Here is a 207,070-nt window from a genome sequence, read left to right as displayed (position 1 = left end):
GCAGGCACTTTACAGTGCCTGCTTTGTTTTGCGCTATCAAGTCTATCCAGTGGAGCAAAGGTACCTTAGGTGTCGGCTTGCTCTTCGCCTGGCAACACGATATTGACCGCATGCAGTCCTTTTGGACCTTCTGCCAGATCAAACTGAACGTCTTGTCCAGCTTTCAAAGTACGGTAGCCATCCATTGTAATGGTGGAATAGTGTGCGAAAATGTCTTCGTCTCTGCCGTCTTCCCGGATAAATCCAAACCCTTTGGCATTATTGAACCATTTTACTTTACCGGTAGCCATACTACTTACATCCTTCTTTAAGTGAGCTAAATTCTGAGTGCAGGTATAATAATTTAAGGGTAAATGCGTTACCCTAGTACTTAATGTAGATAATTTGCTCAGACAGTCAAGTTTTTTGCAATTAAATCTCCGATTTTTTACTAATAATTAATGAGAACTCCTTTGAAGGATGACTGAGGCATAGCTATAGTTTATGAGTTGGTTTAAAGAACTAGGTATAGAGCACGAGGGGCTCGAGGAATTAACCCGGCAAAAGGTAGAACCACCAGCCATGTATCGGGTGATCCTGCACAACGATGATTACACGCCAATGGATTTTGTTATTGATGTGCTGATCCGTTTTTTTAATATGCAGTATGAACAAGCAAGTGAAATCATGTTGCAAGTTCACCATAAGGGGAGTGCAACTTGTGGTGTTTTTACCGCCGAAATTGCCGAGACCAAGGTGTTGCAGGTAACAGAATATGCAAAATCACACGAACATCCATTGCTTTGTACGATGGAACGAGCTTAACTTAATGATAAGCAGCCGATGAACATAACTCAGATGCAGTCAGGAGTACATTTATGTTGAACAAAGATCTTGAGTTAACGCTTAACCTGGCATTTCGCTTTGCCAGAGAGCGTCGTCATGAGTACATGACGGTCGAGCATTTATTGCTGGCCCTGTTGGATAACCCTGCTGCTGGTGATGCACTTAAATCATGTGGCGCTAACATTGAGAAGCTTCGTCTTGAACTAGCTACTTTTATTGATTCTACTACGCCTTTGTTACCCGAAGATGAAGCTGAACGTGATACTCAGCCAACATTAGGCTTTCAGCGCGTGTTGCAACGTGCTGTGTTTCATGTGCAATCATCCGGCAAAACCGAAGTTACCGGTGCGAACGTGTTGGTGGCTATTTTCAGTGAGCAAGAATCGCAAGCAGTGTACTTGCTGAAAAAAGTGGATATCAGTCGGTTAGATGTGGTGAATTTTATTTCACATGGAGTTATCAAAACGGAGAAACTGGAACAGCATGATGATGCGATTCAGGATGACTTGTCAGAAGCTCCAGCCGAGGAAACTCGTTCGCTGGATAGCTTTACCGCCAATTTAAATACTTTAGCAAAACAAGGACAGATTGACCCTTTAATTGGTCGCGATGCAGAGTTGGAGCGCGCCATTCAGGTGCTGTGCCGCCGTAAGAAAAACAATCCCTTGCTGGTGGGTGAGGCTGGGGTAGGTAAAACCGCCATTGCTGAGGGTCTGGCATTTCGTATCGTTAACAAGCAAGTACCGGCAGTGATTGAAGATGCCACTATTTACTCTTTGGATATGGGGGCCTTACTGGCTGGTACCAAATACCGTGGTGACTTCGAAAAGCGGCTGAAATCACTGCTGAAAGAGTTGGAAAAAGAGGAAAACGGTATTCTGTTTATTGATGAGATCCATACCGTTATTGGTGCTGGTGCGGCATCTGGTGGTGTGATGGATGCCTCTAATTTAATTAAGCCGCTGCTGTCCAGTGGTCGGTTGCGCTGTATTGGTTCGACGACTTATCAAGAGTTTAGGAATATCTTTGAAAAAGATACTGCCCTGGTACGTCGTTTCCAGAAAATCGATGTCGTTGAGCCCAGCGTTGAGGATACTACCCGTATACTGCAAGGCTTAAAAGAGCGCTACGAGCAACATCACAGTGTTCGTTACACTCAAAAAGCACTACGTGCTGCAGCTGAGTTATCGGCAAAATACATTAATGAACGGCATTTGCCGGATAAAGCGATCGATGTGATTGATGAAGCGGGTGCTAGTCAGCGCTTGTTGCCAGTGTCACGACGCAAGAAAGTGATTAATGTGCCGGATATTGAGCATGTGATTGCGAAGATGGCGCGGATCCCGGAAAAGTCGGTATCGGCTTCTGATCGTGATGTGCTGAGCAATCTGGATCGCAATTTAAAACTGGTTGTGTTTGGCCAAAATGCGGCTATCGATGCATTAACCGCTGCTATCCGTTTATCACGCTCAGGTTTAGCCAACGAAGAAAAGCCTATTGGTAGTTTCTTATTTGCTGGGCCGACAGGGGTGGGTAAAACGGAAGTGACCAAACAATTGGCTACTGTGATGGGGGTTGAGCTACTACGATTTGATATGTCGGAGTATGTTGAGCGCCATGCGATTAGTCGTTTGATCGGTGCACCACCAGGCTATGTTGGTTTTGAACAGGGCGGTTTACTGACCGATGCGGTGTCAAAAAACCCGTATGCAGTAGTGCTGCTGGATGAAATCGAAAAGGCGCATAGTGATATTTACAACATCTTGTTGCAAGTGATGGATCACGGCACCTTGACCGACAACAACGGCCGTAAAATTGATTTCCGTAATATTGTACTGGTGATGACCACCAATGCAGGGGTGCAGGAAACGATCCGTAAATCGATTGGCTTTAAGCAGCAAGATCATAGCCATGATGCCATGAGTGAAATTAATCGTACCTTTAGCCCTGAGTTTAGAAACCGTTTGGATAGCATAATCTGGTTCGAGCACCTAACCAGTGAGATCATCGTGCAAGTGGTGGATAAATTTATCTGTGATTTACAGGTGCAACTGGATAAGAAGCAGGTCTCAATGGAGCTTAGCCGTGAGGCTCGGGCCTGGTTGGCTGAAAAAGGCTATGATCAAGCTATGGGCGCCCGGCCCATGGCCCGGTTGATCCAAGAGCATCTTAAAAAACCATTAGCTAACGAAATTTTGTTTGGTCGGTTATTGCAAGGTGGAGATGTCAGAGTGGAGCTGGTTGATGATAAATTGAGCTTCGTCTTTCAGGAAGAGCCAGAGCCAGCCTAAACATCGCTGAAATGAAATCTAGCAAAAAACCCGCACTCGCGGGTTTTTTATGGTCGTGTGTTTTGGCTGGTTTTTTTCAGCTAACCAGCGTCCCAGCGTCAGGCTTATCGCTGACGGAAAACGATACGGCCTTTGCTTAAATCGTAAGGGGTTAGCTCAACCGTGACTTTGTCACCAGTTAAGATCCGAATGTAATGCTTACGCATTTTGCCGGAGATATGAGCAATGACAACGTGGCCATTTTCCAGCTCAACTTTAAACATTGTGTTTGGCAAGGTGTCTAAAATGGTGCCTTGCATTTCAATTACATCTTCTTTCGCCATTCAGCGTACTCGCCTCTAAAATAATGAAAACAAAAATCAGCGCAGATTGTGCCGAAAAGCACCAGACTTGTAAAGTCAGAAGGCTATATTTACCGAATTGAATGCCATTTTCCGTCAATAAAACGTTGTTGAGGCCTGAATTCGCCTTTGTAAGCCATTTTTTCACAATCGGCAATATAATAACCTAAATAGAGGAAATCGCTTTGTAAGCATTTTGCTTGCTCAATCAGTAGTAGAATAGCAAGTAAGCCTGGCGAAAACTGCTGCCATTTAGGGTGATAAAAGGTATAGACGGCAGATAATGAATTGTCCAGCTTATCAACCACAGAAACAGCGACTAATTGTTGTTGATCATACAGCTCTAATGTCCAGACCGGCATCCAGTTGCAAGTGAGCAAAGATTCTAGTTGCGCTATCGAGGCCGGATACATACTGCCTTCTTGATGTTTAAAATCGATATAGTCTTGATACAGCGCAAAATAATCAGAGGCAGATCGTGCAGGCTGCCATTGAACACGAAAGCCTTGTCGATTTGCTTTTGCCAAAATACGTCGTTGCCGCCGGGAAGGGGTAAAGGTGTGAACGGGCAGTCGAACCGATTGGCATTGCTGACAACCTGAGCAGTGCGGTCGATACACGTCATCACCAGAACGACGAAAATTATGCTGTAAAAGCTGTTGATACAGCGAGTGATGCAGTGGTTGTTCGGGTAATAAGAAAATGACCTGTTCGTTTTGCTCCGGTAAGTAAGCGCAAGGTTCGGCGGCTGTTAAACCAAAGCGGAGTTCATTCATAGCCCGATAGCTTAATGTTCTGTGGCAGCCAGGTTTGGTCTGAACATGGCTGCGATGCTAATTCTTGCAATAAAGCTAAATATTGTGTGCGGGGAAAGTGACAGACACCAAGCTGATCCAAAAAATCATTCGGCATTTGGCAATCTATCCAGCCTGCTTGATGGCATTGCAAGTGCTGTTGCAGAGCAATTAATGCTAAGCGAGCTGTATTTGGTTGGCGGTTAAACATGGACTCACCACAAAATAGTCTGCCAATCATCAAACCATACAAGCCACCAACTAATTGATCTTGTTGCCATAGTTCCACACTATGCGCATATCCCTGCTGATGGAGTTGCCGGTAGGCTTGTCGCATCGGTGGTAAGATCCACGTATCAGCCTGGCGGGCTCTTGGGGCAGCGCATTGCGAAATGACCTGTTCAAAGGCAGTATTGATACTAAAACGATACTGAGCTTTTCGGCATTGTTTGCGCAGTGTTCGATTGAGCTGCAATTGATGAGGGGCAAACAAAGCCCGTACTGAAGGGCTCCACCACAGTAGTGGGTCGCCCTCGCTGAACCAGGGAAAAATACCCTGCTGATAGGCCAGTAGCAGTCGCTCTGGTTTTAGATCGCCCCCTAGCGCCAATAAACCATCAGGTTGACGCAGCGCTTGCTCCACCGGAGGAAAATTTAGTTGCTGCGTCAGCTCTGGTAAATAGATGGGCATCAGCCTTAGCGCTTAGTTGCTCAGTGCATCCAGATAGCGCTCAGCATCCAGAGCCGCCATACAGCCGCTACCAGCCGAAGTAATGGCTTGACGATAGATATGGTCCATCACATCACCTGCAGCAAACACACCTTCTACACTGGTTTGAGTAGCGTTGCCTTCGGTACCCGACTGAACTTTCAGATAACCGTTATGCATTTCAAGCTGGCCTTTGAAAATATCGGTATTGGGTTGATGACCAATGGCAATAAACACACCCTGAACATCAAGCTGTTCGGGAGCTTCACCGATACTGGACTTTAAGCGTACGCCGGTTACACCCATTTCATCTCCGATGACTTCATCAAGTTCACGGTGCAGATGTAAAATAATGTTGCCACTTTCAACTTTCTTCATTAAGCGATCGATCAGAATCTTTTCTGAGCGAAAGGTATCACGGCGATGAACTACATGTACTTCAGCAGCAATATTGGATAAGTACAGTGCTTCTTCTACCGCTGTATTTCCGCCACCAACGACCACGACTTTTTGATTGCGATAGAAAAAGCCATCGCAGGTTGCGCAAGCCGATACACCGCGACCACTGTAGGCCTGTTCAGACTCCAGCCCTAAATATTTTGCTGATGCACCGGTACAAATAATCAGGGCATCGCAGCTGTAGGTTCCATTATCACCTTGCATGGTAAACGGACGCTGTTCCAGATTAACGGTATGGATATGATCAAAGATAATTTCGGTATCAAAAGCTTCGGCATGCTCTTTCATGCGATCCATCAGTGCCGGGCCCGTCAGATCATGCGCATCACCCGGCCAGTTCTCAACCTCTGTGGTGGTGGTCAGTTGACCACCTTGTTGCATGCCAGTAATTAACACTGGCTTTAGGTTAGCCCTGGCTGCGTAGACGGCGGCAGTATAGCCGGCAGGGCCAGAGCCCAGAATCATTAATTGGTTGTGTTTGATCTCTGACATCAGAGTACTCCATAGTGTGTGTTCATCACGATCTTGGGTCGATTCTACGGAAAGGCAAGTCAAAGCGGAAGCTTTCAGAGGCTAAATTACCGATCCTTGCTGTAAATGACCGTTTTCTCAATCCGAACATGAATACTTTGACTCTTCCCGGAAGCAGTTATAAATTGGATGTTCATCAATACAGTAGTTTGAGGTTGCCTTGCGTTATGTGCCAGGAGTAGTACTTATCCTTATACTCAGTTTGCTCAGCCTTGCGATCACCATCGAGGCTCGACCGCAATTGCATCGTATTGGCATTGATGATGGCTTACCGAACAGTACGATCTACGATCTGGTTCAGGATCAACAAGGCTATATTTGGTTGGCGACTACCGACTCCGGACTACTGCGTTACGATGGCTATCATTTTATTAATGTACCACTGCAACACGAAGCTACACATGAGCAGCTGAGTCAAGCCGATGCTGGTCAGTTGTTGTTGGATCAACAGCAGCGTTTGTGGGTGGGAACCTGGGGGTATGGCGTCGCACGGTTAGATGCTGATCGAATTGGACGCACGCATTTTCTAACTGAGGGTTATCAGGTTCAGGCTTTAATGGCTGATCAGCAAGGCTATGTCTGGGTTGGCACTACCACAGGGTTGTTTCGAATTACACCCGATGATCGCATTGAACAAATAGGCCATATCGATGAGGACACTCCTTTGCTGCATCAGCGCATTTGGAGTTTGGCCACAGCTGATGATGGGAGTGTCTGGATAGGAACCAGCCAGGGGATCCATCGCTGGACGCAAGACAAAGGGATAGACTCTGGTCGAAAGCTGCATCCTGAAAGATCTGCCGTCTCCCGACAAAACGAGGTCCGTGCTTTACTGTTTTATGATGAGCGCCTTTGGATCGGCTCTCGGCAAGGTTTGTTAGCTATAGACACTGAACGATGGCAGATCACTGGTTTTCCAGTACCGGGCGAAGGCAGTACGGATGTATCGCCAATCATTAACCGTATCCAGTTAGCTCCTGATGGCCAGTTATTACTTGGCAGCTATGAAGGTTTACTTCGATTCGATCCTCAGCTAAATGATTACAGCAGTTTTCGCCAGCACAATGCTTTAATTTCCAGTTTAAATGTTCGTTCGATTTTGATTGATCGGACTGGGCTGCTGTGGATGGGAACTCGCAATAACGGCTTGTTTTATTCCCGCTATGGTAAAAATGCTTTCTCTGGCATTGAAGCATTGATGGAAAATCCCATCTCTGAACAATTTGGCTTATCCGTCACTAGTGTTGATGCCTCGGATCCCGACTTTCTCTGGTTTGGAACCTCTGAACGATTGTATCGGTTAGAACATAAAAGCGGCTCTATTCAAAGTTATGAAACCTTTGCACGGGTCAATAAAATCGTGACTGGGGCTGAAGGCTATGTGTTTATTGCCACCGATGCGGGCTTATTTCGCTACGATGAAGCCGTGAACAACATCGTCCATGAACCAGCTCCGTTTGCATCATTGCAAAATACGCGGCCCATTGTTCGTGACATGTTGGTGATGGGTAATGACCAGATATGGTTCGGCTTATGGGGGCAAGGTGTGCTGCAGTACAATTGGCAGACCTCGCAGTCACATCATTTTTTATCCGAATTGAACCAAGAGCTTATTGGTGATGCGGTGCAGTCATTAAAGTTGATGCCAGATCAAACGATTTGGGCAGGCACTCGATACAGTGGTTTGTTTCAATTCGATAAAGAGCAAGGTTTGCTGCAGCAAAGAACTACCGCCAATTTGGCGCAACTGCCATCCAACAACATTCAATGTATCGAGACAAATCAGCATGGGGAGTTAATTATTTGTACCAATCGTGGGCTATTGCGATGGAACCAGGCTCGTGATCAGACGCAATTGATTACCACAGAGGATGGATTGACCAGCAATCACTTACTGGGAGCTCTGTTTGAACAGGGACGCACCTGGTTGCTAAGTGCTGAAGGGTTAAACCTGCTATCTCCTGATTATCAGCACGTGCTTAGCTTTTCCCGTCATGATGGTCTCACAGCGACTGAAATGAATGTAGGAGCGGTGAGTAGAGCGGATAACGGAATGATCTATGTGGGAACTTTAAATGGTATTACCGTGATCGATCCCTCGTTGATTTGGATCAATCAGCACATACCGGCACCGAAAATTACAGGTTTTCGTATCAATCATGGTAGTAGTAAGCCGCTATTTTATGCGGATGAACCACCGTTATTGCAGTTGAACCCCGATGAAGCCAGCCTGGAAATTCAATTTTCTGCGATGGATTTTCAAGATACTGCTCGCAACAGCTATCAGTATCGTTTGATTGGCTTTGATGAGGAGTGGATTGACGCTGGCTCACGTATTTATGCTTTCTACGCAAAACTTCCACCCGGGGATTATGAGTTTCAGTTGGTTGCACGCAACAATCATGGTGTGACTTCAGAACTGATTGAGTCATTGCCTATTCAAGTATTGCCTCGCTGGTGGCAAAATAACTGGCTGCAAATTATTACGGTGATCTTCTTTCTCTTGATCTTATTTGCCATCCATTTGTACCGACTGCAGTACGTTCGGCAAGTCAATCAATTGTTGCAGCAATCAGTAAGAGAAAAAGCTAAGGCTCAATTGTTGTTAGAAAGCAAAGTGGCCGAACGTACACAAGCCCTTGAACAAAGCTCATCAGCTCTATCGCTTCGCAGTAAACAGCTGGAACACAGCATGCAAGAGCTGTCGAAAAGTAATGCCCGTTTAGAGCAGTTGAATCAACTGAAAGATGAATTCATTTCTACGGTCAGTCATGAGCTTCGTACGCCATTAACGTCTATTCGCGGTGCTTTGGGGTTAATTAATAGCAAGGTGATGCCTCCTGACTCCGATGCTTATCGCGACATGGTCAGTACTGCACTCCACAACAGCGAGCGTTTATCACAGCTCATTAATGACTTACTGGATGTGCAAAAATTTGAAGCTGGTAAGTTCAGCTTGCAGCTAAGTCATTTAGATATGAAGCAATTATTGCTCAGTGCCAAGGACGATATTCGTCAATTTGCCAATCAATATCGGGTCAGTGTGACCATAAAGTTGCCAGAAACCTCTGTGATTATTTTGGCCGATGAACTGCGGTTACGACAGGTTCTTGATAACTTATTATCGAATGCAATTAAATTCTCCAGTACAGAAGGGCTGGTTGAGCTCCGGTTAATCGTCGGGCACGATCGGATTTGTGTAGAAGTTGAAGATCATGGCCAAGGGATCCCTGAGGACTTTCAACCCAGATTGTTTGAGAAATTCTCACAAGCGGATGCATCCGATAGTAAAAAATCACCAGGTACAGGTCTTGGTTTGGTGATTTGCAAAAATATTGTAGAAAGTCATCAGGGAAAGATTGGTTTTCGTTCCATCGAAGGAAAGGGAACATTATTTTGGTTTGAACTGCCTTACTAAATGATTAGCAAGATCACTTGGTTTATTGGCCTTATTTTAACAATTGGGTACAATATATTGATATTATCATAAATTTGTAATCTGATATGGCTATATTACAAATACTGTTTCAGGTAGGTTTCCAGTAGGACAAATGCATAAGGAGATGGTTAACAATAAATCTGGAAACTATAATGAAAACTAAAACAATGACCACGTTAGCACTGGCCATAGCCAGTACCTTTACCCTCACCGCTGCATCAGCTGATGAAGGTAGTAATTACTCTCTTACCAACCAAGGCACTATTGCTGATCGTGACAGTCGTCCCTCATTAAGGCCCGATAGCAATAAAGCTGAGCGGTATATCATCAAATTCCAAGCACATGCTCTGATGGAAGCAGCTGGGATTCAGCCTGCAACTGACTTTGAGCGTTTATCAGCTGCGGAAGCATTTTCGAGTCAGGCGGCCGAGCAAGTACTGTCTCAACATCAAGTCAATGCCATCATGCACTTAGATATAGTGCAGGCCAGTGTAGCTGAGCTGAGCCGCACCCAGTTGCGTGAGTTAGAAAAACATCCCGCGGTAGAGTACATTGAGTTGGATCACAAGCGTTACCTGTCTGATGTGATTACACCGATGGCACAAACCACACCATATGGTATCACTATGGTGCAGGCCAACCAGGTGAGTGATGCCAACTCCAGCAATATGAGTGTCTGCGTCATCGATACGGGCTATCAGTCTAATCATGCTGATTTGCCTTCCTCTGGAGTAACGGGGGCCTCGTTTCAGGGACATGGCAATTGGTTTAGTGATGGCAATGGCCATGGTACCCATGTCGCGGGTACCATCGTAGCGTTAGATAACAACATCGGTGTTGTCGGGGTGTTACCCTCGGGTTTGGTAGGGCTGCATAATGTAAAAATATTCAACGATTCAGGCAACTGGACCAATGCGTCCAACCTTATTCAGGCGATTCAGTCCTGTCAGAATGCCGGTGCCAAGGTCGTCAATATGAGTTTAGGTGGCGGCAGCTCCAATACTACGGAGCGTAATGCCATGAATAACTTTAACAACAGTGGCATGCTACTGGTGGCTGCTGCAGGTAATGCAGGTAATACCAGCTTTTCCTACCCGGCATCTTATGACGCAGTGGTTTCTGTTGCGGCGGTCAATTCGAGTAAAAATTTAGCCAGCTTTTCTCAGCGCAACTCACAGGTTGAGATTTCAGGGCCTGGTGTCAATGTAGCTTCGACTTGGAATAATGGTGGGTACAACAGTATCAGTGGTACCTCGATGGCTTCTCCACATGTCGCCGGGGTTGCCGCATTGGTATGGAGCAATCACCCGCAGTGTACTAATACTCAAATTCGTAATGTATTGAACCAGACCGCTGAGCGTCGTGGTACCTCAGGCCGCAATACGTCTTATGGCTGGGGTATTGTACGGGCAAAAGCAGCTCACGACTGGATCACTGCCAATGGTTGTGATGGTAGTGGGGGTGGCACGCCTGGCGGCGGCCAAACCTTCAATAACTTATCTGGCTCAACAGGACAGTGGTTGCGTGGCAGCTACGATATCCCTGCGGGAGTGAGTCAGCTGACGTTCCGTATTACGGGTGGAACCGGTGATGCAGACTTATACATTCGTCGTGGTACAGCACCTACTGAGCAAACATGGGATTGCCGACCCTATCTTAATGGTAATGAAGAGGTTTGTACCTTCAACAATCCACAAGCTGGTACCTGGCATGTTGGGATCCGGGGCTATAGTGCCTTTTCAGGACTGACATTTAGTTATGAATATTAATTCATAACTTGCTCGATAAGAAAAAAGCTTGCCAGTTCTACTGGCAAGCTTTTTTATGCTCAAAATGAGGTGAAAATAGGTTTAACGTGCTCCGCGAGGCATGCGCTGACCAGTGCCAACTTGCTCTGCCCAGCTCTGGGCTGCTGGTTGTTGATGCAAGGGGCGTGAGGCCGCTGGTACAGGTTTTGCTTTTTTTGCAGCAGGCTTTTTTGCCGCTTTAGGGGCTGTTTTCGGAGAGGTTGCAGGCTTGCTTTCCGCTTTAGCCACTGCAGGCTTATCGGCTTTCTTTGCTTCTGCTTTCTTAGGCTTTGCTGCAGCCTTTGAGCCAGCATAGCTTTGTGCCAACTCGGCTAATTCAGCCAGACGTATATTCTTACCACCGTCGACACTAAACCAGCCTGGCTTCTGCTCAAGTTGCGGCTCTTTACCGAATGCGGTTTTATAAGCAGCGGTGAACTCCGCGATGACTTGCTCTTTGTCTAGTTTGCTCATACAAAAAATACCTATTAATTTGATTGATAAATGTACGTCCTAGTTATACAACATTCCTTGCAAAGAGACAAACATGGTCGATTTATGAACAAAATGAAGTTGTCTCGTTTCGTGGAGGCGGGCGAAGGCTTCATGCTATCATTCAGCTTATACCATCAGAGCTTTCGCTATACAGAGTAAATTCTATGACCAGTGTGACACGACAGCAGCTAACCCTGTTACTGAATCAACAACTGCAACCTGAACTCGTACAAGATTTTTGTCCGAACGGTTTACAGGTGGAAGGGAAAAAAGATATCGAGGTGTTAGTGACGGGTGTCACAGCCTCTCAGGCTTTAGTCGATGCTGCAATTGCTGTCTCAGCCGACGCTATCTTGGTCCACCATGGCTATTTTTGGAAAAATGAGCCCGCTATCATCACGGGTATGAAAAAAACCCGTTTGCAGCGCTTATTGACTCATAATATTAATTTATTTGCTTACCACTTACCGCTTGATATTCATCCTGAGCTTGGTAATAACGCTCAGCTTGGCCGGTTGCTTGGTATCACGGCATGGCAGCCGCTTCGTGCTGTTCAACCGCAAGGTGTTGTCATGATCGGGCAGTTTTCCGAGCCAAAGCCGCTCGAAACAGTAAGTCGTTTGCTGCAGCATGCGTTGGGGCGAGACGTGCTTAGTCATGCTGCAGGCGATCGTTTAATCAGTCAGGTTGCCTGGTGCACTGGTGGAGGCCAGGGGTACATTGATGCGGCTGCAGAGGCGGGGGCCCAGCTGTTTATTACAGGTGAAGTGTCTGAGCAAACCATCCATAGTTCACGAGAGCTTGGCATTCACTTTATAGCGGCCGGACACCATGCCACCGAGCGCTACGGTGTGAAAGCGCTTGGTGAGTGGTTGGCCACTGAAACGGGTATTCAGGTGGAATTTATTGATATTCCAAACCCTGCTTAAGCTCAGGGATCTTCAGGATCCCACCATAATGCCAGTCGTTGTTGCCATAATCCCAGGTACTCATAATGAGTCAGTGAAAGCGTTTGGATGCTTCGGGCACTAGGCACAAAACCACCTGATTGGAATTGGTCCAGAGGTCGGCGTAATCTAAAGTGGGTGGGGGCAGGTGTGATTTGAGCACCATAATAAGTAAACCAGTTCATTGATCTTGGCATGTGTAAGGCAGAGGTCACCAATGCCGAGCGTTGATTAACAATGAGCGGTGCAACTGTCGCTGCTTCTTGTTGGGTATTGGTTGGAGTCGATACTTGCAGAATTCGGTCCGGATTAACTCCTAAAGCGATAGCTAAGTCGCTGGCCACCTCAGTATGGTTACCGGGTATACCTGGCAGATGGCCACTTAGGATCAGCCGTGCTTCAGGGTGTTGATGCCACAGCCGCACGCCTTCAATTAGTCTGGCCATCGAACATTCCGCCAATTGGCTGCTAAGCGGAAGAAAGTCATAAGCGCTATGCATGCAGCCTAGTACCACGATATTATCCAACTTTGGAGCTTGATGCAGCGCTGGATGGGTTAATTCGAGCGTCGCGGCCAATCGCTCAGTTATCGCAGAGCTGCTGGCCAGCCATAGCAGTGTCGTGGACAAACCAAGCAGCCAGAATCCGATCTTTCGTTGGCGATAGCACAATACAACCGATAACGTCAGTAGTATCAATAGCAAGGGCAATGGCATTAGCAGTGATTTTAGCAACGAGGGCATGTACACATCCATGGATTACAAAATAGATCGCAATTTTGACAGCATTGCAGGTAAATTCCAACGCAATATCTATCAAACGACCAAAGGCCGGTTACGGCAAGAAGTGTTACTGCGTGATCTGGCCGCTTTAGCTGACTTACAGCGCTCGACAGCGATCTTGGATGTTGGGGCAGGGCAAGGGCAGTTGGCATTGGCATTAGCCGCACAAGGGCACCGGGTTACTCTGGCTGATATTTCAGCCGAGATGCTGATGCTAGCACGTCAATCTGCACAAGATGCAGGCTTGACAACACAGTTACAGTTTAAACACTGCAGTTTGCAGCAATTGGTGGATACAGAGCGCAAGGCACCGGTAGTGCTATGCCATGCTATGTTGGAGTGGCTTGCTGATCCACAGCAAGCGATTGAGCAGCTATACCAATTAACAGAGCCTGGTGGTGTGCTATCGCTGATGTTTTTTAATCAGGATGCCAGACGTTTTGGTAATATATTGTATGGTAACTTTGACTATGTGAGCCAGGGGCTCACCGGCAGTAAAACCGTACAGCTCAGTCCGCAAAACCCGTTGCGACCTGATGATGTGTTGCTCTGGTGCCAACAAGCTGGTTTTACGCTCGAAGTAAAAACGGGCGTGCGCTGTTTTCATGATTATGTGCGAGAGCCAGCCATGCAGCAAAGTCACTACCAGCAATTATTGGCACTCGAACTGCAATACAATCAAACAGAGCCCTATGCGTCGCTGGGGAAATACATGCATTTTGTATTACGCGTCGACTAGATGGGCTGCTCAAAAGCCTTAATCGAATTCAAAGCGGTACAACAAGTCGATAGACTGCTCAATACCCGTGACACTCTCCAGATAGAGATTGCGCATCAACCGGTAGCGAAGCGTAAACTCACCAAATTGCTCAAATAAGCCAACACCATACTTAACTTGCAAATCACGCGTTAAGTAGCCACTGACGGTCACCTGTGACTGATCGCCGCTCCCAGCAGTATCCAGCATCAAGTCCTGCACGCCAAAAGCTTCACCAATATTGCCGACTAATTTAGAGCTGGAGGCCAGTCCCAATCCAATCAAGCTGGTGGTGACCGGGTTGGCGCTACTACCGGACTCACCATCTAAATTGCGGCCAAGCAACAAGTAAGAAGTGGCATTGGCCTGTGCCATGCCTGGTTCGGAAAATATTTGTATGTTGGGTTCATCCGCCGGGCCTGATACTCGAATACCCGCAATCACATCGTCTTCGATATTGTCGGGGTTACGGATTGCTTCTAAATTTAAAAATGGTTGATCAGCTGGGCCGTTAAACAGCAACTGGCCGCGCCGTATCAGAAGATCCTGTCCATACGAGCGGAAGGTACCATCCACTAGGTTTAGCTCACCATATAAGCGGGGTTGATTGTTGTTTTGCCGAACTTGCAGGCTGCCGGCCACATGAGTTCGCAGGCCAAAAGCGGTAAAGCGGACTTGATCGCCGAAACGGACCCGAATGTTGGTCTCAAAATTAAAAGGTACCGTATCTGTGGCTTCAACCAAAGGTTGAAATTCTGCATCTACCATGACTTCATCAGACGATAGACTGACAGCTGACTCGGGTAAGCTATCGATGGTAAGGCGAGCAAAGGGAATGTCTACGGTACCAGTGAGCAGTGTTTTCTCTGGCGAGGATTGAAGCGTTAGGTCGGGTTGCACCTGCAAACGTCCCATCGGCAGCTGTACAGAGAGCGGATCGCCTTTAACAGTCAGTAGCGCTTGCCATGCACTAAGTTCAGCCCAATTGGCATCCCCCGCTAAGTTCAATTGACCTTGTGGAGTGGTGATTTGGCCACTAAGCAGGGCGCTGTCTTGATTAAAACCAATCTGTAACTCACCTTGCTCAATGTCTACCGGTGCTAGTTGGCCGCGGACAGTAATGTCACGAATTGATAGTTCCCCAGATACATTGGGTTGCAGCAAGCTACCTTGCACCTGAATTTGACTGTTTAGGATGGCGCGCAGTTCGCTGTAATCGTCCAGCATGGGTTCTAAGAACTCAAAACTAAATTGTTTAATCGAAAGCGATGCATTCAGATCCTGATCAAGCTTGGTAATATCATCGAGTTGAAGCTGCCCGGCGACTTCGCCTTTTTCGCTGACAAAAAGCTGCCATTCAGCATTTAGCTGTTGCTGATTCAATTCAGCGCGTATATTTAAATCCGACCAGGGTAAGCGTATTAGTTGGTCGAACTGTTGGCCAGCGATGCCTTTCGCACTATGAATGTGTAGCGAGGCTGATGGCCCTTCTGTGGGTTGCCATGCCAATCGTGCATCCGCAGCGATATGGCCACGAAGCTCTGTGAAGTCTGGCAACCATGGAGCCAACCACGTTAAATCAAATTGCTCCAAACTGATTGCCACCGCCAACTGTTCAGGACTGATGTCGGCTGTTTCAGTAAGGCACAGCGAACTATCGTCTCGTTGCCAGCAATGTGCTCCAATCACAACCGATGATTCCGTAGGCGTCAGTTGCAGATCCATCGCTTGAGCTAATCGCCAGACGCCAAGCTCTGAGGTGATTTCACCGCGAAGCCATTGGCCTTGCCAAAGCCCAGTCTCTCGTTCAAAACGTCCTTGCAGGGCAGAAGTCAGGCTAACAGGGCTGCCGTCTATGCTCAGCTCCAACCGGTGATCACCTTCATTGCCTTGCAATGTCAACATGGCGCTATCTAATTGATGGTCCAGATAGCGCATCTCGGTGAGTGTGATGGTTACATCGGTTTGCATGGGCTCCATACTATTGAATTGCCCAGAAAAATCAGCTGACTCCAGCTGAAGCAGTTCCTGCCATTGCAGCTGAGAGGCATTGAATGAAAACGAGATGTCTGGTGTTAGCCGAGGCCCTGCCAGCTCGACTAAACCTTGCGCCTGGCCTTGTGCATCGGGTACAGAATCAGACAAGTCATCAATATCAATGCGCATCTGCATGGCCCAATCTTGTTGCAAGGTGCCAGTAAGCTCTAATTGGTTTTGGCCATGATGAACACGTAGTGGCTTAGCCGTCAGTTCTATATCGCCTGTACCGGTCTGATCCTGCATTTGCAATTGTCCGCTCAGGTTCAGAGGTATTTGGCGAAGTGTGCCTGAGAGTTGTAAAGCCGAAATATCAAGTTGCCAGCCTTGTTCAGGCGTCAGTTCACCAGCAATATCAACTTGTCCCATCAGGAGACCGGGGTAATCGGACCACTGCATGCCTGGGTCTATATGCTCTAATTGCCAAGAACTGCTCCAACTGATCTGGTCGGAAAAATTAAGCTGCCCTTGACTGGTTATGGTGCCTCCCAGCGTGGTCAGTGCCAACTGATGCAATTGGAGGTACTCAGTGCTGGCAGTCGCTTGTAGCTGAAGGTTGGTGTCTGGCAGCTCAGTGCCCTGAACTTTACTGGATACATCAAGCTCCAGACTTTGCAGAGTACCTGTTGCTTTGACACGGTTCGAGCTGGCACTAAACTCAGACGGACCTGATAATGGCCACTGCACATAGGGGCTGGAAAGCGTGAGTTCCAGTGGAAGATGATCTTGCATCAGGTTGGCCTGCAGCTGAGCCTGCGCTTGCAGCATGCCATCTATGGAGGCATCTACTTGAAGCTGAGCAAGATCGCCACTCAACGCCATAACCAGCTGCACGGGTTCATCGGGCACCTTGGCATGAGTCAGCCGAATAGCTGCATCCAATGGGTACTTCCCCTGAGGCTGTACTGTGAATTCAGCATTCAGTTCCACCGTATCGTGCAACAGCACTACATCGGTTAATCGCAGTTGGCGTCGCTCGATTAATACGCCCGCATGCAGTTGATCAAGCATGGTTTGCTCGTTGAGTTGAAATCCAAACAACTCAAAGTGAGCCATATCCAGCTGAAGAGGAAATAATATGTCTGGTAATTGCAATGCCTGCCATTCAAACGAGGGGGCAGGCTCATCGCTTGCTGATTCTGCCTCCGTATACACGGCAAGTTGTTGTAAGGTCGTCGTTGATAGGACAAGACGATTGCCCCAGAAATCGAAGCCGCTACTGAGTTGTTGCCACTCAACGCGATTGCTACCCAGTTTCAGCTGTACTTGATTCAATTGCAGCTGGCGAACCGACACTGGAAAGGGGTTCCAAATTGGTGGTAAGGTTACTTGTTCTGCTGTGTTGTCAGCTGGTGTATCATCGCCAGAGATGATGACCGTTAACCCATCAACCTGCAAAGTATTAATGCATAAGCTAAGGCCAAATAAACAGGGTAGGTGGTTATCAAATTCTGCACTATCAATATCAAGTTGAAGCTGCTCAGTATGGTAGCTAAGGTCGTGAACACGAAAACCGCCTAATAAATTACCTTCGGCCTTGCCAATGGATAGCTCTGGTACCAGATAATCCACCAGCCACAGGTTAAAGCGCAAGCCCGTTTGGCTGAAGGCCAGCACCACAGTGATAAATACAAACAACAATAGGCTATACCAAAAGCCTTTGTTCAATCGGAGTAACCACTTCATAACTCAGGCCCCAACGAAAAATGCAATTGGAAGCTGGTGCCTTTTTCTACTTCACCATCCAGGCCCCATGCAAAATCAATACGCACAGGCCCTATGGGGGAAGCCCAGCGAACTCCGACACCAACCCCTCGCTTCCAGTCTGGATCTCTGCTCCAACTGCTGCCGTAATCGACAAAGCTGGCCAGCCACCAATTGCCCATCACCCGGTATTGATACTCGGCGGTACTGGTCAGCATATAACGGCCCCCTAATAAACGATCTTCATCATCACGAGGTGCAACCGTTTCATAACCATAACCACGTATACTGTTATCGCCTCCGGCAAAGAAACGTAAGGATGGCGGCAGCTCTGTTGCTTCTTCAAGCAAAATGGCACCGGCATCCAGCCGCCCGACAAATCGATGATTGCTACCCCAGCTGGTAATGTAATTCGCTCTGCCACGTAAGCGGATAAAACGGTTATCCGACCCCCAAGCCCGATCAGATGTTTCGACCGAAGCAAATAACCGGTCACCACGGCTTGGCATCATACCACCTTGGCTACGACTGCGACTAAAGCTAATACCGAGCATGATGAGGTTACTACGGTCTTCTTGCTCAGCTTGGGTAAACTCTGAATACATCCAACGTATAGATGCAGTGCGATACCACTCATTTTTTAGCAACCAGTGGCGTTCAGCTGCAAAGGTGTAATCCTGGCCATCCCCATCCTGATTATCGAAGTTTTTCACGCCAAATTGGAATTGATAAAAATCGCGTGATACCTCCCGCAGAGGTAAGCGATAGGAGCTTTCAAGGCTTTGTTCAATCTCTGATAAGGCCAGGCGGTTAGTCAGGCTGTGGCCACGATCATTCAACCAGGGCTTGGTCCAGTTGACTTTAAGTCTGGGCCCTTGAACATCGGCGAAGCCAATACCGGTTTCGACACTGTTGCGTGCTCTCGGTTCCAGTTGAACATGAAGTGGGACGGTATTTTCAGTGGATGCAATCAAATCAGCATCTGCCTCAATCAGAATAGAACCAAACCAGTTGGTGTTGGCAATATCTTGATTAAACTGTCCTAGTTGACTAGCGAGGTATGGGTCGCCGGCTTTAAAGGGCACCAATGAAGCGAGCCGCTGCTCTTCAATTTGAGAGCCAGTAAAGCGTACATCACCAAATCGATAGCGAACTTGGCTGGAAAAATGAATGGTCAAATGGGCCTCTTGACGCCCTTCAGAAACGGCCAAAGTACTACGGGTAAAGTCAGCATCAAAATAGCCTTTACGTAAGGCCAGGTTACCTAAGCTATTTTTGAGCTGCTCATATCGACCATGATGTACAACATCGCCAACCTTGGGCGCTAACCGCTGCACCAGCAAGATAAAGTCGGGATCCTGTTTAGCTTCACCAGTGATATCAACGGTCACTTGGCTGTATCGCGTCGGCGGCCCTTGCTCTACCTGCATCAGTAAAACGGAACCTCTGCTCTGTTGTTGCAACTCAAACCGAATGGTGGGGTGGTAATAGCCTAAAGCACGTAGGGCAGCTCTGGTTTCTTGCTCCAGCCGGGCTTGAGAGCGTAGCGATGAAGAGACGCCACCATTGATAAAGTTAGCCAGATACATGTCAACATTATCTTTAGCTGAGCCACTCAACCCCTGAATTTGCAGTCGGGTCTGGTTTGCTTCAGCAGGCTGCACCAAGCAACAAACAAGCAGAAATAGCAGCAGGTATCGCAGAAAAAACATCACAGTGAAAGGTATTCCAGCCATCATTGAAGGTGTTGTACACCTGATTATCCTGGTCATGGTGTACCCAAGTAAGCCCATTATGACGCAAGCCCTGGGGCAGTGTATAGTGTTCAGCTTGAATCTAGCATGAACACAGCCGTAAATCACAACCAATAAGAAGTGTAATTAGATGGCCAGATAGCTATTGATTTTCTGGAATGAACTGGTTAGAGTAGCGCCGTCCATCGAATACGATAGACCAGAAGAGGCGCGTTGTTCAGGTAAGCTGTGTCAGATGTCTATACATCGTAGCGCAGCAGAGGGGAGCATCGCCGAGGAGCCAACGGTATAGAACGTGATGGCTTCGGTTGCCAGGGCTGAATCCCTGGGACTGTCACCTGAACCTGGTGGAGAGCTTCTGGCCTTTGTTAACTACTTTCACTACTCGCCCGCTTAGTCGCAGCCTGTATTGTGTGTTGTTCACAAATGCCATGCTCTGCTTATTGTTGCTGCATAAGGAGAGATCCCTTGTCTGAATTAATTGTTGCTAAATTTGGCGGAACCAGCGTTGCTGATTTTCATGCCATGTCCCGTTGTGCCGATATTGTACTAGCCGATGATCGTATCCGTGTGGTAGTGGTTAGCGCCAGTGCCGGCGTGACCAACCAGTTGGTTGCTATTACCCAACACACCGAACTCACGGCTCGTTTTACTGCCTTTACTGAGATTGAACGCATTACTATGGCAGTACTAAACGCTCTGCAATACCCACAGGCTGTGGCGGCAGATATTGATGCATTACTGTCTGAACTTCGAGTGTTAATCGAGCATGGTGGCACAGTTTTTAGTGTGCAGCATAAGGATGAGATTTTATCATTCGGTGAGCGCTTAAGCTCGGTGCTATTTACTCAGGTCTTGGCTGAACGCGATGCTGCGGTTGCTTGCTTTGATAGCCGTAAAGTGGTGCGCACCGATAGTCACTTTGGCAAAGCCGAGCCGCAAATTAATGCCATGCGTCAGTTGTGTAGCGAACTGTTACTGCCTGTACTGGCCAGTCAGCGTGTGGTCATGCAGGGCTTTATCGGCGCGGATGAACACCATCAAACTACTACCTTAGGTCGCGGTGGCTCCGATTACAGCGCTGCTTTGTTGGCTGAAGCGCTGGATGCCGATACTGTGCAGATCTGGACTGATGTGGTCGGTATTTTCACCACGGATCCGCGCCTGACAGAGCAAGCCCGCTGTATTGGCGAAATCAGCTTTGATGAAGCAGCCGAAATGGCTACCTTTGGTGCCAAAGTATTGCATCCAGCGACCTTACTACCTGCAGTTCGCCGTAATATTCGGGTCTTTGTTGGCTCTAGCCGTGAACCCAATTCGGGCGGGACCTGGATCGCACGTGAGGTTGAAGATCGCCCAGCATACCGCGCCATTGCACTACGGAAGTCACAAACCTTGATCACCGTGAAAAGCCCCGCGATGTTGCATGCTGCTGGCTTTTTAAGCAGAGTGTTTGATATCTTGAGTCGCCATCATATCTCGGTCGACTTAGTCACCACTTCTGAAATCAGTGTGGCGCTGACGCTGGATGAGGCACCCGGCAGTGCTTTTGAGCACTTAACCGTTGCTGCTATTGAAGAACTTCGGCAGTTTTGCGAAGTGCAAGTGGAGCATGGTTTAAGTTTGGTGGCCGTGATAGGTAATCATTTGCACAGTAGCCGCGGCGTGACTGGTGAGTTATTTCAGGCACTGGAAGGGGTGAACATGCGGATGATATGCCATGGTGCATCCAAGCATAACCTGTGTTTCTTAGTGCAAGATGACGATGCCACTCCAGTAGTGAAGCAGCTGCACCAGAGCTTGTTTGCCGCCTGATGCCTTAAACTGGATCTTAAAAGATTGCTTTTGGTTTCTTATCCTGTTGCGCAACAGCGCTAATTACTAATTGCAATTCAGTACCGCTTGGTAAGGCCTGACTTTTCTAGCCGGTAAAACCGTTAGGGGCGAAGTATCCGATCTGAACTATCAGTTTTACCTGGTGTTGCAGCAGAAGCAGTGCTGGCAACGAAACAGGGCCAGTTAGCTATGTTTTGGCACAGAAGTCTAAACAAATGCGATCCAGCGCCCGGCAAGCAAGATGACAAGCCAGAGTACCAGCGATAGCAGGGCGGTGACTTTAAGAAAAAGAGTTGGGGCCTGGCCGTTAAGCAGTGCTTGCCAATGCGGTAGCCAATGCACCAGCAGGACATTAAGTAAAGCCAGCAGTAATAAAGTGAGTTTTAGCAGAAAAGCACTGTTGGCAAGGTAGTGAGCCGGCTGCACACTAAACAGCAGGCTACCGGTTACCATTGCAAGTAAAAGGCCACAGGCTGCAAAGCGATTGAGTAGTGGTGCCAGCACGTTCAGAGCGCCACTTTTCGTGATACCCAGCAAACGCAAATCCAGTATTAGCACCGAGCCTAGTAACAGCGCTATGCCCAAAATATGCGCAGTGCTTAGCAGCGGGTAGCCGATGCCGGATTGGCGCAGCCAACTGGCTAGTGCTGTATCTCCCAGACTGACCAGCAGTTCAGTGATCATGCTCACTGAACTTTAAAGCGGTTATTGGTCTTCACGCAGCAGGCTTGGATAGAAGGTGTATACTCTGTCATCTATGGTAGCGCGCACTGCCTTGATAATGTGTTCATCCTTGTTGGTTGAGCGATGGCCCCGGATCAGCACCTGGTCACCCACTGCGGCTTCCCCTTCAACAAAGCCGGCGTCCCGGGTTTGGCGTGGGTTACCAAGGTCCACCTGCCAGGGGCCTTGTTCTGTCTCGATCATCAGGCGTGGGTGTGGTGGCCCGATGAAGACTTCAGTAATGGTACCAGTCATCTCTGTTTGTTCGTTTTCGGCCCAGTTCCAGCCATGGTGTGCAGTTGCACTAAAAGCCCAGAGCAAGGCAGTCAAAACACCAGATAATAAGAGAGCAAAAAATCGCATCACGGTATCCTCTTTAGTCAGTAGTTACCAGTATAGGAAACGAACAATGGACTGCCAAGTTACTAGCTGACAGTGAGCCAATCAACATGATTAAACTTCGTTCAGTTGCAGAAAAAGTTCATGTTAAAATCCCACAGCAGTTTGCTACGGGATGCTGGTTCTATTTTTTGTTCAGAGCTTCTTTTACTTTGTGCTCATGCTCCATCAATAGCAGGGTCAGATAAATTTTGGTGGGAAGGGATAAAATTAGCCCGATAGCGCAGAGGGCTGCGACCAGTATCATGCCTGGTACGCCCATGGTTTGGGGCAGTTTCAGGCCTATCCATAGATAATGGCCGATGATGATCAATGCCAGACCCAGTAGCATGACCAGTTTTAGCCACCATAGCCTGGGAGCGGCCACAGTGGTCTGTGTTGTCGCTTCGGCAGGGGGTACGATAGGTGGGTTCGTCATCGTGATCACTTGCTAAGGCCGATAATCTGACTATAGATCAACCAGCGCAGCAACACTTGATCTGCCACAAATACCTGCTTGATTCCATGCTCTGCTGAGCGTAATGAATACAAGCGATTATTCTATTATGTAGTCACTGACGTGATTGAAGCTCGCATCTTGTGGTTACTTGCGTATATACTGGCAACCCGATCATTTTTGTAACCTTGTGGTAGCTTGCTTTGGCCAGGATGTTTCTTGTTGCTTTTTTGCTTTGTTGTGTGCTGCTTCAGGCGTTATCTGGCGCACTGGGTGCACACCCATGGCATCTATCTGAGCTGGATGAAGCTGCAAATAGTACACACCTGCATCTGGTGCTATCTACAGAGACTGTTACAACGGATAGTCCGGTATCGGAACTTGCTGAGTTGTGTCTGGATTGTCATTGCCACAGCGGCCAAGCCACCTTGCCGGTTGGCAGTGCAATGTCGGTTCTGAGCCGCCAGTACAAGCGGTATCACCGTCTGCTTTGGTATTTCCCGCTGCTGGTAGCGTTGCAGTTCCGCCCCCCCATTTCATTCTCCTGACAGATTGTTTCAGGGCAGCTAGCCTGCCGCTTGTTTATTTTTTCAGGAGTTATCTATGCGTTTATTCTCATTTGGCGCGGCCTTGTTGGCTGCGCAGTTGCTATTGGCAACATCTTCAGTTGTCGCTCATTCCAAGGTGTCGGTAGAACAAGACCATCAGCAGCAACCGCATGAGCTGCGGTTAAGCCCACAGCAACAACAATTGGCCGGGATCCTGGTGGAGCCAGTCGCACTCAGCGGATTTTGGCCACAGCAACTGGCAACGGCAACCCTGATAGCCGATCCGGAGCGTAGCCAGCGTATCACAGCACCCATGGAACTGCAGTTGCTTAAGCGGCATGTGCGGCCAGGGCAATGGGTGGATGCAGGGCAACCTTTACTCACTTTAGGCGGCATTCAACTGGCCAACGCGCAGGCCGAGTTTCTGGATGCCATCAGCCAATGGCAGCGTCTGGCAGAGTTAACCACAGAAAGCATCAGTGCCAGCGAGCAATTAAGCGCCCGCGTCCGGGCCAGTCAAGCCAGAGCCCGGTTGGAAGCACTGCAGATGACCCCAGCACAAATTGCACTGTTGCAGCAGCAACCTGAGCAGTTGGGGCGCTTTGAGCTGAAAGCGCCTCAGTCCGGTATGGTGACCCATTTACAAGCAGTGCCGGGGGAGCAAATCTCGCCCGGTAGCATCTTGCTTGGTTTATTGGATGAATCCAGTGTGTGGCTACAAGCCGAGTTAACCAGTGACCAATCCGAACAATTGATACAGCAAACCAGGCTGCGGGTGCGCCATGGTCAACAATGGGCAGAGGCAGAGCTTATCGGCCGTAATCATCAGTTAGATGAGCATAGTCGGACTGAGCACTGGTTTGCCCGGCTGGATAACAGGATGCTGCACTGGCATCCCGGTACCTTTGTCGAAGTTGTCCTCAGTGCTGAGGCGGTATCCGGCGTGCTGGTACCCGATACGGCGCTGAGCCGCTCTGCGGATGGCCATTGGCAGCTTTTTGTGCAGGAAGGTGAGGCATTCGTGCCTTATGAGGTTGAGTTGGTGCGCAGTGAGCATGGCTGGCATCTGGTGCAGGGGATAACGCCGGGCCAGCTGCTAGTGCAACAAGGCGCCTTTTTTCTGGCCTCTGAACTGTTGAAGGCGGGTTTCGACCCGCATCAGCATTAGGAGGCTGTGATGTGGATATCCTGGCTTTGTGGTGCTTTGCAGCGGCCAGCACTGGTGCTGGTATGCTTTGGCTTGCTGCTGTTGCTCAGTCTGTGGCGCCTGCCACAGCTTAATGTCGATGCTTTTCCGGACGTAACACCAGTCCAGGTGGTTATCAATACCCAGGCCGATGGCCTGGCGGCCGAAGAGGTCGAGCAGTTTATCAGTTACCCGATTGAAACTGCCATGTTTGGTTTGCCAGGGGTAGTGGATATTCGTTCATTATCACGGACTGGCTTATCGGTGGTGACCGTGGTTTTTACTGAGGGAAGCGATGCTCAATTGGCACGCCAGCTGGTGTTTCAACAATTGGAGCAGGCGACAGAGCAGATCCCATCTGGTTTCGGCCGGCCGGAAATTGGCCCGGATACCTCTGGCCTTGGCGAGGTGTTTCAGTATGTACTGACTGCTAGTGCAGACAGCGGCGTTGATGCGGCAGAACTTCGTAGCCTGAATGATTATCTGGTGAAATTGCTGCTGATGCCGGTGGATGGTGTGACGGAGGTGTTGTCTTTTGGTGGTGAGGTTAGGCAGTATCAGGTACAGGTAGATCCATACCGCCTGCAAAGCCATCAACTGACACTGGAGGATGTAGTTGCAGCCTTGCGTGCTGCCAACCAGAATGCCGGTGGTTGGTATCAGCCGCAGGGTATGGAGCAATGGGTGGTCCGTGGTTATGGTCTGTTACCCGCAGGTGAGAATGGGTTGCAGACACTGCGTGAGCTGGCCATTGCCTGGCAAGGCGATACGCCAATCCGGTTGCAGCAGCTAGCCAGGGTGCAGTTTGGTGCTGAGCCAAGAGCCGGGGCGGTCAGCATGACGCGACGCACAGCGGATGGTGAGGTAGACCGGCTGGGTGAAGTGATCGCGGGCATCGTGGTTAAGCATCGTACTGCCAATAGCAAAACCACCATCGAAGCCTTACAGAATAAACTGCCTTTGGTACAACAGGCGCTGCCCGCAGGTATCACCCTGGAGGTGTTTTACGATCAAGCCGATCTGGTCAACCGGGCTGTTAGTACCGTCAGTCAGGCACTGCTATTGGCCTTGCTGCTGATTGTGTTGTTGCAATGGCTGTTGCTGCGTCATCTGTACGCCATGCTGCTGGTGGTGCTGACGGTACCTGTTGCTTTATTGCTGGCACTGTTGGTGATGGAGCAACTGGGCATGACCGCCAACCTGATGTCGCTGGGGGGATTGGCACTGGCTATTGGTATTTTGGTCGATGGTGCTGTGGTGATAGTGGATGCACTGTTACGTCGTTTGGCGCAAGGTTGCGTGCAACAGCAATCAATCAGTATACGGGATGAGATGCAGCAGGTGCTTCACCAGATGGCAAAGCCAGTGCTGCTGGCAAGTCTGGTGGTGATGCTGGCATTTGCACCGCTGTTTGTACTGCCTGGTGTGGGTGGTCAGTTGTTTCAGCCAATGGCGGTCAGTATTTTACTGGCGCTTGCCGCTGCTTTGCTCTGTGCTCTCTTGCTGGTACCGGCTCTGGCGGTGTTGCTGCTGCAGCCATCCAAGCCCTACCGGCCTGTGCGATTGATCCGCTTGCTGGAGCTTGGTTATCACCGCCTGCTACGACGATTACTGCCCTTGGCTTACTGGTTGCTTGGCATGGTGTTGGTATTAGGTCTGGCTGGTGTTTTGCTACTCAGCAGGCTGGGTACTGAATTCGTGCCGGAGTTGGAAGAAGGTACTCTGAATCTACGGGTGACCCTGGCACCGACAGCTAGCCTGGAAACCGCGCTGTATGTGGCCCCCCAGCTGGAAGCCATGTTACTGGAGTTTCCCGAAGTACGTTATGCCCTGAGTAAAATCGGCGCAGCAGAGCTAGGCGGCGATCCGGAGCCGGTTAGCAACATCGAGATTATTATCGGCTTAACGCCGGTAAATCGTTGGCAAAGTGCCGATAACCGTCAGCAATTGCAGCAACAAATGCATGAGAAGTTATCGGCTTTTCCTGGATTGCTGCTGAATTTTTCACAGCCCATAGCCACCCGGGTCGATGAGTTGCTGGCCGGGGTGCAAGGCCAGCTGGTCGTGCGTCTTGCCGGGCCTGAGTTGGCGGTGTTGGCAGAGCATGGCGAACAGATAGCTGACTTGTTGCAACAGATCCCCGGGGCCGTGGATGTGGCTACCGAGGTAACGCAACAAGAATTGCAGTTATTGATTGAGCCAAAACGCGAGCAATTAGCACGCTATGGCGTGACGGTGGCGGATATCATGCAGTTGATCACTCAGGGGGTAGCCGGTGTTTCAGCTGGTACTATTGTCGATGGTAATGCCCGTTATGCCGTTGCGGTGCGTCTGGCAGAGCCTTATCGGCAGCATGCCGATGCGTTGGCCGCATTGCCGGTACGCCGGGCTAATGGCCAGAGCATCCGCCTGGGGGAGCTGGTGCAGATCCAGCTGTTGCCCGCGCCCTCAGTGATCCGTCGCGATGCAGGCCAACGCCGCTTGATGGTGCAAGCCAATGTACGTGGACGTGATATCGGCTCTGTGGTGCAGCAGTTAGAGCAAGGGCTTAGCCGGTTACAGTTGCCAGCCGGTTACTCCGTGCAAATCGGTGGTCAGTATCAGCTGCAGCAGCAGGCGATGCAACGTTTGCAATGGCTGATCCCGCTGTCGCTATTGGCCATGGCTTTGCTGCTCTATGCCAGCGTACGCTCGGTACGCCAGTTGCTGTTACTGCTCAGTGCTATCCCAATGGCACTGTTTGGTGGTGTGCTAACGCTCTGGCTGGGGCATTGGTATCTATCGGTGCCAGCTATGATAGGCTTGATGATGGTGTTTGGTCTGGCAATACTCAATGGTGTGGTACTGCTTGATGCCATGAATCAGCGGCAGCAAACAGGTATGTCCCGCAAACGGGCTATATTAAGCGGAGCCAGCCAGCGGTTACGCCCGGTACTGATGACAGCCAGCACCACAGCGTTGGGGCTGTTGCCCCTGCTGTTGGCAACGGGGGTAGGCAGTGAAATACAGCGTCCCTTAGCCGTGGTGGTACTGGGCGGTCTTTGCACTGCGACCTTGTTAACACTGCTGGTTTTGCCGGTGCTCAACTACCGGTTTGAGCGGCGCTAAACGCAGCGTATTAGCCATGCAGTAGCAAAAGTACTTTGTTACTGCATGGTTCTGGCCGTTCATTTCATCGTACTTCAGCGTGAGTTTACTGGGATCCTATTTCTTTTTGCTTCGACTTACTTAAACCCGCCACCACCAACTGGTAGGACTCAGATAAATAATACCTGAGCTCTTCATCCAGCGGGCCTGCTGTATCCGTTTGTTGGATCCACTTCATGCCGCGATTGGCAAAGTAGGGGGCGGGGATATAGCCATCTTTTTGGCAAAGGAATTCATAGTTCAGCTCTGAGGTTTTAAAGGTATAAGCTGGCTGTTGAGCTTTGCTCCAGCCGCCAATCGCAAACACCTTACCAGCCACTTTCCAGACGTGGGAGTTCCCCCATTGCATCACATAGCTGGTTGCAGGAAAAGCACCGCAAAATTGATTAAACTCGTCGTAGGTCATGTCTTTATAATCCTTGGGCTGTATTGTTTCAGCCGTCAGTTTATCTTTTAGCCTGGGATCTGTTCAGTAAAGAACAGTGGCATGCGAATGGCAAGCCTAAGTCTTCCTGCAGCGAAAGCCGCCAACAGAATTTAATCGCTGGCTTCAGGTTTTTTGGCCAATGCCTCTTGCTCTGCCTGATCCAGGATCACCGGGCCGCTGCCTGAGGCTGCCAGTGTATCGTCTGGGTTGTAAAGCGGGCATTTGGCCATGCTAAGGCAGCCGCAGCCGATGCAGCCGGTCAGGTTGTTGCGCAGTGTTTGCAAGTAGGCAATGCGGCCATCCAGCATGCGTTGCCAGTTTTTGGAAAGCAGCTGCCAGTCTTCCAGCGTTGGGGTACGGTTATTGGGTAAGGATAAGAAAGCCTGCTTAATCTCCTCCAGGCTGACGCCGACTTTCTGCGCTGCTTTGATCACCGAAATCCGCCGCAGCACTTCTGGTTTGTAGCGCCGTTGATTGCCGGCATTACGCCAGCTTTGGATCAGGCCTTGTTGCTCGTAAAAATGCAGCGTACTGACTTTTACCCCACAACGTTTTGCCACCACACCGACACTCCAGATAGCTTCTGTCATCATTTGCTCCTGAATTTTTTCAGCTTTTTTTTCAAAAAACACTTTACCTCAATCATTGTTGAGGTTTTAACCTGACGGTCGACTTAATGCAAGGAGACTTTTATGTACTTAGAACATGTGAACCTGGTGGTGACTGATATCGATGCCATGCTGAAATTTTACCGGGCAGCTTTTCCGCATTGGCGGGTACGGGATAAGGGCTACGGCGATTGGTATGGCAAGCCACGAAAATGGCTGCACTTTGGCGATGATTATCATTATCTGGCACTAAGCGATAACGGCGAAGGCGGAAACCGTGAACTGGAAGGCCATAGCGTCGGGTTGGCACATTTTGCTTATGTTACTGCTAATCTTGATGCCGTGATTGCCCGGTTAAATAACGCTGGTTATGCCATTGCCAAAGCGGGCTCTACGGAGCCATTTCGTAAAAACGTCTACTTTATCGACCCGGCTGGTTTTGAAGTGGAGTTTGTGGAGTATCTGAGTGATATGCCGGCCGAGCGCAATCTAAATCGGGAAATGAATTTGCAACACGCACAGCAGCAGGAGGTGATGTAATGAAAGTTGCTGTTGTTTTTCATTCCGCTACAGGTAGTACTAAGCAGCTAGCCCAGACTATTGCTGAGGGGGCAGCACAGCAGCCTGGTGTGGAAGTGATTCAGGCTGAAATTGTTGGTGCAGATATTGTGGAAGGGCGTTTTCGCAATACCGGGTTGCTGCAGCAATTAACCAGTGCTGATGCGCTGGTGTTTGGTTCGCCCACCTATATGGGCTCTGTTTCGGCCCAATTTAAAGCTTTTGCCGATGCCACAGGCGAGCTATGGGCCGAAAAAGTATGGGCTGATAAAATTGCCGCAGGCTTTACCATTGGGGTAAATCTAAGTGGCGATCAGTTAAGTACCATCCAGTACCTGCAAGTCTTCGCCAGCCAGCATGGCATGCTGTGGGCCAGTCTGGATCTGCCTGGTGGCTACGATGCAGAGCAGCGCAATCGGCTGGGGGCACAATCGGGTTTAATTGCTCAATCGGCGGATGGCAAGGTGCACGAAACGGATTTACGTACAGCGTACTATCTGGGGCAGCGGGTTGCTGGCCTGGTAAAACAATTTGCCGCCAGCCACTAGCGGGCTTAAAAATTAACTTCAGTAGTTTTTATCCAATAATTACAGTATGGTACAGATTTTAACGCAAGCTGAAGGCACTGAGCGTTCCTCTTAGCTATCGTTTTACTCTGCCAACAACTCAATCAAGGATGGTGCTGTATCAACGCTTCTATTTACGATGTTTTCTGCAATAACGCTGCTGATAAACCTGCCTCTGGCAACCCTTGTGCTGTGGTAGTGCTGGAGCATTGGCTAAGTGATGCTGAATTGCTGGCAATGGCTCAGCAGCTGGCACAGCCAGTGACGTCTTTTGTCGTGTCAAATACTGACGGGCACTTTGTGCGCTGGTTTACCGTGGTTGCTGAAATCAACCTGTGCGGCCATGGCAGCTTAGCCGCAGGTGCTGCTTTGCTCAGTCGCTTTCAGCGAAACGAGGTCTTGTTGCAAAGTAGCCATGGTAATGTGGTTATAACCGAGCAAACCGGATGCTATCAAATCAGGCTGCCAACCTGGCAAGCTCAGCCTTGTAGCATTACGCCTTTCCTAAAAGCACTGGGGCTTGCGCCGGTGGATGTGTTTAGCACCAGGGATTTAGTGGTGGTGCTGGGATCCGGGCAGGCGGTGAGGGACTTTCAGCCAGATCTGGCGCTGATTGAACAAATGAACGACTTCCATGCACTGATCCTGACAGCCCAAAGTGCTGCAGGCGAGTACGTGCTACGTTATTTTACGCCAAAATCGGGGATTGCCGAAGATGTAGCAACAGGGTCGGCGCAGTGTTCTTTGGCACCCTATTGGTTTGATAAACTAGGCAAAACCTCACTGCAGGCGCACCAGCTTTCCAGTGCTGGTGGTTTTTTTAAGATTGAAAAAGAGTCGGCTGAAGCAATTCTGATCCGCGCACTGGTGAAAGAACGCGTATAGGCTATACACCCTTGCTTGTGGTATTTTGGTGCTGGGCATACATTCAATATGCAAGGAACAAAAGCGATGGCTGAGCATGAGAATACCTGTTCCATAGCGGTGATTGGCAGCGGTATGGCTGGGTTGGCGGCGGCGTATCGGGCGCGCCGTGCTGGCCACGATGTCACTGTGTTTGAAGCTCAGGATAGCCACGGTATGGATGCTCACTCGCTAACGGTTGATGGTGGCCTGGTGGATGTGCCGTTGCGCGTCATGAGCCCTGCAAGCTGGCCCAGCGTATTGCAATTGGCCAAAGAAGTTGGCGTGGCTACTTTCGATGTTCGTACCTTTACTTCCTGCAGTTGGAGCAACCGCCATACCTGGTTTCGTAGTGGCGAACTACCGTTGCTGGGCTGGCCTTTCGTTGGCTCCTGGCGCTACCTGAACAGTAAGGCTTTGCGTATAGGCCTGGGTATCTGGCAACTGCAGCGATTGACCCGCAAGCTTGAACATAACAATACCAATGCAGCGACCGATGCCACGCTGGGCGAATTACTGCAGCAGCATAATTTTGATCGGTTGTTCTGGCGAGGGCTAGTGCTGCCTATCCTGACGACTATTTGCACTTGCGAAGAAAAACACCTGTTGCAGTGGCCAGCGGCGCAATTGCTGTTATTGCTGCATGGCATTCTTCATCATGGTGGACTCTGCCGTCTGAAGGGCGGTACTCCGGCGCTGGTAAAAGAGCTGACCAAAGATTTGCCTTTGTATAGCGGTAGCCCGGTGGTACAAGTTGAAGAAAATGAGCATGGGGTGCAGGTGTATAACAAACGCGGTGAAGGTGGCATGTTCGATCGGGCAATAGTAGCGACACAAGCCAATCAGTTGAGCTTTCTGGATGATAAGCAATTTGCCGGTGAAAAGGCCATGCTGGGCACCATTGGCTTCGACTCGGGCGAGCTCTGGGTGCATCAGGACGAACGTTTTATGCCTTTACACAAACAGGACTGGACTGCACTGAATTTTCAGATGGATAAGGCACTGGAGCGAAATATGTTCACTGTCTGGGTGAACGAGGTCGAGCCCACCATGAAGGGCAAAACGTCGGTGTTTCAAACCTGGAACCCATTGTTTGAGCCGGCAGCGGACACCGTCATCGCCCGGGTACCGCTTGATCGCGCTGTGGTGCACTCTGGTACGGCCCGGGTGCATGAAGCACTTGGCCAATGGCATCGCCAACCTGGGCGTAAAGTATTCTTTTGTGGCTCCTGGGCCTATGAAGGTGTGCCGTTGCTGGAATCGGCCGTGCGCTCTGCCAATGCGGTGGTAGACGCTATCAACATGCCCTGAGTATTGATAGTGGCATTCGAGGTGTATATTGCGATGATCGGTTCAATTTGGTGGTATAGTTTTGTCATACCACATCAGAGTAAGGCTGCAGTATGCAACTGGACAAAGCAAAAAAACGCATCGCAAAACAAGTGAATAAAGGGTTTGATGGTTACCCGCAAATTACCTTGGCGTATTTTGGTACTACCGCCGATTGCGCCACCGAGGTGGTGGTGGGCTTTATTGCCGAGGAAGGCGCGGAAGTCCAGGAGCAGCGCTTTACCAGTAGCAGTGGTGATGTGCGCCAGGATGAAGCCATTCAGTCCGTGTTGGTAAAAATCATCGAGCGCGCCAATGCCCGGACTGTCACAGAAATAGTGCAGTAATGCCTGACTGATGGGCCGGTAGCCATTTTAGTAATATTTATTACGAGGAAAACTATGTATCAGGGAAGTTGTCTGTGTGGCAAAGTGACTTTAGAGCTGCATGGGCCAATAGACGCTGTTATTCATTGCCATTGCTCAAAGTGTCGCAAAAGCAGTGGCACGGCTTATGCCACCAATGGTTTTGTCGCCAGCAAAGGTTTGTTGATTACTAGTGGGCAGGAGAGCGTCCGTTACTATGAAACCGCACCGGGTAAAAAGCGCCATTTTTGTGGTATTTGTGCATCGCCCATTTACAGCAGTAATGAACAGGCTCCAGACAGAGTGCGACTTCGACTTGGTATTTTAGATTCGGATATTTCGGAACGGCCACTATCGCACAATTTTGTCTCATCCCGAGCCAATTGGGATGATTTAGATGCTGAATTACCACGCTACGATGGCCACGAGCCGGGGCGATAGTGCGGAATTTGCTGACTTAATCTATCAGCCGATGGTATTTGAGTGCAACAAGCCTAACCATGATAACCATTAAACACTCACAAGACTTGGCTCTATTGCGCCGATTTGCCTTAGCGGCGCGGGGTTTTGTTGCAGGAGCACAGGCTTTTGATATATTCGCCCTTGGTCGAATACTTGCCATCGGCCAGCTGCTGTATCATGCTGGTTAAAGAAAAACTCCAGCCAGAGGTGGTTGCATGAATGCGGTCTTTTTAATGCTGATGGGGCTTGGTGCTATGGCGCTGGGCTATTTTGTTTACTCGAAGTTTATCTGCGAAAAGATTTTTAAAGTCGATCCCAACTTTCGAACTCCGGCGCACGAGCTGCAGGATGGGGTCGATTATGTGCCGACCAACAAATACATTCTGTGGGGCCATCATTTTACCTCAGTAGCTGGGGCTGCGCCGATACTTGGCCCTGCCATCGCCGTAATTTGGGGCTGGGTGCCGGCTTTTCTTTGGGTAGTGTTTGGTACTATTTTCTTTGCCGGAGTGCATGATGCTGGTGCCATCTGGGCGAGTAGTCGCAACAAAGCACGTTCTATAGGCGCTTTAACGGGGGATATTGTCGGTAATCGCGCCCGAAGTATTTTTATGATCGTGATATTTCTGGTGCTCTTGATGGTGAATGCGGTTTTTGCCGTGGTGATTGCCAATCAACTGATTAACTTCCCCAGTGCTCCATTGCCGGTGTGGGGGGCTATTGTGGTAGCACTGATTATCGGCCAGTTGATATATCGTAAAGTTATTGGCCTGCTGATGGTTACGGTATTAGGTGTTTCTGCGTTATACGCCATGATTTATCTTGGCCCTATGTTGCCGTTCTCCTTGCCAGCAGAAACCATGCTTGGTTTGTCGGATCGCCAAAGCTGGATTGTGCTGTTGTTTGTCTACGCTGCGATTGCGTCTTTGCTGCCTGTGTGGGTGTTGCTGCAACCACGCGATTACATCAATGGTATTCAATTGTTTATTGGTTTGGGCTTATTGTATGGCGCGGTGTTGATTGCCAGCCCGGATGTGGTGGCGCCTGCCTTTAATACCGAGGTGCCAGAAGGCACACCTTCACTTATTCCTTTGTTGTTTGTCACCATTGCCTGTGGCGCTATTTCTGGCTTTCATGGCTTGGTTGCCAGTGGTACCACCTCCAAACAACTGGATAAAGAGCCTGATGTACGTTTTGTAGGTTATTTTGGCGCGGTTGGGGAAGGTGCGCTAGCGCTAGCTGCCATTATTGCGGTAAGCGCAGGCTTTGCTACCCTGGCGGATTGGCAAGCCATTTACCACAATTTTGGTGAGGGTGGAGTGGCCGCTTTTATTCGCGGTGGCGCCAATATTCTGCAGCAAGGGTTGGGGCTTGATACGGTGATGGCACAGACTCTGCTTACGGTGATGGTGGTACTTTTTGCTGGTACCACCATGGATACAGGCCTGCGCTTGCAGCGTTATATCTTTCAGGAGTGGGGCAGCATTTATCGTATCGGCTGGATGCAAAAAACCTTACCCGCTACTTTGCTGGCTGTAGGCTGCTGCTTGTTGCTGGCTTTTGGCGCTGGTGGCGATGGAGCAGGTGGTATGCTGATTTGGCCACTATTTGGTACCACCAATCAATTGCTTGCGGGGTTAACGCTACTGGTTATTACCGTGATGCTGGTCAAGTTGGGACGGCCGATGTGGTACACACTTGCACCCTTATTGTTCCTACTTTGCATGACCACGTTGGGACTACTTATTCAGCTAAAGAGCTTTTACGACAACGAAGACTGGTTCCTGTTTACGCTGGATATCATTATTTTGGCGGCTGCTATTTTGGTGATTTTGGAGTCAAGCTCGGCTTTAACCAAACAAATTAAAGCCAATAAAGCCGTGGTAGACAAATCATGAAACTGGATGCGATTAAAGCTTGGTTTCGCCAAGCCAGCTTTTATGCCGAAGAGGCGTACCATGCACCTTATCGCTCGGCCATTGCCCGAGCACAGCGCGAGCAGGACGATCTTTTTATGCTACTGGTGTTCTCAGAAATGATGGGAGTTCCTAACCCGGCCAGTTACTACACGCTGGAGCTACAACCTATACTACTGGAGCGTTTTCATGATTGGCATCAACGTATGGGTATGGAGCACTCTCCGCTGGATCACTTTCGATGCTGTTAAAAGGGCAGCGCTTGCTGCTGATTGGTGGCAAAGGTGGGGTGGGTAAAACTACCGTTGCTTCGGCTTTGGCCGTGCTGGCTGCTCAACGAGGCAGCAAAGTACTGCTGGTATCGACCGATCCGGCCCATAGCATTTCGGATGCATTTGATCGTGCTCCCATAGGTGATCGCATCACCCGATTGGCTCCGAATCTCGATGCGCTGGAACTAGACCCTGATCGTGAAATCGAGCAGCATCTGGCCAAAGTCAGTGCCCAGTTAAAGCGGTTTACCCGGCCCGATATGTTTGCCGAAGTGGAGCGACAGATGCGGCTGACTCGTCAATCGCCCGGTGCGCAGGAGGCTGCTATGCTGGAGCGTATCGCAAACACCATAGAGCTTGGCCTCACTGACTATGATCTGCTGATTTTTGATACCGCACCAACCGGCCATACACTTCGCTTGCTGACTTTGCCAGAAGCTATGGCGGCTTGGACTCAAGGGTTGTTGCAAGCGAATCAACGTTCAGAAAAACTGGGCGGAGTGCTGCAACATTTAACCCCTAAAGCCGGGCGCGATCTGGATAACCCGATGGGTGACCCGAGTGAACATGCTACGGCTGGCATGGATGAGCGTAGCAAAGCCATTACCGAAACCTTATTGGCTCGTCAGCGTTTATTGCAACGCACCCGTGAAGTACTGTTGGATGACAAAAAATCAGCCCTACTGTTTGTACTGACTCCAGAAAAATTGCCTATTTTAGAAACTGCTCGGGCGGTAAAAAGTTTACAGCAAGAAAAACTTCCATTGGCTGGTTTAGTGGTTAATCGCATATTGCCTCTAAGCGCTGATGGTGCTTTTTTGGCGCAGCGTCGTGAGCAGGAACAACTTCATCTTAAGCAAATTGCTCAGGAGTTTGGCAAATTGCCGCGTTATCCACTGGCGCTGCAAGCCACCGATATTTATGGCTTGCCAGCATTGCAACACATGGCTGCAATGCTGGAAGCCACTGGCATTTGATGAAGACAAGAGCAGGCCGGCCTGGCCATCATGTTTTTAGCTTAGCCAGATCATGGCTAAAACCACCAACAAAAAAGCGATTGATATTGCGAACCAGAGGCAGGCGCTTGGTCATGGGTAGCCTGCGTTCACGTAAACAATAGCTGCCATAGTTCTGGCCATTTCTGCTAATGTCCGGGCCGGCGATCACACCGCTGTGTTTGTTTAAAATCTGCCGTACTTCTCCGACCGGAAGTTTTACTTCTTGTGCAATCACTTCTGCAGTTCGGACATGATATTTCGTGGTAGCGAGCGCCGCAATAACCTGACGTTCATCCTCTGTGAGCTGATCCGCTTCCCCCCAGTCCTTCAGTTGATCGCGTTTGAGTAAATCCTGCAGCATGGCATAAAAAATCATGTCTCTAATGGTAGAATCCTGAGTTCTTAAGCCGAGTTTAAGGTACCAGCGGGTGATACGGGCATCTGATGAATCGATGAGGCGGCTTTTCAGGGTTTTATAACGTGTAAATGCCTGATCAGCAAGTTGCTCAACCACCGAGACCGGTATACGGGGCCACTCGGGTACACTGGGCATGATGGCAGCGTCACCCACCAGCGGTATGATGGGAAGAAATTCTGCTGGCTTGTTTTTGGCATCGGTATCGGTAAAACGAAAGGATTTAGCACAGTCTTGGTAGCCTTTGGCAACCACCTGGTAGGCTTCGGGTAAAGCAAAATGTTGTTTTAAAAAACGATAGCAATTGAGCCGGCCTAGTTGATAATCGTGGTGGCGAAAGCTTTCATCCAGAAAACCACCGAAACCACCAGTGAGGCCACAGGCTATGGCGTGTACTTCGGGTTTTTCATCTTTCCCTCGTTGTTGTGATGAAGTTGCATCACTGCGATAACGAATAGGCGCCAGCAGGTAGCGGCTGTACACACTTTCATCTAAGGCGGCGATAGCTTCATCAGGCTTGCAACGTGCTTGGTTTTTTAGCGTGGGAAGCAGTTGCTTGAGGATGCTAAGGACTGAGTTATCGCCATCAAAATCGGGAAATGCTGCACTTTCAGGGAAGGGGTCAACCATAATGACTGCTCGGTCGACCGGATTGGTTTTGGTGTCTTTACGAGCATTTGGTTTCGGTGGTTTTTTCATCAGAGCCCAGCGGGTTAGCTCAAAAGGTTCGTTATCCAGCATACCGCCATCAACCCCGGTATAGCTCATGCTGAATTGTTCTTCTTCGTCCAGTTCAGGTTGTAGCGGATACAAGGTGGTACCACTGTCTATCGGCCACCGGCGATGTTGATAGTCTGCTAGTATGGGTATGTCGTAATTGATGGCTGCCAAGCCGATGGGGAAAGCACCAGACAGCAGGGCTGCATTGGCGTAATGCTGCCAGTTTGGGTCTTTCTCCGAGAGATGATTGAGTTGATGCAGATTTTTAATCGATAACGTGACATGCCGGCTCGACTCGGCCCACGCCGATGGTGCTGATGTTGCACCCAAACCTTCCAGCATAAAGTGGGCCCTATCGGCATGCAATGTCATGGGGTAGCCGGTGCCAAGCTCGCCAGAAAATCGAACCAAATAAGGGATGCCGCGTAAGTTGGTATGGCTGAAGAACAAGTGTAGCTTCTCGGCAATGTATGGTTTGGGTGCTTGTTCCGCATCTAAGTGGCAAAACGATTTTTGCACAATGTGGTCAAGCAGCGTGCTGTCCAGTGCAGAGCGAGCCGGTTGATCGGATTCGAGATCATTTTGGTTGAGTAAGGCCTGATTTAAAATAGAGGAGTCTTCAATAAATCGGGGGTATCGTACCCAGGCATCGTACATACGTGGCAAGGTGCAATGTGGGTGTTGGCGGCTAAAACCAGATGCGAGCAAAGGAAAAGCGAGGGCTCCGGTGAGCGCTCCGGCTGATGCTCCACTGATGACAGAAATAACCACCTGATGATCGGGGACCACTTTTTTGCTGTCGGTATTTTTGCGTTTTTCCTCCTCCCAGCATTCCAGTGCGAAAAGTAGAAAGTCAATGGCACCAGCGGTGTAAGCACCTGCCGAAATGGCTCCCGCCATGGTTAAACCGATTTGAAACTGTTTGTCCGACATGAATGGTCTCCTGAACACGTAGCAAAGCTACCTGAGCCAGAGCAATCCAGAAGAAACAATAGTCTAGCAGGATCAGCCCTGATCAGGTCACATAACGTAGGGGGTATCATGGCACCCACAATGCCCAGACCACAGAACCGCTTACATCCCAGGCGCAAACTTATTGTTAAGAAAATGATAGCAGTACGGCGTTCTGACTGCAATGCCAAACCGTTTGTTTCTTGAGCACTTTTTAGTGGTCATGTTGCGCTTGTTAAACTCATTCTACTAAGGCTACCACCTGATTACGGCCATTTTGTTTGGCTTGATACAGCGCTTTATCTGCTCGGGCAAATACTTCATCAAAATACTCTTGTTGAGCTGGGTTTAAGCTGGCTGCACCTACACTCACAGTAGTGATTATGTTCTCCGGTTTTAATTGTTGCAGGGTTTGACACAGTAAAGCCGCTTTGTGACGGGCAGGTTCAAGTTCAGTTTGATTTAATAGCACCACAAACTCTTCGCCACCAAAACGAGCCACATAATCATCGTCGTTAAATTGTTGGCGCAGTGCTTCGGCAAGGCACTTGAGTACGTTATCGCCGGTTTGATGGCCATATTGATCGTTAATCTGCTTAAAATGGTCGATATCGATGACTAACACCGACAATGGCAGATGATTACGGTACGCCTCAGCAAAGCGGCGCTTGGCAACTTCGCCCATAAAATGACGATTGTACAACCCAGTTAAGTGGTCTTTAGTCGCTAACTCAAGCAACCGTTGTCGTTCACGAGTCAGTTGCTCGACCAATCGATTGGATGAAATCAAATTATTGATGCGGGCAAATAGCTCTTCATCCAGCACTGGCTTCGAAATGTAATCATTGGCACCGGATTGCAATGCCTGAATACGACGATTGATACTTTCCAAACTGGTGACTGCCAAAATGGGGGTTTGTTGGAAGCGGGTTTCAGAGCGGAGTTGCTTGATAAAATCAATACCGGTTTCGTTTGCTTGTAATACGATGTCAGTCATGATCAATTCGTACTTGTTGTGCTGCAATAGGTGGTGTGCTTCTGCAATGGAGAAAGCATGATCCATTTGCAAACCGAGACGCTTTAGTTTGGCATCGGTGGCATTGGCTACCGTTAAGCTATCTTCCAGATACAAAGCCTTGCCACTGATGTTGTAACGAAAGGGGCCTAGTGGGATCAACGTATGTAAGGCTTCTTCAAGCCGTGGTAGGTCATCTTTACGGATAATATCCGTGGCACCAGCTGTCAGAGCAGAAGAGAGCAGCTCCGGGTTAGACTCGGAGGTGACAATAAAAATAGGAACTTCATTATTGATGCTCCCTTGCCTGATATGCTGACAAAACTCGATACCGGTCAAGTCGGGTAAATACATAGCAACACAGACAAACTGATGATGATGTTCACGCATGGCACGAAAACCGGCCGTGGCTGAGTCGACAAAGGTCATATCAAAATCGTAGGTGTCCAGCATCCGCGAAAGAATGCGCTGGTAGGTTGGGCTGGGTTCAATGATGAGTGCGCGCATATAAAGCCTTTATAATGCTGTTTTAATCGGTACGGTTATCTTAAGTCTATAGCAAGATCAGAGGTGTGAGAAAAAAGTGAGAGATTTTCTTTATTCTTCTGTTTCTGCCTTATGTACTGCTGGTCGCAACCTTTGGCATATTGGCGGCAGCTTTGTTGCGAAAGCCTGTCTGGCTGACCATACTGGCTGCACATATAGTGAAATTTTTAAGGAGCCTGATTATGTTGCGCACTCGTTTGTTTGCTAGTTTGCTGTTGTTGGGGGGGCCATGGTTTGGTGCAGTTATGCTGTCCGCAGCTGAAGTGGATAGCCCAACGACTGACGAAATGGTGATCGTGTTTGATCAGGTGCATGTCTTACCGATGGACTCTGAGCGTATTTTGCGTAATCAGCGTGTGCTGGTGCAAGGCGATCGCATTATTGCGCTGGCTCCTGCTGATGAGCTGGCGATACCTGATGGTGCCAAGCGGATAGCCGGTGAGGGCCGTTATTTGTTACCAGGATTGGCTGAAATGCATGGCCATGTGCCGCCTACCGTCGATTTTAGTGGCATGCCCGCGCGCTATCTGGATGATGTATTATTGCTGTATCTTGCAGGGGGTGTCACCACTGTTCGTGGCATGCTTGGGCACGAGCATCAATTACGGTTAAAGGATGATATCGCCACAGGCAAACGCCTTGGCCCAACCTTGTATTTGGCTGGTCCCAGTTTTAATCAACATACGGTTACCTCGGTTGAGCAAGCAAGGGAGCGGGTGCAGCAGCACAAAGCCGAAGGCTGGGATTTATTAAAAATCCATCCCGGTTTAAGTCTTGAACACTACCGGGCTATTGCTAAGGAAGCACAAAAGCAGGGCATTGATTTTGCAGGTCATGTACCTGAAGACGTTGGCATTGAACAGGCTATACTGCTTGGCAGTCGTACCATTGATCACTTAGATGGCTACATGGCAGCGCTGGGAGGATTTGATACGCCCCTTACTAAGCAGGATATGGCTGCATTAGTAGCATTGACCAAAACGCATCAGGTCGCTGTGGTGCCTACTCAGGCGCTGTGGGAAACCATTATTGGTGCTGCCGATGCTGATAAACTGCAACATTATGATGAGCTAAAATACATGCCTGCGCGGGTCATTGCAGGCTGGGAACGCTATCTGGAGGCCGGCAGTGGGGCTTACTATACTGGCGAAACAGCGGCCATTCATGCCGAAAATCGTCAGCGCTTGCTTGGTGCTTTGTATCAGGCTGGCGTGACTATTTTAATGGGAACGGATGCGCCGCAGCTTTATAGCGTGCCAGGTTTGTCGCTGCGGCATGAGCTGCCGATGATGGCTGAGGCGGGCATGAGTTATTACGATATTTTGCGCAGTGGCACTGTATCGGTGGGCGAGTACTTTGCCGATAAAGATACCTTTGGTTTGGTGAAGGCCGGACATCGTGCCGATCTGCTGTTGGTGGATAATAATCCGTTGGAAGACTTGTCCGTATTGTATCAACCTGCAGGCGTGATGGTTCGGGGGCAGTGGCTCAGTCGATCCGAGCTGGAGACCAAATTGGCTGATATTGCAGCGGCGCGTAATGCCGAAAATAGGGGGCGCTAACTATGCTGTACTTTGCCTATGGCTCAAATATGTCGCTCGCGCGTCTGCGCCAACGGGTTCCCAGTGCAGAGCGTCTTGGTGTGTACCAGCTGCCGGGCTATCAATTACGTTTTCATAAAGCCAGTCTGGATGGCTCTGCCAAGTGCGATGCGCTTTATACCGGTGATGCCAGCCATCAGGTGTTAGGAGTCGTGTACAAAATGGATCCGGCTGAGCGGCCGGTTCTGGATAAAGCTGAGACTCTGGGAACCGGCTATAACGCTAAGCAAGTGGTGTTGCATCATGTAGACGGTCATAGTCTTGAAGCTTTGATCTATTATGCCATCCGTATTCGCGATGATGTCATTCCCTACGATTGGTACAAGCATCATGTGTTGGTGGGTGCTCGGGAAGTTCAGTTGCCTATGGCTTATATAAAAACCATTGAATCGGTGATTGCGATACCAGACCCGGATCGGCTGCGGGCCAGCCGTGAGTGGGCGATTCACGGTGCAGCTGGTTAAATTACAAAGTATTTTAAAGTGGACTGCGAATGAAAACACGGTTTTGGCTGCTAAAAAAGCGGCTTTGGGTTGGCGTGATTGCTTGGCTGTTTTGGCGAAGCGACCTGACTTTCCCATTGATTTTTAGTGGCGTGAGGTTGCACCCCAGCCATGCCCGGTAATTAGGAGCGAAGCGCGGCTTCGAGTTTTTTAGTTGCGCTGATATCGACCAGCGTAATCACGACCCCATCGATCACATTATCCAATCGCCGATACGGCATAATACGTATTGAAAACCAGCGGTCGTCATTGGTTGGAATTTGTTTTTCACTGAACTTCAGCGTTCGTAAGGTATCGATCGCGTCGTCATGCAACGACGGATACAACAGACTGCTGGTCAGATCGCTCAAGGGGCGGCCAAGATCGCTTTCACGCAGATTGATGATATTTGCAGCTTGCTCGGTATAGCGGCGAACATTCAGTTGTTGATCCAGAAAAAGAATGGCAATTTCTACACTGTTGAGCGTGTTTTGCAGGTCGCTCTGGGCTAAGGCGAGATCATCGAGCTTGGCTTGCAATTCAGTATTTATGGTTTGCAGCTCTTCATTCATCGACTGCATTTCTTCTTTTGAGGTCGTCAGTTCTTCGTTGGTCGATTGCAGTTCTTCATTGGTGGATTGCAACTCTTCATTGCTCGATTGCAGTTCTTCTTTTGAAGTGCGCGTTTCTTCACGCAAGGTCTGAATTTCATCAAGGTATTGTTTTTGTATTGCTTCCAGCGAGAAATCAATGCCAGCTGGGGGATGACTAAGATCTGTCGCTGAAACATCGCGAAATATAATCATGGTCATGCCCAGCAATGAAGCGGGTTCTTGCAATGCCTGCACAGTAACATCCACTTGCATTGCGTTGTCCCCGGTGGACAGTGGCAAGCGATGCAATTGCAAGGGCTTCGTTTCTGCAGCTGCTTGCTTCAATGCAAGTGACAACGGTGCCCGGAGCCCTTCGCGCACCATGGCATGAAAATTCCAATTGGCTTTACCCGCAGCAGGTTCGAGATACTTGCCGGTTCGTCCACTGATATACACAATATCACCCACACTGTTCAGGACCACTGCTGCAGGTGCATAGACCTGCAGCAATACCTGATCAGCGGCACTTTGTAAATTATCTGTTGGTTGGCTAGGTGTTTTGTTAGTAGGCACCGGGTGCTCCTTGGCTAGCATGGATAAGGGTGGAAACGAATGCACTGGCAGATGGCGGGTACTATGAGCCAGAGGCTCCTGACGTTGATAGAAACGCAGTTTTGCCTCCAGCGGCACAAATAAATCGTGGCTGCGACCGATGGTTTCTGAACTACCCAGAAGTAAGATGCCATTGCCGCGCAGGCTGTAGTGCATTAGTGGGAGTAACTTATGTTGCAGCTTAGCATCAAAATAGATCAGTAGGTTGCGACAGACAATTAAATCTTGTCGGGTGAATGGCGGATCGAGGATCACATCATGCTGAGCAAACAACACCATGTCGCGGATATGTTGTTTGATTTGGTAGTAGTTGTCATGGCGAATGAAAAACTGCTCAAGCTGCTGGGAGCTGATTTGCTCGGCCACGGCCAGTGGGTAGTGGCCGCGCCGCGCCTGAGCAATGGCATCAGGGCTTAGATCAGAAGCGAAAATCTTTAAGCTGAACTGCTGCAACTCAGGTTGACTTTCCTGCAGTTGACAAAATGTCATAGCCAGCGAGTAGGCTTCTTCACCGGTTGAGCAGCCGATACTCCAAGCGCGCAGAGCGGTTTCCCCCTTTTGTTGATGCAGCAGCATCGGTAGCGCGTTGTCGGCGAGATAGCGCCACACAGCAGCATCCCGGAAGAAATGCGTCACGCCAATCAAGAGCTCTTTAAACAGTAAATCATTTTCCTGAGGGTTGTCTGTGAGGAAATTGGCATAGTGCTGCATGGAGTCAAGTGAATGGATAGCCATGCGCCGTTCAATTCGCCGCTGCAGAGTACTGATTTTATACAGTGAGAAATCATGTCGGGTGTGATTTTGCAGCCGGTTAATAATCTGATGCAGTGCGCTTGTTGAAGCTGCGTCTGCTAACCCGGATTGTCTTGTGGTGCTATGCTGCGGTTGTTTGGTAGGAGCTGGCTCTGGTTTCTCCATCGACATCTGAGAGACGACCGCCAGAATCCGTACTGGCAATTCAGTCGAGTTGGCGATAATGTCAGCACAACTTGCGGCAATCGCAGACTCCGGCATCGAGCTAAATTGAGCAGAGTCAGGTTGTTGTACTGCCATCAGACCACCCGCAGCTTTAATCGCCTGCCCCCCGAGGGTACCGTCGTTCCCCATACCGGATAAAATTACGCCAATGGCGCCTTGACCGAGCGACTCTGCAAGTGAATGGAACAAGATATCCACCGGCAGACGTCTACCGCGTGGCTCGGTTGGTTTGGTAAGCTTTAACGCACCATGCTGCACTCTGAGTTCAGTATTGGGCGGGATCACATACACATGATTGGCACTGATAGCCATACCTTGTGTCGCTTCCTGCACTTCCATGGTAGTAAATCGCTGCAATAACTCTGGCAACAACGCTTTTTTGGTCGGGTCCAGATGTTGTACGATGATCCATGCCAGGCCAGTGTCTGATGGCGTATGCGACAAAAACTGATCCAGTGCTCCCAGACCACCAGCTGAAGCGCCAATGCCGACCATACCAGGTATTGATTGAACCGATTTTTTTTTCAGGGTTTCTTCAGTATTCACAACCTTGATCACAGTTCATCAGCAGCCAGCCGATGTTCTGAGGCATCGTCTGCTAGCATCAGCAAGATAGCTTTCTGATCTGGACTTAAGCTTATGGTCAGGCGCAGGTTGCATGGATCTGCAGAGTTGCCTGAGCCAGTGACAGCTGTGACAATCAGAGTCGCGTTTTGCTGGCTACGTTGCACCCTGGCCAGCGAGGCGCTCAGCATTGGCTGACAGTTAGCTGTCACGAGTGATTGCATAGAGATGCCGCAGAGTTGTCCGGTCTGATCATTCGTCAGATGAGCAAATAAACCTGCGGCGGCGGCGTTACAATCGGTGATGATGCCATTGAGATTAATGATAATACAGCCAATCGGAGACAGGTCGAAGAACTGCCGGTAGCATGCCAGTTGGTGGTTTGCATCGCTTTCATTGTGTTGTAATTGTTCCATTTGCAAATCTAGTTCTACCTGATAAGTTTGCAACTCATGCAATAATTTGAGTCCGTCGCTGGCGGTATTGGCCTCACTACTGAGTCGAAAAAGTGCACTCAATGCATCCGTGCTGGCTGTAAATACTGCGTTTAACTGAGTCGAACCTGTTTTGAGTTGCTGCTCAGCTTGCTGACGTAACTTGATGGTTAGGTCCCACGGTAGTATAGGATCAGACATGAAAACCTTTGGTAAATTTAAGGTATAGAAGAGTATAGGCTGAATCGTGGAAAGGTGACACTGATATCATAACCAGAAAAGGAATCTTTTCTTTAACAGGGTAGCTATTGTTTAGAAATCATCAGCAGGCGCTGGCCTGACTAGCGCTCCCATTGCAGAAAGCATTATCTGCTATTTGTGATAGTTGGTGTTTGTTTGCTCGTCCAGCTTTGTCGATTGAAACCATGCCGTTTTCGCAATGGATTCAGCTGGAAGTGGCTTGCTGAACAAATATCCTTGAAAGCGCTGGCAGCCAGATGCTTTCAGATAATCAAATTGATGCTTTGTTTCAACGCCTTCAGCGGTGGTTTCCAGACCTAAATCTTGAGCAAGGTGAATGATGGCTAGTACTAATTTATCCTGCTGTGAGTCATCAATACGCTGCACAAAGCTGCGATCAATTTTCAATTTGGTAACGGGAAACTTGTCCAGGTAGCTAAGTGAAGAGTAACCCGTGCCAAAATCATCCAATGCAATGCTAAATCCATGATTTGCAATATGATTGAGCTGATCAATAGCACTACTTCCAGCCTGAATCAAAATGCTTTCTGTAATTTCAACGATTAAACAGGAGTGAGGTAGTTGGTGTTGCTTCATGTGCTTGAGCAATTTGTTGGTTAATTCAGGGTCCAGTAAATCCTGAGCACTAAAATTTACATTTAGCTGAAGGTTAGGGTGTTGTTGCCGCCACACTTTTAATTGAGCCAGTCCAGTATCTAAAATTTGTTGTGTAAGGAAACTGATTAAGCCTTGTTCTTCGAGAATAGGAATAAATTGTGCGGGTGAAATAATACCTAACTCCTGATGGTGCCAACGGGCTAAAACTTCGAAACTCATCAGTTGCTTCTTTTCGGATAAAATGGCTTGGTAGGCGCAGCTAAATTGACGTTGAGTGATCGCTTGTCGAATGGTGTGAGTGAGCTGCATGCGCAGATCGATTTTATGTTGTTGCTCGGGATCATAAAAACGGTACTGGTGACCAGCTTTTTTCTTGGCCTCATACAATGCGGTGCTGGTATGTTGCATGATCTCTTCGACTTGTTTGTTGGCATCTGCAACCAAACATAAGCCAACACTGGCACTAAAATGAATGGAAACATCAAAGTTGGTTGATGTGTGCTCTAATCGAAGCAGCATTTGTTCGGTATACTGGGCCGCAAGCTCAAGCGTATTGATGTTCTGGCATAGTAACCAGAATTCGTCTCCATTTTCACGGTACAAACGGTCATCTTCTTTTAATAGCTGCGCCAGTTGCCAGGCAATCGTTTGTAGCACCAAATCTCCGGTAGCATGGCCATAAACATCATTGATCAAATGAAACTGGTCCAGATCCATCTTGATCAAACAAAACGGCAGCTGTTGCTTTAGCTTGTCCGTTAGGTCTCGTTTTAGCTGCCACAAGGTGGGGAGTGCCGTTAAAGTATCAATATGTTGAACCAGTTCGGGACGTTGAATAACGGCTCGTTTTTGTTGCTTTAGCAGCCTACTACGTTTCACTCTGGCTTCTACGGTCATGAGTAAACGCCATGGCGCAATTGGTTTTTGAATGAACTCGTCACCTGCCAGATTCACCGCTGCCATTTTTTCATCGGTATGGCTATCTGCCGACATAAACATCAAGGGGGTATCAGATAACTCGTGATTTTGCCGAATAATTTGTCCTAATTCTAACCCACTACAATCCGGCATATTGACATCAATAATGACCAATTCAGGATCTATTTTATACAATAGGTCAAAGGCTTGTTTAGCCTTGCTGGCAGTATATACTTTGTACCCGCCCATGCTGAGTGCTTGACGATAAAAGCGTAGTACATCGGCATCATCATCGACTAGTAAAATACGATAAGGATCGTTTTTACCAACATTCAGTAGTTTTTTTAAATGATTAATCAGTTGTGGTACATCCAACGGTTTATGCATGAAGTGGTTGCAGCCTGCTCTGGTAGCAGCCAAACGGGCATCAAAGTCGTTATCACCAGCTATAAGTATCAATGGTATATGTTTTCCGGGTTGCTTGCGGCTAGCTAGCCATGACTCCGTTGTGTTATTTTTTACAGTAATAAACGATAAATCGCAGATGATAGCGGCAGGTTGTTCGTGCTGAATTGTATGAACTAAATCAGCCATATCCGCTAAGCGGATAAGGTGGAATCCGCTATCACGTATACTATGATGGAGTTGCGACGTCGACGAACTATCTTGCTCAATGAGCAGTACCTTTTGCTGAATGCCGTTAAAAGGTGAAGGCTCAATGGCAGGCGATGTCCCACTTTGCTCCAGACTTTGGTAGGTTTCTTTTAAGCGCTCTAGTAGCTCAGTAAAGGCATTGTGCTCATTAATGCGTTGAGTCAGTTCATCATTAAAAGGTAAGTAGAGTAAATCCATGAGCTGTCTGGCGGTGTCAGTGATGTCCTGATAGCCATAAATCGCACCAGAGCCGGTAAGTTGATGGCTGAGGCGTTTTACCTCAATCCGTGCTTCCAAGTTGTTGTTTGCAATGTACTGTTGCCAATAATGCTGAAGTCGCTCACCTTTTTGCCTTAGATTGACACGGTAGCTTTGCTGCATGGCTTGCCATTTGCTTTCATCTCCAAGCGGCATAACAACTCCTTTTTAGTAAACAGCGCTTCAGTAATACATAGTTAGTACCTATTTTCAAAGAATAGCCTGTGATGTCGGCAAGCATGCAAACCTGTGACTGATAAAAACGTGATATTTTGTCGATTATGACATTTTTTGTTACCAGCACCTTTAGGTCCGGATAGCCGAAATGGTGGCGATGCATCATTGAAACGAGGTGTTTTGGCGAGCATTTGATTGGACCTGCCGGTAACTGGCAACGTTATGATGGTTATTATTATGATTTTTTGTTGGCTTCGCTCTGGCAAGGCTTTGTAGTGTAAGTCAATTACATCAAAGTAACGATTGGGAAAGATTTAATAAACCATTCCATGCTTTTAAATTCGTAAAAGGGTGTTATGGTTAAAGGTAATAATTACTTTACAGAAGCGGGCATTATGCTGAAGAGAAGCTTCAATGTTCTGGTGGTTGATGATGTGGTACTGATGTGCGATTTCTTGCATGGTGCTGTCAATCGCCTTGCTAATTGCCGTGCTATTAAAGCGCTGGATGGCAAAACAGCTTTAGACGTACTGGAAACAGAAACCATTGACATGCTGATTACCGATCTGGAGATTAAAGCTCCGGACGGACTTGAGCTGATAAAACGAATTCGATCTGGCACTTTGCCAACAGCGCACGATATTCCGATTATTATTTTTTCAGGCAATGCCTATCTGGAGCAGGTTCAGCAAGGCATAGCTTACGATGTAAACGATTTTCTGGTTAAACCGATGTCGATTGATGCACTCGGTAAGAAAGTGTCGCATTTTCTGGTTCACGACAAGTTTATTCAACCCGCTGTTCACTACGAGGCCATGTATCGGCAAGAGCAAAAACAACCAAAAGCTCCAGAAAAAGGTTCGAGCCATAAGATCAGTGCTTCAATTGTGCTGAACGATCCGCAGAAAAAAGACGAGTATAAGCCAGCGCAAGAAGACGTTGAAGAGGCTAAGACTGAAGAAGATTTTTTGAGTTGGCCAGACAACTCAACGACCGGAATTTATCAGCTGGATCGCCGCTTAAAAAAGCTCGCATTCGATCTGAGTTGTTTTCACAATGTTTTTGTAAAAAACTGTAAGTTGATTGCCTTAGAAACTGAGCGTAAACGTGCATGTGGCTCGATTGATTATTTAAATTACATCGTGAAAAACCTGAAGAAACGGGAACGTCGGCTTGATTTTTGGCAAAAGTTTGATTTACAGCTTAGCAAACTGAATAAACTGGCGGCTCAGTTACAAAGCGCTAATCTACGGCATAACTCACTCATTTTGGATCTATTAAAAAAGCTGTCGTATTGGTGGAGTCAAACCATCAGTCGTCCTTTGGTGCAGCGTATAGATGATGGCTCGGAGAAAACCGATGAGTAATGCGTTTAGCGACAATATTCGGCAGATGCAAACTCTGGATCTTCAGTTGTTACAGTCTTTTTATGGTGACTTAACGGATGAAGAGCTGAAGGAGGTTCTGCAGCGTTTTTATCAGGAGGCCAAGCTTTACCACCAGCGATTGCTCAAAGCCATTGCGATGCAAAATGTGATGGAAGTGATCCGTCTGTCACATAGCCTGAAAAGTATGGCGGCCATCACTGGAGCTGAGCAGTACTCAACCTTATGCATGTGGATTGAGCGTATGATGCGCTCTGACGAACTTGATGACCTGATGGAGCTTTCGCTTTATTTATCGCCTCTTTGGCAGCAATTAGAGCTAAGTATTCAAGCGAAGCTTGGGCCAGAGGCCTTGGCATGAGTGCCAATTTCAGCGTGATGTTTCTGGATGATGATAGCTATCTGTTAAGCGCTTATCAGCGCATGCTGCGTGGTGTGCCTTTCCATTGTGTGTTTGAACAGAGCTGTCGCCGGGCACACAATTACCTTGGTTCGCACTCGGTTTCATTGTTACTTGCTGATTATTTAATGCCTGAACAGAGTGGGTTGGAGTTTTGCCAGCATAAGGCTAACTGGATGCAGCCAACTCGTTGTTACTTGTTATCAGCTATGCATGAGCCTTTGCTTTTTAAACAAGCAGAGCAAGACAGTGTTATTCAAGGGGTGTTAGCCAAACCTATCACTAAATCTGAGTTGTTGGCGTTTTTGCACCAACAGCAACATGAATTACTTATCCGTAATTTTCAGGAATAGTGGATGGCAAAAAATTCATATCACGCAGCCGATTTGAGCGGGCTGACTAAAGCAATCATGCAGAATTCGATGGATGTGTTGGCCATCGTAAATGCTGACGGATACTTTATTCAGTTGAGTGAGGCCTGCGAAGCCGTGTTTGGATATCCGCGTGAGCAGCTGATGGCGCAGCCTTTTATTGATTTAGTTCACCCTGACGACAAAGATATTACCCGGCAAGAAATAGAAAAAATCCGGCATGGGCAAGAAACGAAAAACTTCAGGAATCGTTATATTCGAAAAGATGGGGCTATTGTTTGGCTCATGTGGTCGGCGCGTTGGTCCGATGAAAGTCAAACAACATTTGCGATAGCGCGGGACATCACCTCTTTAGTCGAGCAGGAGCAAATCAGCCATCTTCGTACCAATACCCTGCAGCAAATTGCCCTTAACCGGCCGTTGAAAAACATCTTAGCCAGTGTATGTTGTTTTTATCAACAGCACTTTCCTGGCAGTCATTGCGCGGTGCTGCTGTCGAGAAATGGCCTGTTGTATCCGATTGCATCGGCAGGGTTGACTAAGTCTTTTTTTCAAGCAATTGAAGACGATGTCATTGCAGCAGATTCAGGAGCTTGTGGTAGAGCTTCTTTTTATAAAGAAACCGTCATTGTAGCGAATATTGGGCAGGATAATCAGTCGGCCTCTTTTAACACTCTGGCACAGGAACATTCTATCAAGGCATGCTGGGCTTTTCCTTTATTGACCAATGATGATTCCACTTTAGGTACTTATGCCGTTTACCATAAAACAGAAAAGCAGCCTACGAAATCTGAACTAGCGTTTATTCAGGCATGCAGCCAACTGATGATTGTGGCCATTGAGCGAGAACGTGATCGAAATCAGGTTCAGCATAGCGAGCAACGCTATCGCTCATTGTTTGTATCGAATCCGGATGCGATATTTTCGTTGGATAAAGACGGCAAGTTCACCTCTGTGAACCGGGCTGGCTGTTTGTTATTGCAAATGCCGGAAGATAAACTGCTGGGAACCCGTTTTAGTGCATTATTGACGGAACGCGAGCAGGTCAGGGTTCAGCATTTACTTGATTTAACGATGCATGGTAGCCCAAAGTCTTATGAGCTGACTATGATCCGCAAGAATGGGCAGCAGCTCATTTTACAGCTAAGCCATACTCCGATTCATATTGATCATCAGGTGATTGGTGTTTTTGTGATTGCGAAGGATCTGACCGAGCAGGTGCGTAGCCAAGAAAGCTTACGGTTATTTAAACGGGCGGTTGAATCTTCATCCAATGGTGTGGTTATCGTAGATGCCAGACAAGAGGATCACCCGATCATTTTTGTGAATAAATCCTTCGAGCGAATTACCGGCTATAGCGCTTCGGAAGCTCTGGGCAAAAACTGTCGTTTTTTGCAGGGTGAGCTGCGTGATGAAACGGTAGCCAAAGAGATCCGACTTTGTTTGCAACAAAAAGCAGAGTGTCACGTCCTTTTAAAAAATATACGCAAAGATGGTCAGCACTTCTGGAATGAGCTGTTTATAGCACCAGTGCCGGATGAAGAGGGCCATATAAGCCATTTTGTCGGGGTGCAAAATGATGTGACCGAGAAAAAACGCTATGAAGATGAACTAGCCTACAACGCCAGCCACGATATGTTAACCGGATTACCTAACCGGGCTTTATTGCATGACCGCTTGCGCCAGAGCTGCAATATGTCGGCCCGAAGTCTGCGTAGTTTGGCCGTCATGTTTATTGATCTGGACGGCTTTAAGCTGATTAATGATTCACTGGGGCACCTGGTGGGTGATCATTTACTGGTTGAGGTGTCGAAACGTTTGTCACAACATATCCGGCCGGGCGATACGCTAGCCCGGATTGGTGGGGATGAGTTTGTGGTGCTGCTGCCAGAACTACAGCATGATAACGATGTGGTCACTATTGCTGAGCGGATCTTGCAGCATATGAATGAAACTTTTTTCATCGATCAGCGAGAATTACACATCAGCGTCAGTATTGGTATCACTTTGTCTTCAGGTCGTCTTGAAGAACCTACCTTGCTGATCCAACAAGCTGATTTAGCTATGTTTGAAGCGAAGCAGTTGGGGCGTAATACCTTCCAGTGGTACAACCGTGATCTCAACAAGGAGCTGGGGCGGCAGTTGACGTTACGCAATGAGCTACAAAAGGCCCTCACCAACAAAGAGTTTGAGCTGTATTATCAACCTCAGTTCGATGCACAAACACTTGAACTAACCGGGGTAGAAGCCTTACTTCGCTGGAAACACCCAACACTGGGTATGATTGCACCGTCCGACTTTATCCCGATTGCAGAAAGTAGTGGGCAAATCATCCCGTTAAGTGAATGGGTACTAGAAACCGCATGCGGTTTCGCAGCTCAGTTGCTACTGCGTGGTTACCACCAGTTGCTGATGGCAGTGAATATTTCATCATTGCAGTTTCAACGCAGCAACTTTGTCGACAGCGTCGCGACGCTACTGCAAAAGTATCAATTGCCTGCTGGCTCGCTAGAACTTGAGCTTACTGAATCAATCTTACTGAGTCATGCCGACAGCGCGATTGAAAAGTTGCACCAGTTGAAAGCATTAGGTGTACACATTGCGATTGACGACTTTGGTACTGGTTTTTCCAGTTTGAGTTATCTGAAACACTTGCCTATTCAGAAAATTAAAATTGATCGCTCTTTTATCCGTGATGTGATCCGGGATCGGCACGATGCAGCCATCACCAAGGCGATTATTTCCATGGCGCATCATCTTCAAATTACCGTGATTGCTGAAGGGGTTGAAACCAAAGCTCAAGTTGCCTTTTTACGTAAGCATCATTGTAATGAGTTTCAGGGGTATTATTTTGCTAAGCCGATGCCTGCTGCTGAGCTTGAATTACTACTAGGCTCGCAGCAAACCGAGGAGCAACTTGCAGTTTTAACGTCTGAGCGTGAACAACAATCCAAGCATTTGTTGCTGCTTGATGATGAAGAAAACATCTTGAGTGCGTTGAAGCGCGTGTTACGAAAAGAAAATTATCAGGTGTGTACCGCCACGAATGCCGAACAGGCGTTTGAGCTACTGGCTTTGCATGATATTCAGGTAGTGGTGTCTGACCAGCGCATGCCGGGTATGAGTGGCACCGAGTTCCTCAGTAAAGTTAAAGCTATGTACCCCGACACCGTGCGACTGGTGTTATCTGGTTATACCGATCTTAAATCAGTAACGGCAGCTATCAATGAAGGCGCAATTTATAAATTTTTAACTAAGCCTTGGGATGATCAGCAATTGCGTGAAGAAATCCGAATGGCTTTTCTGCATCAGGATAAGTTGATGCAGGAACAAGCCATTGACCCGGCAAGTGGCTAGCCAGCCAAAGAGGTGAGTTTATGCACCAGTTTACATCAGAACAGCTTAGTAAGTTGTTTGAATTCCTATTTGATAGTTTTATCTGTTTGGACTCTGAAGGAAAGGTGATTTCTTGCAGCCACAATCTGGCTCAAGTGGCAAGCGGTGGATCGTTACAACAACTGTTTCCCGGCTTAACGCTGCAACAGCTCGATGTTATGCAAATTCATTTGCAGTCAGTCAATGAGCTACTGAAAATCCCCGCTATGGATGTTGAACTGAGCGCACCGCTAAAGCAGCAACTCGCTGGGACTGTGCGTATGCGTGTAGTCAGTATTGCTGCCATGGCAGAGGTGTTACCCGGTTATCTGATTTGCTTCGAATACGAACAGTTGGCTTCGGCTGAATCTGAGCAGCTACAACGACAACTGCAGAGTATGAAAAGCCAGCTTATGCAATCAGAGAAGATGGCTGCTATTGGCCAATTGGCGGCTGGAGTTGCACATGAAATTAATAATCCTATTGGCTATGTGTCGTCCAACTTACAAACCTTGTCAGAGTATTGCCATCAATTGATCCGTTTGATTGAACGATTGACTGAAATTGTGCCAGCTGAACAGTTACAGCCGATTTTGAGTGAGCACGACTTCAATTTTATGCGTGACGATTTCCATGCTCTGGTTCAGGAGTCCGATGAAGGTGTGCAACGGGTCATTGAGATCATTCATGCCCTAAAAGATTTCTCTCACAGTGGCGATGAAGCCTTTGTGCAGGCAAATATTCATCGAGGGATCCAAATGACTCTGAGTATTGTGAATAATGAATTCAAGTACAAAGCCGAAGTTGTGCAAGATTTGGCGGAACTGCCGGATATAGAGTGCATTCCATCGCAACTGAATCAGGTGGTGATGAATTTGTTGGTCAATGCATGTCATGCGATCGAAGTAAGGGGGACCATCACCATTCGAACCCGACAAAAAGAGCAATGGATTATGTTGGAAATAATCGATGATGGTAAAGGGATAGATCCAGCGCATTTAGATCGTATCTTCGAGCCTTTTTTTACCACCAAGCCCGTTGGTAAAGGAACTGGGCTTGGGTTGGCTTTATCTCATAGCATCGTGAATACCCATCAGGGCAGGATCGAAGTAGAAAGCAAAGTCGGGCAGGGGACCTGCTTTCGTGTCTGGTTACCACTACGGCAAGCCCGGATTGCTGCGGATTAAAGGACCCCGCGCTCAGAGCTTAAATACTCAAGCAATCGCTTTTTCGGCATCGGAGCTGAATACCAGTAGCCCTGAATCAGGTGACATTGCTGCTGTTTCAGATAGTTAAGTTGGTACTCTGTTTCCACTCCCTCAGCAATACAAGGCAGCGACATATTCTGTGCCAACGCAATAATGGTATTGAGGATAGCATTTTGACTACCGGGTTGAAGATCGCTGACAAAACTGCGATCGATTTTAATCAAGTCGATCGGAAAATCTTTTAAATACGTCAATGAGGAGTATCCGGTACCAAAATCATCCAAATACAGCTGGATGCCCATTTTCTTCAGTTGATGCATGGTGTGGCTGGCTTGGATTCGGTTTCGCATTAAAGCGGTTTCGGTAATCTCTAGCCGCAAAAAGCTTGGATCCAAAGCACCTTGTTCAATTAACTCCGCTAGCCGGGTGGTTAAAAAATCAGAATTAAGCTGACTGGCTGATAAGTTGACGGATAGGTACAGCGGGTAGCCTTGCTGATGAATACGTTGCAAATCATGCAGGGCGCGTTGCAATGAGTTCCATGCAAGCTCACCAATTAAATCCAACTCTTCTGCCATAGGAATAAATTGATCAGGAGGTACCATACGGCCTTGATTGTTCCAGCGCAACAGTAGCTCAATGCCGATAGCACGTCCACTAAGGCTATCCACTATAGGTTGGTAGTAATTTTGCAGTTGCTGCTGCTGAATGGCTTGTTTCAGCTGGTGCTCTAACTGCATTTTTTGACGTGTACGCTCCGGCATGTAGCTTTCAAAAACAGCAAACTCAAGCTCGCCATGACGCTTGGCATAGGCCATGGCAATATCGGCAAACTTCAACACATCGTAGCCGCGATTACCATGCTCCGGATAGCATGCGATACCAACCGAACAACTGATGCTGACCAATTGTTGATCAACCATGACGGGTTGGGCGATTAACGCCTGCAAAGTTTGAACTTTGTGCTCAAGGGTCTGCGCATCGGTATGCCCAAGCAGGAAGACAAACTCATCGCTGCCTAAGTGAGCTAGCATATCACCGGCATGAACCTGGCTTTGCAGGCGAGCTGCTATGGCTTTAAGCAAGGTGTTGCCATGTTCATGGCCCATGGAGTCGTTGATGTGTTTAAAGCGATCCAAATCAATGAAGAGCAAACTAAATGCTGTATCAGGGTGGTTTGCTATCTGCTCATCAAGCTGCTGCAGTAAAAAGGTTCTATTGGGCAACTGCGTCAAGCCATCGTAATGGATCAGCTGCTCAAGCTCTTGTTCAGTTAGCTTTTGCGCCGTAATGTTGGTGTAAATACCGGATACTTGCAACGCTTTTCCATGCTGCATTTGAGTGACTTTACCTATATCTTTAAACCAGTGCCATTTCCCGGTGTGATCCTGAACCCGATAGGTTTGCTGAAAGTGATCATTTAACCCAGTACAGAGCTCTTTCCAGCCATGAAGATAGTCAGCCTGATCGTTTGGATGGATCCGACCGAGGTAGTGTTCAAAGTCTTCTACCTCGTCTTTTCTGCCTGTCATCAGATACAGGCGTTGTGGATGCAGCAAGGTATTGCTAGCATGCCGCCAGCTCCAGACATCACTATCGGCAATATCAAGTGCCAGTTGCAAGCGCTGCTGTGATTGTTGCAATTGCTTGTTTTGTTGTAGCAATACCTGCTTTTGCTGATGGCGCCAGTAGAGCCAACCAGTTATAGATAGGGCTGCAAGTACCAGGTAAATAAGTTTAGCGAGAGGGCTGGTCCAGGGAGCATACTCGACTTGAAAACGTAATGTCGCTGTTTGGCTGTATTGTTCGGTCACCGGATCAAAGGCTCTAACCGTTAACTTGTAGTTACCAGCTAATAGTTGTGGTAGCAATAAATACGACTCACGAGTTGCAAATTCCGGGATTTTGCTTGGCCCATCGAGCTGAAAGTAATAGCGAGTCGATTGTTGTTGATAGTTGAAAGTCGATATATGCACTTGCAGGCCATAGTCATCGTGCTTTAAGGTCAGTTGATGATCCGCGGCAGGTTGTAATAAATCAGGCAATTTACGGGATAACAGCGAAATATGTGAAAACTTCACCTCAGGTGACGATAGCGCAACTTGATGAAATGCTTCTGGATGAAGCAAGCTAACCCCTTTTAATGAACCAAAAGCCAGACGACCATCACGAAGCTTGGTACTGCTCATGCCATTAAACTCGTTGTAAGCAAGGCCCTGTTGGCTGGTAAATTGACGAAAGCTACCTACTTTTGGGTTATAGCGCCATAAGCCTGAATGGCTACTCATCCACAGGTAACCAAAATCATCTTGATGCATTTGGTACAGAGTCGATGTGGGTAGAGCCTGGCTGCCAAATAGCTGCTGTTTGGTTTGATAGCTTATGCTATCTAATTCGACGAGGCCTATCCCTTGAAAGAGCAACCATAGGCTGTCGCCAAGCAATTGTATTCCTTCAATGTATGCGCTGCTTTGGCGGTAACCCCTCGGCAGTGTATACAGCGACTCTAATTGCTGGCTGTCGGGATGATAGGCCCATAAGGTAAAATTATCGTACAGCAGTAGTTGTGAATCATCAGCGGGGTGAATGCCAACCCAGTGACTGGCGTAGTCTTGTGTTAGTTGTTCGCTCAATTGACTGAGCGCTGTTGTCTCCAGCCGGGGAGAGACGCGATAAAATCCAGCTTCATTATGCAGGTATAAATTATCGACGCCATCCAACACCATACTGTAAGGGGTATGTGCTAATAAGTGCTGTGTCGTTTCTGGCATGGCCAGAAGTTGCTGCTGGTCGCGGCTGAATAATTGAATACCTTCAGCTGTCATCAACCATAAGCTGTCGTTATCCGACAATGCAGCCATACTGTAGATGGTCGATGAGGATTCCACTGCTTTTTGATCGGGGTTGACCAAAAACCAATCGGTGGTTTGCTGGGTTAAATCATAGCGGTTTAAACCATTCTGGCTGCCGATCCATAAAGCCTGTTCATCAGCCACTAGACTATACACAAAGGGATGGCTCAGCGGAGTCGCTGAGGCTGTGTTTTGAATATTGAGAAAATCATTTGCGGAGGGTTGCCAATAATAGGCTCCATCGCCACGCGAAGCCAGCCAGAAGTTGCCATGTATATCCTGCACAAAATCGAGAATGCTGTTATCGAAAAATGGCTGTTGTGTCTGGCTGGGCTGAAACAGTATGGTGGCCTTTTTAGAGGTAGTGTTCAGCTCGAGCAGTCCGTTATTGGTAGCAAGAAACAGCGTATCCATTGCATCCGCTGCAGCCCGGATACGCCAGATATTCTCCTCGTGTAAAAGTGTCTCAGCTTCGACTACCATCTCTGTTGCGTCCTGTGGCAACTGCAACAAATCATGGCGCTTGATGGCATACAATCCTTCAACGGTACCGACGTAAAGATATACTTCATCCAAATACAAGGATTTACTGTAGTGTTGATCGCTGTTTGGCGCGCTTAAGTAATGCAACTGCCAGCTTTGTTGCTTTTGCGTATCATGCAACCAGAGCCCTTGGCTGGTTGCTATCAGTAAGTAGTGCTCAATGTCCAGTATCGCGCTTATGAAATGCTTGTGAATGTCACTGCTATCCAGCTGAAATACTTGATGAAAATCATCATCATGCTGTATATAAACACCAGCAGAATCTGCATAGTAGACCTGATTATTACTGGCGGCATGAATTAAATAAATTACATCATCAAAGATATCATCCAGTTCTGTATCTACTTGTTGCAGCTGGCTTACTTGTTGAGTGGTGATATCCAGCTGTAATAGACCCTGACTAAAGGTGGCAATGTGCAGCAGGGTCGGGCTGACCCACTGGATATCGTAAACAGGAGTATTTGGCGACAGTAAATCATGATGAAGTTGACGACTCTGATAGCCATCAAAGCGATCCAAGCCACCATCGGTGGCTAACCACAACTGTTGATGCTGATCGAGGCTAAGCCGATTGACGACCCCTTGACTCAGGCCGTTATCAGGAGATAAACGATACACTTGCTGCACACTGGCACCTAACGAACAAGACCAGAGCAGTAGTAGTATTGTCAGGGTCAAACAACGACCTGAGAGTAGTGTCATCGAGGGCTCAGTTAGTCACCAGATTCAATTAAAGCCAATGCCTTTAATGTGAGTGAATCACGACATAATTGCAAGGTCAATTGTTAACTATAGCACCTCATCCGAGCTGAATGAATGCTTTTGTGGGCTCAAGTACAGTGCCATTATCCCGAATAGACTCAAGGTCCGTGTTTGTGTCTTTTCGGGGGCTACCACATCAAATCATCAGGAATTTGGAAGTCCTTGTAAGGGTCATCCTCTTCTGGTTGTTGTTGGCTTTCATCCGCCAGATAAATGAGGGATTCGGCAAAGCGCTCTGCGACCTTTTCTGCCACATGGCGAGGCACGATGAAGTAGTCTTCCCCATAGGCGCAAATTGCCAGTTTGGCTGAGCTCAGGTGCTTTTGTACCTGATCACTGACAAACAAAAACTTGATTTTATTGTTGCGCGGGTCGGTAAAGTTGAAGCGGATCTCACCATCGACTGGTTGCTGGTTATGCTGCAGCATTTGCAGAGCTTGCGCTTTCATCGCTTTAGCGTCTACTTCTGCTTTGCGCTGGCGATTCAACTCACGATCGCGTTCTGCGGCTTCATCACGTTGTTGTTTCAACCGGGCTTGCTGCTCCGTTTCAGCAGCACCACCTTTCGGGTTTTGTTTGCGCTGTAGATGCTTTTCACGCTTGAGTTGTTTCACTTTTTTTTCATTCACCAGGCCTGCACCCAGTAATTGTTCTGCCAAAGACTTTGCCATGTACACCATCTTCTGTCCGCTCACTATGCTCAATAGTGTACGTGGTTCATCAACGTCACTCAATGTTGATTTGAGAGAAAAGTTTCTTCCTTTTGCATCGTTATACTACACTTTGCTAACCCGATGTATAATACAGAACAATGTCTTAGCTTGCGCTCAGTCATCCATCACTAACCAAGGTGAACCATGGTCACAGGGAAAAAATGTCTGCAGGCATGTAAACAGAGTATAACAGGGATACTGTGTCTTATTTTTCTGCTGCCTAAAGCCTTTGCTGAAGCTCCATTGCACTGGGGTTTTATTCATTTCCCGCCATTTTATCACCAAACAGCAGACGGTCATGTTGAGGGAGTATTAGCTGATCTGGTGGCGGAGGTGATGACTTCGATAGGTCGTGACTATACCTTTAATCAGTACCCCAATCGGCGCATGATCCATTTATTGAATGTTGGTGAGCTGGATTTTGCGGTGGTGATGAAATCGGTACTGAAAGATAAAAGTTTGTACCGGATTAGCCAGCGGCCTGTCAGCAGCATGCAGTTAAGCGCTTTTTGGTTGGGTGATCGCCCGCCTGTGCGGCGGATTGGTGATTTGTATGATGCAAGGGTGATTTTGATGAGTGGCTTTAGCTATGGTGGCATGCGGCACATGCTGGAACCTGGCTATGGTGTGGTTCGCGAGGTGGTTGAAGTAAACCAACATGCCCTTGGTATTGATGCTTTGCTGCTGGACCGGGGCGACTACTTGCTGAACTACAAAGAAACCGCCACATTGGAAGCAAAGGATGTTGAATTGGCTGCTATCCATCATAGTATCCTGCACCAGGTTGATATCTATTTTTTATTGCGTGCCGATCTGCCCGATAGTGAGCAGCTGATGCATCAAATAGAAGCTGCCCTGACAACGATTCAGATGCGAGACTAAAACCACATTGTTATGCTTAGGGGCAGCAATCACTCACACAACTTTATACTACACCTTGCTCAATCATGGCATCGGCCACCCGACGAAAACCCGCAATATTTGAGCCCAGCATCAGGTTACCGGGTTGGTCGAACTCCGCAGCTGCGTTATGTGCAGATTGATAGATATTGCACATGATAACTTTGAGCCGCTCGTCGACCTCTTCAAAGCTCCAATGCTGCATACTGGCATTTTGCGCCATCTCGAGCTGACTGGTCGCAACACCACCAGCATTGGCGGCTTTTCCGGGGGCATAGAGAACTTTGGCTTTAAGCAATTGCTCAATCGCCGCTTTGGTGCAAGGCATATTGGCGCCCTCAATCACCGCTTTGCAGCCATTGTTTATTAATGCTTTGGCATCGGTTGCACTTAGTTCATTTTGCGTGGCGCAAGGGAAGGCCAAATCAGCCGGAAAGTGCCAGACTGCATTGCCATCGGCAGGGTACTCATCACGTGGGATAAAGCGCGCGTTGCTATGGGTCGTGAGGTAGTCAGCTAAGCTGGCATCCGGCTGTGCTTTTAAGGTACGCACGCAACTCAAATCGATGCCATCTTTGTGATACAAGGTGCCTTGTGAATCAGAGCAGGTGACTGGGATAGCGCCGAGCTCCTGTAATTTTTCAATGGCATGCAAGGCGACATTACCAGCACCAGAGACCAGGCATACCTTACCCTCCAGCCGTTCTTTGTTATCTTCCAGCATATATTGCGCTAAATACACACAGCCATAGCCGGTGGCTTCGGTACGCATTAATGAGCCGCCCCAGTCACGCTTTTTACCCGTTAATACGCCATCAAAACGATTGACCAGCTTTTTATACTGACCAAAAAGATAACCTATTTCGCGGGAACCGACACCTATATCGCCGGCTGGTACATCGGTCGTTGGGCCGATATGACGGTACAGTTCGTTCATATAGGCCTGACAAAACCGCATGATCTCACCATCGGATTTACCTTTCGGATCAAAGTTGGCGCCGCCTTTAGCACCGCCAAGCGCCAAGCCAGTCAGGGCATTCTTAAACACCTGCTCGAAACCCAGAAACTTGATGATGCTAGCATTAACACTGGGATGAAAGCGCAGACCGCCTTTGTAAGGGCCAAGTGCGGAGTTAAACTCAACGCGATAGCCTTTATTGACTTGTACCTGACCGCGATCATCGACCCAGGCGACCCGAAACATAATTTGCCGTTCTGGCTCGACCATTCGCTCGATAATGGCGTGGTGATGGTAGCGATCATTGTGCTCCAGGATAGGAGCTATTGAGCTAAGCACTTCTTCAACCGCTTGATAAAACTCAGTTTGTGCCGGGCTGCTTTGTTGTAACTTTGTCATGGTGTCATGAATATACGTCATAAATTGCCTGCGTCACTTCAACTAGAATTGAACATACTGAACGACAGTCCTTATCTACGTCAATTGAAAGTCTTGGTTCACTGGCTTTGTGCTATCGAATGGTGGGCTGCTTTGGTATGATCGCTATCTTGTTGCGTGCATCCAATCAGAGTGATCTTCCTATGGCTCAGCCATTACTCATTATCATTGGCTATGTCTGGCCAGAGCCGAACTCATCGGCAGCAGGCAGTCGTATGCTCAGCCTCATTCGCTTGTATCGACAGCAGGGCTGGCAGGTTATTTTTGCCAGTGCGGCAGAGAAAAGTCCGCATCGGTTCGATTTATCTACGCTTGATGTGGTGGAACACAGTGTGGAGCTGAACCACCATAGTTTTGATGAGTGGTTGGCAGATCAAGCGCCTCAGGCGGTCATCTTCGATCGCTTTATGCTGGAAGAACAATATGGCTGGCGGGTTGAACAGGCCTGCCCGGATGCCATGCGCATTTTAGATATGGAAGATGTGCATGCGCTGCGCCACGCACGGGAACAGGCGGTAAAGCAGGGCAGGGAGCTGGATAATGGCTTGCTTAATTCCGAGCTGGCGCAACGTGAAATCGCAGCGATTTACCGCTGCGATCTGACCTTGGTCATTTCCGAGTTTGAAATGCAGCTGTTGCAACAGCACTTCAAGGTGCCTGCTGACCTGTTGTGTTACTGCCCTTTTTTGCTCGAAGAGTCACCATCGTCCGAGCCTGCAGGTTTTCAGCAACGGCAGCACTTTATTGCCATCGGTAATTTTCGCCATGCGCCCAATTGGCATTCAGTGCTCTGGCTCAAGCAATTATGGCCTGCAATACGCCAACAAGTACCACAGGCTGAGCTGCATATTTATGGCGCCTACCCACCACCTAAAGCCACGGCTTTGTATAACGCCAAACAAGGGTTTCTGGTGAAAGGCTGGGCCAGCGATGCGGTGGCGGTGATGAAACAGGCACGGCTTTGTCTGGCGCCACTGGCTTTTGGTGCTGGTTTAAAAGGCAAGTTGCTGGAAGCTATGGTGTGTGGCACACCCAGTATCACCACCCCCATTGGTGCCGAAGGCATGCTGTCCGACAATCATTGGCCCGGCGCTATTGCTACCGGCGATGACGACTTTATCGCGGCTGCCGTTGGTTTGTACCAAGACGAAGCGCGCTGGAATGAGGCTCAGCAACTGGGGTTGACGTCTGTCTGGCAGCGGTTTGATGGTGCAAAGCATAGCACGCGGATCTGGCTGCAGTTGCAGCACGTGCAAGCGGAGCTTGCTGCGCATCGGCAAGCGAACTTCACTGGTTTAATGTTACGCCACCATGCTTACCGCAGCACCAAGTTTATGGGGCAGTGGATTGAAGCAAAAACCAAGTTGCAGCAATTGATGGTTCCTGGCTAGACAGATCTGTGCACTTTTTCATGCAGGAGCGCATCATTGCGCCCTCTATGATATATCTCAGCTTTGCATAGTGTGATCCAGTCTGGCTTGATCCGGTGGCTGACAGCCCGCCTGAGCAATATTTAGACTGGCTGCCAGCATGGCACGATGCAGGCATTGGCTAAGTTGTTCCGGGTTAATCTCCGATGGTGTAGGCAAGCCTAACCTGAGCAGGGCGACTAGTAAGTTGGCCCAAAAAGTATCACCAGCACCAACAGTATCGACAAAAGGCTCAGCTTTAATAACAGGCCGTTGGGCTCGATGCTGCTGCCAGTAAATGCTGGCACCTTGCTCTCCTTCAGTCAGAGCGATGAGTGCGTTAGGGGCCAGCTGTTGCAGTGTTGCCAGAGCTTCAGAGGTAGAATATTCTGGCCAGAGCAAGTTTAAATCTTCATCGCTGGCTTTAATGAACTGGCTTTGCGCAATGATGGTGAGCAACAATTCTCGGTACTTGCTAACATCGGATACTGCATTAAGCCGGACATTGATATCGATGGCCAACTTTATCTGTTGTTGTTGTGCCTGAGCGAGCACCGTGAGGATCCGGGGACCATCGACAGGTTCAAATGCCAAAGAGCCCAGATGAAGCAGTTGGCACCCTTGTGGCAAAGCAGCGATTTGCTGTGTTGCGCTAATATCTCGATCGGCTACCCCTTGCCGATACAGGCTGTAGCGTGGTTGCTGATGCTGATCAAAGCTGACCATCGCCAACGATGTGGGTTGCTGACTGAAAAAAGACAAGCCATACTGGGCGCCGTTGCTTTGCAAGTAGGCTGCGAATTGCTGGCCAAAGTCGTCCTGCGACAATGGGCTTAAGTAGCTGACAGCAATGCCTTGCCTGGCGGCTGCAATAGCGACATTGAATGGTGAGCCGCCAAGTGCCGGGCGATACAAACCGCTTTCGGTGGGTAGCAAATCAACGACGTGTTCTCCGATCACGGCAAGCATAGCGGGCTCCTGCAAAAACGTAAGGGCTTAAAAGCCTGGATTGTGTGGGTAATTTCCTCCAAATCATATATCTTAATGCATTAAGATGATAGCTAAAACTGACTGGAATGATGAGTAAACCAACCCTGAAAAGTGTCGCCAAGGCGCTTGGCGTATCGACCGCCACTATCTCGAATGCTTTTAACCGGCCGGACCAGTTGTCGGTAGCACTGCGTGAGAAAATTCTGACTGCCTGTGCGACGCTCGGTTACGATGGGCCTAATAAAGCGGCTCAATCGTTGCGTAAAGGCAGTTCCGGCATTGTGGCAGTGATTTTGTCCGACTCACTGGAGTACATGGTTAGCGATCCGGTCGCCAGCCAGTTTCTGCAAGGGGTAGCACGTGAGCTGGAGCGTCAGCAAAAGCACCTGCTGCTGTTTTCTGGTAATTCAACCAATCTTGATACCATCACTGATTTTGTTGATGGTTTTATTTGTTATGGCGCACCACGCAATCTGGCGTTGATTGAGCAACTCAGGCATTGCAAAAAGCGAGTGTTGACGGTTGATTTTGATTTACCTGGCCGGCCATCGGTCAATATCGACAATGAACAGGCGGCTTATGACAGCGCCATGGCGGTGTTAAAGCCAGATGATATTGTCGCTGTACTGGGGCTGCGTTTGATTGATGCGCCTGACAGCCAGCCGGTCGGCTCGGCGCCGATGTGGGATAATCAAAGTTCCGTGTCACACCGTCGGCTTGATGGCTATCAGCGCGCGATGGAGGCGCTTGGCTTAACATTAGGTACCGACTACCTCTGGCACACTCCGGAAAGTAATCAGGAGTACGCGGCAAAAGCCGCCAAGGCAGTCTTAAACCAAGTGCCGCAGCCGAGCGTGCTGTTGTGCATGAGTGACTTGATTGCACTGAGTGCTATGCGGGTGGCGTTGCAACTTGGGATACGTATTCCTGAACAACTGCGGGTGGTGGGGTTCGATGGTATTGAAGAGACGCTGCGCTATCACCCAACGCTAACGTCGGTCTGGCAATTCAGCGATAGAAAAGGCGAAGCAGCAGCCCGTGCTTTTCAAAGCGGTGTTGATAGCTGCCAGCTGCTGCCCTATGAGCTTAGGTTAGGAGAAAGCAGCTAAGCTCGACTTAGCTACTTTCTGTCACAGTGGCCGGGTTTAACCGGCCAGCAAACTACTCAGCGCTAATTGCTGCTGCGGTTGGCCGCTGTGTTGCCAAATTAGCGTGGCGGTTAAATCACTCAACTCAATCCGCAAGCTAGCCGTATGGTTCTGGTGCTGCCAGTTCAGCTGATAGCCGCTATCGGTCAATGTTTGACTAAATTCACCATCAAAGGCGTGCAAACTGCGGCGCAGTTTAATCAATTTGCACAGCGCTTTGACCACCGGTTTTTGCATGGCCTGTCGAACTTTTCCAGGTGTGAAGTAGGGGCGATTGATGTCACGGCCCACCTGAGTGCGCTGCAATAAATCAACATCATTTTCAGCGGCCAGCAGACCGCCATAATAAATCTGACAGATGCCGGGGCAAAACAGCTGAATAGCACGTGCCACCAGATAGTGCTCATCGTGCTGCGCCAGCGCATCATAAAAGCTGCAATTGACCTGATATAAGTCGACGTTATTGGCTGCACTGCCGGTGGCGAGCTTGGAGCTGCCATCACTGTTGCGATGGATCTGTTCGACCAGTGCGTCAAGCTCAGGATCGGTCAGTAACCCCGGCTGGCCTTGATGATCAGCAGCATCGACAATGCCAATACCATCGTGGGTATCAAGCACAGTAATACAGTTGCGTGGCGCTATATCCAGCCAGTGCTTCAGTGCTTTGGCATCGCGTTTGAACAGGGTATGCAACACCAACGGCGGCAAGGCAAAGTCGTACACCAGATCGCAGCGTTTGGCGATGTCGATTTGGGTTTGATGATAGCCATGAATTTCCACCAAAGACTGCATACCGAGTGCTTTGGCTTTCTCGCTTAACCCGGTAATAAATTCAAAGGTTTCTGGCAGCATAAAGCAACTTGTGCCTGCTTTTTTGATGGCGTAGCCAGCGGCATCCAGTCGGATGTATTTGACACCATGCTCGGTAAAGCGGGCCAAAATAGCATCCAGATAGGCCTGTCCCGGCTCTGAGTGCACATCGATATCAATCTGATTGGCGGTAAAGGTAGTCCAAAAGGGAATGATTCGGCCATCAGCCAGTGGCAGGTCAGTAAAGCACGAAGTCGGTCGTGGCCTGTAAATAGCCTGAATGTGCTCGGTTGAAGGCTCGGTACCAAAGACTTTATCGCGGGTCAGGAAGAGTGGCCAGTAAGGTGAGGCTTCGCCTTGTGTAAGAACATCCTGAAACTGAGCCGATTGCGCCGACATATGATTGACAATCATATCCGCCATAACCGTCTGCTGCCCGGCGAGTGCTCCGATGTCGTGCCAGTTACCAAGCCTGCTATCAACTGCCGTATGGTCGGTTGGGTCAAAGCCAGCGTCTTCACCATCAATGGGTGGATAAAACGGCAGCAGGTGCACCCCATCAAATAAACCATTTAGCTCTTGTTGCAGCAGTTGCTGTAAATCCTTGATTGTTCCGCCACTTAAGCGGTCGATGTAGGTAATAAGCTGGATCTGGTTGCTTGGGTTTGCATGGGTCATAACCGATTTCCTGAAAAAATAATTTGCATCTTAAACGATTAAGATATAGCTTTATGTGAATGCGTAAGTTTGTCAATAGCCGGACAACAATAAAAATGCAGTGGCAGAACCTAATCTCTGATTTACTGACATTGAGCCGGATAATAATAAGACATACCCAATGCATTTCGAAATGCGTGCAGTGAACGCTGGATGCATTTTGAAAGACGAAGGGTATAGACAGGGGACAATATGTTGAATTCAAATACCAACGATCCGGTCAGCGGATCTGTGGCTGTCGGTGTGAGCAGCCATACCATTCAGCGGCAAGTACGTTGGATGACCTACCTGATGTTTTTCGTGTTTGCCATGACCACCGATGCCGTCGGAGTGATTATTCCTGAAGTGATGAAGGAGTATCAACTGTCGATGTTTCAGGCCAGCGCCTTTCACTACGTGCCTATGGTGGCCATTGGTCTGGCTGGTTTGTTGCTCGGCCGTTTGGCCGACAAGTTGGGCCGTAAAAAACTGATCATTGCCGGCCTTTGTCTGTACTCCGCTTCCTGTTACGCCTTTATAGCTGGCGATAGCGCCTTATTTTTTATCCTGTTGATGGGCCTGTGTGGCCTGGCCATCGGTATATTTAAAACTGCAGCACTGGCGCTGATAGGAGATATTAGCAACGACAACCTCAGCCATACCCGCACCATGAACAAAGTGGAAGGGTTCTTTGCCCTTGGCGCCATTGCAGGCCCGGCTTTGGTCACACTGATGATCGCTGCTTCTATTCATTGGAAGCAACTGTATTTACTAGCAGGCTTGCTTTGTACTGTGCTGGTCATTATTGCTGCTCGTATGCCTTATCCACCGTATCAGGCATCGGCCGAGCAAGTGAGTTTACGCGAGTCGATGAAATTGCTGAAAGATCGGTACGCTATGGGCTTTTCGCTAGCGATAGCTTTGTACGTTAGCTGTGAAGTCGCTATTTTTGTCTGGTTACCGACCTTGCTGGCCGATTACGATGGTCGCTGGGGTTTACTGGCGCTGCATTCCATTACTATTTTCTTCATTCTGCGAGCGTTGGGCCGTTTTCTGGCCAGCGCCATTTTGCATCGTTTTTGCTGGAGCAGTGTGATGGCGGTGTTCACCGTGCTGATCTTCTTTTGCTTTGCACTGAGTATGTTGGGTGGTCGTGAGGTCGCAGTGTGGTTGATGCCGCTATCTGGCCTCTTTATGTCGATGATCTATCCCACGCTCAATTCCAAAGGCATTAGCTGCTTTCCCCGGCAACAACACGGTGCTGTGGCTGGCTTAATTCTGGCTTTTACGGCACTGGCGGCAGCGGTCGCTCCAGCACTGATGGCGTTACTGGGCGACTTTGCCAACGATGTCGTGGCAGGTTTTTATCTGGCGACATTGTTTGCTGCGTTATTAGCGGCTCTGATGGTGTACAACTGGCTGGCACAACCTGCCAGGCAACGGCTGGAGCAGATGTCATGATGGTGTCTGTGATGACATTATTTCAGCATTTATTCTGCAGTATTCAGAATTTAACCCGGCTATTTTTTAGCTTAACCAACTTAAACGATTAAGTCTTTTATACAATAAAAAAGTGTACAACAACACGGGAGACAGGCGATGAGACAATTTACAATCAATCCTTCGTATTTGGCGCTGGCGGTTAGTCTGGCATTAAGCAGTCAGGCCGTACTGGCACAAGACGACGAGAACGAACCAACTGAAACCTCCGGCCTGGGGTTTGAACGCATTGTAGTCACTGGTGCTGTGGCGAGAAATCAAACGGTGATGCAATCCAGCGTATCGGTCAGTACCCTGACCTCAGAAGATATAGCGGTGTCGGCACCTCGTAGTACGGCCGAAATATTCCGTATGCTACCGGGGGTGCGAAGCGAATCAACCGGTGGTGATGGCAATGCCAACATCGCGGTACGCGGTTTACCAGTAGCTGCTGGCGGCGCCAAGTTTTTAACCTTGCAAGAAGATGGCTTGCCGGTGATGCAGTTTGGCGATATTGCCTTTGGTAATGCCGATATTTTTCTGCGGGCCGACTCCACCATTTCACGGTTGGATGTGATCCGCGGTGGTTCGGCCAGCACTGCTGCCAGCAATTCACCGGGTGGCATTATCAACTTTGTCAGTAAAACCGGGCTGGAAGAAGGCGGCAGTGTTGCTTTTACTACCGGCCTAAATTACGACAGTTTCCGTACCGACTTTGAATATGGCGGCGATATCAACAACGATATGCGCTTTCATATCGGTGGTTTTGTCCGTCAGGGCGAAGGGGTGCGCGACCCGGGGTATCAAGGTGAGAAAGGCTATCAGCTGAAAGCCAACCTGACCAAAGAGTTTGATACCGGCTATGTGCGTCTTTATGCCAAGCATTTAAACGATCGGGTAGCGAGCTTTATGCCGATGCCGATGTTTGCTGATGGCAGCTCCGTACCGGGCTTTGATGCGCAAAAAGATACCCTGCAATCGGTTTATTTAACCCAGACCGTTCGGTTGAATGGTGATAATCAAATCTCGCGTGGTGATGTGCGTGATGGCATGAACCCGGAGGTCAACAGCTTTGGTGTTGAAGCCTTGTTTGATCTCGATGATAACTGGACGCTGGAGAATCGCTTTCGGATCAACTCGGTCAGTGGCAACTTTATTACGTTATTTCCTGCCGAAGTGGGCTCAGCTCAAAGCATTGCCAACAGCATTGCTGGTGATGATGCAACGATTCGTTACGCGGTAGGGCCGACGGTTGGTGAGCGTTATACGGCCGAAAATGCCATGCGTATTCATACCTTTGATGTCGAACTGAATGATTTTGGCTCCATCGTCAATGATCTAAAGTTATCACGACGTTTTGGTGAGGTGGATGTTACCTTTGGCTACTACCTGGCGGACCAAAGCATTCGGATGTCATGGTTGTGGAACTCTTACCTGATGGCACTCAAAGGCGACAATGCCGAGTTATTGGATGTGTATGCCGCCGATGGTACTGCTTTTTCGGAACAGGGCTTGTTGGCCTATGGGGTTCCATTCTTTGATAACTGCTGCCAGCGAAACTACGATACTGATTACAGCATCAAAGCGCCTTATGCCACGGCCAGTTGGGCCTTGGGAGATTTATCACTGGATGCCAGTGTGCGTCGCGATATCGGTAAAGCCAGAGGTAGCTATGCAGGCGCGATACAAAGCAGCCGTGATATGAATGGCGATGGCATTATCAGTCAGGTCGAGCAAAGTGTATCGGCTATTGATCTGGCTAATCCAAGTCTGGTCAATTACAGCTGGGGCTATAACTCTTATTCTGTCGGTGCCAACTACCAGTTAGATAACGATTGGGCCTTATTTGGCCGTATCAGTAAAGGCGGGCGTGCCAATGCTGATCGCTTATTGTTTGGCAAGGTCAATGTCGATGGCAGCGTGGCCAGAGAAGATGCCATTGATGAAGTCAAGCAATACGAGTTTGGTAGCAAAAGCCGCCATGGCAACCTGAACCTGTTTGCTACCCTGTTCTTTGCTGAAACTGAAGAGCAAAACTTTGAAGCGACCACTCAGTTATTCTTTGACCGGGTGTATAAAGCCAAGGGCATCGAGTTAGAAAGCAGCTACCGCCTCGGTGATTTTGACCTGCGTGGTTCCGTGACCTGGACCGACGCTGAAATCAGTCGTGATGCATTAAACCCAGACGTTGTAGGCAATACACCACGCCGTCAGGCCGACTTTATATACAGCCTGATTGGCCGGTACACCTTTGATAACGCACAGTTGGGCGTTAGCATCATTGGTACCACGGGTTCCTATGCTCAGGATAACAACGATCTGAAATTCAGTGGCTATACCCAGGTCAATGCCTTCGCCAGTTATGACCTGGCCACCAACCTGACGCTGTCGCTGAATGTGAATAATCTGTTTGATACGATAGGTATTACGGAAGCCGAGCAGGGCAGTGTGCCAGCCAATGGCATTATCACGGCCAGAACCATCAATGGCCGCACCGCTTCATTAGGGCTGCGCTATCAGTTCTGAATGGTCATTGAATAAAACGTAGGGGCGCATGATTGCGCCCCGTTTTTTGTCTAATGATGGGAAACTTCTTAACCCGCCAGACCTACATACACATTTTGCACATCATCATCGGCATCGATGGCATCTAAAAAAGCTTCAACCTCTGCTAATTCATCGCCACTTAAACTGACCGGGTTGTTGGCGCGATACACCAGCTTTGCTGAATGCACTTCAAAGCCAAACTCAGGCAGGGCCTTGGATACTATATCCAAATCGGTCGCATCGGTTAAAAACACCATGTCGTTGTCGTCACCGGCTTCAAAATCCTGCGCACCTGCTTCAATCGCGGCTAGCTCCGCATCGGCATCGTCACTGCTTGGTGTGGCTTCAATTTGCCCCAGGTGTTTAAAATCCCAGGATACGGCACCGGACGTTGCCAATTGGCCTTTACGGAACAGCATGCGGATACTTTGGGCACTGCGGTTTTTGTTGTCGGTTAAGCACTCGACAATCACCGGTACCTGATGCGGCGCGAAGCCTTCGTAGGTAACAGATTCGTAATTGACCGGGCCATCCAATAAACCAGCCCCTTTTTTAATGGCGCGTTCCAGCGTATCCTTTGGCATCGAAGCTTTTTTTGCCGCATCAATGGCTGAGCGGAGTTTAGAGTTCATGTCGGGGTCGGCGCCATTGCGTGCGGCCACCATAATTTCTTTCGCCAATTTAGTGAAAATACGACCTTTAGACGCGGCCGCATCCTGTTTGTGTTTGTTTTTCCATTGCGCGCCCATATTAATCCCCAAGTGAAAGGCAAAAAGTGGCTTAGTCTAGCCAAGGCTGTAGGTTGAATGCAAGTGCAGGTCGGTGTTTTTGCTGACCGGCTATAAAAAAAGGAAAGTGTACGTGTCGAAACCCCAACATGAGCAGATGACGACTACTAATCAACCTGCAGTTTTACCCTGGATAGCTTCTTTCTTGTTGCCTTACCGTTCGCGAGTCGTGCTAGCGGTGGTGTTCTTATTGATTGGTTCGCTGGCCTGGCTCGCTCTTGGCCAGGGAGCAAGGCTTCTGGTTGATGAAGGTTTTGTCAGTGGCGATTCGGCCCGGCTGAATGAAATCACGTTGTGGATCCTGGCGATCACCGCCATCAGTGCCAGTGCGGTGTTTTTGCGGTTCTATTTAATGACCTGGCTCGGTGAACGGGTGAGTGCCGATATACGCAACCGGGTTTTTCAGCATATGTTAAAGCTGTCGCCATCGTTTTACAGTGAAAGCCGAACGGGCGAAGTAATTTCTCGTTTTACCGCCGATACCACCTTATTGCAAAGTGTGGTGGGCTCTAGTTTATCGATGGCATTACGTTCAGGGGTCACGGCACTGGGGGGATTAATGATGATGGCTTTTACCAGTGTAAAATTGACTGCGCTGGTGATGTTGGCTGTGCCGCTGGTGTTGGTGCCAATTTTTGTGCTAGGTAAAAAAGTAAGGCAATTATCACGTGCTAGTCAAGACCGGTTGGCAGCCATTGGAGCCCATGTTGATGAAAGTCTGCATGAAATCCATACCGTGCAATCTTATGGTCATGAAGCCACCGACCAACAGCACTTTGCTGATAAAATAGAACAGGTGATGGCGGCAGCCAAACAACGTATTTTTTATCGGGCTTTGTTGATTGGCATGGTGATGCTATTAAGTATCAGTGCCATCACCCTGGTGGGCTGGGTGGGTGCACAAGATGTGTTGCAAGGCCGCATTACCGCAGGTGAGCTCACTGCCTTTTTATTTTACGCGGTGATGGTAGCAGGCTCTGTCGCAACCATTAGTGAGGTGATTGGCGAAATTCAGCGTGCTGCCGGTGCTACCGAGCGTTTGATTGAGTTATCTGAAATGCCAGTAGAGATTGAAGCACCACAGCATCCAGTTTCATTAAATCTACCCGTAAAAGGTAGCATCGAACTGCATCAAATCCATTTTCATTACCCACAAACAGCTGAGCAAGCTGTACTGCATGATGTCAGCTTTGCCATAAAACCGGGTGAGCGGGTGGCCTTGGTTGGGCCGAGTGGTGCTGGTAAAAGTACCTTATTTCAGTTATTGCAGCGCTTTTATTCGGTGGCGCAAGGACGGATTGAGCTGGATGGCATCGATATCAGCGCATTGGATCCGGCAGAGCTGCGTGCTCAGTTTGCTCTGGTACCGCAAGATGCGGTGATCTTTGCCGACACCGTGTTGGAAAATGTGCGCTATGGCCGGCCAGATGCCACTGAACAGGAGGTTATTGATGCCTGTCAGGCCGCGAATGCAGATGATTTTATTGCTGATTTTACCGATGGTTATCAAACCCAACTCGGTGAGCGTGGTGTACGGTTATCCGGCGGGCAAAAACAACGCATTGCCATTGCCCGGGCAATTTTAGCGGATCGACCCGTACTACTGTTGGACGAAGCGACCAGTGCACTGGATGCCGTCAGCGAACACGCCGTGAAAGAAGCGCTGCATCATTTGATGCAGGATAAAACCACCCTGATTATTGCCCATCGCTTATCCACGGTGCTGCATGTCGATCGTATTTTGGTGTTGGAGCAAGGTAAGCTGATTGCATCGGGCAGCCATAGCGAGCTGATGCAAAGCTGCCCTTTGTACAAAGAGCTAGCCGAGCTGCAGCTGCTGGCCGCTGATAGTGCGGGTTAAGACTGTTGCTGTTGTAGCTGCTCAATTTGTTGCCACAGCTTTTCGCTTTCTTCGGTTAAGTCAGCAAACAGTCGCATATCGCCTTTACGCTGGGCAAGCATGGCTTGTTCCAGCTTTTGATCGTAAGCTTTGCGTAGCTTTTTAACGGGATCTCGCTTAAATAATCCAAACATTGTGCAGTACTCCTGATAGCCAAACAGATACTTACGTACTCTTATCAAGAAGTGTTCAGTTTCAATGGCTGAAATTTTTTAGCGCCAGAGCCACTTTTTCTCCAGCTCGATAATCAGCATAATTGCCAGTCCCAGCCCGACTGGGAGCAGCCAGTAGGCAAGCGGTAATGCGCTGGTGCCAAACAATTGCTGCATAAAGGGCAGGTAGACAAAGCCGAGCTGCAACACCAACAGCACCCCCATTGCCAGCCAGGCCATTTTGTTGGCAAACAGCAGGCTAAACTTTAAGCTGCATTCGGTCAGATAGCGGCTGTTGATAAGATAAAACGCCTGCGCCATCACCAGAGTATTGACTGCCAGAGTACGGGCTGTGCTGATATCAACATCGGCAGCGATGGCCCATAAAAACATGAGGATGGACACCCCGCCAATCATCAGCGACACCATACTGATGCGCCACAAAAACATGCCGCTTAAAATAGCTGCTTTTGGATCGCGTGGCGGTCGTTTCATTACCCCTGGCTCGGCTGGCTCAAAAGCCAGTGCCAGAGCTAAGGTCACGGCTACCACCATATTGACCCAGAGGATTTGCACGGGTGTCAGTGGCAGGGTTAAACCAAACATTACCGCCAACAGCATGACCAGCCCCTGGGCTCCATTGGTGGGTAGAATAAACAAGATGGCTTTGCGTAAATTGTCGTAGATGGTGCGACCTTCAGCCACTGCTTTGGCGATGGTACTGAAATTATCATCGGCAAGAACGATATCGGCCGCTTCCTTGGTGGCTTCGGTGCCCTTAATGCCCATGGCGATTCCGACATCGGCCCGTTTGAGCGCTGGGGCATCATTGACGCCATCACCCGTCATGGCGACCACTTCGCCACTGGCCTGCAGTGCTTTGACCAGCCGTAACTTATGCTCCGGGCTGGTTCGGGCAAAGACATTGCCGCGCATGGCCAGCTCTTGCAGCGTTTCATCGCTGGCTGCTTCTATTTCAGCACCCGTCACCACCACCAGCTCGCCATCGCCGGCCAGTGACATGGCTTTACCGATAGCTTCAGCGGTACCGGCATGATCGCCGGTGATCATCTTGACCCGAATGCCGGCTTGATGGCACTGGGCAATGGCTTCAATGGCTTCTGGCCGGGGTGGGTCAATGATGCCGATAAGCCCAATAAACTGCATTCCGGTTAAATCATCAATACCAAGCTCGGTATGGCTGGCCGGTTTTCTGGCAGCAGCCAATACCCTTAGACCCTGGCTGCTCAATGCTTCCAGTTGTTGTTGCCAGTAGGCGCTGTCTAACGGTTCGGTCTCGCCGTCGGCATTCAATTGTTGGTCGCAGCGCTCCAGCAAGCGATCCGGCGCACCCTTAAGCAGAATGTGCTGGCTGCCATCCGGGTGCTGCTCCAGGCTGGCCATAAACTTGTTCTCGGACTCAAAAGGGATCACCGCCAGACGTTGGTAGCTCTCACGTTCAAAGCCAGCTTTTTCTGCCAGACAGAGCAGCGCTCCTTCGGTGGGCTCCCCCTGAACGCCCCAGTGCTCATCCTGTTGGGTTAGCTGGCTGTCGTTGGCCACAGCGACAACTTCAATCAGGGCGGATAATGTCGGCTGCTCAAGTGCATTTACGGCCTTGCCATCCAGCTCAAAAGCCCCTTCGGGCTGATAACCCAGACCGCTGACCTGGTAATTGCCAGTCTGGGTAACGACCTGACTGGCTGTCATCTCATTGCGGGTGAGGGTGCCGGTTTTATCCGAGCAAATCACTGTGATGGAGCCTAAGGTTTCCACGGCATTGAGTTTACGAGTAATGGCATTACGTTGCGCCATTTTTTGTACGCCAAGCGCCAGAGTAATGGTTAAGATGGCCGGTAAGCCTTCCGGAATGGCTGCGACGGCAAAGCCAATGGCTGCCAGAAAGAGCTCGCCGGTGGCAAAATCATGCAGCAGATGGCCAATCAATAGCATCAGCAGTGCCAGAGCAACAATCACCACCGACAGCCACTTACTAAATTGCGCCATCTGGCGGGTTAGCGGCGTTGCAATGGCTTGAACCGACGACAGCATGGCATTGATTTGGCCAATTTCGGTGTTGGCGCCAGTTGCTGTGACCACGGCAGTACCGCGTCCTGCCGCTACCAGAGTGCCGGAAAACGCCATGCAAAAGCGATCGCCAACACCGGCATCGGCGGCTACCGCCTGCGTGTGCTTTTCGGTTGGCACCGACTCGCCGGTCAGCGCTGACTCTTCAATCCGCAGGTTGTTGGTGTCCAGCAAGCGCATATCCGCCGGCACTTTATCGCCGGAGCGAAGGCGCACAATATCGCCAACCACCAATTGATCGGCGTCCACCTGATGCCAGCTGCCATCGCGCTTCACTGTGGCATGCAGAGACAGCATTTTACGGATGCCGGCCAGTGCTTTTTCGGCTTTGCCTTCTTGCACAAAGCCGATGGTGGCGTTAATCAGTACTACCGCCAAAATGACCCAGGTATCCAGCCAGTGACCAAGTAACGCGGTAATAGCTGCTGCTGCCAGCAAAATGTAAATCAGCGTATCGTTAAAGTGCTTGAAAAAGCGTTGCAAGAGGCCAGGTTGAGGTGGTTCTGGCAATGCATTGGCACCATCTTCCCTGAGTCGTTTGGCGACCTCCGCCTTGTTCAGTCCCTCTACGGAGCTTTGATGGCGAACCAGCAACTCCTTGGCTGCTAACGCATGAGCAGGAGAGTGGCCTGATTGCGCTGGGGGGCTTGATGAATCCTTGCTTGACATAGGTTCTCCTGAAAAATCCGCTGGGATAGCCTCAGTCTGACGGCTCTGTAACCAAAGCGCAATGTACTGGATCAAGCTTATGTCATACCCAAACGTGCTTTTATCAGACTGCCCGGCTAAATAAGCAGGTCAGTTGTCGGGTTGTAGTATCTCTAACTCGCCTTACCGAATCTGGCTGGATATTGTTCAGGCAATCCCACTAAATTAGAGCGAATAATAATAACGGTAAAACATCCGTATCTTTGCCTACACCATTTCTTTGCCAATAAAAAAATAACGAGACAAGAAGACAAGAGCCCGGGGAGGGTAGACATGTACAAACTGAACGCAATTACACTAGCTATGTTGATGGCTGGTGCGATGCCTGTCATCGCAGAACAAAGTGGCACCGACAATGACAACCAGCCAGCAGTGGCTGAGAATGATCGTGTTATTGAGGTGATCTCGGTCACAGCTACCAAGCGCAGAACCAAGTTGATGGAAACGCCAGTGGCCATCTCTGTTCTGAGTGAGGAGCAATTACGCCAAAGCGGTATTCATAGCATTAAAGACATGGCTGATTTAGTGCCGGGTTTGGATATTTCCATGGCTACCGATCAAGCGGCTCCGGTTATTACAATGCGTGGTGTGCGATCTACCAATATTACCGAGCTGGGTGACCCTGCGGTTGGTGTGCATTTGGATGGCATCTACTCACCCCGAATGCAGGGGGCTCTGGCGCTGATGTACGATGTAGAGCGTGTTGAGGCATTACGTGGCCCTCAGGGCACGCTTTTTGGCCGCAACTCAACCGTGGGCAGCATCAATGTTCTTTCCGCCAAGCCCGATTTTTCCGGCACCTTTGGCAATCTGAATCTGGAAGCTGGCCGCTTTAATACCCGCAGTGCCGGTGGCTTTCTGAATCTGCCGGTCAATGACGAGTTTGCCATTCGTATTGCTGCCAAAGGCTTGAAGCGCGACTCTTACCTTGAAGGTTATTGGGATCCGAATCAGTACGACACCCGTCGTTTGAGTCCTGAAGTACTGAATGCACCGGTGATTTCAGAAAACTCTTACCAGGGTATTGGCTCCACCGTAACTCAGCGCGAAAACTGGTGGATTGACAGTGCCGGCACCGATCCAGAAGCTCAGCGCGTGCGGGCACTTACTCCAGCCGATAAAAAAGACTTTTACCACAATGCCAATGAGTACTCCTTCCGTATTAGTGCTTTATGGCAACCCCATCATGGCCGCTTTACCAACCATACGGTGTTCCAGCAGTACAGCAACAACAGTGGAGGGACTCTGGATTTGGTGAACTGCGATCAGTTGCGGGGCCGCGCCGACGAGTTTGGTGGTGATTGCGCTTCATTTTTGCCAAGTGACAACACCTACCAGGCGGTGGTGAACGTCCCGGGTGAGCTGAAGCTGGACATTACTTACTTGCGCAACAACCTCAATGTCGATCTTACCGATGAACTCAGCCTGGTGTGGCAACTGGGCTATGAGAACATGGACCGGTCATCGGCTCAAGATAGCGAAGTCGGGCTGGATCCCTGGGATGGCGCCATTTATTTCTTAAAAGGCACCGGCGCTCAATCCTATTCGACCGAGTTGCAGCTGCAATCCGACGAGTTTGGCGATTTGGTTTGGATTGCCGGGGTGAATTATTTCTTTGAAAAAACCTCCACCCTTGGGTATTACGACAACCCAATGGATGACAAAGCATTTTGGGACCAGCCGGATCGCTCTACCAAAGCTTATGCACTGTTCGGGCAGGGTACCTACAAAATAACCGACAATTTACACGGTACTCTGGGCTATCGTTACAGCAATGAAACCAAACAGGATAAAGGCGGCCGAACCTATCGTTGCACCAATGCGGATGGTTGTGCACCTGGCTGGTTTAACCGCACGGTACTAAGCAACCTTCCTGTCGATTATTTCCACGATAGTTCTTTGTACGGCTCTTACTTCGAAAACGACAACAAAGGGCAGTGGAGCAACCATGATTTTCGCCTTGGCCTTGATTACAACCTGAGTCTCGACACCATGCTGTATACCTATCTGGCGTCAGGTTTTAAAGCCGGTGGTATTGGCGATGTGTTCGAGGTAGTGAATGACAGAACCGGGGAAGTGAGCCGTTTTGAAACCCAGTTTGATCCTGAGCAAGTGATCACCTGGGAGCTTGGCGCCAAATCCAGCTTTTTTGATAACTCCCTGAACTTGCAAGCGGCATTTTTCTATACCGATTACACAGACATGCAGTACGCTTCGGTTGGTTCTATTGGCAACGTTGAGCGTTTGTCACCGGTAGAAGATGAGAATGGCAACCCGATTCTGGGGGACGATGGTCAGCCCATTCTGGAGTTTCGCAACCGGCCGGTGATTGCGTATTTCACCCAAAACGTGCCGGATGCTGTGATCAAAGGCTTAGAGTTGGAGTTCGATTGGAAACCTTATCCAAGTGGCCGCTTTACCGGTTATGCCACCTGGACCCATGCCCGGATTACCAAAGATTGGATCACCAAGTGGGACTATGATCCCGAGTATCTGTTTAATCTGACGTATGAGGATTCGATCGACCCGGAAAATACGTTGCTGACCACCAACCTCAAAGGCAACGATCTGGCCATGACGCCTCGCTTCAGCGCCAATCTCAGCTACACACACAGTGTGGATTTGGGGCGATTTGGCCATGTGCATGGCTGGTTTAACTGGAACTGGAAAGCATCTTCTTACACCACAATCTGGAATCTGGACAAGCACCTGGATGATATGGATTTTGTCGTACCGGATGAAGCCGCGCTTTATATTAGCGACAAACGAGGTGCTTACAGTATGTTAAATGCCGCGCTTAAGTACGAGCCACAAAGCCAGGTTTGGTATGCCGAGGTCTTTGTCAGCAATGCCACCAACGAACTGGTGCAGTACTGGAACAATACCGGCAAAGGTATTCCGAAAGGCAGCTTTGGTATGCCTCGCCATTACGGTATCCGGGCCGGTTTTAACTTCTAAGTGACCAGATTGCCTGTCGGCTATGCCTTACGCAGGCGTGCTGGCAGGTCAGGAATGAGGAACGAATCATGAAACAACACACGCTTGGGACGCTGCTTGCGCTGGGTCTGAGTTTTTCAGCTGTATCGCAGGCGGATTACTTTCGGGATGACTTTAGCTGGGGCATTAACGGCAACATCTGGTTTGCTCGTGTTGGTGATAATGGCAGTCCTTTTGGCTGTACCTTTTCACCCAATATGATCACACCCAGCTCTCATGGTATTACGCTGGCGCTTGAGCAGGGCCAGTGCTCAGAGCTGCAAAGCCGTAACAGTTATCGCCATGGCCGGGTACAAGGCTCACTCAAAACCGGCAATACGCCGGGCACGGTTGCTTCCATCTTCACTTATACCTCCTGGTGGGATGAACCAGAGCGGGCCTGGCAAGAGATTGACATAGAGTTTTTGCCATCGCTTGGTAATGTGGTGCATACCAATGTGATTTACCAGCCGTACGATGGGGAATATCAGAGTTGGGAGCAAGACATTGACCTCACCCCTTATGGTCTGAATATTCAACAGAATTTGCTGACCATCGGTTTTGAGTGGGGTGAACAACAGATCCGTTGGTTTGTCTATGATGCTGATGGCTTTGAGCAAACTATTCGCACTGTTTATAAAGCTTCTGGCACCGGACCATTGGCTGCTGATCAAATTCCGGCCTATGCCTGGCCAGTGGATCACGCCAAAATCATGATCAATCACTGGCATGGCGATAATTCCGAGGAGGCTGGTTATTTCCCGGGCCATTACTCAGGTGAAGCGGCCTGGGCCTATTACGACTTTATTGAATACATCCCTCATTAAACGAAGACTCTGGCTGTCGTCGCCAAGTGTGGCGGTGGCAGTCGGTTGCAAGGATCCTGTTATGTCATTTTTTCCAAAGCGATTTACCCCGACCATCGTGACTTTGAGTACCGTGTTGGTCGCTGCAAGCTGTTTTGCTTCTGGTGAGGATAGCGCCAGCTGGCCTCGCGTGCCGTCGGCGCTGCAAATCGATCCTGTCATCGAGCAGAAAATTGATAGCCTGCTTGCTGAAATGACCATTGAGCAGAAAGTTGCTCAGCTCATTCAGCCTGAAATCGGTTATCTGACGGTTGAACACATGCGCCAATACGGCTTTGGGTCTTACCTCAATGGTGGCAATACCGCCCCTTACGGTAACAAGCGGGCCGATGTGGCAACCTGGCTGCAGCTGGCTGATGCCATGTACCTTGCGTCGATTGATAGTAGCCTCGATGGCAGCAGTATTCCAACCATCTGGGGCACCGATGCGATGCATGGCCACAGCAATGTGTATGGCGCGACCTTATTTCCACACAATATTGGGTTGGGTGCTGCCCGTGATCCGGAGCTGATCCGCATGATTGGCGAAGCTACTGCCAAAGAAGTGGCAGTCACTGGCATTGAGTGGACCTTTGCACCGACGGTAGCAGTAGTGCGGGATGACCGTTGGGGCCGCACCTATGAAAGCTATTCGGAAGATCCTGAAATTGTGGCAGATTATGCTGGCCCAATGGTCACCGGCTTGCAGGGAGAGCTTGGCGAAAGTTTCCTGCAAAAGCATTACCGTATTGCAACTGCCAAGCATTTTATTGGCGATGGAGGCACTGAGAATGGCCTTGACCGCGGCGATACTCTGCTGGATGAAACCCGCTTGCGTGAGATCCATGCCGCGGGTTATTACACGGCGATAGCTACCGGTGTGCAATCGGTGATGGCATCTTTTAACAGCTGGAACGGCAAGCGGGTGCACGGTGATCACTATTTGCTGACCGAAGTCCTGAAAAATCAGATGGGTTTTGATGGCTTTGTGATCAGCGATTGGAATGCGCATAAATTTGTCGATGGCTGCGATCTGGAGCAGTGCGCTGCCGCTTTCAATGCTGGCGTGGATGTGATGATGGTACCGGAGCATTTCGAAGCCTTTTACCACAACACAGTGCAGCAGGTGAACGACGGGTTGATCCCGCTGGATCGTATTGATGATGCAGTTCGCCGCTTTTTACGGGCAAAAATTCGCTGGGGTGCCTTTAGCCGGGGGAAGCCATCCGACAGGCCCGAGTCGTTACAAACGCAGTGGTTCAATGCGCCTGAGCACCGTGAGCTGGCTCGGCGTGCTGTGCGCCAATCGCTGGTGCTGCTGAAAAACAATGAGCAACTGCTGCCGATAGCTCCAAACAGCCGGGTGTTGATTGCCGGAGACGGTGCGGATAATATCGCCAAGCAAGCCGGGGGCTGGAGTGTGTCCTGGCAGGGCACTGACAACACCAATGCCGATTTCCCGAATGCCACCTCCATCTATCAGGGGTTGCACCAGCAGATCACGGCGGCTGGTGGTTCGGCCGAGCTCAGTGTCGACGGCCAATTTGATGTGAAACCGGATGTTGCCATCGTGGTGATTGGCGAAGAGCCTTACGCAGAGTGGTACGGCGATATTCAGAGGTTGGAGTACCAGTATGGCGGCAAGCAGGATTTAGCGCTGTTACAGCGCTTACAGGCGCAAGACATCCCGGTAGTGACCGTATTTATCAGTGGTCGGCCGCTCTGGGTCAATAAAGAATTGAATGCATCCGATGCTTTCGTTGCGGCCTGGTTGCCGGGATCGGAAGGTCAGGGCATTGCTGATGTGCTGCTGCGCAGCAAAGATGGCACTATCCAGTACGATTTTAGCGGCAAGCTCAGCTTTTCCTGGCCGAAATACGATGACCAATTTTTGCTGAATGTGCACGATGACGATTATGATCCGCTCTTTGCCTATGGCTATGGCTTGGCATACGCCGACAATGTTACGCTTGAGCCCTTGCATGAAGAGACTAGCCCTGCTTCTGAATCCACTGCCAGTGATGGTGTGCTGCTTTTTGTGCGCAATTTGGCCGATGGTTTGCTTTGGCGTCTGAGCGATAGCAGCGGTGAAGAGGTGACAACCCGGGCTTCCTCTGCGGTGAGTGCTGATGGACGAAGTGTTTCGATGCAATCGGTGAATCTGGCCTATCAGGAAGATGGCCGTAAGTTTGTCTGGAGTACAGACCAACACCATGCTTCGGCCAGCTTGCAGTTCAGCAGCCCTGAGTTGGTTAGTAAGGACCGTAACGCTCAACTGCTGCAAATGAGCATTCGGATGGATCAGGCACCGATGGCCTCGACAGCAAAGGCTTCAGTGCAGCTGGATCTGTTGTGTCAACAGTCCTATTGTGCGCGTTCGGAGTCTTTGTTGCCGCTTCTTGCTGGCCTTAAGCGTGGGCAATGGTATACGATTGCATGGCCGCTTTCTTGTGACAATAAGGCGCAAGTTGGTGATGAGCAAGCAGAGACTCGCATGGTGGAAGAACTGCTACGCTTCAACGCCAGCGGTGAGTTTAGTCTGGCCATTGCAGAGGTTGCTCTGGTTGCAACAGCGAATGAGTCTGCTTTGCTGCAGCAATGCCCACTGTAAATTGATACCCACCCGGAAACAACGTTTCCGGGTGGGCGAAACGGTACAAAGGTGAACTTCAACGGATGACGCAAGGTGATTAAACTCGAGTCCAAGGATCAGTTATTCTGGCTGTGTCAATGCTCAGGCTGGGCAGCCTATGCGCTGCTGACTGAGTTACTGATAAAAATACCGGGACCAGAGCCCTGGAGCATCCATTTAGGGCACTTGCTGCTCGATACCAGTTGTGGTTTTGGCATCACTTTGTTGCTGCGGCAACTCTACTCTAGAGCAAGAAAACAGAGCGTGCGGCTGAGCATCGTGCTGCATCTTGGTTGCCTGCTGGCTGCCTCCTTGCTCTGGACCCAGTTCAAATGGATCACCCTGCAATGGTTTTATGGTAGTTGGTGGCAACCCATGACTTGGTTTGATTTCGGCACCTGGACTTCTGCCTCTTTAACCATGTTGGCAACCTGGACCGCGGGGTATTACGGCATCAAGATTTATCTTGATAATGTTGAACAGCGCCACAAAGCGGCAGAAGCCATGCACCTTGCCAAGGAATCACAGCTTAAAATGTTGCGCTATCAGTTGAATCCACACTTTATGTTCAACAGCATCAATGCCATTTGCACCCTCATTTTAAAACAACATAACAGTCAGGCGGTCGGTATGCTGGAAAAACTGTGCGATCTACTGCGTTACAGTTTGTACACTGATCCGCTGGCTAAAATCACTGTGCAAGAAGAAAAGGCCATTTTGCAAACCTATGTTGATATTGAGCAGTGCCGTTTCCAAAGCCATGTGAATGTACATATCCACAGCGAAAGTGCCTGTGAGCATTTACTGATCCCATCCTTATTGCTACAACCACTGGTTGAGAATGCCCTAAAACATGGCATGGGCTCGCAAAGTGTGATTGAGATCTCAGTGGCATTTCGTTGCCTGGACGAGCAACTGGAGATAGAAATTTGCGATAACGGTACCGGCTTTGATGGCCCATGTTCTGAGCAGGGGGGGATTGGTATGAAAAATTGTCAGGAACGTTTACAGCTGATCTATCCGGAACGCAGTGAATTTCGTTGCGGTAACCAACCTGAGGGAGGGGCTTGGATCCGTATTCGGTTGCCTCGGGAGCCAGCAACTGAGCAAGCACAAGCATCGCCGCCTGTCTCGGTAAGAGAGCAAGCATGAATACCCTAAAAACGCTGTTGGTGGACGATGAACCAAGCGCTATTGAAGGTCTGGCGATTCGGCTCTCGGCTTTTGCTCAGATAGACATCATTGGTCAGGCAAGGCAGGTGGATGCTGCATTGGCATTGATTAATGAGTTCTCGCCAGATTTGATTTTCCTTGATATAGAAATGCCGGGAAAATCTGGTTTTGAGTTGGTCAAGCAACTGCAACCGGAAGCCTGCCCGGCTATTGTGTTTGTGACTGCGTTTCATCAGTACGCGGTACAAGCTTTTGAGGTAAGGGCACTGGATTACTTATTAAAGCCGGTTAAAACCGAGCGGCTGGCTGAAGCCATCGCCAGAGTCAGCCATAGCTTGTACCGACCTGCCAGCAAACAACAGATACTGGCTGCAGTGGATGTGCTGCAGCGTGGCGAGCAGCAATCGCCAGCAGATCCAGAACAAAGCTACTCCATCCAGCAGGACAAGCTAGTGATACAGGATGGTCATCAGCCAGTGCAGTTGATCCCCTATACCGATATTCTGTGGATAGATGCTGCTGGCGATTACATGTGTGTACACACTCAGAAGGATACTTTTGTGATGCGGGCGCGGATGAAAAGCCTGATCAAAGAAACGCTGCCAGCCAGTTTTTTGCGGATCCATAAATCTACTATCGTCAATCTTAAGCACATTACGCGATTAGAGCCGCTCAGCAACTCTGAATATCATGCCATCCTCAGTAACCACAAAGTACTGAAAGTCAGCCGCACCTTCAGCCGTGAACTTAAATCGATATTAACATAAAGTAAACGTAAATTAGCATTGCTTCATGCTGTGTAGTTCTTGTACAATGGCATCGTTTGCAAAAGCAACTTAGCAATGCAAACTGATTTTGCAGTGTAGTTTGTTGTTCTGCCGTCAGGACCCGCCTCATTGCCATCTCGTTCCGACATAGCTTGGAACTCACTATATAGTTATGGATTAAGATTTTATTATCTGACAAGGAGAGATTCAGATGAAACTTCGCTTTTGCGTTACCGCCGCTACCTTACTTGCCACATCAATGATAAGCCAACAGGCCAGTGCCAGCTTAATGCTGGATGCATCTTATCAGGGACTTTCTGGCCAGAATGTGCAGGTGGTCAATAATGGACAGAGCCGCACTGTGCAAGCTGGTTTGATGCAGTTTAATCTGGCGAGCAATACCAACACCAGCGTACTGCCTTTTGACAGCAATGGATTATCGATTGAGGCATTCTGTGTCGAGTTCACTCAGGATGTAAAATCCGGTTGGCAAAGCTACAGTCTTGTTGAGACTGCACAGGTATTCAGCTCTGCTCAGTCGCAGGCCATTGAGCGTTTGTACACGGCTTATCATGATCAGGTCGGCACTCAAAGTAGTAATGCTGCGTTTCAGCTGGCGCTATGGGAAGTTGTACATGAAACCAGTACCAATTGGAGTTTGTCCGATGGCGACTTCAAGCTTTCGTCGATGAATGGTGCTGGCAACCTGGCCAATGGTTGGTTATCGAGCCTTGATAGCATTGAAAGTCAGTTCAATCTGTACGTACTGACTAATGCTGACTCACAAAATCAGTTGGTGTTTTCTGGTGTGCCACTGAATACCACGACTCCAGTTCCAGTTCCGGCAACTTTGGGATTGTTTGGCTTAGGTGCGTTATTGTTACTGCGCCGTCGCAAAAACTGATTGAATCGCAGAGGTACTTTGCTGCCTCTGCTTACTTTATCTAAGGTTAAAGCTGGGTTAAAATGATTTAACTTGAATTGATGAAGCCCTCTGATGACCGCATCCCCATTTAGACTGACCTTACTTGCACTGCTGCTTCATTCATCCTTCGTATCTGCCAGTGTCTATCGCTGTGTGATTGATGGTGTTACTACCTTTAGTCAAACGCCTTGTGCTGACGATGCTGAAGAAATGCGAGGTTATGATACTTCCCCGACCCGTACTCCTTCAGAACCTACTGCAGCGACTTCAGCTCAGGATACCTTAGCTGAAATTAATTCAGATGTACGCCAGCGTAACTTGAACCGACAAATTCAGCAGTTGGAGCAACGACTGACCCGGTTGCAAAACGACTATGAAACCGAATTTGTTGAGCTGACTGGAGAGCCGTTGCCTGAAGGCGATAGCATGACGGCTTATCCACTTGGGCTGGCACAAGAAATTTCAGCACTACGAAACCGCTACAATGCTGAAATCAAGAAAGTGAGAGACGAGCTCGCTCAGCGTAGAAAAGAATTAAGTGATATTTGAGTTCTACTCTGGTACCTCATCCTAAATGAGTCACTCCATCAGCGGTCAATGAAAATCAGCGGATGCAATTGACAATCTATGAGCAAAATACCAACAGAACTGACTAGAGCCCAAAGCTTGCGTTACAGCCGCCATCTTATGCTTCCCGCTATGGATTTTCACGGGCAGGAAGCTTTGTTAGCCGCCCGTGTTTTGCAGATTGGTGTGGGGGGATTGGGTTGTGCTGCCGCGTCCTATCTGGTGGCCAGTGGTGTGGGTACGTTAACCTTGGTGGATGATGACCAGATTGATCACAGTAATTTGCAGCGTCAGGTGCTGTTTCGTGAAAAGGATATTGGTGCGCTAAAAGCGGTAACGGCAGTTCAGCAGTTGCAAGGCATGAATCAGGATGTGCAGTTGAATGCGCTGACCGAGCGGTTGGACAGTGAGACTTTGCACACCATGCTAGCGGAGTATGATCTGGTACTGGATTGTACGGACAATCTGGCCACACGCAATGCCATCAATGCAGCTTGTTTTAACACCTCAACGCCATTGGTCTCAGGCGCTGCCATACGGCTGGAAGGGCAGGTGGCCTGCTTTCCGATGGACGGCAAGCATGCCTGCTATCAGTGTTTAAGCCAACTATTTGGTGAGCAGCAGCTCAGTTGCATGGAGTCGGGAGTTCTCTCACCCTTGGTTGGCGTGATTGGCAGCATGCAGGCGCTGGAAGCAATTAAAATACTGGCCAGGCTCGGCACACCAGCCTTTGGTCGCTTGCAGTTGTTTGATGGGCTCCAAGGTCAGTGGCAAAGCTTTATACTGTCAGCCGATCCTAACTGTCTGGTGTGTGGGGGAAAAGCTGACTAATGCTGAGATGTTTCGCGTAGAGCGGCTTCAAGCTGTTTGGTAGCCGTGCCCCGTAGCGAGCGTGAAGCCGGTAGTTGCATTGTTTGCTATAACGGTGCTGGGTACCATACAGGTATATCTACTCATTTGCTGAAAGCCTGGCGGGTGTGTTGATGGTGGGTGGCCTAAAATGGCTTCGCAAAGTCGAAGCCATACTTCAGATACTCCGCTTAATCACTTCATGAAGATTTTTCATGTGGCACATGAAATAACACCATTTTCCTTCCACTACATTTGTGCGTATAACACACTCATGGTCACCGATTAGATGTCCAGACATCTAAAATTGACATCCGACGCACTGGCATCGAACAGGTGCAAGCAACAAGGTTTGTACTTAGCAAATCAGCAGCAGACAACTGGATAGTGGAAAATTATGAACAACTTTACATTTACCATAAAAAGCATTGCTTTTGACGAAAATTATCAGCCAGCCGACAATACACGTATCACCACCAACTTTGCGAATTTAGCCAGAGGGGCCAGCCGCCAGCAAAATCTGCGCAAGACCTTAGCCATGATCAACCGTCGTTTTAATGATCTGGCGCAGTGGGATAACGCAACCGCAGATCGTTATGCTGTGCAGCTGGACATTATTTCAGTTGATATCAACATCGAAGACAAAGACCATTCGTTCCCTGCCATTGAAGTACTAAAAACCAGCATGATTGACCGCAAAACCAAGCAACGGATTGAAGGCATTGTCGGCAATAACTTTTCTTCGTATGTCCGGGATTATGATTTCAGCGTTGTGCTGCTAGAGCATAACAAAAATCAGTCCAAATTCAGTATTCCGGATGACTTTGGCGAGTTGCACGGCAAGCTCTTTCAATGCTTTGTCAGTTCACAGGAATACCGACATCACTTTAATAAGCCGCCGGTTATTTGCCTGAGTGTCTCCGACAATAAAACCTATCACCGTACCGGCAATCAGCACCCGGTGTTGGGGATTGAATATCAGCCCGACGACAGCTCGTTAACCGAGCAGTACTTCAAAAAAATGGGCTTGAATGTGCGCTACTTTATGCCGGCTCAAAGCGCTGCGCCGCTGGCCTTTTATTTCTTTGGCGATTTGCTCAATGACTACAGCAATCTTGAGTTGATTGGCACCATCAGCACCATGGAAACCTTTCAAAAAATATACCGGCCAGAAATTTACAATGCCCATGCCGCGGCAGGAGCCAGCTATCGGCCCAATTTGAAAAACCCAGAGCATGCACCAACCGACATCGTTTACGACCGGGAAGAACGAAGCCGGCTTGCGGTGGAGCAGGGTCGGTTTGCGCAAGAGCATTTTATCAAACCACATCAGAGCCTGCTTGAGCAATGGGCTGCACAGTACTCTTTTTCAGCTGGACCTTTTTCACAAGCATCTTTTTCACCAGCATCTTTTTCACCAATACAACGGGCGATCGCATAAATGAATAAATTACTCCCCACTTCAACCGCTGGCAGTTTACCCAAGCCATCCTGGCTGGCTCAGCCTGAAACACTTTGGTCTCCCTGGAAATTGCAGGGCCAGGAATTAACCGATGGTAAACAAGACGCGCTGCGTGTGGCGTTGCAAGAGCAGCAACTGGCAGGCCTTGATATTGTCAGTGACGGCGAGCAATCGCGCCAACACTTTGTCACCACCTTTATTGAGCATCTGGACGGTGTGGATTTTGCCAAACGTGAACTGGTCCGTATTCGTAATCGTTATGAAGCCAGCGTGCCCACAGTGGTGGGGGCGGTCAGCCGGCAAAAGCCGGTGTTTGTTGACGATGCGCGTTTTTTACGCCAGCAAACCAAACAACCGATCAAATGGGCGCTGCCAGGCCCAATGACCATGATAGATACCCTGTACGATGGCCATTACAAAAGCCGCGAAAAACTGGCCTTTGAGTTTGCCAAAATTCTCAATCAAGAAGCCAAAGAACTAGTGGCGGCCGGGGTGGATATTATTCAGTTTGATGAACCAGCTTTTAATGTGTTTTTTGACGAGGTCAATGACTGGGGCATTGCTGCTTTAGAGCAAGCGATAGCAGGCCTTCAATGCGAAACCGCCGTTCATATTTGCTATGGCTATGGCATAAAAGCCAATACCGACTGGAAACAAACCCTGGGATCCGAATGGCGCCAGTACGAAGCCGTGTTTCCTAAACTAAAAACCTCAGCCATCGATATCATCTCGCTGGAATGCCACAATTCCCATGTTCCCATGGACTTGCTGGAACTTATTCGCGGTAAAAAAGTGATGGTAGGCGCCATTGACGTGGCAAGCCATAGCATTGAAACACCGGAGGAGGTTGCAGCTACGCTTCGCCAAGCCCTGCAGTTTGTCGATGCCGACAAACTCTACCCATGCACCAACTGCGGCATGGCACCGCTACCGCGCCAGATAGCACGCGGTAAGCTTCAGGCTTTAACGGCGGGGGCAGATATCGTACGCCGGGAGCTCGAAATCAGTTAAGTATCTGCTTGGCTTCAGGTGTACCACTCTTCGGCTCTGGTGGTATTGCATGCGTTGTCGGCATTCTCCGCCTAAGCCGGGCCGCCTCACTATAACTTCAGCCCCAAAATCTGAATGACGCCTATAGCGATCAGATAAATAGCCACAACATAGTTTAAAAGCTTGGGTTTGATCAGTATTAAAATACCGGCAATGATGGAGAGTACTGGAATCAGGGTAATATGCAGAGTCATAATCCTATCCTTTTATGGTGGAGCTGAGTGAGGTAATGTTAGTGGGTTCACTTTACTGGAGTTACAACAGCATTGTGCGACCTTGCGGAGAGTATAGCAATAGCATCGGGTCACTCATATTATGTTATGTTCTAAAAGGTTTGTAGTATGTCTGTAAGGTTTCTTGTTATTGCAGTGGTTTTAATTGCGCTGTCGGCGTGTGCTGAACGGAGCATTGATATCATTGATCGGGATGGAAAAATAGTGGGTGGTTGTATTGCCGGATACGATTGGCACCTCTATGGAGTACAAGACTCAATTGATTATATGCTTTATCAATGTGCAAAAGAGTCGATCGCGATGGGGTATTCTGTAAGCGATAGCTCACTCCTTGAAAAGGACTTTTCTCTTCCAGAGCCACCAGAGGGTAAGCCGTGGAATAAGGCATTAGCCATGGAGCATTATAAGAAAGGCCACATGACAGAAAGACAGTTAGGCTATGTACTTGCGGAGATTGAATACAGCTACCGAAAAACAGTCACGGCAGCTGAAGATGACTTGTCTGAGGGGAAAATAGATCAGGCTCAATTCAATCAAATAGACAGAAAAGCCAGATTTGAGTGGCTTGGTAAGTAAAGCAGATAACACATTCAGAGCGCCTGCTTTACGATGCTGCCTATTTATAACTATGCTGCCAATGTATAAAAGGCTGAAAAGGAGTAGAGGATGCACAGAATCTTTACATCCTGGGTGTGGTTGTTAATACAACTGCTCCTGTTGCTGCTGGCTTCTGGCATTCTCTATCTGAGTTTGGGCGCTTTTCGCGATCCGTCGCAAAGCGCTCATGCCATGCTAAGCTCCGTGGTCTGGGCTACCTTTGGCCCACATTTGGTGCTGTTGTCCGCTATTGGCTTAGTACTTGGCGCTGTGGCCAGCAGGAAAAAACTTACCTGGTTGTCAGGCTCGTTGCTTGGCGTCTCTTTGGGGGCTTTGGTTAGCACCAGCTACATTACGGCCAGTATTGTCACAGCGGTAGAACAGGCCGGTGGGAAAATAAGCATCTTGACCACTCTGCAGCTGCAGTCTATGCAGGCCAACGGGCCGGATAAATGGATTCAGCTGCCCGGAGAGGACAGTGAAACCGCCCGTATTGCCATCTACCGTCCTGAACACGAGGCGATGGCTCCGGTGCTGGTTTATATTCATGGTGGCGGTTTTAAAACGGGCAGCATCACGGAAACGGATCGTGATTTACGCTGGTTTGCGGACCGGGGTTGGTTGGTGTTTAGTCTGGGCTATCGGTTGTGGACTGAACAACAAGCCACTTGGCAGCTGGCGCCTCAGGATGTCTATTGTGCAGCGGTCTGGGTACAAGCCAATGCCAGCCGATATGGCGGCGATCCTAGTCGGCTAGCTATGCTGGGGGATTCTGCCGGTGGTAATTTGGCACTAAATCTGGCTTATCAGACGGCTCATGATGACATGGTTTCAGCCTGTCCGGGACCCGCGTTGCAACCTGCTGCAGTGGTGGTACAGTACCCGGCAGTGGATCCTTTGGCAATTTATCAGCATGGCTATCCGGTTGCTGGCTTTGAACCAACCACTTTAGTAGCTGGTTATCTGGGTGGCGATCCCTATCAGTTTCCAGAACGGGTCGCTGCAGTTAGCTCATACAGCTATCTCAATTTTGACGCACCCACTACGCTTATCTTTGCTCCAGAGAAGGATGGGTTGGTTCCGTCCTGGTCGGTTTATCGTTTTGCCGATTATGCCCGGTTGGCTGGGGTAGATGTGGAGCTGGTTCGAATCCCGTTTGCCAGCCATATCTACAATCAGATGGCTGCCAACTCCCTTGGCAATCAGGCTCGCTTAAGCATAACCGAGCGTTTTTTACAGCAGCAAGGCTTGGCGTTTAACCAGAAGAATGATGATCGAAGGTAACGAATGAGTGATTATAATCACTGATTGACCGGTTTTACTCGATCACTTTGCTTTGTGCCTGATCGTTGACAAATATGCATTCAAAACGGACCATGCATAGGTTCTTAGCTCTTAAAAGGATTACTAATTGAATATTGGAAATCAGATCACAGCCATACTCAATAGTATAGAGAACTACATCGAGCATGCTCCGGCCTACCTATTCCCGATTAAGCTATTGGGCTGGCTCGTGCTGTTTATAGCCTTGATGGTGACGAATTTTATCGCACTTGCAAAGTGGCCTTTCTCGGCTATTTCTAAAAGGTTGAATAAACAAGAGCTCATGGCTGGAGACCCTATTGACATAACTACAGATGAAGAGCTGCAAAAAGTTCTCTCGGAGCAGGCTACTGTGTTAGTCGATTTTTGGGCGCAATGGTGTGGGCCTTGCTTGTTAATGAACAAAGCAGTGACAAATTTGGCGGATGCATATGCCGGCAAGGTGGCGGTGGTCAAAGTCGATGTGTCTTTGAACTCAACACTAAGCAAACAATATGCAGTAAAAGGCTTGCCGACAGTGGTAGTTTTTAAAAATGGTACGGAAGTCCTCAGAAAAAGCGGCTCTTTGACCAAAAGCCAATTAGAAGCACTAGTTCGATAGTCATGGTGCAAAAATTTGTGTGGCTTGTACCCAGTGAGGCCGTAATGAATAAAATGTGTGAACAAATGACACTGTGTTTAGCGGTTATACTTTTTGTTGCAGGATGCAGTAGCACAATGATGAATCAATCAGTGACAGACACGAAACCGCAGCTATTGCGGCTTGATTATCAAAGCAGTATCGACGATTCCTGGCGGCAGTATTTCGTTTATTTACCGGCTGGCTATCAGCAAAATAGCGCTAAGAAATGGCCGGTGTTGCTTTTTTTGCACGGCAATGGTGAGCGCGGCAATGGTCTTGATGAGCTGGATTACACCTTAATTCATGGCCCGCTGTATGAGGCCTGGGTGCAAAAGCGTGACTTGCCATTTATTATGGTTGTACCGCAACTGCATATGTTTGAGATGGGTGAACTCTCCTATATCGCTAACCGCTCGCCTGCTGATATTCCCAAGCGCTTAACGGCTGACGTACCACCGCGCCCAGCGATGTTTCAGTCTAATCGACCGATAGCACCGGCTGAACCGGTTGCTGATATGAGTCAGGTACCGCCATTGTTGCCAGACGGCTGGGAGCGTGCTGAGCAGGACGTGCTGACTATGCTGCAAACCGTGCAGACAAATTACAATACCGATGCCAGCCGGGTGTATTTAACCGGCATTAGCTATGGCGGTTTTGGTAGTTGGTTTATGGCCAGTCAACACCCGCAGTTATTCGCCGCTGTCGCTCCTGTCGTCGGTTGGGGCCACCCGGATTTAATGCCGCCGATTGCCGAGGCGCAAACCCCACTGTGGGTATTTGCCGCTGGGCGTGACTCTGCTATTAATAAAAACTACTTTTATCCGGGCATTGAAACTTTGCGCCAGCTTGGCCATAACCAAGTGCGCTTTAGTATGCTGGAGCAGGCTGAACACGATGCATGGCGACAGGTTTATGCCGGCGACGATGTCTATAATTGGTTACTGCAGCAACAGCAGAGTGAGTAAATGAAAATAGCACTGAAATATCTGATGGTCTTGCTCGCTTTTATGGTACTCACCGCCTGCGAGAAGATGCAATCGCTGACGGAATCAGAGCAGGTTGAGCGCACCATTCGACAGGAAGTTCGCCGTGATCTGCGGGCCTTGAACACGTTAACGGATGCTGCTGATGCAACCGAGTATGATGGCTTTGCCTGGCGGCGTGGTGAGCGATTGCAAATCCGGCAGCGACAGGATGGGGAACTGGTATTGCTGGAGCAGGCTGAAGCACCAGAGATCATAGCAACCGCTGTAGCCCAAAAGATCCCCAGCTTTAGTCTGGTGCGATATCAGCAAGGCTGGTTGGTGGTATTTACTACCTATGTCAACCCGCAGTGTCAGGTGGTGTATGCTTATGCCTATCGAGGAGTGTTGGCAGATACGCCGCTTTGCTCCAGTGAGGTCTTTACCGAACAGGCCAATGGCCAGTGTCAAAGCCCTATCCAGGATCAGTGGCAGGTGTTTAAAGAGTGGTTTTTTGCTGAATCCATGTTAGAGGAGGGCAATCCGGCCTGTGTGCAATCGGCTGCTGAATTTGCTGGCATTAAAAACAGCAACTCAGCGAAGTAATTTGCCACCTGGCGGATCCAGACCCACAAGCGCGATCACTTTGAAAGAACCGGCCAGAGAATAAGTTGGCAATACGGTGTCGTATTGGCAGGATCTTGAGCCGCTAAAGCAACAGATAATCCATTTTCTGCCCAAACTTTTGGCGGAATTTTTGGGTCAGAACAAAAATTAAGCTCAACTTCTAGGGCGGACTCATAACCGCCATTTACATTTAAATATGCGCCGAAGCTATTAAACAAACATCGCCGCTGGAACACCAAACCGCTTTGATAACGCGCGGATATGGCCGAGCGTTAGTGAGCGTTTGCCGCTGAGAATTTGCGATACCAGCGATTTTCCGCCTATTTCCTGCTGAAAATCACTTTGCGTAAGGCCGTGCTGATCTATCAGCAACCGAAGCATGGCTATGCCTGGGTCTAATTCCTCTATCCGATGATTAAACGCCTTAAACCGCTCTGCAGTTTCTTCGTACTCTTGCAGCACCGGAAACAGCAACTCAATCAGCACCTGATTGGCATCGTAGTCTTCAACCAGCTCATCCATTAATGCCAGCAGTTCATCGTATTGCTGGTCAGAACTAATCCCTTGCACCCAAGGCATAACCTGAGTGATTTGCTGCGATAAGGACTTCATTGCCTGAACATCTAACATAGCCTGCTCCTTAATTCCGGCTTTGGATTAGTTACAGTGCCGTAATTGCGCAAGGTTTACAAATAGTAAACTGCAATTAATCCAAAGCCGCAGCCTTAATCTGAGGATAAACCAACCGCAACCACTGCACCGACTGTTGGGTTAGCAACGCCTGCAATGGAGGGGGAGATACCTCAACTGGGGTATGGGAACCGTTAAGTCAGCTTTTTTTGTGCTGGATCAAATCCTGTCAAAGCAGGACAGTTACCATGCTCCGATTATCGTTATATGGAGCCTAAGATGGCTGCAGTACCTGAGTTATTATCACCCGCCGGTAGTTTAAAAGCCATGCGTCTGGCCTTTGCCTACGGTGCTGATGCTGTGTATGCCGGCCAGCCGCGGTTTAGTTTTCGGGTGCGTAACAACGAGTTTGATTTACCTACTTTGGCCACCGGCATAGCCGAAGCGCATCAGCTGGGCAAAAAATTCTATGTAGTGGTTAATATCGCACCGCACAACAGCAAGCTGACACGTTTTGTCGAAGACATGGCGCCGGTGGTGGCGCTAGAACCAGATGCACTGATCGTGTCGGATCCTGGGGTGATTTACCTGCTAAAGCAGCACTTTCCACACATGCCGCTGCATTTATCGGTACAGGCCAATACCGTGAACTGGGCAGCGGTGAAGTTCTGGCAAGCGCAGGGCGTGGAGCGGGTGATTTTATCGCGTGAGCTGGCGGTAGAAGAGATTGCTGAAATCCGGCAGCAGGTGCCGGAGATGGAGCTGGAAGTCTTTGTGCATGGTGCTTTATGCATGGCCTATTCTGGCCGCTGCCTGTTATCCGGCTACATCAATAAACGCGACCCGAATCAGGGTACCTGCACCAATGCCTGTCGTTGGCAATACCAGGTACATAACGCGACCGAAGATGCGGTTGGTCAGTTTACTCCAATAGAGCATCATCCTGTTAGCGAACCCGTATTGATTGAAGAGCAGGGCCGCCCCGGGGAACTGATGGCAATGGAAGAAGACGAGCATGGCAGCTACATTTTAAACTCGAAAGACTTACGTGCCGTCGCGCATGTCAAAGCCCTGACCGAGATGGGCGTTAAGTCGCTGAAAATTGAAGGCCGCACCAAGTCGCCTTATTATGTGGCGCGTACCGCTCAGGTCTACCGTAAAGCCATCGACGATGCTATGGCGGGCAAAGCGTTCGATCCAAATTTACTGCACGAACTGGATGGCATGGCCAATCGTGGTTTTACCGAGGGTTTTTTGCGCCGCCATGTGCCGCACGAGTTGCAAAATTACCAGACCAGCCACAGCAGCGGCGCGCAGCAGCTGGTCGGCGAGTTTATCGGTGAACAGGATGAACACGGCTTTGCTCTGGTCGAGGTAAAAAACCAGTTTGCCGTTGGTGATAATCTGGTGCTGATGAGCCCACAAGGCAACCAGCATTTTGTACTTGAAGCACTACGTGACAAGCAAAATCACGACATCCTGTTGGCACCAGGCGCTTGTTATCAGCTGAAAGTGAAACTACCGCACAATCAGTCGTTGCAATACGCCATGCTGTTGAAGCAGCTACCGATGGCAGAAATTGATGCACCACATCAGGCAGTGAGCTAAGCCATGACAGCGGTGATAGAGGTCAGTTGCATCAATTGCGACATGTGCGTGCCGGAATGCCCGAATCAGGCGATTTTTATGGGAGCTCAGCATTATCAGGTGGATGCCGAACTTTGCACCGAGTGCGAGGGCTTTTATGACAATCCCACTTGTATTGCGGTGTGCCCAATTGATTGTATTGAAATCGTATAAAAATCTGAGCTGCTAGTCTATCGAAAAGCTAAAGGGATATCTGTTTGGTAAGCCATGTTTGCTTGATAAGTTTTTTACAGACAAGTAGTCAGACAGTCCAAATCAGCGAATAATGATTCCTGTTGATATTTAACTTAACTCTACCTCTACATAGTGATCCTTGTGGTTGTCAATCAACGGAATACGAGCATCGGGACACTCTATTCCGTCGACTGTCAGACGGGTTACCTGATTGGCTAGATTGCCGATACAACTGATATTGATATGATAGAGGGTGTCTCTATAGCGGTAATGTACCTTGTAGCCAGGCCAATCGGCCGGAACACAAGGAGAAATGCGCAAAAAACTTCCATCTAATTGAAGCCCCAGCAGCGTTTCGATTGTCAGTTGGTACATCCAACCAGCAGCTCCGGTGTACCAGGTCCAGCCGCCGCGGCCGATGTGCGGCGCCACGCCATAGATATCCGCACTCATGACATAAGGCTCCACCTTGTAGCGTTCTATGGCTTCAGGTGTGCTACCGTGGTTCACCGGGTTGAGCATGGCGAATAGTTCCCATGCGCGTTCCTTATCACCTAGCATAGCGAACGCCATGGTGCTCCAGATTGCGGCATGAGTATATTGGCCGCCGTTCTCGCGCACGCCAGGGATATAACCTTTGATGTAACCAGGCTCCAGCTTGGATTTATTAAAGGGCGGGTCGAGTAGCTGAATGATCTGCTTATCACGCCGCACCAAACGCTGGTCCACTGCCATCATCGCTTGACGGGCCCGGGATGTATCCCCTCCTTTAGAAATAATCGCCCAGCTCTGGCTGATCGAATCAATCTGGCATTCATCATTACTACTCGAGCCCAGCGGAGTACCATCGTCGAAAAAAGCACGACGGTACCAGGCGCCGTCCCAGGCCTGGGCTTCAATGTTTCTCCGCAGCTTGGTAGCTTCAGCGCTGCACACCCCGGCAAATTCAGCATCATTCCGCTCTTGTGCCAGGGTGGCAAACTGCTCGAGATTTTCGACCAGAAACCAGGCTAGCCACACGCTCTCACCACGGCCTTCTTTACCTACAAGATTCATCCCATCATTCCAGTCGCCACAGCCCATAAGCGGTAGATGATGAGCACCAAATCGCAGGCCATGCTTAAGGGATCGCACACAGTGCTGATATAAAGTGTCTGCCTCGGCTGATCGTTGAGGCTGATCATAGTAGGCCTCTTCTTCTGCACGCAATTCCCGGCCTTCAAGAAAATGCACGGATTCGTCTAGCACGCCGGTATCGCCCGTCGAACGGACGTAGCGGAAAGTGGCATAGGGTAGCCATAAATAGTCATCAGAAAAGTGGGTACGCACTCCTTGCCCACCCGGTGGATGCCACCAGTGCTGAACGTCACCCTTGAGAAACTGGCGACCGGCGTGACGGATCAGTTGCTCGCGGGCAAGCCATGGCGTAGCGTGTATAAGCGCCATGGTGTCCTGCAACTGATCGCGAAAACCGTAGGCACCGCCGGACTGATAGTAACCGCTGCGCCCCCAAAGTCTGCAAGATAGCGTCTGATAAATCAGCCAACCGTTGGCCAGCACATTCAGTGCCGGGTCTGGGGTTTCCACGGTGACCGCGCCCAGGGTGTGGTTCCAGTGCTCATGTACGGCCTCCAGCGCTTGTCGTGCGCCAGCCCGTCCACCATATTGTTTGACCAAATGCCGTGCCTCATCAGCGTTAGCGGACGCGCCAAAGACGAACACAATTTCACGCTCCTGGCCAGCATCAAGTTGAATACGGGTCTGAATCGAGGCGCAGGGGTCGAAACCTGCTCCGGTCCTGCCAGACAAATATTTACGTCGTAATGCTGCTGGATTGGCGAGCGAGCCGTTGCGGCCAATAAACTCAGTTCGGTTGCCGCTTATCGACCGCTCGCGCTCGCTGACCTGAGCAAAAACCACACGGCCGGCGCATTCGCGACCATAAGCATTGTGAGCAAACAGCGCGCCAGTATGCAGGTCGATTTCAGTGACAATGTGCATCAGGTTGGCGTGCCTCCATTCGCCGAGTACCAGTTCCCAGTATCCGGTTAACGACAACTGTCGTGCTCGCTGAGACTGGTTACGCAACTTGACCACCAAAAACTTGACCGGTGCATCCATAGCGACATAAGTGACCAGTTCAGAAGTAATGCCGGCCTCGCAATGCTCGAATTTGCTGTAGCCGAAACCATGTCGACATACGTAGCCGGATCTTCCGCATGCCGGGAGCGGTGTGGGTGACCAGAACGCGCCGGTTTCTTCGTCCCGGATATAAAGTGCTTCGCCACTGCTGTCAGACAACGGATCGTTATGCCACGGGGTAAGACGGAACTCGTGCGCGTTTTCCACCCAGGTATAAGCACTGCCGCTTTCGCTGACGACAGTGCCGATGTGCGGGCTGGCGATGACGTTAGCCCAGGGGGCCGGGGTGGTTTGCCCTGGTTCGAGCGAGATGACATATTCGCGGCCATCCGGCGTAAAGCCGCCCAGACCATTGTTAAATAGTAAATCCCGCGGAGCTAGTTTTTGCACCTGCTCCTGGTCTGCCTGTCGGGAGGGCTGCAGCAGATCCGATACTCGTTCTGTAGATACCCGGCGATCGACTTGCTCGATTAAGGTTTCAGTTATATCGCTAAAGACAATACGAGCAACGGTCTGTAGCAACACCCGTTCGTCCTCGGATAGCTCTTCAGCACGGCGCACAAATATACCGCCTGGTTTATCAACCACTTGTGTTTCAGAACCTGCGTTAATAAGCCCCATAATAAGGTCCTGTAACACCGCCCGATAACCTGAAAAACCTTCGTTAACAATCACCAAGTCAGCGGTCAGGCCCTTCATACGCCAATACGCGTGCGCCTTAATCACCTGTTTAACCAGATCGATACGTCCAACATCGCCGATAAAGAGCAGCACGATCGGCAAATCGCCCGAAATAGCAAATCGCCATAATCCGGACTGCCCCAATTGGTTACGGACGATGATAGCGGGTTCCGCCCGGCGCATGGCATTGCCGTAAATGACAGAGTTGGCCAGACGGCCAAAAATCTGCGCATCAGCTTCGGTAACGTTGAGGTGCCGCAGTACTTCCTGACTCTGAAACCAGGCCATCTCGAACGCACGATCAACGAAGTGGCGATCGCAGTATTTCTCGAGCAGGGCCACGGCCTCTTCTCGGGTGTCTGCTACCCCGGAGATGATCTGCAAGCCAATCGATGCATCAGGCGACAAGGTTAAGACGCTGCGAATTGCCACGCATGGATCGAGCACCGCCCCCTGAGTGTTCGATAAGGTCGATGGGCGATCTGTACTATCCAGTACCACTGGGTTGGTCGCTGTGCGGCCGCGACCAATGAATCGGGCACGATCGGTCTCATAGGACAGCTCAACAACCACCGAATCTGGTGCCGCCAGCAGGTGAAACATCCAGGGTACCTGCTCGCCCGGTGTTCGGGGGCGGCGGGTACAGAGGATTGCTTTTTGCTCTGGAAGAATTTCAGTTTGTACGAAAAGATTACTGAATGAGCGGTGGGAAAGGTCTGCGTTCAGGGGGCCAGCACCACCTCAGCAAAGCTTGTCACTTCAATCTTGCGGCTGTGAGAAGACTGATTGCTAAGTGTGGCTCGTCGGATCTCGACGTCGTCTTCGGGAGATACACTGATTTCGGTGTGTGATTCAATAGCGTGGTCAAGCCGTCTGTATTCAGCTCGCGCCTGTACGAAAATTGCCTCATAGTAATCAGCAGTACGCATGGTTGGCTGGTGCGTAGTTGACCAGTATTCTCCGTTGTCGCAGTCACGAAGATAAATAAAGGTGCCCCAGGTATCACAGGTGGAATCCTCGCGCCAACGGGTGACAGCCAGATCGCGCCAGCGACTGGAGCTGCCACCGGCATGAGTGGCCATAACGTGATAACGGCCGTTCGATAAAAGGTGAACTTCGGGAAGTTGTGTGTCAGGGTCGGTAAACACCCGCATGATGGCACCGTCGTCTACGCTAGGCGGGCGGGCGGAGGCGCTTACTTCGGCTACGTGTGGGTGCAGAGTACCATTTTTCTTTGGCACCCGTTCCTGTAGTAGCAACTCGGTCGCCCGCACCAGTGGGTCAGACATAAAACGCCGCTGCATCGGCTGATCGAGCAATACATGAGCAAAAGATAGCAGGCTCATGCCCTGGTGGTGCGCCATAAAGCTCTGCACGATAGCGTAAGGCTTGCTCCGTGTCAGGCGCGTGGGTGTGTAGTCTATGGCCTCATAGAAGCCATAATCACTAAGAAAACCCTGTTCAGCCAACGCTTGTAGATTTTGGCAGGCTTCACGTGGCAACACCGTCAACGCCAGTGCGCTCGCGTAAGGCGCGATCACAAGGTCATCGCCCAACCCGCGTTTAAAGCCCAAGCCCGGTACACCAAATGCACGATATTGGTACACGTGATTGAGGTCAGTGGCATTATAGCAGGATTCAGATATGCCCCAGGGCACCGCTCGTTGTCGCCCATATTCTATTTGGCGTGAAACTACAGCCTTGTAAGTTTGCTCCAGCAGGGTATTGGCGAAGCTGGGCATGATCAGTTGCGGCATCAGGTATTCGAACATCGAACCGCTCCAGGAAATCAGGCTGACATCGCCACCATGACTGGTAAGCAGGCGACCAAGAGCAAACCAATGCTTTTGCGGCACCTGTCCTTGCGCAATGAGCAAGAAGCTGGCCAGCCGTGCTTCTGATGCCAGCAGGTCGTAGCAAGCAGGATCGCGTTGACGTTCACTTGTATTGTAACCAATAGCCAACAAGCAACTGCTGCTATCGTAGAGAAATTCAAAGTCCATCACAGCAAGATGACGGCAACGAGTGATAAGATTTTCTATGAAATTGAACTGTAATTGCGCTCCCTTGCAATGTTCATGGGCTAATTCCCGCCGGGTCGGCAACGAACAGCCATGCCACGAGGTGGGCACCAGAGTATTCAATTCATCACTAAGCGCACGCTGCTGCCTATCCACTGCCTGCGCCCAGTAAAAGAGTTCACTATCACCTTCTACATCCGCAGGCAAACAGGACAATAACATATCTGTGTTGCGCTCAATCTGCGCCAATGCGTCAATGGCATCAGCTACAGTCTTCGGAGGCCACTCCTGCGTAAGCGCAGACAGGGTTTCATCGAGGGCATGAATGCTTGCCATAAGTTCAGATTGTGGCGAAGCAGGGATCTGTTTGCTCAATACCTGAAGTGTATCCTGCAGGCCTTGCAGTGCGCTGAAAGTCAGCACTGGCTCATTTTTCAGCTCGGCTAAACCTGCCTGCAGTGTCAGCAGGCTACCGGCTAGATTACCGCTGTCCACAGAAGAAACGTAATGCGGGTTAAGCGGCAGCAGTGTGCGGGTGTCATACCAGTTATAAAAATGGCCACGATAGCGTTCCAGCTTCTCCATTGAATTGAAGGTGTTGTCTATACGTTGCAGGCATTCATCTACCGTAATATAGCCAAAATCCACGGCAGCCAGGCCCGCCAGCAGTGACATTCCTATGTTGGTAGGTGAAGTACGCGAGGCAATGACTGGCGAAGGATGGGTCTGAAAGTTATCAGGTGGCAGCCAGTTGTCTTGCGCGACGACAAAGTCCGTGAAATAGCGCCAGGTGCGGCGGGCGGCGGTTCGCAGGAAAGCTTGCTGTGTGTCGTCCAGGCCCGGGGTTAAAGTGACCAGAGGTCGACTGAGCCACCAACCCACGACAGGTGAGAGCAGCCATAGCAAAAGAATGGGAGCAATGACAAACCACGCTTCCGCTTTGCTATTCAGCAAAAACAGAACCGTGGCAACTGCAAGTGCGAGCACTGGCGCAATCCACATTTCTTTATAAAAATCGGCCAGCACCCGGCATCCGTTGCGGCGGGTGTAGCCGGGCAGCTGCCATAACAATAAACCACGTCGAGTGATTGGCATGCGCACGCTTGAATGAATGATAGCCCCCATGTTTATTCGCGTGTCATAGGGTAAAAAGGTCAGATTAAAGAGAGCAAGCGCTAATGGACGACCAGCCGATTTTCCGCTCAGACTAAGATGTACGAGCCAATTACATTGTTCTGGCTTGCGGAACAGTTCAATCAGTGCAGACAGCATGGCGGGCAGGAAAACCACCATGATAACCAATGCAGTCCATAGCCACGCGGGATCAGGGCCTAAAAGCCATCCTCCTAGCAGAAGTGCGAGCAGTGCCGACGTTACGAGGCTGCGTCGCAGGTTGTCAAAAATTTTCCATATCGACAAACCCGATAGTGTGTTTGGCAGCCGTCTTGGTTTTGCCTCACTTTCTCCGGTTGAACCGGGGACGCGGGGCAGCAACCAACCAGCTAGCTGCCAATCGCCGCGTATCCAGCGGTGACGGCGACTGGAATCGATGGCAACACTGGCCGGCTGCTCCTCGATGAGATCAACATCGGTCACCAGGGCTGAGCGAGCATAGCCGCCTTCAAGCAGGTCATGACTTAAGATGAGATTCTGTGGAAAGCGTCCTTCTGCGACCTGACGAAACGCATCGACATCGTAAATACCTTTACCGATGAACGAACCTTCCCCGAACACATCCTGGTAGACATCTGATACTTCACGTGTATAGGGGTCGAGGCCCGTGTCACCGACAAACAGTTTGCTAAAACGTGACTGTCCGGCACTGATAAGACTGATTGAAGCACGCGGTTGCAGGATTGCGTAGCCATCGACAATACGGCCTTTAGTAGGATCGTAAACCGGCCGGTTGAGTGGGTGCGCCATATTGCCCACCAGAGCACGTGCCGTGTCACGCGGAAGTTGCGTATCCGTATCCAGAGTGATGACGTATCGGATTGACTCAAAGATCAACTGATCACCGACAATATCCGAAAAAGCCGTGCGTGCTTCCCCCCGTAACCGGGCATTAAACTGCTCGAGTTTGCCGCGTTTGCGCTCGTAGCCCATCCATATGTGCTCGAACGGATTCCATAACCGTGGCCGGTGAAAAAGATAAAAGATACAAGGGCGATCGTCGCTGTAGGTTTGGTTGAGTGCTTCAACCGCCGCGCGCATTTCGGCGAGCAGTATCGTGTCATCCGGCAGCGTTTGCTCAGCTGCATCATGTAAGTCTGTCAGCAGAGCAAAGTAAAGATTAGGATCACGATTACCCAGGTAACGTATCTCCAAAGCCGAGATCAGATCATCAATGTCCTGCTTGCTGCCCAGCAAGGTGGGCACAATCACCATAGTTCGATGGCTGTCAGGGATCCCTTTAGAGAAATCCATCCGTGGCAATACTCGTGGTGGCACAAACAAAGTAATAGCGCGGTTTACCATGGCAACGGCAAGCGCCGACAAGCCAATCACTCCGGTGAACGCAAAAAACCAGTAACGCCAGTCTTGCAGTGTAAGCTCACTCAACGAAAAGAGTACGCCTATGGTCATCAGTATCGTTAAAATAAAGATGGAGCCGATATAAAATGGCAAGCGGATATGATGGGCTACACTCTTAACCCGGCTTTTTAACGATAGACGGCAGTCGACTGCTCGCTCCAGCAGGGCTCGACCCTGACCGATCAAATAGAAACCAACATGCGCATTGCGATCATTGCTGCCGAGTTTCATTGAAGCTGCATGCGCCAGAACAATGGCTTCGCGTGCTACCGCTATTTCGTCACAACTGCTACCCCGTGCTACGTCCTCAATGACATGGCGGTAGCGGTCGCGGGTAGCAAAATCCTGGCTGGCATGTGTATCTGTCGGATCTTCGCACAAGACTTTTTCAACGCCACTAAGTGACTCGACGAAACTTTTCCAATCCATGGTCCCAATGAAGCGCAAGCTTCCAATGCTATTGGCAATGGAAATTTGGTTGGCCGCATCCAAGCGCCCGGCTGCTTCCGACAATTTGATGGCGGTGATACCTTGCTCAAGTAGTTTATGTTCAACCCAGGTCTGCACAAACGCCATAGCGTGCCCCTGTGCCTGCAATCTGTCATAAAATACTTCCACAAATGGAGCGGTCAGCGGAATATCAGCATTGGTAAATTCAGCCAGCAGTTGGATCAACTGTTTTGGTTCGCTTTCTGCAGCGACAAGCATGCGGTCTGCCCAGGTATTGGCTGCATCGCGCTCCTCCCGACGTTGAGCTATCCGCACCGCAACTCGGCGCAGATTTTCAAGCAGCGCTAGTTGCAACATGATAGGGATAGCCCACAACTCGCCCAGTTTCAATGGGTGCACAGTCTGGTAGGCAACGAAAAATTGGGTCACGTTGTCGCTGTCGACGCGACCATCCATGTGCGAGATCAACTCCAGTGCCAGATCGTAAATGCGTGGATAACCCGCCGACCTGCCGTCAGCTATACGAGGCAGTTGCCGACTATAGCCGCGTGGTAAATGCCGCCGTGCCAGGCCAATTTGTTGCTCGATCAAATAGAAGTTATCCAGCAGCCAGGCTTCAGTGGGCAGTGTTTTTTGTCCCGGCACGGCAGCTGTGACCACATCGTACGCAGCCAATAACACATTCTCATTGTCTGCCAATCTCGGCAGCAATCTATCCGCCCCTGGGCGTAGGTCGATCCTATGCTGCTTTGCCATGGCAGCTGCATGACGTTTTAGTTGCTCAATACTGAAGAGTTCTGCGCGCAATAAATCAGTATCCCGGTCATCATGCAGCTCATTTCGTGTGCGTGCCGTAAATCTGAACGTTTTAAAGATGATTATTGCTCCTTACTCTCAGTTGACTCAATTTTTTCGCTGGAAACCATCAAATGAAATTACAAACTTTGGTCGGTTTTGCTATACGCAGTAAGCAATCACTCAAAAACGATTTGTATTACTGAGGTGATTTAAATATGGTTTTAGAGTGACTATCTTTTTAGTCATCTATGACGAATTTATCTACTCATGCTCATGCTCATGATCATTACTTGCATGTCAGTTGTCTGTACGCTAGCGAACAAAGGGATGAAACTTGATGTGTTACTCAAAATGGCAGAAAGTTTAAATCGATGAGTTCTGCTGATCATGTAAAACCCCAGCTATTGCTGATGTACAGTGTCAAAGTTGATGGCACATGCGAATATCCAGACGACAGTGGTTTCTGAGATGCACAGCTAGCGCATTAAGTTGCCAATCGTCCAGTCTAATGGTACAAACTTATTTATATATAAAGTCAAATCATTAGCTTGCGACGAGGGATTATGACGCAGCCTGCCAATAGCGCCAATCAGAGTAACTTTGCCTTTTTAAGCGAATACGATCCGCTGTTTTTGCAGCTTGCGCAAAGTGCTGAGCGTTCATAAGGCTCACTTCAAAGCTAAGTTATATATAATTTTTTTATTTTTTATACAAATAGAACTTGTCATGTATAATATTTATGATTTTCTATGTATATGGCTTGCCATCTTACTAAAAAAGGCCACTTTTTATGCATAACAGCTTACCCATGCTGCCACTGGCCGATATTTCCCGCTGGGAAACCCGCAGTGTGCTAAAAAAAGCGGCTGAAGCGCATCGTTATCTGGCTGAATTAAAAGGCGTTGCTGCCAGCATCCCCAATGAAGCCATTTTAATTAACACCCTTGCACTGCAAGAAGCGAAAGACAGTTCAGAAGTGGAGAATATCGTCACCACGCATGATGAACTGTACAAAGCCAATGTGTTTGAAGAAGCGCTAACCAATCCGGCTACCAAAGAAGTGCAGGATTATGCTTTTGCGCTAAAAAAAGCCTTTGCTATTGTCAGGCGTACCGGTTTAATCCGGCTGGATGATATTTTAGCCGTGCAGCAACAGCTCGAGCAGAATCAGGCTGGTTTACGTCGCTTACCAGGTACTGCACTTAAAAACGCCCGTACCGGTGAGGTAGTGTATACGCCGCCACAACATGCAGCTGAAATTAGCCAGTTGATGGCAAATTTGGTGCAATACATCAATGACGACAGCCTGTGCGATGCCGATCCGCTGGTTAAAATGGCGATTATTCACCACCAGTTTGAAAGTATTCATCCCTTTTACGATGGCAATGGCCGTACCGGGCGCATTATTAATATCCTTTATCTGGTGGCTAAAGGGCTACTTAACCTGCCGGTGTTGTACTTAAGCCGCTTTATTATTATGCACAAGGCAGATTACTACACGCAGCTGCAGCAGGTGCGCGAAACCGGTAACTGGGAGCCCTGGCTGCTGTATATGCTGGATGGCATTGTAACCACTGCCCAAGATACCATTACCCTGATCACCGACATGAAAGTGCTGATGCAAGATGTAAAACACCGCCTGCGTGAGCAGCTGCCGAAAATCTACCGGCAGGAGTTGCTCAATAACCTGTTTTATCACCCCTATACCAAAATCGAGTTTCTGGTAGACGAGTTAGGGGTAAGCCGTATTACGGCGACTAAATACTTAGAATTACTGGTTGAGCACGGATTTTTGCAGAAGCAGAAAATTGGTCGCGGCAATTACTACATTAATCAGCCATTGTGTGAGTTATTAAAAGCGCATGGCTGAGATAAAACAGAAACAAAAACAGCACCGATAAGGTGCTGTTTTCATATAAGAATTTGGTGCGTCCTAGTGAATTCGAATCACTGACCCCCACCATGTCAAGGTGGTGCTCTAACCAACTGAGCTAAGGACGCAGAACGTTGTCTGTGACAACGGCCGCTATCTTAGTGTTCACGGCTGGCATTGGCAAGTGTTTTTTTAGTGAAGTAGCTTGTTTGCTGTATTTTTACCCGCAGTGGTAAAGGTGAGAACACATAGCTTGCTCAGGCTGCCATTTATCCCATGCTTTTGCAGCTTGGTGGGGTTTTGCTGCTCTGGCAAATTTGATTATGGTAAGGTTTAAGTAAGAAGTAGCACTGTCTTACAAAAGAAGAAGAGACCGATGAAAACCTGGCTAATAAAGAATAATAAACACCTTCGACAATCCCGTGGTTTAGCGCTTTGTCTGGTAGTCGCGATGGGCACTTTTGCCTGCAGTCAGTTGCCAACTGCTGAGACTCCGGCCCCAACGGCTGTCGTTATTCCATCCAGCAGCACGGCCATCGATGCGTTGCGGCCACTGACACTGAGTGACGTGATGCAGTTTCGTGAAATCAAAGAGCGCAGTATTAGCCAAAATCAGCGGGTGATGGTGTACACCGCGGAACCGGATTATGGTGATAGCAGCGGTTATGTGGTGCATTTAATGACCGGGCAGCAATTTTCTGTCGCCTATGCCGATCGTGGACAATTAAATAAAGATGGCAGTTTTGCGCTGTTTCGTCAGCGGGCTTCTTTACTGCAGCGTGAGCAGGCTAGCGATAAAGAAGCACGTGATGCACTGCCTCATGACGCGGTGCTGCTGAATACAGAGAACGGCGAGCAAACACTGTATAGCAACATCGAGCGTTTTGCCTTTACCGGAGATGGCCGTTTTGCGGTGTTGTTGCAGCGTAAAGCCGATAGCAAAGATACCACTCAGTTGTTGCAGGCGGTTGAACTGGCAAGCGGCAGGCAGTTTGAGCTGGGGCAGGTGACCGAGTTTTCGGTGGCTGACGAAGGCAGCTTAGTGGCGTTTGTGGAGGAGGTCAGCGATACCGATGACGATAGCTTACGCTTGCAACAGGTGCAGCTATGGGATGCTGCTTTTGAGCGACAGTTTGAACTGACGCCTCCATCAGAGTCGGTGTTTCAACACTTGCGCTTTAGCTCGGATGGTAAGCAACTGGTCTTTTTGAATGGCAAGCGTGCTGACAAAGAAAATGGCAATAACGCGACTACTAACATAGCGCAGCAATTATGGCACTGGCCAGCGGAGCTGAACAAGGCGGAGCCGTTAGAGTTAGCCATGGATGGTTGGATCCTGAGCCATCAGCAGACACCACGCTGGAGCGATGATGGGCTTCGGGTTTTTCTTGGTTTTCGGCCTGAGCCTCACAAGACAGAAGAGCCGCTGGCAGCACCGGAAACCGAAGCCGACTTGTTTGCAACCGAGCGTTTGTTAGCAGACAGGCGTTTACAGGTTTGGCATGGGCAGGATGAACGTATTAACCCACAGCAAAAAGCCGAGTATCAGCAAGCGCAAAAACGAACCGCCCCTGCAGTACTCTGGCTGGAGAATGAGCAGCTGGTTGCGTTGAGTGATGATATTGAAGATCGCTTGTATTTCAGTGAGCATAGCGAGGCGGTGTTAATCAGCAATGGCCGGCCGTACTTGCAGGATATGACGTGGGATGGTCGTTTTCACGATGTCTGGCATGTCAACTTGCGAACCGGTGAACGTCAGCAGGTGTTTGCGCGTAATCGTAGCGTTGAACGAGCGCATTTATCACCAAGTGGCCGTTATGCCGTGTATCAGCAAGGTGGCCAATGGCAGCTGTTTGATAGTGAAAACGGCTCGCACCGTGTGATAGGTGCCGATGCTAATGTGTCGTGGCTGGATGAAACGCATGACCGGCCAGAACCTGCGGCGAGCTATGGTGTGGCGGACTGGTTGGCTGATGAGTCAGCGGTCTTGGTGTACGATCGGTTTGATATCTGGCAACTGCAACTGGATGGCAGCAGCCGCAACCTGACGCAAGCTGGACGGGATGAGCAGCAACGTTATCGGCTGGAGCGCACGGATCCAAAAGCGCTTGCGATTGAACCCGGTACCGGGTTATTGCTAAGTGCTTTTAATGAAGAGGATAAAAGCTACGGTTTTTATCAGCTGAGTTTGAAGGAGCCGGGTGTACAGCCATTGGTTGCTGATACCAAACGGTTTGATATGGTTGAAGCCTTGCCTGAGCTGGGTGGTTATTTGTATACCGAGCAAAGCTTCCGGCAGTTTCCTGATATCTGGTGGGCCAATGCCGACTTTACCGAGCGCCGGCAACTGACCGATGTCAATCCACAACAAGCTGACTTTATCTGGGGCGATAGCCATCTGATTGATTGGTATACCGGGGACGGCGAGCGTTTACAGGGCGTGGTGATCACGCCAGATGGCTATGATGCCAGCAAGCCGTATCCGGTATTGGTGTATTACTACGAGCAGTTCTCGCAGCGTTTGCATCATTTTAATCAGATGAAAGTCAATCACCGGCCCAATTTCCCGTTTTATCTGGGGCAGGACTATGTGGTGTTTCTGCCCGATGTGCGCTTTCGCGAAGGTGCGCCCGGGCCAAGCGCGACTGAGTCGTTGCTACCGGGCATTGATCGTTTAATTGAGCTGGGTATTGCCGATCCAGGTGCGATTGGCTTGCATGGCCACAGCTGGTCAGGCTACCAAACAGCATTTGTTGTGACCGAAACTGATCGTTTTGCGGCTGCAGTAGCAGGTGCGCCAGTGTCTAATATGACCAGTGCCTACAGCGGCATTCGTTGGCAAACGGGCTTAGCCCGTTTGTTTCAGTACGAAACCGGCCAGAGTCGCTTGGGCGTATCGATGTATGAAGATTTGAAGCCGTACCTGAAGAATTCACCGGTATTTTTTGCTGAACGCATCAACACACCAATGTTGATCCAGTTTGGTGATGCCGATGGCGCTGTACCCTGGGAGCAGGGCATTGAGTATTATCTGGCACTGCGCCGTTTAGGCAAAGATGTCGTGATGCTGCATTATGAAGATGAACCGCATCATCTACAGCGCTATGCCAATAAACTGGATTACACCATCAAGATGCTGGAGTTTTTCAATCACTACCTTAAAGGTGAACCAGCACCAGATTGGTGGGTCGAAGGCATGCCTTATCAAAAGTACGATTAGTGTCTGCTCACTTGAACGGGGCGATGGTTATCGCTCCGTTAAGCCTACCGGGCAGTCTTGGTTCAATTGCTGCCACCAGCCAATATGTTCAAGGATAGCACTCTGCAATTGTTGTTGGCTCTGTTGGTAGCGTTGCTCCAATACGGGCAGCATCGGGCTGTCTTGATACAGTTGCGCTAACTCAGGCCATAGCGCCTGGTGATAGCGCTGGTGCAGGGTGAAATACGGCTGCAGGGTTTCGGCAAAAAACTTCATAAATACCGTACTTAAGATACTCAGTTGCTCAGATGTGCGTTGTGCAGGGCAAAACTGTGCTGGCGCTATCGCCAGTAAAGGCGTGTTGATGCCATTCATCCAACCGGCCGAATAACGCAGGCTGTATTGCAAAACCGCCAGAGTATCGTAACGATGCAACACAGCAAGGGCTGCCTCACTATCAATCGCACTAGCTTCTTGCCATTGTTGGTTAAAAATAGCGGTTCGCAACTGGTTTAATTGCTGCAGAGCTGCCTGCGTTTCATAGAGTGACTCGGTGGCAGCAAGGGGCAATAACTGGCTTTTGCCATGCAACTGCTCACGCAGTGTTTGCTCCCCATGCAGCATATTGTACCAAGCCGCTTCAATACTGGCTGTTTTTTGCTGTTGAATACGACTTAGTTGTTGTTGTAACTCTGAGCTGATCTCTGCATGATCAACGCACTGATCCAATTGATTGAGCAGGCGCAGCTCATAATGCAGCCGTAAGCTTTGGCTTTGTACTCGACCTAAGCTGGAGTTTCGCTCTGCGATGAGCGCATCGAGGCCACAATGGCGAGTCGCCCAGGCATCCAGCATATCGAGCCGAATGTCGGGCATGGGGTGCAGTAAGTTTCTGGCGGAGGGTAAGGCTGCGACCGGGAGAGGTTGCGGGCGTGCAACTTCGATATCAGCAACACGTTGCAGACGGTCGCTATAGTCTTTGAGTTGACGTTCATTGGCTGGGCTACATGCCAGCAGACCCAGACTGATGCTGATCAGCACTATCAAGCGGTAACCCGTCACGCTCAAACCTCCGTAGTGAATACTGCAGTAGCCAGAATAGCAAGATGGCTGCTACCGTCAAACCGACGATGATGCCAATCCAAAATCCTTTCACGCCCATGGCTGGTACCAACCAATCGGTTAATCCTAATACGCAGCCCAAACCAAAACCGATCGGCCAGTACGCCACCAGCGTAATATATAACACTGGCTGAGTGATTTTCATGCCACGAAGCGCACAGGCCGACACCACCTGAATGGCATCGGATAGCTGATAAATAGCCGCCAGCGCCATAATGCCCGCGGCCAGAGCCAGTACTTCGCTGTCTTTGCTGTAAATCTGCGGTACCTGATAGCGCATCAGGTAGGTAAAAGCAGCAATACAGGCGGCCAGCAAGAAGGCAACAATAAGTATGGTACTAATGGCGGTTCGTAGTTCCTGTAGATTACGTTCACCGATCAGATGACCCACCCGGATGGTCGCAGCCATGCCAAGCGATAGTGGGATCATGAAAACAATGGCGCTGTAGTTGTGCGCCACCTGATGGCCGGCTACCACCACGGGGCCAAGATGCACGATCATCAACGGGATGCAGGCAAACAAAGTTACTTCAAAAAAGATCGATAGTGCGATAGGGGTGCCAATACGAATAATTTGCCAAATGGCTTTTAGCTCAGGCAGCAAACGTTTGGGTAGGTGTCGATAGGGGGCTGTGCTGCGGCTAAACCAGCCGTATACCAACATGGCGATAAACATCGCAAGTAAGACTAAGCTGGTGGCAATACCGCAGCCCGCACCACCGTACGCAGGCATGCCTAATTTGCCGTAAATAAAAATATAATTGGCCGGCACGTTGACTAAAATACCAACAAAGCTGATCCACATGCTGGCTTTGGTATTGCCTATGCCTTCAAATAGGTTACGCATAACCATGTAGCCGGCGGCAGGAAATAAGCCATAGCTGACGAAGGTAAGGTACAAACTGGTTTTTTCGCGCAGCTCTTCTTCCATATTCAGCTGTAGTAGCAACACATCGGCAAATTGCATCATGATGAATAAACTGGCGGCGAGTGCCAAGCCAAGATACAGGCCTTGCAGTGCGTAATGCGTAACCGGATTGGTTTGTTTGCTGCCAAAGTATTGGGCAATAATAGGGGTAAGCGCAAGCAATAGCCCCTGCAACGTCAGCATGATTGGCAACCATAAGCCAGAGGCTACAGCGATAGCGGCCATATCGGTGGCGCTGACCCGGCCAGCCATCACAGTATCGACAAAGTACATTAACGTTTGTGTCAGCTGAGCCAATACAATTGGGCCTGATAATTTAAAAATTGTTCTGGCTTCAAAGCGGGAAAAAGGTAGCATAGTGATCAAGGCGTTGCCCCAGCGATAACGGGCGCATACTGTAGCACAACAGAGGTTTTATGTTTACTGGAATTGTTCAAACCAAGGCCGTGATCGCGGCAAAACAAAGACACGGCGATTTTATTCATTTAGTGGTGCAGGTTCAGCCTGAGCATCTGGAGTTATTGGAGCGCGGTGCCAGTATTGCCATTAACGGGGTTTGCTTAACCGCGACTGACTTTGATCAAGCGGCGGGGACGGTCGAATTTGATGTGATTGATGAAACTTTAAAGCGCAGCAATCTCGGTCTGGTCTCATCAGGTGAGCAGGTGAACTTTGAACGCTCGCTTCGTTTTGGGAAAGAGATTGGTGGCCACTTGGTCTCTGGTCATATTCAAACCACGGCAACCTTGCTGGAGCTGGAAAAAAACAACAACAACTGCCGGATGCGGTTGCAGTTGCCTGCGATACACTTGCCTTATATTCTGGCGAAAGGTTTTATCGCCGTTGATGGCGCCAGTTTAACTGTTGGTGCCGTGCATGATGATGGTTTTGATTTGCACCTGATCCCAGAGACGCTTGAGGTGACCACCCTGGGTCAACGCTCGGTTGGTGATCAGCTCAATATTGAACTGGATCAGCAAACCGTGACCATTGTACAAACGGTAGAGCGTGTATTAGCTCAGCGGCAAGGTTAGTTGCTGCTAGTAATACAGCTTATCAGTAATACTGCTCATCGTCGGCATCGACAAAGATTTGCACGCTGTGATGCAAATCGTCTTTGTGTATTCGTAAATGGATTGGATTGCAGCAATTGCTGCAATCTTCGATGTAATCTTGATCTTCGTCGGTGATTTCGATGCTGATATGCAAGTGGTGCCCGCAAAATGGGCACTCAATGGTGCGGCGCACAAGATCCATGCTGCCTCCTGGCCTGATCTCTCAGGCATAGTTATGCTTTGTAGCTATGCTTTTTTACTTGCCCCCAAACTTCGACCGCCATCCACTGCAATAATTTGACCATTGACATAATTGGACTGAATCAAAAAAACAGCGGTATCCGCGATATCGTCTGGGGTACCCAAACGCTCCAGTGGGATTTGTCTCAGGATCATCGCTTTATCGGCTTCGGCAATCTCATTGCTGGGCCAGAGGATGGCACCCGGGGCTATCCCATTCACTCTTATTGTAGGTGCTAATTCACGTGCCAGCGACTTTGTTAGCATCAATAGAGCAGATTTTGCCATGCAATAAATAGCATGTTCTTGTAGCGGTCGCTCGGCATGGATATCTACCATATTGATAATGCAACCATTCTGTTCTGCCAGAGCCGGTGCAAGTGCCTGGCTAAGAAAAAAGGGAGCTTTGGCATTGGAGCCCATTAATTGTTCCCAGTCATCAAAAGTTGCTGTGCCGATGGCGGTTGGGTAAAAGCTGGATGCATTGTTGATTAACACGTCCAATCGCTTAAAGCACTGCAAAGCCTCTGCGGCTAAGCGCTCTAAGGTGTTGTTGTCGGTTAAGTCGCCTGAAATGACAGCTGCGCTTTTTGCGCGCTGCTGGTTTAATGCGTTGGCCAGTTGCTCGGCATCTTCTTTGGAGCGATTGCAGTGAATAATAACCCGATAACCATGCTGGTGCAGTCGTTTCAGGACTGCACAACCAAGACGTTTGGCACTGCCTGTTACCAGAGCAACAGGAGCGGGGGAAGCAGGGGATGAAGCAGAAGTCATGTTTGGTCCAGTTAGTAAAATAACTGTTTAATCATATCCTGTGATTGCAGCAAATAGCTACCACGAAACATGTAGGCATGATTGAGTACATGATACAGGTTGTATAGGTTTCTGCGTTCTTCGTAGTTGTTATCGAGTGGATAATGTTGCTGATAACTGCGGTAAAAGCGGGCAGGGAATCGGCCAAACAGGCTGCTAAAGGCAATATCGACTTCTCGATCACCATAATAACTGGCAGGGTCAAAGATCACCGCGCTTTCCTCGGTGAAGCCAATGTTTCCTCGCCAACAGTCGCCATGCAGCAAGCTTGGTTCAGGCTGATAATGATTGAGTCGTTGTCTGCACTGTTCCACCAGATGATCAATTTTACCAAAGCCAAAGCCTTGCTCTAACAGCAGTTGCAGCAACCAGCCGAACCGTTGTTCAGAAAAAAAACTGCTCCAGTTGCTTTGCCATTTATTCGGCTGACTGGTTTTGCCAAGACAGGTATCCCAATCGAAGCCATACATAGCTTGTCCACTGTCCTGATGCAGCCTGGCCATGCGCTCGCCTAAGTCGTTCCAGCCGCTATCGCTTTCATCGGTTAACGATAGATACTCAAGCACCAGAAAAGACTTATCCAGTGTTTGGCCATAACTGATCACCTCAGGCACCCGGATAACGTGTCGTTGCCGGATGCTTTGCAGGCTCATGGCCTCAGAGATGAACTGCTCCAACTGCTCTTTTTCGTTCAACTTAACAAAAAAGTGCTTTTTTTGATCGGAAATATGGTAGGCCAGATTGATATCACCACCACTAAGTTGCTGTTTTTGTTCAATGCTAAAGTCGATATCCAGTTCACCACTGATATGCTCTGCAATGGCTTGCCACATGAGTTTTTTCCTCAGGATCTGGTGATTAAATTGAGTATGGCTGAAATATCAAAAAATGCCTGCTGTACTGAAAAGCTTTCACCCATTCTGGGGCAATGGTATGATAGCAAAGCTGAATTTAGCGGGTATTCCGCGTTGTGTACCAAATGGCTCTTAGTAGGGGTCATCAACTGGTCTGCAAGGCATACCGGCCCAGCTTCATTATTGTATTCATATGTGACCCTTGGTATGGGCCACCACTGGAAAAGGACAAGTCATGCCTGTTATTACTTTGCCTGACGGCAGTCAGCGCGTCTTCGATCATAGTGTTACCGTTATGGATGTTGCCAACGATATTGGTCCTGGTCTGGCGAAAGCCACCATTGCCGGTAAAGTCAATGGCCAACTGGTGGATGCCAGCGACATTATCGAAACCGATGCTGAGTTACAAATTATCACCGCCAAGAACGATGAAGGTATCGAGATCATTCGTCACTCTTGTGCTCATTTATTGGGGCATGCGATCAAGCAATTATGGCCAGATGTGAAAATGGCTATCGGGCCTGTGATTGATAAAGGCTTCTATTACGATATCGATATGCCGCACTCGCTGAGTCAGGATGATCTGATTAAGCTCGAAGAGCGGATGAAGGCGCTGGCTAAAACCGAATACGATGTCATCAAGAAAAAAGTCAGCTGGCACGAAGCTGTCGAGACTTTTAAAGCCCGTGGCGAAAATTACAAGCTGGAGATTTTGCAGGATAACGTCAGCAAAGACGATCAGCCCGGCTTGTATCATCACGAAGAATACGTCGACATGTGCCGCGGCCCACACGTACCGAACATGAAGTTTTGTCAGCACTTTAAAATCATGAAAGTAGCTGGTGCCTATTGGCGTGGCGATTCGAACAACAAGATGTTGCAGCGTGTTTATGGCACCGCCTGGGCTGATAAAAAACAACTGGCAGCTTATTTGACGCAGTTAGAAGAAGCCGAAAAACGTGATCACCGTAAAATCGGTAAAGCTCTGAACCTGTTTCATTGGCAAGAAGAAGCACCAGGCATGGTGTTTTGGCATGATGATGGCTGGAAAATATACAAGGCCATTGAAAGCTACATGCGTGAAAAATTGGTCGAGTACGACTACGAAGAAGTACGTGCTCCTATGATCATGGATGTATCGATGTGGGAGAAATCTGGCCATTGGGATAAATACCACGACAATATTTTCGCCACTGAATCGGAAAAACGCACTTACGCCGTGAAGCCAATGAATTGCCCTGGCCATGTACAGATCTTTAATCAGGGTTTAAAAAGCTACCGCGACCTGCCATACCGTATGGCTGAGTTTGGTATAGTGCACCGTAATGAGCCATCCGGTGCTCTGCATGGCTTAATGCGTGTGCGTTCGTTCACGCAAGATGATGCCCACGTTTTTTGTACCGAAGAGCAAATTCTGGATGAAGTCACCAGCTGCATTAAGATGGTGTACGATGTCTACAATGATTTTGGCTTTAGCGACAGCATCGATATTAAACTATCGACCCGGCCAGAAAAGCGCATTGGTAGCGACGAAAGTTGGGATAAATCGGAGCAAGCATTAGCCGAAGCCCTGCAACGCAATGATCTGGAATTTCAGTATCAACCGGGCGAGGGCGCCTTCTACGGGCCGAAGATTGAATTTACTTTGTACGATTCTATCGGAAGAGCCTGGCAGTGTGGTACTATACAGCTCGATTTTTCTATGCCTGCCCGTTTAGGGGCGCAATTTGTTGATGAAGATGGTGAGCGCAAGCCGCCAGTGATGATCCACCGGGCAATTCTGGGTTCACTAGAGCGATTCATCGGTATTTTAATCGAAGAATATGCCGGTTTATTCCCTGCTTGGTTGGCACCAACACAGGTTGTAGTGATGAATATTACCGATCATCAGGCCGAATATGTGAAAAAATTAGTAAAAACTTTCAAATCTCATGGCATTAGAGTGATAAGTGACTTGAGAAATGAGAAAATAGGCTTTAAAATCCGCGAGCATACCTTAAAGCGGATCCCGTACTTGATTGTTGTCGGTGATAAAGAGAAAGATGCTGGCGATGTAGCGGTACGAACCCGTAAAGGGGAAGATTTAGGCAAGATGTCGGTTGATGGCTTTATTGAAAAGCTGCTGGCCGAAGTAGCTGCTAAGTCTTAATTATTCATTTCTTGGAGGAACGAACCATTAAAGTTGGAAAAAAGAATCAGGTAGCAAGTCGTGCGAACCGTCTGAACGAAGAAATCAACGTACGTGAAGTACGTTTGGTTGGAGAAGAAGGCGAACCAATAGGTGTGGTACCAACGGCAGAAGCAATCGCCATGGCAGAAGAGGCCGGTGTCGATTTAGTCGAAGTAAGCCCTAACGCCGAACCGCCGGTTTGCAAACTGATGGACTATGGTAAGTTCCTGTTTGAAAAAAGTAAGGCTCTGAAAGAGCAGAAGAAGAAGCAAAAGCAGATCCAGATCAAGGAAGTAAAATTCCGGCCTGGAACTGATGAAGGCGATTACCAGGTCAAACTACGCAACCTGCGTCGCTTTATTGAAGAGGGTGACAAAGCCAAAGTTACACTACGTTATCGTGGTCGTGAAATGGCGCATCAGGAAATTGGTATAGAAATGCTGAACCGGATTAAAGCCGATTTAGAAGATCTTGCCGTGTGCGAATCTTTCCCCAGTCGGGTAGAGGGTCGCCAAATGACTATGATGCTGGCCCCAATTAAGAAGTAATAAGGCCTTACAAGCGCATGCCGCTGATTTCGGTCAGTGGCTGACGCCTTATTATTCGTTGTTAACTACAATGCGAGTTTAAATACTATGCCAAAGATGAAAACCAATAAAGGTGCTGCGAAGCGTTTTAAAAAAACCGCTTCTGGTAGCTTTAAACGCAAGCAATCACACCTTCGCCATATCTTGACGAAGAAAAGCTCCAAGCGTAAGCGTCAGTTAGGTCCAAAAACCTTAGTCGCTAAAGTAGACATTGCCGGTCTTGACCGTTGCATGCCGTACGCATAATTAATAGGAGCTTGACATGCCAAGAGTAAAACGTGGTGTAACGGCGCGCGCGCGTCATAAGAAGGTGTTAAACCAGGCTAAAGGTTACTACGGTGCCCGCAGTCGTGTTTATCGTGTTGCGTTTCAGGCGGTAATTAAGGCAGGCCAATATGCCTACCGTGACCGTCGTGTACGTAAGCGTCAATTCCGTCAACTGTGGATCGCCCGTATCAACGCGGCATCTCGTCAGAACGGTCTGTCTTACAGCCGATTCATTGCAGGCCTGAAAAAGGCATCTGTTGAAATCGATCGTAAGATTCTGGCGGACATCGCTGTGTACGACAAGGCTGCATTCTCAGCTTTAGTCAACAAAGCGAAAGAAGGTCTGGCTGCGTAAGTAGCTTAGTTCTTTAAAAAAAAGCACCCTCGGGTGCTTTTTTTGTATCTCTTACTTTCGTGCTTCAGCACTGGCATCCCTAATGGCTCGGAACTCATTGCCCTGATACCAGTTAGGCCACTGACGACTGATCGCTAACTCTTTACCGATATGATAGAACAAATGCATATCCTGAGCAGCACCACGTAAGTCCCAATCCTCATGAAACTCATCGGTGACTTTATGATAATGCTGGCTGTTGTAGATGTGGCGTTGCTCCAACCCCCATGCTTTACCATGCTCAACATGATCAATACCACCGCGAGCATACAGCATCGGTACACCAACTTTCGCTAGACTAAAATGATCGGAACGATAGTAAAATCCATCTTCTGGGGTTGGTTCAGCGACAATATACCGGTTTTGTTGCTTACTGTAGTGTTCTAGCATGGTTTCCAGCTCTGAACTGTTGTAACCAACTACCATGACATCTTTCATCGGCCCATGCACATTGATTACATCCATATTGACACCGGCTACAGTGGTTTCAAGTGGAAACAGAGGATTCGCTGCATACCATGCCGAGCCGAGCAAGCCACGTTCTTCAACTGCCCATGACATAAAGACCACTGAGCGCTCTGGAGCTGGCTCGGCTGCCATACGCTCGGCGATTGCTAACAGAGCAGCAACACCACCAGCATTGTCTTGAGCACCATTAAAGACTTGGTTATCCGGTAAGCTGAAATCCATGCCAAAGTGATCCCAGTGAGCCATATAGATAACCGTTTCATCAGGGTAGGTGGTTCCTTCAATGTAGCCGATGACATTATCCGACTGTAACGATCTCAAGTTATTCTTGATGGTGATCGATGCCTGTACATTCAAAGGAATAGCCTGAAAGCTACCCGATAAGGCGTCTTGCCGTAAGCTTTCTAAGTCATAGCCTGCTGATGCAAACAAACGTTCAGCGCCTTGCTGAGAAAGCCAACCTTCCACTTGAGCTCGGTCCATGTTTTTATTGTCATTGGCCAGCTCAAAGCGGATAGGGCTGGTTCCTGCAACCACATGCCAGCCATAACTCGCAGGCGCTGTTTCATGCACAATAAGCGCCATGGCAGCACCTTGGCGGGCCGCTTCCTCGTATTTGTAGGTCCAACGACCATAATAGGTCATGGCATTGCCATTAAAAAGTTCAGGATCTTGAGTCGCATAACCAGGGTCATTGACAAACATGACGACGGTTTTTCCTTCAACATCCAAACCTTCGTAATCGTTCCAATTGTACTCTGGCGCGACAATACCGTAGCCGACAAAAACCACATCACTACTATCGACTGCAATTTCAGTGAGCATCTGGCTGCTCCATGCCATCATATCTTGTCGGTAGATATAGTCTGGCGGGGCTTGATCACCACTGAAGCTTAATGATGAAACTTGTACCGGATCAATTTGCATGACTGGCACTGGCTGACGGTAGCTGCCCTGATTGGCAGGCCGTAAACCAAAACGTTCAAATTGTTGCTCTATATAAGCTACCGTTATTTCTTCACCTTTGGTGGCAGGGGCCCGGCCCATAAACTCGTCTGACGCCAGTGTGCGGAAGTAATCACGAAAATTGGGGTTGAAACTGCTTTCAGCCAGCTCTGTCTCAGCGCCGGTATCATCGGCAGCTGGTACAGGTTTAGCCTGTTCTGTTGGTTGGCAGGCGGTCAGTGCGAGTACACAGAGTAAGCCCAGTGAGTAGTAGGTTGTCATTGGCTGTTCCTTGCATAAAAAAGGGCAATGAAACATTGCCCTTGGTTGTTCAGTCTTATTGGCGTGCTTCAGCACTGGCATCCCGAATGGCACGGAACTCGTTGCCTGGGTACCAGTTGGGCCAGATACGGCTGTTGGCCAGGTGAGAACCAACCCGGTAATACAGGAACATATCTTGCTGCGCACCACGCAGGTCGAAGTCGTCACTCCATTCATCTTCTACCTTGTGGTAGCAGCAACGGTTGTACTCAGCGCGTTGGGCAGCACCCCATTCGGCGCCTTTTTCATAATGGTCATTACCGCCTTTAGCGTACAGGATAGGCACACCTTGTTTTGACAGGCTGAAGTGATCAGAACGATAAGCTATACCGGCTTCAGGATTTGGTTCCTGCACCGCATAGCGCCCTTGTTGCTCGGTGTAATGCACCAGAATTTCTTCCAGATCGGTGTTGCCAAGGCCAACAATCACCATATCTTTCATCGGGCCATAGACATTCATCACGTCCATATTGATGGCAGCAGCGGTTTTTTCCAGTGGGAACACCGGATTGGCCGCGTACCAGGCTGAACCGAGCAAGCCGCGTTCTTCAGCAGTGACCAGCACAAATACAATGGAACGTTCGGGTTGTTCTTGCTGTTGGAAGTACTCTGCCAAGGCAATCACAGCACCGGTGCCACTCGCATTGTCTTGTGCACCATTGAACACCTGATTTTGAGGGTTGGAAAAGTCCATCCCTAAGTGGTCCCAATGCGCCATGTACAAGACGTATTCATCGGGATATTTACTGCCTTCTATATAACCGACTACATTGCTCGAGGTTAATTCGCGCAGGTTGTTTTTTACACTGACCGAAGCAGTCATATTCAAAGGTACTGGCTTGAAGGCACCAGATAGGGCTTGAGCACGTAGCGCTTCAATATCGGTGTCATTGGCACTAAAGATACGACCAGCGGTTTCAGCAGTGATCCAGCCTTCAATCTTCGTTCGATCCATGTTCTTATTTTCATTGATCAGGTCGAACTTGACGGGCGAGCCATGAGCGACCACGCCCCAGCCATAACTGGCTGGTTCGGTTTCATGAATAATCAAGGCAGCGGCAGCACCCTGTCGGGCTGCTTCTTCAAATTTATAAGTCCAGCGGCCATAGTAGGTCATGGCATTGCCATTAAATAGCTCTGGATTTTGGGTGGCGTACCCTGGATCGTTAACAAACATCACCACGGTTTTGCCTTCAACATCCAAGCCTTCGTAGTCGTTCCAATTGTATTCTGGCGCCACGATACCGTAGCCAACAAATACCATGTCGCTATCCGCTAATTCGACACCATCGACGACGCGGGTCGTCCAGGCCATCATCTCATCACGATAGGCAAAGCTGGTGTCTAAAGCACCTTGTATCGTCATTGCAGATACTTGTACCGGGTCGATTTGTACCAGTGACACCGGTTGTTTGTAGCTATCGCCATCTATAGGCTTTAAGCCAATACGGTTGAAGTGTTCTTCCAGGTAAGCGACCGTTTTGGTTTCACCTGCCGTTGCAGGCGCGCGACCTTGAAACTCATCCGATGAAAGTGTTTTGATGTACTCGGCCAAACGAGGGTTGAACTCGGTATCGATCAGTTCAAACTCAGTTGTGTTGGCAGATGCTGGTGTGGATTCAGTGCTTGGTTGGCCGCAGCCAGTTAGTGCAAGGCAGCAAGTAGCTACCAGGGTTCCTGAAAACCAATGGTGTGGTTTCATAAAAGTAACTCCGATAAATGCATTTATAGTTATGGGTACTGCATGGTTATACTAACCTGAAGTGAATAAAGCCGCCAGTTGCTTATACGTAAGTATAGAATCAGAAGACTGACGGCTGAAAAGCTAGATTTTTATAGTGTTGTTGCTATGAGTGCTTGTTTCAACAAACCTTAATCACTATAGCCCCATGGCACTGGAGGCAAAGCAACCGGTTTGGTCAGGTCGAAATCTACCCGGAACTCGCGGCCTTCACGGATCAGGCGATAGGTAAATTGTTCTGGATAAATGTACATTTGCCAGATATTGGTATTGGATGCTGGAATACCGTCTTTCACAAACTCTTCAATGGAGTATTGATCAACAGGAAATGACTGAACCCGATCGAAACCTGCATCCACTGTATGGCCGCCATACATGGTCATGGGGTCATTGCTGCCATCTTCTAAGCGATGATCATGCTTTAGGCTGATGCCCGATCCGGTTTTTGTCAGGATCCACGTGCGAGAGTGATTATTACCAACATGAAATGGAATTTGCAGTTGGTTATCTTCACATCCCCGAACATGCATCACTAAACGACCTTCAAAGCCAGATGCTGCAGGATTATTGACCGTCACTTTACCTTCATAGGCTTTGCCGCAATGCTCACGCAAATGATCAAAAAAAGCATCATGCGTAGGAATAGACACTAAAGGTGCCGGTGCCACTATGTTGGCCTGTGCTGCAAAAGAGAAAGCAACAGCCGCTGAGGTGAGAAGTAGGTTTTTTGCCATTTTTATTTTCATTGAATAGTTCCATTGGATTAAAAGTGCCATTTGCACTATACCCAGTTCCAGCTATGGGTTCAAATACAGTCAAACCGGTTGGACCATTGCGTCGTAATTTATGGCATCAATGCTATAGTGGCTATAAGCACACCAGGTTAGAGGTTACGAGGGCGGTATGGAACATAAATTGGATAGTAAATTACTGATGGATGTTTACAGCAAAATAGAAAAACACGGCAAAACCATTGATACAGAATGGGGACAAGGCCATTTACTGGACGGTGTTCAAGTCAGCTCGGGTTTTGATGGCTATGAATTGTTTTTTGATAATAGCCGGGTGCAGCTCACACTTGGCTTTCACAATACCTGGCACAGCAATGCAGCATCGGAAAAGTTATTGGATGAGTTTATTAGCCAGTTGGAGAAGATCAAACAACAATACGATTGAATGCAATAAAGACCTTTTTTTAAGAGATATTGTACAATGGAATAAAGGATGGTTCAGCCAGGACTCATCTTTTTGCTTTTAAAATACAGTATAGAGTTGTCATGGAGTGGTTTGCATGCAGAGAAAATCCAGAAATATCATCTGGTTACCCAGCCTTTTAATCCTTGCTGTTAAAGTTGCAGCCTGTTCACCGATCCTTAGTGACGAAGCAGAAGAGCCCACTGGTACGCCTGTTGGCTTTCAGCAGGTTCGTTTAACGACCATCGTTGAAACTGAGCGATCCATGGCTCGTAGTGAAGCTTTTTCTAGCCCTCAAGTCGCTCCTGAAGTTGATGGACGTGTCGTGACCATATTCCATGACATCGGCGATGAGGTTGAGGAGGGGACTGTACTGGCTCAACTTGATGATAGCTCTTATGTACTGGCACTTTCTGCAGCACAAGCCGATGCCGCCGCATCCGAAACCCGCTATGAGCAATTTAAACGTGACTTGAATCGATTGGAGATGGTTGGCGGTGGGCAATACGTCAGCCAGATGGACCTGGAGTCAGCCAGAGCGGATGTGTTTACCGCTCAACAAGAATTGAAAGCGGCACAAAGTCGCCGGGAAGAAGCGCAGCGCCAGGTTTCTCATACCAGAATTCAAGCCCCGATTAGTGGGCGCATAGATGAGCGTTATATCTCTGAAGGAGATTATGTCAGCGCAGGAGACCAAGCCTTTCGGATGGTTCCAGATACAAGCGCCAGAACAAGCCTGCCTTTTCCTGAGCGGATAGGAGGACGGCTTGAGGTTGGAATGAATGTAAAGTTACGGCGGTTGGGGAGTAGCGATTATTGGATTGAAGGGCAGGTAACAAGGTTGCGCCCTTCAGTAGAGGATGGCATGGGCATTGTTGCTGTGGTCGAGTTTATTCCTCCTTCCTCTTGGCCTTCCGGCACTATGTTAGAGGGGCTTGTAGAGCTTGCCCACCGGCCAAATGCCATCACGGTTCCATCCGAGAGTGTTATCGCTCGCCCCGGACGCCGTGTTGTTTATGTGCTGCCTGGCCGTGAGGACTTCGGTCGGGTTGAAGAGCGAAAGGTCGAGGTTGGACTGATCACTGCTGACACCACGGAAATCTTGTCGGGGCTGGAGCCTGGTGAGCGGGTCGTGGTTGATGGGGCCAGTTATTTAACCAATGATGCTGAGGTCCGCCGACAGGGAGCACGCTAAGATGACTTTACCTGAGTTTTTTATTCGCCGTCATGTGATGGCGGTGATGATGAGTGCCGTATTGGTATTGTTCGGTTTAATTGCCTATCAGGATATTGGTAATGATCGGGTGCCCAATGTGGACTTTCCTGTGATATCCGTTAGTACCTCATTATCGGGAGCTGACCCGAATACCGTCGATGCCAGTGTCACACAGTTTATCGAACGAGCCGTCAATACCGTGCCTGGGATTGATAACATTAGCTCCGTGTCTGCGCCAGGTTCTTCAACCGTCAATATTACCTTTTTAATGGGACAGGACATTAATGTTGCATTCTCAGAAGTGCAGACCCGGGTTAGCGAAGTGGTTGGCAGTTTACCGAATGATGCGGATTCACCGGTTATAAACAAGGTAGAAGCTGACTCCCAACCCATCCTCTGGTTGATCGTCAAAGGGGATCGTACCATTCAGCAACTGACCGAATTTGCTCGCACGACGTTACGACCCCAATTGGAACAGATTAATGGGGTTGGCGAAATCCGGCTGGGCGGAAGTCGTAACCGACGCATTCGGGTTGAGTTGGATGCAGACGCGATGAGTCGTGAAGGCATTATGGTGGCTGATGTACGCTCGGCTATTGATAATGAGCATGTACTTGCCAGTGGTGGCTTTTTAGTGGGTGGCCGACAAGAACGCATGCTGCGTTTAGATCTGGAATATCACGATGTTAGCGAACTGAATCAGCTGGTAATTGCCCGCAGAGGGGATCGTTTAGTTCGTTTGCAGGATATCAGTACTATTGTTGATGGCTTGACCGACTTTCGGCGTTTAGCTCGCTTTAATGACGAAGAGAGTGTTGGTTTGGGCGTCATAAAAGTGGCTGGAGCCAATACGGTTGAAGTGGTGCGACAAATTGAGCAGCGGTTGGAGCAGGATATTAAACCAATACTTCCTGCGGGCATTGAGCTGACGATTTCATCGGATCAATCGGTTTTTATTAAGAACATGATTGACAACCTGGAGAGGACATTGCTACTTGCCTTGATCCTGGCCGGGTTAATTATGTGGTTATTTCTGAAAAACCTGCGTTCAACTTTACTGATTGTAATCTCGATCCCGGTCTCCTTACTGGCAGTCACTGCGGTGATGTTTTTCTCGGGTTATACCCTGAACTCAATGACGATGCTGGCTATCTTGTTGCTGATTGGTTTAGTGGTCGACGATGCCATTGTAGTGCTGGAGAATATCTGGCGCCATCGGGAAATGGGTGAGAACGATACACACAAAGCGGCCAGTATAGGTGCAAATGAAGTATTTACGGCCGTTATCGCGTCATCGTTATCATTAATCGCCATCTTTGGTTCAGTTATTTTTATGGAAGGGATCATCGGGCGCTTCTTTGAGTCCTTTGCGGTGGTCGTTGTGTTTGGTGTCGCTGTGTCGACCTTTGTTGCACTAACCCTTATTCCAATGTTGTGTTCTCGCTTCTTGTCGGTGCCAAAAACTCACGGACCCACTTACCAGCATCTGGAAGCCGCTTTCACTTGGATGGATGAGCACTATCAAAAAGTATTGGTTTGGACGTTAGGCCACCGCACCAAAGTCATTCTGGGGTCTGGTTTGGCGATTTTATGTAGTTTATGGCTGGGTGCACATTTACCAGCAGAGTTTGCACCCGACGAGGATGAGGGGCAATTTGTTGTCAACATGCGCGCACCACTTGGCTCATCCATCCATTATATGGATGAAAAAGTGAGTGAAGTTGAGGCCATTCTAGGAAACGATCCCCTTATCGAGAATTATTTTGTTGCCATTGGCGTTGGTAGCGGAGGGGTCAATGAAGCAATTGCCTTTGTACGCTTACAACCGTGGGACAAACGACGTGATACTCAGCAACAGGTGATGAACCGTTTAAACCATGCTTTTGCCGATGTTGGAGGTGTGCGGATATTTACCGCATCGCAGGGCATGTTTGGTAGTCAGCGCGGCGAGCCGTTACAGTTTTACGTCCGTGGCACCAATCTGGAGCAACTTTCTCAGCAGTCTGAACAACTGTTGCATGCACTGAGTCAGCATGATGGTTTAGGACGAATTGATATGGATTCCCGGCTTGACCAACCAGAGCTAAGGCTGGTGGTTGATCGTGAACGGGCACATTTTATGGGGCTACGAACATCCGATGTCGTGCAGGCGGTCAATATATTTATTGGCGGTGCAGATGTAGCCCGGTTTGATGATGACTTTGGCGGTGGGGAGCGTTTTCGAATTCGGCTCAAAGGTCGGGACGATCAATTTACTACGGCGGCTGACATTAATCGAATTTGGTTACGAAACTCTGAGGGAGAAAGGATCCGATTGGATGCGGTGGCGAGTTTTGAAGAGGGGCATGCGCCTGCCGTGATTAGTCGTTATAACATTCAGTACGCGACACCATTTTACATAGCACCGGATATTCCATTGTCAGATGCCATTGAGTTGGTTCATCAAACGGCGGAGCGAACTTTATCGGGTGGTTACAGTATCGCCCTGACCGGTCAGGCGGAAGAGCTGGGCCGGACGGTTCAAGCGATGATTTTTGTCTTCCTTGTTGCTGTGGTGTTGGTCTATATGGTACTGGCAAGTCAGTTCAACTCCTATTTGCAACCGATCATTATTATGACCGCCATGCCACTTGCGATGATGGGTGCCTTTATCGGTCTGTGGGTCACCGGCAACTCGTTAAATATTTATTCGATGATTGGCATGGTGTTATTAATTGGTGTTGTCACGAAGAACTCTATTTTATTGATCGATCTCACCAACCAATACCGGGATAAACAAGGCATGTCCATTGATAAAGCCTTGCAAATGGCTTGTCCAGTTCGGCTACGGCCGGTGTTGATGACTTCACTTACCTTGATTTTAGCCATGATCCCCGCTGCGTTTGACCGTGGGCCAGGTGGTCAGGGAAATATGTCACTGGCTATTACCGTGATCTTTGGCATGTCAATTGCGACGGTATTGACTTTATTGTTGGTTCCAACGGCCTACAGTGTATTAGAAGAGCAAAAGCTTAAATACATTAAGGAGCAAGAGAAACCACAAGAGAGTGAGGCTCACAGCCTGTAAATCTGTATCTTCTGTTGTGAAACCGCTATACTAACGGCCTGTTTTTACACGGGCCGTTTTTTCATGTCACAGTCAGCTACACCTATCCGAACCAGAGCACCTGTTGCTCGTATGGCCCCTGAACGCGACTTGTTCTCGTACCCAAAATACTGGGCAGAGTGCTATGGCACGGCGCCATTTTTACCAATGTCACGTCAGGAAATGGAAGCGCTCGGTTGGGATAGCTGCGATATCATTCTGGTGGTGGGAGATGCGTACGTTGACCATCCAAGCTTTGGTATGGCCGTGGTGGGGCGAATGTTGGAGCAGCAAGGCTTTCGGGTCGGTATTATTGCGCAACCGGACTGGCACAGCAAAGATGCGTTTATGCGCCTTGGCAAGCCGAATCTTTTTTATGGCGTATCTGCCGGTAACATGGACTCGATGATCAACCGCTATACCGCCGATAAAAAGCTACGGCATGATGATGCCTATACCGCTGGCGATATTGGCGGGAAGCGGCCAGACCGAGCTGTGTTGGTGTACTCGCAGCGTTGCAAAGAAGCCTACAAAGATGTCCCGGTAGTGATTGGTGGCATCGAGGCCAGCCTGCGGCGGATTGCGCATTATGATTACTGGTCGGAAAAAGTTCGCCGCTCGGTGCTGTTTGATGCCAAAGCTGACATCCTGATTTATGGCAATGCTGAGCGTCCACTGATTGAGGTCGCTACTCGTATTGCTGCTGGTGAAAGCATCAGCACAATTCAGGATGTGCGTGGTACCGCGGTGATCCGCAAAGAGCCGCTGGTGGGCTGGCGTGGGGTCGATTCAACGGCGCTGGATAAAATTGGTAAGATTGATCCGGTGCCAAACCCTTATGGGGCAGATGATGTTGGCTGTAGCAGTTACTCTGAGTTTGCCAAGCAAGGCATTGATCTGAGCAAGCCGCAGGTGGAAGCCAAAGCGGTGGTGGTGCAACCGGCTAAGCAAAAGCCCTGGGAGCTAACCTACGTTAAGCTGCCAGCGTTTGAGCAAGTCAGCGTGAATAAGCCGCTGTATGCGCATGCATCCCGAATTTTGCACCAGGAAACCAACCCCGGTTGTGCCCGTGCCATTATGCAGCGCCATGGTGATCGCCATATCTGGGTCAACCCGCCAGCTTTTCCATTGAGTACCGAAGAGATGGATTTGGTGTTTGGCTTGCCCTATCAACGGGTGCCTCACCCTGTTTATGGTAAAGAAAAAATCCCTGCTTACGAGATGATCAAAACATCGGTCAATATCATGCGTGGTTGCTTCGGTGGCTGCAGCTTCTGCTCTATCACCGAGCACGAAGGCCGTGTTATTCAAAGCCGATCGAAAGCCTCAATCTTGCAAGAAGTGGAGCAAATTCGCGATAAAGTACCTGGCTTTACCGGGGTGATTTCTGATCTGGGTGGGCCAACGGCCAACATGTACAAGTTGCGTTGCAAGAACCCTCGCGCTGAGCAAACCTGTCGTCGCCCATCTTGTGTGTACCCGACTATTTGTGAACACATGGATACCGATCAAAGCCCAACGGTTGAATTGTATCGCGAAGCTCGCTCCTTACCGGGCATTAAAAAGGTGTTGGTCGCCTCAGGTGTTCGTTATGATTTAGCGGTAGAAGATCCGAATTACGTCAAAGAGTTGGTGCAGCATCATGTTGGTGGTTATCTGAAGATTGCACCGGAACATACCGAAGAGGGTCCTTTATCCAAAATGATGAAACCCGGTATGGGCGCGTATGATAAATTTAAGGCCATGTTTGAACAGTACAGTAAAGAAGCGGGCAAAGAGCAGTACCTGATCCCGTATTTTATATCTGCCCATCCAGGCACGACTGACTTGGATATGATTAACCTGGCGCTGTGGTTGAAAGAGCGTGATTTTAAGCTGGACCAGGTGCAAAACTTTTATCCCAGCCCTATGGCGAATGCCACAACGATTTACCACACCGGTATGAATTCGCTGAAAAACATCCACAAAGATACAATGGATGATGTGGCGGTGCCAAAAGGCGAGCGTCAGCGTCGTTTGCACAAGGCGTTACTGCGCTACCATGATTCGAAAGGCTGGCCACAAATTCGTGAAGCGTTACGTCAACATGGCATGGAGCACCTTATTGGCCGTGGCAAAGATTGCTTAGTGCCAGCTGAAAGCCGTGATGAATTGCGCAAACCATCGCGTCATCGTAACCAAAGCAAGGGGCAGCCTGCGCTAACACGTCATACCGGGCTTGATCCGGCTGCCAAATCAACCCGATCTAATCGTTCCAAAGTGCGTAAGCTCAAAGCCTGAGTGGTGATGAGCGTGCGTACGATATGGTTCATACCCGATTAAGCTACCTTGGTTATACTCGCTAATATCATACAAATACAGTGTAGCTACCCATCTACAATGAGTGAGCTACATTGCACTTTGTTTCGTATACAAAACAGCGGTAGCGGTTGATTACACGCATCAAAAGCTGATCGGGTAAGGTAGGATATGTTCACTTCTGTCTGGCGTTCTATCGGAAGAGTGTCAATAGTTATAGTTTTATCAGGTATTGTTATACCAAATCTTCAAGCTGACCCTCGTCCGGTTCTGACATGGGCCGTTAATGACGCGCCGCCATTTCATATTGTGTCTGGTAAATATCAGGGGCAGGGTATTTGTGACGCCTTGATCCGAAGTGTCAGCTCACAATTGACCGGGTATCGCCATGAACTGATAGAGTTACCACAGGCGAGAATCGGCTTGCTGTTGGATAGAGCTGAACCGATGTGTTTCCCTTGCATGATCCATAAACCAGAAGGCGAGAGCCGAGCCTTATATAGCGAACCTACGCATCACTATAAATCCCACGGTATTATTACCACGAGTGAAAAAGCCCGGCTGTTAAGACAGCGCTATGGCAACAATGTATCACTATCCGAACTGTTTATGGATAGCCACTGGCGATTTGGTCACCCGGCAGGTCGTCGCTTTGGCATGCTTCAGCCTTTAATTGAACAAGCTGAACAGCACAGCAGGCACAGCTTTGCCCTATCGGGTGATCAAGGTCCTATGGCAGTGATGGCCATGGTAGCTGCTGATCGACTCGACTTTACCATTGATTACGCTATGGTGCTGCATTACTACAATGTACATCACCAAACCCAACTTGAGTTGCTGCCTATTTTAGAGCTTGATCAACAGAAAGTGGCTGGGGCTATTGGTTGCACCAATAATGAGTGGGGGCAGCAGGTCACCGATGCGATTAATGTGGTGTTGCCTCAGGTGAAAAGAGACCCTGACTTTAACCAGGCATTGCAGCTCTGGATGCAATAAAGGTGGCTGCTACTTCAAATACTGTTCATACAGTTGTTGGTAGCGACCGCTGGATTTGAGCTGCTCTAAACCTTTAGCAAATACCTGTGCCAATTCAGCATCGCGAAAGGCTGCCTTGGTGTATTGACGCTGAGGAAAGAGCGGATGAAAGCGCACTTCTGCAGTAGTATCCATCGTATGAGACAATAAGCGTCGATACCAACTAAATATCGCACGATCCACAATCACAACCTCGGTACGTCCAAGCCAAAACATTGCATTTTGATTGTACTGGCTGAGTTCCTGATAGCCTTGGTTCGGATGGTTATCGGTACCATACAAATGATGGAATACCTGCCCGAGTGGAGTATCAGGCTGACTGGCGCCTTGCCACGACACTACCGAGTAGTTCCGCAAATCTGCAATTTGTTCCAGCTGCGCTTTGCTCGAAACTTTACTTACCGCAATGTTTTGGTAGTAACTAAACTCCTCCACGTAATGGAGCTCAGGTAAAAACTCGGTACCTATTCCAGCGGCTACATCCAAATCTGAGAAGTTAACTAAAGCGCGATTTAGTTGATGAAAAGGCAGTACGACAAACTCAATGACATAACCGGAGCCTGCCATGGCTTCCCGGAAAATATCCACCTCAAGCCCGGATATCTGCTGATCATTTGATACCACAAAAGGAGGTTTGTCTGCGCCTAACGCAACCAAAAGCATACCTTTTTCAGCAGGTGGATCAGCTAAGAGATTACAGCACACGGCAATAAGTAATGAAACACAAAGCTTGGTAGTCGACTTCATACACCACCCAAATCATAGCGTCAGGCACGAGTATGGCATGATTTTTTGGATTTAGCATCTAACTGGATCCATTATAAAAATAGGGTATGCTACATGTAAAAATAACAGGAGTAATGATGAAGCAAGGTAGCTTAGTTTGTGTCGGCACTGGTATGACGTTGGGTTCACATATCAGCCCATTGAGCCGAAGTTATATCGAGCAAGCCGATGTGGTGTTTGTGTTGGTTGCCGATGGCATTACCGAACAGTGGATTGAAGGCATGAATACTGATGTGCGCAGTTTGCAGCCATTTTATTGTGAAGGGCAATCACGGATGATCACCTATCGGCAGATGGTGGCCACCATGCTGGAGCAAGTGCGGGCCGGGAAAAAGGTAGTGGGTGCCTTTTATGGCCACCCTGGGGTGTTTGCCTGGGTGCCACATAAAGTCATCGCTACAGCCCGCGAAGAGGGCTATACCGCCCATATGGAGCCAGGCATTTCGGCTGAAGATTGTTTAATTGCCGATTTGGGGATTGATCCAGGCACATACGGCTGCCAGCATTACGAAACCAGTCAATTGATGTTTTATAAACGCGTACTGGATCCGTCGGCTTACCTGATTTTATGGCAAGTAGGCATAGCTGGTGATCGCTCGCTGACTAAATTCAGCACGGGGGCGGCTTATCGTGAGTTGTTGGTGTCGATGTTGGCTGACTACTACCCCAATGATCATGAAGTTATTTTATACGAAGCGATTTGTTTGCCTATTCAAAAAGCGCGAATAGAGCGGTTACCTTTGCATGCTTTGCCGCAAGCAACGATGGATTTAAAAACGACATTGGTAATACCACCTTGTCGTGACATGGAGCCGAATCATGCCATGCTGGCTAAGCTAAAGATGCTGACAGAGCAAAATTAACAGAGGCTGGTATGTCAGAACAGGCTTTTATTGCTACGGCAAGTGATTTTGTGTTTGAAACCAGTCAGCTACGATGTCGGCTGTTATCAAACAAAGATCAAACACTTTATCTGAGTTTGTACAGCACGGATGAGATCATGCGCTTTATCACCGAGCCGCTTACAGAAACAGCAGCTGAGCGGAGCTTTCAGTTTGCTTTGCGCTGCGCAGAGCAGCGACCACTTCGGCGATTATTTTTAGTGGTCGAGAGCAAAAACAAAGGTGTCGCATTGGGCGTTGTAGGGATCAGTTCACTGGATTGGCAGCAACAGAGTGTTGAATATGGCCTAATGCTAACTAAAACAGGGCAAGGTAAGGGCTATGCGCCGGAAGTAACAAAAGCCTGTCTCGCTCACCTGACACAGACTATTGGCATGAAACGGGTCTGGGTTGATATCTCAGAGCAGAACAAAGCCGCGCTCAAAGTGGCACGAATGGTTGGCTTTACGCCAAGTCGACTGGACAAGCGCATCTATGAGTACAGTTCGATTTGAATGATTTACAACCTGAATTGATATTTTACCTTTACCGAATTTATTACCAGAAAGTGCATTATGAAAGTAATTAAGTTGGCGATTAGGATGTCTAAAAGATAGTGTTACTGTGCTCTTACTGCATTTAGTGGTTGCTATTGAAGTTGCTTTAGCGATAATGAAACTGTTTATATCCTTGAACTCATTGCTACAAATATATAAAAATACAAAGGAGCATTTGATGCATGACGTGATTAGATTATTAGAAAAACTTGGTAATGATGCTAGTTATAGCTTTATTGCTAAAAGCTTAATGCAAACTGAAATTGCAGCTGATAGTGAGTTATATTTGGCTTTACAGAAGGCTGATGTAGCTAAACTAGAGTCTCTGATTGGTGTGAGAAACAATGTTGTGTGTGCCATATTTGCACCTGAAGAAGAACCTGAAAAAGTACCTGAAGAACAGCCAGAAGATGAACCTCAACCAGAGCAAGAGCCTATTGAAGAAAAGTCATACATAGCAACAGTTAATCGTGTTGCTTGATGAGTAATTGATGGTTATTCGAGCCATGTTTTTAAGGTTGATGCAATTCTGTTTGCTATTGACACTGTGCACTGTGCAACTGGTTCACTCAAGTGAGCAAACCTTGTGGTTGAAGCTTGAGCAGCTTGATGATTTACGAGCGACTCATGGAGCTCAATTTACGGAACAGTTGCCGTTACTTGAATCTGAGTTGGCAATCGCGACACGCGATGAGCAGAATTACTTTAGGTTGCTTGAGGCGTATCGTCACGGTTTAACAGGCGATTTAACAGAGGCTTATCTCACCGTAAAGCCTCTAATATCACCTACAACTGAGGAAAACCTGCGTTTAAGAGCAACGGCAATGGCAACCAATGTATTGGTGCTATCGCAACAGTATTTAGAAGCTTTTCATTATTTGAATGAGCTGACCACTCAACTCAATGACACGCACGCCCCGAAAACAATAGAGCAAGCTTCTGCAGTTATTGCCTTAACACTGATTCAGTTATCAAAATTTGATGATGCTACGTTTTACATTGATACTTTACAGCAACAAGCAGAGTCAGGAAAAGCGCTGTGTCATGCCAGCTATCTAAATGTTGAAGTATTAGCTGGTAAAAAGTTATGGCGTGAACTTGAAGAGAAAGCCTGGCAAGCAGCAGAGTATTGCGCTGATTTCGGTGAAAACCTTTACAGCTTGCTAATATTGAACAAATTCCATGAAATGCTGATTGAAACGGAGCGTTATGAGGAATCGGTAAGCTTTTACCAAGAACAGTACGAAAACTACCAATCTACTCGCTACTCAGCTCTTATTGCATTCACCAAAGCTCTTGCTGCAAACGCTTATATTTCTCTGGGCGAATTTAGCACTGCTCATGAACTGATTCAAAAAGCAGAAGCTTTAATCAATATTGATGAAACGAATCAAGCAAGCCAGTTAATTTATCAGGTAAAGTATTTATTAGCTGAGGCCGAGAATAATTATCAACTTGCACTTGCCGCATATAAAGAGTTCAGTCGAAGACAGTCTGATTTCCGAGATGATGCTTCGGCCAGAGAGCAGGCATTTCATCTGGCGAGAGCGCAAGTCACTGCTAAAAACAGGCAGATTGAGTTGTTGAATAAAGACAATCTGCTTTTGCATTTACAGCAAGAGGTGCTTAGCAAAGAAGCGCAAAATGCCCGTTTGTTGATCGGTCTTTTTTTGGTGTTATTTTTAGCAGCCGGTGTTTTGGCATACCGCGGCCTGACAGGGCGACATCGCTTTAAGCACTTAGCTGAGTTTGATGCCCTAACCGGGATCAGCAACCGCTATCATTTCAATCAACTGGCGGAACAATCACTCAGCACATGCAAGCAAAAAAATATAACGATGGGTGTGGTAATGTTCGACCTTGATCACTTCAAGCAGATTAACGATCAGTTTGGCCATGCTGTAGGAGATTGGGTGTTACAGCAGGTGGTTAATAGCTGCCGTAACTTTATGCGTTTAGATGATGTGTTTGGCCGTTTGGGCGGTGAAGAGTTTGCCATTTTGTTGCCTGGCTGCCATGCCGATAAAGCATTGATGCTGGCAGAAATATGCCGTGATGCCATTGAAGACATTGATACCTCTGCCAGTGGCCATGAGTTCTTATTAACTGCAAGTTTTGGTGTGACTTCGAGCGATAGCTCAGGTTATGATTTAAAACAACTGTTAGCCGACGCTGATGCCGCGATGTATCATGCTAAGAAACAAGGTCGGAATCAGGTTCATTTCTTTAGTGGCCGTGAGGCCGTCAATCCTTCCGCTTAGATTTTTTTCGATTAAGGAGTAGCTGGCATGCCGCAGCAGTGGGTACCTAACCATGATTTTCTCAGTCTGACACGACAAAACCCAAACGGGTTAGCACCAAGCCAGTTTCAGTTAGAGAATGGTACTGAGGTACAAATTTGGGATACCGGCGTGATCTGCTTTACGCCAGAGGGTGTGCAAGACAAAGATATTGTGTTGTCTTGTGGTGTACATGGCAATGAAACAGCGCCAATAGAGCTTTGTGCTGAGTTGGTCAGCGATGTGTTGCAGCAAAAACTTGTGCTAAAGCAGCGAACCTTGGTGTTGTTCGGCAATCCATGGGCGATTAATGCTGGTAAACGGGAGGTAGAGGAGAACCTGAACCGGTTGTTTTCTGGGCATCACAGCAAAGGAGCGGGATTAATCAATGCAGAGCGTAAACGAGCTCTTGCTCTGGAGAAATACGTCACTCGTTTCTATCAGCAGGCACCAGTAGGGACGCGTAAACGTTACTTGTATGACTTGCATACTGCTATCCGTGGTTCCCGCTTTGAAAAATTTGCCGTGTATCCATACCTGCATGAGCGTAAATGGCAGCAAAATCAATTTGAGTTTTTATTGGCTTGCGGCGTAAGTACGGTATTGTTGATGCAAACTGCGGCCTCTACTTTTAGTTATTATGCGTCACACCAGCATGGTGCTGATGCTTTTACGGTTGAGCTGGGCAAGGTGCGTCCTTTTGGTGAAAATAATATGAGCCGCTTCACTGAAGTAAGGCAAAGTCTACGCGCTTTGGTCGCCGATGAAGCCCTGGCGGTAAAACCCTTTGTGGAAAGCGATTTTCATTTGTACGAAGTGTACCGCTCTATCAATAAGCAAACGCAGGATTTTAAACTGCACTTTGCAAATGATGTCGAAAATTTCACGACCTATCCGGTGGGCACTTTATTGGCTACCGATGGCGATACGGAATATCGGGTAGAAAAGGAAGGCGAGGCGCTGATCTTCCCAAATGCTAAGGTAGCCATAGGCCAGCGTGCCATGTTGATGGTGGTTCCACGTTCCGTAAAAGGTCAGTTGGAATAGCCACTTCGAACTAACACCAATATCAAACTGTAGGGGCGCATGATTGCGCCCAAAATCCAAATCAAATTGTAGGGGCGCATGATTGCGCCTTTTTTAATATGTTTTGTTTACAGGGGCGCAATTAAACGGCCCTACGCGAACTCAGGTCTCAGTACACCAAAACTGACAGCTGTACAGTTTTCAGCGCTGAAAAGGCAGTGACTAGTGTTGCAATGCAGTTTACGTAAAGGTAAAGTTGGCACCGAGAATAACTACTCATAACAATAATAATAGCTGATCCAGCTCATAGAAGCCGGACAAAATGGGGAAGAGCGGTCTAGAGTGACTATACTTTGGCCAGCTTTGCATGTTCAACCTTGAGGTCTGGTTGCCGCTTACGTCAACCAGCCACAAGTAACAACCAAGAGAAACCCTATGACCAACCCAAACAACGCCACCAATACGTCGGTGCATTCTGCAGAATTCATCAGTGGCCACGCGTTAAGCATTCCTACCCTGCGTGTTCTAAAAGATGACGGCACCCTGTACGATGGGGCGACTGCGCCTGAGCTAGACAAAGCCACCGCACTAAAAATGTACGATACCATGGTTTTCACCCGGGTGCTGGACGAGCGGATGCTGGCGGCACAGCGTCAGGGACGTATTAGTTTTTATATGCAATGCCTCGGCGAAGAAGCTGCCATTATTGGCAGTGCCGGTGCGCTGGATGATGAAGATATGATCATGGCACAGTATCGTGAGCAAGGCGCTTTACGCTACCGGGGCTTTACCTTGGAACAGTTTATGAATCAGCTGTTTTCCAATGAGAAAGACTTGGGTAAGGGCCGACAGATGCCAGTGCATTATGGCAGCAAGGCATTGCATTACATGACAGTATCGTCACCACTGGGTACGCAAATCCCTCAAGCCAGTGGCTATGCCTATGCGCAGAAGCTGCGTGGCAAAGACAACCTGACACTGTGTTATTTTGGTGAAGGCGCCGCCTCCGAAGGTGATTTCCACGCTGGTTTGAATATGGCTGCTGTGCACAAAGCACCGGTTTTGTTCTTCTGCCGTAACAACGGCTATGCGATTTCTACGCCCGCTAACGAGCAATTTCTTGGTGATGGTATTGCTTGTCGTGGTGTCGGATACGGTATCAAAGCCATTCGGGTGGATGGTGCAGATATCTTGGCTGTGTACCAAGCGACCAAGATGGCACGTGAGCAAGCACTGGCCGAAAAAGAGCCGATCTTAATTGAGTCAATGGCCTATCGATTAGGTGCTCATTCTTCCTCAGATGACCCAAGTGGTTATCGCTCGAAAGAAGAAGAAGAGCTATGGCGTAAAAATGATCCTATCAGCCGTTTTCGGTTATGGCTTATTAACCAAGGCTGGCTGGATGATGCTTCTGATACGGAACAAACCACGGCTTTACGTCAAGAAATCCTTGATGCGCTGAAAGTGGCAGAAAAAGTAGCCAAACCGGGGATTGAACACATGATTTCCGATGTCTATGCCGAGCCAACTGAGTTATTGCAGCAACAACTAAAAGAATTGAAAGCGCATATTAAGAAGTACCCGGATGCCTATCCGGTGACTGCGGGGAGAATTGACTGATGGCAAAGATGAATATGTTGCAAGCCATTAATAATGCGCTTGATCTGGCCATGGAAAAAGACGATGGCGTGGTGTGTTTTGGCGAAGATGTTGGCCACTTTGGTGGTGTGTTTCGTGCGACCAGTAAGTTGCAGGAAAAGTATGGCAAAGCACGTTGCTTTAATACGCCGCTGACCGAGCAGGGCATTGCTGGCTTTGCCAATGGTATGGCAGCACAAGGTATGAAGCCTGTGGCGGAAATTCAGTTTGCCGATTACATTTTCCCGGCCTTTGACCAAATCGTCAATGAAAGCGCTAAGTTTCGCTATCGTTCTGGCGATGAATTCAATGTAGGTGGTCTGGTATTTCGTACCCCTTACGGCGGTGGTATTGCCGGTGGCCATTACCACAGCCAGTCACCTGAAGCTTATTTTGCCCACACACCGGGTTTAAAGGTCGTAGTGCCACGCGATCCTTATCAAGCGAAAGGCTTATTACTGGCCTCGATTAACAGCCCTGATCCAGTCATATTCTTTGAGCCTAAGCGTTTGTATCGAGCCTCGGTTGGCGAAGTGCCAGAGGAGTATTACGAGTTACCGATTGGTAAAGCCGAAGTGGTTCAGGAAGGTACTGATTTGACGTTGCTGGCGTGGGGCGCACAGATGGAAATCGTGCAAAAAGCGGCGGATATGGCGGAGAAAGATGGTATTTCCTGCGAAATTATCGATTTACGCAGTATTTTGCCGTGGGATGTTGAAACTGTGGCGCAATCCGTATTAAAAACGGGTCGCTTAGTCATTAATCACGAAGCGCCGTTAACCGGTGGTTTTGCAGGTGAAGTCGCGGCGACTATTCAACAGCGCTGTTTCTTGCATCTGGAAAGCCCAATAGAGCGCGTTTGTGGTCTGGATGTCCCTTACCCATTGGCGCTAGAAAAAGAATACATCGCCGATCATCTGAAAACCTATGAAGCCATTGTGCGCTCCATCAACTTTTAAGAGGGCAGTATGAAAACAGATTTTATTCTGCCAGACATTGGCGAAGGCATTGTGGAATGTGAAGTGGTCGAATGGCTGGTCGCTGAAGGCGATACCATCAAAGAAGACCAGCCTGTCTGCGATGTCATGACCGATAAAGCCTTGGTACAAATTCCTGCCGTTCACGATGGCGTGGTTAGTAAGCTGTATTATCAAAAAGGGGATATCGCCATTGTGCATAAACCCTTATTTGAAATGGAGCTGGTAGATGACGGCCAGTCAGCTGAGAAAGACAGCAGCGCTGCTAACCAAGTGACAGCTCTTGCCGCTGACTCTTCAGCAGAGGGCTCAGCAGCGACACAGCATGAAGACTTTATTCTGCCGGATATTGGTGAAGGTATTGTTGAATGCGAAATCGTCGACTGGTTAGTCGCTGAAGGCGATATGATTGAAGAAGATCAGCCAGTTTGTGATGTGATGACCGATAAAGCGCTGGTTCAAATTCCGGCTAAATACTCTGGTCAGGTCAGTAAGCTGTATTATGGCAAAGGCGACATTGCTAAGGTACATCAGCCACTGTTTGCTATGCAAATCGCAGGCACGGCTCCTGCTGGCGCAGGCGAAAGCAACAGCAAGCAGTCAGCACCAGCAGTAAATGCCAGCAGTTTATCGGGCAAAGCCGACAGCAATACTGTAGCCGCGCGGCCGGGTAAAGCCGTCGCCAGCCCTGCAGTGCGCCGTTTGGCTCGTGAGCTGGATGTGGATATTAGTAAAGTATCCGGTTCTGGTGATAAAGGGCGGGTATTTAAAGATGATGTACGCGCTTTTGCCGATGGCCATACTAGTACGAAAGCTTCCAGTGATAGCCGCTCAACAACAACTAGCACTGCTGCTCAGCCTTCACGTATTCAGGCATCTGCAGACGATAGAGTCGAGCCGATTAAAGGCGTAAAAGCCGCGATGGCACGGCAGATGATGGATTCGGTCAGCAGCATTCCGCACTTTACTTACTGCGATGAAATTGACCTGACTGAGCTGACTGCGTTGCGTAATCAGCTGAAAGATCAGTATCGTGAGCAAGGGGTAAAGCTGACCATGATGCCTTTCTTTATGAAAGCACTATCAATGGCTATCCGCGAGTTCCCGATCTTAAACAGCCAGCCCAACGCTGATTGCAGCGAACTGACTTACAAAGCGTCGCACAACATCGGTGTTGCTGTGGATTCGAAAGTAGGCTTATTGGTGCCGAACATTAAGCACTGCGAGCAAAAGTCGATTGTCGATATTGCTAAAGAGCTGACTGAACTCACCGATAAGGCCAGAGCAGGGCGGGTTAGCCCTGATCAGCTGAAAGGCGGGACTATTAGCATCTCCAACATTGGTGCTATTGGTGGAACAGTTGCTACGCCTATCATCAACAAGCCAGAAGTGGCCATTGTCGCGCTGGGCAAAGTACAAGTCTTGCCGCGCTTTAATGCTAAGGGTGAGGTAGAAGCCCGCCAACTGATGCAAATTAGCTGGTCTGGTGATCACCGCGTCATCGATGGCGGTACCATCGCCCGTTTCTGCAATCTATGGAAACAGTACCTGGAGCAGCCAGCTTCCATGCTAGTGGCAATGAAGTAGAGGTAGCTTCATCCTTGGCAACAACATTTAAAACCCATGCTTCGGCATGGGTTTTTCGTTATATTTACTGCACATATTCTCATGTCTTTTATATTCCGTTATAGATGATTAACTCCAGGTATTTTAGTTGTATTTTTATTGGTTATTTTTGTTTGTATAATGTTGATTATTGGTGTTTAAATATGTAGTGTTAAGTTTGTATTGGATGTGATGGTGTCAACCTGAATCCATTAGGCTTGCCAGATACTTCAAGGCATACATCAATTATGAAGGTGTTATATGATTACATTAGAAGAAATAATTATCTCTAGAGGCGATTTAGAGAAAATTTATCGTTCTGATATAGATTTAACTTTATGGAGAGCGGTTAATCGGGCGGAGAGTGAGAAGGTAATAAACCCATTATACCCTGATTTAGAAGAAAGAATACTTCCAAATGGCCGAGTCAGGCTTGCAGATGTCACTACTTTCGTCAAGAATGGAATCACTCATGTAAAGTCAGAAGAAAGTCGCGGTACTTCTTTATCTGATATTGATGGTTTATTCGGGCATAAAAATTGGGAATATGTGGTCATCCCTGCAGGTACCATTGTTCCTAAGGAGCTAGTGATCACAAAAGATCATTACATCCCAAAAAAAGAGTCTTGGCATTACTCAATTTCTCCAAATTTTGATATGCCGGTCAGTAAGTTTTTGCAAGCGTTAGATAAGTTAGCGCTTAATGCAAACATCAACATCAAGGTATCTTATGCAAAGTCTTGATATTCGCACGATAGCCGTTTGCATCCAAGCTTTAGAAGATGCAATACGATACTATGAATTGCTCTCTCAGTCAGATACTACAGATAATGATGACTATGAGGAGTGCAAATATATGTATGAAATAGAGTTAAGCCGATTATGTGAGCTGTACACACAAGCTGAAATACGTGGTGAAGCTCCCACGCCACTTAGCAAGCTGCTTAAACTACGGCAATAAAAGTGTAATTACAGGTACAGGTAAGCTAGTGTATTTCGTATATAGTACTGTGGCGACAAAAGATGTAAATACGCTTCAAGCAAATCAAGGTGACTCGGTTTATTGATACGCTGCACCATTAGGCCAGTTTCGGCTGTGTTCGGGCTTAGCAGAGTAAGCTATGATGTACAAACACCAACTTAGAAACTTTTACATTCCAGAAGAGCAGTCGTTTTACCTGCTGAATGCCAATGATGCCCGCAAGTTAAGAGAATGGGTGGCTTTATGTATCTCTGAGTTGGAAAAGCTGGGCTATCAGCAGATAGAATTGATAGGTAAGGGCGCTTATGGTTTTGCTTTTGCAGGCGTCAGCTTGCAGGGTGAGCAATGCGTTTTTAAGTTTTCGCGCATTACCCTGCCAGTTCATATTCAGGAGAGGCTGGCCGATGAAGCCTTTATGTTGTCGCAAGTGCAACACCCAGCGATACCGCGTTATATCACCTATCAGTTGATTAAAAAACAAGGCATCCTGATGATGGGGCGTGCCAGGGGTATGGATCTGGAGCAATACAGCTTAAAGCATGGCCGCTTATCAGCGCGCTTGCTGGTAAAGCTGGCAGCGCAACTGGCTGAGCTCCTTAAAGTGCTACGGCAACATCGTAAAGATGGCGTGCGGGCTCCTATTGTGCATGGTGATATTAAGCCCTCTAACCTGGTGTTTGATGCAGAGGCAGAGCAGATAAGCCTGGTCGATTGGGGATCGTCGGTATTCGCTCAGACCGATGAACAGGGGCAGTTTATCAGCAACGATGTCATGGGGTTGATGTCGGCCGATTTACAACACTCCAATGGCCGATTGGGTGATGTCTACTTTATTGGTCCTGAACAGCGCTCAGGCCAATTATCCAACCCACGCTTTGATGAACAAGGGGTCGCTAGTACCTTGTATGCGTTGGCCTCTGGTCAGTCGTGTCGCTTTGGCTACAAAGCAATCCCAGCTCGTAGCCTTGGTTTACCTCAGGAATTTGCCACCATGTTGGATAGCTTACTGGCAGACGATACGGTGTTACGACAGCAAGCCGGCGATTATTTTTTGCAGCATATGCCACGTTTACAGCGCTTGGTGTTACCAGAGCTATCGCTTTTGGATGACAACGCCTTATTACCGGTGTGGGTCAGTCCGGTGCGGCATGACCTGGATACCGTAGTGTATTCATCGCGCAAATCGTTTCTGCGTGAACACAGTATTGAAGATGGTATTAGTTACATCGATGATGCGCAGCTAGAGCGCTACTATAAAAACTATCTGGATGGTATGGGGGATACGGAAAAAGCCTTCATTGCAGCCGTTAGCCGTTTGGCTCGTTATCCGGTAGTGGGGGGGCTGGCTATTCACTGGCAGCCAAAAGGGGTGTACATCGACTCCAGCTTAAATCTTTACGACGACAGCCTAACACGTTCATTTGCCGTAGCAGTGAATAATGTAGTGCAGCTGGCGCAGGCCATTGGTCGGGTGGGGATCTTCAAGGCATGCTTATTCAATGCCCGCAACACCATCCATATCAGCCGGGAACATATCTCTGAGCCGTTTATACCACCGAAAGAGGCTGAAATACCGTATCGCATTGCACCAGTGCTTAGTAGCGATGCTTCGAGTAAACAGCACTCGTATTTTGAAGATGGCAAAGATCCAGATGAACAGCTGATCTTGCCAGATAGTATTATGGACGATATTGCTCGGTTAAATCAGATCCGGCACACCGGTTGTTTGATTTTTGAGGTCACCCCCTTGTACATGAAGATCCACAGCTACTACCGTTTACTGGATGTGACCGCTGAAGCTGAATTTAGTACCTTGTTAGCAAATATACTGCGCAAAGTACCGCAAATCAGTGGTGAGGGAGTCGGTGGCTTTATGAAACTGCCGCACAAGGATACACGTTTTTTTGAACATCAACCCATGCAAGCCAGCTGCTATTATCCGGCCAACCCAATGCTTTGGCTGCAGCATAATGAGGGGATTGGTGATTTTTAGAGCGAAACAAAGCCAGTAAAGGGCTTAAGACAGTGAATAGTGCTAATAAAAGGTTTAATTTTGCCTTTAAACCGAGTAATGTTAGGCCTTTAACAGGTCGTAGTATTGAGATCATGATTACAGCGCAAACTGAGCTCTATCAACAATTGCAGCAGCAAGCGGCTGCATTGTTAGACAATGAAACCGATATGATTGCCAATATGGCCAATCTGAGTGCATTAATTTTTAACACTTTACCACAACTTAACTGGGCTGGATTTTATATTATGCGCTCAGGTGAGCTGGTACTAGGTCCCTTTCAGGGGCAGGTAGCTTGTGTTCGTATTCCTGTTGGTAAAGGTGTCTGTGGCACTGCGGTATCAACTGGAAAGACCCAGCGAATTGCTGATGTGCATGCCTTTCCGGGGCATATCGCTTGTGATGCTGCCAGCGAGTCTGAAATTGTTATTCCGGTGCATCAAGGCCGGAATATCATTGCGGTACTGGATATCGATAGCCCGGTTTTGAATCGCTTTGATGCAGACGATCAGCTGCAGTTGGAACGGTTGGTTCAACTATTTGAGCAAACCTTATTATGAAAGCCTTACTAGAGGTTCGTGATTATTTATTTTCTCCTCATGATGTGGGTGATTGGGAGGGGGAGGAAGAACAGGTTGCTGATCAGCTCAATGCCATCTATCATGCCGTCTGGCCACTGTTCCCAGACGATACACCAACCAGTGACGTGGAGTCTCTGCTCAGTTTGCTATGGCAGCAACTGGCAAATGATAGTCTTATACTTGAAGCAAGCGAAGATGAGCTGATTGATTGGGCCATCGCCTATATAGAGAATCAACTGGCAGCAGAACCAGATCCTGCTGATCAGTTTGATGAGGATAATGAAGAGTAATTTTGCATGACAACCCCCAATAGTGAATTAAACGAACAAGCAGTAACTAAAAAACCTTCCAGCGTGAAAGATGTCATTGCTTTGCTAGCTGAGCATTATCCCAACTGTTTTTCGGTTCAAGGCCCGGCAAAACCATTGAAAATTGGTATTTTTCAGGATCTTGCTGCTACTGTGACTGAAGACAGTGTTTTCAGCAAAACTCAGTTGCGCCAAGCTTTACGAGTCTATACATCCAGCTGGCGCTATCTTGAATCGATTAAAGTTGATGCTGCCCGGGTAGATGTCAATGGTGTTGAGGTTGAGAAAATTGATCAACAACAAGCTGATCATGCTGCTGAAACCTTAGCTGAGAGCAAAGCCAAAGCAGCAGAACTGCGTAAAGAGCGGGCCCGAGCCGCTCATGCTGAGAAAAAAGCGGCTGCTGCAAGCCCTGCTTCTACTAAAAAGCCAGTGAACAAAAAGCCTTCTGGGCGCTCTAACGACCAAGCGGCTAAACCAAAAGTAAACCAAACGCGCCCTGCTAAGGTAAAAAGTAATGGGCCGAAGCAGCAAGCGTTAACTCCTTTGGCTGATGATGGCTTTGCCGTTGGTGGTAAAGTGCAAGTTCGATTAGGGCAAGCACCCATGTTTGCTACTATTATAGAAGTTGCCCGCAATGAGGTCACTGTCCAGTTAAACTCTGGTATGGTGATTAAAACCAGCCGGGACAGCTTATTTCAGTCCTGAACGTCTGGCTAGACGCGGGCCGGATTACTAATTGAGAGAATTATGAGATTATCTTTTGCTTTCTTTTTTGTGTTAATGCTTTGCTCGTTGCCATTGATCGCTGATGAGCGTGCCGATGAAGACAAGAGTTTGCCGGTGCTTGCACAGGAGTCTCAGCATGCCACAGCAAGTAAACGGATCTCTGCTTTATTTGCACGCCAACATTATGCGCCGGTTCAGCTTGATGAGGCTTTTTCAAATCGGGTGTATGAGCGACTACTGAAAAGCTTAGATTTTAACCGTACGATTTTGCTGCAAAGTGATGTTGACGCTTTTGATGTGAACCGCACTAAGTTTGCTGATGCTCTGAACAAAGGCAATTTATCTTTTGCCTTTGATATGTTTAATCAAAGTATGCAGCGCCGTTATGATCGTTTTGGTTATGCGCTACGAGTACTGGAACAAGACTTCGACTTTGACGAAGATGAATTGTATTTCTATGACCGTGAAGATGCCGACTGGGCGCAGAGTGAAGAAGAACTGGATCAGTTATGGCAGCAACGGGTGAAATTTGATGCATTGAATCTTAAGTTAACGGGTAAAACCGTTGAGGAAGCAAAAGAATTACTTGAGCGTCGTTACAGCAGCGCACAAAAACGCTTACTGCAGACCAACAACGAAGATGTGTTTCAGTTGATCATGAATGCTTATGCTCGCAGCATTGAAGCCCATACTTCTTACTTATCTCCTCGTAATGCCGATCGTTTTCAGCAAGAAATGAATTTATCTCTGGAAGGGATAGGTGCGGTGCTGCGGGCCGAAGATGACTATACGGTGATACAAAGTCTTGTCCCGGGGGGACCAGCCGATTTAACACAAGAGTTGAAACCGAAAGATCGTATTGTTGGTGTAGCTCAGGATGATGAAGAATTTGTTGACGTGATTGGCTGGCGCTTAGATGACGTGGTTGAGCTAATCAAAGGTCCAAAAGGCAGCACCGTTCGTTTGCAGGTGATGAGTGGTAGTTCAGTCATTGCTGGGCCTACCGATGTTGTCTCTATTGTACGGGATAAAATCAGGTTGGAAGATCGTGCAGCGAAGGCTGAGGTATTTGAACCGCTATTAACGACATTGGATAAACGCATCGGTGTGATCACTATTCCTGGTTTTTACAACAATCTGGCGGATGACGTAAAAAAAGAGCTGGTTAAAATGAAAGAGGCAGAGGTTGAAGCCATAATTATTGACTTGCGTGGTAATGGTGGTGGGTCGTTGCAAGAAGCAACGTTGCTGACTGGACTCTTTATTGAGCGTGGACCTGTGGTGCAAATCCGAGAAGGCTCTGGTCGTATTTCTGTCAGTCAGGACAGAGACGGCGTAAGCTACTACGATGGCCCCTTGACGGTCTTGGTCGACCGCTTTAGTGCATCGGCTTCGGAAATATTTGCTGCCGCAATGCAAGATTACGGACGTGCGCTAGTGGTTGGTGAGCAAACCTTCGGTAAAGGAACCGTTCAGCAGCATCGTGGCTTGGGCCGTATTTATGATATGTTTGATAATGATTTAGGCAGTGTGCAATACACCATTGCCAAGTTTTATCGTATCGATGGTGGCAGTACGCAGCATCGTGGTGTGATCCCGGATATTACTTTTCCATCCGCAATTGACCCTGAAGACTGGGGCGAAAGTCAGGAAGAAAATGCCCTGCCATGGGATTCGATCCCCGCAGCATCCTATCAACGTCTTGCTGTGATGGAACCCTATCTAGAGCGGTTGCATCAGCAGCATCAGCAGCGGATTGCTAATAATCCTGAGTTCCAGTATTTGCTGGCTGATATCGCTGAGTTTCAACAGCAACGTGAAGAAAAGTCGGTTTCATTGGTGAAGTCTGTCCGTTTACAAGAACGTGAGGAGCGCCAACAGCGCCAATTGGAACGCATCAATAGTCGCTTGGCTTTACTTGGCAAAGAGCCGATAGAAGATGCGGATGATGCTCCTGATGTGCTGAATGATTTGGATCCTCTGTTGGAAGAAACTGCATTAATCACCTTAGATTACTTGCAGGTAGGACGATACGCTAAACAATAAAAAAGCGTATTTTACTGGCGGCCTTAGCCGCCAGTTTTGTATGATAATAACGATAAAAAATAATAATGATAAGGTTGGTCTATGTTGGGAGCACGTGAGTCAATTCATGGCCAGTGGTCCAGTCGTTATGCGTTTATTCTTGCTGCGACCGGAGCTGCTGTTGGCCTGGGAAACATCTGGAAATTTCCTTACATCATGGGAGAGAACGGGGGAGGAGCCTTTGTTCTGGTCTATCTGCTTTGCATTGTATTGATTGGTATTCCCGTCATGATGTCCGAAGTACTGATTGGCCGTCGTGGACGTCAGAGTCCTGGTTTGTCGGTGAAAACACTTGCTCAGGAAGCAAATGCCAGTACTCGTTGGCAAATTGCTGGCTGGAGTGGTTTGGTTGCCAGTTACCTGATCCTATCTTTTTATGCCGTCGTTGCTGGTTGGGCTTTGGCTTATGTCTTTAAAACCGCTCGTGGTGATTTTAGTGATGTTTCGGCGGATGCTATTGGTGCGCAATTTGGTGCTCACCTTGCCGATCCCTGGCTATTAATGACGTGGTCTGCTGTTATTCTGTTCGTCACTGTCTTTGTCGTGGCAAAAGGGGTTCATAAAGGGCTGGAAAAAGCCGTCAACTTCCTAATGCCGTCGCTGTTTGTCTTATTGGCTATTATGGCAATTTACTCCGGCATGAATGGTGCTTTTGGTGAAGCTGCTGAGTTTATGTTTAAACCAGATTTTTCCAAATTAACCATTAATGGTGTGTTATTGGCTCTGGGACATGCCTTTTTTACGCTAAGTTTGGCTTCTGGTGCCATGATTATCTATGGTGCTTATTTGCCTGCTAATGTATCCATTGCTAAAACATCCATGTTGATTGCACTGGTGGATACGTGCGTAGCTATCGTCGCTGGTTTGGCTATTTATCCGTTGGTGTTCCAATACGGCTTAACGCCATCAGAAGGGCCAGGGCTAATTTTTGTTACCTTACCTATAGCCTTTGGCTCGATGCCATTCGGTACCCTATTTGGCACTTTATTTTTCGTGATGTTGGTGTTTGCTGCGTTTACGTCAGCGATTGCGATGATTGAGTCAACTGTAGCCTGGCTGGTTGAGAGAAAAGGGCTGAGCCGTTTGATGGCGACAGTTACTACTGGTGGTTCACTATGGTTGGTTGGCTTGCTGACGGTCTTTTCGTTCTCAGGTGCTGGTTGGGCAACATTCACTATTACGATCTTTGGGAAAACGCTGAGTAGTTATTTTGAAGTGGTTGACTACTTGACGTCGGCCATTATGTTGCCACTTGGCGGCCTTGCTGTTGCTATTTTTGTTGGCTGGACCATGAAGCGCAAGGTAACTGTAGAGGAACTCAACACATCAGCCTTAGCGTATGGCATTTGGCGTTTTGCCATTCGCTGGTTTACGCCTATCGCTGTGGCGGTGGTTTTCCTGCACTTGATTGGTGTATTGGATGGGGTCGTTCGCTTCGTTAATCCTTAGGAATTATAATGAATAATAAAATAAAAGATCCTAGCTTTCTCGATGCACTGTTACCTATTGTAGTGCTGATATCTTTGCTGTCTTCATCGGTATACTTGTTTGGCGATGATTCATCCTATGGTCCGAATCAAATCGCCTTATTTATCGCTTCTGCTGTGGCTGTATTGATTGGTATTAAAAACGGTTATCGTTGGGCGGATATTGAAAAAGCCATGACCAAAGGCATTGCGCTATCGTTAGGCGCCGTACTGATCTTATTGGCGGTTGGGGCCTTGATAGGGACTTGGTTATTAGCTGGTACTGTGCCCACCTTAATTTACTATGGCATGCAGTTATTAAGCCCAAGCTGGTTTTATGCAGCTAGTTGTATTTTGTGTGGCATTGTTGCGATGAGTATTGGCAGCTCCTGGACTACTGCTGCAACTATTGGTGTTGCCTTGATTGGGGTAGCCGCAGGGCTTGGATTGTCTCCAGCCATTACGGCTGGCGCTATCATTTCTGGTGCTTATTTTGGCGATAAGATTTCACCGCTTAGCGAAACCACAAATCTGGCACCTGCGGTTGCTGGCGCTGAGTTATTTGCCCATATTAGGCACATGCTATGGACTACGGTTCCGAGCATTATTATTGCTATTATCTTGTTTACCTTAATTGGCTTAAATAGTTCGCCGAGTGCTGATGATGCCCACATTAATCTGATCAGTTCTACCCTACAGGAACACTTTGCTATTAGTTTTTGGACCTTAATTCCATTATTTGTTTTATTGGCAATGGCGATTAAAAAGATCCCGGCATTTCCTACTGTGTTTATTGGTGCCTTGTTAGGTGGTATTTGGGCGGTTCTTTTCCAACAAGAGCTGCTACGCAATTTGGTCGATGGCGATTTGAGTCATGCGCTAGGTAGCTTTAAGTTGATTTGGGCGACCTTGTTTGATGGTTTTGCCTTGGATACCGGCTCTGATGAGTTAAATAGTTTGCTTAGCGGTGGTGGTATGTCTAGCATGTTAAATACTGTCTGGCTGATTTTTGCTGCCATGATGTTTGGGGCCGTTATTGAGAAAATTGGTTTGTTGCGTAAGTTTGTGCAATCGATTTTAAAAGCAGCCCATAGCACCGGCTCGTTGATCACCAGTACCATTGCGACCTGTATTGCGACCAATATTTTGACGGCAGATCAATACATGGCTATCGTCATGCCAGGGCGGATGTACAAGGAGGAGTATGAGCGCCGTGGTTTAGCTCCGGTAAACTTGTCCAGAACGCTAGAAGATGGCGGTACTATTACTAGCCCTTTGATCCCGTGGAACACCTGCGGTGCTTATATGCATGGTGTGCTAAATGTAAATCCGCTGGATTATTTCGTCTACGCTTTCTTTAACTTGATTAACCCAGTTTTGGCGGTCATTTATGCCTATTGTGGCATCAAAATATTAAAGCTGACGCCGCCTGAAAGTGTGCAGCAAGAGTTGCATGTACGTCCATAACTAAAAGGGGCTGGGTGCACTTACTCAGCCTTTCCTCTACTTACCTTTTGTGGTTGTAAACAGACCGAATTTATTTTAGATAATCGTCGATTAGAATGACTTCGGTATATACTTTACTCAAGCCAGACACACAGTGAACAGTGACTTTTCAATGGAGCCTCTATGTCTTTGGAAGCTAGCAATCGTCAGGTGAAACGCCTGACGGATTACACCTCACCGGATTTTACCATTCTGACCACTAAACTTACGTTTGAGCTGGATACGCATCAGACCCGGGTCACGGCGCTGACCCGGTTTAAGCGATTAAACCCGGCCGCAACTGAGCTGGTTCTGGATGGCCAGCAGCTCAATTTAATTTCGTTGCATTGCAATGGGCAGCGAGTCACCGAGCAGGATTTTAAGGTATCGGATGATAAGCTTCGTTTGCAGGTGGCTGAAGACGAGTTCTTGCTACAGATCGTCACAGAAATTAGTCCACAGGATAATACAGCGCTGGAAGGTTTATACTTTGCGAATGGTAGTTACTGCACACAATGCGAAGCTGAAGGGTTTCGTCGTATAACCTATTACCTCGATCGCCCTGATGTGCTCGCTGTCTTTACCACCACCATCATCGCGGATGCAGAACAACTTCCTTACCTGCTGGCGAATGGCAACCAGATCGAATCCTTCATTAATTCAGATGGTAAACGGCAAGTGATTTGGCACGATCCCTTTCCGAAACCCAGTTATCTATTTGCTTTGGTCGCCGGTGATTTTGATCAGTTGTCTGATTCGTTTACCACCGTTAGTGGCAAAAGTGTGTCATTGGTTTTTTATGTTGAAAAAGGCAATGGGCATCGGGCAAGCTTTGCTCTTGAATCGTTAAAGCGTGCCATGCGCTGGGATGAGCAGCGTTTTGGTCTTGAGTATGATCTTGATATTTATATGGTGGTCGCTGTTGACTTCTTCAATATGGGAGCCATGGAGAATAAAGGGTTAAACGTATTTAACAGTAAGTATGTACTGGCCAATGATGAAACTGCTACCGACACTGATTACTTTAATATTGAATCGATCATTGGGCATGAGTACTTTCATAATTGGACCGGAAATAGGGTCACTTGTCGTGATTGGTTTCAGTTGAGTTTAAAGGAAGGCCTGACGGTATTTCGTGATCAGGAGTTTAGCCGTGATATGGGCTCGCCTACGGTGAATCGTATTCAGGCTGTGCAGGTGATAAGAACCGCACAATTCGCAGAGGATGCCAGCCCAATGGCCCATCCAATTCGCCCTGAGAAAGTAATGGAAATGAATAATTTTTATACCGTTACTGTATACGATAAAGGGGCTGAAGTGATCCGGATGCTGCATACCATGTTGGGTGAAGATGGCTTTCAGGCTGGTATGCGTTTGTATTTTCAGCGTCATGATGGGCAAGCGGTGACGTGCGATGATTTTGTGCAAGCTATGCAGGATGCTACCGAGACTGATTTAAGCCATTTTCGTTGTTGGTATCAGCAATCGGGTACCCCTGAACTTAGCATGACACGTGCCTATGATGCCTCGACCCGGCAACTTCGCGTCACACTCCAACAACAGACCGCGGCAACAGCAGATCAAGCCAAAAAGGTACCGCTCCTCTTACCTATTCGTTATCAATTACTAAGTAAAAAACGAACGCAAGCCTCGTCGGTTTTTATGATGACACAAGCCAGGCAGGAATTGCTGTTTGATCAGGCTGATGCCGATGATCTGCCGGTGTTGTTAGAAGACTTCTCTGCGCCGGTGAAGTTACGTCATGATTATCATCAGGACGAGCTACTACGTATTGCCCGCGAAGCGAGCAATGGCTTTGCCCGCTGGGATGCGCTGCAAGCTTATTGGCAACTGCAACTACGCCTTTACATCGCTGGACCAGATAGCTTTACGCTGCCAGCTGCGTTACTCGATCTGCTAGGAGAGTGGTTGCAACAACCGAGCGATGATTTGGCGCTCACTGCAGAGTTATTGAAGGTCCCTGACTACGCCAGTTTTTCAGAAACCTTCGCTCAGATCCCTGTAGACGATATTCTTACTGCCATCAGTAGTTTTAAGCAACAAATCTCTGCTGCACTTTACACTAAGTTGCTTACTTGCTACCAACAACATCATACCGATGCTAGTTCGTATACTGAAGTAAATGCATCAAAACGTGCTTTGAAGAATCAATGTTTGCAGTACTTGAGTTGGCACCATGAAGCGAGTCGAGCCTTATTGGAAGCGCAGTATCATTCAGCAGTTGGTATGACCGATCGGTTAGCGGTATTAAAGTGTACCCAACAAAGTCTGCATCCTCTGTTTGAACCCTTGATGCAGCAGTTTGAGCAGCAATGGCAGCACGATGTGTTGGTATTGGATAAATGGTTTAGTTTAAAAGCATCGCTGCCAACAAAAGCCGTGCTAGACACGATGGAAACACTTGTTCAACACCCTCGCTTCAGTTGGCAAAATCCGAATCGTGTACGGGCTGTATTTCATGCGTTTGCCATGCAAAATGCTGGGCAGTTTCATCGGATGGATGGAGCAGGTTATCAGCTCCTGACGGAGACGCTTATTAAGCTCGATGGAATCAATGCGCAAGTAGCGGCTCGCTTAGTCACGCCATTACTTTCTTGGCGTCGCTATGAGCCAAGACGTCAGTCCTTGATAAAACATGCATTGCAAATGCTTGCTGAGCAACCAAGTATTAGTGATGATCTGTATGAAAAAGTCAGCAAGGCTCTCGAGTCTGGATAAATTGTCGCATGCGCCAGTATCATTTTGTTATGCACCTATCGAAAGATGAGTGCCTGCAGTATTACCAAGGGCACTTTCGTAAACTGGTGGTGACTGCCGTGTCAGGGGAGCGGATCCAGATATCCGCAAAACACTTCCATCGCTTTATTCAACGAGATGGTATTCATGGCTTCTTTACATTGACTTTAGATAGCAATGGTAAACTGGTCAGATTAGTTAAAAATAGTTAGAGTGAATACTTAAAACGACAGATTAAAACAACACCTAATTCTTTGGGATGTATTCAGTATAAATTTCATCATCTTAGTGATTAAGTTTGGTTTTTTTCAAATGCTGATTAAACTAAGAGGAAGCTTTCTGTTATCTATTTTGTGTAGAGATACAAAAAACAACTAGAAATCAACAGATTTACGCGTTGAGAAGCCTTGCGAAGCATTAAAAATGATGTAATTATTTTAGTTATCTGCGCTGAACTCCGAGGAGTGACCAGTGAGTAAAACAATAACAATGACCTGCATAGACAGGGGGGAGACTGCAAATGAATAAAAGGCCAAATCGTTTTATTAAAAAGCCTATTGCGCTAGGGGTGGCTTCCGCACTTTTGGCGTTAACAGCCAGTGCTGCACAAGCCGCCAGCTTTCAGGTAGGTGATGTAGACATTCAATTTGATTCCACCTTCTCCTATGGAGCAAGTTGGCGTGCCCAGGATCGAGATTGGGATCAAATCAGTAAAGTTAATCATCCTCGTTTTGACTGGACCGGTTACAATGCAGCGACCAATGTCATCTATCCAGCTGCAGATATCTGGCAACAACCAGGTGCCTACTCCAGCAATGGTGATGCAGGCAACTTGAATTATGATCGTGGTGACATGTTCAGTAGCATGTTAAAAGGAACCCATGACTTGTCTATTCGAAAAGACAACATTGGTTTGTTCACTCGCTTCATGTATTTTTATGATTTTGCCCAACGCTCAAGCAATTACGCATACACCAACCCACTGTCTGGCCAACAAGTTGATCCTTGTAACGATAAACGATCACGCGAGTTGAGTTGTCGTGATTTTCGTTTGCTCGATGCCTACGTATACGGTAATTTCAGCTTTAACGATGGTATGAACCCATTGACCATTCGTCTTGGCCAGCAAGTATTGAGTTGGGGTGAAAGTACCTTTATTCCACATGGTATTAATATTACGCCGGTTGATGTCGGTATTCTTCGCTCTCCCGGAGCTGATTTAAAAGAAGCCTTTATTCCAGTAGGGATGTTGACGGTTGCCGTTGGTCTGACTGACAATTTATCGACCGAGTTCTTTTATCAGTACGATTGGGAAAATAGTTACCTGCCATCACCTGGTACTTACTTTTCGACCAACGATTTTGCCGGTCAAGGTGGGCATACTCAGAATATTCAGTTAGGTTTTGCTGGTAACCCGGATATTGATTTGGACTTCCTGCTACAAAACCTAAATCAACTCGGTACTCTGGTCGCTACCGGGGCGGTTGACCCGGCTACAGCGGCTCAGCTCTATCTTGCCTATCCGACCAAGGTCGCACTGCGTCCTTATGGTTCTGCAGGTGAGCTTAAACCTAAAAATGGTGGTCAGTATGGGGTGAAGTTTGAATACTTTGCGCCGCAGTTGAATGATACCGAGTTTGCCGTTTATTACATGAATTATCATAGTCGTGTGCCGGTTATTTCCGGTAAGGCGTCTGATTTCAGACAAGCTGCTCTCGGTGCAGATATTGGTTTTCTGGCACAAAATGCTGGTCAGCTAGATAAGCACAATATTACTTCGTTACAAGCGTTCTCTCATGGTTTACTTGAATACCCTGAAGACATCCAATTGTATGGTTTTAGCTTTAATACTACGGTCGGTACTACCTCCGTCGCTGGTGAAATAGCACATCGTAGAGATGAACCGTTGCAAATCGATGATGTTGAGATTCTATATGCTGGCATGCCTGAGCAACTGGCTAATGCCGGGTTGCGTCCTGAGCTGGCAGGTATTTCTCAATTGGGTCGTGAAGACGGCAATAAGGTGCAACCCGGAGCGAATGCTCAGGGATTCATCCTGCGAGATAGCACTCAAGCACAAATGACTTTTACTCACTTGTTTGGTCCTGCTCTGGGCAGCGATAACTTCACCATGCTTGCTGAAGTCGGTGCAGTGAAAATTCATAGCATGCCAGACCAAAGCGTGTTGCGCTTGAATGGCCCTAATACCGATCGCAGTGGTGCTCCCTTGATTGGTGATAACGGACCATCTGAAGGGCTACATATCGCTTTATCTGATGGCCCTGAGCCGAATCCTTTCCCGACAGCATCCGCATGGGGCTATCGGATCTTTGCCCAAGCTCAATACAACAACGTGTTTTCTGGCGTCAACATGGTACAACGGCTTAATTTTGCCCATGATGTGAATGGCATTACACCCGATCCTTTGTTCATGTTTGTTGAAGGCAGAAAATCGCTGGGTTATACCATTGGTTTTGACTATCTGAACCGTTGGTCTGGCGAGTTGTCTTATAACTGGTTCTGGGGTGGTGTGGGTACGACCAACAACCTGTCAGACCGTGATTTTGTTTCTTTTAATATTAAATACTCAATTTAAGGGACGAGAACGATTATGAAAAAACTCACCCTCCTGGCCTCAGCTGTGGCCATGATCGTTAGCTGCAGTGCTTTGGCGAAAATTACACCAGAGCAAGCTGCTCGTCTGAATGCTGATTTAACACCTGTTGGTGCAGAACGTGCGGGTAATGCCGATGGCACAATCCCCGAGTGGACTGGCGGTATTCTCACTGTACCTGAAGGCTATACTCCGGGCGATCACCACCCGGATCCATTTGCTGATGATGATGTCTTGTTTGTTATTGATAAAAGCAATATTGAAGAACACAAAGATGCATTAAGCCCCGGCCAACTGGCGCTATTTGATTTGTATCCTGATACATTTCGTATGCCGGTGTACCCAACTCGCCGTTCGGCGTCTTTTCCTCAGTACTTCTATGATGCGACCAAGCAAATTGCTACTGAAGCTGAGTTGGTCGAAAATGGTAACGGCTTGGCCAATGCGGCTATTGGCATTCCATTTCCGATCCCAAGCAATGGTTTAGAGGCGATTTGGAATCATATCGTGCGTTATCGTGGCGTTGCTGCTACTCGAAATGGTGGTCAAGCAGCACCAACAGCGAGTGGTGCATTTACCTTTATCGGCTTTGATGAACAAATCATGTTTAAGTATTCGCATCCAGATGCGACGCCTGAAACCCTGATGGCAGAAAACATTTTGTTTCGTTTTAAGCAAAGTGTCACGTCACCAGCTCGCCTTGCCGGTACGGCCTTGCTGGTCCATGAAACCATGGACCAAATTCAAACCCCACGTCAAGCGTGGACCTACAATACAGGACAGCGCCGGGTGCGTCGTGCACCAAATGTAGCGTATGATGCACCAGGTACCGCATCGGATGGTTTACGTACTACCGATGATTTCGATATGTTTAACGGCTCACCCGATCGTTATAATTGGGAGCTGAAAGGCAAAAAAGAAATGTACATTCCGTACAACAGCTATAAGTTGCATAGCAATGATTTGAGCTACAGCGATATTCTGATGCCGGGTCATATTAATCCTGAGCACACACGCTATGAGCGTCATCGGGTCTGGGTTGTGGAAGCGACGCTAAAAGATGGTATGCGCCATGTTTATGGCAAGCGCGTTTTCTACATTGATGAAGATAGCTGGCAGATCCATGTTGCTGATTTGTATGACAACCGTGGCGATTTGTACCGGGTCGCTTTTGCTCATGGTTTGAATTACTACGAAGTGCCCACGCACTGGAGTACATTAGAAGTCTATCATGATCTGAATTCTCGTCGTTACATAGCCCTTGGCCTTGATAACGAAGATCGGATGTACGATTTCTCTGTTACACTAAATGATAATGACTTTACTCCTGCAGCATTGCGCCGTGAAGGCGTTCGTTAAACTGCAGTAGCCCGAAGCAAAACGGCTGACTGGTTCAGCCGTTTTCCATTACTATCGAGATGATATTTCATGAAATTTGCCTGTCACTTCCGTTCCTTTGTGGTATGCCTGATTGCACTATTTCCAATGGCTAAAGGATACGCTTCACCACAGCCTCAGCCTGCTGTGAAAGCGGTATTAGCAGCTCAATCGTTGTTAACAGATATTGTGGTGCTGGAAAATAATCGGTTGGTTGCAGTAGGGGAGCGAGGTCATATTATTTGGAGTGATGATGGTGTTGTCTGGCAGCAAGCAGACGTTCCTGTTCGCTCGAATTTAACTGCCGTGTATTTTATTGATGATCGATATGGCTGGGCCGTCGGTCATGATGCCAGCATCGTGCATAGTGCGGATGGCGGCGAAAGTTGGCAGTTGCAACAGTTTGCTCCAGAGTTAGATAAGCCGCTGCTGGATATTGTATTTAAAGATACTTACCACGGACTTGCGATAGGTGCTTACGGTTTACTATTTCGGACTCAGGATGGTGGTCAAAGCTGGCAGAGTGAGTCTCACATTGAGTTGCTTGATGAAGATGAACAAGATTATTTGTTAGAGCTTAAAGATGACGATCCTGAATTGTACGCTCTGGAGTTAAGTGCAATATTTCCTCACTTTAATCGCCTGTATCGAGATGATGATCTACTTTTAATGGTTGGAGAGGCGGGCTTTTTTGCCATCAGTGAAGATTTTGGTATGCATTGGGAAATGCAAGATGCCTTTTACCATGGGTCTTTATTTGATATAGCCATGCTTAGCTCTGAACATTGGCTGGCTGTTGGCCTAAGAGGTCATATCTTTTTAACCGAAGATGAAGGCGACTCTTGGCAGGAAATCGTCCTGAGCTCGCAAGCGACCATTAACAGTATCATTACGGTTGATGATGTTGTCTTTCTATCGGGAAACGCTGGCTTGTGGGCAACCAGCGCAGATGGTGGTCTATCATTTAGTGCCATGACTGCTGCTGAAGGGCGGCCTATCGTTAATGCTGTTCCTTATCAAGATAACATGATCCTGGTCACTGAACTGGGTATCCAAATCCTAGACTTGAAGAAGCCTGAATAACGTATGAGTTTAAATCGTATTATCAATAAAGTAGAGTATGCTCTGTTTCGTCACCGGGCTGCTGTGTTAGTACTTTTTGTACTGGGCACGTTGTATTTATTGTTTAAAGCTACTCAAATCCAGTTGGATGCTGGTTTTAGTAAAAATATACCTTTACAGCACGAGTACATGCATACCTATGTAAAGCATGAACAAGATTTTGGTGGGGCCAACAATATTTTGGTCTCCATGTGCGATGCTAGTGGCGATATTTTTAATGCCAATTTCTTTGATTCTCTGCGGCGTACTCATGATCAGCTCTACTACATTCCGGGCGTAAACCGGGTTCAGGTTCGTTCACTCTTTAGCCCGAGTACTCGTTTTGTCGAAGTGGTTGAGGATGGCTTTGCCGGTGGGCCAGTGATCCCTGCTGACTTTGTGCCAGATCAGCGTGGCTTGGCTCGCGTAAAAGAAAATGTTGAAAAGGCGGGCATTGTTGGTCGTATGGTGGCTGATGACTACAGCTGCGCCATGATCAATGCGCAGCTTCTTGAAATTGATCCTTCCACTAACGAACGTGTCGATACCATACAATTTGCTTCTACCCTCGAACAAGAAATCCGCAACCAGTTTGAAACTGATGACATTAGTATTCATATCATTGGCTTTGCCAAGATGGTAGGTGATGTTGCTGAAGGTGCCAAAGGCGTATTGACCTTCTTTGCTATTGCCATTGCTATCACTGCTGTAATGGTATTTTTCTTTTCTGGCTCGTTAATGCTGACGATGTTGCCGATTGCGTGTTCCTTGATTGCTGTCATTTGGCAAATGGGTTTGTTGTCAGTGATAGGTTTTGGTATTGATCCAATGTCCATACTCGTGCCATTCCTTGTGTTCGCTATTGGCGTAAGTCATGGCGTCCAGATGATTAACTCCACCGGCAAACGAGTTGCATCAGGAATGGATGCAAAGACAGCTGCACAATCGAGCTTCCGCAAGCTCTTGGTACCTGGTGGTGTCGCGTTGCTGTCAGATACTGTTGGCTTCCTGACCTTACTGACCATCGAAATTGGTGTTATTCGTGAGTTAGCGATTACCGCCAGTTTAGGGGTGGCAGTGATTATTTTAACCAACTTAATTTTACTGCCGGTGTTGATGTCGTATGTCCGATTTAGCAAAAAATATCAACAACGTGCCGCTTTAGGTAGCCCAACTGCGGATCGGGTATGGCATCATTTGTCAGCGGTTGCAACGAAACCTGTTGCTGCTGTTGTGTTGGTGATCACTACCTTGTTATTTATAGCTGCCAGTATTCAAAGCCAGCAGCTGAAAATAGGTGATTTGCATGCTGGTGCTCCAGCGTTGCATGAGCATTCACGCTACAACCAGGATACCTTTTTAATCACGGATCGCTTTGCTATAACCGTTGATTACATCAACATCATGGTTGAAACGGTACCGAATGCTTGTACTCATCATGACATCATGCAGCGTATTGATGACTTTCAATGGCAAATGGTCAATGTACCTGGTGTGCAATCAGGTGTGTCACTTGCATCGGTCGCGAAAAGCATTAATGCAGGTTACAACGAAGGCAATGTCAAATGGCGGGTATTGCCACGCAATACACAAAGTCTGGTGCAGGCTTCCGCTCAGGTTGAAACCAGCAGTGGCTTATTGAACCGTGACTGCTCTGTCATGCCTATCATGTTATTCCTTGAAGATCACAAAGCTGAAACATTAAGCCGGGTGGTCGCTGAAGCTAAAAAGTTAGCGCTTGAGCTGGGTGATGATGATACTCGATTTATGCTGGCATCAGGTCCGGCGGGGGTTATGGCTGCAACCAATGAAGCGGTTTCCGCTGCACAGCGTCCAATGATGTGGTATGTCTATGGTGCGGTCATCATATTATGTCTGTTAAGCTTCCGTTCTGGTCGAGCTACCGCGGCTGTGGTTATCCCTTTGTATGTGGTCTCTATGATGGCGATGGCATTAATGACCTTGTTGCAGATCGGTTTGACGGTATCAACCTTGCCGGTGATTGCATTGGGTGTAGGTATTGGTGTTGATTATGGTATTTATATCGTCTCAAGCATGAGCCAGATGCTTAAAGATCGAGTTCCGATGCGTCAGGCCTATTACGAAGCATTAAAAGAGCGTGGTAGTGCGGTGCTCTTTACCGGGGTTACCTTAGCGATTGGGGTGAGTACATGGGTCTTCTCAGCACTTAAATTTCAAGTGGATATGGGGATATTACTGACCTTTATGTTCTTGGTGAATATGCTGGGCGCTATTTTGGTGCTTCCTGCCTTAGCTGCCTTCTTCTGGCCTAAGAATAAATGACGAAGTTGCTAAAAAACTTTTTGCATGACTAAACACGAAAATGGCCGAAAGGCCATTTTCTATTTAGACGAAATGCATAAGTTGTCATAACTAATTGAAACCACTGGTTGCACCAGTGGGAAACGCTGAAATAAAGCTCGAAAACCGCTACAATACTGGCTACACTTCGCAGCTAACACGTAAGTTCGTGTAAGTTGAATCATGCCCTTAGCGTCATGACGTAAATAAAGGATATGAAAATGGCACTGATAGACGGTCAACCTTCTGTACTACTACAAAACGTAAAAAAATTAATTCAACAAAAAGTGAAAGAGCAACCTGAACTGGTGGCGAAGTTCGCTACTATCTTGTATGGCAGTATTGCCAGCGAGGATCTCATCGGACGCAACGATAGTGATTTGTATGGCGCCGCTTTAAGTTTGTGGAAAACATTTAATAACAAGCATCAAGACGGTGCTGAAATTCGAGTGTTTAATCCAGAAATTAGCCGTCATGGTTGGGAGTCTAAACACACCATTGTCGAGATAGTGGTGCATGATATGCCTTTTCTGGTTGATTCTGTCCGCATGGCTCTCACGCGTCAAAATATCTCTGCCCATTTCTTTGTCCATATGCCATTACAAGCGAAGCGCTCTGAGCAAGGTGCCATTACTGACTTTGATAAGTTAGGCGCAAAAAGTGCGGCAGATACCAAACAAACCGTCTTTCATATTGAGATTGATCGCCAAACAGACAAAGCAGCTGTAGAGCAATTGACTCAAGAGCTGCATTCCGTGATGGAAGATGTTTCGTTATCGGTGCAAGATTGGCAACAAGTGCGCGAAAAACTAAAAACAGTGATCCAGCACTTACCGAAGTCGAGCGATAAAGACAAAACCAATCAGCGCAAGGATCATATTGATTTCCTGAATTGGCTGGTAAAAGACAACTTTACTTTTCTTGGTTATCGCGAATATAAGATTAAGCCTGTTAAGGGCGATTATCGTATTGAAGGTGTGCAGGACAGCGCACTGGGTTTAATGCGTCGCGCAGACTCCAAAGACCTGATGTTATCTGAGCTGCCTGAGCATGCTCGTCATCAGGCACTGGATCAATCGTTATTGATCCTGACAAAAACCAATCATAAGTCCCGGGTGCATCGGCCGGCGTACATCGATTACGTTGGTGTAAAACAATTTAATGACAAGGGCGAGGTGATTGGTGAGCATCGCTTTATTGGCTTGTACTCGGCCACCCTGTACAACAATAGTGCTGGTGATATTCCATTGCTAAAATCTAAGCTTGCTCAGGTGATGGAGTTATCTGAATTTACCGTTGGTACCCATGCTTATAAAGCACTGCTTAATATTCTTGAAACCTACCCACGAGACGAGCTGATTCAGGCAACGGCAGATGACTTGCTGGATGTAGCTATGGGTGTGTTGCAGATGCAAGAGCGAGATATGACCCGGGTTTTCATGCGTAAAGATACCTTTGGTCGCTTCGTTTCTGCCATGGTGTATGTACCACGAGAGCGATACAACACGCAGTTACGAAAAGATACCCAGCTTATTTTCCAGCAATCTCTTCGTACTGACGAACCGGTTGAGTTTACCACCTTCTTTTCTGAGTCGGTATTGGCGAGAACTCACTACATCATTCGAATTAACGATAATCATGTCGAGCTAAATGTGAAAGAAATTGAACGCAATCTGATAGAAGCCGCCCGTACCTGGGAAGATAAACTCGAATCTGCTTTGGTTGGTGTTTATGGCGAAGCGAAAGGGCGAGAGTTGGCTCGAAAATATGTCAATGCCTTCCCGCGCGGCTATAAAGAAGAAATGCTGCCAAACGATGCTCTGGTTGATATCGGTAAAATTGAAGCACTTAATGAAGATCATACGCTTGAGATGCTGTTTTATCAGCCGCAAGAAGAAAAAACGAACAGTAAGGCTGTACGTTTAAACCTGTTCCATAAAGACAAGCCGATTCATTTATCCGACGTGTTGCCGATGCTGGAAAACTTCGGCTTGCGTGTGATTGGTGAAACGCCTTACTCAGTGCGTTGCCCTGCAGGAAGTGTCAGCTGGATCCTAAATTTCACCATGGAATTAAATTGTGAATTAACGCACGATTTTGAACAAGCACAGCAGGGCTTTCAAAGCTCTTTTGCTAAGGTATGGGCTGGTGAGTTGGAAGATGATGGCTTTAACCGCTTAATCTTAGCGGCAGGCTTAACGGGGCGCGAAGCTGCACTGCTAAGGGCCATTGCGAAGTACAAACGCCAGATTGGCGGTACGTTCAGCCAGAGCTATATTGAGAGTACCTTCAGCCGGTACCCACAACTTGCTCGACTGATTGTTCAGCTCTTTAATGGCAAGTTTTCACCAACAGAAAAAGTCAGTGCCAAAGCTATAGAGAAATTGGAGCAAGAGATTTCAGAGCAGTTGGAGCATGTAGCCAATCTGGATGATGATCGTATTATTCGTCGCTTTGTCGAAGTGGTGAATGCCATTCTTCGTACCAACTACTTCCAGCCTGATCAGCAAGGCGTTGAAAAGCCGTATATCTCGATGAAGATCAAACCTGATTTGATCCCAGATATTCCGTTGCCAGTGCCAGCCTATGAAATTTTTGTCTATTCGCCGCGGGTAGAAGGCGTACATTTACGCTTTGGTAAAGTAGCACGTGGTGGCTTACGCTGGTCGGATCGTCGCGAAGATTTCCGCACCGAAGTACTAGGCCTGGTGAAAGCGCAACAGGTGAAAAATACCGTGATTGTCCCCGTTGGTGCCAAAGGGGGCTTTGTTTGTAAAAAACTGCCCGAAACCGGTGGGCGGGAAGCCTTTATCAACGAAGGCAAAAATTGTTACCGTACCTTTATTCGTGGTTTGTTGGATGTTACCGATAACATCATTAAAGGCGAGATTGTACCGCCAAAAGATGTGGTGCGTTTGGATGAAGACGATGCCTATCTGGTGGTTGCTGCCGACAAAGGTACGGCTACTTTCTCAGATATTTCCAATGGTATTTCTGAAGAGTATGGTTTCTGGATGGGCGATGCTTTTGCCTCTGGTGGCTCGAATGGTTACGATCACAAAGGCATGGGTATTACCGCACGTGGTGCCTGGGAGTCGGTGAAACGTCACTTCCGGGAAATAGGTGTGGATTGTCAGACGACTGATTTTACCTGTGTCGCTATCGGCGATATGGCCGGTGATGTGTTTGGAAATGGCATGTTGCTATCGAAACATATTCGCTTGCAAGCTGCCTTTAACCACATGCATATCTTTATTGATCCTACACCGGACTCAGCAAGTTCTTACAAAGAGCGCGAACGGATGTTCAATCTGCCATCCTCAACCTGGGAAGATTACGATCAGTCCTTACTTTCTGAAGGCGGTGGTATTTTCTTACGCAGTGCGAAATCGATTAAGCTCACGCCGCAAATGAAAAAAATGCTGGGTACCAGCAAAGCTACAATGACACCAACCGAGTTGATCCGTGCCTGTCTTGCCATGCCAGTGGATCTGATTTGGAATGGTGGTATCGGTACTTACATGAAAGCAAGCGGCGAGAGCCATGCGGAAGTCGGCGATCGAGGCACTGAAGCATTGCGATTAAATGGCAATGAGTTCCGCGCTAAAATCTTTGGTGAGGGTGGCAATTTAGGTGCCACTCAACGCGGACGAATTGAGTATGCTGCACAAGGCGGTCGCATTAATACTGACTTTATCGATAATGTTGGCGGCGTCGATTGTTCTGATAACGAAGTTAATATTAAGATTTTGCTCAATACACTGGTTGCTGCCGGTGATTTAACCTTGAAGCAGCGCAATAAACTGCTGGTCGATATGACCGATGATGTGGCGAGCTTAGTGATTGAAGACTGTTACCAACAAACCGAAAGTATTTCCATTTCAGGTTTATTGGGTGCGGATCAACTGAAAGAATACACGCGTTTTATTCATACGCTGGAAAAAGAAGGCAAGTTGAACCGTGAGCTGGAGTTTTTGCCTTCAGATGATGAACTATCTGATCGTATGGCAAAAGGCATGGGCTTAACACGACCTGAGCTTTCTATTCTAACTGCTTATGGCAAGATGGTGTTGAAAGAACAGTTGGTGTTACCGGAAATATACGATAACCCATACTTTAAGCAGCTGCTATTTAAAGCGTTCCCGGATTTACTGCAGAAAAAATACAGTAAACAAATGGAGCAGCATCCGCTGAAAGGGGAAATCATTGCGACCAAGTTGGCCAATATACTGGTGAACGAAATGGGGCCAAACTTTGCTCAGCGCATGAGTGAAGAGACTGGGAGCTCTATCGGTGAGTTGATGTTGTGTTATGCCATGGCGCGTGATTTGCTCGATATTCCGCATCACTGGGAGATTTTGCAGCAACTGGATAATAAGATTCCTGCCAGCTTACAAACCAAGTTGCAATTCCAGTTACGTCGCATCTTACGCCGAGCCACTCGTTGGTTCCTTCGCCATCGCAATAAAGCACTGGATATTCAGCAAACGCTCGACTTCTTCAAGCCGTCGTTTAAAGAGCTTTCGGCTAATCTGGCCAACTACATGGCAGAAAAGGAAATGGCTCAGCTGGATCGCAACAAGAAAAGTTATCAGGAGCAGGGGATCCCAGCCGAAACTGCGCAGTTCCTTGCTTATCTGAGCACCGTGTTCTCAGTGATGGATATTGCTCAGGTTGCCGATGCAGAGCAAACCAGTCTGCCATTGGTTTCGGAAATTTACTTTAAACTAGGCGATCGTTTGGATCTGCACTGGTTCCTGGAACAAATTACCCAGCAACCGGTGGCGAATCATTGGCAAGCATTGGCACGTGCCAGTTACCGCGAAGAGCTGGACTGGCAGCAACGCGCCTTAGCGGCTGTGGTGGTGCGTAGCTGTGGTGGTGCTTGTGATGCAGAGTCAGTGATCCAAAATTGGCTGGATGAGCACGATGCGCTTCTTGAACGCTGGAGAATGATGCTGGCTGAATTTAAAACGACCAAAAGCCATGAGTTTGCTAAGTTCTCAGTCGCTTTGCGTGAATTGATGTTACTTAGTCATCACTGTGAGCCTGTCAAATAACTGCAAGAGCAGTTAAAATACAACCCCGGCCTTGAGCCGGGGTTTTTGTAGCTGATTGGAGTCTTTGCAGATGTTTTATCCACTTGCCCGTTCCCTGATGTTTGCCTGTGATGCTGAGCGCTCACACAACCTTGCCTTAGGTTCATTGAAACGATTAGCGCATACTCCGTTTGCCATAGCCTGGCGTCAGCAATTAGAAGCCAAGCCCGTGACGGTAGCCGGCATTCAGTTTGATAACCCGATTGGTCTGGCAGCCGGCTTGGATAAAAATGCGGATTGCATCGATGCGTTTGGTCAGATGGGATTTGGCTTTATTGAAGTAGGCACTGTGACCCCAAGGCCTCAAGCAGGTAATGATAAACCACGGATCTTTCGTTTACCGCAGTCTCAGGCCATCATAAATCGCATGGGCTTTAACAATAAAGGCGTGGATTATTTGGTAGATAATGTTAAAAAATCCAGTTATCAAGGGGTGCTGGGTATCAATATTGGTAAGAATAAAGACACGCCAAACGAACAAGGCAAAGACGATTATGTGCATTGCATGCGAAAAGTATATGCGCATGCAGGCTATATTACTGTCAATATATCTTCACCGAATACGCCCGGACTACGTGAGTTGCAGTATGGTGATGCGCTCGATGATTTATTGCAGACGGTACGCCATGAGCAGCTGGATTTGCAGGCTCAATTTGATAAGTATGTACCTATTTTTGTTAAAATTGCACCGGATATGGACGGTTCTGAAGTTCAGCAGGTCGCTCAGGCGTTGCTACGGAACAAAATGGATGGGGCTATTGCTACCAATACCACTTTAGATCGCAGCTTGGTTCAAGGGCAAAAATATGCAGAAGAGTCGGGTGGACTGAGTGGCTTACCTGTCCAGCAAAAAAGTACTGAAGTATTACAGCAGCTTCGTCAGGCTCTGGGTGCAGACTTTCCTTTGATCGGCGTGGGCGGCATTGTAGATGGGGCTTCGGCAAAAGCAAAAATAGATGCCGGTGCAAATTTAGTCCAATGCTACACGGGCTTTATCTACCGAGGGCCGGGCTTACTTAAAGAGATCATTCAAGCGATCTAATCGGATCCATAGTTGCTTATAAGGATCCTGACAGGATCCTTTTTTGTTAGATGAAATTCGAATTTCACTTTGATCATAACTTGTTATACTTGTACCAAATGATCAATCATTCTAATTACTTAGGGATATCCTATGTTGTCACCCACTGAACGCTGGAGCTGGTACCATTGCACTGAGCGGAATCAATTGGTGCTGGATATCAATACTGAGTTAGCATTCCCTGTTCCATTTTCTTCTCACTTGCTGCAGCTGCCGCAATCTGCTCAGGCTTTTACCATGCAAGATGCTGAGCACTATTGGCTGATGCTTGAAGCTTTAGCGGAGACTGGACTAACTAATGAACAGCAGTTGTACTTTACCCTGACAGGATTAGCGGCATTAAATTTTATGCGTCCACAAGGACACAAAAGCTGGTATTTTGCCGACATTGCTAACAGTAAAAGTGTGCAACCCTTGCAAATAGCGGAACTGGTTGGTCAGCAGTTGGTGAAGGTTTTAATTCTGCAAACCGATGCTGATTGTGCAGAGTGCCTGTTGCTGGAGGAGGTAAGTAGTTTAACCGGTAAAGTCATTGCTGCTGGAACCGTCTTGCGCATACTCAATTCACGTTTACGTCCTATACAACCATTGCTGCGTAAGTCAGCCTGAGCTCTTTCTGCTTATTTTGTTGTCCCAAATGTTTAACTGCTATAGTATCGCTTTGTTGCCAAATAGGTAGGATACAGCATTCGTTACTATGTTTAAAAAAATCTCAGCTCTGATCCGTCAATTAGCGGGTAAGCCTTTACCTGCTATTCCAGGTGTTCCTGTGCTGAGTAAACGACGACGTTTTGCAGTTGCTATTTTACTGATGTTTCATATTCTTGGTGCTTTATCTTCTTTAGATGCGTTGATGTCATCGCGTACCTCTCAAGGCAGTATTGCCTGGATCATTTCACTCAATACCTTTCCCTATGTTTCTGTACCCGTGTACTGGATTTTTGGCCGACCAAAATTCCAAGGTTATATCATTTCCCGTCGAGAAACTGATTCTGATCTTTGGCTAAAACATCAGCTCAAAATGTCTACCGTTGATCGTTTTCAACTTCATAATAGTCGCATTCGCGGCAATATGCAGGCGGTCGAGTCTTTGGCAAAAATGCCATTTTTGACGGGCAATCACATTGAGTATCTGGTGGATGGCCAACAAAAGTTTGACAGTATATTTGCGGGCATCCGCGAGGCTGAAGATTATGTTTTAGCGCAGTATTACATTATTCGTAATGATGAAATTGGCCAGCAGTTTCAGCAAGCGCTGATTGATAAAGCGCAACAAGGGGTGCCGGTCTATCTGTTGTACGATGAGATTGGTAGTTATCGGTTGGGGCGTCATTATCTGCGTCAACTGGAACAGGCAGGGGTTAAGGTTCGGCCTTTCCACTCCACCAAGGGGCCGGGTAATCGTTTCCAGTTGAATTTCCGAAACCATCGTAAACTGGTGATCACAGATGGTAAGCATGCTTGGCTTGGTGGTGCCAATATCGGTGATGAGTATTTAGGGCAAAGTCTACGCTATGGAAATTGGCGCGATACCCATTTAAAAATCAGTGGTCCTGCGGTCATGAGTGTGCAGTTGTCCTTTGTTGAGGATTGGCATTGGGCCAGTGAGGTGATCCCTGAATTAAACTGGGAGCCGGTGGTATCTGAAAAGGGAGACTTGCCTATTTTGATTCTCCCTTCCGGGCCCGCTGATCGCCATGAAACTGCCAGTTTGATGATGCAGCATGTGATCAACAGCGCAGCCGAGCGTTTTTGGATTTCCAGCCCATACTTTGTGCCTGATGAAGGCGTACTGTCTGCTCTTAAGCTTGCTGCACTACGCGGCGTAGATGTGCGGATCCTGATCCCTGAGCGCACCGATAACTATTTGGTCTATCTCGCCGCCTATGCATTTGTCGCTCCACTCATTGAGCTTGGCATTGAAATACACCGTTATCAGGATGGGGTACTGCATGCTAAGAGTTTTCTGATTGATCATCATCTAAGCAGTGTCGGCACGGTGAATCTGGACAATCGTTCATTCCGGTTAAATTTTGAGATCACGGCCCTGATAGGCGGTGAAGAGCCAAATCAGCAACTGGAACAGATCTTTCAAGACGACTTCGATGGCTCTCGTATCATGACCATCGAAGAAATTGAAAGTAAATCGCTATTTTTCCGGGCTCTTTCCCGAGCTGCTTACCTAATGGCTCCAGTACTTTAATACTGAGACTAAAAAAATGTCTCTATAGTTTCGAGTAGATGGTAGTCATCATCCACCAACCATATACATCGCCATTTATCGAAGGTCAAGCAGGGATGAGAGCTTCCTAGCACAACCATGTCACCCACTTGTGGTTGTACCGCGGAGCTATAGTGCCAAAATGCATGCTGATCCATGACCTTGGTGGTTTCACAGTGCTGTAAGTCGACGTTTCGCTTTTTTCCATGACGGTACAAGGCTATCACTTGCGGCAGTCCTGCATCGAAAGCGACATCGCGTTTGCCAAGCCCCAGAACGGCTTTGCCTTTCTCTGGGATGGATTGTATAAAAGCAACCAGCTCCAGTGCAGGGATTAAATCCCCGTTAAGCTGTATTGCGAGGGCACTTCGTTGTTTAATCTGCTGCTGCGCTTGATGATATAATTGATGATCGTGTGTGATGTAGCAGCCTGGACGAATCACAGGTGTTATGAAGTCTGGCAGTGCTAATCGTGCAAAGCTTTCAGCGACTACATCGTACCAGACGGAGCCGGCACCAGTCAGCAGAGCCGTATGGTGTTGCAATAAGCCATCAGCATGCAGTTGAAGACAAAAGCCCCCGGCTTGTTGAACCCAAGACTCAACCGATGCTTTATCTTTAGCCACTCCCTCGTAAAACTCAACCCCAGCCAGTTGTATACCTTCTAGTGCATGGATGGATTCGGCCAACTGTCTGGCTTGCTTTTGATCCCGCACACCACAGCGGCCATCACTAATGCCAATTTCTACCAGGCACGCTAATTCAAGCTGTTGCTGTAAAAAGAAGGTCGCCAGTGTTTCGGCATTAGTCACACTATCAACGCAGCAATAAATATCCAATCCTTGGGCCAATAACTCAGCGACCAAAGCCATATTGGCTTGCCCCAGTAATTGATTCGCGATAATGATACGCCGTGCCCCTGCCTGGGCTGCAATTTGTGCCTGATAAGCAGTTGCCACTGTGATACCCCAAGCGCCTGCTTTAAGCTGGCGTTTGAATAGAGCAGGGGCCATAGTCGTTTTCCCATGCGGGGCTAAACAAACCGATGATTGGTCAGCAAATCGCTGCATCCACTCGATATTATTATCTACAGCAGATCGTTTAAGAATAGCTGCCGGCAAAGCGACCACGTCCTCAAAAATATTTGTATTGAGTGGCGAGCGGAGGGTATGGGCTGCTTTATGTTTCATCATAATTAAGAAAGCCTTGGTTACATCAGCATGGCTACACCAGCACTCTACTCGACTGGTGGATAGCAAAATCTGAATTTGCTGTTTACTTTTATCTCATCATGGTACAAAGTATCATCCATAGTTTCCAGTAATTATTGGTTTTTATATATTGCTTCTATAAAGAGCTTCATTTATGACTTTTGAGATTGATATTTTATCACGCATTTCAGAGCGGTTTGTTGAGATGAGTGAGTCGGAGCAGCGTGTCGCACAGCTGATCTTAAATAACGTAAAAATGGCGACAGAATCGAATATTGCGCAATTAGCAAAGAATGCTGGTGTGAGTCAGGCGACGGTGACACGCTTTGCACGCAGTGTCGATTGCAGGGATGTTCGCCAACTTAAGGTGAAGCTCGCACAGTCTCTGGCGGTTGGGCAACGGTTTATCGAAGAAACGCCCGATCTTGATGGTATTCATGGCGTCTATGAAGCGATAAAAAACACCTTAGATAGTAGCCGAAAACTGTTAAAAGAAGCCGATGTTAACCTGGCGGTTAGTTGGTTAACTCAATCAAGAATGACGCTTTGTCTTGGCATGGGGGGAGGGTCTTCCATCGGTTCTCTGGAGCTGCAAAACCGTCTTTTCCGGTTTGGCTTGCCCATTAGCAGCTATCAAGACGGTTTATTGTGCCGGATGGTTGCCGCTTCTGTGGAGCCTAATGATGTGGTGGTGGTGATTTCACTGACTGGACATACGCCTGAAATCATTGATGCAGCAGCGATTGCCAGGCAATACGATGCCAGAGTGATTGCCATTACCAAGCCTGATTCGCCACTGGCAGAGCATGCTGACTTACTACTACCGGTATTAGCTCCTGAAACGGACTATATCTTTAAACCATCAGCCTCACGTTATGCCATGCTGGCAATTATTGATGTGTTAGCCACCGAAGTAGCAAAAATGAATAAGCGACGCTCTCGAGATAAATTACGGCGCGTTAAATTATCGCTCGATAGCCACCGAGGTGGTGATGAGCGTCAACCGTTAGGGGATTAAGCGGAGAATAATGATGAGTATTCAGCGATATGGGGTGAGTAGTAACACCGGAACCGGTGGTCAGCAGTTGCCATTTTCGAAGGCCGTTGCGGCAGGTGGTTGGCTGTATGTCTCGGGCCAAACCCCGATGCGCGATGGTGAAATCGTGGAAGGCGGAATTGTTGAGCAGTCAAGGCTGGCTTTGCAGAACTGCATTGATATCATGCAGGAAGCGCATTTTGCTCTAGAAGATATTGTGCATGTAAAAGTGTATCTGACCGATGCTCGTTATTTTGCCTCGTTTAACCGAGTCTTCGCCGAGTTTTTTGCTTCAGCTCCGCCAGCTCGAATTTGCGCTGTTGCTGATTTAGTGGTGGATTGCAAAGTTGAGGTTGATTTAACGTGCTACAGCGCTGATCGGATTGAACACAAATGACAGCGATGTCATTTTCAGTGCTGTGGTGGCCTGGACTCAGGGGGAGGGTATGACGACAACTCTGTTTTTCAGCGCATTTGGTGTTTATTTGTTGGCGCTTATTGTCTTAAGCAGCTGGCTGGCAAAGCGCCAGAAAAGCGGCGATGATTTTTTGTTGGCTGGTCGCTCTGTTTCTGCGCCTTTAACCTTGGGTACCACGGTAGCCACCATGATTGGAACCGGCACCAGCATGGGGGCCGTCGGATACGCTTACACCAACAGCTGGGCTGGTATGTTGTATGGTGTCGGTGGCGCAGCGGGGATCTTATTGACGGCTTGGCTATTTGCCCCAGTACGACGATATGGCTTTATGACCATGAGCGAAGAGCTGTCATTTTATGTTGGCGCGAATTCAATCATTCGCTTTACCAGCGCAGTGCTTATCTTTATAGCATCACTAGGTTGGTTAGGCGCGCATCTTATTGGCGGGGCTTTGTATCTCAGTTGGGCAACCGGTATGGATTTAGACTCAGCTAAAATCATGATTGCTGTGGCATTTACTACCTATATCGTCATTGGTGGCTACACCGCAGTGGTCTGGACGGATTCTTTGATGGCAATCGTGCTTTTTGCTGGTTTTGTGATGATGGCAATGGTCATTATGCAGCAATCTGGAGGTGCCGTGATGCTGATGGAGCAAGTACCAGCGGAACACCAGGGCTGGCAAGCATTAACTCACATTGGTGTAATCCCTGCGCTTTCATTGGCCGCGGTCATTGCGATTGGTGTGATGGCTACGCCTTCATTCCGCCAGCGCATCTACTCAGGAAAAAGCGTGTCCACGGTACGGCGGTCATTTGTTATCGCTGGTTTGCTGTATCTGGCATTTGCCGCCTTACCCGCCATTATTGGTATTGCTGCTCGAATTTCAGAGCCTGAACTTGCCAATCACCAGTTTGCTTTTGCGACCATGGCGGTGACGGCGCTGCCGGCATTGCTAGCGTTGGTGGTCTTGATAGCAGGCGTATCGGCAACGCTGACATCGGCCAGTTCTGATGCAATGGCTGCGGTCACGATTTTTATACGTGATCTGGTTCAACAGCTGCATCCTACTGGCTTAAGCCAGAACAGAATTATTTTGTTGGCACGCTGTGCCTTAGTGGCCATAGCCGCTCTGGCTTTGAGTATGGCGTTGTTATCTGATGATTTAATTCATTACATCACCAGCTTAATCGCTACTGTGATGTCCGGACTTTGTGCTACGGCGTTATTAGGCCGGTTTTGGCCGCGTTTCAATGCCTGTGGCGCGCTGGCTGCATTGCTCAGTGCGATGTTAACTTCGCTGGTTATTTTGCTCACCCCAGCTTGGTTGGTGTATTGGGGTAACCCGAGCATACCGGCTTTATCCGTCGCCATTGCTATGGGGGTACTGGTCAGCCTGATCACCAAAGCAGAGGCCGTATCTACCCTTACGGCATTAAGGCGAATTAAAACTGAGCGTCAACAACTTATGCACTCAGTTAAGCACTTGGTGGCATCACCCTCTGGCCCCCCTCATTCAGCCACCAATCTATCAATACCCAATCAGCCTGACAGCAAGGCTGAAGGGCGTGGAGAACTTGATTCATGATGCGGATTTTTACGGCTTCTTTAGCCACTGAAACCAATACCTTTTCCCCCATGTTTACCGATATGAATAGTTTCCGATCCAGCTTTTATGCCAAGCCTGGTGAGCACCCGGATACACCAACTTTATGCAGTGCTCCTTTAATTGCTTGCCGTGAAAAGGCTGTGCAATATGACTTCGAGTTGATAGAAGGAAGTTGCAGCTGGGCGGAGCCGGGTGGGCTGTTGAATCGCCAGACCTATGAATATTTGCGAGATGAATTATTACAGCAGTTGCAGCAGGCACTGCCGGTTGATGCAGTGATCCTTGGCTTGCATGGTGCGATGGTTGCACAGGGCTATGATGACTGTGAAGGTGATTTACTTCACCGTATCCGTCAGATAGTTGGTGACAAGGTAGTCATTGCTGCTGAGCTGGACCCACACAGCCACTTGACCCAAAAGCGCATGGCAGCTGCTAATGTACTGATCGCATTTAAGGAATTCCCCCACATTGATTTTATGGATCGAGCTCGTGAGTTGGTTGATATAGCTATTGCCGCTGTGCAGCAAAAGGTGAAGCCATGCATTAGTCATTTTGACTGCAAAATGATCGCGGTATTGCCGACGAGCACTGAGCCGATGAAATCCTTTATTCATAAAGTCAGACAATTGGAGTTATTGCCTGATGTATTGTCTATTTCTGTTATTCATGGCTTTATGGCGGGTGACGTTCCGGAAATGGGCTGTCAGATTTTAGTGATCACCGATAACCATGCTGAGCTGGGAGAGCGGTTAGCTCGGCAGTTGGGTGAGGAGTTATTTTCATTTCGCGGCAAAACCATGCCGGAGATGCTGTCGGTACAGCAGGGGGTGGCCGAGTTATGCGCTAGCAGGAAAGGCCCTGTGGTGCTAGCTGATGTTTGGGATAATCCTGGGGGTGGGGTTGCGGGCGATGGTACTTTATTGTTGCATGAGGTGATTCGTAGCAAAGTAACTCAGGTTGCTTTTGGCACAATCTGGGACCCTATGGCGGTACAATTGTGCTTTGCTGCTGGTGAAGGGGCTGAGATCCCATTACGATTTGGCGGCAAAAGCTGTGCCACGGCAGGTGACCCGGTTGATAAAGTCGTCGTGGTGAAGGCGTTAAAAGAAACTGCTTTTCAACGTTTTGGTGGTAGTGATGTCCCCATGGGAGCTTGTGCATGGATCCACTTTGACGGCATTGATGTGATCCTTAATAGCAACCGCTGCCAGTCGTTTGACCCAAGTTTGTTTCAGGTTATGGGGATTGACCCGGCACTACGGCATGGGCTCGTTGTCAAATCGACCAATCATTTTTATCAGGGGTTTTCTAAGGTAGCCAGCGCTATTATCTATATCGATGCTGAAGCGCCGTATCCAAGCAACCCATGTTTAAATCAATACAAGAAGCTAAAGCGTCCAATTTGGCCTATTGTCGATAACCCTCATCAGACTGAGCAGGTGGCGAGTTAACATCCAAACTCTACTAGTAACACAATCAGCCTTGTTAAGGCTGGTGGTTCGGTAGCTCAACGCGCTCAATACAGCCGCAATCTTGCATAGTGATGACGAGGGCGATTGGTTGTTGATTCTTATACTGAAAAGCCACGTTGGTTGGTGCTTGATGCTGCAGGGGGATTTCATACTGAATTTGGCCATAGTGATCAAGCAGTAACACGGTACCTTTCCCGTAACGCGTTACTGCTATGTCGCCCCGGGTACTGGCACGCATACCATCCAATCCTTCGCTGGAAAAGGCGGCAATTAGTGCTCTTTCTCCCAGGTTGTATTTGCTGTTGATAGGGTATTGCCAAATCCGCCGCTGTACACTTTCATTGACCAGCAGCCTTTGTTGATCGGGCATTATTTCAATGCCATTGCTGGTGCCGATGTTGGATTCGATCAAGTGTGTGCTGCCATCATGATCTATTCGCCATAACTGGCCATTGCTATGAGACCAGTCAGGGTCACTGGCAAAAATAACTCCACTTCGACTAATGGTGAGATCATTGGGTTGATGCATGGCGGAGTTGTGTGCATAGACATCAAGCGATTTTGTGGTGACATCGTAGCTTAGGATAGCGTGTCCGGTGTAGTCGGCGATCATCATGAGACCATCTTTGCGAAACTGAATACCGTTGCCAATACGCCCTTCCGGTAGTGTGATAAATAGCTCTGCCGCGCCATCTGGACTAACGCGACCTATGGTGCCATCCTGCTGGTAGTTAACCAGATACAAGAAGCCATCTGGGCCGAAGGCCGGGCCTTCAATACCGGAGGTGAAGCCGCCATCAACCCATACTGAACTGACGGGTATTCCTTGCAGCAACTGAGTGATGAGGCGCTGTAGAGCAATGACCAATTCAGCATGAATGCCATCTGTTTGCTGTACTGTTGCCGTGAGCTGCTGGCGCTCCTGCAGTGTCAGCGGTTGGCTGCTATCTACTAGCCGTAAACCGATGGTGGCAAGCTCACTCACCTTTGAAATAAGTGGTGGAAGCTCTTGTGCTGCTGCATTCTGTTTTAGCCAAGGCGTGAGTTGCTCTGGCGCTTGCTGCCATGTCGCGAACTGTCTTTTTAGTGGACTAATATCCGTTTGCTGTGGTGAGTTTAACCATTGTTGTGTCAATTGTTCTAAACGACGAAACTCATGCTGCTCAGCGGGTAAGAAATCGACTAACCGATCCAGGGGAGCCTGATTATGATACTGATCAAGCACTGATTTTTCATGCAAACGATGGTAGTAGTGCGCGGGTTCCAACGCGAGAACAAATTGCTGTAACGCGCTGATGCCCTGTTCCTTCACCAGACTAGCGAAGCCTTTTTGCTGTTGGGCAAAGTGCTGCATATCCACCGAGTAAGCAAGCCATTGCTCGATGTGCTCCAGCCGTTGGTACATAAAATCTTCATCAGTCATGGTTGCGGCTGACCATAAGCGTTCGGCGACTACTGCCGCTTGTGGCCATAAACGGCGATCAATCAAGTCTTGAGTGACCATTTCCCCCCAGAGGGCAATTTCGCCACCAAGAATATGCTGTTGCTGTGTATTGGACAGCTCTGGCCGGGATACCCCTTTGGGCACCGCTTTATTTTGCTCATAGAAAAATTGTTGTTGGCCTGATGCGGCGTATGGCGCATTTCCGACGATCAGCTGTCCGGTTAGTTCTTTACCTAGCAATAATTCTGCGGCTATAGGTCCCATCCAACTATCTACGTGGAAACGAAGTCGATTGGCCTCCAGTTCGAGTTGATTCAGCGGGATACGACTTCGGCCTGCAAAGTCTATATAGCCTTTAATGGTATGATCTGGAAGGTACAGCAGAAACAACTCAGCTTCGATGGGCGATCCGCGCTTTCTTTCTGCGGCTAATGTCCAGCTGGACCATGCCAGCAGATCATCAGGGAGTGGTGGTGAGGCCTGTGGCAGAGGATCGACTCGATAGTGATACGATGCAGCTTGGGGCTGATCAAGATAAAACCCGGTTGATAAAATTGCCCCATGCCCTTGTTGAGCGGCTTGTGCCATTGAGTCCATGCCACGCCACGACTGTACCAGCACGGAGTCAGGTAGCTCAGGCGTCAGAACTTCATCCCAGCCGATCATCATGCGATCGAACCCGGTAATAATTGCCAGGAGTCGCTGGTTAAAATAATCATGTAAAGCGACATGATCATCGAGTTGATGTTGTCGCATAAACTGTTGAATAGATTGATTGGCATGCCAATGGTCAGGTAAGACTTCATCGCCACCAATATGAATATAGCGATCTGGAAATAATTCAGTAACCTCCTCCAGTAGCTGCTCAATAAAAACATAGACCTGTTCATTTGATGGATCCAATGCCGCAGGGTGAACTCCCCAATGAATTTCAGGCTTATCTGGCCCCGGCATGGCCATCAACTCCGGGTAAGCGGCACCTAGTGCGGTGGTATGCCCGGGAAGATCAATTTCAGGAACCACTCGTATGCCGCGCTCCTTAGCATACTGCACAATATCGCGTATATCTTGCTGGCGGTAATAGCCATCTTGCCCACCCACTTGGTGCAGCTGTGGAAAGCGCTTAGACTCAATACGCCAGCCTTGATCATCGGTCAGGTGCCAGTGCAACACATTTAACTTCATCGCAGCCATGCCATCAATTTGTCGCTTGATGGTGTCGACGGGTAAAAAATGACGGGCAGGATCCAACAGTAAGCCCCGCCACGGAAAGCGCGGAAAATCGTTGATAGTGACGGCTGGGAAGCTGATCATGCCTTCATCGTGCTCCGCGAGTTGGAGTAAGGTTTCCAAACCATGAAATACGCCTGCATAATTTTCTGCCTTTAAAACGATTCGTTCTTCACTGATTGTGAGCTGATAGGATTCATCATCATGTAGTTTAGGGCTATATGTCGTTTTTGCGTTGGCCAGTTTCAGCTCGAACTTAACGGTTGCCTGTTGATCCTGCTCTAGTTGAATATCGGTTTGGCGGTGGAGCCGCTGAAGAAATCGTTTGATGGCCGCCGATAGCAGAGCATCTTCTTTAGGTAGCTCTATCGCAATGTGATCAGAGACACTAAAGGCCGCTTGCTGATGAAACTCCAGTTGTTGAGGGTAGGGCATGAGTCGATGGTCGGGGCTACTGGTAGATAGCGCTGCCGGAGCACAACACAAACACAAGAGAATAAAACTGCTCTGTACAACAGATCGAAACATAGCTAAACCTTACTGTCGTTTTAGTCACCTTTAATTGTTACTTGGTAACATTCTAATGATTTGTAAGTCAAGCAAAAACAAATAAACAAAAGCAGAATATCACTTATTTGGCAAAATAACTGTTTACTTTTTGCTCCGGTTGGTACAAAGTAACAATGAGCTTGGGGTGAAGCAGTGGCCGAGCTTGGCTGATCAACGCTATCAGTACATAACATCGAAAAGACCAGCGCCGGTCTGTACTCGATGTATACAACTATAATATAAAGAGAAGAGAGTAACGCCATGCCTGGAACAAAATTTAATAGTAACAAGTTAACGTTAGCGGTTGCTGCAGCGATTATTGGCATTAACCCAGCCTTTGCTTTAGCTGATAATGACAGCGATGTCATTTTGGAAAGTAATGATGAACCAGTAGAAGTTCTTGAGGTTAGGGGCATGCGCGATAGTATCCTTAGTGCGCAGAATCAGAAGCGTTTTGCCGATACTGTCAAAGACTTAATAACCGCATCCGACATTGGTGCCTTACCTGACAGATCGGTGACCGAAGCCTTACAAAGGGTTCCGGGAGTTACCATTGAACGCTTTGCTTCCTCCGATGACCCTAAACATTATGCCGATGAAGGTACTGGCGTCTTGGTCCGTGGTTTAGATCGTGTTCGCTCCGAAGTGAACGGCCGTGGAGCCTTTAGTGCAAATCCATGGGGGGGACTGAGCTATGAGGATTTCCCCGCCGAGTTATTAGGTGCCGTAGAGGTGGTTAAAAACCAGACCGCAGATCTGATTTCAGGTGGTATTGCTGGCACCGTCAACTTGATCACTCGCAAGCCATTTGACTCTCAAGATCGCTTGTTCTCTTTTAATGCTAAAGCCAATTATGGTGATTTTCGTAAAGAAGTGACCCCTTCTTTTTCAGCGCTGTTCTCAGATAGCTGGGAGACCAATGCCGGTCGATTTGGTTTTTTGATTTCAGGCTCTCATTCAGAATTTAAAACACGTGGTGATGGTATCGGTTTAGGCAACTTTCATTCACGTGGTGATGCATTCATACCTACTTTAGATGAGTGGGGCGGTATTACGGGAGTTGACCCTGACTCACCGGTCGATGGCCCGGCACTTCCGGGGCAGCCGGCTGGTAGCATTTGGCATGTGCCCGTTGCTATCCATATGAGTACGGCAGACAATGATCGTAAACGCACTGGTTTCACTACTTCGTTGCAGTGGGCTAATACCGACGATACGCTGGTTGCAACCTTAGAACACATTAATTCCAGAGCCTCTTTAGAGTGGAATGAACGTCAAATTGGTCAGGCAGCTCAAGGTTTCAGAAGCTTTATGGGATCATCGCAAAATTGGCGGGACGATGCAGCCGATGGTTATCCTTTGACCACAGACAATGGCTTTGTCACTTCAGGGGTTGCTCTTGGAGTGAGCCCTGAAACACCATTCTTTTATCGCAGCCGTTGGAACTACAACGAAAATACCGTTGAAGATACCTCACTTAACGTGGTTTATCGGCCAACCGATCGTTTAACACTGGCATTTGATTTTCAGCGAATTGATTCGGACAAAGTGGTGCATAACTACAGTATGTCAGGTCAGACGCGTGGCAATCATGTGCATGTGGTATCACCATATTTCCTTGATATGCGTGGTTCGCGGCCTACGGTCGAATTTCTAAGCGATAACATCTTGACTGCGGGGTTTTCCCCCAATGAAGATTGGAATGGCCCGGTGCCAAATGTGTTTTTAGGCAGCGGTATGGAACAAGAAGAGCACAATACCGCCAAGGCCAATAGCATTAAGTTCGACCTTACTTATGAGCTTGATGGTGTTTTCACAGGCATTAAGACAGGGTTTTACTTTACCGACAAAGATTTAACGGTTCGTGATACTGCTTATGAAGGTTGGTCTGCTATCGGGACGCCTTGGGATATGAATGATCGTAATGCGGCGGCTGCGGTGAATCGACCTGAATTGTTTGAGCGTGTTGATTTTTCAGATTACTACAATGGCAAGGTTCTTTTGGGCGATGTGAATAACTTTTTATTCCCAAGAATGGATCTGGTGCGAAACTACGCTGAATCGCTGCGTCAAGGCTGTCGTGATGGGTGGCATAATGCTACAAGCAGCGCGGCTAACGATGGAGTTTGTACCGGTGTTTACGTCCCTTATACCGATAAACCGGGCCGTGTTGAAGGGCCATTTGCTGCGCATAACATTAGTTCTTCCAATGAAAAACGAACCGAGCTTTATGTGCGCGGTGATTTTGATGTGATTGACGCTGCAATTCCTGTGAAAGGGAACATCGGTTTGCGCTATGTCAATTATAAATTGGAATCGACCGGTGCCTTTGTCCAGCCATTAGCGAGCAATCGCGGTGATCCGGGGACTTCACTATACAATGTAATGCAACAGCCTGAGTATCAGCGCTACTTCGATCTTGCGTCTGGTGAGTCGCAACTGAGTACGGTTAAAGGGACGGATTACAGCACCATTTTACCAAGCCTGAACTTGAACTTTGGGGTTACCGATGAGGTAGTGGTGCGTTTTGCCGCCTCCAAAGGGTTGTACTACCCAAGCTTGGTCGATGCACGCAATATCAGCTTGTTAGATTTAGACTATACCCGCCGTCTGCAAACTCCGGGGGCTGATTATGATGAAGAGACAAACCCTGTGGTTGGTCTTGATGATATAGCCGTGACCGGATTAGCTGGCAATCCTTATCTGGAGCCGGAAGAGTCTATTAATATCGATCTGACAACCGAATGGTACTTTGCGCCGGCTGGTTTTTTAGCGGTAGGAGTATTCCACAAACGCTTGGATAACATCATCCGTAATCGGTCGTTTGAACTTGATATTGAGTACAGTGGAGAGACTTACAACGTTTCGGCTTATGGCCCAGCAAACACAGGTTCTGGTAGCATTCGTGGGGTTGAGTTTTCTTACTCGCAATTCTATGACATGTTGCCAGGCGCGTGGAGTGGTTTAGGTTTACAGTTTAACTTTACCTATATCGATCAAAGTGGTCTGGAAGACCCGAATGAGATTTCACAAGGAACTTTGGGCTTTGATGAGGCTGGTAATCGCATCTCTGATAACCGTAATACGTTCCGTGTTTTCAGTGGCCTGCCATTGCAAGGGTATTCAGACCAAAACATGAACATCGTTGGTATGTACGAATACAATGATGTGTCATTTCGTTTGGCTTATACATGGCGCTCCGAGTACCTGTTGACCCTGCGTGAATCTGAAGAGTACGTACCTGCCTTTGCCAAGGCGTCGGGCATGATGGATGCTAGCTTGTATTACAGCATTAATGATAATTGGAAAATCGGTATTGAAGGCAGTAACTTGCTAAAGGCTGAAACCAAGACTCAGTATCAGATGAACCAGGAAGGCGAAAGAACGGATGCGTTGAGCTTCACCACAGATCGTCGTTATGCACTGAGCGTGCGTGCAGTGTTCTGATAAAGCTATCCAGTAACGCCGCGCAGAATCCTGCTGCGCGGCTAGATCAAGTCGTTTTGGGTGATTGCTGCTGCCCTCCCGGATGATCCCACACCGGTCATCTTACCTCTGGTAGCAATCACCCACCTTAAATTACCTTGATGGTTCCTCTCCACAGTACCAATCAGACTTTGCCCAACACGATACTTTTAGTCCTGACGCGGTGCCTCAGACTTTGCTATAACATTGGAAATAGTGATATATCATCTACTATGTAACTTGTAACAACTCAACCGTACTAAGGCAAAGAAGCCTCTATGACTCTAGACATTGTGTTGGTTTTATTATTACTACTAAGCGCCCTGATACTCTTTGTGACCGAGTGGTTACGGATGGATGTGGTCGCTTTGTTGATGCTCTGCGCCTTGGCGTTACTGGGGTTGGTATCACCGAGTGAAGCGGTCAGCGGCTTTAGCAACCCTGCAGTGCTAACCGTCTGGGCTATGTTTATCATGAGTGAAGGCCTGACTCGGGCCGGTATTGCCGATGGTATTGGTCGTCAGGTCATACGTCTATCCGGCAGCAGCGAAAGCCAGATGATCATCGTGATTATGCTGGTATCCGGCTTATTGTCAGCTTTTATGAGCAATATAGGTGTGGTTGCTTTATTGTTACCTGTCACGGTAGACGCAGCACGACGCTGTGGCATTCCACCGGCCAAGGTGTTGATGCCTATGGCCTTTGGTGCCATGCTCGGAGGTTTACTGACCTTAATTGGCACACCACCTAACTTATTGGTCAGTTTGGCGCTCGAAGGTAAAAGTCAGCCTGGGTTTCAGTTTTTTGATTTTGCTTTAATTGGCTTGCCACTGTTAATCATGGGCACACTTTTTATGGCTTTTTTTGGTCGCCATCTATTGCCCTCTACGGATCCAGAACGAATTGGTTTGCAAGGCAGCCGGAGTCTGAGCGATCAATATGGCCTGCAGGAGCGGATTTTTGCGCTTCGTTTACCGAACTCTTCGTTACTAGCCGGGCGTACTTTAGAAGATTCAGGGCTAATCAATACCGTTGGCCTGATGATTGTCGCTCTTACCCGAGGAAAAGAAACTTTTACTCTACCATCACGCCACACGGTTTTGCAGGCAGGCGATGTTATATTAGCTCAGGGTAAGTTTAACCGTTTTGAACGTCTGCGAAGCTGGAACTCTTTGGATATCGTGCGTGAAGCCCCGATATTGCATGAAAAGCTATTAGCTTCGAGTGCTTTTGCTGAATTAGAACTTGCTGCCGATAGTCCATTAATTGGGGAAACGATTGTTCATCATCAATTTCGGGAGCGCTATCAGCTTAATGTATTGGCCGTGAAACATGGTGGCCAGACATACAGCAATAAGCTGAATCATATTACTTTGGTACAAGGTGATAAAATATTGGTTCAAGGGAGCCAAAGTACGCTTGCTACCGTTGAACAACAGCCCGATTTTCTGTCAGTGTTCTCACTGAGTAGTGATGAGGTAAAAAAACAGTACCATCTGGAAGAGCGTTTGTTTGTATTGAAGCTACCGGTCGATAGTCCTTTGGTTGATAGTAGTTTTGCCGACAACCGGTTGGGTGATGCATTTGATTTCAGGTTGCTGGGCGTGTTTCGGCAGGGGGAAATTATTCAACAGTTTCACTCTGATGATAGACTTCAAGCTGGAGATTTACTGTTGATCCAAGGGCGTGAGGAAGATCTGGATATTCTGCGTGGTTTTAAGCAGTTGGAACGGCTCGATGATATGTCGCCCTATCTGGATTTACTAAACAAAGGGAAGTTGGCATTAATTGAAGCGACCCTTCACCCCCGAAGTAAATACCTGGGCAAAAGTGTCAGCGATCTGCAGTTAGATAAACGCTTTAAGGTAGAAGTAGCCGCCATCTGGCGCGAGGGCCGTGCTTATCGCTCTGGACTGGGCAGCCTGTTGCTTCAGCCCGGTGATGCATTACTGATTGTTGGGCCAAAACCTCAGCTTGCTATGCTAAACCAGAGTGAAGACCTGATTGTCATGAACCCTATCCAAGTGAAACCAGTTAATGCCAGCAAGGCGCCATTAGCGGCTGGCTTAATGGGCTTGATGGTACTACTGACCATAAGCGGTGTGTTGCCGATTTATTTGGCAGCGATACTCGCTGCTACTCTGATGGTTGTCTCCCGCTGTTTAACAATGGAGCAAGCCTACGCTGCTATCGATTGGCGTTCTATTTTTCTTATTGCCGGCATGTTGCCGCTGGGGTTGGCAATGCAGCACTCCGGTACTGCTGCCTGGTTGGCAGAAGGCGTGTTAGCTGGGGTAGGCCAATACGGCCCACTAGTTGTTCTGGCTTGCCTGTATTGGATCACAGCCTTAGGTACGCTGGTCATTCCTATTGTTGCGCTGGTGCTAATTATGGCACCGATAGGCTTAATGCTGAGCTCTGCGCTTGGGATCAACGGTCAGGCTGTGATGATGGTGGTAGCTGTTGCTGCAACCAGCCTGACCAGTCCGGTATCGCACCCAGCTAATACCTTAGTGATGGGTCCTGGTGGTTACCGATTCATAGACTATTTAAAAGCAGGGGGGCCCTTAAGCTTTTTGTTGTTCTTGATCACCATGGCATTAATTCCTATCTTTTGGCCATTAAATGCTGGTTAATTATCTTTGATGTTGGTTGCGGGAGCCCCCGCGGAGCTTATGAAGAGCGAACCGACGTTCGTAGGGTTCCCGAATCTCAGCCACAAAAAAACCGACTGAAGATAGTCGGCTTAATGTTGGTTGGGGGAGCCCCCGCGGAGCTTATGAAGAGCGAACCGACGTTCGTAGGGTTCTCGAATCTCAGATACAAAAAAACCGACTGAAAATAGTCGGCTTAATGTTGGTTGCGGGAGCCGGATTTGAACCGACGACCTTCGGGTTATGAGCCCGACGAGCTACCAGGCTGCTCCATCCCGCGTCCGTGAATTATCCCCGAGCAGTAGAGATAATTGGTTGATTTGCAAGACGCTAATTAATGACCTTTGGTATAAACAAGTCACAATTGGTTGCGGGAGCCGGATTTAGACCTTCGCCCCGTGGATATAGAGAGGAGCCCGAGGGCGATTCACTATATCCATGTTCACAATCAATTTGGTTGCGGGAGCCGGATTTGAACCGACGACCTTCGGGTTATGAGCCCGACGAGCTACCAGGCTGCTCCATCCCGCGTCCGTCATTGCGGGGCGGATTATATGGGGGTTTTATAAAGTGCGCAAGCGACAAATCACTTGTTGGCAACTGTTTGCCGCTTTATTCAGCAGTTTAGATAAAAAGTGTTCTTTTCTCTGACAAAGAACAACAAACTGCTCGCAACATCGTTGTCTGCATCTGTTATACTGACGGCCATTTTTATTGAGGGCTTGCTGGATATGCTGGAATTTTGGGCTTTAACATCGAAAGGCGTCGAGGAATTGTTGGCGGAGGAAATTCGTCAACATCAAGGCGAAGTGGTGAAAGTCACTATGGGTGTTGTTCGTTTTAAAGCCGATTTGCGTACTGCCTATCAACTGTGTTTATGGTCGCGGTTAGCAACACGGATCTTGCGTTTGCTGCATACCGAGATGGTGAATAATGACAGCGATCTCTACGCCGTGGCTAATCAACTAACGTGGACTGAACTCATGTCGGTTCGTCAGTCTATCGCTATCGATTGTGTCGGTAAGCATCCCTCCATCGATAATACCCAATATGGTGCTTTGCGAGTAAAAGATGCGATTGTCGATCAGTTTCGTGCTGCTGAGGGCGAGCGACCTAACGTTGATCGGCAACAGCCAGATGTTCGCTTTCAGGTGCGGATCAGCAATAAAGCCTTTCATTTCTTACAGGACTTTTCAGGTCCATCGCTGCATCAACGCGGCTACCGGTTTGGACAAGGCGAAGCCCCCCTGAAAGAACACTTAGCTGCCGCTTTGTTGTTGCGTTCTGGTTGGACGCCAGGCCAGGTACTGTTAGACCCATTTTGCGGTAGTGGTACCTTACTTATCGAAGCTGCACTGATGGCAACGCATCAGGCACCTGGGTTGCAACGTGAGCATTTTGCTTTTGAAGGCTGGCCGGGTCACCGGGCTGCGTTATGGCAAGAACTGATCACGGCTGCTAAAGCGGAGCGTCAGGAGTTAACCGGTATTCAGTTTTATGGGCTGGATAAAAACGCCTCCGTGCTGCAAAAAGCACGACATAACGCTCGTAATGCTGGCGTTGATGAGTTGATCGATTTCCAGCAAGCGGATGCAACCAAGCTCAGTGCTGCTGTTACGCAAACCACGGGCGTGATTGTCACGAACCCTCCTTATGGCGAACGGTTAGGGGATTTACCTGAGTTGATCCCACTGTACAGCAACTTTTCTGTTGGACTGAAACAACATTATCAAGGTTGGCGACTCGGCATTATTACTTCGAATAAAGACTTGTTGCGTGCTTTAAAACTGTCACGCAGCAAAAGCTATCAATTCAGTAATGGCCCATTGGATTGTGAATTTAGTCTATTCGACCTGACAGAAAAACAAGTACAAAGTCGCTCCGATGCACCGTCATTGTTTTTCAGTGAAAGTAGCTCCTTCGGTAATCGCTTACTAAAGAATCGTAAACAACTGCAGAAATGGGTCAAGAAAGAGGGCCTCAGCTGCTACCGACTCTACGATGCCGATATTCCTGAGTACAATGTAGCGGTCGATTGGTACGATGGTGAGGTGGTGGTGCATGAATATGCTCCGCCAGCCAGTGTGGATGAAGCTATCGCCCAGAAGCGTTTATTTGATGTAGTCAATCAAGTGCCACAAGTGCTTAACATCGATCCTGATAAAATGGTGCTGAAAGTTCGTGAGCGTCAAAAAGGCAGTCGACAGTATCAGGCGCTGGAAAAAGCAGGCCAGTACAAAGAAGTGACTGAGTATGGTGCCCGGTTGTGGGTGAATTTGCGAGACTACCTCGATACTGGCTTATTTCTCGATCACCGTTTGACCAGACAGCGCATTAAGCAGCTGGCCAAAGGCAAAGATGTACTGAATCTGTTTGCATATACTGGTACTGCTTCGGTGCATGCGGCACTTGGTGGTGCCAGCTCAGTGACAACTGTGGATATGTCAAATACCTATCTGGACTGGGCCAAGCGTAATTTTATGCTGAATGGCTTGCATGGTCATCACTATCATTTTGAACAAGCCGACTGTTTGCAATGGTTGGCTCGTTGTGAAGGCAAGTACGATCTGATTTTCGTCGATCCTCCAACGTTTTCTAATTCTAAACGTATGCAGGACAGCTGGGATGTGCAACGTGATCACGTCAAATTGTTGGATATGCTGAAATACCGCTTGGCTGATGGTGGAGTGGTCATTTTTTCCAACAACAAACGGCGTTTTAAAATTGACAGTGAAGCGTTGCAAGCGACTGGTTGGCAGGTAAAAGACATATCAGCAGCTACCTTGCCCGAAGATTTTAAACGCAACCCTCATATTCACGTGTGTTTTGAGCTAACGCGATGACTCCTGAGTTTGTGTTGTATAGTACCTGGGGCTGTCACCTGTGTGAAAAAGCGGAGCAAATGCTGCTGCAAGCGGGCATGGCAGGGCGTTTTCAGGTTATCGATATTGTTGATCATCCTGATGTATTTGAACAGTATCGGTTGCTTATCCCAGTGATCGCTTGTATCAATTCAAAAGCAACACTTGATTGGCCGTTTGGGCAAGAGCAATTGCAGGCGTGGTTGCAACACTGTGTAATAAAGGATCTTAAGTAGTGGAAGTATTACGATTTCAGCAAGCTAGTCTGGCATTTGGTACCCATCCAGTGATGGATCGGGTTGATTTTAGTTTGTTCAGTGGCGAGCGTGTGTGTTTGGTTGGCCGCAACGGCGCAGGCAAGTCTACCTTCCTCAAGGTGCTTACTGGCCAACAAAGTCTTGATGATGGTCAGGTAGTTATACCCAATGGTGTGATCTTAAGCCGATTGGAACAAGACCCACCGGCAAAGATGCAAACTAAAATAGCAGACTTTATCCGTGATGGCGCAGGCGATCTGGCTGATAAGCTGCAACAGTTTTATACACTGTCTGAGCAGCTGGATGCAGATGATGCCAGCCAGATGCGTTTATTTGAACAACTGCAAGCCGAGCTGGATACCCGCGATGGCTGGGCACTTGAGGCTCGTGTGTCCGCATTGTGTCAACAATTCTCCATGGACCCGGATGCTGATTTGGCCTCGTTATCTGGTGGTTGGTTGCGTAAAGCCGCACTCGCCAGGGCCTTAGTCGCGAAGCCTGACATTTTATTACTGGACGAGCCAACCAACCATTTGGACATAGCCGCTATTCAGTGGTTGGAGCAGTTTTTAAAAGAATTTAAAGGTGCGATTATTTTTATTTCGCACGATAGGGCTTTTATTCGGGCATTAGCAACGCGGATTATCGATTTAGATCGTGGACAACTGACCTCTCACCCCGGTAATTACCAGCAATACCTCGATCGTAAGCAAAAGATGCTCGAAGACGAACAGCAGCATAATGCATTGTTTGACAAGCGCTTGGCGGAAGAAGAAGTGTGGATCCGTCAGGGCATTAAAGCACGCCGAACGCGTAATGAAGGGCGGGTTCGCGCATTAAAAGCACTTCGCAAAGAACGAGCCGCCCGGCTAGAGACCATGGGTAAAGTTGAGTTTGCTATTGAGCAAGCGGATCGCTCCGGCAAACTGGTGTTTGAAACCAAGCAATTGAGTCATAGTTTTGGCAGTGAGCCATTAGTACAACAGCTGGATCTGTTGGTGATGCGTGGGGATCGCTTGGCGTTGATTGGCCCTAATGGCGTTGGTAAATCAACATTAATTAAACTGCTACTTGGTGACTTGGCGCCAGAGCAAGGTGAGATCAAGCGTGGTACCAATCTGGAAGTGGCTTATTTTGACCAGCACCGGCAAGCACTCGATCTGGATGCCACCGTACAGGATAATGTGGCTGATGGTAAGCAAGAAGTGATGCAAAATGGGCAGAGTCGTCATGTACTGAGCTATTTACAAGATTTCTTGTTTCCACCCGCACGCAGCCGTACCCCAGTCCGGGCTTTATCGGGCGGTGAAAAAAATCGACTGTTGCTTGCACGCTTATTTGCCCGGCCGAGCAATTTATTGATTCTGGATGAACCAACCAACGATTTAGATGTAGAAACGTTGGAGTTACTGGAAGATATTTTACAACAATATCAAGGTACCGTTATTCTGGTCAGCCATGACCGTGAGTTTGTCAATAATACCGTCACCAGTAGTTTGTTGTTTGCAGGTCATGGTACCATTGTTGATATCACTGGTGGTTATGATGATGTCTTGCGCTGGCAGCAACAGCACCAGATAAAGGATACAAAATCGCCTGCAGAGAACAGTAAATCAGCGGCGGTAGAAAAAACGGCAACTGGATCAAGTGCAGATACTGCAACGCCTCGTAAGTTGTCGTATAAAGAGCAGCGAGAGCTAGAGCAATTGCCAGCACTGATTGAAACCTTGGATCAGCAACTTGCCGCTTTACAGCAACAGGTCAATGATGCAGATTTTTTTGCACAACCAACAGACAAGACCCAACCGGTATTGAACCAACTGGCAGAAACCGAGTCGAAGCTGGCGCAAGCCTACGCGCGTTGGGAAGTTTTAGAAGCATAACAAACAAAAGTTTTATAGGGGTTTTTGAATGAAATTATCGCCCATCAGCCTGGCCATGGTGCCGTTTCTGAGTGTGTTTTCTGCATCTGCTGCTGTATATCAAGTAGTTGATTTAGGCGAGGTTGTCGATGCTCGTGCAACCTATGCTACGTCGGTGAATGATCAAGGTGTTTCGGTGCTTAATGGTCGCCAGCTTTATTCTGTCGATATCGATATCGATATCGATGTCAGTAAAATTGATTTTGATAACGAAATATTTGAAAGCATTTTGACAGAAGAGCAACTCTCTGAGTTAAAAAATGGTGAGTTGACTGCAACCACCCATGGAGTTTTGTATTCTTTTTTGCTGGGTTGGCCAGAGCAATACCGTAATAGAAATCAGGCTTTAGCAGCACAGATTGGTAACCTTGTTAGTAGATATGAGTTTCAGCCTGTAAGCACTACAGCTGCTTTTATTGAGCAAGGTCAAGGTGTAAGTTTACTTCGTTTTCGGGCATCCGATACTGAGATTGGCAGTGATGAGCTTGTATTAGGACAAAACAACCTGAATATGCAGGTTGGATTCACCACCCCCTCTTTTGAATATATAGAATTTACCCGCACGACAGATCCCGAAAGTGTAGAAGAGGGCGATGATGTGCCAGAGCCAACGGAACATTCGATATGGCAACCATCTGGCGCTCAACGTTTGGGGGTGGTACGTGTGGATGATCAGCGTTTAACTTTAACACCGGTTTATTCTGACTACGGTGGCGGTTTAAGTACCGCTCAGGCGATCAACGACGAAGGTCTAATTATTGGGATCGGCAGTGTTGATATCAACGAGAATTTTGCAGCCGCCGTGGATGAAAATTGCCAGGGCTTTTCAGCTCCGATAGAGAACTGTCTGCACTACTTCCATAGTATCAATAGTGGCTATATAAACCGCGCTATGGTATGGCAAGTTAACGATGATTTGAGCCTTGCAGAACCTCAGATCCTAGGTTTTCTAGGTGATAAAGGGAGCAATGAGCCGCACCCTGAAACAGAGTTACCAACTATACAGTACAGTAGTTTGGCTTATGATGTGAATAATAATGGCATCATTGTGGGCGTCTCTACCTACTCAGACTCCAGTGATATTATTAGCACTGAATCCTTTGACCGGTGGACGAATCAGCGCATCACTCGCCAAGATATGTACTCAAGCAATAGGGCATCTATTTTTATGGATGGAGCCGTACAGGCAATCTTTCCAGAAGATAATAGAGAGTGGTTATCAAGCTCTGCTAATGCAATCAACAATAACAACATTATTGCCGGGTTTGCTACAAAAATAATTTCAAGTCAGCCGCGCAGCAAGATGTTTTATTTTGACATGCATAACAATGAGATCGTATTCCCGGAAGATTTTTTTATCAGCGCAAATACAGTGCCCAATTCGATCAACGATCAGGGCATGATCGTAGGTAGAACTGAGATGGTGATTTCTTCAGTTAAAAGACAGCGCGCATTTAAATTTAACATCCAGGATAATAGTTTTGTTGATTTGAACAGTTATCTAGATTGCGATAGCGCTTTTACCCTGGTTGATGCAACTAGTATCAACAATAGCAATGAGATCTTGGCCACAGCGGTGACCGAAGTGCCACTTCGTAACTCTTTTGGTGAAGTATTAACCGATGATGATGGAAATCCACGCACTGAATTTCAAGCGCGTGCGGTTAAGTTAAAACCCATAGCTAATGGTACGCCTAGTGATTGTGGTGCTGAAAATGAGCAGGAATATAGTCGTAAGAGCGCAGCAGGTTCGCTTTGGTCGACTTTAAGTCTAATATTACTTTTACTGTTGCGACATAGCAGAGGCCAAAAGCTAAAAGACTGAATACGAACTTCTATAAACACCAGCCTTTTCACTAGGCTGGTGTTTAGCAGTAACCACAGCTTCTTTTTTTAAAAATATTACATTATAAGGATGATCTAACTTAAAAATATCTCAGTTGCAAATATGGCTCTGTCTAATGATAACCTTATGACCTCAAAAGAACCACCCTGATTTTTGATCTCAACACCCAGATATAAATGATTCTCTTTGTTACTAATTTTGCATTATTTCGCTTTTATATGTTACCATGATTACGCATGTTAAAAAATTAAGGGAGATATAAATGAAGTATATGCATCTAGCTGTTACAGTATTAGTTCTGGTGGGGTTGAATCCTTTATCTAAAGTCTTTGGTTCGGATGTAGATTATAGCTGTGAGTCAATGGGAAATACAATTGATTGGAGGTCACCATCTACTTATTTTGAGTTTAACCGGATTATTAACACTATTACTGAGCATGGTTGTAAGTATGCTAAAAGAAAGGTAAGTGGTAAATACAGGAATGATGCAGAAATCATAGGGGTGACTCCGCTATTTTCGTTTAATGATGAGATTTCAACTTTCGTAGCTTGTGGGCCTCGTACAAATGTACCAATGAGCATACTAGGTGCTCATCCCCCACAATTTATTGGCGGTGTAGCAGGATACACGGAAGAATACACGGTATCAGAAAACACACCTTATGAGTTGTATCAGAAAGATCAGAGTCGTAGAGGTACCAACAGGTTTGATAAATGGTATTCGCAATGGGATATACGCCGTGGGAACAAAAATGTATTTTACGACTGGAGTATTTACGAGTATGTCGAGTCATTTGAATCTAGGATGTTGATTAATGGCCGAAGAAATGGTGAAAGTACTTTTGGACCATTAACGTTTAAGGTGAGCACAGCTGGACCTGACCATCATATTATCAGCACTATGACTAGAGGATCAAGATCCTACTCATTTGGATTTAGTGGTTCTTTTAATGGAAGTTTTCACCCAATAGATTTTAGAGCTAGCTTGCCAAGCTCAAAGATTGAAGGGGAATCTTGTTATGCAGCTCAGGAATATACTGTAATTACACAAAGAAACACTCGTCCAACAATTGCTCGCGTACGTAAGAGCTCTAGCACTTATACTGTTGAGGCTTCAGATACCCATACGACAAACGACTTTCTTCAATATAATTGGGAGTTTACGGGGGCGAATGGTAATAGCGTATTTCGATCTGGCAGGTCTGTGAGCGCTTCTGACCACCTTTTTGGTAACAGTGTATCTGTAAGAGTAATAGTTAGCGATGGTAACTTGGCTGCCACTCGTACTCAAACCTATCAACTTGCAACTTATAATCCTGACCCTGGATACCCTACATGCCCTGGATGTGCCATTCCATGAAAATATTACTTGCGGCAATTGGACTCTCAGTTTTATTGATATTGGCTGCTTTCTTCATTAATTCAGCAGACGACTTAACACCTCTGGGTGTCAAGTCGGAATTGAGCGAAAAACACATCGCCAATGATGAAGGAAAGCATGGTGGGAATAATGCTGAGCAAACCGAAACTTTAGTTGTTCAGAATGCTGCATCCAATAAAATTGAAGCGATTGATGCTAATAACCAAGCCTCTGAAAGAGAGTTATGGATTCAAACCCATAAAAAGAGCATTTTCAAAAATGAGAAATGTCGATTAGTACAGAGTTATGAAACTGAAGCTGAGTTCATTACTGAGATGCATGCTTTTGCGGGGGATGTAGATGATCACCGTTTAAAAGAGGATTTCGAACACTGTCGTGATTATGAGCCTATGACTTGGCCTGAACTTGAGTCAAAGTATATTAGTCTTGTAAACAGTGGAGTTCGTGAAGCTGAGTTAATTCTAGCAAGCGTTTTACCAAATGGTATGACCAATGGTCGTCGCTGGGTATTAAAGGCTTCTACATGGTCAGAGCAAGCAGCTGATTTATTGATTAATAACTTTGAAGACTTCAGGTTTGATGAGGATCATAAGTATTTTCTTAGCTTGGTATTGCCACTTGATCAACTTTTAAACATCGATATGTCTACTCTTAGCTCTCATGAGATAATTCATATTGATGATTTAGCATCAAGATGGAACTCTGGAACTGAGAATGAAAAAAGGGAAGTGCTGGAGATTCTTTTTGACTTTCTGTAAGTAAGATCACGATCCGACAGTACCTTTATTTAAGATGCCCCCACTAAATTGATGGGGGCATCTGTGTTTACATGAGTCAGAATTTGGAGCGTTAGTATTTTGCATTATAAGTTGGAAGAGCCAGTAAGACTTAGAACTCAGAGAGCGCTGAACATTTTCAGCGGTACAGCTTTGTGATAATCTAACAGCAAGCGCATGGTGCTATCAGAATCAATAATAATATCACCATAACAGATAAGCAAAACATTCTATTTCTCTGAACAACCACGGAATCCACTATGAAAATTACGTCTCAATTTGATAGCGGCAATATTGAAGTGATCAGCGCGACTGATCCAGCCGATATTCGTTTGGCTATCCGTAAAGATAACCAATCCGATTTTTACCAATGGTTTCATTTTCGGCTGAACACACCGCATATTGAAGCGCATACCATTAAAATTACCAATGTGAATGGCTCGGCGTATCCGGATGGCTGGAAAGATTATCAAGCAGTTGCTTCCTACGATCGGGAAAACTGGTTTCGGGTCGATACCGAGTACAATGGAAAAGAGTTGGTGATTACACATTACCCGGAAGCTGAATCGATTTACTTCGCCTATTTTGCGCCTTACAGCTACGAACAGCACCTGGATTTACTGCAGCAGGCACATTTACATGACCGTTGCCAGCTCGTTGAGTTAGGCGATACACTGGATGGCCGGGACATGAGTTTGCTGGTGATTGGTGAGCCAGCTGAAGGTAAGCGTAACATTTGGATCACAGCACGTCAGCATCCTGGCGAAACGATGGCAGAATGGTTCGTCGAAGGTTTGCTTGATCGTTTGCTGGATGATGAAGATGCTGTTGCCAGAAGCTTATTGGATGAAGCTGTGTTTTATGTAGTACCCAATATGAACCCGGATGGCTCTGTGCGTGGTCATTTACGTACCAACGCCATTGGTGTGAATTTAAACCGTGAGTGGCAAACACCATCCATGGAAAAAAGCCCTGAGGTCTATTTGGTGCGAGAGAAAATGATGCAGGTTGGGGTCGATATGTACCTTGATGTGCATGGTGATGAAAATATTCCATACAACTTCCTGGCCGGTAGTGAAGGGGTGCCTTGTTTTGATGAGCGCATGAGTGCGTTGGAGCAAAGTTTTCGTGCTGCTCTGTTAACGGCAAGCCCAGAGTTTCAAAATGAACATGGCTACGAAGTGGATGCCCCAGGCAAAGCCAACCTGACGGTCGCATCTAATTGGGTGGCGGAGCAGTTTAACTGTTTGGCATTCACGTTAGAAATGCCATTTAAAGACAACGATAAACTACCAGACGAATTGTATGGCTGGAGTGATGTTCGCTCGATGAAATTTGGTCGGGATAGCCTGACAGCCATATTGGCTGTAGCTGGCTCATTACGATAAGTGGTCATTCGGCTGGAGAAAATCCAGCCGATGTGATGTAAGGAGATCTGTATGGCAATTATTGCCTGTCCAGCTTGTGGGCATAAAGTTTCTGACAAAGCGCCGACATGCAGCAAATGTGGTGTTGCCATTGCGGAGTTAGATCCGGTAAAAATGGCTGCTATGGAGCGAGACCGTCGGTTACAGCGTAGTCAGAGTCTGATGACACAATCGATTATTGCCATGGTTCTATTTCTGGCTGGTTTTTATTTTTATTGGCAATTACCGGCTCATGGTTGGAAGTATTATGCAGCTATTCTGGCAATAGGTGTTGGTTTTATCTGGTATGTGGTCAACCGGATACGTATTCTAATGGTTAAGCGAAAGAGTAAACATGGACTTTGAATCCTTAGTGACGGCGATGTCGTCTGAAACCTATCATAAATTGGCCGATGCGGTAGCGACTGGCCGTTGGGCAGACGGCACCTCAATGACTGAGCAACAACGTGCGCAGAGTATGCAGTTGGTGATGGCTTACCAAGCCCGGGTTTTGCGCTCTGATGAGCCTTTTACTATTGGAGCTGATGGCCAGATGGTCACTAAAACCAAAGCGGAAATGAAAGCTTCCTTGCAACCACAATCAGCAATTGCGACCTTTCAACATGATGATCTTTAAACGACTATTGCGTCCCAAGTGGCAGCACCCTGACGCGGAAAAGCGAGTTGAATCCATTGCTGAGTTCGAGCCACAACAAGCTGACTATAAAACCATTATGCATGAGCTGGCATTTAATGATGGCAGTGAGCCTGTTCGATTTGCGGCATTGCAGCGATTGAATGATTTTTCGCTCTGGTGGCAAGCAGCCAAGCATGATGCAGCAGATAAGCTGAGGCTGCATGCTGAGCGGCAAGTGATAGATATGGTCATTAACAATGATATATCAACCGCGCTTAAGCAGCAGTTTATTGCCCAATGCCAGCGCAGCCATATTCTTGAACAAATCGCGCTGGCTGAGCAAGATACCAGCACTAAACTGCAGCTGGTTCTGCGTTTGCAAAAGCCTAATTTGATCATGAATGCGTTACAGGATAGTGCGCTTCCGATTGATGATAAAAAGCAGCTGCTGGAACTTATTGATAGCGATAAGGAGCTGGAGCAGCTGAGTAGAAGCCAAGATACAGTGCTTGCCTCGATGGCACAGGCCATCTTAGAACAACGCCAATTTGAGCGGGAGCAGCCTGCTCGCATCGAAAAACAAGCGCGTTTACTCATTGCAAAATTGAATGCTTTAAAGTCCCGTAATCCTGCAGACAGCCAGCAACGGTTTCACGCGTATCAGCAAGAGTGGCAGCAGTTAGCGATTGAATTACCTCGTTTGGGCGCTGAGTCACAAAGTTTGGCTACTAAATATCTTGAGGTTGAACATTCGGTTGAGCAATTTTTTTCGGCACAATGGCAGCAACAAAAACGGGCAGAAGCGCAGCAACAGAAGCTTCAACAACAGCGTACTCATGCCAAAGGTATTGCTCAAGCTATTGCCGCCTTGCGTATCGATGTCGCACAACATTTGCAACAAGCCGATCTGCATCAGGCAACAGCGTTGCAGCAGCATTTTGTGGCGATAGAGACACAGCTTGAGCAAACAGATGTCAGCTCAGATGATCGTCAGCAACTGCAGTCTCAATTGGCCGATATATCTCAGCAATTAATTGATTTGCCGCGGATTGCACTGTGCTTTACTCAGGCTGAGCAATGGCTGGAGCAGTGGGCTGCACAATCTTTACCCACCGATATGGCTCAGTATGAAGAGTTAGCACCACAATGGCGACAGTGGCAACAGCAATGGCAGCAAAACCTTAAAGGATTATCTGTTCCATTGCCATCTTCTATCACTGAGCACTACCATAAACTACAACAACACTGGGAAGGTGTGTTGGCAGAGTTTTCTCAGCAACAACAGCGTCAGTTCAAAACGTGTCGCAGTAAGTTAGCAGAATTCAAACGCTTACATCAAGCTGGAAAATTCAAGGTATTGTTTGGTTTATTTAAAGGTATTCAGTCTGATTATCAGCAGCTCAGCTCAGATGAACGACAGAAACTTGCACGCTTATATAATGATGCTGAGCAACAACTCAATGAGTTGTCAGATTGGCAGGATTACATTGCCAGCCCACGAAAGCAGCAACTCGTTCAGCAGATGCAACAATTGGCATCAGAGCCAATGGATAACGTTGAACAACGCGCAAAATTGGTTAAAAAGGCTCGTGCTGACTGGGGAACACTTGGCCAAGCCAAAGATACGGATGATGCGCTTTATCAAGCCTTTGATCAGGCTTGTGAACAAGCCTTTGCACCTTGTCGGCTTCATTATGCGGCAAAACAGCTGGAGCGGGAGCAAAATGCACAACAAAAGCAGCGCTTAGTGCAGCAAATGCAACAATTAGCCGAGCAGGCGAATGAACAACATGCTGATGCTGCCCAGCTGGAGCGGAAACTATATCAATTGCAACAGCAGTGGCGATCGATTGGCCCAGCGCCAAAAGAGCAGCAGCCAGCATTGCAGGCCGACTACCAACAACTTAATCAAGCATTAAAGCATAAGGTGAAGGAGCAACAACAAACCTTCGTCAAACATAAGCAGCAACTCATTGCACAAGCACAAGAAGCGATATTGCTGGAAGATAGCAGCCAGACGGCAAGCATTTTGAAGCAATGCCAGCAACAATGGAAAACCATCCCTTTTGCTGGCAAAGCAAAGGATACTTTATTATGGCAACAGTTCAGAGCTTTGTGTGATGACTTTTTCGCCCAGCGTAAGGTGCAACATCAGCAACAATTGCAAGACAAAGAAAAGCAGCAGCTAGCGTTGGAGTCTGAGCTTAACCAGTATGGGCAGGCTCTTGAGCAGGCAGAAAGTGCAGAGCAGTTGCATCCGTTGCGCCAGCAATTACAGTCCTTGGACTTACGAGACTTTAAGAGTTTACAAAAAACAAAAAATCAGTTGATTGCTGACATTGAACAGCAGCAAGAGAACATGAGCCAACAACAGAAAAACCACAGTTACCAACTGTTGTTTCAGCAGCTCGCTAGTTCCGAGCCAGATGCATCAGCCATCGATGTAGCCAGCTGGCGAGAGGCGCTGTTGCAGTCAAAGACGTCAACATTGGATGTTATGGATCGACACCAATTGACCACAGCCATTGAGCTCATGGCAGGACAAAATGTGGAAGCGGCTAATGCCACTGAATTGTCGCAAGTCAAGCTTCAGTTGCTGACAGAAAAGCACAATCAATCTGCAGATGTAACACCGGAAAGCTTGTTGCTTCGTTGGTTGCAACATGGCCCCTTATCCGATGCTGACCGTGCTTTGCTTGTTCGACTTGAAGCTGTTTTTATAAAGTGATCATGCTGCTGAGCTCAGCTTGCTATCAATGGCTGAGCTCACCGCGCAGGTCTCGCTGCATTTTTTGTCGCACCACTTCATCGCTTAGCGATTGGCTAAGCAAATAATGCAGTTTAGTTAGCGTGGCCTCCAGAGTCATGTCGTAACCACTAATCACACCACAAGCTTTCAGTGCATTACCCGTCGCATAGCCATCCATATTGACTCTGCCCCGAAAGCACTGCGTGCAATTAACGATAATTACGCCGCGATCGGTGGCCGCTTTGAGTGCAGCTAACAAAGCAGGTTGCTGTGGTGCATTACCAACACCATACGACTTAATAATTAGCGCTTTAACGGGGGCTTCCACCATATTGCTAATAACATCTGCGCTGATCCCCGGATACAAGGTGATCACACTGATGGGTTGTGGCACCACCTGAGCTACGTCTAACTGGCTACGATCACGAGTGGTTTCGCTAAGCGCGCCAGCTTGTAGACGGATTTGAATTCCAGCTTCCAGTAGAGGTGGAAAGTTAGGTGAAGCAAAGGCATTAAAGCCATCGGCATCGGCTTTGGTTGAGCGATTGCCACGAAACAGTTGGTTATTAAAAAATAAGCTGACCTCATGAATGGGATACTCAGCAGCCAGATACAGCGCATTCAGCAAATTAACCTGACCGTCGCTTCGCAATTGTGCCAATGGGATCTGTGAGCCGGTGACTATGACTGGCTTGGACAGATTTTCTAATAGAAAAGATAATGCTGAAGCGGTATAGGCCATGGTATCGGTGCCATGTAACACCACAAATCCATCGTAATCTTGGTAATTTGCTTGTATATCTTGAGCAATTTGCAGCCAATGTGCCGGAGTCATATCGGAAGAATCGATCAGCTCAGGGTATTCATGAATGGTGAACTCAGGCATTTCTGCACGGTAAAACTCAGGCATGCTTTGCACGGTTTTTGTTAAGAAGCCAGATGCTGGAATAAAGCCTTGATTCGATTGTCGCATACCAATGGTTCCGCCTGTGTAGGCAACATAGATCCGCTTTTGACTCATCACTCACTCCAAAAAAATACCCAGCAGAGCTGGGCATTCTATAGTAGATAAACAATGTTGTCAGGCGTTGCGGTTAGTCAATCATACAGACTAAACAAAATGCATACATTCCTTGAGGGTCATTAAACTGACTCAAGGTAACAAAGTCGTGGCGTAATTGCTTGGTGACACGATTCAGTGCAGCACGCTCAGGGCTTATCATGCCTTGTGGCAGCCAACCGCTGTTAGCCGCACCGCCGAATATATCTACAATCATTTGCTCAAAGCTCGACAGTTGATGACCGATCACTTTAACATCGTAATTGGTTAAACCAGCCAAGTCAGCCGCTGCAGCAATGGCATCATCATAGCCACCGAGTTGATCGACCAAACCATACTCAAGAGCGCGCTCGCCGGTGAAAACACGGCCTTGAGCAACCTCATCAACTTCAGCAATGGTCATATCGCGATTGTTAGCGACCATGGTTAAAAACTCAGTGTAACCGCGCTCAATCATCAACTGGAAGATATCTTTTTCACGCGCTGCCAACCCTTTAAACAAAGGTAAGCCACCAGATAAGCCTGCCAGCTCCGTAGTGCCAACGCCATCAACGTTAAGGCCAAGTGCATTAAAGCTATCTTCTAAGGTGTGAAAGAGTCCGAAAATACCAATAGATCCTGTAATGGTAGTTGGAGACGCCCATATCTCATTAGCAGGAGCTGCAATCCAATAACCGCCAGAGGCTGCAACAGCACCCATAGAGGCAATTACAGGTTTACCCGCTTCACGTAAAGCTGTGATTTCACGGCCAATAATTTCGGAGGCGAAAGCACTGCCACCACCACTATCAATGCGCAGGACTACCGCTTTCACTTTATCATCATGGCGAGCTCTACGTAGCATAGCTGCTGTGCTGTCCCCACCGATGGTACCTGCTTTCGCGGATCCATCAATGATCATGCCCCGAGCGACTACGACAGCGACTTTATCCGTAAGTGGGTTATCAAATTGTGTTTTAGGAATAATCAGACTGCGATAATCATCGAAACTAACATGATTGTACGTGTGCTGCTCATTCTGGCCAACATGCTCAATCATCATCTGCCGGAATTCATTTTGCGTGGTTAACGCATCGACCATGCCCGTATTTAATGCAATTTGGGCCATATCACCTTCAGCGTCGACCAGTTGCTGATAAAACGCATCATAGGTTTCAATAAAGGTGTCGACTGAAAAGCCACGACGTTCACCAACGGAGGCCTTGTAGCTGGACCATAAATCTTGCAACCAGACTAGATTGACTTCTTTTACCTCTTCCGACATGTCATCACGCAAGAAAGGTTCAACAGCAGATTTGTAGGTACCGACCCGAAATACATGCGTATTAATTTTCAGCTTTTCCAACGCACTTTTATAAAACATGGGGAAAGTGCCATAACCTTCCAAGATCACGGCACCCATAGGGTCTAAGTGGATTTCATTGGCGTAACTAGCAAGATAGTATTGATTTTGCGAATAAAAAGCACCGCGGGTATAGATGGGCTTATCTTGAGCTTTAAACTCATCGAGTGCTTGACCAATGGCGTGCAATTTGTCCAGTGAGCCACCACGCAGGCCTGATACATCCAATACAATACTTTGTATACGCTGATCAGTTGCGGCATGCTGAATCACTTTAACGACATCAGTCACCAAAATTTCAGCTGGCTCTTGTTGACCGCCAACACTGTCATTGATAATAGTGGTAAAAGGATCGACAAAGCGTTGCTCTTCAACTAAGACACCATTTAAGTTCAGCACCAGGGCAGAACGGTTTGGCACCTCAACACCCCCTTTGTCACTCGTAAAAGCAACAATGAGGAAAATGATGAGTAGAATAAACAGAACATTCCAAAAAATGGAACGGAACACTTTGTAACCGCGCCAGATGCCACCAAAAAAGCGGCTGATAATACCAGGGTTATCTGCAGACATAGGTTTTCCTAAACAACGTAAACGAATTTAAATCAGGGTTATCCTATGCTAGCTAATTTCTCCGTGAAAGATAAATGCAATTTGTAACCAAATGTATATGTTGCGTCTTAAAAGCAAACAAGCTAACCTCGTATACATTGTAACAGGTATGACCAGAGAGGGTGATGTGGCCTATCAACATTTATTACAATCATTGGATTTGGGCTTTACGCAATTAAAAAACCGCGTGGTGATGGGTTCAATGCATACGGGGTTAGAAGAAGAAAAAAATGGTTTTTCCAAGCTGGCCGCCTTTTATGCAGAACGAGCACGGGGTGGTGTTGGATTAATGATCACCGGTGGAATTAGCCCAAATTTCAGAGGCAATCTGGTGCCATTTGGTAGTCAGTTGAGCTTTAGTTGGCAACTAAACAAGCATCGAGAAGTCACCGCTGCTGTTCATGAGTACGACAGTAAAATTTGTTTACAGCTATTGCATGCAGGTCGTTATGGTTATCATCCGTTTAATGTTGCCCCAAGCAAAATAAAATCACCAATCACACCCTTTACGCCATCTGCCATGTCTAAGCGACAGATCCGCTCCACCATCAAAGATTTTGCTCAATCAGCATTGCTTGCTAAAAAGGCAGGTTATGATGGTGTTGAAATTATGGGATCTGAAGGCTACCTGATTAATCAGTTTATTTGTCAGCGAACCAACCAGCGTAAAGATGAGTGGGGCGGCGAGTTTAGTAATCGCATTCGCTTTCCTCTGGAAACCATTCGCGCTGTGCGCGAGCGCTGCGGCGATGATTTCATCATCATCTATCGGCTATCGATGCTGGATTTAGTCGAAGATGGCAATAGTTATGACGAGGTGGTTGCTTTAGCCAAAGAAGTTGAAGCAGCAGGGGTGAGCATCATCAATACCGGCATCGGCTGGCATGAAGCTCGGATCCCAACCATCACGACCCGGGTTCCTCGTGCTGCTTTTAGCTGGATCACTGAGCGCGTGAAGCAAGAAATTACTATTCCTATTATGGCGACGAATCGGATCAACACCCCACAAGTTGGCGAAGATATTATCGCTAATGGCCAAGCCGATATGGTGTGTATGGCCAGACCTTTTTTAGCGGATGCAGATTTTGTCAACAAGGCTGCTGCCGACAAAGCAGACGAAATTAATACCTGTATTGCTTGCAACCAAGCGTGCTTGGATCATGTCTTCCAGAAAAAGCGGGCAAGTTGTCTGGTTAATCCACGCGCCTGTTATGAAACTGAGCTGAATTTCCTGCCTGCGCCTCAAGCTAAAAAACTAGCCGTTATTGGTGCTGGACCGGCAGGTCTTGCTTTTAGTGTGTATGCTGCTCAACGAGGTCACCATGTCACCTTGTTTGATAAGTCTCATCAGATCGGTGGTCAGTTCAACTATGCTAAACAGATCCCGGGCAAAGAAGAGTTCTATGAAACCTTGCGCTACTTTGGCCGGATGATTGAATTGCACCACATCAATCTGCAGTTAAACAGCGAGCAAAGTGTCGAGTCACTTCAGGCTGCAGGCTTTGATGAGGTGATCTTGGCAACCGGAATTCAACCACGACCGGTGGATATTGCTGGGATAGAGCATCCGATGGTATTGAGCTATTTGGATGTATTACGCGATCATAAAGCGGTTGGTAAAAATGTTGCCATTATCGGTGCCGGTGGTATTGGTTTTGATGTTGCGGAATATTTGACGGAAACGAATTCACTTACACTGCAACCCGAAGCTTGGCTAAAAGAGTGGGGCGTAGATAAAACCTATCAAGCTCGTGGCGCTTTGCTCCCTGAACAACGACCAGAGCCTGCGCAGCGGAAAATATATTTGTTGCAGCGCAAATCGTCAAAGGTTGGCGCTGGTTTAGGGAAAACTACCGGCTGGACGCATCGGGCATCTTTAAAGAATAAAGGGGTAGAGAGCATTGCAGGAGTGAATTATCTTAAAATTGACGATCATGGCTTGTGGATTGAGATGGCAGGTGAAGAGCGTTGTTTGCAAGTGGATAATATCATTGTCTGTGCGGGGCAGATCCCTCTTCGAGCTTTACAACAAGGTTTAGAAGAAGCTGCGATTCCAACACATCTGATAGGTGGCGCTGATGTTGCTGCTGAGTTAGATGCTAAACGAGCCATTCGTCAAGGGGCTGAGCTCGCTGCACGTATATAATTTCCAGCTGCCTTTTTATCATGGAGCTGGCTGTTGTTTCAGCTAGCTCCATGTTTATGTTAAATCCTTCTTGTTGATTGTCAGATACTTTGCTAGCCTCAAAGCATGTGTTCACATAATGGTGGCGCACTATTATGGTGCTGCTTACATACTGTCTTGGTGCAGCAGTCATACAATTGCCATCATCGAGTCATACACTGCCCAATAAAAATGCATATTCGTCACATATTGCTCTGATCCGATGCTTATGGCATCAGCATTGCACGCATCAGTATTGCACTATGTGAAGTGAATAAAACAACGAAGCATTGCTGATCGAATCACATTTAACTATCACAGGGAGTTCGTATGTCAGGTGTTTTAACCATGGTTCTGGCTGGCGGGGAGGGGACGCGTTTAGCACCCTTAACAGGTATTCGAGCGAAGCCAGCTGTACCGTTTGGTGGTAATTATCGCATTATTGATTTTGTACTCAATAACTTCGTCAACTCTGATTTTCTGCAGATTTTCGTGATTACGCAATTTAAATCACATTCTTTAATGAAGCATTTGGGGCGTGCCTGGCGGGTGTCAGGCTTAACCAATCGCTTTATTGATCCAATCCCTGCACAAATGCAAACGGGTAAGCATTGGTATTTGGGAACTGCAGATGCTATCTATCAGAACTTGCACTTAATTCACGGGCTTGATCCTGAGCATGTTTGTATATTTGGTGGTGATCACATTTATAAAATGGACGTCCGGCAAATGCTGGATTTTCATCGCCAGCATGATGCCAGCATGACCGTTGCGGCGATTCCTGTACCGGTAGCTGATGCTCATCATTTTGGTGTGATTGAAGTCGATGAAAATGGCAAAATGATAGGTTTTGAAGAAAAGCCAACCAGCAACCCGAAAACGATTCCCGGCCGGCCGGATCAGGTACTTGCCTCAATGGGTAATTATATTTTTGAGTCGAAGTGTCTGGTGAGTGCTTTGGAGGAGGACGCCAGCGATGAAGGCTCTAGCCATGATTTTGGTAAAAATATCATTCCTAAACTTTACCCTGAAGGGAAAGTATATGTGTATGATTTTTCAACCAACGTTATTCGTGGTGAACAGGATATTTCGCGTGGTTATTGGCGCGATGTTGGTACCATTGATTCTTATTATGAAGCCAACATGGACCTGATCTCAGTCATCCCACCATTTGATATTTACAATCGGTACTGGCCGCTACGCAGCTATACACCACCAATGCCTCCTGCCAAGTTTGTACATGACGAGACCAACCGTACAGGGCAAGCCATCAGCTCCATGGTCGCTTCTGGCTGCATCATTAGTGGTTCGATTGTATACCACTCTATTCTTGGTTATAACGTGCATGTTCACAGCCACGCCTACATTGAGAAGTGTGTCTTGATGGGCAACAACGATATTGGACGGGGGTGCCGAATTCGTCGTGCCATAATCGATAAGGATGTTAAAATTGCACCGAATACCGTCATTGGTGAAGATCTTACTTTAGACCGACAGCGGTTTCATGTGTCGGAAGATGGGGTAGTGGTTATCCCTAAAGGCTCCCGGATAGGTTTTGATTAATGCGAATATTGATGTTGTGCAGTGAGTACGAAGGATTAATAAAGACCGGGGGGCTTGCTGATGCCTGTCGTGGTATCACCAAGGCATTGATTGAGGCCGGCCATGAAGTACAAGTTCTGCTGCCTAAATATGCAACTTTGTATGCTTTACCCAGCACACACTGGGAGTCGGTTTATTTTGAACTTGGCTCTGAACACTTTGGCTGTGCCGTTCGGCATATGACACAAGATGGCGTAAATGTTGGTTTGGTGGAGCATGATCAGTTTTTCCAACGAGCCAGACCTTACGACGATGGCGAGCATGGATACGTCGATAATCCGCTACGCTTTGCCGTTTTTTGCAAAGCGGCCATTGAATGGTGTCGGCAACATCAGTTCCAGCCGGATATTATTCATGGTCATGACTGGCAAACCAGTTTGGCGGCTGTCTACTTGCGCCAGGCAAGAGCCAAAGATGATTATTTTCATCAGACCCGTTTTGTCTTTACTATTCACAATGGCGCCTATCAAGAAATTGTCTCGCGTGATTGGTACCATCGGTTGGGTCTTGCTACAGACAATGCCCCACTCAACTTATTGCAGCAAGGTATTCAGGCAGCTGATAAAATAAATACGGTAAGTGAAGGTTATCGTGAAGAGTTATTATCTGAACCTGCGGCCAATGGTTTAGCGGACTTGTATCAACAAAGGGCTGCTGACTTTGTGGGTATTTTGAATGGTTGTGACTACCAGCTATGGCACCCTAACCATGATCAACACCTTGTGGCACATTACGATTGGCCCGTTTTGGCAGGGAAAGAGACATGTAAAGACTGGTTACGACAACAGTACAATTTGCCACTGACGGATGTGCCCTTGTTTGTAGCCGTTAGTCGGATCACCAGCCAGAAAGGGTTTGATTACCTGATCCCAGCTTTGGAGCAATGGTTGGCTCAGACATCTGCACAAGTGCTATTAATGGGCACCGGAGAGAGTCGATACACCAATGCGTTGTTTGCTTTGGCTGCTCGCTATAGTGAGCAATGCTGCTTTGTGATGGGCTTTGATGAGCCGTTGTCGCACCAAATTGAAGCGGCAGGTGACTTTTTCCTCATGCCATCCTTGTTTGAACCTTGCGGCCTGAATCAGATCTATAGTTTGCGTTATGGCACTATTCCGATAGTACGAGCAACTGGAGGTTTAAAAGATACCGTTCAAGCCTATCCAGAAAAAAATAGTACTGGTATCCATTTTCATCAACCGACGCAAGAGGACTTACTGCAGGCGCTGATGCAGGCAGATCAGCTTTATAGCCAACCAAAGATCTACCGGGCGATGCAACAACGGGGTATGGCACAAAACTTTAGTTGGCAACAGGCTGGTGAGCGCTATCAGTTGCTTTATCAAAGAGCCCAGCACAAATGATGGCAGACTGAGCGATACGAGCAGTCGTTATGCAAATGACATCAGAATGATACAGAATCAGTAGGCAGCTTCATCATCTTCTGCTAGCCTTGCTCTTCATGGTTGTGATCTTATTATGACCTGATGAATAGATATCGTTCAGCCACGTTTGCTTTCGTGCAGAGCTTCACTGAATGGTATGACGTATAAATGGCAGTTTTTCCAGATGTGAGAAGGTTCGACCAATGGATGCGATCACGCTTTTAACGACACGACAATCATGCCCTCGTTTAACGGAGCCTGCACCTGCAGGTGACGCGCTTGAATTGATCAAGCAAGCGGCATTACGAGCACCCGATCACGGTGCGCTTCGGCCGTGGCGATTTGTCATTGCGCAAGGCAAACAGGCCTTAGGTCGTTTGGGGGATATTTTCGCAGAAGCTGCAGTGGAAGATGATCCAACCATTTCCAATGATTTGCTTGAGCGAGCCAGGCAGCTACCCAGTCGGGCGCCTATGGTGATTATTTGTATCGCCAAATGCAATGAACAGGTAAAAATCCCACTGCATGAGCAGATACAGTCTGCTGCTTGTGCGGTGATGGCGATGCAACAGGCTGCATTTGCACAGGGCTTTGGCGGCATTTGGCGCACTGGTATGTATGCTGAAATGGATTTTGTCAAACAGTCGCTTGATCTTGGAGAAGATGATGAAATTGTCGGGTTCTTGTATCTGGGGACGCCGGCTGTTCAGGTCGCTACACGACCAGGGCTTGATCCAGCTGATTTCTTTAGCGATTTTTAGAACTACAGCAACTGCCAGAAAAAACCGCTCATT

At 48.0% G+C, this 207,070-nt stretch carries 151 protein-coding genes, 3 tRNA genes, 1 pseudogene and 1 riboswitch; of the genes and pseudogenes, 109 read left to right on the top strand and 46 right to left on the bottom strand.

The features are described 5' to 3' along the window. Window positions 1-65: 65 nt before the first annotated feature. Window positions 66-290, bottom strand: coding sequence for a cold shock domain-containing protein CspD (gene cspD / locus Q3O60_RS04185; RefSeq protein WP_305892643.1), 225 nt, complete (start codon window positions 288-290; stop codon window positions 66-68). A gap of 193 nt (window positions 291-483) precedes the next feature. Here cspD and clpS point away from each other — a divergent pair, with 193 nt between their 5' ends. Together clpS and clpA are read left to right on the top strand one after the other, a co-directional pair. Then, a complete protein-coding gene (clpS, locus tag Q3O60_RS04180) occupies window positions 484-804 on the top strand; it encodes an ATP-dependent Clp protease adapter ClpS (protein WP_305892642.1) in 321 nt (106 codons plus the stop codon). A 53-nt stretch (window positions 805-857) separates the two neighbouring features. After that, window positions 858-3,116 carry an ATP-dependent Clp protease ATP-binding subunit ClpA gene (clpA, locus tag Q3O60_RS04175; RefSeq protein WP_305892641.1) on the top strand — a complete coding sequence of 753 codons (2,259 nt, stop codon included), beginning with the start codon at window positions 858-860 and terminating at the stop codon, window positions 3,114-3,116. A 104-nt stretch (window positions 3,117-3,220) separates the two neighbouring features. On the opposite strand, the gene infA is transcribed toward clpA, so the two are convergent. The 4 genes from infA to trxB all read right to left on the bottom strand — a co-directional run bounded on the left by infA (window position 3,221) and on the right by trxB (window position 5,911). Continuing rightward, complete coding sequence (gene infA, locus Q3O60_RS04170) at window positions 3,221-3,439, bottom strand: translation initiation factor IF-1 (RefSeq protein WP_091341339.1); 219 nt, start codon at window positions 3,437-3,439, stop codon at window positions 3,221-3,223. 89 nt (window positions 3,440-3,528) lie between these two features. Continuing rightward, complete coding sequence (locus tag Q3O60_RS04165) at window positions 3,529-4,233, bottom strand: arginyltransferase (RefSeq protein WP_305892640.1); 705 nt, start codon at window positions 4,231-4,233, stop codon at window positions 3,529-3,531. Then, window positions 4,226-4,942: a leucyl/phenylalanyl-tRNA--protein transferase gene (gene aat / locus Q3O60_RS04160; protein WP_305892639.1), complete on the bottom strand. Its 717-nt coding sequence runs from the start codon at window positions 4,940-4,942 to the stop codon at window positions 4,226-4,228. Before aat ends, Q3O60_RS04165 begins: the two co-directional genes overlap by 8 nt. 12 nt (window positions 4,943-4,954) lie before the next feature. After that, entirely contained in the window at window positions 4,955-5,911 is a 957-nt protein-coding gene (gene trxB / locus Q3O60_RS04155; protein WP_305892638.1) for a thioredoxin-disulfide reductase, read from the bottom strand. Between the two features lie 208 nt (window positions 5,912-6,119). On the opposite strand from trxB, the gene Q3O60_RS04150 reads away from it, so the two are divergent. Together Q3O60_RS04150 and Q3O60_RS04145 are read left to right on the top strand one after the other, a co-directional pair. Then, window positions 6,120-9,368: a sensor histidine kinase gene (locus Q3O60_RS04150; protein ID WP_305892656.1), complete on the top strand. Its 3,249-nt coding sequence runs from the start codon at window positions 6,120-6,122 to the stop codon at window positions 9,366-9,368. A gap of 173 nt (window positions 9,369-9,541) precedes the next feature. Further along, window positions 9,542-11,158 carry a S8 family serine peptidase gene (locus Q3O60_RS04145; RefSeq protein ID WP_305892637.1) on the top strand — a complete coding sequence of 539 codons (1,617 nt, stop codon included), beginning with the start codon at window positions 9,542-9,544 and terminating at the stop codon, window positions 11,156-11,158. Between the two features lie 81 nt (window positions 11,159-11,239). Here Q3O60_RS04145 and Q3O60_RS04140 read toward each other — a convergent pair whose 3' ends face one another. Continuing rightward, window positions 11,240-11,650, bottom strand: a complete 411-nt coding sequence (locus Q3O60_RS04140) for a hypothetical protein (protein ID WP_305892636.1) — start codon at window positions 11,648-11,650, stop codon at window positions 11,240-11,242. A 185-nt stretch (window positions 11,651-11,835) separates the two neighbouring features. Between Q3O60_RS04140 and Q3O60_RS04135 the strand changes: the two genes are divergently transcribed. Then, on the top strand, window positions 11,836-12,600 hold the full coding sequence (locus Q3O60_RS04135) for a Nif3-like dinuclear metal center hexameric protein (protein ID WP_305892635.1): 765 nt from the start codon (window positions 11,836-11,838) through the stop codon (window positions 12,598-12,600). 2 nt (window positions 12,601-12,602) lie between these two features. Here the strand turns inward: Q3O60_RS04135 and Q3O60_RS04130 are convergent, their stop codons facing one another. Next, window positions 12,603-13,361, bottom strand: a complete 759-nt coding sequence (locus Q3O60_RS04130) for a YdcF family protein (protein ID WP_305892634.1) — start codon at window positions 13,359-13,361, stop codon at window positions 12,603-12,605. Between Q3O60_RS04130 and Q3O60_RS04125 the strand changes: the two genes are divergently transcribed. Continuing rightward, a complete protein-coding gene (locus Q3O60_RS04125) occupies window positions 13,360-14,139 on the top strand; it encodes a methyltransferase domain-containing protein (protein WP_305892633.1) in 780 nt (259 codons plus the stop codon). The two genes, Q3O60_RS04130 and Q3O60_RS04125, sit on opposite strands and share 2 nt — an antisense overlap. Window positions 14,140-14,157: 18 nt before the next feature. Here the strand turns inward: Q3O60_RS04125 and tamB are convergent, their stop codons facing one another. Next, window positions 14,158-17,880 carry an autotransporter assembly complex protein TamB gene (tamB, locus tag Q3O60_RS04120; protein ID WP_305892632.1) on the bottom strand — a complete coding sequence of 1,241 codons (3,723 nt, stop codon included), beginning with the start codon at window positions 17,878-17,880 and terminating at the stop codon, window positions 14,158-14,160. Beyond that, window positions 17,877-19,610, bottom strand: coding sequence for an autotransporter assembly complex protein TamA (gene tamA, locus Q3O60_RS04115; RefSeq protein ID WP_305892655.1), 1,734 nt, complete (start codon window positions 19,608-19,610; stop codon window positions 17,877-17,879). Before tamA ends, tamB begins: the two co-directional genes overlap by 4 nt. A gap of 237 nt (window positions 19,611-19,847) precedes the next feature. Next, a riboswitch (Lysine riboswitch) is annotated at window positions 19,848-20,018 on the top strand. A gap of 102 nt (window positions 20,019-20,120) precedes the next feature. Here tamA and lysC point away from each other — a divergent pair. Then, entirely contained in the window at window positions 20,121-21,467 is a 1,347-nt protein-coding gene (gene lysC / locus Q3O60_RS04110; RefSeq protein ID WP_305892631.1) for a lysine-sensitive aspartokinase 3, read from the top strand. 228 nt (window positions 21,468-21,695) lie between these two features. Here lysC and Q3O60_RS04105 read toward each other — a convergent pair whose 3' ends face one another. The 3 genes from Q3O60_RS04105 to Q3O60_RS04095 form a co-directional block, all read right to left on the bottom strand. After that, a complete protein-coding gene (locus tag Q3O60_RS04105; protein ID WP_305892630.1) occupies window positions 21,696-22,172 on the bottom strand; it encodes a DUF6644 family protein in 477 nt (158 codons plus the stop codon). Between the two features lie 21 nt (window positions 22,173-22,193). After that, entirely contained in the window at window positions 22,194-22,574 is a 381-nt protein-coding gene (locus tag Q3O60_RS04100; RefSeq protein ID WP_305892629.1) for a DUF6152 family protein, read from the bottom strand. Between the two features lie 160 nt (window positions 22,575-22,734). Further along, window positions 22,735-23,028: a hypothetical protein gene (locus tag Q3O60_RS04095; protein ID WP_305892628.1), complete on the bottom strand. Its 294-nt coding sequence runs from the start codon at window positions 23,026-23,028 to the stop codon at window positions 22,735-22,737. A gap of 221 nt (window positions 23,029-23,249) precedes the next feature. Between Q3O60_RS04095 and Q3O60_RS04090 the strand changes: the two genes are divergently transcribed. Genes Q3O60_RS04090 through Q3O60_RS04080 form a run of 3 tightly spaced genes read left to right on the top strand, consistent with a single transcriptional unit; the run spans window position 23,250 to window position 27,888 of the window. Further along, window positions 23,250-23,594 (top strand): hypothetical protein, encoded by a 345-nt coding sequence (locus tag Q3O60_RS04090; protein WP_305892627.1) that lies wholly within the window; start codon window positions 23,250-23,252, stop codon window positions 23,592-23,594. 55 nt (window positions 23,595-23,649) lie between these two features. Next, window positions 23,650-24,762, top strand: coding sequence for an efflux RND transporter periplasmic adaptor subunit (locus tag Q3O60_RS04085; RefSeq protein WP_305892626.1), 1,113 nt, complete (start codon window positions 23,650-23,652; stop codon window positions 24,760-24,762). A gap of 9 nt (window positions 24,763-24,771) precedes the next feature. Further along, on the top strand, window positions 24,772-27,888 hold the full coding sequence (locus tag Q3O60_RS04080) for an efflux RND transporter permease subunit (protein WP_305892625.1): 3,117 nt from the start codon (window positions 24,772-24,774) through the stop codon (window positions 27,886-27,888). A gap of 85 nt (window positions 27,889-27,973) precedes the next feature. On the opposite strand, the gene Q3O60_RS04075 is transcribed toward Q3O60_RS04080, so the two are convergent. Together Q3O60_RS04075 and soxR are read right to left on the bottom strand one after the other, a co-directional pair. Continuing rightward, window positions 27,974-28,333 (bottom strand): MmcQ/YjbR family DNA-binding protein, encoded by a 360-nt coding sequence (locus Q3O60_RS04075; RefSeq protein WP_305892624.1) that lies wholly within the window; start codon window positions 28,331-28,333, stop codon window positions 27,974-27,976. A 131-nt stretch (window positions 28,334-28,464) separates the two neighbouring features. Further along, entirely contained in the window at window positions 28,465-28,944 is a 480-nt protein-coding gene (soxR, locus tag Q3O60_RS04070) for a redox-sensitive transcriptional activator SoxR (protein ID WP_305892654.1), read from the bottom strand. A 102-nt stretch (window positions 28,945-29,046) separates the two neighbouring features. Between soxR and Q3O60_RS04065 the strand changes: the two genes are divergently transcribed. The 10 genes from Q3O60_RS04065 (at window position 29,047) to Q3O60_RS04020 (ending at window position 36,310) form a co-directional block, all read left to right on the top strand. Next, the gene (locus Q3O60_RS04065; protein ID WP_305892623.1) at window positions 29,047-29,502 is read left to right on the top strand and encodes a VOC family protein; all 456 of its coding nucleotides are present in this window, start codon (window positions 29,047-29,049) and stop codon (window positions 29,500-29,502) included. Further along, a complete protein-coding gene (locus Q3O60_RS04060; protein ID WP_305892622.1) occupies window positions 29,502-30,068 on the top strand; it encodes a flavodoxin family protein in 567 nt (188 codons plus the stop codon). Before Q3O60_RS04065 ends, Q3O60_RS04060 begins: the two co-directional genes overlap by 1 nt. A 138-nt stretch (window positions 30,069-30,206) precedes the next feature. Next, entirely contained in the window at window positions 30,207-30,971 is a 765-nt protein-coding gene (locus tag Q3O60_RS04055) for a PhzF family phenazine biosynthesis protein (RefSeq protein WP_305892653.1), read from the top strand. 66 nt (window positions 30,972-31,037) lie between these two features. Further along, window positions 31,038-32,300 (top strand): FAD-dependent oxidoreductase, encoded by a 1,263-nt coding sequence (locus tag Q3O60_RS04050; protein ID WP_305892621.1) that lies wholly within the window; start codon window positions 31,038-31,040, stop codon window positions 32,298-32,300. Window positions 32,301-32,392: 92 nt separating this feature from the next. Beyond that, on the top strand, window positions 32,393-32,665 hold the full coding sequence (locus Q3O60_RS04045) for a hypothetical protein (protein ID WP_305892620.1): 273 nt from the start codon (window positions 32,393-32,395) through the stop codon (window positions 32,663-32,665). Between the two features lie 54 nt (window positions 32,666-32,719). Further along, window positions 32,720-33,124 (top strand): GFA family protein, encoded by a 405-nt coding sequence (locus Q3O60_RS04040; RefSeq protein WP_305892619.1) that lies wholly within the window; start codon window positions 32,720-32,722, stop codon window positions 33,122-33,124. Between the two features lie 59 nt (window positions 33,125-33,183). Beyond that, on the top strand, window positions 33,184-33,333 hold the full coding sequence (locus Q3O60_RS04035) for a hypothetical protein (RefSeq protein ID WP_305892618.1): 150 nt from the start codon (window positions 33,184-33,186) through the stop codon (window positions 33,331-33,333). A 27-nt stretch (window positions 33,334-33,360) separates the two neighbouring features. Next, window positions 33,361-35,043, top strand: a complete 1,683-nt coding sequence (locus Q3O60_RS04030; RefSeq protein WP_305892617.1) for a carbon starvation CstA family protein — start codon at window positions 33,361-33,363, stop codon at window positions 35,041-35,043. Next, on the top strand, window positions 35,040-35,312 hold the full coding sequence (locus Q3O60_RS04025) for a cory-CC-star protein (protein ID WP_305892616.1): 273 nt from the start codon (window positions 35,040-35,042) through the stop codon (window positions 35,310-35,312). Before Q3O60_RS04030 ends, Q3O60_RS04025 begins: the two co-directional genes overlap by 4 nt. Further along, the gene (locus Q3O60_RS04020) at window positions 35,303-36,310 is read left to right on the top strand and encodes an ArsA family ATPase (RefSeq protein WP_305892615.1); all 1,008 of its coding nucleotides are present in this window, start codon (window positions 35,303-35,305) and stop codon (window positions 36,308-36,310) included. The genes Q3O60_RS04025 and Q3O60_RS04020 overlap by 10 nt, the downstream gene beginning before the upstream one ends. A 28-nt stretch (window positions 36,311-36,338) precedes the next feature. Here Q3O60_RS04020 and Q3O60_RS04015 read toward each other — a convergent pair whose 3' ends face one another. Both Q3O60_RS04015 and Q3O60_RS04010 read right to left on the bottom strand, forming a co-directional pair. Further along, window positions 36,339-38,399 (bottom strand): patatin-like phospholipase family protein, encoded by a 2,061-nt coding sequence (locus Q3O60_RS04015; RefSeq protein WP_305892614.1) that lies wholly within the window; start codon window positions 38,397-38,399, stop codon window positions 36,339-36,341. A 259-nt stretch (window positions 38,400-38,658) separates the two neighbouring features. Further along, window positions 38,659-39,939 carry a GGDEF domain-containing response regulator gene (locus tag Q3O60_RS04010; RefSeq protein WP_305892613.1) on the bottom strand — a complete coding sequence of 427 codons (1,281 nt, stop codon included), beginning with the start codon at window positions 39,937-39,939 and terminating at the stop codon, window positions 38,659-38,661. Window positions 39,940-40,160: 221 nt separating this feature from the next. Here Q3O60_RS04010 and Q3O60_RS04005 point away from each other — a divergent pair, with 221 nt between their 5' ends. Genes Q3O60_RS04005 through Q3O60_RS03995 form a run of 3 tightly spaced genes read left to right on the top strand, consistent with a single transcriptional unit; the run spans window position 40,161 to window position 42,204 of the window. Continuing rightward, window positions 40,161-41,540: an amidohydrolase family protein gene (locus Q3O60_RS04005; protein ID WP_305892612.1), complete on the top strand. Its 1,380-nt coding sequence runs from the start codon at window positions 40,161-40,163 to the stop codon at window positions 41,538-41,540. 2 nt (window positions 41,541-41,542) lie between these two features. After that, entirely contained in the window at window positions 41,543-42,043 is a 501-nt protein-coding gene (locus Q3O60_RS04000) for a gamma-glutamylcyclotransferase family protein (RefSeq protein ID WP_305892611.1), read from the top strand. 29 nt (window positions 42,044-42,072) lie between these two features. Then, on the top strand, window positions 42,073-42,204 hold the full coding sequence (locus Q3O60_RS03995) for a hypothetical protein (RefSeq protein WP_305892610.1): 132 nt from the start codon (window positions 42,073-42,075) through the stop codon (window positions 42,202-42,204). Here Q3O60_RS03995 and Q3O60_RS03990 read toward each other — a convergent pair whose 3' ends face one another. From Q3O60_RS03990 to Q3O60_RS03980, 3 genes are all read right to left on the bottom strand, one after another. Further along, entirely contained in the window at window positions 42,205-44,739 is a 2,535-nt protein-coding gene (locus tag Q3O60_RS03990; protein WP_305892652.1) for a chemotaxis protein CheB, read from the bottom strand. Between the two features lie 59 nt (window positions 44,740-44,798). Further along, on the bottom strand, window positions 44,799-45,443 hold the full coding sequence (locus Q3O60_RS03985) for a PAS domain-containing protein (protein ID WP_305892609.1): 645 nt from the start codon (window positions 45,441-45,443) through the stop codon (window positions 44,799-44,801). Window positions 45,444-45,614: 171 nt separating this feature from the next. Further along, entirely contained in the window at window positions 45,615-48,086 is a 2,472-nt protein-coding gene (locus tag Q3O60_RS03980) for an EAL domain-containing protein (RefSeq protein WP_305892608.1), read from the bottom strand. A gap of 377 nt (window positions 48,087-48,463) precedes the next feature. Here Q3O60_RS03980 and Q3O60_RS03975 point away from each other — a divergent pair, with 377 nt between their 5' ends. The 5 genes from Q3O60_RS03975 to Q3O60_RS03955 are packed head-to-tail and all read left to right on the top strand — an operon-like array spanning window position 48,464 to window position 54,825. Then, complete coding sequence (locus tag Q3O60_RS03975; RefSeq protein WP_305892607.1) at window positions 48,464-49,474, top strand: response regulator; 1,011 nt, start codon at window positions 48,464-48,466, stop codon at window positions 49,472-49,474. Continuing rightward, window positions 49,467-49,853 carry an Hpt domain-containing protein gene (locus Q3O60_RS03970; protein ID WP_305892606.1) on the top strand — a complete coding sequence of 129 codons (387 nt, stop codon included), beginning with the start codon at window positions 49,467-49,469 and terminating at the stop codon, window positions 49,851-49,853. The genes Q3O60_RS03975 and Q3O60_RS03970 overlap by 8 nt, the downstream gene beginning before the upstream one ends. After that, on the top strand, window positions 49,850-50,245 hold the full coding sequence (locus Q3O60_RS03965; protein ID WP_305892605.1) for a response regulator: 396 nt from the start codon (window positions 49,850-49,852) through the stop codon (window positions 50,243-50,245). The genes Q3O60_RS03970 and Q3O60_RS03965 overlap by 4 nt, the downstream gene beginning before the upstream one ends. 3 nt (window positions 50,246-50,248) lie before the next feature. Next, a complete protein-coding gene (locus Q3O60_RS03960; protein WP_305892604.1) occupies window positions 50,249-53,620 on the top strand; it encodes an EAL domain-containing protein in 3,372 nt (1,123 codons plus the stop codon). A 20-nt stretch (window positions 53,621-53,640) separates the two neighbouring features. Further along, the gene (locus Q3O60_RS03955) at window positions 53,641-54,825 is read left to right on the top strand and encodes a sensor histidine kinase (RefSeq protein ID WP_305892603.1); all 1,185 of its coding nucleotides are present in this window, start codon (window positions 53,641-53,643) and stop codon (window positions 54,823-54,825) included. Here the strand turns inward: Q3O60_RS03955 and Q3O60_RS03950 are convergent. Both Q3O60_RS03950 and Q3O60_RS03945 read right to left on the bottom strand, forming a co-directional pair. Then, on the bottom strand, window positions 54,822-58,943 hold the full coding sequence (locus Q3O60_RS03950; RefSeq protein WP_305892602.1) for an EAL domain-containing protein: 4,122 nt from the start codon (window positions 58,941-58,943) through the stop codon (window positions 54,822-54,824). The two genes, Q3O60_RS03955 and Q3O60_RS03950, sit on opposite strands and share 4 nt — an antisense overlap. A gap of 188 nt (window positions 58,944-59,131) precedes the next feature. After that, complete coding sequence (locus Q3O60_RS03945) at window positions 59,132-59,674, bottom strand: DUF2058 domain-containing protein (RefSeq protein ID WP_305892601.1); 543 nt, start codon at window positions 59,672-59,674, stop codon at window positions 59,132-59,134. A 186-nt stretch (window positions 59,675-59,860) separates the two neighbouring features. On the opposite strand from Q3O60_RS03945, the gene Q3O60_RS03940 reads away from it, so the two are divergent. Next, window positions 59,861-60,598: a substrate-binding periplasmic protein gene (locus tag Q3O60_RS03940; protein WP_305892600.1), complete on the top strand. Its 738-nt coding sequence runs from the start codon at window positions 59,861-59,863 to the stop codon at window positions 60,596-60,598. Between the two features lie 43 nt (window positions 60,599-60,641). Here Q3O60_RS03940 and gdhA read toward each other — a convergent pair whose 3' ends face one another. Beyond that, window positions 60,642-61,994, bottom strand: a complete 1,353-nt coding sequence (gene gdhA / locus Q3O60_RS03935) for an NADP-specific glutamate dehydrogenase (RefSeq protein ID WP_305892599.1) — start codon at window positions 61,992-61,994, stop codon at window positions 60,642-60,644. Window positions 61,995-62,110: 116 nt separating this feature from the next. On the opposite strand from gdhA, the gene Q3O60_RS03930 reads away from it, so the two are divergent. Beyond that, window positions 62,111-63,403 carry a glycosyltransferase gene (locus tag Q3O60_RS03930; protein ID WP_305892598.1) on the top strand — a complete coding sequence of 431 codons (1,293 nt, stop codon included), beginning with the start codon at window positions 62,111-62,113 and terminating at the stop codon, window positions 63,401-63,403. Between the two features lie 57 nt (window positions 63,404-63,460). Here the strand turns inward: Q3O60_RS03930 and Q3O60_RS03925 are convergent, their stop codons facing one another. Beyond that, window positions 63,461-64,390: a PfkB family carbohydrate kinase gene (locus Q3O60_RS03925; RefSeq protein ID WP_305892597.1), complete on the bottom strand. Its 930-nt coding sequence runs from the start codon at window positions 64,388-64,390 to the stop codon at window positions 63,461-63,463. A gap of 110 nt (window positions 64,391-64,500) precedes the next feature. Between Q3O60_RS03925 and Q3O60_RS03920 the strand changes: the two genes are divergently transcribed. Beyond that, a complete protein-coding gene (locus Q3O60_RS03920; protein WP_305892651.1) occupies window positions 64,501-65,520 on the top strand; it encodes a LacI family DNA-binding transcriptional regulator in 1,020 nt (339 codons plus the stop codon). 36 nt (window positions 65,521-65,556) lie between these two features. On the opposite strand, the gene gtfA is transcribed toward Q3O60_RS03920, so the two are convergent. After that, on the bottom strand, window positions 65,557-67,047 hold the full coding sequence (gtfA, locus tag Q3O60_RS03915) for a sucrose phosphorylase (RefSeq protein WP_305892596.1): 1,491 nt from the start codon (window positions 67,045-67,047) through the stop codon (window positions 65,557-65,559). A gap of 231 nt (window positions 67,048-67,278) precedes the next feature. Here gtfA and Q3O60_RS03910 point away from each other — a divergent pair, with 231 nt between their 5' ends. After that, window positions 67,279-68,526 (top strand): MFS transporter, encoded by a 1,248-nt coding sequence (locus Q3O60_RS03910; RefSeq protein WP_305892595.1) that lies wholly within the window; start codon window positions 67,279-67,281, stop codon window positions 68,524-68,526. A 138-nt stretch (window positions 68,527-68,664) separates the two neighbouring features. Beyond that, complete coding sequence (locus Q3O60_RS03905; RefSeq protein ID WP_305892594.1) at window positions 68,665-71,070, top strand: TonB-dependent siderophore receptor; 2,406 nt, start codon at window positions 68,665-68,667, stop codon at window positions 71,068-71,070. Window positions 71,071-71,138: 68 nt separating this feature from the next. Here the strand turns inward: Q3O60_RS03905 and Q3O60_RS03900 are convergent, their stop codons facing one another. Further along, window positions 71,139-71,840: a YebC/PmpR family DNA-binding transcriptional regulator gene (locus Q3O60_RS03900; protein ID WP_305892593.1), complete on the bottom strand. Its 702-nt coding sequence runs from the start codon at window positions 71,838-71,840 to the stop codon at window positions 71,139-71,141. Window positions 71,841-71,976: 136 nt separating this feature from the next. Here Q3O60_RS03900 and Q3O60_RS03895 point away from each other — a divergent pair, with 136 nt between their 5' ends. Next, window positions 71,977-73,740: an ABC transporter transmembrane domain-containing protein gene (locus Q3O60_RS03895; protein ID WP_305892650.1), complete on the top strand. Its 1,764-nt coding sequence runs from the start codon at window positions 71,977-71,979 to the stop codon at window positions 73,738-73,740. On the opposite strand, the gene Q3O60_RS03890 is transcribed toward Q3O60_RS03895, so the two are convergent. Together Q3O60_RS03890 and Q3O60_RS03885 are read right to left on the bottom strand one after the other, a co-directional pair. Next, window positions 73,737-73,913 (bottom strand): DUF6435 family protein, encoded by a 177-nt coding sequence (locus Q3O60_RS03890; RefSeq protein WP_305892592.1) that lies wholly within the window; start codon window positions 73,911-73,913, stop codon window positions 73,737-73,739. The genes Q3O60_RS03895 and Q3O60_RS03890 overlap by 4 nt on opposite strands. A 78-nt stretch (window positions 73,914-73,991) precedes the next feature. Then, window positions 73,992-76,688 (bottom strand): cation-transporting P-type ATPase, encoded by a 2,697-nt coding sequence (locus tag Q3O60_RS03885; RefSeq protein WP_305892591.1) that lies wholly within the window; start codon window positions 76,686-76,688, stop codon window positions 73,992-73,994. Window positions 76,689-77,000: 312 nt separating this feature from the next. On the opposite strand from Q3O60_RS03885, the gene Q3O60_RS03880 reads away from it, so the two are divergent. The 10 genes from Q3O60_RS03880 (at window position 77,001) to Q3O60_RS03830 (ending at window position 89,934) form a co-directional block, all read left to right on the top strand. Continuing rightward, window positions 77,001-79,685: a TonB-dependent receptor gene (locus Q3O60_RS03880; RefSeq protein ID WP_305892590.1), complete on the top strand. Its 2,685-nt coding sequence runs from the start codon at window positions 77,001-77,003 to the stop codon at window positions 79,683-79,685. A gap of 68 nt (window positions 79,686-79,753) precedes the next feature. Next, on the top strand, window positions 79,754-80,530 hold the full coding sequence (locus Q3O60_RS03875; protein WP_305892589.1) for a family 16 glycosylhydrolase: 777 nt from the start codon (window positions 79,754-79,756) through the stop codon (window positions 80,528-80,530). A 61-nt stretch (window positions 80,531-80,591) separates the two neighbouring features. Then, complete coding sequence (locus Q3O60_RS03870; RefSeq protein WP_305892588.1) at window positions 80,592-83,159, top strand: glycoside hydrolase family 3 protein; 2,568 nt, start codon at window positions 80,592-80,594, stop codon at window positions 83,157-83,159. Between the two features lie 75 nt (window positions 83,160-83,234). Next, on the top strand, window positions 83,235-84,332 hold the full coding sequence (locus tag Q3O60_RS03865) for a sensor histidine kinase (RefSeq protein WP_305892587.1): 1,098 nt from the start codon (window positions 83,235-83,237) through the stop codon (window positions 84,330-84,332). Next, the gene (locus tag Q3O60_RS03860; protein WP_305892586.1) at window positions 84,329-85,120 is read left to right on the top strand and encodes a LytR/AlgR family response regulator transcription factor; all 792 of its coding nucleotides are present in this window, start codon (window positions 84,329-84,331) and stop codon (window positions 85,118-85,120) included. Before Q3O60_RS03865 ends, Q3O60_RS03860 begins: the two co-directional genes overlap by 4 nt. Before the next feature lie 211 nt (window positions 85,121-85,331). Beyond that, window positions 85,332-86,024 (top strand): PEP-CTERM sorting domain-containing protein, encoded by a 693-nt coding sequence (locus Q3O60_RS03855; protein ID WP_305892585.1) that lies wholly within the window; start codon window positions 85,332-85,334, stop codon window positions 86,022-86,024. Between the two features lie 93 nt (window positions 86,025-86,117). Further along, window positions 86,118-86,594 (top strand): DUF4124 domain-containing protein, encoded by a 477-nt coding sequence (locus Q3O60_RS03850; RefSeq protein WP_305892584.1) that lies wholly within the window; start codon window positions 86,118-86,120, stop codon window positions 86,592-86,594. A gap of 78 nt (window positions 86,595-86,672) precedes the next feature. Beyond that, window positions 86,673-87,443, top strand: coding sequence for a HesA/MoeB/ThiF family protein (locus Q3O60_RS03845; protein ID WP_305892583.1), 771 nt, complete (start codon window positions 86,673-86,675; stop codon window positions 87,441-87,443). A gap of 412 nt (window positions 87,444-87,855) precedes the next feature. Further along, entirely contained in the window at window positions 87,856-88,902 is a 1,047-nt protein-coding gene (locus Q3O60_RS03835) for a DUF1852 domain-containing protein (RefSeq protein WP_305892649.1), read from the top strand. After that, window positions 88,903-89,934, top strand: a complete 1,032-nt coding sequence (locus Q3O60_RS03830; protein ID WP_305892582.1) for a methionine synthase — start codon at window positions 88,903-88,905, stop codon at window positions 89,932-89,934. Between the two features lie 89 nt (window positions 89,935-90,023). Here the strand turns inward: Q3O60_RS03830 and Q3O60_RS03825 are convergent, their stop codons facing one another. Then, window positions 90,024-90,167: a DUF3096 domain-containing protein gene (locus Q3O60_RS03825; RefSeq protein ID WP_305892581.1), complete on the bottom strand. Its 144-nt coding sequence runs from the start codon at window positions 90,165-90,167 to the stop codon at window positions 90,024-90,026. A 147-nt stretch (window positions 90,168-90,314) separates the two neighbouring features. Between Q3O60_RS03825 and Q3O60_RS03820 the strand changes: the two genes are divergently transcribed. From Q3O60_RS03820 to Q3O60_RS03800, 5 genes are all read left to right on the top strand, one after another. Further along, window positions 90,315-90,782 carry a hypothetical protein gene (locus Q3O60_RS03820; RefSeq protein ID WP_305892580.1) on the top strand — a complete coding sequence of 156 codons (468 nt, stop codon included), beginning with the start codon at window positions 90,315-90,317 and terminating at the stop codon, window positions 90,780-90,782. Between the two features lie 90 nt (window positions 90,783-90,872). Further along, window positions 90,873-92,087: an alpha/beta hydrolase gene (locus Q3O60_RS03815; RefSeq protein ID WP_305892579.1), complete on the top strand. Its 1,215-nt coding sequence runs from the start codon at window positions 90,873-90,875 to the stop codon at window positions 92,085-92,087. A 127-nt stretch (window positions 92,088-92,214) separates the two neighbouring features. Beyond that, on the top strand, window positions 92,215-92,727 hold the full coding sequence (locus Q3O60_RS03810) for a thioredoxin family protein (RefSeq protein ID WP_305892578.1): 513 nt from the start codon (window positions 92,215-92,217) through the stop codon (window positions 92,725-92,727). A gap of 116 nt (window positions 92,728-92,843) precedes the next feature. After that, entirely contained in the window at window positions 92,844-93,713 is an 870-nt protein-coding gene (locus tag Q3O60_RS03805) for a carboxylesterase family protein (protein WP_305892577.1), read from the top strand. Further along, a complete protein-coding gene (locus Q3O60_RS03800) occupies window positions 93,714-94,316 on the top strand; it encodes a hypothetical protein (RefSeq protein WP_305892576.1) in 603 nt (200 codons plus the stop codon). 231 nt (window positions 94,317-94,547) lie between these two features. Here the strand turns inward: Q3O60_RS03800 and Q3O60_RS03795 are convergent, their stop codons facing one another. Further along, the gene (locus Q3O60_RS03795) at window positions 94,548-94,967 is read right to left on the bottom strand and encodes a helix-turn-helix domain-containing protein (protein WP_305892575.1); all 420 of its coding nucleotides are present in this window, start codon (window positions 94,965-94,967) and stop codon (window positions 94,548-94,550) included. Between the two features lie 279 nt (window positions 94,968-95,246). Here Q3O60_RS03795 and trhP point away from each other — a divergent pair, with 279 nt between their 5' ends. After that, window positions 95,247-96,575 carry a prephenate-dependent tRNA uridine(34) hydroxylase TrhP gene (trhP, locus tag Q3O60_RS03790; protein ID WP_369812625.1) on the top strand — a complete coding sequence of 443 codons (1,329 nt, stop codon included), beginning with the start codon at window positions 95,247-95,249 and terminating at the stop codon, window positions 96,573-96,575. A gap of 3 nt (window positions 96,576-96,578) precedes the next feature. Beyond that, complete coding sequence (locus tag Q3O60_RS03785) at window positions 96,579-96,767, top strand: YfhL family 4Fe-4S dicluster ferredoxin (protein WP_305892573.1); 189 nt, start codon at window positions 96,579-96,581, stop codon at window positions 96,765-96,767. 129 nt (window positions 96,768-96,896) lie between these two features. On the opposite strand, the pseudogene Q3O60_RS03780 reads toward Q3O60_RS03785, so the two are convergent. Next, window positions 96,897-105,373: pseudogene (locus tag Q3O60_RS03780) on the bottom strand (GH36-type glycosyl hydrolase domain-containing protein). A gap of 832 nt (window positions 105,374-106,205) precedes the next feature. On the opposite strand from Q3O60_RS03780, the gene Q3O60_RS03775 reads away from it, so the two are divergent. After that, entirely contained in the window at window positions 106,206-107,285 is a 1,080-nt protein-coding gene (locus Q3O60_RS03775) for a Fic family protein (protein WP_305892572.1), read from the top strand. A 54-nt stretch (window positions 107,286-107,339) separates the two neighbouring features. On the opposite strand, the gene Q3O60_RS03770 is transcribed toward Q3O60_RS03775, so the two are convergent. Then, a tRNA-Val gene (locus Q3O60_RS03770) sits at window positions 107,340-107,416 on the bottom strand. A gap of 248 nt (window positions 107,417-107,664) precedes the next feature. On the opposite strand from Q3O60_RS03770, the gene Q3O60_RS03765 reads away from it, so the two are divergent. Continuing rightward, window positions 107,665-110,508, top strand: coding sequence for a S9 family peptidase (locus tag Q3O60_RS03765; RefSeq protein ID WP_305892571.1), 2,844 nt, complete (start codon window positions 107,665-107,667; stop codon window positions 110,506-110,508). 27 nt (window positions 110,509-110,535) lie between these two features. Here Q3O60_RS03765 and Q3O60_RS03760 read toward each other — a convergent pair whose 3' ends face one another. Together Q3O60_RS03760 and Q3O60_RS03755 are read right to left on the bottom strand one after the other, a co-directional pair. Beyond that, a complete protein-coding gene (locus tag Q3O60_RS03760; protein ID WP_305892570.1) occupies window positions 110,536-111,549 on the bottom strand; it encodes a DUF3080 family protein in 1,014 nt (337 codons plus the stop codon). After that, the gene (locus Q3O60_RS03755) at window positions 111,491-112,894 is read right to left on the bottom strand and encodes an MATE family efflux transporter (protein WP_305892648.1); all 1,404 of its coding nucleotides are present in this window, start codon (window positions 112,892-112,894) and stop codon (window positions 111,491-111,493) included. The genes Q3O60_RS03760 and Q3O60_RS03755 overlap by 59 nt, the downstream gene beginning before the upstream one ends. Window positions 112,895-112,953: 59 nt before the next feature. Here Q3O60_RS03755 and Q3O60_RS03750 point away from each other — a divergent pair, with 59 nt between their 5' ends. Further along, complete coding sequence (locus Q3O60_RS03750) at window positions 112,954-113,571, top strand: riboflavin synthase subunit alpha (RefSeq protein WP_305892569.1); 618 nt, start codon at window positions 112,954-112,956, stop codon at window positions 113,569-113,571. A 22-nt stretch (window positions 113,572-113,593) separates the two neighbouring features. Here the strand turns inward: Q3O60_RS03750 and Q3O60_RS03745 are convergent, their stop codons facing one another. From Q3O60_RS03745 to Q3O60_RS03735, 3 genes are read right to left on the bottom strand one after another with little or no spacing between them, the layout of a single operon-like run. Then, complete coding sequence (locus Q3O60_RS03745) at window positions 113,594-113,794, bottom strand: CPXCG motif-containing cysteine-rich protein (protein WP_305892568.1); 201 nt, start codon at window positions 113,792-113,794, stop codon at window positions 113,594-113,596. Window positions 113,795-113,838: 44 nt separating this feature from the next. Beyond that, a complete protein-coding gene (locus Q3O60_RS03740) occupies window positions 113,839-114,606 on the bottom strand; it encodes a pteridine reductase (RefSeq protein ID WP_305892567.1) in 768 nt (255 codons plus the stop codon). Between the two features lie 11 nt (window positions 114,607-114,617). After that, window positions 114,618-115,478 (bottom strand): fructosamine kinase family protein, encoded by an 861-nt coding sequence (locus Q3O60_RS03735; RefSeq protein ID WP_305892566.1) that lies wholly within the window; start codon window positions 115,476-115,478, stop codon window positions 114,618-114,620. Window positions 115,479-115,734: 256 nt separating this feature from the next. Between Q3O60_RS03735 and thrS the strand changes: the two genes are divergently transcribed. The 4 genes from thrS (at window position 115,735) to rplT (ending at window position 118,878) form a co-directional block, all read left to right on the top strand. Continuing rightward, window positions 115,735-117,648, top strand: a complete 1,914-nt coding sequence (gene thrS, locus Q3O60_RS03730) for a threonine--tRNA ligase (RefSeq protein ID WP_305892565.1) — start codon at window positions 115,735-115,737, stop codon at window positions 117,646-117,648. Window positions 117,649-117,659: 11 nt separating this feature from the next. Then, the gene (gene infC / locus Q3O60_RS03725; RefSeq protein WP_305892564.1) at window positions 117,660-118,217 is read left to right on the top strand and encodes a translation initiation factor IF-3; all 558 of its coding nucleotides are present in this window, start codon (window positions 117,660-117,662) and stop codon (window positions 118,215-118,217) included. An 87-nt stretch (window positions 118,218-118,304) separates the two neighbouring features. Next, the gene (rpmI, locus tag Q3O60_RS03720; RefSeq protein ID WP_091341054.1) at window positions 118,305-118,502 is read left to right on the top strand and encodes a 50S ribosomal protein L35; all 198 of its coding nucleotides are present in this window, start codon (window positions 118,305-118,307) and stop codon (window positions 118,500-118,502) included. A gap of 16 nt (window positions 118,503-118,518) precedes the next feature. Beyond that, a complete protein-coding gene (gene rplT / locus Q3O60_RS03715) occupies window positions 118,519-118,878 on the top strand; it encodes a 50S ribosomal protein L20 (RefSeq protein WP_305892563.1) in 360 nt (119 codons plus the stop codon). Between the two features lie 51 nt (window positions 118,879-118,929). On the opposite strand, the gene Q3O60_RS03710 is transcribed toward rplT, so the two are convergent. The 3 genes from Q3O60_RS03710 to Q3O60_RS03700 form a co-directional block, all read right to left on the bottom strand. Next, window positions 118,930-120,612, bottom strand: a complete 1,683-nt coding sequence (locus Q3O60_RS03710) for a M28 family metallopeptidase (protein ID WP_305892562.1) — start codon at window positions 120,610-120,612, stop codon at window positions 118,930-118,932. A 55-nt stretch (window positions 120,613-120,667) separates the two neighbouring features. Further along, a complete protein-coding gene (locus Q3O60_RS03705; protein ID WP_305892561.1) occupies window positions 120,668-122,353 on the bottom strand; it encodes a M28 family peptidase in 1,686 nt (561 codons plus the stop codon). A 170-nt stretch (window positions 122,354-122,523) separates the two neighbouring features. After that, entirely contained in the window at window positions 122,524-123,126 is a 603-nt protein-coding gene (locus Q3O60_RS03700; RefSeq protein WP_369812628.1) for a hypothetical protein, read from the bottom strand. Between the two features lie 169 nt (window positions 123,127-123,295). On the opposite strand from Q3O60_RS03700, the gene Q3O60_RS03695 reads away from it, so the two are divergent. From Q3O60_RS03695 to Q3O60_RS03675, 5 genes are all read left to right on the top strand, one after another. Continuing rightward, the gene (locus Q3O60_RS03695; protein WP_305892559.1) at window positions 123,296-123,568 is read left to right on the top strand and encodes a DUF3081 family protein; all 273 of its coding nucleotides are present in this window, start codon (window positions 123,296-123,298) and stop codon (window positions 123,566-123,568) included. A gap of 115 nt (window positions 123,569-123,683) precedes the next feature. Continuing rightward, window positions 123,684-124,781: an efflux RND transporter periplasmic adaptor subunit gene (locus tag Q3O60_RS03690; RefSeq protein ID WP_305892558.1), complete on the top strand. Its 1,098-nt coding sequence runs from the start codon at window positions 123,684-123,686 to the stop codon at window positions 124,779-124,781. A 1-nt stretch (window position 124,782) separates the two neighbouring features. Continuing rightward, the gene (locus Q3O60_RS03685; protein ID WP_305892557.1) at window positions 124,783-127,869 is read left to right on the top strand and encodes an efflux RND transporter permease subunit; all 3,087 of its coding nucleotides are present in this window, start codon (window positions 124,783-124,785) and stop codon (window positions 127,867-127,869) included. 111 nt (window positions 127,870-127,980) lie between these two features. Next, window positions 127,981-130,167 carry a YgiQ family radical SAM protein gene (locus Q3O60_RS03680; protein ID WP_369812627.1) on the top strand — a complete coding sequence of 729 codons (2,187 nt, stop codon included), beginning with the start codon at window positions 127,981-127,983 and terminating at the stop codon, window positions 130,165-130,167. 327 nt (window positions 130,168-130,494) lie between these two features. Next, complete coding sequence (locus Q3O60_RS03675; protein ID WP_305892555.1) at window positions 130,495-131,181, top strand: hypothetical protein; 687 nt, start codon at window positions 130,495-130,497, stop codon at window positions 131,179-131,181. A gap of 9 nt (window positions 131,182-131,190) precedes the next feature. On the opposite strand, the gene Q3O60_RS03670 is transcribed toward Q3O60_RS03675, so the two are convergent. Beyond that, complete coding sequence (locus Q3O60_RS03670) at window positions 131,191-131,967, bottom strand: substrate-binding periplasmic protein (RefSeq protein WP_305892554.1); 777 nt, start codon at window positions 131,965-131,967, stop codon at window positions 131,191-131,193. 116 nt (window positions 131,968-132,083) lie between these two features. On the opposite strand from Q3O60_RS03670, the gene Q3O60_RS03665 reads away from it, so the two are divergent. The 26 genes from Q3O60_RS03665 (at window position 132,084) to cls (ending at window position 169,170) form a co-directional block, all read left to right on the top strand. After that, complete coding sequence (locus tag Q3O60_RS03665; protein WP_305892553.1) at window positions 132,084-132,869, top strand: SAM-dependent methyltransferase; 786 nt, start codon at window positions 132,084-132,086, stop codon at window positions 132,867-132,869. An 11-nt stretch (window positions 132,870-132,880) separates the two neighbouring features. Continuing rightward, window positions 132,881-133,402 carry a GNAT family N-acetyltransferase gene (locus Q3O60_RS03660; protein ID WP_305892552.1) on the top strand — a complete coding sequence of 174 codons (522 nt, stop codon included), beginning with the start codon at window positions 132,881-132,883 and terminating at the stop codon, window positions 133,400-133,402. A 220-nt stretch (window positions 133,403-133,622) separates the two neighbouring features. Beyond that, a complete protein-coding gene (locus tag Q3O60_RS03655; protein ID WP_305892551.1) occupies window positions 133,623-133,925 on the top strand; it encodes a hypothetical protein in 303 nt (100 codons plus the stop codon). A 25-nt stretch (window positions 133,926-133,950) separates the two neighbouring features. Next, the gene (locus tag Q3O60_RS03650) at window positions 133,951-135,705 is read left to right on the top strand and encodes a GGDEF domain-containing protein (protein ID WP_305892550.1); all 1,755 of its coding nucleotides are present in this window, start codon (window positions 133,951-133,953) and stop codon (window positions 135,703-135,705) included. 27 nt (window positions 135,706-135,732) lie between these two features. Beyond that, window positions 135,733-136,770: a succinylglutamate desuccinylase gene (astE, locus tag Q3O60_RS03645; protein ID WP_305892549.1), complete on the top strand. Its 1,038-nt coding sequence runs from the start codon at window positions 135,733-135,735 to the stop codon at window positions 136,768-136,770. A 414-nt stretch (window positions 136,771-137,184) separates the two neighbouring features. After that, window positions 137,185-138,369, top strand: coding sequence for a thiamine pyrophosphate-dependent dehydrogenase E1 component subunit alpha (locus tag Q3O60_RS03640; RefSeq protein WP_305892548.1), 1,185 nt, complete (start codon window positions 137,185-137,187; stop codon window positions 138,367-138,369). Beyond that, complete coding sequence (locus tag Q3O60_RS03635; RefSeq protein ID WP_305892547.1) at window positions 138,369-139,346, top strand: alpha-ketoacid dehydrogenase subunit beta; 978 nt, start codon at window positions 138,369-138,371, stop codon at window positions 139,344-139,346. Before Q3O60_RS03640 ends, Q3O60_RS03635 begins: the two co-directional genes overlap by 1 nt. Before the next feature lie 9 nt (window positions 139,347-139,355). After that, a complete protein-coding gene (locus tag Q3O60_RS03630; protein ID WP_305892546.1) occupies window positions 139,356-140,951 on the top strand; it encodes a dihydrolipoyllysine-residue acetyltransferase in 1,596 nt (531 codons plus the stop codon). Between the two features lie 279 nt (window positions 140,952-141,230). Then, window positions 141,231-141,713 (top strand): Tse2 family ADP-ribosyltransferase toxin, encoded by a 483-nt coding sequence (locus Q3O60_RS03625; RefSeq protein WP_305892545.1) that lies wholly within the window; start codon window positions 141,231-141,233, stop codon window positions 141,711-141,713. 377 nt (window positions 141,714-142,090) lie between these two features. Next, on the top strand, window positions 142,091-143,944 hold the full coding sequence (locus Q3O60_RS03620) for a protein kinase domain-containing protein (RefSeq protein WP_369812624.1): 1,854 nt from the start codon (window positions 142,091-142,093) through the stop codon (window positions 143,942-143,944). A gap of 113 nt (window positions 143,945-144,057) precedes the next feature. Next, complete coding sequence (gene msrC, locus Q3O60_RS03615; protein ID WP_305892544.1) at window positions 144,058-144,522, top strand: free L-methionine (R)-S-oxide reductase MsrC; 465 nt, start codon at window positions 144,058-144,060, stop codon at window positions 144,520-144,522. Next, a complete protein-coding gene (locus Q3O60_RS03610) occupies window positions 144,519-144,833 on the top strand; it encodes a hypothetical protein (RefSeq protein WP_305892543.1) in 315 nt (104 codons plus the stop codon). The genes msrC and Q3O60_RS03610 overlap by 4 nt, the downstream gene beginning before the upstream one ends. Before the next feature lie 6 nt (window positions 144,834-144,839). Beyond that, window positions 144,840-145,559 (top strand): RNA chaperone ProQ, encoded by a 720-nt coding sequence (gene proQ / locus Q3O60_RS03605; RefSeq protein ID WP_305892542.1) that lies wholly within the window; start codon window positions 144,840-144,842, stop codon window positions 145,557-145,559. Between the two features lie 75 nt (window positions 145,560-145,634). Beyond that, the gene (gene prc / locus Q3O60_RS03600) at window positions 145,635-147,626 is read left to right on the top strand and encodes a carboxy terminal-processing peptidase (protein ID WP_440132261.1); all 1,992 of its coding nucleotides are present in this window, start codon (window positions 145,635-145,637) and stop codon (window positions 147,624-147,626) included. A gap of 81 nt (window positions 147,627-147,707) precedes the next feature. Continuing rightward, complete coding sequence (locus Q3O60_RS03595; RefSeq protein ID WP_305892540.1) at window positions 147,708-149,114, top strand: sodium-dependent transporter; 1,407 nt, start codon at window positions 147,708-147,710, stop codon at window positions 149,112-149,114. A gap of 8 nt (window positions 149,115-149,122) precedes the next feature. Continuing rightward, complete coding sequence (gene nhaC / locus Q3O60_RS03590) at window positions 149,123-150,598, top strand: Na+/H+ antiporter NhaC (RefSeq protein WP_305892539.1); 1,476 nt, start codon at window positions 149,123-149,125, stop codon at window positions 150,596-150,598. Window positions 150,599-150,760: 162 nt separating this feature from the next. Continuing rightward, complete coding sequence (gene pepN, locus Q3O60_RS03585) at window positions 150,761-153,355, top strand: aminopeptidase N (RefSeq protein WP_305892538.1); 2,595 nt, start codon at window positions 150,761-150,763, stop codon at window positions 153,353-153,355. A gap of 8 nt (window positions 153,356-153,363) precedes the next feature. Continuing rightward, window positions 153,364-153,585, top strand: coding sequence for a DUF2835 family protein (locus Q3O60_RS03580; protein ID WP_305892537.1), 222 nt, complete (start codon window positions 153,364-153,366; stop codon window positions 153,583-153,585). A gap of 308 nt (window positions 153,586-153,893) precedes the next feature. Further along, the gene (locus tag Q3O60_RS03575) at window positions 153,894-155,969 is read left to right on the top strand and encodes a DUF1302 domain-containing protein (RefSeq protein WP_305892536.1); all 2,076 of its coding nucleotides are present in this window, start codon (window positions 153,894-153,896) and stop codon (window positions 155,967-155,969) included. A gap of 15 nt (window positions 155,970-155,984) precedes the next feature. Continuing rightward, complete coding sequence (locus Q3O60_RS03570; RefSeq protein WP_369812623.1) at window positions 155,985-157,346, top strand: DUF1329 domain-containing protein; 1,362 nt, start codon at window positions 155,985-155,987, stop codon at window positions 157,344-157,346. Window positions 157,347-157,415: 69 nt separating this feature from the next. Next, window positions 157,416-158,447 (top strand): WD40/YVTN/BNR-like repeat-containing protein, encoded by a 1,032-nt coding sequence (locus tag Q3O60_RS03565; RefSeq protein ID WP_305892535.1) that lies wholly within the window; start codon window positions 157,416-157,418, stop codon window positions 158,445-158,447. 3 nt (window positions 158,448-158,450) lie between these two features. Further along, window positions 158,451-160,769: an efflux RND transporter permease subunit gene (locus tag Q3O60_RS03560; RefSeq protein ID WP_305892534.1), complete on the top strand. Its 2,319-nt coding sequence runs from the start codon at window positions 158,451-158,453 to the stop codon at window positions 160,767-160,769. Between the two features lie 239 nt (window positions 160,770-161,008). After that, window positions 161,009-165,847 carry an NAD-glutamate dehydrogenase gene (locus tag Q3O60_RS03555; protein ID WP_305892533.1) on the top strand — a complete coding sequence of 1,613 codons (4,839 nt, stop codon included), beginning with the start codon at window positions 161,009-161,011 and terminating at the stop codon, window positions 165,845-165,847. A 70-nt stretch (window positions 165,848-165,917) separates the two neighbouring features. Further along, window positions 165,918-166,928 carry a quinone-dependent dihydroorotate dehydrogenase gene (pyrD, locus tag Q3O60_RS03550; RefSeq protein ID WP_305892532.1) on the top strand — a complete coding sequence of 337 codons (1,011 nt, stop codon included), beginning with the start codon at window positions 165,918-165,920 and terminating at the stop codon, window positions 166,926-166,928. Between the two features lie 132 nt (window positions 166,929-167,060). Next, the gene (locus tag Q3O60_RS03545; RefSeq protein ID WP_305892531.1) at window positions 167,061-167,576 is read left to right on the top strand and encodes a cell division protein ZapC domain-containing protein; all 516 of its coding nucleotides are present in this window, start codon (window positions 167,061-167,063) and stop codon (window positions 167,574-167,576) included. A 202-nt stretch (window positions 167,577-167,778) separates the two neighbouring features. Next, window positions 167,779-169,170 (top strand): cardiolipin synthase, encoded by a 1,392-nt coding sequence (cls, locus tag Q3O60_RS03540; RefSeq protein WP_369812626.1) that lies wholly within the window; start codon window positions 167,779-167,781, stop codon window positions 169,168-169,170. 8 nt (window positions 169,171-169,178) lie between these two features. Here the strand turns inward: cls and Q3O60_RS03535 are convergent, their stop codons facing one another. Continuing rightward, complete coding sequence (locus Q3O60_RS03535) at window positions 169,179-170,381, bottom strand: alanine racemase (protein WP_305892529.1); 1,203 nt, start codon at window positions 170,379-170,381, stop codon at window positions 169,179-169,181. A 172-nt stretch (window positions 170,382-170,553) separates the two neighbouring features. Between Q3O60_RS03535 and Q3O60_RS03530 the strand changes: the two genes are divergently transcribed. Genes Q3O60_RS03530 through Q3O60_RS03515 form a run of 4 tightly spaced genes read left to right on the top strand, consistent with a single transcriptional unit; the run spans window position 170,554 to window position 174,913 of the window. Continuing rightward, window positions 170,554-171,417: an SIS domain-containing protein gene (locus Q3O60_RS03530; protein WP_305892528.1), complete on the top strand. Its 864-nt coding sequence runs from the start codon at window positions 170,554-170,556 to the stop codon at window positions 171,415-171,417. A 13-nt stretch (window positions 171,418-171,430) separates the two neighbouring features. Continuing rightward, on the top strand, window positions 171,431-171,832 hold the full coding sequence (locus Q3O60_RS03525; protein ID WP_305892527.1) for a RidA family protein: 402 nt from the start codon (window positions 171,431-171,433) through the stop codon (window positions 171,830-171,832). 49 nt (window positions 171,833-171,881) lie between these two features. Continuing rightward, entirely contained in the window at window positions 171,882-173,441 is a 1,560-nt protein-coding gene (locus Q3O60_RS03520) for a sodium:solute symporter family protein (RefSeq protein WP_305892526.1), read from the top strand. After that, entirely contained in the window at window positions 173,441-174,913 is a 1,473-nt protein-coding gene (locus tag Q3O60_RS03515; protein ID WP_305892645.1) for a M81 family metallopeptidase, read from the top strand. Before Q3O60_RS03520 ends, Q3O60_RS03515 begins: the two co-directional genes overlap by 1 nt. Window positions 174,914-174,947: 34 nt before the next feature. On the opposite strand, the gene Q3O60_RS03510 is transcribed toward Q3O60_RS03515, so the two are convergent. After that, the gene (locus Q3O60_RS03510; RefSeq protein WP_305892525.1) at window positions 174,948-178,136 is read right to left on the bottom strand and encodes a family 20 glycosylhydrolase; all 3,189 of its coding nucleotides are present in this window, start codon (window positions 178,134-178,136) and stop codon (window positions 174,948-174,950) included. 282 nt (window positions 178,137-178,418) lie between these two features. On the opposite strand from Q3O60_RS03510, the gene Q3O60_RS03505 reads away from it, so the two are divergent. Both Q3O60_RS03505 and Q3O60_RS03500 read left to right on the top strand, forming a co-directional pair. Further along, window positions 178,419-181,604 (top strand): TonB-dependent receptor, encoded by a 3,186-nt coding sequence (locus Q3O60_RS03505; RefSeq protein ID WP_305892524.1) that lies wholly within the window; start codon window positions 178,419-178,421, stop codon window positions 181,602-181,604. A gap of 296 nt (window positions 181,605-181,900) precedes the next feature. After that, window positions 181,901-184,258, top strand: coding sequence for an SLC13 family permease (locus Q3O60_RS03500; protein WP_305892523.1), 2,358 nt, complete (start codon window positions 181,901-181,903; stop codon window positions 184,256-184,258). Window positions 184,259-184,479: 221 nt separating this feature from the next. Here the strand turns inward: Q3O60_RS03500 and Q3O60_RS03495 are convergent. Together Q3O60_RS03495 and Q3O60_RS03490 are read right to left on the bottom strand one after the other, a co-directional pair. Further along, window positions 184,480-184,556, bottom strand: a tRNA-Met gene (locus Q3O60_RS03495). A 174-nt stretch (window positions 184,557-184,730) separates the two neighbouring features. Next, window positions 184,731-184,807 (bottom strand) — tRNA-Met (locus Q3O60_RS03490). Between the two features lie 200 nt (window positions 184,808-185,007). Here Q3O60_RS03490 and rlmKL point away from each other — a divergent pair. The 10 genes from rlmKL (at window position 185,008) to Q3O60_RS03440 (ending at window position 198,090) form a co-directional block, all read left to right on the top strand. Continuing rightward, entirely contained in the window at window positions 185,008-187,119 is a 2,112-nt protein-coding gene (rlmKL, locus tag Q3O60_RS03485; RefSeq protein WP_305892644.1) for a bifunctional 23S rRNA (guanine(2069)-N(7))-methyltransferase RlmK/23S rRNA (guanine(2445)-N(2))-methyltransferase RlmL, read from the top strand. Then, the gene (locus tag Q3O60_RS03480) at window positions 187,116-187,373 is read left to right on the top strand and encodes a glutaredoxin family protein (protein WP_305892522.1); all 258 of its coding nucleotides are present in this window, start codon (window positions 187,116-187,118) and stop codon (window positions 187,371-187,373) included. Before rlmKL ends, Q3O60_RS03480 begins: the two co-directional genes overlap by 4 nt. Beyond that, on the top strand, window positions 187,373-189,277 hold the full coding sequence (uup, locus tag Q3O60_RS03475; RefSeq protein WP_305892521.1) for an ATP-binding cassette ATPase Uup: 1,905 nt from the start codon (window positions 187,373-187,375) through the stop codon (window positions 189,275-189,277). The genes Q3O60_RS03480 and uup overlap by 1 nt, the downstream gene beginning before the upstream one ends. A gap of 28 nt (window positions 189,278-189,305) precedes the next feature. Continuing rightward, window positions 189,306-191,141, top strand: a complete 1,836-nt coding sequence (locus Q3O60_RS03470; RefSeq protein ID WP_305892520.1) for a DUF3466 family protein — start codon at window positions 189,306-189,308, stop codon at window positions 191,139-191,141. Window positions 191,142-191,424: 283 nt separating this feature from the next. Further along, window positions 191,425-192,522: a hypothetical protein gene (locus Q3O60_RS03465; RefSeq protein WP_305892519.1), complete on the top strand. Its 1,098-nt coding sequence runs from the start codon at window positions 191,425-191,427 to the stop codon at window positions 192,520-192,522. Continuing rightward, entirely contained in the window at window positions 192,519-193,301 is a 783-nt protein-coding gene (locus Q3O60_RS03460) for a hypothetical protein (protein ID WP_305892518.1), read from the top strand. The genes Q3O60_RS03465 and Q3O60_RS03460 overlap by 4 nt, the downstream gene beginning before the upstream one ends. Window positions 193,302-193,579: 278 nt before the next feature. Then, the gene (locus Q3O60_RS03455) at window positions 193,580-194,707 is read left to right on the top strand and encodes a M14 family metallopeptidase (RefSeq protein ID WP_305892517.1); all 1,128 of its coding nucleotides are present in this window, start codon (window positions 193,580-193,582) and stop codon (window positions 194,705-194,707) included. 51 nt (window positions 194,708-194,758) lie between these two features. Continuing rightward, window positions 194,759-195,091, top strand: coding sequence for a zinc ribbon domain-containing protein (locus tag Q3O60_RS03450; protein ID WP_305892516.1), 333 nt, complete (start codon window positions 194,759-194,761; stop codon window positions 195,089-195,091). Further along, window positions 195,081-195,362, top strand: coding sequence for a YeaC family protein (locus tag Q3O60_RS03445; RefSeq protein ID WP_305892515.1), 282 nt, complete (start codon window positions 195,081-195,083; stop codon window positions 195,360-195,362). Before Q3O60_RS03450 ends, Q3O60_RS03445 begins: the two co-directional genes overlap by 11 nt. Continuing rightward, window positions 195,349-198,090, top strand: a complete 2,742-nt coding sequence (locus Q3O60_RS03440) for a DUF349 domain-containing protein (RefSeq protein WP_305892514.1) — start codon at window positions 195,349-195,351, stop codon at window positions 198,088-198,090. The genes Q3O60_RS03445 and Q3O60_RS03440 overlap by 14 nt, the downstream gene beginning before the upstream one ends. 25 nt (window positions 198,091-198,115) lie before the next feature. Here the strand turns inward: Q3O60_RS03440 and ansA are convergent, their stop codons facing one another. Together ansA and sppA are read right to left on the bottom strand one after the other, a co-directional pair. Beyond that, window positions 198,116-199,132 (bottom strand): asparaginase, encoded by a 1,017-nt coding sequence (ansA, locus tag Q3O60_RS03435; RefSeq protein ID WP_305892513.1) that lies wholly within the window; start codon window positions 199,130-199,132, stop codon window positions 198,116-198,118. 73 nt (window positions 199,133-199,205) lie between these two features. Beyond that, the gene (gene sppA, locus Q3O60_RS03430) at window positions 199,206-201,086 is read right to left on the bottom strand and encodes a signal peptide peptidase SppA (RefSeq protein WP_305892512.1); all 1,881 of its coding nucleotides are present in this window, start codon (window positions 201,084-201,086) and stop codon (window positions 199,206-199,208) included. Between the two features lie 148 nt (window positions 201,087-201,234). Here sppA and Q3O60_RS03425 point away from each other — a divergent pair, with 148 nt between their 5' ends. The 4 genes from Q3O60_RS03425 to Q3O60_RS03410 all read left to right on the top strand — a co-directional run bounded on the left by Q3O60_RS03425 (window position 201,235) and on the right by Q3O60_RS03410 (window position 207,037). Then, window positions 201,235-203,271, top strand: a complete 2,037-nt coding sequence (locus Q3O60_RS03425; RefSeq protein WP_305892511.1) for an NADPH-dependent 2,4-dienoyl-CoA reductase — start codon at window positions 201,235-201,237, stop codon at window positions 203,269-203,271. A 348-nt stretch (window positions 203,272-203,619) separates the two neighbouring features. After that, window positions 203,620-204,852 carry a glucose-1-phosphate adenylyltransferase gene (gene glgC, locus Q3O60_RS03420; protein WP_305892510.1) on the top strand — a complete coding sequence of 411 codons (1,233 nt, stop codon included), beginning with the start codon at window positions 203,620-203,622 and terminating at the stop codon, window positions 204,850-204,852. Then, entirely contained in the window at window positions 204,852-206,255 is a 1,404-nt protein-coding gene (locus tag Q3O60_RS03415; RefSeq protein ID WP_305892509.1) for a glycogen synthase, read from the top strand. Before glgC ends, Q3O60_RS03415 begins: the two co-directional genes overlap by 1 nt. Window positions 206,256-206,479: 224 nt before the next feature. Then, on the top strand, window positions 206,480-207,037 hold the full coding sequence (locus tag Q3O60_RS03410; protein WP_305892508.1) for an NAD(P)H nitroreductase: 558 nt from the start codon (window positions 206,480-206,482) through the stop codon (window positions 207,035-207,037). Window positions 207,038-207,070 lie beyond the last annotated feature (33 nt).

This window comes from Alkalimonas collagenimarina, assembly GCF_030717845.1.
GTDB lineage: Bacteria > Pseudomonadota > Gammaproteobacteria > Enterobacterales > Alteromonadaceae > Alkalimonas > Alkalimonas collagenimarina.
The sequence above is the reverse complement of the archived record's forward strand: the minus strand, read 5'-3'. Positions and strand labels throughout refer to the sequence as shown.

Bases quoted from the DNA above. Each gene is read 5' to 3' on its own strand.
- cspD (WP_305892643.1), bottom strand. From the start codon at position 290: ATGGCTACCGGTAAAGTAAAATGGTTCAATAATGCCAAAGGGTTTGGA.
- clpS (WP_305892642.1), top strand. From the start codon at position 484: ATGAGTTGGTTTAAAGAACTAGGTATAGAGCACGAGGGGCTCGAGGAA.
- clpA (WP_305892641.1), top strand. From the start codon at position 858: ATGTTGAACAAAGATCTTGAGTTAACGCTTAACCTGGCATTTCGCTTT.
- infA (WP_091341339.1), bottom strand. From the start codon at position 3,439: ATGGCGAAAGAAGATGTAATTGAAATGCAAGGCACCATTTTAGACACC.
- Q3O60_RS04165 (WP_305892640.1), bottom strand. From the start codon at position 4,233: ATGAATGAACTCCGCTTTGGTTTAACAGCCGCCGAACCTTGCGCTTAC.
- aat (WP_305892639.1), bottom strand. From the start codon at position 4,942: ATGCCCATCTATTTACCAGAGCTGACGCAGCAACTAAATTTTCCTCCG.
- trxB (WP_305892638.1), bottom strand. From the start codon at position 5,911: ATGTCAGAGATCAAACACAACCAATTAATGATTCTGGGCTCTGGCCCT.
- Q3O60_RS04145 (WP_305892637.1), top strand. From the start codon at position 9,542: ATGAAAACTAAAACAATGACCACGTTAGCACTGGCCATAGCCAGTACC.
- Q3O60_RS04140 (WP_305892636.1), bottom strand. From the start codon at position 11,650: ATGAGCAAACTAGACAAAGAGCAAGTCATCGCGGAGTTCACCGCTGCT.
- Q3O60_RS04135 (WP_305892635.1), top strand. From the start codon at position 11,836: ATGACCAGTGTGACACGACAGCAGCTAACCCTGTTACTGAATCAACAA.
- Q3O60_RS04125 (WP_305892633.1), top strand. From the start codon at position 13,360: ATGTACACATCCATGGATTACAAAATAGATCGCAATTTTGACAGCATT.
- Q3O60_RS04130 (WP_305892634.1), bottom strand. From the start codon at position 13,361: ATGCCCTCGTTGCTAAAATCACTGCTAATGCCATTGCCCTTGCTATTG.
- tamB (WP_305892632.1), bottom strand. From the start codon at position 17,880: ATGAAGTGGTTACTCCGATTGAACAAAGGCTTTTGGTATAGCCTATTG.
- tamA (WP_305892655.1), bottom strand. From the start codon at position 19,610: ATGTTTTTTCTGCGATACCTGCTGCTATTTCTGCTTGTTTGTTGCTTG.
- Q3O60_RS04105 (WP_305892630.1), bottom strand. From the start codon at position 22,172: ATGATCACTGAACTGCTGGTCAGTCTGGGAGATACAGCACTAGCCAGT.
- Q3O60_RS04100 (WP_305892629.1), bottom strand. From the start codon at position 22,574: ATGCGATTTTTTGCTCTCTTATTATCTGGTGTTTTGACTGCCTTGCTC.
- Q3O60_RS04095 (WP_305892628.1), bottom strand. From the start codon at position 23,028: ATGACGAACCCACCTATCGTACCCCCTGCCGAAGCGACAACACAGACC.
- Q3O60_RS04085 (WP_305892626.1), top strand. From the start codon at position 23,650: ATGCGTTTATTCTCATTTGGCGCGGCCTTGTTGGCTGCGCAGTTGCTA.
- Q3O60_RS04080 (WP_305892625.1), top strand. From the start codon at position 24,772: ATGTGGATATCCTGGCTTTGTGGTGCTTTGCAGCGGCCAGCACTGGTG.
- Q3O60_RS04075 (WP_305892624.1), bottom strand. From the start codon at position 28,333: ATGACCTACGACGAGTTTAATCAATTTTGCGGTGCTTTTCCTGCAACC.
- soxR (WP_305892654.1), bottom strand. From the start codon at position 28,944: ATGACAGAAGCTATCTGGAGTGTCGGTGTGGTGGCAAAACGTTGTGGG.
- Q3O60_RS04065 (WP_305892623.1), top strand. From the start codon at position 29,047: ATGTACTTAGAACATGTGAACCTGGTGGTGACTGATATCGATGCCATG.
- Q3O60_RS04060 (WP_305892622.1), top strand. From the start codon at position 29,502: ATGAAAGTTGCTGTTGTTTTTCATTCCGCTACAGGTAGTACTAAGCAG.
- Q3O60_RS04050 (WP_305892621.1), top strand. From the start codon at position 31,038: ATGGCTGAGCATGAGAATACCTGTTCCATAGCGGTGATTGGCAGCGGT.
- Q3O60_RS04045 (WP_305892620.1), top strand. From the start codon at position 32,393: ATGCAACTGGACAAAGCAAAAAAACGCATCGCAAAACAAGTGAATAAA.
- Q3O60_RS04040 (WP_305892619.1), top strand. From the start codon at position 32,720: ATGTATCAGGGAAGTTGTCTGTGTGGCAAAGTGACTTTAGAGCTGCAT.
- Q3O60_RS04035 (WP_305892618.1), top strand. From the start codon at position 33,184: ATGATAACCATTAAACACTCACAAGACTTGGCTCTATTGCGCCGATTT.
- Q3O60_RS04030 (WP_305892617.1), top strand. From the start codon at position 33,361: ATGAATGCGGTCTTTTTAATGCTGATGGGGCTTGGTGCTATGGCGCTG.
- Q3O60_RS04025 (WP_305892616.1), top strand. From the start codon at position 35,040: ATGAAACTGGATGCGATTAAAGCTTGGTTTCGCCAAGCCAGCTTTTAT.
- Q3O60_RS04020 (WP_305892615.1), top strand. From the start codon at position 35,303: ATGCTGTTAAAAGGGCAGCGCTTGCTGCTGATTGGTGGCAAAGGTGGG.
- Q3O60_RS04015 (WP_305892614.1), bottom strand. From the start codon at position 38,399: ATGTCGGACAAACAGTTTCAAATCGGTTTAACCATGGCGGGAGCCATT.
- Q3O60_RS04010 (WP_305892613.1), bottom strand. From the start codon at position 39,939: ATGCGCGCACTCATCATTGAACCCAGCCCAACCTACCAGCGCATTCTT.
- Q3O60_RS04005 (WP_305892612.1), top strand. From the start codon at position 40,161: ATGTTGCGCACTCGTTTGTTTGCTAGTTTGCTGTTGTTGGGGGGGCCA.
- Q3O60_RS04000 (WP_305892611.1), top strand. From the start codon at position 41,543: ATGCTGTACTTTGCCTATGGCTCAAATATGTCGCTCGCGCGTCTGCGC.
- Q3O60_RS03995 (WP_305892610.1), top strand. From the start codon at position 42,073: ATGAAAACACGGTTTTGGCTGCTAAAAAAGCGGCTTTGGGTTGGCGTG.
- Q3O60_RS03990 (WP_305892652.1), bottom strand. From the start codon at position 44,739: ATGGTCGGCATTGGCGCTTCAGCTGGTGGTCTGGGAGCACTGGATCAG.
- Q3O60_RS03985 (WP_305892609.1), bottom strand. From the start codon at position 45,443: ATGTCTGATCCTATACTACCGTGGGACCTAACCATCAAGTTACGTCAG.
- Q3O60_RS03980 (WP_305892608.1), bottom strand. From the start codon at position 48,086: ATGCCGCTTGGAGATGAAAGCAAATGGCAAGCCATGCAGCAAAGCTAC.
- Q3O60_RS03975 (WP_305892607.1), top strand. From the start codon at position 48,464: ATGGTTAAAGGTAATAATTACTTTACAGAAGCGGGCATTATGCTGAAG.
- Q3O60_RS03970 (WP_305892606.1), top strand. From the start codon at position 49,467: ATGAGTAATGCGTTTAGCGACAATATTCGGCAGATGCAAACTCTGGAT.
- Q3O60_RS03965 (WP_305892605.1), top strand. From the start codon at position 49,850: ATGAGTGCCAATTTCAGCGTGATGTTTCTGGATGATGATAGCTATCTG.
- Q3O60_RS03960 (WP_305892604.1), top strand. From the start codon at position 50,249: ATGGCAAAAAATTCATATCACGCAGCCGATTTGAGCGGGCTGACTAAA.
- Q3O60_RS03955 (WP_305892603.1), top strand. From the start codon at position 53,641: ATGCACCAGTTTACATCAGAACAGCTTAGTAAGTTGTTTGAATTCCTA.
- Q3O60_RS03950 (WP_305892602.1), bottom strand. From the start codon at position 58,943: ATGACACTACTCTCAGGTCGTTGTTTGACCCTGACAATACTACTACTG.
- Q3O60_RS03945 (WP_305892601.1), bottom strand. From the start codon at position 59,674: ATGGCAAAGTCTTTGGCAGAACAATTACTGGGTGCAGGCCTGGTGAAT.
- Q3O60_RS03940 (WP_305892600.1), top strand. From the start codon at position 59,861: ATGGTCACAGGGAAAAAATGTCTGCAGGCATGTAAACAGAGTATAACA.
- gdhA (WP_305892599.1), bottom strand. From the start codon at position 61,994: ATGACGTATATTCATGACACCATGACAAAGTTACAACAAAGCAGCCCG.
- Q3O60_RS03930 (WP_305892598.1), top strand. From the start codon at position 62,111: ATGATCGCTATCTTGTTGCGTGCATCCAATCAGAGTGATCTTCCTATG.
- Q3O60_RS03925 (WP_305892597.1), bottom strand. From the start codon at position 64,390: ATGCTTGCCGTGATCGGAGAACACGTCGTTGATTTGCTACCCACCGAA.
- Q3O60_RS03920 (WP_305892651.1), top strand. From the start codon at position 64,501: ATGAGTAAACCAACCCTGAAAAGTGTCGCCAAGGCGCTTGGCGTATCG.
- gtfA (WP_305892596.1), bottom strand. From the start codon at position 67,047: ATGACCCATGCAAACCCAAGCAACCAGATCCAGCTTATTACCTACATC.
- Q3O60_RS03910 (WP_305892595.1), top strand. From the start codon at position 67,279: ATGTTGAATTCAAATACCAACGATCCGGTCAGCGGATCTGTGGCTGTC.
- Q3O60_RS03905 (WP_305892594.1), top strand. From the start codon at position 68,665: ATGAGACAATTTACAATCAATCCTTCGTATTTGGCGCTGGCGGTTAGT.
- Q3O60_RS03900 (WP_305892593.1), bottom strand. From the start codon at position 71,840: ATGGGCGCGCAATGGAAAAACAAACACAAACAGGATGCGGCCGCGTCT.
- Q3O60_RS03895 (WP_305892650.1), top strand. From the start codon at position 71,977: ATGACGACTACTAATCAACCTGCAGTTTTACCCTGGATAGCTTCTTTC.
- Q3O60_RS03890 (WP_305892592.1), bottom strand. From the start codon at position 73,913: ATGTTTGGATTATTTAAGCGAGATCCCGTTAAAAAGCTACGCAAAGCT.
- Q3O60_RS03885 (WP_305892591.1), bottom strand. From the start codon at position 76,688: ATGTCAAGCAAGGATTCATCAAGCCCCCCAGCGCAATCAGGCCACTCT.
- Q3O60_RS03880 (WP_305892590.1), top strand. From the start codon at position 77,001: ATGTACAAACTGAACGCAATTACACTAGCTATGTTGATGGCTGGTGCG.
- Q3O60_RS03875 (WP_305892589.1), top strand. From the start codon at position 79,754: ATGAAACAACACACGCTTGGGACGCTGCTTGCGCTGGGTCTGAGTTTT.
- Q3O60_RS03870 (WP_305892588.1), top strand. From the start codon at position 80,592: ATGTCATTTTTTCCAAAGCGATTTACCCCGACCATCGTGACTTTGAGT.
- Q3O60_RS03860 (WP_305892586.1), top strand. From the start codon at position 84,329: ATGAATACCCTAAAAACGCTGTTGGTGGACGATGAACCAAGCGCTATT.
- Q3O60_RS03855 (WP_305892585.1), top strand. From the start codon at position 85,332: ATGAAACTTCGCTTTTGCGTTACCGCCGCTACCTTACTTGCCACATCA.
- Q3O60_RS03850 (WP_305892584.1), top strand. From the start codon at position 86,118: ATGACCGCATCCCCATTTAGACTGACCTTACTTGCACTGCTGCTTCAT.
- Q3O60_RS03845 (WP_305892583.1), top strand. From the start codon at position 86,673: ATGAGCAAAATACCAACAGAACTGACTAGAGCCCAAAGCTTGCGTTAC.
- Q3O60_RS03830 (WP_305892582.1), top strand. From the start codon at position 88,903: ATGAATAAATTACTCCCCACTTCAACCGCTGGCAGTTTACCCAAGCCA.
- Q3O60_RS03825 (WP_305892581.1), bottom strand. From the start codon at position 90,167: ATGACTCTGCATATTACCCTGATTCCAGTACTCTCCATCATTGCCGGT.
- Q3O60_RS03820 (WP_305892580.1), top strand. From the start codon at position 90,315: ATGTCTGTAAGGTTTCTTGTTATTGCAGTGGTTTTAATTGCGCTGTCG.
- Q3O60_RS03815 (WP_305892579.1), top strand. From the start codon at position 90,873: ATGCACAGAATCTTTACATCCTGGGTGTGGTTGTTAATACAACTGCTC.
- Q3O60_RS03805 (WP_305892577.1), top strand. From the start codon at position 92,844: ATGATGAATCAATCAGTGACAGACACGAAACCGCAGCTATTGCGGCTT.
- Q3O60_RS03800 (WP_305892576.1), top strand. From the start codon at position 93,714: ATGAAAATAGCACTGAAATATCTGATGGTCTTGCTCGCTTTTATGGTA.
- Q3O60_RS03795 (WP_305892575.1), bottom strand. From the start codon at position 94,967: ATGTTAGATGTTCAGGCAATGAAGTCCTTATCGCAGCAAATCACTCAG.
- trhP (WP_369812625.1), top strand. From the start codon at position 95,247: ATGGCTGCAGTACCTGAGTTATTATCACCCGCCGGTAGTTTAAAAGCC.
- Q3O60_RS03785 (WP_305892573.1), top strand. From the start codon at position 96,579: ATGACAGCGGTGATAGAGGTCAGTTGCATCAATTGCGACATGTGCGTG.
- Q3O60_RS03775 (WP_305892572.1), top strand. From the start codon at position 106,206: ATGCATAACAGCTTACCCATGCTGCCACTGGCCGATATTTCCCGCTGG.
- Q3O60_RS03765 (WP_305892571.1), top strand. From the start codon at position 107,665: ATGAAAACCTGGCTAATAAAGAATAATAAACACCTTCGACAATCCCGT.
- Q3O60_RS03755 (WP_305892648.1), bottom strand. From the start codon at position 112,894: ATGCTACCTTTTTCCCGCTTTGAAGCCAGAACAATTTTTAAATTATCA.
- Q3O60_RS03750 (WP_305892569.1), top strand. From the start codon at position 112,954: ATGTTTACTGGAATTGTTCAAACCAAGGCCGTGATCGCGGCAAAACAA.
- Q3O60_RS03745 (WP_305892568.1), bottom strand. From the start codon at position 113,794: ATGGATCTTGTGCGCCGCACCATTGAGTGCCCATTTTGCGGGCACCAC.
- Q3O60_RS03740 (WP_305892567.1), bottom strand. From the start codon at position 114,606: ATGACTTCTGCTTCATCCCCTGCTTCCCCCGCTCCTGTTGCTCTGGTA.
- Q3O60_RS03735 (WP_305892566.1), bottom strand. From the start codon at position 115,478: ATGTGGCAAGCCATTGCAGAGCATATCAGTGGTGAACTGGATATCGAC.
- thrS (WP_305892565.1), top strand. From the start codon at position 115,735: ATGCCTGTTATTACTTTGCCTGACGGCAGTCAGCGCGTCTTCGATCAT.
- rpmI (WP_091341054.1), top strand. From the start codon at position 118,305: ATGCCAAAGATGAAAACCAATAAAGGTGCTGCGAAGCGTTTTAAAAAA.
- rplT (WP_305892563.1), top strand. From the start codon at position 118,519: ATGCCAAGAGTAAAACGTGGTGTAACGGCGCGCGCGCGTCATAAGAAG.
- Q3O60_RS03710 (WP_305892562.1), bottom strand. From the start codon at position 120,612: ATGACAACCTACTACTCACTGGGCTTACTCTGTGTACTCGCACTGACC.
- Q3O60_RS03705 (WP_305892561.1), bottom strand. From the start codon at position 122,353: ATGAAACCACACCATTGGTTTTCAGGAACCCTGGTAGCTACTTGCTGC.
- Q3O60_RS03700 (WP_369812628.1), bottom strand. From the start codon at position 123,126: ATGGCAAAAAACCTACTTCTCACCTCAGCGGCTGTTGCTTTCTCTTTT.
- Q3O60_RS03695 (WP_305892559.1), top strand. From the start codon at position 123,296: ATGGAACATAAATTGGATAGTAAATTACTGATGGATGTTTACAGCAAA.
- Q3O60_RS03690 (WP_305892558.1), top strand. From the start codon at position 123,684: ATGCAGAGAAAATCCAGAAATATCATCTGGTTACCCAGCCTTTTAATC.
- Q3O60_RS03685 (WP_305892557.1), top strand. From the start codon at position 124,783: ATGACTTTACCTGAGTTTTTTATTCGCCGTCATGTGATGGCGGTGATG.
- Q3O60_RS03680 (WP_369812627.1), top strand. From the start codon at position 127,981: ATGGCCCCTGAACGCGACTTGTTCTCGTACCCAAAATACTGGGCAGAG.
- Q3O60_RS03670 (WP_305892554.1), bottom strand. From the start codon at position 131,967: ATGAAGTCGACTACCAAGCTTTGTGTTTCATTACTTATTGCCGTGTGC.
- Q3O60_RS03665 (WP_305892553.1), top strand. From the start codon at position 132,084: ATGAAGCAAGGTAGCTTAGTTTGTGTCGGCACTGGTATGACGTTGGGT.
- Q3O60_RS03660 (WP_305892552.1), top strand. From the start codon at position 132,881: ATGTCAGAACAGGCTTTTATTGCTACGGCAAGTGATTTTGTGTTTGAA.
- Q3O60_RS03655 (WP_305892551.1), top strand. From the start codon at position 133,623: ATGCATGACGTGATTAGATTATTAGAAAAACTTGGTAATGATGCTAGT.
- Q3O60_RS03650 (WP_305892550.1), top strand. From the start codon at position 133,951: ATGTTTTTAAGGTTGATGCAATTCTGTTTGCTATTGACACTGTGCACT.
- astE (WP_305892549.1), top strand. From the start codon at position 135,733: ATGCCGCAGCAGTGGGTACCTAACCATGATTTTCTCAGTCTGACACGA.
- Q3O60_RS03640 (WP_305892548.1), top strand. From the start codon at position 137,185: ATGACCAACCCAAACAACGCCACCAATACGTCGGTGCATTCTGCAGAA.
- Q3O60_RS03635 (WP_305892547.1), top strand. From the start codon at position 138,369: ATGGCAAAGATGAATATGTTGCAAGCCATTAATAATGCGCTTGATCTG.
- Q3O60_RS03630 (WP_305892546.1), top strand. From the start codon at position 139,356: ATGAAAACAGATTTTATTCTGCCAGACATTGGCGAAGGCATTGTGGAA.
- Q3O60_RS03625 (WP_305892545.1), top strand. From the start codon at position 141,231: ATGATTACATTAGAAGAAATAATTATCTCTAGAGGCGATTTAGAGAAA.
- Q3O60_RS03620 (WP_369812624.1), top strand. From the start codon at position 142,091: ATGATGTACAAACACCAACTTAGAAACTTTTACATTCCAGAAGAGCAG.
- msrC (WP_305892544.1), top strand. From the start codon at position 144,058: ATGATTACAGCGCAAACTGAGCTCTATCAACAATTGCAGCAGCAAGCG.
- Q3O60_RS03610 (WP_305892543.1), top strand. From the start codon at position 144,519: ATGAAAGCCTTACTAGAGGTTCGTGATTATTTATTTTCTCCTCATGAT.
- proQ (WP_305892542.1), top strand. From the start codon at position 144,840: ATGACAACCCCCAATAGTGAATTAAACGAACAAGCAGTAACTAAAAAA.
- prc (WP_440132261.1), top strand. From the start codon at position 145,635: ATGCTTTGCTCGTTGCCATTGATCGCTGATGAGCGTGCCGATGAAGAC.
- Q3O60_RS03595 (WP_305892540.1), top strand. From the start codon at position 147,708: ATGTTGGGAGCACGTGAGTCAATTCATGGCCAGTGGTCCAGTCGTTAT.
- nhaC (WP_305892539.1), top strand. From the start codon at position 149,123: ATGAATAATAAAATAAAAGATCCTAGCTTTCTCGATGCACTGTTACCT.
- pepN (WP_305892538.1), top strand. From the start codon at position 150,761: ATGTCTTTGGAAGCTAGCAATCGTCAGGTGAAACGCCTGACGGATTAC.
- Q3O60_RS03580 (WP_305892537.1), top strand. From the start codon at position 153,364: ATGCGCCAGTATCATTTTGTTATGCACCTATCGAAAGATGAGTGCCTG.
- Q3O60_RS03575 (WP_305892536.1), top strand. From the start codon at position 153,894: ATGAATAAAAGGCCAAATCGTTTTATTAAAAAGCCTATTGCGCTAGGG.
- Q3O60_RS03570 (WP_369812623.1), top strand. From the start codon at position 155,985: ATGAAAAAACTCACCCTCCTGGCCTCAGCTGTGGCCATGATCGTTAGC.
- Q3O60_RS03565 (WP_305892535.1), top strand. From the start codon at position 157,416: ATGAAATTTGCCTGTCACTTCCGTTCCTTTGTGGTATGCCTGATTGCA.
- Q3O60_RS03560 (WP_305892534.1), top strand. From the start codon at position 158,451: ATGAGTTTAAATCGTATTATCAATAAAGTAGAGTATGCTCTGTTTCGT.
- Q3O60_RS03555 (WP_305892533.1), top strand. From the start codon at position 161,009: ATGGCACTGATAGACGGTCAACCTTCTGTACTACTACAAAACGTAAAA.
- pyrD (WP_305892532.1), top strand. From the start codon at position 165,918: ATGTTTTATCCACTTGCCCGTTCCCTGATGTTTGCCTGTGATGCTGAG.
- Q3O60_RS03545 (WP_305892531.1), top strand. From the start codon at position 167,061: ATGTTGTCACCCACTGAACGCTGGAGCTGGTACCATTGCACTGAGCGG.
- cls (WP_369812626.1), top strand. From the start codon at position 167,779: ATGTTTCATATTCTTGGTGCTTTATCTTCTTTAGATGCGTTGATGTCA.
- Q3O60_RS03535 (WP_305892529.1), bottom strand. From the start codon at position 170,381: ATGATGAAACATAAAGCAGCCCATACCCTCCGCTCGCCACTCAATACA.
- Q3O60_RS03530 (WP_305892528.1), top strand. From the start codon at position 170,554: ATGACTTTTGAGATTGATATTTTATCACGCATTTCAGAGCGGTTTGTT.
- Q3O60_RS03525 (WP_305892527.1), top strand. From the start codon at position 171,431: ATGAGTATTCAGCGATATGGGGTGAGTAGTAACACCGGAACCGGTGGT.
- Q3O60_RS03520 (WP_305892526.1), top strand. From the start codon at position 171,882: ATGACGACAACTCTGTTTTTCAGCGCATTTGGTGTTTATTTGTTGGCG.
- Q3O60_RS03515 (WP_305892645.1), top strand. From the start codon at position 173,441: ATGCGGATTTTTACGGCTTCTTTAGCCACTGAAACCAATACCTTTTCC.
- Q3O60_RS03510 (WP_305892525.1), bottom strand. From the start codon at position 178,136: ATGTTTCGATCTGTTGTACAGAGCAGTTTTATTCTCTTGTGTTTGTGT.
- Q3O60_RS03505 (WP_305892524.1), top strand. From the start codon at position 178,419: ATGCCTGGAACAAAATTTAATAGTAACAAGTTAACGTTAGCGGTTGCT.
- Q3O60_RS03500 (WP_305892523.1), top strand. From the start codon at position 181,901: ATGACTCTAGACATTGTGTTGGTTTTATTATTACTACTAAGCGCCCTG.
- rlmKL (WP_305892644.1), top strand. From the start codon at position 185,008: ATGCTGGAATTTTGGGCTTTAACATCGAAAGGCGTCGAGGAATTGTTG.
- Q3O60_RS03480 (WP_305892522.1), top strand. From the start codon at position 187,116: ATGACTCCTGAGTTTGTGTTGTATAGTACCTGGGGCTGTCACCTGTGT.
- Q3O60_RS03470 (WP_305892520.1), top strand. From the start codon at position 189,306: ATGAAATTATCGCCCATCAGCCTGGCCATGGTGCCGTTTCTGAGTGTG.
- Q3O60_RS03465 (WP_305892519.1), top strand. From the start codon at position 191,425: ATGAAGTATATGCATCTAGCTGTTACAGTATTAGTTCTGGTGGGGTTG.
- Q3O60_RS03460 (WP_305892518.1), top strand. From the start codon at position 192,519: ATGAAAATATTACTTGCGGCAATTGGACTCTCAGTTTTATTGATATTG.
- Q3O60_RS03455 (WP_305892517.1), top strand. From the start codon at position 193,580: ATGAAAATTACGTCTCAATTTGATAGCGGCAATATTGAAGTGATCAGC.
- Q3O60_RS03450 (WP_305892516.1), top strand. From the start codon at position 194,759: ATGGCAATTATTGCCTGTCCAGCTTGTGGGCATAAAGTTTCTGACAAA.
- Q3O60_RS03445 (WP_305892515.1), top strand. From the start codon at position 195,081: ATGGACTTTGAATCCTTAGTGACGGCGATGTCGTCTGAAACCTATCAT.
- Q3O60_RS03440 (WP_305892514.1), top strand. From the start codon at position 195,349: ATGATGATCTTTAAACGACTATTGCGTCCCAAGTGGCAGCACCCTGAC.
- ansA (WP_305892513.1), bottom strand. From the start codon at position 199,132: ATGAGTCAAAAGCGGATCTATGTTGCCTACACAGGCGGAACCATTGGT.
- sppA (WP_305892512.1), bottom strand. From the start codon at position 201,086: ATGTCTGCAGATAACCCTGGTATTATCAGCCGCTTTTTTGGTGGCATC.
- Q3O60_RS03425 (WP_305892511.1), top strand. From the start codon at position 201,235: ATGACCAGAGAGGGTGATGTGGCCTATCAACATTTATTACAATCATTG.
- glgC (WP_305892510.1), top strand. From the start codon at position 203,620: ATGTCAGGTGTTTTAACCATGGTTCTGGCTGGCGGGGAGGGGACGCGT.
- Q3O60_RS03415 (WP_305892509.1), top strand. From the start codon at position 204,852: ATGCGAATATTGATGTTGTGCAGTGAGTACGAAGGATTAATAAAGACC.
- Q3O60_RS03410 (WP_305892508.1), top strand. From the start codon at position 206,480: ATGGATGCGATCACGCTTTTAACGACACGACAATCATGCCCTCGTTTA.